The following is a 227,243-nucleotide window of genomic DNA, read 5'->3' on the forward strand; positions in this document are numbered from 1 at the left end:
GTTCTTTCTCAAGACGTCTCGCGTCGGGACCCAGCAGACGTCACCTGACAGCAGCCCTCACCAGGAACGACCCCGGTCTACGACCGGCACCAATCCCAACTACCGATTAGGACTCACAGAAGTACGAGATCTTGTCGCTGGCTGCGGCGACAACCGTCTGGCCGACCTCGCTATGGCGCACAGCCTCGTCGAAGCGTCCGACGACACAGCACAGCGAGGCCACCACGCATACGGCGGGGAGTCGCGGATGTCCGGCGGCGCGGGCACGCTCGACTGACTCTTCGGCCCAAGTTAGCGGTTCGTAGTTCTCGAGAAAGCAGCCGAGAAACCCTGCATATGCCGCGATCGAGGTGCCCGCGTCGAGGTCGCCCTCTGCCGTCGCCCACCGAAAGGCGGTGCGCAGGTTGGCCAGCTCGACCGTGAACCAGTCGAGCGCCGCGCGCTGGCGCGGGCCGTCCCACAACGCCATGATGTCGGCTTCCCGTCCGGCGAAGTACCGCGCGTGAGCGGCCCTCGCCTCGGTGGCCAGCCCACCGGCGACGAGTTGTTCCTCGGCGAACTGACGGATCGTCTCCAACATCGAAAACCGGGTCCGTCCTGACGATCGGTCGGCATTCAGCAGCGACTTGCGCACCAGAGCGTCGAGTACCTCGAGGATGACGTACTCGTCGACGGCATCTGACCCGGCTACCGCGCAGACGCTTTGCAGGTCAAATCCGCCCGCGAACACCGAACAGCGTTCCAGCACTGTCCTTTCGGTGTCGGCGAGAAGGTCGTAGGACCAGGCCACCGCGTGGCGCAGCGTCTGGTGGCGTTCCAGGCCGCGCCGCGAGCCGACCAGCAGCCTGAACCGGTGGTCGAGTCGATCACGCATCTCCACCGCAGTCATCGACGCCATCCGGGAGGCCGCCAACTCGATGGCCAAGGGAATCCCATCCAGGCGCTGACAAACCTCGGTGACCGCGGCAGCCTCATCGCCGTCGACCATCGAGAAGCCAGGTGTGATGCCTTGAGCGCGTTCGACGAACAGACTCACCGCCGCAGAGTCGATGCCCGCTGCGGCGTCCAGCGAGCGCACCGGCAGAACCTGCTCGTCTGGGACGCCGAGTCCCTCGCGGCTGGTGGCGAGGATTCGTGCGGTCGCCGAGTGCGCGAGAATCGCTTCGATCAGGTCGGCGGCGGCGACCAGAACGTGCTCGCAATTGTCGATCACCAACAGCCGGATCCGGCCCTCCAGCGCAGCGGCCACCGACTCAGTAACGGTCTGACCCGGCTGCTGGGTGATGCCCAGCACGGCCGACACCGCATCGGGCACCGCTGCCGGATCAGTCACCGCTGCCAACTCGAAAAGCCAAACACCGTCGGGAAACTCGTCGGCTAGGTGCGCCGCGACGTGTAGCGCCAGACGCGTCTTTCCGACCCCACCCACGCCGGTCAGCGTCACCAACCGATGCGCCTTGACCGCCGCTTCAATCTCGGCGACCTCGGACTCACGTCCAATCAAGCTGGTTGTCGCAGGCCGAAGGTTTCCCGGAGTCGTATCGAGCGCCCGCAACGGGGGAAAGTCCGTGCGAAGTCCCGCTGACCGGACTTGAAACACACCGACCGGAATCGGTACGTCCCGCAGCCGTCGCGGCCCAAGCTCCAGCAGCTCAACCCCGCTCAGCAGTCCGGCTGTCGAGTCGGCGACCAGTATCTGACCACCGTGCCCGGCGGACATCACCCGCGCCGCACGATTGAGCACCGCGCCGAAGTAGTCCCCGTCGCGCAGTTCGGCTTCGCCGGTCGCCAGGCCCATCCGCACCGGCAATTCCAGTTCCTGCTGCGCGGTCACCGCCGCATCCACCGCTGACTTGGGCGAGGCGAACGCCGCGCAAACACCGTCGCCGGTGTGCTTGAACAAGCAGCCGCCGTGGGCCTCGATCGCGTTGCGCAAGACCGCGTCGTGCCTGGCCAGAGCTGCCCGCATCGCGTTCGCATCGTTTTCCCACCGACGGGTCGAACCCTCAATATCGGTGAACAGAAACGTCACGACGCCCGAAGGGGCAGCGGCCGGGTCAGCGGACACCCACGCAGAATCTCACAGCAGACAGCCCGACCTCGTACATCGGCCAATCCGGCTCCGCCGGGAATGTGACCCGCGCCGCGAAGGTTCGCACAAACATGGCGAAGATGAGCATCGACGAGCGCGAACGTTATCTAGCGGATCTCCACGTCGGGGTGATCGCAGTCGAACGGCCGGACCGCGCGCCGTTGGCGCTGCCGATCTGGTACGGGTACGAGCCCGGCGGCGACGTGACCCTCTGGACCACCGAGGGCACGCTGAAGCACCAGGTGATCAAGGCCGCCGGACGGTTCGCCATCACCGCCCAAGACGAGCAGCCGCCGTACAAGTACGTCACCGCCGAAGGCGACGTCACCGAGATCGCCACCGCGGTCGAGGCCGACGCCCGCAAGATCGCGATCCGCTACCTCGGCCAGGAGGGTGGCGACCAGTTCACCGACCAGAACTTCACGCCGAACTCCATCGTGATCCGCATGCGGCCCAAGAAGTGGCTGAGCACCGACTACTCGAAGGACTCCTAAGCGGGGCCGAAGCCTGATCAAGTCGTGACCTGCGAGGGGTGCCGACGCACGTACCGTCGGAACCGATGCCCAATAAGCAGACCTCCGACACGCTGACCGACGCCACACCAACATACGAAACCGAAGCGACCAGGCCACACGTCTATCAGCAGATCGTCCCTGCGCTGCAGTGGACATTCGTGGGGTTTGGGGTCGGCTGCCTGCTCGGCGCAGCTGCCATCGGGGCGTACACGGTGTTCGGCGCCACCCGACTTCCCGACTGCCGCGCTGACGCCTGCGTCACCGCGACGCAGCTCGCGACCAGATTGGGTTGGGCAGTGCTTCTGGTCGCGGCAGCCATCCTGCTGTGCCTACTGGTGTCCCTCCGCGTACCCGACGACGCGCGGATCAACCGCGGACTGCGCGTCGCCATCGCGCTCGCCGGTCTCGGAGTGCTAATCGGCTACCGCACAAGCCAATTCACCCGGGTGCGCGACGAGATCGATGTCTACTTCCGTACCTGGGAGCAGATGTGGACGGTCAGCGCGGCGGTGTGGCTCGTGGCGATCGGAGCCGGCGCGGTCGCCGTGTTCAACTCGCAAAAGCTCCGCAGGCCAACCTGCTTCGGCGCCGCATTCCTCGCCATCGGGCTCGTCGCCGCCCTGACGCTCAGCGTCACCCAGTTCAACGATGCGCTGCGCAAGGGCGACGACGGTCGGTACGTCGACGCGACACAGGCATCGGACGTCGGCGTTGCACCGAAACCCGCGAACCTGGGCCAACACGGCTTCGGCCGCATACTTCGCTACGAGCGGGACGTGAAGATCGTGCCCGCGGGCGCCGGCTTCGTCGTCAAGAAATCGCTCTTCGACGAGTCGACCGCGCCCGACGTCGTCGCTTACGACGCGTCGGGCCACGAGCGCTGGCACTACCAGCGCACCGGTCCGCGGCCGTCGGACAGCCCGTCGTCGATGTCGGTCTCGGGACTCGGTGTCTACGCCGACGGCCGCGTGGTGGTGCTGTCGCTGCTGGGCGAGCACGGACTGTACGTCGGTCTCGACGCCGTCACCGGCACCCAGCTGTGGACCTCCACCGATCCGACGATGAGCGCCGCGCTCGACGTCAGCGACTTCGACTACACGTCACCGGATTTCGTCGCGCGCGACGACGGACGTTGGACCGCGTTCGACCCGCACACCGGCCAGCGCACGTGGAGCATCGTCGACCCAGTCCACTGTCCCGGGGCCACTGCCCCCGACGGCATGCTGCCCACCTTCCACGGCCAGCACGTCTATCCAGTCGACACGCCTACCCGGATCGGTGCGGTCATCGACTGCTCGACACGCGAGCGCATCGACCTGCGGTTGGTCACCGTCAACCCGAGCTCCGGTGCCGTCACCAACGACAAGACCCTCTCTGCACTTGAGGCCGTGCCCCGCGCGGACATTCAGTCGTGGGCGGCCGTCGCCGTCCCCGGAGCCAGCGCCGTGATCCTGAAGCTGTTCAGCACCCGTCGGCCGTTGGACGCCTACGTCGACGCGACCGGGCTGCGCACCGACTTCCCGGGTCCCAACCCGCTCGAGCCCATCGGCGACGGGATGTTCACGATGCGCGACCGCAACACTCTGCGGATCTATTCGGGAGAAGCGTTGGTGCAGTGCGACATTCCGCTCGGCCGCAGCGGTCCCGTCGACTATGCGTTCCTACGCGACCAGGTGGTGGTGCTCGACGAACAGCCGCACCAGCTGCAGGTGTTCAACCGCGCGGGCTGCCTGCAGGTCGGCACCGTGGCGATACCCCCAGGTTTCGAGGGCATCACCCCCGCGCGCAGCGTGACGCTTCTGACGCTTCACACCGGACGACGGGTGGTGCGGACCTCCGTCATCGGATTCGCACCCTGAGCACGGTGGCGGCCTGGTCGCTCGCTGACGTGATCAGAGGAGGCCACGTAACCGCCGCGCGGTGTTTCGGGCCGTACCTCTGCATAACGGCGGCGGTGCTCGCGGTGATGCGTGGGCCCGACGATGATGGGCGTCGTGACGTCGCCGGCGTCCGGGTCGTCGACGACGTTCGGATGGCCGACTGCGCGAAGCGGGTTCGTGTGCAGGCGCGGGCTCGCCGAGACGCGCTCCCATCGGAGCGCCGAGGCGTTCCACTGGCGGACATTCGTGCCAAGGAGTGCATGCCGGAATTGGTTGCCCCCGTTACGCTTTGCTTCGTACATGGCCGTATCGGCAATACTGATCAACCCGGTGATCGCCGCGTCGTTGTCGCCACCTTCGAGCATCCGGTCGCATTGGATGACTGCGGTGCCGACACTCGCGGTGACTGGGTGCGGCAAAGCGGCGACGGCTTCGCACAGGCGCCGACCGAAGAAGACTGGCCTTGGGTCGCTGACGACCTCGGCGACGAGGAACTCCTCGCCCCCAGCACGGGCGACCACCGCGGCCCGGTTGGTGAGCTCGCGTAGCGCGTGGCCGACGGCGACCAGGGCGACGTCACCGGCGTAATGGCCGTGCGTGTCGTTCAGCCGCTTGAAACGATCCAGGTCGATCATCGCCAGCACCACGTAGGCGTCGTGTCCACTGGCGTCGACCAGGCTGCTGGTGCGCTGATAGAACGCTCTTCGGTTGAGCAGGCCGGTGAGCGGATCGCGGTCGGCCTTGAGCAGGTCGACACCGAGGGTCTGCACGATGATCTGAATTCCGAACGGCACCGCAACGTTGAGCACGAGCACCACTGCCGAAGCGCACACCGCACGTACCACCCCGTCCTCGGACGCGAGCGCGGTGGCAGGAACGGCGGTCACCCCGATGACGAAGACGAGGTTGGACACCATGAGCCATGGAGCGTGAAACAGCGCGATGTAGCCGGAAATGGTGGCGAAGCCCGCGCATGCCAGGACTCCCGTCAGAGGGTCACTTTGGGCGAGCACCGCCGCGGCGATGCTGGCGCTCGCCAGTACCGCGTACGCGATCGACTGGTCCTTGGAGGGGAATCGAGCCACCCAGAGCACGGCGCACGCAGTCGCGCCAACCCCTGAGGCAATCGTGAGCACGATGCCCGTGATGCCCCAGGGCGGCGCCGAACTCCAAAGCATTGCCACCGGAATGGCTGCCAACGACAACGAGGCGGCCGCCACGACGCCGCGCGTCATGTTCGCCATCCGGCGCACCCGCAAGTACGAGCTGAACCAATCGAAGTGAGTGGGCCGCCGCCACCACCACTGAAGAACTCGAATCAGCGGTGACTCACCCCCACCCCCACGATGCTCGCGAAATCGTAGCGCGTTGCGCCATTCGTTTGCCCAGCCCTTGAGGGCAGGGTGAATTCACTATACAGAGCGATTGCCACCACCTTTATCGGCAATTTCTGTGAGTATTAAAATACACCGATCTACCTGGTGTAACGGATGATCAATTCGTGATCAGCACGCGTGGACTCAGTTGCTGTCGTCGTGAAGTGTTTTCGTTCGTACCATTCGCACGATTCGAGTCCGGGCCGCCGGTCAGGCTGAACCCTACTGCGATGTTGGTGACTAAGAGGGTTGATCGAGTCGGGATCTCAGGTGCTGAGCGGTGGGTCGGGGGAACCGCGCCTCGGCGGGGTCGTCGTGCTCAGTGGCCTGCCGCAGGATCGCAACGGCTTCATGCATCCGGTCGCCGCAGGCGTTGGCGATGTCCCACCGCCAGACATCGGCCCGGGTCCGGACGAGGGGGAGCACGGCGTCGGCGAGCGCGGTCACCCGGCCATCATCGTGTGTCGTTGGATGGAGTGCGGAGTACTACCGGCAAATGCATCTCTGCATCATGATGCGACGATGCTAGAATCGGGCATGCGTACCACTATCGATCTCCCTGATGACCTGCGCCAACAGGCGCAAGCCATTGCTCGCGATACACGCCGCACGCTGAGCGAAACGGTCGCTGACCTCATGCGGCGGGGTCTCGGTGCTGGTGGCCCGGCCACCGCCGTTTCGACAGACCCCCGAACCGGATTGCCGGTTGTGAGCGTCGGCACGGTCGTGACTTCCGAGGATGTGCGGTCGCTGGAGGATGAGGAGTGACGGTGCTGCTCGACTCGAACGTGTTGATTGCGTTGGTTGTAGCCGAGCATGTGCATCACGACGTCGCCGCGGAGTGGCTCTCAACGGTCGATGCGCCGTTCGCGACGTGCCCGATCACTCAGGGCAGCGTTGTACGTTTCCTGCTGCGGGCGGGGTTCATGGCGGCAGCCGCGCGCGATGTGGTCAGCGCAGTCGAGAGCGCGGACGGCCACGAGTTCTGGCCCGACAGTGTGTCTTTCGTTGATGTGCAGGTAGGCGGTGTGGTTGGCCGCAGGCAGGTGACCGATGCCTACCTTGCTCAACTCGCCCGGCACCACGACGGTCAATTGGCGACGCTGGACAGCGGACTGGCCCAACTGCACAGCGACGTGGCGGTACTTATTTCGACCGTTACTTGAAATGTGTGTGCCTTGGAGGCAAGGCGGGCGATCGGCTGGCATCTCACGTTGTCGCTCGTAGTCGGGCACGACGTATGTGTGCTTCGCCAGCCGTGCGGGATATGGCCGACGTGACTGGAGTGCCATCGACCGGCCGACCGATCCTCAGCTCACGCTCAGCAGATGCTTAGCGAAGTTAAGTGTTGGCTCACTAAACTCGCCGGGTGCTAGTCAGCCCCGCCGCCGCGACCAGTGGCACTGTCGAGCACAAACCGGTGCGAGTCGACGCGCTCACCGGAATGCGCGGCTTGGCAGCCCTGCTGGTGCTGGGCACGCATGCAGCGTTCGCCACCGGCAAGCTGTCGCACGGCTACGTCGGCGTGATGTATGCGCGCCTGGAGATTGGCGTGGCGATCTTCTTCGTGTTGTCGGGCTTCCTGCTGTTCCGGCCATGGGTCCGCGCAGCGGCCGCGGGCCAGTCGATGCCATCGGTCGGGCACTACGCATGGCGTCGGATGCGCCGCGTCATGCCCGCCTACCTCGTCACCGTGGCCTTGGTCTTCGTCGTGTTCTCGTTTTACTCGGCGGGCCCGAATCCCGGTCAGAGTTGGGCAGGTCTACTGAGGTACCTCACGCTCACGCAGATCTACACCGACGATTTCCTGATTACGTATCTGCACCAAGGGCTTTCGCAGATGTGGAGTCTGGCGGTGGAGGTGTCGTTCTACGCGCTGCTGCCACTGCTGGCGTATCTGTTGTTGACGGTGCATTGCCGCGGCCGGTGGCAGCCCGCGCGCCTGCTCGCCGGCCTGGCCGTGATCGCCGCGGCAAGTCCGCTGTGGTTGATCATCGTGAACGCCACCGACTGGCTGCCGAACTCGGCCGGGATGTGGTTGCCTGCCCACCTCATCTGGTTCGCGGGCGGGATGATGTTGGCGACGTTGCAATCGATGGCGGTGCGTTGCCGTGCCGCACTGGCGATTCCGTTGGCAGCGATGCTGTATCTGTTGGTCTGCACGCCCATCGCGGGAGCCATCACGATGGGGCCGATTCGGCTGTGGGAACCGCTCACCAAGAATCTTCTGTACGCGGCCATCGCCACTTTGGTGGTGGCGCCGCTGGTGCTCGGTGGCGGCGGGCGGTTCGCGCGCGTGCTCGGTAGCCGACCCATGGTCTGGCTAGGCGAGCTCTCCTACGAAATCTTCTTGCTGCACGTGGCGGTCATGGCGTTGGTGTTCGGGGTTGTACTGCGCTGGCCGCTCTTCACGGGTTCACTGCCGGTGCTGTTCGGGTTGACGCTAGCCATCACGATTCCGCTGGCGTATGCGCTGCGTCGGATCACTGAGTCAAGGCGAAACACGAACTGGGACAACGAACGTACGGCGGCCGTCGGAGTCGAACTACGGGCACTCGCCCGCGTGGACTAGGAAGAGGCAATCCACTGGTACCATCGAGTGGGTAGAAAGGTACCACCATGGCGTTGAACATCAAGGATGCGTCAGTTCACGAAGCGGTCAAGCAGATCGCGAAGATCACGGGCGAGTCCCAGACTGAGGCGGTCGCGAAGGCGGTCAACGAGCGCTTGGCCAGGCTGCAACAGGACGATCTCGCGGCCCGGCTACTGGCCATCGGTCGCAAGACCGCCAGCCGGATGAGCCCAGAGACCAAGCAGTTGGACCACGGGCAGTTGCTCTACGACGAGCGCGGCCTCCCGGCGTGATCGCGGATACGTCGGCGATCGTCGCGATCCTCAAGGAGGAGCACGACGCTGCGGTCTACGCCAAGGCCATCGCCGCCGCCGAGGCGCGACGCCTATCCGCGGCCAGCTACCTCGAATGCGGGATCGTGCTCGACTCCCAACGGGACCCGATCGTCAGCAGAGCCCTGGACGAATTCGTTCTGGAAGCGGAGTTCGTGGTCGAGCCGGTGACCGAGCGTCAGGCCCGCCTGGCCCGTCAGGCCTACGCAGATTTCGGCAAAGGCAGCGGCCACCCCGCCGGATTGAACTTCGGCGACTGTCTCTCGTATGCGCTGGCGCTCGACCTGCGCGAGCCACTGTTGTGGAAAGGCAACGACTTTGGGCGTACGGGCATCCAATCCGCGCTTGAGCAAGAGTGATTGAATGCCGCGCCGACCACGCATTTTCCCCCCAAGGGTGTACCCTGAGGGGTGCTGGTACTCACCAGCCCATCCGGAATGGCTCAGCTTCTAACGCTGATTGGCCCGAGCATCCGCTCACACCGGACACACGTGGCACTCGCCACGAACAAAACGTGGCAACCGCCAGTCGGGATAACTTTGAATGCTCCATCGTTCGTTCAGCCGTTAATTGCTCCCTTTGGGATGCAACACTTTTCGTATATGCCGAGCTTCGGCATCCTTAGCACCTACGCGCCGACGCACTGCGGACTCGCGACCTTCAGCGCCGCCCTGGCCGAAGGGCTGACAGTCAGAAGCATCGATGTCAGCGTGGTGCGCATCGCCGACGAAGAGGCCTCCACCGAGCCCGACGTCATCGGCGAACTCGTCAACGGCGACGCCGCTTCCGTACAAGCAACCGCCGAACTGCTCAACCGCAGCGACGTCGCGATCATCCAGCACGAGTACGGCATCTACGGCGGTCCTGACGGCGACGAGGTCGTCCAGCTCATGAAGGCGCTCCGCGTGCCGTCCATCGTCGTCGCCCACACGGTGCTCAAAGATCCGACGCCGCAACAACGTTCGGTGCTCGAATCGGTGCTGGCGCTGGCCGATCACGTGGTCGTGATGTCGGAGACGGCTCGCGAACGGCTGTGCGCCGGTTTCGCCGTCGACGAACGCAAGGTCTCCACGATTCCGCATGGCGCGGCGCTGCCCGCCACCAACGGTGTTCCGCACGCGGACCGGCCCACCATCCTGACCTGGGGCCTGATCGGGCCTGGCAAGGGCATCGAGCGCGTCATCGACGCCATGACGTCCCTCAAGGGCCTTCCCAACCCGCCGCGGTACCTGATCGCCGGCCGCACCCACCCCAAGGTGCTCGCCACCCAGGGTGAGTCCTACCGTGAAGCGCTCTTTGCGCAGGCCAAGCACCTCGGCGTGGCGGATTCGGTGTCCTTCGACGCCGAGTACCGCAGCCCCGCCGCCATCACCGAGCTCGTCCAGACCGCCGCCGTCGTGGTGGTGCCCTACGACTCCACCGATCAGGTCACTTCGGGTGTACTGGTCGACTCGGTGGCCAGCGGCAGGCCCATCGTCGCCACCGCCTTCCCGCACGCCATCGAACTCCTCGGCAGCGGAGCGGGCACCGTCGTCGCACACGACGACCCCGATGCCCTCGTCACCGCGCTGTCGCGGCTGCTGACCGATCCGCACGTCGCCGGCTCGATGGCCTCGCACGCCCGCGGTCTGGCGCCTGCCATGGCCTGGCCGGTCGTCGCGCACGCCTACGTCGAGCTCGGCCAACGGCTCGTCGCCGCGCGCTTGGCCGTGGCATGACCGCCCCTGCGCCGCACCCGGTGTTCGCGCACCTGCTGCGCATGACGAACCATCGCGGCACCTTCGAGCACGCCTTGATGACCGCACCGCGGCGCGAACACGGGTACTGCACCGACGACATGGCCAGGGTGCTCGTCGTCGCCACCCGCGAACCCGACGCACCTGGCCCCCTGAACGGGCTCGCCGGCAAGGCCCTGCAGTTCCTCAACGACGCGCAGTCCTACAACGGCTCCTGCCGCAATCGGATGGACAGTGCCGGGAATTGGACCGACCAGCCCACCACGGACGATCACTGGGGCCGTTGCCTCTGGGGGCTTGGCACGGCCGCCGCGCACAGCGGCGTGAGCCTGGTGCGCCGGCTGGCCGTCATTCAGTTCGAGCGCGCGACCAAAACCAGGTCGCCGCATCCGCGGGCGATGGCGTACGCCGCCGTCGGCGCCGCCGAACTGCTCACGTTCGAGCCTGGCAACGCAGTCGCCCTGAAACTGCTCACCGACTACGCCGCAACCGTCGCGCCACCCGCCGGCACACCCGAATGGCCTTGGCCCGAACCAAGGCTCACCTACGCGAACGCCGTCCTCCCCGAGGCGATGATCGCAGCCGGCGTCGCGCTCGAGGACGCCGACCTCAAGCAACGTGGCCTGGATCTGCTGGAGTGGCTGCTCGACTACGAAACGACCGACGGCCACCTGTCACCCACCCCAGTGGGCGGCCGGGGACCGCAGGACGCTAAGCCTGGTTTCGACCAGCAGCCCATCGAGGTGGCCGCGCTCGCCGACGCCTGCGCGCGCGCCGCCGCCGCCGATCCACGCGAACTCTGGCCCAACGGCGTCCGGTTGGCCGCCGCCTGGTTCGAGGGCGTCAACGACGCCGGGTTGCCGATATGGGACCCGGAGACGGGCGGCGGATACGACGGGCTGCTCGTCGACGGCGTCAACCTCAACCAGGGCGCGGAGTCGACGCTCGCGGTGATCTCCACCTTGCAGCACGCGCGGCGCTTTTCACCTGTCCCGCAATGACTTCGACACACGCCGGGCTCGTCACCCGCAACGCTGAGCGGGTGGCGGCGAACCCGGCGCGGGTGATCGTCCAGCTGTTCGTACCCGGCCAGGAGGGCTTCGAGCTTCAAGAGTCCCGCGCCGGAGTGGTGCTCAAGCGCATCCTCGCCCTGACCGACGACGACGTGCGCTCGGCCTTGGACGACGTCATCGCCCGCTTCGACGGACGCCACCGCGACCTCGCGGGCACGTTCCGTCAGCATGCCCACGAACTCGCCGACCGGCTCGATCCCACCATCCAGCTCTCCGAGGCGCGAATGCTGTTGCTGGGCGCCACCTTTACCAGCGAGTACGCCATCGAGGGTGCGGCGCTGTGCAACCCGAGCATCGTCGCCCATCCTGACCAGACCGGAACGGCCGCGGGAAGCTTGCGCTTCGTCATGAGCGTGCGGGGGATAGGGGAAGGGCACCGCTCGTCCATCGGGTTCCGCACCGGGGTCGTCGACGACGAAGGTCGGGCCACGCTCGACGAGCCCGTCCCGTTCGCCACCAAGGGACGCGTCTCGGGCGCGCTGCTCGACAGTGCGGTGTTCCGCGGCGAACTCAGCAGGCTCGGCAGCGCAGGCGAGACCGCGAACTACGTCTTCGACGTGCTCGGCGAGCGCTTCACGCGATCCGACCTCGACGAGGGCATCAACAACCTCCGGGCCAACCTGCGCACCCGCAGTCATGCCGAACGTACCGTCGGTCTGATTCGCACGATCGCCGCCCGGTTCTATGCCGTCGAATTCCCCAGCGACGTCACACTTTCCGAACGTGTGCTGTGGCCTGCGATGGAAGCCGAGCAGGCCGGCATGGAGGACGCCCGGTTCGTCCGCTTCGTCGACGACGACGGATCGGTCACCTACTACGCCACCTACACGGCCTACGACGGATCGCACATCAGCCAACAGTTGCTCGAGACCAAGGACTTTCAGTCGTTCACGTCGGGGCCGTTGGTCGGGAAGGCCGCCGCCAACAAGGGCCTTGCGCTGTTCCCGCGTCGCATCAACGGCCGTTACGCCGCCATGTCGCGCTCGGACCGCGAGACCAACACCGTCGCCTTCGCCGACCATCTTGCGGTCTGGACCACTGCGTCGCCCTGCCAGCAGCCGATCGAATCATGGGAGGCACTGCAACTCGGAAACTGCGGCCCGCCAATCGAAACCGATGCTGGCTGGCTGGTGCTCACCCATGGCGTCGGGCCCATGCGCACCTACAGCATCGGAGCGATCCTGCTCGACCTCGACGATCCGACCCGGATGCTCGGCCGACTCCGCCGCCCCCTGCTCAGCCCCGCACCCGACGAACAGAACGGCTACGTGCCCAACGTCGTCTACTCCTGCGGCGCGCTCGTCCACGCCGACACCCTGGTGATTCCCTACGGGATCGCCGACGGCGCGATTGGCATTGCCACCGCGCCACTTCCAGAGTTGCTTGCCGAAATGAGGTCATCATGAGCACCACGAGAAGAACCACCGACAAGACGCACAATCCGCTCGGCGAGTACGTCCTACACATGGGCGCGGGCTTCGTCGCCAAAGAGCGTCCGCACGTGTTGGAGGCGTTGGCGACGCTCGCGCCGCACCTGGGCCGGTGGGATCCGCATGACGTCAGTCTGGAAGTGTCGCTACAGGATCGCGGCCGCCGGGAGCAGCGCGTCACGTTGCGGACCACCTTGCCCGGGCTCACTCCGCTGGTCGCGGTCGCCGACAATCCGGACGTCACCCGTGCGTTGCACGACGCCAAGCACGAATTGATCCGCCAACTCGAACACCAGAAGGCGACGCGTGCGCCCAAGCACAATCGCGACACCATCCGTCACCGGAGCTAACCAGGCGCTACGTTCTGACGGTCAGGCTGCCCGTTCGACGCGACCGGTCTCGACGTCGTAGACCAGGCCGGTGACCTGGAACCGTTCGGAAATCGGCGGGAGCGACCGCAGGATCGCCACGTCCGCTTCGACCGCCGCCCACGGATCGGCGACGTGCTTGTCAGTTAGGCCCGGGGGACCGACCTGGAAGTAGTCGGCCAGCTGCTCTGGCGGATCCTGCAACCGCGTGATCCCACAATCGGTGTGCTGCAACACGATCAGGTTGCCCGGCGGGCCGGTGAAACCGCCCATCGCCATCGTCAACCGACCCAGCAGCGCTACCTCGCCGATCGTCGCCGGCGTCACTCGACCGCCGACGTTGCGGATGACGGCCACCTCCCCGAGCGCGATGCCGAGCACGTGCGCGGGATCGACCCGCGGATCCACGCACCCGATCAGCAGGGTCTTCCAGCTCGGCAGCAGCGGCATTCCCGGCACGAAATCCGTTCGGGCGAAGACGTCATTGCGCTCGGTGATCGTGTCGATGACGGCCATGTGTGTCTCCGTTCTTCCGACTCCATGGGAGCATGCTATTCTGACTAATGCAAGCGTTAGTCAGAAGGGAGCTCGGTGTGGACTTCGAGGACGCCCTTCGCGACCGCAGCGCGTGGCGCATCGGCGACGGCTGTTCGATGACGCGGGTGCTGGACCTGCTCAGCGCCAAGACGTCGTTTCAGGTCATTCGCGAATTGTTCTTCGGCACCAGTCGTTTCGACGACTTCGTCGATCGGACTGGTAGTTCCGCACCCGCCGTGTCACGGGCGCTCAAGCAGATCGAAGCCGCTGGGATCGTCGACCGCGCCGCCTATCGGGAACCGGGCAGCCGCGTCAGAGACGAGTACCAACTGACGGCTGCCGGGGAGGACCTGCTGCCGGTGTTCATGGCGTTGGTGCAGTGGGGGGACAAGCACCTCCAGGGCGGTCGCCCCCGGCTGGACTTCGTCGATGCCGACACGGGCCGGGCCGTCGGCGTTCGGGTCGACGCTGCCGACGCGCCTGCGCTGCGTTCTGCTGACATCGAAGTACGACGAAATATGAGGTCCCACAAATGGTGAACACCGCAACCGTCATCAGCACGCCGCACACCGCGACGCGACTGGAGATTCCAACCGGCACGCCGTTCCAGACGTTTCGCGAGGCCTTCGAAGCAGCCGCGCCCCGATTCGACAGCGCGGCCATCACCGCGCGCGGCGGCAGCTGGGACGAGGTGCTCGCCGCCGTCGCCGCCAACGCACCGCACGGACTGATGGTCTTCTGGTCGATCGACATCGCGCCGCTGATGACCGCAGCCGGGCACCATGACGACGCCGTCGAGTACCTGCTGGGCAACCACACCGTGGCCGAACGGATGTACCGGCACGATCCGTTGGCAGTGCTCTACGCGCCGCTGCGCATCCTGGTGTTCGCCGACGCGCACGGAGAGGCGGTCTTCGCGCTTGATCAACCCAGCACGCTGTTCGGCAGCCTTGGCGACCCGAGGATCACCGAGGTCGGCCACGAACTCGACGCCAAGGTCGCGGCCCTGTTGGCCGCCATCGGCGTCGACGCAGGCGCGGCGCTCAGTCCAGCCGAATAGGGCACCGCGGCGTCCGCGTAGTGTGGAGGCAACTGCCGATGCGCTGCTGCCACCCGCTCGATGTTTGAACCTCGCTTGGTTGGCCATTCCTTCGGTTAACGGGCCCAGATCCTCGCCCTTCCATTGGAACGACCGAGGACCCCGCATGGCCATTGCCGACATCGCCGCCTACACCCATCTGAACGCCACCGACATCGAGACCCTCGGCGACGAGCTCGACGCGATCCGTAGCGACGTCGAGGATTCGCGCGGCGCGCACGACGCGGCCTACATCCGCCGCACCATCCGGTTCCAGCGGCTGCTCGACGTCGGCGCGCGTCTGCTCATCGGCCGGAGTCGATCGCGGGTGGGTTGGCTCGTCGGGACCGCGGCGCTCGCGTACGCGAAAAGCGTCGAGAACATGGAGATCGGCCACAACGTGTCCCACGGCCAATGGGATTGGATGAACGACCCGGAGATCCACTCGACGACGTGGGAGTGGGACATGGTGGCGCTCTCGTCGCAGTGGAGGCACTCGCACAACTACCGCCATCACGTGTACAGCAACGTCATCGACATGGACGACGATCTCGGCTTCGGTGCGATGCGGGTGACCCCCGACCAACCCTGGAAGAAGGAGTATCTGCTGCAGCCGCTTCAGAACCTGGTGCTGGCGCTGACGTTCGAATGGGGCATCGCGCTACGCGGGGTCAACGTAGAGCGGATCCGGGCCGGTTCCAGTGGCGCTGTGGCAAGCCAGCCAAAGACATTGCTGCGGAAGATCGCTCGGCAGGCAGCCAAGGACTACGTGCTGTTCCCGGCGCTGAGCCTCACCCGATGGCGCAGAACGCTGGGCGCCAACGCGATGGCTAACCTATTGCGCAACGTGTGGGCGTACATGGTGATCTTCTGCGGGCACTTCCCCGAGGGCACTCAGGTGTTCACGGTCGACGTGCTCGACGAGGAGACCAAGGGCGAGTGGTATCTGCGCCAGATGTTGGGCGCCGCGAACTTCAATGCTGGACCGGTGATGGCGTTTTCGAGTGGCAACCTGTGCTACCAGATCGAACATCACCTGTTCCCCGACCTTCCGAGCAACCGACTGGCCGAGATCGCCACGCGCGTGCGGCCGCTGTGCGAGAAGTACGACTTGCCTTATACGACAGGCTCGCTCGCGCGTCAGTACATGTCGACGCTGCGGGTCATCAACAGGCTGGCACTGCCCAACCGCTTCCTGAAGTCCGCTTGATTTGCGTCAGCGCCGCTTGAGTCAGTCGCGGATGCCGGTGTGACTTCCCAGCAGACCTTGACGCGCGGTGCATCCGTAAATTGAGGTGGTTGAGAGTTTCTCGAACCAGCTTCGGTACGACGTTGCCGTCGGTTTTCCGCCAGCACGTGAGACTGCTACCTGCCTAATGTCGTCGTCATGGAAAACGATGTGCTCACGACCGCTGTTGCGGCGGCGCTACGGACACCCGTTGTGTGGTTCATGGCAGTCGCGGCGGCACTGGGCACAGCCAGCATCTATCCCCTTCAGCCAGCGATCGCCGTGGTGGCAGGCACTCTGGACTCATCGCGCGCAGAGATTGGTATCGCCCTCGCGTGCGGGCCAGTTGGCTACCTGATGGGGCTGGCCCTGCTGGTACCGCTCGTTGACCGATTCTCGCCAAGACACGTGCTTTCAACGCAATTCGCCGTGCTGGCGATCGCCTTAGCCGTCAGCGCGTGGGTCGGCACACCATGGCTTCTCGGCCTGGCCGTCGGCGTCATCGGAGCCGGCTCCTCAGTCGGCGCGCAATTGAGTTCAGTCGCAGGTCGTTTCGCGGTACCTCAGCGGCGCGCCACGGTCCTGGGGATCGTCACCGCAGGAATCTCCGCGGGAATTCTCACGGGACGGATCATAGGCGGCTGGCTTACTGACGTGATCGGCTGGCGGGGAACACTTCTAGTGTTCGCCATCGCGTGCGGCGCCGTGGCAATTGCCGCCCGCGTCGTGCTGCCCGCGGCGGCGCCCAGCGCGGCATCGGGATACCTTGCCACGCTTCAGGCATTACCCGGTCTGTACGTCCGGTTCGTCTCGCTTCGGCTCGCGGCCGTGCGAGGCGCGCTCTGGTTCTTCGCCTTCTGCGCCGTCTGGGCAGGCCTTGCGGTCGCGCTCTCAGAGCCTCCGTTCACGTACTCGTCCGAACGGATCGGGCTCTATGCACTCGCCGGACTGTTGGGCATCATCGCCACACGCATCGCCGGTGCCTGGACCGACCGTGTCGGAGCACGAAAAGTGATTCTCCTCGGACTCGTCATCGCGGTAGCCGCGGCGGCGGCACTGGGCGCATTCCTTTCGAACACCGCCGCTACACTGGTGTGTCTCGGCCTATTCGACGCGGGTTTGTTCGCAGCGCAAGTGGCCAACCAGAGCACCGTCCTTGCCATCGATCCTGACGCGCCAGCACGATTCAACAGCGCCTACATGCTCGTCTACTTCATCGGCGGCAGCCTGGGCACCGCGTTCGGTGCGGCAGCGGTGGAATGGTTCGGGTGGCCCACCACGACCCTCGTCGCGGCAGCGGCGATAGCATCCGCCGCGGTGATCACCGTCGCCGCCCGGATACAGTCGCAGCCGGGCATCTGACAAGGCGCTCCGGATTCGCCGCCAAGTATCTGCCCACTGAAATCTCTGATGCCGCTTGCCAAGCAGCTCGGACGAAACGTGCTCATTGGATTCAGACTTCGCTTCTAGCGTGGTAGTTGCCCGAGCCGAGGTCGTCTCGCGGCTGAGTGCTCGCACAAAGGAATCAGCATGAACCGCAATTCACCCAACGTGCTCACCAGATGGATCAACGCCAAGTCCGTCGGAACCGTCGTTGCCGTAGCAGCGGTCGCCGCGTCAGCGGTTCTGGTCGTCTACGAGGACCGCCCGATCGACGGCACGGTGACGGTGGCCAAGAACGCGGTAATGGCAACCAACCACCAGCCGTACACGACGCCTTCGGTGGACGTCCGCTCTGGTGGCGTCGACATGAACGGCAGCGCCGCGACGCCGCAGGCCGGGAGCTAAAAGCTTCCCGCCCTTCACGTCGGCCGGTCTCGCGGCCGACGTGATAGCTATGGTCACGAACTATGTTGTAGTACTGCCACTTTCGTCGAAACGGTCGTCAGACATGCTGTGGGGAAACTTACTTCAGTATCGCTCCCAGTGCTATCACCCTTATTATCAAGCCGATCCGAAGTGCGGCGCGGGATCATGGCCTCATGATGAACCGCAACAATGGAAATAAGCATCCTCGACGAGTCAGGGCGACCTGTGCCGTCGTCGGGGTGGGCGCCTTCGCGGCGCTTGCCGCGCTGGGCGTCGCAGCGGGCAACCACCCCGCACCTGCATCGAGCTATCAGGCCAGCTCTGGCGATGCGCCCACCAACACCACGTATTCGCAGCCGAGCGTCCCCACCATGAACATGGGCGCCACGGCCACGTTCAGTGCGCCTGGCACGGAGGCGCCCACGTCGATGGCCGCTCCGTTGATCAAGGCCGCCCCATACTCAGGAGGCTAGGATTGCTGCGCAACCGCTTCGTGAAGTGAGCTAGCTAGAACAGCGACATCTGCTGCGTGTGCTCTTCGCCGAACTTCACCGGCACCGGACGCTCACGTACCCGCACCGGCCACCAGAACCACCGCCCCATCAAGGCGGCGATCGACGGCGTCATGAACGACCGCACGATCAGCGTGTCGAATATCAGGCCGAGGGCGATCGTCGTCCCGATCTGACCGAGCACGCGCAGGTCGCTGACGATGAACGACGCCATGGTGAAGGCGAATACCAGCCCGGCGGCCGTCACCACCGAGCCGCTTCCCGCCATTGACCGGATGATGCCCGTATTGATGCCGGCGTGGATCTCCTCTTTGAAGCGGGAGACCAACAGGAGGTTGTAGTCCGATCCGACTGCCAACAGCAGGATCACCGACAGCGGCAGGATCACCCAATACAACTGGATGCCGAAGATGTACTGCCACACCAACAGTGACAGCCCGAACGACGCGCCCAACGACAGTGCCACGGTGCCCACGATGACCAACGCCGCGACGATGCTGCGGGTGATGAACATCATGATCAACAGGATCAGGCTGAGCGAGGCGATGCCGGCGATGATCAGGTCGTAGTGCGCCATCTCGCCGATGTCCTTGTAGGTGGACGCCGTACCGCCGATGTAGATCTTCGACCCCGCCAACGGCGTGCCCTTGACGGCCTCCTGTGCGGCGTGCCTCATGGTCTCGATGTGCGAAATGCCTTCGGGCGTCGCGGGATCCACGTCGTGGGTGACGATCATCCGGGCGGCGTGACCGTCCGGCGACAAGAACAGCTTCAGCCCGCGCAGGAATTCGGGGTTGGTGAACGCTTCCGGCGGTAGGTAGAAGGAGTCGTCGGTCTTGGATGCGTCGTACGCCGCGCCCAGCTGGGTGGAGTTCTCCAGCGCCTTGGCGGTCTGGTCGTAGATGCCCGAGGTGGTGGCGTAGTTCGTCATCGTCAGGTCGCGGTTGGTCTGCTGGTTGGTGATCTGCGGTGGAATCAGCGCCAGCAGCTTGGGCTGCAGCTTGTCCAGCTTGTCGATGCTGCCCGACACGTTGGCCAGCTGGTCGGTCAGCGCGTCGATGCCATCAAGGGCATCGAACAGCGACCTGAACGCCGCGCAGGATGGGATGTCGAAACAGTGTGGCTCCCAATAGAAGTAGTTGCGCAGCGGCCGGAAGAAGTCGTCGAAGGTGGCGATCTTGTCGCGCAGGTCCTGGGCGGTGGCCACGGTGTCCTGGAACGCCTGGCTCTGCTCGTGCGTGACGTCACTGCTCTGCTGCTGCAGCGCGTACTGCGCGCGCAACACATCGATCGACTTGTTGATCACGTCGACCTGGCTGAGTAGATCGTTGGCGCGGGCCTGCTGATACGGCAGGTTGTTGATCTGCGACGCGCTCTGGGTGCTGATCTGGAATGGGATCGACGTGTGATCCAGCGGAGTGCCCAATGGCCGGGTGATGGACTGGACCTGGGCGATGCCGTCGGTGTGGAAGACGGCCTTGGCGACGCGCTCCAGCAGGATCATGTCGGTCGGGTTGCGCAGATCGTGGTCGGCCTCGACCATCAGCAGTTCGGGATTGAGCCGCGCCTTCGAGAAGTGCCGTTCCGCCGCGGCATACCCGACGTTCGAGGGGGCGCTGGCCGGCATGTACGGCGCGATGTCGTAGCTGGTCTTGTAGCCGGGCAGGGCGAGCAGACCGATCAACGCGATGCCGAGCGTGGCGATCAGGATCGGCCCCGGCCACCGTACGATGGCCGTGCCGATGCGCCGCCAACCCCGTTTGGCCGTACGTCGTTTGGGGTCGAGCAGGCCGAAGCGGCTTGCGATGACGATGATGGCGGGCGCCAGCGTGAGCGACGCAATCAGCGAGACGAGCACGCCGATCGCCGCGGGGATGCCGAGGCTTTGGAAGTACGGCGTCCTGGTAAAGCTCAGGCAGAAGGTGGCGCCGGCGATGGTCAGCCCAGAGCCGAGGATGACGTGCGACGTGCCGCGGTACATGTCGTAGAACGACATCTTGCGGTCCCAGTCCTCGTTGCGTTTCTCATGATAGCGCCCAAGCAAGAAGATCATGTAATCCGTGCCTGCGGCGATCACCAACAGCGTCAGGATGTTCGTCGAATAGGTCGACAGCCCAATGACGTTGGCGTTCGCCAGGAAGGCGACGAACCCGCGCGCCGCCGACATCTCGATGAGCACCGTGACAAGCGCGATGATCATCGTGACGAAGGAGCGGTAGACAATCAGCAGCATGATCGCGATTACGCCGACGGTGAGCAGCGTGACCGTCGTCGTGCTCTGGTTGCCCACCTCGAACTGATCGGCGATCTGGGGTGCCGAGCCCGCGACGTAGGCGTGGATGCCTTGCGGTGCAGGTGTCTTCGCGACGATGTCGCGCAGCGCGTCAACCGATTCCAGCGACAGCGCCTCGCCCTGGTTGCCGGACAGGAACACCTGAACGTAGGCGGCTTTGCCGTCGGAGCTCTGCGAGCCTGCGGCCGTCAGCGGGTCGCCCCAGAAGTCCTGCACGTGCTGGACGTGCGTGGTGTCGGCCTCGAAGCGCTTGACCAGTTCGTCGTAGTACTTGTGCGCGTCGGCACCTAGCGGTTGATCACCCTCGAGCACCACCATCGCGGCACTGTCGGTGTCGAATTCGTGGAACACCTTGCCGATGCGCTGAAAGGCTTGCAGCGACGGCGAATCGGGCGCACTCAACGCGACGTTGTGCGCCTCGCCGACGACTTCCAGCTGCGGAACCAGCACATTGGTCAGTGCTGCGACGGCGACCCAGAAGATCACGATCGGCACGCAGAGCCAACGAATGATCTTGGCGACCCTATCGGTGAACGACCGGCGTTCGGCTTGGTGCGTGTTCGTGCTCATCCCGACTTGTCCAGACAGTAGGTGTAGGCGTTCACGTTGTTGGCGACTCTTTCGTCCTTGACCACGTCGTCAACTTTGATTCGGCAGCCGATCGAGTTGCTGTTGCCCTGGGCGGCGATGTTGACGAAGACCGCAGGGAGCGTGGTGGTCTTGTCGTAGGCCCAGGGCAGTGTGACGGTGTCGGCGCGCTGGGGTTGGGCGTCGACGTCGAGGTAGGTGATGGTGGCGACGGTGCCCGGCGGGCCGAAGACTTCCATGACCACATGCTTCGGGTTGAACGGGACGATGTTGTTCTCGGCTCCGCTGGGTGTGGAGACGACGTCTTTGGAGCCGAAGATGCCGTTGAGGCGGTACACCGCGAAGCCCGCGATGGCGATCACGACGACCGCGACCAGCACCATCCAGCGCCGGCTCAGCGAGCGGCCGAGCGAAAACCCAGGCATCCGTGACTCTTTCGGCGAGTGGTGACCGACATGGACTTAGGTGGCAGCAGTATCAACTAGGTTGACAGTACGGTACGGGACCGGACTCCACAACACGTACGTCAGGCATTGTGGCGGCTGAGGCTGGGGATGATTACGTTATCCACAAGCTCCCGCACGGTATCGACCGACGGAGACTGACCGGTCAAGATCGTGCGGTAAATGATGTAACCCGGCAACACGTCCCATAGATTCCCGGTGATCGCGGACGCCTTGATTTCGCCACGGTCGACGGCCTTGGCGAGCACGTCCGCCATGAGCGCTTCGCGCTGGTCGAGGAACTGTTCCTGCATTTGTTCGGCGAGGTCGGCGCTGCGCGACACTTCCACCAGCACCGCCCGAATGGTGCTGGCGTGGGCGCTCACGTGAGTGGATATCGACTCGCCCAGTTGCAGAAGGTCACCGCGCAGCGTGCCGGTGTCGGGGTCGACCGCGACCTGGCGGGTGCCCTCGACGAATGCGGCCAGCACGAGCTCGGCCTTCGTCGGCCAGCGCCGGTAGAGCGTGGCCTTGCTGGCCCGCGCGGTGGTAGCCACCGCCTCCAGGCTCAACCGGTCATAGCCGTGCTCCTGGAGCAACTGCAGCGTCACCGCCAGCAGTTCGGCCTCCCGCGACGACCACGGGCAATCCGCGTCGACATCGGAACTCCGGATCACCGCGGCCTCCATGCAATCGAGGGACTTCGTGCGAATGAGTATGAAGCCATTCTTACGCCACATACGACGAAGGGGGGAGCGGACAGTCAGGTTAGCGATGCGGCATGTCGACGCCAGCAGGCCGTGGCGTTCTTGGCCCCGGAGCGGGTTATGAAGGCTTGTTGGGTCTCGCTCCACGAGAAGCACACGGAGTTGCCCAGCTCTGAGCGACAATTCGTGACCGTTGTCGCTCAGAGCTGGGCACTTCGACTGTCGACTTTTCTGCGGTCAGGACCCAAGCGACCGCAGCGCCCTACAGCGGCAGCAGAATGTTCTTCACGCTCGGGTCGTTGGCCAGGTACTCCTGAACGGCCGGATCCTTGAACGTCTCGACCAGCTTCTTGATGTTGTCGGTGTCCGCCCACTTGCTGCCGATGGTCAGCTGCCCGGCGAACTCGTCGGGCGCCGGCGGCGCGAAGATCTGCTGACTGATCGGAATCTTGGCGGCCAGGTAGTACTCCGTATAGCCCACCGCCGCATCGAGATCCGGCAGCGACCGGGACTGGGCAGCGAAGTCCAACAGCGTGAACTTCAGGTTCTTCGGGTTGGCGACGATGTCCTTCTGCGTCGCCGTCCACTTGTCGGCGGTCGGATTCAGCGTGATCAGGCCCGCCCGCTCGAGCAGCCACAGGCCCTGCGCCTCGTTGGCGGGATCCGAGTACAGCGAGACCTTCGCCCCGTCAGGAAGGTCCGCGGGGTCCTTGAACTTGTCCGACCAGATCCCGAAGCCCCAGCGGAACACCGGCGTCGCCGCCTCCTCCTTGAAATCTGGATTGGCCTCCAGCACCTGGCCCAGCCACAGCTTGTGCTGATAGACGGTCCCGGCGACCTCGCCGTCGCTGACCGCACGGTTGACCGTGTTGCTGTCCGACAGGCCGCGGAACGCCACCTTGATTCCGTGACGCGGCGCAACCTCCTTCGCGATGTACTCGACCAGTGCCTGCTCGGCGGCGTTGCCCTCGTTGCTTGCGACAACCAGTGTGGCGCCCGCAATTTCGTTGGCCGACTGCGCCTTTCCGAAGAACAGCAGTCTCGCGCCGACGACCAGCGCCACGACCACCACGAGGCTCAAAGCGATCCACAGCCATTTGCGCCTGCGCTTCAACTCGAAACCGTGATCGTCGGTCTCATCGGTAGTGGTGGTGGTTGCCATCTTGTTTCCCCCTATGCGGTGACTGCGCGTTTGCGCAGCGGACGTGCCACGCCGGTGCCAATTCGGCTGCGCGGCGTGGTGAAGCGAACGAGGGCATCGCCGGTCAACTGCACCGCGGCGACGGTGATGACCAGGATGACGATCGTGGCCAGCATGACGCCCTGGTCGAACCGCTGGTAGCCGTAAGTGACGGCGACGTAGCCGATTCCACCGGCGCCGATGGTTCCGGCAATAGCGGAGTACTCGATCATCGCGATGACGTTGATGGTCAGCCCGCCGAGGATCGACGGGACTGCCTCGGCGAGCTGCGCGCTGCGGATGATCTGCAGCCGTGATCCGCCAGACGCGCGAGCCACCCGCACCACCGACGGCGGCACCGAGCGCAACGAGTTCTCCACGATTCTGGTGAAGAACGCGGTGCCCGCCAAGGCCATCGGCACCACCGCGGCGGCGATGCCGATGTTGGTGCCGGTGATGAACCGCGTGAACGGCATGATCGCGGCCATCAGGATGAGGAACGGGAGCGAACGGCCGATACTGACGATCCAGCTGAGAATCGTGTGCAGCGTAGGGTTTTCGAACAACCCACCCGGGGCCAGGTTGTGAACAAGAGCGCCAAGCGGCACACCGACGAGCACCACGATGGTCATGACGATGCCCACCATGATCAGGGTGTCCAGCAGCGCCGGAAACAACAGGCCGGGAAGCTCATTCACCGGCACCTTGGCGTTGGCCAGAAGCGTCTCGGTCATGCCACGCCCTCCAGCGCGGGATCGACGTGCACCGCGTTCGTGGTGGCCAGCCCGTAGCGCTTCAACACGTCGGGCACTCGCTGGCTCAGCCGATCCGGAATACCCAGTGTCGCTTCGCCGATGGTGACACCGCCGACCTGCCGCACCGATGCACCCAGGATTGCCAGCGGCGCACCGAGCTCCGTCGACGCGCGCGCGATCCAGTCCGACGGCACGTCCGGCGCGTCGTACACCACGTGCCACACCCGCTGGCCAGTCGCCGGGTCAGCCGAAATGCCCTGTGGGCGAAGCTCGGCGCCCAACGCCGAACCAGGATCGGAGAGCAAGTCCACCAGCCGTCCGGATTCGACGATGCTGCCATGGTCGAGCCTGGCCACTGAGTCGGCGATCTTGAGCACCGTGTCCATCTCATGGGTGATGAACACGATCGACAGGTCGAGATCGTCACGCAGCTCACGCAATAGCGCGACGACCGACGACGTAGTAGTCGGGTCCAGGCCCGCCGTCGCCTCGTCGGACAGCAGCACCGAAGGCCGCAACGCCAACGCGCGGGCGATGCCGACGCGCTGTCGCTGACCGCCCGACAACTGGAACGGGTAGTGGTTGGCCCGTGCAGTAAGACCCACGCGGTCCAGCAGTTCGGCGACGCGCTTGCGGGATTCCCCGGCAGTGACGCCGAGGTACTCCAGTGGTAGCGCGACGTTCTCGGCTGCGGTGCGGCGTTCGAACAAGCCCGAGGACTGAAAGACGGTGCCGATACGTCGGCGCGCGACCCGAAGCTTCTTCGACGACAACGTCGTCAGGTCTTCGCCGTTGACCACGACGGACCCCGACGTTGGCAGCGTCAGCAGGTTGACGCACTCTGCCAACGTGCTCTTCCCGGCCCCGCTGGGACCCACGACGGCGAGGATCTCGCCCGCCTCGACGCGGAAGTTTATCCGGTCGAGCACGACGGTGCGGTCGTCGCCGTGGCCATAGATCTTGGTCAGGTCTGTCAGCTCGATCATGAAGGAGAGGTGTCCTCAAGAATTGGGATACGCAGGCGTCATCGCCACTGGAGCCACGGTCTCAAAACGAACGCTCCCGCGATAACCATTGCGCTCATGGTGAATCAATGCAGTTGACACCACCATGATCCAAACCATGGGCGACCAGTGATGCGCCCACCACACTGCACGACACATGAGCATCGACGAGTCAGGCTCGGTCCGCGACGGATCCGAGCCCCACGGTTTCACCATCGACAAGCGTCGCAAGTGGCCGTGGCTGATTGGCATCGTGGTCGTGATTGTCGCCGTCGCAACGGTTTTGATCATCCAGCGCAATACCGGCACCGCCTCGCCCAACGAGACCGCGGGCGCCACGCTGGACGTGGTCTACCTCGACTCGAACCCGGCCGAGAAGCGGATCATCGAGTACATCGCCCAGCACATCGCCCCGGACTACAACGTGAAGGTCGGCGCGGTCGGGCTGGGTGACAGCACCCAGATCAACCAGGCGATCAGCGACGGCCGTTACGCCGGCACGATCTTCCAACACCGGCACTGGCTGCAGCAGGTGCTCGACGCCAACCCCGGCTTCAAGGAGGAGGCCGCCACCGGTCCGTTCTTCCACTGGGTGTTCGGCATTGGTCCGACAAGTACAAGACGCCACAGGAAATCCCTGACAATGCAACGGTTTCGCTGCTCGCCGACCCGGCCAACAACGCCCAGGGCATCTGGTACCTGGCGCAGGCCGGACTCGTCACGTTGCGGCCCGACGCGGACATCACCGCGTTGACGACCAAGGACATCGTCGGCAACCCGAAGAACCTCAAGTTCACGTTGCTCGATTTCGGCGCGCAGCCACGCGCGCTGCCTGACCTCGACGCGATCGTCGGCTACGCGGAGTCGTTTCTCGCGGCCGGCGTGCCGGAGAACAATCTGATCTACGCGCCGAAGTCGCCGGACGAGTTCGCCTCGGTACTCACGGTTGGAAGCAACTACGCCGATTCCGAGAACGTCAAGAACCTGATCAAGGCGTTCAAGGATCCCCGGGTGCAGACGTTCATCGCCGAGGATCCCGAGGTGAAGAAGCTGGCGTTGCCGGGTAATCCGCAGTAAGCGGGGGTTGCACTCGACCATCGACTTTTTCGCGGTTCGGATCTACAGCGGGTGGCCTGCTGCGTAGGCGTACGCCTCGAGTGCGCGAAATGGCATGCCCAGAGCGGGAGCTCGATGAACCGCCCACGCGTACAGCTGATCGGCGGGCCGGCCGCGGGAGTGCGTGTCGATGTCGGGCACCACATCGCCCGCGGGCGGTGGAATGCCGCCGGGTAGGGAAGTTCGGAACTGCCCGGAGCAGCTGGACGCCATCAACATCGCCGTCGCCAGGACGACGGCGCCCGACCGCTTCCAACATCTTGCCTGCACCAAACTCATCAGTCGACACACGGGATTTGTTGACCGTTGACCGGCGAGCCCTGATCGGGGGCATCGGTCAGCGGGGTGGAGTCGGCGACGTCTGCGGTAGCGGCGACCGAACTTGGCTGATCGAAGGAGGCGGGTAGGACGAACTCCTGGCCCAGCACGACCCGGACGTGTCCGACCGTCAGCGCGGGATCGCCATGAGGTGGGGTGGTGATGCCGAGCAGGGTCGCGACCGCGGCGGCGTCGTGATCCGCGTCCGTGCCGTAGTCCACTCCCGTGGCCGTGGGTTCGTCCGCCTGCGCATTGCGTATCCGGCCCGCGGTGTAGCCGCGCTGACTGAGCCACTGTGACACGGTGTTGGCCAGTCCGGAGGTGTCACCTGCATTGACGACGTCGACGGTGCTCGACGGGCTGGACGCGGTGGTCGTCGCCGGCGGGGTGCCGCTGAACGCCGCCGCCACCTGGGTCTTGATCGCGGCCGGGTCGACGACGTTCACGTCTTGGCCGTCGATGGAGTCGTACCGCACCACGGGCAACGTCTGGAACTGAACGTGGCCGTCGGCGATCGCGCTGATCCGGCTGAACTGTTCGGGCCCCCAGCCGCTGGACAGCACGACGTCCCGTCGGGCGGTCGCCATCAGGTCGTTGAACCTCGTCATGTCGGTGACGGCGCCCGCATCCTGCAACTGATGCATGACCGACACCAGGAACGCCTGTTGCCGATGTGTACGGTCCAGGTCGCCGTTGTCCAGACCGTGGCGCTGCCGGACGAAGGCGAGCGCCTGCGACGCACCCAAAGTCTGGACGCCTGCCGGAAAGTCGGCGCCCGAGAAGTCGTCGGACACCGGGTGATTCAGGCATACCTGCACCGAACCCAGCGCGGTGGCCAGATCATAGAAACCGGCGAGGTTGACTTCGGCGAAGTAGTCGATCGGCTGACCGGTCAGGTCCCGCACCGCCCGCAGGGTCGCCGCGCGGCCCGCTTCGCGCCCCTTGCTCTCCAAGACCTGCTGATCGCCAACTCCCTGATCGGCCAGGGTCTGCTCGGCGGCCGCCTTGGCCAGTCCGTAGGCCTCCTTGATCTTGATGTGGTCGTACCCCGAGATTCCGTCGGCGGCCACGTAGTCGTCGCGCGGGATCGAGAACGCGGTCACCCGGTCGTCGGCGTCGACGTGGGCCAGGATCAACGTGTTGGTGTTGTATCCGCCGTCATCGGAATCCCCTGCGTGGAGTTGATCCAAGAGCTCCTGCGGAAGATTGTTGCCCTGCTGATCCTTTCGCGAATCCAACCCGATCAGCAGGACGTTCATCGCATCCGCCGTCGACCGCGGGGCATCGATGCCCAACGCGTGCGAGATCGTCATCCCGGACAGCGCGTGATCGGTGGTCCACCACGCCAGCCCAGTCAGTGCCATCACCGTCGTGGAAAGCATTGCGCCTCCGATGCGCATCGCGGTCCTCACGGTTCGCGCACGGTTATCCACGACCCAATTCGACGGCCTTGACGACGAGCAGCACGGCGCCGACAACGAGGTAGCCGCGCAGCGCAAGCATGCCGAGGCGGGTGCCCGTGGACCACGCCACCGGCCGCAGGAGGGTCAGCGGCGGCATCCTCCAGACATTGCGGTCCATCACGACTGGGGCTGGCTTCGTCGGGTCGAGCGCTGGGCCGCGACGGCCGGGCGCGCGTACCAGCACCGTTCCCACCGCAGCGAGGACCACCATGGCTAGCGCAAGGTAGCCGGCAGTCGCAATGACGTCGAGGTGGGGAAACAGCGTGGTGGCCATCAAGATTCCCGAGAGGAGCAGAAGCACCCCGACGATCAGACTGGCGAGCACGTTCAGCCAGCGCCGGTTCACCCACGGGCCCAGGACTTCTCGGTCGTTGCACAGCAGCAGCAGGAAGACACTCGCGCTGGGTAACAGAAGCCCCGCCAGCGCCTGCACGGCGGTGGTGATCAACCCTAGCGGCGCGCCGGGGATCAGCACGATCGCCGCGGCGACGGCCACCATCGCCGTGTACGACAGATAGAACTGCTTGGCGTCGGAGAAGCCGCGGTGCAACGAGTGCTTCAACCCGAAGACGTCGCCGAACGCGTAGCTGGTGGCCAGCGTCACCGCGGCAGCCCCGACGATCGACGCATCCAGTAGCACGACCGCGAACAACGACCCGAGGAGATGATCGTGCCTGCCAAGCAATTCGGCGATGGCCCCTGCGTCTGTGAAGGCCCCGACGCTGCCGGTTGCCCGGGCAGCCCAGTCGCCGGTGATCACCAGTGCTGCCGCTCCGAGCACGACCACGCCCGCGCCCAGCACGGTGTCGGCGCGTTCGTAACCGATGAACCGTGGGGTGATCCGTTTGTCCACGATGTTGGACTGCTGGAAGAACAGCTGCCACGGTGCGACGGTGGTGCCGACGATGGCGATGATCAGCAGAACGGCGTCGGAGCTTATGCCGCCATCGATGCTCGGGATGACGAAAGCCCTTGCCGCACGCGACCAGTCGGGGTGCGAGAGCAGCAGCATCGGGATCTGCAGTAGCGTGATGGCGATGAACACGAACATCGCCCGCTCCCAACGCCGGAAGCTACCCGTCGCCATGATCACGACGAGCGCGGCAGCAGCGCTCGGCACGACGATGTACTGAGATATCCCGAAATAGGCAGCGGCCAAGCTGATTCCGATGAACTCGGTGACGATGGTCAGGAAGTTCAGCACGAACAGGTCGCCGACGGAGAACCAGCCCCAACCGCGGCCGAAGCGTTCGTTGATCAGCCGGGCGTGTCCGACCCCGGTGACGGCGCCAAGGCGCACCACCATCTCCTGGTTCACCACGAGGACGGGGATCAAGAGCAGCAGCACCCACAGCAGGCTGTAGCCGTAGTTCTGTCCGGCCTGGGCGTAGGTGGACACCCCGCCCGCATCGTTGTCGCCCACCATGACGATCAGCCCGGGCCCGACGATCGCGAGCATGGTGGCCAGTCGGACCTTGAGCGTCCGCGGGCGAGCTGGGTCGTTGATCCTGACCCTGCCGAACGCACCCTCGATGTCGCCGACGTGCGCGCTGTCGAGCACCGCCGTGCGCGGCGGGCGGCTGCCGGTGGTCATGGCAGCTCGCTGACGTCGCGGACGGGTCGGGTGGCCGGCTCGCGACGGCGCCACTCCACCGGGATGGTGGCCTCGAGCACGTCGTCGACGGTGACCACGCCCAGGATTCGGTCCTCGTCGTCGACGACGGGGACGGTGTAGAGGTTGTAATCGGCCATGAGCAAGGCAATGTCGGTGAGGTCGACGTCCGCGGTGACGCGAACGGGGTCGGAATCCATCAGTGCGGCAACGGCATCCGACGGTGCACTCTGAACCAGGGTGATCACCGAGATCACACCGCCGAGCCGCCCCGGTTCGGTGAGCACGTGCACCTTCAGCAGTGCCTCGGGCTGCAGCGTACGTGCGGCTGCCACGGCGCCCAGTGCGTCGGCGACGGTGGACTCAGGCGAGCAGGAGACGATGTCGGTATTCATCAGCCCGCCTGCGCTGCTGGGATTGAATCCCATCAGAGTGGTCACCTTCGTGCGCTGAGGTGCGGGCATCAAGTCCAGGACGCGGCCCCGTCGGGACTGGCGCAGATCGACCACTGCGTCGGCGGCATCGTCGGCGCGCATCCGGCCAAGTAGGGCGGCGACGTCGGCGTCGCCCATGTCGTCCAGGAGGCGACTCGCCTTGTCGGGGTCGAGTTCCTCGAAGACGTCGGCTTCGAGTTCGGGATTGCTGCGGACCCGATCGAGGATCTCCCCGCCCTCTGCGTTGTCCGCCTCTTCGAGGAGATCGGCGATCTGAGCGGGACGGAGGGCGCCGACACGGCCCGCGACCCGGCGCACCGCAACCGATCGGTCGTGACCAATCAACGGTTCGAAGGCGCGCCAGTCCCTGGCCGCGTGTCCACCGGCCGGTTTGAACAGTCCGAACAAGCGGGGTCGACGGCTGGTGTCCAGCCGTGCCGGTACCCAGCCGTCACCGGTGTCCTCTAGCTCAATGTCGTAGGCGCGCACCAACTCCGCGGCGGCAACGTCGATCAACCGGTGACCGAGCACGTCTGCCCGCAACAACACCTCGCCGTCACGGCGCTCGAAGCTCCGCAGATCAATCTTGTTCTTCGTCAGCACCACCCGGTCCGGTTGGTACTCATGAATCGATCGACTGCCGACGAAGACCCGCCGGCCGCCAACCCCGGCGACGATGCCGGTCACCATCGGGTAGTCGCCGGCACCACGCAGCCGCACGATGACGTCCTCCACCCGCCCGACCGGCTCGCCTGAGCGTGCGACCACTGGCCCTCGCAATAGCTTCGAAAGATGAATGACGGTGCGCCCCGCATCGGCTGGCCAGGTCCTGTCTGGTGTCGTCATGTCTGCCTCCTCGTCCATCAGCGGCACCCTGAAGCGCCTTTCATCTAACAGTTGTACAATCGCTTGACTAAATGTACACGGTGAGTTCTACTGTTTGTGTCAGCGGTGCGGAGGCGAAATCGTCACCGTCGGAACGTCACTGGTGCGATGACGCGCCAGCGTTCGATGCCGCCGACTTCATTTCTGACGCTCCGAGGCATGACGCATTCGTGAGCGCGCCGCAAACCAAGGAGGTCGAATGAGAATCCAGCGCCTGAAGTCGATCGCGGCGACGATGGCCGGGTGCGCCATCATCGTCTCGGTTGCGATCGTCGCCAATGGGGGACCGGCGCCGTCCAAAACCGTCGCCGGGGGTTCGGGCGATTCGGCCACCACAACCGTTTACACCCAGCCGACCGTCAAGCCGATGTCGCTCGCATCGACTACGACGGCCGCGGCCACGACTACCAACGACCTGGCGCCAATGTCGCTTGCGACGGCTGCGGCATCCCCGACGTACAAGGCCACCGCCGCGGGCGGCTGCGTGAACAACGGGCAATGCCCGTGATGTGGGCGGATTACAACCAGTCGTCGTGACGGCGCAGATACCACCGCTTGGCAAGCTGCGCGGTGAGGCCGTAAATCACTAGGGTCGCCCCGATCCAGGGCAGGAAGCTGAACGGCAGGGGAACCAGCCCGAGTCGCCCGCCCAGCGGGGTGATGGGGATCAGCAAGCCAACGGCTGCGGCGCTCGCCGCTGCGACGACGACGGGCCGCGCAGGCCGGGTCCCACGCCACGGCGCGGTGCGTACGCGCAGCACGAGCACGATGAGCAGCTGGGTGAGCAGTCCCTCGACGAACCACCCGGTGTGAAAGATTGCCGTCCGCTCGCCCGCGTCGAACATCCACCAGAGCACCGCGAACGTTGCGAGGTCGAACAGCGAGCTCAGCGGTCCGAACCACAGCATGAACCGGACCAGGCCACGCGGATTCCAGCGGCGTGGCGACCGCAAGTAGTCGTCCTCGGCACGGTCCCAGGGCAACGCCAACTGTGCAGTGTCGTACAGCAGGTTCTGAACGATCAGCTGGACCGGGAGGATCGGGAGGAACGGAAGGAACACGGCGGCTGCCATCACGGTGAGGACGTTGCCGAAGTTCGAACTGGCGGTGATCTTTACGTACTTCATCGTGTTCGCGAGCGTGCGACGACCCTCGATCACGCCGTGCGCCAACACCTTTAGATCGTCGTCCAGCAAGATCATGTCCGCAGCCGCCTTGGCTGCATCGGTGGCGTTGTCGGCTGCGATGCCCGCATCGGCGGCGCGCAGTGCGGGAACGTCGTTGACCCCATCGCCGAGGAATCCGACCGTATGACCGCACGTGCGCAACGCTGCCACGATCCGAGCCTTGTGGGCAGGGGAGAGCCGCGCGAACACCGTCGTACCCTCGACGACGGCGCCGAGTTGCCCGTCGTCGAGCGTATCGATGTGATTGCCCAGCAACACGTTTCCCGGCAGCAGACCCGCCTGTGAGGCCACCACACGAGCGACGTCTTCGCTGTCGCCGGTGAGGATCCGCACCGTAACGCCGTAATCGGCCAGAGTATCGATGGCCGCGTCGACGCCGATTCGGATGGGATCGACGAACCCGAGGAATCCGACGAGGACGAGCCCGCGCTCGTCGCTATCGTCATAGGGCTCGTGGCGGGCAGGGCCGTTACGGACTGCGACGGCTAGCACCCGCATTCCACGCATTGCATAGGTGTGCACAACGTCGCGAGCCTCGGCCCGGAGCGCATCATCGAGCTCGATGACGATGTCATCCAGTCGGATACGGTCACAGCGGCCCATGATCTCCGAGGGATCACCATGACTGATCATGATGTGCTCTGCGCGCTGGCGCCGTACGACGACCGTGGACAGCCGCCGGGTGTGATCGAAGCTGAGTTCGCCGACCTTGTCGTATGCAGCCTCGGTAACCACCGCCATTTCTGCATCGGCGAGTTGCTCAACGATCGCCTCGTCGAGCGCGTTGTAGGCACAGTCCTGGAAAGACACTGCCACGTAGGCGAGTTCGCCAACCGAATCGTCGATGCGGCCGGTGGGGTCGACGCTATGGGCGTACACCACCCTGTCTTCGGTCAGCGTGCCGGTCTTGTCCACGCAGAGCACGTCCATCGCGCCGAGGTCCTGAATCGCCTCTAGCCGACTGACGATCACCCGTTCCCGGGCGAGCCGAGTTGCGCCGCGGGCGAGATTGGCAGTGACGATCACCGGCAGCATTTCCGGTGTCAGACCGATCGCCACGGCGACGGCGAACATCGCGGCCTGAGCCCAGTCCCCGCGGACCCAGCCGTTGACCACCAGCACCAACGGAGCCATCACCAGCATGAAGCGGATCAGGGTGATCCCAACCGTTCGAACTCCGCGATCGAAGCTCGACTCGGGTCTCAAGCCCTTCGCGGTGCGCGCCAAGGCATCGTGAAACGTTGCCGTGCCCGTGGCGACCACCAACGCCGTCGCCGTGCCCGCGACGACCGTCGTCCCGGTAAAGCACAACGAAGACGTGTCGACCCCCACGTCCGAAGGCATGCCTTCGCGGAGCGGTAGCGGCGGTTGCTTGCGCACTGGCAAGGATTCGCCGCTCAGCACGGCCTGATCCACCAACAGTCCAGCCGCCGAGATCAACCGAAGATCCGCAGGCACGACGTCGCCGCCGCCGAGGACGACGACATCGCCGGGAACCAAGTCCTCGATCGGGACTTCACGATCATTTGGCAGCTGTCCGACGCCCGCCCTGCGCCGAACCGTAGCAGTCGTCGACAGCTGTTCGCGGAGTCGTCGTACCGCGCGCACTGAGCGAGTCTGCTGCCACAGCCGAAGGCCGACGGCCAACGTCACCATGGCCCCCACGGTGGTCGCGCTGCCGCCGTCACCGACGACGACCAACACCGCGCCGAGCACGCTCAGTAGGCCGACGAACGGACTCCGAACTGCGACCCAAATACGCTCGGCGACACCGTCTTCTATGTAGTTGCCAGGCCGGTTGTCGCCGTACTCGACCGACCGGGCTGCCGCAGCCTGTTCCGTCAGTCCGCTCGGTGAACTCGCGAGGCGTTGATAGGCGACGAACACTGGGGAGTAGGCGAGTTCGGCCAAGCGGCACTGGTCGTCGAACCCGTCCCGCCAACGTGGGACGAACTCAGTCGATGGCGTTGTCATGACCCGTTACTCGTTCGACGGGAAGGCATCCGCGCGCTCCCTTCTCATCGGCCGCGCAGCTGGGCATCTGATGTCGACTCAACCCGTACACCCCGACCCTGGGAATCAGTCTGCGGCGAACCTGGGAACGTTCAAACAGTTGTAAATGTGTTCGAAATGCGAGAGCCTGAGTGGGCCGTCGCCCGAGAGGAGCATCCGTGTCCGCCAGCGGTTCCGCTGAAGCTCTGGTACCCGAGCAGCTGATCCAGGACACAGCGGGCATGTTCGCCATGCTGTCCGCAACCGTGCGCCTGCAAGTTATGTGGTTGCTGTCCCTGGGTGCGCGTGACGTGGGCACACTCGCCGAGGAGACCGGCCAGACGATGGCAACGGTCAGCCACCACCTCGGCAAGCTCAAGCTGGGGGGATACGTGAAGGCTCAACGGGACGGACGGCATCAGGTTTACGTCGTGAGCAACGAGCTTGCCGTAAAGGTTGTTCGCGTCGCCATCAACGCTGGGCTCCCCGAGCCAGCGTCCGCCCTGCGCTCGACGCGCGCCGGATAGGGCTTCAGATCTTCGGGTGCGGCGTCCCCAGGTAGGGGAATTCGGCAAGCGTGTCGGTGTGCGGACTGAGCCCGGTGGGCGGGATGTCGCCCTTGGACAGAAAGGCCAACCGGTAGTTGATGACGTCATCGGTGAAGACGCGACCGTTCGGATACTCGGCAGGCTTCGACGGGTCGAAGGTCAGCATGTCGGGCAGCGTCCCCTCGGTCTCGATGGCTGCGACCGCCTCCGCTTCGGAGTAGCCGCCGGTGTGGCCAAGGATGTGGACGAACATGTCGGTCCAGCGGGCGCGGTCGTTGGGCGGCTCGCTGGCGTTGTACTCCTCTTTGGTGTCATCGGTGTTGAAGAAACTGCTGACCGACGGATGACCGGCGCGGTCGACGTGGATGAGCTCGCCGTCGCGGCGCAGGCTGCACCGGCCCCAGATCCGGATGTCGGGATTGGCACCCAACGTCTCAGTCGGCAGCTCGATCACGGTGGAGAAGACATTCGCGCTCGTGTTGGAATCGATTCCGGTCCAAGGAGATTCACCACCGAGGTGCGGCGCGGTGAAGTTGCGCCCGCCAGAGGTGTCGAACAGAGCCTGAACGCCGGGGAAATCAAAGAAGAAGGCGTCGCTGCGGGCTCCGGCGAAGAACGTGATGTCCCCGGACGTGACGATGTTCGGCTGTGGGCCGAAGGACACGTCGACGTCGGAGAAGATCTTGGTGCCGACGGGCTCGGGCGACCGGGCCTGCTCGCCGGTGGCCAGATACACGTCGACGGTCTGGCTACCGTCCTGGCCCGGCGTGGAGAAGACGTAGCTGAACGCGATGTCGTTGATCAGGTCGCCGTCGTTGTCGATCGCGAGCCGGTAGATGGCATCGGGATGCAGCGCATCGGCCAGCGGATTGGCGTTCAGGATGAGCACCGTCCGCGACGGGTCTGAAGGCGACTGAAAGGCATAGAGATCGCAGAGGTCGAGCCGCTGGTCTCCCAGGGGCGGACCGAGGCTCAAGCCGGTGAAGTGGTTGGACATAGCTCCATCTTCACAGCTGGCGGCCGTCAATTCCCGGAGACTGCGGAATTCCTGCCGTGCAGTCAGCAGTCGCGCGCCGTCGCGCCGCCAAATCGGTTCTGCAACAACGTATCGAAGTACTCGGCCCATTCCGACACCGTCTCGACGGCGAGCATCAGATCATCTGCGGACAAGGTGTCGATGACGGGAAGCTCGACCGACATCACGATCTGCCGGAGGTCCGCGTCGACGACCGTCTTGGCCATCGGCACCTCGAGGTTGATCGCGTTGATCGCCTCGTAGACGCACGGCGATACGTCGAAGTCCTCGAGCAGCAGCGCCAGCACCGTCACGAACGACGAGCCCGGTCCGCCCTGGCGGACGTAGACCACCGGCCCGCCGAGCGAGATCGGGATGTCGTCGTCCTCGTCCCGCACGATCGTGGCGAGCCCGAGCTCGGTCTTGAGCGTCGCATCCAGCCACGCGCCGAGGCCGTCCGGCCCGGGCGCCACGGCGTCGGCGAAGTCAATCTGGTCGGCGATGTGCTCTAGCAACGACTCTGACGGGCTCACCCGCTCTGCATCAATCTGTAACGTCATTTGAATCCCCCCTGCGATCACACTGGCCCTGGACGCAGTTGCCCCCTGCTCACACGGCTGCGTTCATCAAACCACCAATGGCTGACATCGGCGCGCGATTGGGCGCTTTCTAGCTAACTGTTCAACTCGTCTGGCGGTTGATCTATCCGCCCGGGTACCAACGATTCGGGCCGTAACCGCAGGGACCCGAGGCGCCGTTGCACGCCTGTGCGATCCCTGCGGTCAGACCGGCCAAACCTGCACCGCCAGAGACCAACACGGCCGTTGCCAACCCCGCGATGACTCGCCTCATGGTTGTTCCCTCGTCGATGCTCTCGGCCCGCGGCCGGACACCCATAGGGTGCGGATGACGTCTTGGAGGATTCTTGGGGCGTTCGGTTAACGCCGGCAGTTCTCGTAGGCGTCGATCAGGCGCTGTTCGTTCGGGTCGGGCCGGTAGGTGCGCACGGTGCAACCGCCGATGGTGACTGCGACCGGACCCGTGGTGCGGACGTTGAAGTCGCGACGTCCTTGCAACTGGCTGGACGCGGTGTAGAGCACCGGCCGGGGCAGGGTGGACACGATGGGGAGATGCGCGGTGGCCAGTTGCAGCGCGACCGCCGGGTCCTGGGAAATGGTCTGCTCGGAGATCCAGACCGGGGGCGTCTGTGGCGCGTTGATGTTCAGGGCGTCGACATGCGGGATCGTCTGGTCGGCGTTGAGCGTGCTCCACACGGCGAGCTCGGCAGGCGACGGATACCGCTGGAAGCTCATGACCTCGGCCGGGTGGGCCTTGCTCGCGTCGATCGTCCACACGCCGCCGGCCAGTTGCGGGAACTTGGCGCCAAGCGTTGTGACGGCTGCGCTCACTGCCGTGTAGTCCGCAGGTTCGGGGAATTGTATGGCCCCCAGGGCGGGATGGCCACGGTCTGCCTCGACGACAGGTACGGCCCCAGCGCGGGTGATGGCGGCACGCAATTTAGTGGTGGCGCTTGGGAATTCGTGGAGCAGCCCGACCCAGTCACAGCCTTGGCTGACGATCTGATCGGCGTTGTCGACGGGTAGCCGACCGCTGTCGACGGCGAACAGGTTCTGCCCGTGGTGCACGTCGAGTTCGGTCGTGTAGGCCGAGTAGTCAACGGTGCGAAGTTCATCCAGGTAACGCGTGGTGATCGCCGCGACCTGAGATGGTGTGACGTCCTCGGCGACGTTCACCGACAGCCAGACGTGGACGTAACCCTTGGGGATGTCGTCGGTGACTTCGCTGCTGGCGCCCCGCACTCCGGGCATCGACCGAATCTGCTCGGTGAGCTGGTCGACCTGCCGGTGGCGATCCGGCGCAACCTCGGAGCAGCCGACGAGCGTCAACGCCACCACGAGCAGCGCACAGCCGAGGCCGCGCCAGTGCCTCGGCCCGAGCGCGCGTGCAGAGGGTGTCATAACTAGCCGAGACTATCGCGCCGGCCGCCTGGCGTAATTGACGGACACTGTCGCTAACATTCGCGGACTTGGCCAACGCCGGCCGCGGAGGGATCGACACATGACCATCACCCCTGACGAGACCCCTCGCCTGGCGAACGAGGCCGAGCGCACGGTCTACCAAGCCCTGCTCGCGCAGCTGCAGCCCAACGACCGCGTCATCCCCGGGCAACGGGTCACCGACCACCTCAAGGACCACGAGGTCGACTTCGTCGTCGCGATCGAAGGTGCGGGCATCGTCTGCCTGGAAGTCAAGGGCGGCGAGGTGTGGCACGACGGCGAGACGTGGTGGCAGAAGCGCCGCGGCCACGAGCACAAGATCCAGCCGGTCCGTCAGGCCCGAGAAGCCTGTTACGCGCTGCGCGAGTTCATCGAGAAGGACGAACGCTGGACTCAGGCCAGGCTGCGGTGGGATCACGTGGTCGTGCTGCCCAACGCCGAACTCGCCGACGACTTCGCGCTTCCGGAATGCCCGCGCTGGAAGGTCATCGACCGCAACGATCTGCCCAACCTCGTCGACAAGCTGCGGTACGTGCTCGTCAGTCAGGAGCTACCCAGGGACTTGCTCAGCCAGCAGGGCATCGAGCAACTGTCGACGGCATTGTCCGGCAGGGGATTACCCCAGCGCAGCGTGGTTGCCCGCGCGCTGGCCAACCAGGACGCCGCCGATGCGCTCACCGAGCATCAGGCCGTCATCCTCGACGCGGTCCGGCTGCTCAACCGTGTCGAGGTCCGCGGCGGGGCGGGCAGCGGCAAGACGTTCCTCGCGATGGAGCAGGCTCGCCGACTCGCACAGCGCGGCCAGCGGGTCGCGCTCGTCTGCTACTCCCACGGCCTGGCGTCGTACTTGGAACGCATCGCCTCGGCCTGGCCGCGGCGCCATCAGCCCGCCTACGTCGGCGAGTTTCACGACCTCGGCAAGCAGTGGGGCGCGCCAGAAGCGCCCGACGAGTCGCTGCGCAACGAGGAGACCGTCAAGTTCTGGGAACACGACCTCCCGCTCCAAATGGCCGAACTCGCAGCGCAACTCGAGCCTGGCTACCGGTTCGACTCCATTGTCGTCGACGAGGCTCAGGACTTCGCCGACGCGTGGTGGGACCCGCTGCTCGCAGCGCTCAAGGACGACGAGGAGGGCGGCATCTACGTCTTCACCGACGAGGGCCAGCGCGTGTTCAGCAGGCACGGCTCACCACCGGTGCCGCTCGTGCCGCTGATCCTCGACCACAATCTGCGCAACACCCGACAGATCGCCAACGCCTTCCAGCCGCTCGTCGACCACCCGATGCACTTCCTCGGTGGCGAAGGCCCGGCCGTCACGTTCGTACCTTGCGCCCGCGAGGACGCCATGGGCGAGGGTGACGACCAGATCGAGCTGCTACTCGAACAAGGTTGGCGGCCAGAGGATCTGGCACTGCTCACCACCGGCAGCCGGCATCCCGAGCAGGCCGAACGGCAGCGCAACGGCCACAAGGCGTACTGGGATTCCTTCTGGGACGCCGATCAGGTGTTCTACGGTCACGTGCTCGGCTTCAAGGGTCTCGAACGCCGGGCCGTCGTGCTCGTCGTCAACGACCAGGGCAAGTTCGAGCGCTCTCGCGAGCGGCTCTACGTCGGATTGTCGCGTGCCCGTGACCAACTCGTCGTGTGCGGTGATCCCGACTTCATCCGCGACGTGGGTGGGCCTGAGCTCGCGCGCCGGTTGGGTGTCGCTTAGCTCGCCGGATGGCCGAGTGGGAATCTCGCGACGCCTGAAACTCCCAAACGTCGCCAGATTCCCGGTCGCGGCGGAAAACTATACCGGGACGGGCTCGGTAACGGCCGCCCGCTTGGCTCGCTCGTGCTTCGACCACGGCGGCAGCTGCGGCCACCAGAACCACTTGCCCAAAAGCGCTGCGATGGAAGGCGTCATGAACGCGCGGACCACCAGCGTGTCGAACAGCAACCCCAACCCGATGGTGGTGCCGACCTGGCCGATGACGCGCAGATCGCCGACGACCATCGACATCATCGTGAACGCGAACACCAACCCGGCCGCCGTGACTACCGCACCGCTGCCCGCCATCGCGCGGATGATGCCCGTGTTCAGCCCGGCGTGCGCCTCTTCCTTGAGTCGCGACACCAGCAGCAGGTTGTAGTCGGAGCCGACGGCCATCAACACCAATACCGACAGCGCGATGACCGACCAGTGCAAATTCAGCCCGACGAAGTGCTGCCAGATGAGAATCGACAACCCGAACGAGGCGCCGAGCGACAACACCACGGTCCCCACGATCGTCACCGCCGCCACCACGCTGCGCGTCATCAGCAACATGATGACGAAGATTAGGCAGATCGAGGCGAGCCCGATGATCATCAGGTCGTACTTGGTGCCGTCCTTGATGTCCTTGAATATCGCGGCCGTCCCGCCCACGTAGATCTTGGAGCCCTCCAGCGGCGTGCCCTTGATGGCCTCCTTGGCCGCGAGCTTGATGGGTTCGATGCGCCCGATTCCCGCTTCGGAGGCGGGCTCGCTCTGGTGACTGATGATGAACCGCACCGACTTTCCGTCCGGTGAGACGAAGTTCTTCATGCCGCGCTTGAAGTCCGGGTTGTCGAACGCTTCCGGCGGGAGGTAGAAGGAGTCGTCGTTGCGGGACTTGTCGAACGCCTCGCCCATGGCCGACGAGTTCTCCGAGGCCGACGCCTGCTGATCCTGCTGACCCTTCTGGGTCTGATACATCGTCAGCATCATCTGCTTCATCGACTTCATGGTCTCGATCTGCGACGGCATCAAGGCGACCAATTGCGGCATCAACTTATCCAGCCGCTCGAGATCGGGCACCAGCGCCTGGATGTCGTCGGTCATGGTGTCGATGCCGTCGAGCGTGTCGAACACCGAGCGGATGGCCCAGCACCCCGGGATGTCGAAACAGTGTGGCTCCCAGTAGAAGTAGTTGCGCAGCGGCCGGAAGAAGTCATCGAAGTCGGAGATGTTGTTGCGCAATTCGGCGATGTCGACGGCGGTCTTCTTCGTCTTGAGCACCATCGAGTGCGTGGTGTCGGCCATCTGCTGGGTGAGCGCCGACATCTGCGTCAGCGTGTCGATGGTGTTCTGCATCTCGTCGGCCTGCTTGAGCATGTCGGCCATGCGGTCCTGGTTGTACTTCTGGTTCATGACCTGCGTAGTGCTCTGCATGCCGAGTTGGAACGGGATGGTCGTGTGCACGATCGGCTTGCCGTCGGGTCGCGTGATCGTCTGTACCCGGGAGACGCCGGGCACCTTGAAGACGGCCTTGGCGATCTTGTCGATGACGAGGAAGTCGGCTGGGTTGCGCAGGTCGTGCTCGCTTTCGACCAGCAGCAGTTCGGGATTCATCCGCGCAGGCGAGAAGTGCCGGTCGGCCGCCGCGTAGCCCACGTTGACGGGCACGTCGTCCTTCAGGTAGTCGCGGTCGTTGTAGCCCGCGTGATACCCCGGCAGGGCCAACAGTCCGACGAGGGCGGCGGCCAGCGAGGCGACGAGGATCGGCCCCGGCCACCGCACCACCGCCGTGCCGAAGCGGCGCCAGCGCCGAGATGTGGTGGCCCGCTTGGGTTCCAGGAAACGGCCTCCGAGCACGATGACGGCTGGCGTCAACGTCAACGCCGCGAACAGCGAGACGAGCATCCCGAGCGCCAGCGGCAGCCCCATCGTGTGGAACAGCGTCAGGCGCGAGAACGTCATGCAGAAGGTGGCCCCGGCGATGGTCAGCCCGGAGCCCAGGATTACGTGCGCGGTGCCGCGGTACATGGTGAAGTAGGCGGCCTCGCGATCCTCACCCGCCTGGCGTGCCTCCTGATAGCGGCCGACGAGGAAGATCGCGTAGTCGGTGCCCGCCGCAATCGCAAGGGCGGTAAGCAGACTCACGACGAACGTCGACAGGCCGAGCACCCCCTGCTGGCCGAGCAACGCCACCACGCCACGGGTGGCGCCGAGCGATATCACCACCATCGGCAGTATCAGCAAGACCGTGCTGATGGAGCGATAGACCAGCAGCAGCATGATGATGATGACCACGAACGTCAGCCCCGTGATCGTCTTCATGCTGTGGTCGCCCTCGCGGACCTGGTCGGCGAACAACGCGGAGGGGCCGGTGACGTAGACCGTCATGCCGTCGGGCGGGGGATGGGCCTCGACGACCTTGCGCACGTTGTCGACCGATGCGTTCGCCTGCGCCTCGCCCATGTTCCCGGCCAGGCTCACCTGCACGTAGGCGGCCTTGCCGTCCCCGCTCTGCGAGCCCGTGGCGGTCAGCGGGTCACTCCACAGGTCCTGCACGTGCTCGACGTGGTCGCTGTCAGCGCGAAGCGCCTTGACGAGGCCGTCGTAGTAGGCGTGCGCGTCGGGGCCCAACGGCTGCGCGCCCTCGAGTACGACCATCGCGATGCTGTTGGAGTTGGACTCGTCGAAGACCTCCCCGGCGTGGCGCAGAGCCACCATCGACGGTGCGTCGGGGGGCGTCACCGCGACCGCGCGGGATTCGCCGACCACTTCGAGCGGCGGCACGGCGATGTTCACGAACGCCGCAAGTGCCACCCAGCACAACACGATGGGTATCGCGGCCCGGCGAATGAAACGCGCAACCGTCGTGGGTAGGCCCGTGCTGCTCACCGGGTCACCATTGCATGAATGTCGGGGCGCATAGTTGGCTCTAGCCGGCCGTCGCGCCGTCCCGCGTCGGCACTGCGAACGCACCCTCGAACGCGGACATGATGGCGGCCCGCTCGTCGTCGGTGACCGAGTCGGACAGCGACAGCAGCTCGCGCGGATCGGCGACGTAGGAGCCCGACGGTAGCGGTCGGCCGAGGGCGATCTCGCGGATGGCCAACGCCGCCAACGACGCGCCCATCCCCACGGTGGTGCCCAGCTGCGCGAGCCCCGCGAGGCCACGGCCGATGTCCATGAACGACTTGATCAGCCGGGGTGAGCCCAGCGCGGCGTCGCGGCCCGAGACGTCCAGCAAGACCGACACCAATTCCTGCGGCGTCAATTGGTTGTCGCGCAGCCGGGCGAAGGCCTCCGCGGAGACGCGGCCGCTGAACGGCTCGACGTCCTCGGTGTCGAATCGCTCGACGTGCACCACCGAGATGTCGCCGACGTCAGTGGCCATCACCACCGGGATGCGCTTTGCCTTGGCGTACTCGCGGACCGCGGCCTTGGTTTGTAGGTCGTCGACTTCCTCGACGATCACCAGTGGGCGCCATTGATCCATCGCCTGCTCGGCCTCGGGCGTCGTATATCCGTGCTCGAGGTGCACCTGCGCGATGTACGGATCGATGTCGCTGATCTCCCGCGCGGCGCTGATCGTCTTGGAGAGCCCGACCTCGCTCATCGACGAGTTCAGCCGGTTGAGGTTGGTGACGCTGATGCGGTCGGGATCGCCGAAGAGATAGCGATTGCCGATGCCCAACTGCGCGACCTGGCTGAGCACGCGACGGCCGACGCTGAGTCCGAAGAACGCCACGGTCTGGTGGCGAAGCACCTGATGTTCGTCGGCCGTGATGACGTGCCGGTTGCGGAAGGTGCGCAGTGCGTAGTGATCGTCGGGGTCGGGATAGCGCACGACGGCGTTCTTCCACGGCAGGTAGACCCAGTGCCCGAATGCGTCGTCCTGGGCGACCATGGCGTCCCTGGTCTGCCCTGAGGCGCCCTCGCAGGCGCGAAGCGAAGCCAGCTCCTCGATGATTTCGTCGACCGGGTCGATGACGTCGACGCCGGTGCCGAACAGTTGCGTCAGCCCCGACCGCCCCGAGCCGCCAGACACCTTGAGGATCGTCGGCGGCTCCCAGCCCGATTCGTCGGGCGCGTGACCATGCCGGGGCATCAGCACGTGAGCCGTTCAGCGCGAAGATGGGCGTTCAACGTCAACGGTCCGCCCCTGTCTGAGCACATGTCGCCTCACCGATGATTTCGTTAGCAACGACAATATCGGTCAGGTCTTGGCGACAAAGGTATATGGCCCAAAACCCGATCTCACCGCGGTGTCGACGTCCGACTCGGGCGTGAGTGGCTTGCGCCCTTTGAACCACCTACGATGAGCCTTCGTTCATTGGCTAATGCCGAAAAACCTTGGAGCTAGCTTGACGTCCTCTCGACGTGCCAGTCGTATGTGGCTCGCCGCTGCCCTCGCGGTGCTTGCCGTGCTGGGTGGGATCACGCTGAGCAGTGCTGACCACTGCGCAGGCAGCTGCGCCGTCGCCGCCGTACCGACGGGGCTGCTCGACCCGCATCCGCCTCCTGCTCGAGGGGTGCCGGCCTCGGTATCGATCACGCCTGCGCCGGGCAGCGACACCATGAATCCGGCCGGTCCGGTCCGGGTCGCCGCCACCAACGGCGTCATCACCGACGTCACGATGGTGAATGACGGCGGCAAGGCGATCGCGGGGATCCTGACGCCGGACCGCAAGATGTGGAAGCCGACGTCGCAGCTCGGATACAACCGCACCTACACAATGACGATCCATGCCGCCGGGCCCACCGGTATCCCGTCGCTCCAGACAGCCAGCTTCACGACGGTGTCGCCGAGCAATCAGACCGCGGTCGACTTCGAGACGACCGGCGGCGACCTGCTGCAGGACGGCGGCACCTACGGCATCGGCGCGGTGCTGTCCGCCCACTTCGACGAGCCGATCGACAACAAGGCCAACGCCGAACGGAATCTCGTCGTCACCACCGATCCGCCGGTGCTCGGGTCGTGGTACTGGGTCGACAACCAGAACGCCCACTGGCGGCCCGAGAAGTACTACGCCCCGGGTACCTCGGTGAGCGTCGCGGGCAACATCTACGGAGTGCCGCTCGGCGACGGGCTGTACGGGCAGTCGGACGAGAAGGCGTCGTTCAGGATTGGTGACGCGCACGTCTCCATCGCCGACGACAACACCAAGCAGGTCAGCGTCTTCAACAACGGCGCGCTTGTGCGGACGATGCCGACGTCCATGGGCATGGGCGGCACGCAGACGTTCGGCGACACCACGCTGTCGTTCTGGACCCCGCCGGGCGTGTACACCGTGCTGGACAAGGGCAACCCGGTCGTCATGGACTCGTCGACGTTCGGGCTGCCCACCAACAGCCGGCTCGGCTACAAGGAGACCATCTCCTTCGCCACCAGGATTAGCGTCGACGGCATTTACCTGCACCAGCTGAATTCGACGGTGTGGGCGCAGGGGAACACCGACACCAGTCACGGCTGCCTGAACCTCAACGGCGAGAACGCCGAGTGGTTCTACAACTTCTCGGTGCCCGGCGACGTCGTCGAAGTCCGCAACACCGGTGGCAAGGCGCTACAGGTGTGGCAGAACGGCGACTGGACCATCCCGTGGGCCGAGTGGCGGCAGGGCAGCAAGCTCACCTAGCTCAGCCCACGTCGGCGCGCTATGAGCCCGACAGCTGATTCACCTTGCCGGTGAAGGACAGGTTTGGCGAGCCGCCGACGGTCGTGCAGGTCGTTGTTGCGATACGGCGGTCCTTTCCGTCCAGGGCTGCGGTCATGGAACTGATCTGGGTCGGCCCGACTCCGCTGTGCCAGAGCACCCAGTGCACCGGGTCGACAGCGAGCGCGACGCAGCTGGCGCCGCCGCCGGTGACCCTGGTGGAGCCGGTGAGCACGCAGAGGCCGCCTCCGGCGTCGTGGCATGCGTTCACGGCGCCGGCGGAAGCATCGATGAACGACGAGGCGTTTGTGAAACTCGCCCAGGTTCCGGAGGCCGGCGAAAATGCGATGGCGGCGTAGGACTCGCCGCCACTGGCATTGGCGGTCGCCGCTGCGCCCACGCCGAGGGCCCCAGCGGCGGCGACCATCAAAGCCGCTGCCGTCATCCGGCGGGCTGATGAATTCGTGTTGTTGGTGCTCATGGTGTGCTCCTTCGAGTTGTCGCGGCCCCTTGTGGGCCGTGTTCAACTGCTAGGAGCGATGAGCCACCACATTTCCCGCACTTTTTGGGATGAGATTTTGGGGGCTGCTGCTCGCGTAGTCGGTGAGTTCGGTGAGGAAGCCCGGCGGGAAGCGCAGCGTGCCCTTCTCGGTGCGGCGCAGGAATCCGGACGCGGCCCTGTGAGACAGCGGCTTTCCCGGGTAATCGAGGAACTCCGCCAAACCCTGTCGTGCTTGCCATTCCGGCCACGGCCCGACGTCCGCGGCGTGCACCACCCCGTCGAGCCCCGCCCACGCCGCCTTGCGTGGCCACGGGACGCCGGTCCACGCTTGGTCGGCGGCCCCGTCGTAGTGGCCGGGGGAGGCCAGCCGCCGGCCGATCCACGCCGCCACCGGTGTGCTGACCGAATTGCCGACCATGCGCCAGCGTTCCCCGCGCTTGGCGACCTCCTCGGCAGGCGCGGTCCAATCAGCGGGAAAGCCTTGCAGCCGTTCGGTATCCCGCAGCTCCGGGGTGACGTAATGGCCCGACGGCAGCCGGATGGCCGGCGGTGAGGCCACCCCGACCGACGAGCCACACTTGATCGGCGGCACGCAGTCGACTCCCCAGCCGAACGACCGCATGCCCTCAGTCCAGTAGAAGCCGCACGCCACGTCCGGGTAAACCTTTTCGGGCGTGGGCCTTTCGCAGTCGTCGGCCAGCAGCACGTCGCGCGGATCGCCCACCCGGCTGGCCACCAGATACCAGCGATTGCGCCGCTGCGGCAGCCAGCCGTTCGTGTCGACCACGCGGTACGCCCACCGGTAACCGAGCTTGGTCAACGTCTCGGTGATCAGCCCAAGGGCTGCGCCGCGGGCCAGCGACATCAGGAACGGCACGTTCTCCAACACCACCCACGGCACGTCCGACCCTTGCAACAGTCGCAACACCTCGCCGACCAAACTGCTTCTGGCGCCGTCGATTCCGACCTTGCGGCCCACGCTGCTGAGATCCTGACACGGAAAGCCTGCCACCACCACGTCGGTGCCGCTGGGCAGGGCCGCCACGTCGCGGACGTCGCCCTCGAGCTTGGTGTCGGGGAAGCGCCTGCGCAGCACGTGCATGGCGGCGGGGGAGTTCTCGACGAGCAGCTGGGCCTGATGTCCGCTGGCCGACAGGCCGAGCTCGAGGCCGCCGATGCCTGCGAACAGTCCGACGACCTTCACCGCAACCATTCCACCGCAACGGCGTAACTCAGCCGCGACGGCACCGCGTTGCCAATCATGTGGGCCAGCGCCGTGCGCTGACGTACCCCGGCGAAGGAGAACCAGTCCGGAATGTACTGCAGCCGAGCCGCTTCGTGGGCGGTGATGGTGCGTCGCCGGCTCGGGTGGACGTAGCGGCCCATGCACATGCTGTAGAAGCCGGTGGTGATGGTTTGCGACGGTTTGTCCCACGCCAGTCGCCCGTAGATGGACTTGTAGCTGTGGCCGCCGCGGGCGTGGCAGTCCGGGCGCTCGCCGTCGGGCAGGTCGGCCAAGTCGTTGTCGAAGAGGTAGGCGATGCGCTTGCGGGTGGCCGGAGCCGACTGTGCGACGGCGTCGAGCAGGCTCGTGCGCTGCTCGTCCCGTAGCGCCTCGAGATCCTGAATTGCCCAACCGACGTCGCACGGTGGCCGGCGATGTCGCTTGACCACGTCGTCGGGGGTGACGGTGTGCGTACGACTCGCCATGAGCACGAGCCGCCGACGGCGCTGCGGCACCCCGAGCTCGCTGAGGTCGATGACCCCGATCGCTACGAAGTAGCCGAGGTCGACGAGTGCATCGGCCGCGCGTTGCACCACCGCTCCGCGATCGTTGAGGGCGCCCGGCACGTTCTCGATCAGAATGTGTTGCGGGACCAACACTTCCGCAGCGCGGACCATCGTCGAGTAGAGCGCATTCTTGTGATCGCGGTGGCGGGTGCGGTTGTTGAAGTCACTGTGGCCCTGGCACGGCGGACCGCCAACCAGCACGTCGATCTCGGGATGCTCCTTGAACAGCTGTAGCTCGCCCGGCGCGAGTCGGCTACCGGGCGTGCCAGGGAACACCTCGGCCATGTCGGCGCATCGGGTTGCGGCGGTGGGGAAGTTGGCGGCGTACGTCTGCGCGGCCGTCGGGTCGACGTCGACGGCGAGCACCGGCTCGAACGGCCGGCTCAGCGCGCGGGCGGCCTCGGCCAATCCGATGGACAGTCCGCCGCATCCGGAGAACAGGTCGATGGCCCGCACCGACGTCCTGGCCGCGCCGCTCGGAGGAGGCACCCGGCCCTGAAGCCACGCGCGTTCGGCCTCGTGCGCGGACGTAGGCCGGGCGTCGCTGCCTGAGTAGCCGGCGAGCACGCTGACGGTATGACGACCCTCGCGATCGGTGAGGATGCGTTCGTAGCTGCCGTTGCGCGTGCGGAAGCGCTCGAACGCGCCGTCGGTGCTGGTTCGTTCGCCGAGCAGAAGACGCGTCGGCTGGCTCACACGGCTGATCGTATTTTGCCTGTCGTCCCAGCCCGGGCAGGCGAGGCGGCGCGCCGTGAATAGGCTGGACGGGTGGCTAGGTCCTCGCCGTCCTGGGCGTCCTCCCCCGAGGCGCGGGCCCGCATGCAGTCCAACCGGAGCCGCGACACCAAGCCCGAGCTAGCCCTGCGCTCAGCCGTGCACGCGCTTGGGCTGCGCTACCGGGTGGGCGCCAAACCGCTCGCCGGACTGCGGCGTACCGCTGATCTGGTGTTCCCGACGGCGAAGATCGCAGTGTTTCTCGACGGATGCTTCTGGCACGGCTGTCCCGAGCACCACACCGTGGCGACGGCCAACGCCAAGTTCTGGGCCGACAAGGTCTCGGGCAACCGGGCGCGCGACCGCGACACCGACGCCCGGTTGGAAGCGGCCGGCTGGATTAGCGTGCGGGTGTGGGAGCACGAGGATCCGGCCGAGGCGGCTCAGCGGGTCCGCGAGGCCGTCCGCGCCCGGCGAAGTTAGTCCCAACGCTATGTCCACAACGTGATTCGGCAATAGGGTCGATGACGAGGCGAGCGAGGTGATGAACGTGTGGTCCGCACAACGTGAGTTCGTGGCGTACGGCCCATCGCACTTGACGGTGCTGGCGCTGTTCGTAGTCGGCATCGCCGCGCTGGTCTGGGTCGGACGCCGCCAGAGCGAAGCGCAGGCCCGAACCTTCAGTCGCGTCATGGCCGGGCTGCTGTTGGCCGTCTACCTCGCCGTGCTGGTTTACAAGCTCTTCCACCCCTTGCTGTCCAGTTCGGTGCCGCTGCAACTGTGCGACATCGCGGAATTGGCAGTGGCTTACGCGTTGTGGTCGCAGAAACAGTGGGCCTATGGGCTCACCTACTACTGGGGTCTGGTGCTGAGCTCGCAGGCATTGCTCACTCCCGACGTCGACGGGCCGGACTTCCCGGACCGCAGCTTCCTGACGTTCTTCGCGCTGCACCTGTTGGTGGTCTGGGCCGCCGTCTACCTCACGTGGGGGCGCGGCATGCGCCCGAACTGGCGTAGCTACCGCTTGACGGTCGTCGTGACTTTGGGCTGGGCGGTCTTCACCTTGATCTTCAACCTCCTCGCGGGCACCAACTACGGGTACCTCAACAGGAAACCCCCGATCGCGTCGATCCTCGACTTCCTGGGGCCGTGGCCGGTGTATCTGCTCGTCGAGATCACCTTGGTCGCCATCATCTGGGCCTTGATGACCTGGCCGTGGGAACGGAAAAGGCAACGGGCCACGGAAAGTCCCGCCGCCGACGACCTCACGCCCGGGTCTTCGACGAGCTGAACTTTCTCGGAAATCGCCCTACTTCAGCCGCACCATCCGCGTCGTCGAGCTCTCGTCGAGTTCGACGACGTCGGTGCGTGAGCGCAGAAAGTCGCTAAACGACTTGAACCCCAACGACTTCTCGCTGAACGACGGGTCCATGCGCTTCATCTGAGCCTTCACTTGCGAGTTGTGCAGCCAGTCGGCGTCGTCCTTCTCCAAGCCGATCTGCAGGGCCCGCTGCAGCAGTGCGGTGGCCGACGCCTGCGGGTCGGGCGGCTCCGGCTCGTCAGGCTCGGTGGACTGCGCGGGCCGACTGCTGCGCTTCTTCGCGGGCGCCTTCTTCGCGGGCACGGGATCCGGTTCGAACACCGGGACGCCGGGCAGCGCGTCGTAGATGACGAACTCGTCGCACGCCGAGGCCAACGCGCGGCTCGATGCACCCGCGACGCCGATGCCGACGACGTACCGGCCCAGCCGCTTGCACCGCTGCGCCAACGCGATGTAGTCGGAGTCGCCCGCGACGATCACCACGTGCGTGAGGTCCGGCAGCCGGAACATGTCCTCGACCGCGTCGACCGCCAACCTGATGTCGGCGCCGTTCTTGCCGTAGGCCGCGGCTGGAAACAGCTGCACCAGGTCGACGGCGCGCGCGACCAGTTGCCCGCGATAGCCCGCGTTGACGTCGGCCGACCAGTCGGCATACGCGCGGGTGAGTACCAGCGTCCCGAACGACGAGGCGAAGTCGATGATCGCGCCGACGTCGACGGTGGCACGCCCAAGCGGCTCCGCCTCCAGCCCGCTGGCCTTGTCCTTCTGGAACGAGTTGCGCCCGTTCACCTGGTCGTACCGCGAGATCACGATGTTGTCGAAGTCGAGGTAGACCGCGACTCGGGTGGCACCGGTCTCCGTCATGGCTTCAGTGTGGTCGATCGCGGCCGACTAGCGCTGCAATCGGGCCAGGATCTCCCGCGTCGGACGATCGACGACGTCGGCATACTCCGGGTGCTTCTTGCAGAAGGCCGTGACCGTCGGGCAGACCGGCACGATGCGCAGCCCGTCGGCCTTCGTCCGGGCGAGCGCCTCGCCGATCACGATGGTGGCGAGCCCGCGGCCGCCGAACGCCTCGTCGACCTCGGTGTGGAAGAACACGCGCTGCTCGCCGTTGTCCTCGAACATCGTCAGCCCGACGTCCTGGCCTTCGACGGCGATGACGAACCTGTCGGCCTCCGCGCGCACGGTCACCACAGCGCCGGTCTTGTCAGTCAGAGCCATGCCTCCACAGTGCCACGGCTGGCTACCATCGAGCGGACATGGATACCGAACACGTTCACATCGACAAGCAGACGCCGTCGGTGTACCAAGCCCTCACCGGAGTCTCGACGGCGGTGTTCGCCGCGGCGAAGGAACTCGGCCTGCCCCGCGCGCTCGTCGAGATGGTCAACGTCCGGGTGTCGCAAATCAACGGCTGCCCGACGTGCCTCGAGGTGCACCACCGCCGCGCCGTGGCGGCAGGCGTCACGGACAAGCAACTCGCGACGCTGTCGGTCTGGCGTGACACCGAACTGTTCGACGAGCGCGAGCAGGCCGCGCTGCGGTTGGCGGAGCTTACGACGACGCTGCCCGACCACGACACCGCCGAGCGCGAATATGCCCGCGCCCGAGCGGTGTTCACCGAGGATGAGCTTTCGGCGGTGATCTGGATAGCCATCACGATCGGCTCGTTCAACCGGGTGTCGATCCTGAGCCGTCACGAAGTCAGGCCGTAGGCCTAGAAGAGTTGGTCGTAGCGCTGCATCAGATCGTGGATGTCGTCGTCGATGCCAAGCTCGAGCGAGCTCATCATGCCGGCCAGAGTGTCGTAGCTTCCGACCGTGAAGATCAGGTCGAGCAACTGCTGTTTGTCCAGTTCGCCGGCCAGCGTCTGCCAGGTCGGCCTGGTGATGGCCCCGTCGACGATGAGCTCGTCGACCGATCGCAGGAGCGCCGCTTCGAATGTGCTCCAGAACGGGGCATCGGACCCGTAGGCGATGCGTCCGATCTCCTCGTCGGTCAGTCCGGCGTCGCGGGCGACGAACAGGTGCTGCGCCCACTCGTAGCCGCACTTGCGCACCGCCGCCACCCGCAGGACGAGCAGTTCGCGCTGCCGCTCGGTCAGCGTGGTGCCTCGCAACAGATGGCCGTTGAGCGTGAAGTACGCCTGCGCCAGCGCGGGATGGTGGGCCATCGAGCCCAACACCTTGAGCGCCTTGGGCCGATCCTTGGTGGGCATCGGCTCGTGACGCGGGTTGGGCGGGCGCAGGGCCGCCAGCGCGGCGCGCATCTCGGGCGGAAAGTCCTGCGGCTGGAGCGGTTCGATGAGTGCCATGTCAGATGACACTAGGCGGCGCGAGCGTGACGGACGGCGCTGCTGCGGAAGGCATAGTCGAGTTGCCCGCCTTGCAGCGACAACCACGCTCCGTCGACTCGGGGAGGGTCGGGCGGTCTGGAAGTGCCTTTCGCATTGCCCAGCTCGCAGCGACAATTCGAGCCGAGGTGGTCGTGGTCGTCAGGCGTGGTCATGGTCGGCAGAGTCAGGTGTGGTGCCAGTCCGCGTCATCCCACCGGCCGAGGGGAAGCGGCTCCCCGCGCGCTCGTTCGCGTAACGCAATCACCCTTTGATGGATCCGGTATTCGGTGCTGCGCGGCACCGGCCCGGGACCGTACAGTCCGCGTTCCAAGTGACGCACCCGCCCGCGGGCCACTTCCCAGCGCAGCGCGTCCGAGATCGCTTTCGATGGCCTCCCCGCGAATGAGAAGCCCTGGTGGGTGAGCGCATCGATCAGCTCGGCCACGGTGTGGGGGCCGTGCTGCCCCAAGTACAGCACTAGTGCATAGCGAAGTTCGATTCCGCGTAGACACACCTCAGGCATAGCCGAACCGAAACACGAACCGCCGACACATCCGGGGGTGTCTCCGCCGCATGTGTGAAGTTATCCACAGGACGCGCGCGTGGCACGAGCCCGGGCGGGCAGTCTTCAGCGGATCGGGGCGCCGTTGTCGCTGCAAGGCGGGCAACTTGATCGGCGCTCCCGGAGCGCCCCACCTTCTGCTCACCGCGATTCAAAGCGGGCCGCCCACGTGATAAGTGGCGCAATGCCCGAACCAACCCGTCTAACAGCAGGTCCGCGCTCACAGGCACCGGCGCATTGTCGGCACCGAGCGCGGCCCGTCCAGCCGGCGGATTCGCGACGACCGCAACCGCCGATACCGTCCTGACCAGGTCAGTCACATGCCAACAGCCCCCAGGAGGTGACCGTGGCCAACGAGCAGCATGCCGAACCGACGCCGATCCGCCGGCCGCGGGCCGATCAGGCCCGGCTGGTGGCCGACGTGCTCCGTCATCAGATCCATGCGGGCGGGTACAGCGACGGACTGCCAGGAGAGGCTGACCTCGCAAGCGAGTTCTTCGTCTCCCGCAACACCGTGCGCGAGGCACTCGCCACCCTCAAGGACGAAGGCCTCATCGACCGCGGCCCCCGCACCGGCACCCACGTCGCGATCCGCAAGTACGACCACGGGCTCGACGCGCTCGTCGGCCTCAAGGAGACGTTCAAGGGCTACGGCGAGATCCGCAACGAGGTCCGCGCCATCATGACGGTGTCCGCGCCGCCGTCGGTGGCCAACAAGCTCAAGCTCAGTCCCGGCGAACCCGTCGTCTTCGTCGAACGGTTGCGCTACCTCGGCGACCTTCCGCTGAGCCTGGACATGACCTACCTCGTCGAAGACGTCGGCCAGCAGGTCATCGAGCACTCGCTGGAGACCAACGACGTCTTCGCGCTCATCGAACAGGTCACCGGACGACGGCTTGGCAGCGCCGGGCTCGCGGTGGAGGCCGTGCCCGTCGACCCGCATTCCGCCGCAATCCTGCAGGTGCCCGACAGTGCCTCGCTGCTGCTTCTGGAACGGCTCACCCACCTCGACGACGGGCGACCCGTCGACCTCGAATACATCCGCATGCGTGGAGATCGAATCACTTTGCGCGGCAACCTAGTTAGGGGAACTTAATGGCCCAGGTCAACCAGCGCGTCGACGTGCCCGTCACGATCGACGAATCGCTGTGCATTGAGGGCTGCACCCTGTGCGTCGAGATCTGTCCACTCGACTCGCTGGCCATCAACCCCGAGAACGGCAAGGCCTTCATGCACGTCGACGAGTGTTGGTACTGCGGCCCGTGCGCAGCGCGCTGTCCCACCGGCGCCGTCACCGTCAACATGCCCTACCTCCTCCGATAACCCCAGGACCATTCATGAAACGCATGCTCGCCGCCCTGCTCGCCGCCCTGCTCGCCGCCGCTACCGTAAGTTCCCTGGCGGCTTGCTCTTTGGACTCCAAGTCGCAGTCAGCCGACACGGTCGACGTCGTCGTCGGCTACCAGTCCAAGACCATCAACACCGTCACCGCCGGAACCCTGTTGAAGGCCAAGGGTTTCCTGGAACAGCGGCTCGCCGACATCGGCAAGTCCTCCGGCAAGAAGTACAACGTGCAGTGGCAGGACTACGACACCGGCGCGCCCATCACCGCGCAGATGGTCGCCGAGAAGATCGACATCGGCTCCATGGGCGACTACCCGTTGCTGATCAACGGCTCCAAGACTCAAGCCAATGAACGCGCCAAGACCGAGTTGGTCTCCATCACCGGATACAGCCCGACCGGCGCACTCAACATGGTCGTCGTCCCACCCAACTCGTCGGCGCGGACCATCACCGACCTCAAGGGCGAGAAGGTCTCCGCCAGTGTCGGTTCCGCGGGCCACGGCACGCTCGTGCGCGCGCTCGACACCGCGGGCATCGACCCGAAGGCCGGCGTCGAGGTGCTCAACCAACAGCCGCAGGTAGGCGCGTCGGCACTGGAATCCGGCCAGGCCCAGGCACTCTCGCAGTTCGTCGCGTGGCCCGGTCTGCTCGTCTTCCAGAACAAGGCCAAACTGCTTTACGACGGCGCCGAGGGCAAGTACCCCACCTTCCACGGCGTCGTCGTGCGCCGTGACTACGCCAGCCAGCATCCCGAGGTGCTCGACGCCTTCCTGCAGGCCCAACTCGACGCCACCGACTACCTCAACCAGCATCCGCTGGAGTCGGCCAAGCTGGTCGCCGACGGCAGCGGCCTGCCCCAAGAGGTCGTCTACCTCTACAACGGTCCCGGCGGCACCAGCTTCGACACCACGCTGAAACCCTCACTGGTTCAAGCGTTCAAGGGTGACGTGCCGTATCTGAAGTCGATTGGCGACTTCGCCGACCTCGACATCGACGGCTTCGTGTCGGACGACGCGATCCGCAAGGCGTTCGCCGCCCGCGGCCAGAACTACGACGCCGCGCTGGCGAGCACCAGCAACCCGTCGACGCTCAGCGGTCAGGACCCGGTGTGCAACGTCGCGGTGACCGATCCCAAGCTGGCCGGCGAACTCTGGCTCGATGGCAAGGACACCACCCAATCCGCCGCCAACCCCGGCTGCCTATTGCGTGCCATCCGCGAAGCAGGTGCGCGCGGCGAAAAGGTGCGCGCCGCATACATTCCCGATACGGAGTTCGGCACCCGGTGGTTCGCCGACAAGTCGAGTTGGGTCAAGGACGGGGCCAACTACCTGCCCTTCGACTCGGCCGCGGGCGCCGGGCGATACACCGCGACCCACCCCGGCGCGACCGTCGTCGACTACCAGCAGGCGTTGGCGGGTGCGGTGTGACCGCGCCTCCCGCGGTGCTGGTCGCTGACGCACCGGCAGTCGCCGCACCGGTAGCGCCAGCCGGCAAGGGTCCCAAAGCGCGTAGCTGGGGCACCTGGCTGGTCCGCATCGGTTCGGTGGCCGCAGCCGTCGCGCTCTGGCAGGTGTTGACCGCCAACCACGTTCGGCTCTGGTTGCGGTTCGACACGCTGCCGACGGTCACCGAGATCGCGACGGCCTTCGCCCACCGATTGGTTACCCAGGACTACTGGCTCGATCTTGGCCAGTCGCTGATCCGCATCCTCACCGGGTTCGCGCTGGCGGCCGTGGCGGGCGTCGTCACCGGCATCCTGCTCGGCCGTTCGCCCAAGTTCGCCAACGTCTTCGGCCCGCTCACCGAACTGGCCCGGCCCATTCCGGCCATCGCGATCGTGCCCGTGGCGATCCTGCTGTTCCCCACCGACGAGGCCGGGATCGTCTTCATCACGTTCCTCGCCGCGTACTTCCCGATCATGGTCAGCACCAGGCACGCCGTCCGCGCGTTGCCGACGCTGTGGGAGGACTCGGTGCGCACGCTCGGCGGCAACCGTTGGGACGTGCTGAGCCGAGTCGTGTTGCCCGGCATCCTCCCCGGCGTCTTCGGCGGGCTCTCCGTCGGCATCGGCGTCGCGTGGATCTGCGTCATCTCCGCCGAGATGATCTCCGGACGGCTCGGCGTCGGCTACCGCACCTGGCAGGCCTACACCGTGCTGGCCTACCCCGAGGTGTTCGTCGGCATCATCACGATCGGCGTGCTCGGTTTCGCGACTTCGGCCGCCATCGAACTCGTCGGTAGACGCGCCACGCGCTGGCTGCCCCGCGCAGAGGAGAACGCCCAGTGACCGGCATGAGTTTGAAGCTCAGCGACGTCGTGCTCAGCTATGGCGGCGCACCGGTCGTGGACGGGCTCGACCTCGACGTCGCGCCAGGCGAGATCCTGGTGCTCACCGGACCGTCGGGCTGCGGCAAGTCGACGGTGTTGCGTGCGCTGGCCGGGCTGCTGCGGCCGGACCGGGGCGAGGTGCTCGCCGACGGCACGCGCGTCGCCGGCACGTCGCGGGACCGTGCGATGGTCTTCCAGGACAACGCGCTGTTGCCATGGCGCACCGTGCAATCCAACGTCGAGCTCGCGCTGAAGCTCGCCGGCCGCCCGCGCCAGGGCCGGCGCGATGAGGCGCAGCGCTGGATCGCCGACGTCGGGCTCACCGGTTTCGAGAAGTACCTCCCGAAGAGCCTCTCCGGCGGTATGCGGCAACGCGTGCAACTCGCCCGCGGACTGGCAGGCGCCCCGCGCGCAGTCATGATGGACGAACCCTTCGGCGCCCTGGATACCCAGACGCGGGCCACCATGCAGCGCCTGCTCGTCGACACATGGGGTACGCACCCTACGACCGTCGTCTTCGTTACCCACGACGTCGACGAAGCGCTGCTCATCGGCGACCGCATCGCGGTGCTCGGCCGTGCCGGCGAGCCGCTGCGTGCGCTGCTCGACGTGCCGCGCCCGCGTGATGCCGACGTCGCCCGTAGCGCACTGCGCACTGAAGTGATTGCCGCACTCGACCATTCGGAGTTGATCAGCTAGTGGAGACCCCCGCACTTTCGGACGCTGTCCGGCTCGACTGCGACGTGCTCGTCATCGGCGGTGGCACCGCAGGCACGATGGCCGCGCTGTCGGCCGCCGAGCAGGGTGCGCAGGTAGTGCTGATGGAGAAGGCGCACGTGCGACACTCCGGCGCGCTGGCCATGGGCATGGACGGCGTCAACAACGCCGTCATCCCCGGCAAGGCCACGCCCGAGGACTACGTCGCCGAGATCACCCGTGCCAACGACGGAATCGTCAACCAGCGCACCATTTATCAGACCGCCACCCGCGGCTTCGCGATGGTGCAGCGACTGGAGCGCTACGGCGTCAAGTTCGAGAAGGACGAGCACGGTGAGTACGCGGTGCGCCGTGTCCACCGCTCCGGCTCCTACGTGCTGCCGATGCCCGAGGGCAAGGACGTCAAGAAGGCCCTGTACCGCGTGCTGCGGCAGCGCTCGATGCGCGAGAAGATCCGCATCGAGAACCGGCTCGTCCCGGTCCGCGTGCTCACTGACCAAGGCCGGGCCGTCGGCGCAGCCGCATTGAACAGCCGCACCGGTGAATTCGTCGTCGTGGCCGCCAAGGCCGTCGTCCTTGCGACTGGGCCGTGCGGACGGCTCGGCCTACCGGCGTCCGGATATCTGTATGGCACCTACGAGAATCCGACAAACGCCGGTGACGGCTACTCGATGGCCTTCCATGCGGGCGCGGAACTGTCGGGCATCGAGTGCTTCCAGATCAATCCGCTCATCAAGGACTACAACGGGCCGGCCTGCGCCTACGTCGCCAATCCCTTTGGCGGATACCAGGTCAACGCGCAGGGGGAGCGGTTCGTCGACTCCGACTACTGGTCGGGTCAGATGATGGCGGAGGTGAAGAACGAGATCGAGTCCGCGCGCGGACCCATCTACCTCAAGGTCAGCCACCTGCCCGACGAGACGCTGTCCACACTCGAAGGTATTCTGCACACCACCGAGCGGCCCACCCGCGGCACCTTTCACGCCAACCGTGGCCACGACTACCGCACCCACGACATCGAGATGCACATCTCTGAGATCGGGTTGTGCGGTGGGCATTCCGCGTCTGGAGTGTGGGTCGACGAGCATGCCCGCACCACCGTGCCGGGGCTCTACGCCGCGGGCGACCTGGCGTGCGTGCCGCACAACTACATGATCGGGGCGTTCGTCTACGGCGACCTGGCCGGTACGCACGCCGCGTCCACGCTCGCTGACGTCGAAGCACCGCAACAGCTTCCGGAGGATCAGCTCGCGGAAGCACACGAACTGATCTACCGCCCGCTGCGCCACCCAGATGGTCCGCCCCAGCCGCAGGTCGAATACAAGCTGCGCCGCTTCGTCAACGATTACGTGGCCCCGCCCAAGACCGCCGCCAAGTTGTCGATCGCGGTGCAGACCTTCGAGCGGATGAGCGACGAGGTCGCGGGCATCGGGGCGAAGACGCCGCACGAGCTCATGCGCGCGGTCGAGGTGTCGTTCATCCGGGATTGCGCCGAGATGGCGGCCCGCTCGTCGCTCACCCGCACCGAATCGCGCTGGGGGCTCTACCACGACCGCAGCGACACCCCGGATCGCGACGACGTCGAGTGGCGCTACCACCTGAATCTGCGTAAGACCGCCGAAGGCGACATGGAGTTCCTCAAGCGGCCGGTCGCGCCGTACTTCGTGCCGGTTCCAGGGCTCGATGAATTGCCAAGCGGCGAAACCGAACCCATCCCCGTGCGTCAACCCGACCTCGTCGGGGGTCAGGCACCGGCGTCCGAGGTGTCCCGCATCGATTCGGTTGCGGCCCCACCGCCGTCGCCCCGCATCGCCGCCGTGCTCGCGCTCGACGAGCCGACGGTCGAGGAACTGCAGATCTACCTCACCGACACCGATCCCGGCGTCCGGCGCACCGCCGTCGACGTGCTCACCGAACACCTCTGCGACGGCTACGGGCCTGCGCTAGTGTCGGCGCTGAGCGATTCGCATGTCGAGGTCCGCCGGGTGGCCGCCGACGGCATCCGCGAACTCGTCGAGGTGTTGCCGGATCCCGCTGCCGTACAACCGCTTCTAACGTCCGACGATCCGGTCGTGCGCGGTGCCGCGCTGTACGTGCTGAGCTCGCGACGGGCCGGCATCGCCGAGCACTACCGCCGCGCGCTCACCGATGCCGACCACCGCGTCCGGATCGAAGCCGTGCGTGCGCTGGTCTCCGTCGACGACGCCGACGGGGTCGCCGCGGCGGGGAGCGATGCGAACCGCGAAGTGCGCATCACCGTCGCCAACGGGCTCGGCACGCTGCGCACCGGGGCCCCGGCCGTCCGGGCGCTCATCGATGACTCCGATCCGCTGGTGCGCGCTGCCGCGCTGGCCGCGATGGGCTCACTCGGCTGGGACGACGCCGACGTGTCCTCCGTCGAGGCGGCGCTCGCCGCGTCGGCGTGGCAGATCCGGCAGGGCGCGGCCCGAGCACTCGCGGGTGCGCCGTCGTCGACGACCGCGGTGCCGCCACTGTCGCGGGCACTGACCGACCCGCACCTCGACGTGCGCAAGGCGGCCGTACTGAGTCTGACCCGATGGGCCGACTCGGAAGAGGCTGCGCGCGAGGCACTCACCGTTGCGCTCGACGACGGCGACGCCGACGTGCGCGCCTACGCCAGGCAGGCGTTGGCCGCGAAGAACTGAGTCAGCCGACGAGCGTTTGGGTGCCGAGGACGGCGAGCAACGAAAGCCGTTCGGCGTCCTCGGTTCCGGGCTCGGCGCTGTAGATCATGATGCGCAGGTCCGCACGTGCGACGCTGAGCACGTCGCAGTCCAGCGTCATCGGACCCACCTGCGGGTGGTTGATGGTCTTGCGCGACTCCAAGGGTTGATCAAGCACGGCGCCGGAGTCCCACAGTTCGGCGAAGAGTGCACTCTTGGCGCGCAACTCGGCGACCAACCGTCGGACGGTGTGATCGGCGGGATATCTGGCGGCCGCCGCGCGCAACGACGCGGCCTGCGCGGTCTGCAGCGCACGCAGCCCCTCCGGGGTGTGCTGGACCCGACTGCTGGGGCCGAGAAAGTTGCGCCACACCGCGTTTCGCTCGTTGCCGTGGTATTCACCCATCAGGGCGATGTACATCGGGTTGGCCAGCAGCTGCGTGCCCGCCGCATCGAAGACCGCTACCGGCGTCGCGGTCAGCCGGTCCAGCATCCGCTGCACACTCGGCGTGACGTAGGCGGGCACCGTGCCCTGCCCTGGCGGAACCAGCCCGGCCGCATGGAACAGGTGCTCGCGTTCGTTCGCCGACAGTCGCAGCGCCCGGCCCAACGCCTCGACGACCTGCTCGGAGGGATTGGTCGCGCGGCCCTGCTCGAGACGGGTGACGTAGTCGACCGAGATTCCGGCCAGCTGTGCGAGCTCCTCGCGGCGCAGCCCCGCCGCGCGCCGATGGCCGCCGACCGGCAGCCCCGCCGCCTGCGGGGTCACCCGATCGCGCCAGCGCCGCAGCGCATGGCCGAACTCCGCACTCGCCATGACTCCACTGTGCATCGCTTTGGCCGGATCGTCCTGGTATCCGTAGTCCCAGGAAGACGGAGCCTCTGGCTAGCCGCCTCACGTCGACGCACAGTGAAGGCATGACGACAACACTGATCACAGGCGCCAACAAAGGCATCGGCTTGGAGGCCGCCCGTCAACTCGTGGCCGCGGGTCACACCGTCTACATCGGCAGTCGCAACATCGAGCAAGGCCGCCGCGCCGCAGCGCAACTGGGTTCCAGGGCCGTCCAGCTCGACATCACCGACGACGCGTCCGTGCAGGCGGCGCTGAGCATCATCGAAGCGGGCGGCGGGCTCGACGTACTCGTCAACAACGCCGCGATCGAAGAGCGGGGCGACGGCAACGCGGTGGTCGCCCCTGCGGACGTGACGGCCGACCTGGTCCGGAAGACGTTCGATACCAACGTCTTCGGAACCGTGCGGGTCCTGCACGCATTTCTCCCATTGCTGCAGCGGTCCGCCCACCCCGTGGTCGTCAACGTCAGCAGCGGACTCGGCTCGTTGACGCTGTTCGCACCCGCCCCGGCGGACATCTACCCCGGGGTGGCCTACCCGGCGTCGAAGGCCGCGGTCAACATGATCACCGTGCAGTACGCGAAGGCGTTCCCGAACATGCGGATCAACGCCGTCGATCCCGGCTTCACCAAGACCGACCTCAACGGCAACACCGGCACCCAAACCGTCGAGGAAGGCGCCGAGGCCGTCGTGCGAATGGCGCAGGTCGGTTCCGACGGGCCCACCGGAGGGTTCTTCAACACCGCGGGCGCCGTGCCCTGGTGAGCAACTTTATGTGATGTAACTCACAAACGGCGTACGCTGGGGATATCTCTCCACGAAGGGAGCTGCAGATGAAGGGCGCGTATCACGATCCCGTGGATCACTCCCGCACCACCCAGCCGCATGCCGGTGAATCGTTCATCGACACGCTCTGGCTTCCCGGCCTCGGCCTCATCATGCTCGGCATCATCACCATCGCCGGGTTCCTGGCGGCCACGGCCTACCACCGTGACGATCTGCAGCTGCCGCTGGCGTTCATCGCGGGCGCACTGGTGACCGCAGGCGCGATCCTCATCGCGCTCGAGCACCATCGCGTGAAGCGGGTCGAGCAGCGGTGGATGTCTGAGCATCCGGACAGCTCACTGCACGCAAGCTAGCGAAGGCGGGCAGTCCTGGCGGCGCCCTAGCTTTGCGCTGCCACCGTGGGGTCCGCCGCGGACTTTGCCAGCAGGAAGTCCGCACATCGTTCGCCGATCATGATCGACGGCGCGTTGGTGTTGGCGCGCGGAATCCGAGGCAGCGCCGACGCGTCGGCGACGCGCAGGTTTTCGACGCCTCGGACCCGGAGCCGCTCGTCGAGCGGGCTATCGGAGTCGGCACCCATCGCGACGGTGCAGGACGGGTGGCTCGTGGTGATCGCGGTAGCCCTGATGCTCGTCTCGACGTCGGTGTCCGGACCAGGAATCAATTCGCCTGCCACCGCCGATGCAAGCGGCTCGGTCGCGACGATCTCGCGTACTCGGTCCACCGCACGGACGAGCGCGTCGACGTCCTCGCGCTCCGCGAGCAGGTTCAGCCGAATGGCCGGCGGCACAGTAGGATCCGAGCAACGGACCATCACGCTGCCGCGGCTCTTCGGCGTCCAGTACGACATGATCACCGACATCACGGGTTTGGGCCGCGCGCCCGTGAGATCGGCCAGTAGGTCGACGGGGGCGAAGCCCAACTGGAAGTCACACGCCGGGAGTTCGGGTGTCGATCGCACGTGCGCCACCGCTTCGATGACGTTGCTGCTCAGCTTGCCCTGGCGTCGAAGCAGCCACTGCAGCAACCACTTCGGGTGGGCGGCATCGGACAGACCCATAAAACCGGGCGCAAGCGACCACGTCGCGAACGCGTTCGCGTGATCCTCGAGCCCCTGTCCGATCAGGGGGCTGTCGACGACCGCGGTGATGCCAACGCTACGAAGGTGATCCGCAGGACCGATGCCCGACAACTGGAGCAGCTGCGGCGTGCCAAAGGCGCCTGCGCTCAGCACGACCTCGCGATCCGCGAAGGACTGCTGCACTCGGCCGCGATGCCGGTACTCGACGCCGACGGCCCGGCCATTTCGAACGATCACCCGGTGTACCAGTGCCCTTTTGACGACGGTCAGGTTGGGCTGGCGCGACAGGTAGCCGCGGGCCGTGCTCCACCGCTGGCCGCGGTAGATGGTCACCGGTGAAATCGCCGCACCGTCGAGTTCGGGTCCACTGACGTCGTCGTTGGCGGCGACACCGGTCGCGCGGGCGGCGGCCACGAACCGCTGCGACAGCTCGTCGGGATGCGCGACGCGCGTGACGTGCATGGGGCCCCGCTCCATCCGCGCGAATACCGGCGCCACGTCCGCCCAACTCCAACCCGGTAGTCTCCAGCCGTCGTAGTCGAGCTTGCTGCCCTTGACCCAGACCATGGCATTCATCCCGCTGGTGCCGCCCAGCATGCGGCCGCGGGGCATCGGAATCCGACGGTCGGCGCAGCCCGGCTCCGTTTCGGTCTCGTACGCCCAGTCCAGCGAGGTCCCCAACTGACGGCCGAAGGCCAGCGGGGCGCGCACCGTGAATCGACGCTCCGTGCCGCCGGCCTCGATCAACAGCACGGTCGCCGACGACTCGCTGGCCAATCGTCCCGCCACCGCACAGCCTGCGGAACCGGCTCCGACGACGATGAAGTCATAACTCGACACTGGGCGCCCCCTCCCGATCTTCCCCAAGGCCAAGTAAACCCCGCGTGGGGGCGCCAAGCGGGGGTTTCAGTGCCGTGCTCAGACGTCGTATCGCAAGGCGGGTACCGATCTGACGACGACGTCGTGCGCGTCGAACCGGACGCTGCGCTCGTCGTCGAGCCATCGCACCGCGGCTGTACCGGACAGCTGAATCGTGCGACCGGTGGCGAAGTCGATGAACAACAGTGCGGCGGCCGGATCGACCGCCAGGTTGCCAAGGCTGTTGAACATGTTGTTGCCGGGGAAGTCTGGCCACGACAGCCCGTGCGCGTCGGCCCGTACGAATCCCGCGGGTCCGCCGCGATGAGACGCGTCGTTGCCGAATTCGGGGTGGGTGGTGCCGAGGAAGAACGTGTCCGACGACTGCACCTGATCGACGTCGTCGGGCTGCAATGCGTTGCCCGTGTGGATGAGTCGAGCCTCTTGGGTCTGCTCCCCGGGCGACGGGCTTCGCGGATGGATGTGCTGAGGGCAGTTGCCGTAGGCCTGCGCGACGTCGATGGTCAACCCGGCACCTGCGGCGCTCAACCTGCCATTGATCCGCAGCCGACGGCGCCCCGCAAAGTCCATCACGATGAGGCCGACGGGCTGCCCGCTCGGCAATTGGTGGAGCGGGTCTTGCGCGTTGGGGATGGCATCGATCACCAGCGTCGTCGGAGAGGCGGCCTTCAGGAATCCAGGCGGGCCGACGACGGGCGACGTCCACAGTCGGCCGCTCGCGTCCCTTCCGGTGATCGCCGCGAACGTCGCGTTAGCGAGGAATCCTGCTATGCCTCCCCGCAGTTCGCCGCGCGCCACCATCGTCGAGAGTCGGGCGGCCTGCTGCTGAACACCGGCGCGACGCTGCACGGCCAGCTCGCCTGAATGAAACCCCGTAGCGACGTCAGTCACTTCGTGTTCAACCGGGACGGCCTGCGCGGAATTCCCCATCGCCACACCAGCCACTTCTGACTCCGCTGGAGAAGCAAGTCCACTTGCCCAGCTCGCAGCGACAACTGTCCCGACTTCGGTTTGGGTACAGAAATCGTCTTGCAGTACAGCGTTTGTCGCTGCAAGGCGGGCAACTCGAAAGGCACTTTCCGGGCCGTGGCCCATGTGGCGGAGGTGATTTGGGGGTGTTCAACGACCGCGCTCAGTTGGCCGGGGCGCGCAACCGCATCGCCAACCCTGTCGCCCGCACCGCCCGCCGGTCGATCGCCGCCCGCACCTCGTCGGCCGAACCCACCACGCGCACCTTGCTCTTCGCGCGGGTGACGGCCGTGTAGAACAACTCTCGGGTGAGCAGCCGCGAGTCGACTGGCGGCATCAGCACCGTCACCTCAGTGGCCTGTGAACCCTGGCTCTTGTGGATCGTCATCGCGTGCATGGTCTCGAGGTCCGGTAGCCGACTGGTGGCAAAGGCCCGCGGTTCACCGGTGCCCGCGATCGCCGCCCGCAGGCCGTCCTCCCCGACCACCGTCACACCGGTATCGCCGTTGTACAGCCCCAACCCGTAGTCGTTCGCCGTCACGAGTACCGGTCGCCCCGCATACCAGTCCGACCAGATCGGTTCCCCGGTCGACTCGGTGAGCCAGCGCTCGACCTGACGGTTCCAGTGCTGTACCCCGTACGGGCCACGCCGGTGCGCGCACAGCAGTCGCTGCTCGTCGAGCGTCGCCAACGCCGCGCGAGCATCACCGAGGACGGCGGCCTGCCGCAACGCAAGCGCTTGCGGCAGAAGCACTTTACGCAGCGGACCCGTCGGGTCCGGGTCGTCGATCCATTCGATGTGGTCGCCGCCGGCCCGCAGCACGTCGAGCGCCGCGTCGGCGTTGCCGGTGCGGATGGCCGCTGCCAGCGCGCCGATGGACTCGCCGAAACGATGAGGCGTCTGCAGCGTCACTACCGGAGAGCCCTGGCCCGCGCCGAGGCCGTCGACCAAGTCGGCGAGTACCGCGCCGGCGTCGACCGAGGCCAACTGGTCGGGGTCGCCCACCAGGAGCAGCCGGGACTGCGGACGCACTGCCTCCAACAACCTGGCCATCATGGTCAACGACACCATCGACGTCTCGTCGACCACGATGACGTCGTGGGGCAGCCGGTTGCCGCGGTGGTGTCGGAAGCGCGACGACGTGTCCGGACGGCTGCCCAGCAGGCGATGCAAGGTGGACGCCTGCAATCCGGAGAGCCGCCGCTGGTCGACGAGTTCCAGCTGGTCGATTTCCAGCTGCACGGCCTCCTGCAGTCGGGCCGCCGCCTTTCCGGTGGGCGCCGCGAGCGCGATGCGCAGCCGCGACCCGGAACCCGCCTGACCGGCGAACAGCGCCAGCAGGCGCGCGACGGTGGTGGTCTTGCCGGTGCCGGGCCCACCGGTGAGTACGGTAAGCCGTTGCGACAGAGCGATTTCAGCAGCACCGCGCTGCTCCTCATAGCCAGCCGGGAAGAGCCGTGGAATGTCCGCCTTCGACAAGGATGTGTCGACGGCGCGGCGGGACACCATCGCCCGAAGGTCATCGGCGACCTGCTGCTCCTCCCGCCAATACCGGTCGAGGTACAGCAGGTGCTCCTCGCGACGCAACACGTGAGGGGCGTCGAGCAGCGGGCTGGCCGACACCGCCTCCAGCCAGCCGTCGATCGCGGGCCAGGGCAGGTCGGCGACGTCCACCTGAGCCTCGACCGACCGCAGGTCCAGACAGACGGAACCCGCGCGCAGCCCCCTCACCGCAAGGGCGACGGCCAGCATCACCCGTTCGTCGGTCTCCTTGGCCAACGCGCTGAGCCGCTGCGCGACAAGCACATCCGCCGAGTCGATCACCGTCGCCTCGTTGAACGCCGCCAACAGCCCCGTGGCCCCGGAGGCCCGGCGCCAACTGGCAGCGTCCACCGGCTCGACGGACGTCATGCGGCTGCCCTACCGGCGTCGAGCAGTTCGGACATGGCGACGATCAGGGACGCCGGCGGCTGCCAGTCGAAGACGCCCGCGGGATGGCCGTCGATGACCGGGGTGTCCGACCCGCACATGCCGCGCACGAACAAATAGAGCACGCCACCCAGGTGCAGGACCGGCTCGTATCCCGGCTGTCGCCAGCGCAGAAAGCGATGCAGCACAACGCTGTACAGCAGCGCTTGCAACGGGTAGTCCGAGTGCAGCATCGCCTCTACCAGTCGAGCGCGCTCGTAGTCGGCCGATGTCAACGAGCCGTCGCCGTCACCCAGCCAGTTCGACTTGTAATCGACCACCACGTAGCGATGGCTCCCTGGAACACTGCCATCGGGGATGCGCAGCACCGCGTCGATCGATCCGTTCAAGTATCCGCGCAGCGGCTGGTTGCCCAACGCGTCGCTGCTCAGCCGCTCGGCATAGGACGCCAGCGGGTCGTCGGCGGGCAAGTGTTCGGCCACCAGCCGCCCGACGTCGCGCAGGTGTATCCGCGGTGCGGCGGAACCCAAGTCACCGCCTGCAAGGGGGAACTCGAAGTCCAACTCCCGCAACCGGTCTCGCAGCCCGATCTGGCGCAGCGTGAGGTCCGCCGCGAGCGGCCCCAACGGTGTGTCGTGCATCGGCACCAGCGCGGCGGCCAACTCGGGCGTGGGAACGTCCACCGGCCACCAGACCGAATGCTCGCGGACGTGCGCCTCCAACTCGGCGGTGAGATCCGCCGCGAACGGATCGGCGGTCTCCAGCACCGCGTGCACCAGGGTGCCGAACTTCGCACCCTTCGGAAGGTCGGCCATCGGGGACGGCACCTGCCGCCCGGTCGACGGCTGCAGCAGCGGCAGGTCACCGACTTCGTCATCGAGTGCGACGACCTCGGGCTCGCTGCTTACCCCCGTCGTCTCCGCGACGCGGATCAGGCCCGAGTACGAGGTGCGGCGCCAGGTGGTGTCCACCGACCGGTGGAAGTGCCTGGCGTCGAGGTGCTTTGGTGCCGGCTCGGCCGGCGGGGGCGCCACGGGTGTCAGCACCGACTGCTCCAGCACGGGACCGCCGACGGCCGCCCACTCCTGCAGCCGGGCGAGCGCGTCGTCGTCGTTGATCTTGCTGGGGACACACCTGTTCGGCACGACCGACTCGCCAGGTCGACGCCCACGCAGCAGCCGGGACAGCCCACCGTTGGGCTCATCGCTGGCCGGCGCCCACCACGCCACCACCTGCGCCTGCGCCCGCGTCATCGCGACGTAGGTCAGGCGGCTGTCGTCACCGGCAGACTCTTCGCGCCCCACCTTCTCGACGTCGCGGTAGTCAGGGCTCTCCTTGCCACCGATGTGCAGGCAGCGGGTAGGGCCGTCGTGGAACAGGATCAGGTCGGGATCCGGCACCCAGCGGTTGAACGCGAACGGCAGGTACACGATCGGGTACTGCAGGCCCTTGCTGGCCCACACGGTCATGATCTGGACCGCCGCGGCGTCGCTGTCCAATCGGCGATTGCGCTCGCCTGACCCGCCGTGGTCGTCCCGTTCGGCGCGCAGCCAGTCACGTAGTGCAGGCAGCGTGAAGTGCTCGCGGTGCGCGGCGTCCTGCAGCAGCTGCGTGACGTGCGCCAGGTCGGTCATGTGTCGTTCACCATCGCGCCACGACAGCACGCGATCGCTCATGCCCCGAAGCTGAGCGGCCTCGAAGATGGCCGCAACACCACGTTCCCGAGCGTGACCGGCCCACTCCCGCAACGTCTCCGCGATGTGGTCGGTCAGCGCGTCGCCACCGTCCACTAAGTCCTGCGCGCTCTTGCCGAAGAACATCGTCGCCGCCGCGGCGCGGACCACCCCGGCGCGATGCGGTTGATCGAACGCCTCGAGCAAGCAGAGCCAGTCGTCGGCCGCCTCGGAGGCGAAGATGTCCGAGTCGCCGGTATACACCGACGCGATTCCCGCCCGGCCCAACGCGAGCTGGCACAGCCGCGCGTCCTTGTGCCGCTCGACGATCACCGCGACGTCGCCGGCTCGCACCGGCTTGCCTGCGAACGTGGCGTCGCTGGCGAGCAGGGCGCCGATGTCGTTGCCGAGGTCCTTGCCGATGTGTTGGCGGAAGTCGTTGATGGAGACGGTCTGGGTTCCCCTGCGGCCGAACGTCTCCCGTCGCACGATGCGCAGTCGGAACGGCGCGTCGCTTGGAGCGCCCGCCAGCCGGGAACCTTGGTTGGCCGCCTCGACGTCATGCACGACGATGGCGGGGTCGCCGAGTTCGGCGCCGCGCAGCACGGCTTGCAGCGAGTCGACGAGCGCGCTGTCGCTGCGCCAGTTGGTGCCGAGCGTCTTCTTGGCACCCGCGGTCTCGGCGGCGTTCAGATACGTGACGATGTCACCGCCGCGGAAGGCGTAGATCGCCTGCTTCGGATCGCCGATCAGGATCACCGTCGACCGTCCGCTGAAGGCCCGGTCGATCACCTGCCACTGCACCGGGTCGGTGTCCTGGAACTCGTCGACCATCACGATGGGCCAGCGCTGGTGCATCCGGATACGGGCGGGGGAGTGCTCGTCGTCGAGCGCCGCCGCCAGTCGCGTCAGCAGGTCGTCGTAGCCAAGGATCCCCAGCCTGCGCTTGCGCGTTTCCAGTTCGGCAAGAACATCTTTCGCGAAGCGAAGGCACACCTCGGCCCGCGAGTCGGGCGGTGCGTCGAGCGGCCGTAACTCGGTGGCGGGATTGCCGACCACCTCGCGCGCCAGCTTCAGCGCGTCGGAATACGTCAGATCCGGGGCGTCGCGCTGCTGGCCGAAGTGGGCGAGGTAGAGGTCGTCGACGACCTCGGTGACAAGCTCTGTGAGGCTCTCCACCAGCGTGACGCGGGAGTCGGAGTCACCCGCTACGCCCAGCGACTTCAGCACCAGCTGACAGAACTGATGGGTGGTGGCGATCGTCGCGGCGTCGAAGCCGGCCAGTGCGTCGCGCAACCGTTGCTTGCGGGCCGAGCGCTCGTCGTCGGTGCCGTCGAGCAGGTACGCGACCAACTGATTGTCTCCGACGAGTGACGGATCGTCGAAAGCGGCTGCAGCTTCGGTCATCTGGCGACGCACCCGATCGCGCAGTTCCTGGCTGGCCGCCCGGCTGAAGGTGATGAGCAACATCTGGTCGAGCTCGGCAGCACCTTCGGCGACGTAGCGCGTGACCAACCCGGCGAGCGTGAACGTCTTGCCGGTGCCCGCGCTGGCCTCCAGCACGGTGGTCGATGCCGTGTCGGGCAGTGGGCCCTGAAGATCGAATCGCTCCATTAGACAGCCACTTCCGCCCGAAGCATCGGCAGCCACAGTCGCGCGGCGAACGCGCCCAGCCGGTGGGTCTCGCCGTCAACCTGCTCGCCAGCGCGCAGCGGTTGCATGAGGTCTCTGAGCCAGGCGTTGGGCCCCCACGCCCGCACCTGCGCCGGGTCCTGATCCTCCGCCGGAAAGTTCCCGGACTTCCACCGGAAACCCGCTTCGCGCTCGGGGTCGTTGCCCTCGTGCCGGGCGCACGCCCAGGCGTAGGACGTCTTGATGGGCAGTGGCAACGGTTCGCGACGGCCTGCGTCGTAGATCGCCACCAGGTCCCGCAGCAGCTCCGTGGCCGGTTCGTGCGGCCGACCCAGCGCCCGTTCGTTCGGGGTGCTCGAGCGCCGCGCCCGCCCGATGCAGATGGCCGACCACTCCCGCTCCGGATGATGGGCGAACAACGCCAGCAACGGAATCCACGACGCGAGCAGGTGCTTGCCGTCGAGCTTGGAGTAGGTGACCGAGACCAGATGATCGTCGAACACCGGCGACACCGTGCCCGTGAGCCGACGCCCGGCGCCCAGGTCGATGTCGACGTCGTAGGCGGCCGCGTCGGCCTTCCGATATCCGAGCGCCGCGGCAGCGAGCAGGGTGGACTGCTCGCGCAGTTCGCCCGCCTTGCGCCAACCCAGCTGACCGGGCGGCAGCGTGCCGCGTCGCCACTCGGCCTGCCGCGCGTCGTCCGGCGTCATGCCCCGCATCATGTCGCCAAGCATCCGGTCGCCGACCGCCCACTGCTCAAGGGCATCGATGTCGACGGAGATCTCGTCCGAAACGCCGTCGACGTCCCACGGCAGCGTGAAGTCGAGCGCGCGGAAGAAACCCTTGACCGGATCCTTGAAGAACCCGATCAGCTCGGCGAGCGCGACGTCCTCATGAGGCTGCGCGGGCAGCTGGCCGGAGGTGAACTTCGGCTGCTCGGACCGCTCGCGGGTGCTGGCCCGTGCCGCCTTGAGCACGGTGTCGTCGAACGTGAACGGCACGTCGGGCACCAGCTCGCCGGGGATGACGTTGCGAATGTCGAACGGCTGCAATGGATGATGCACGACCACCCGGTCGTGCACCCGCTCCGGGGTGGTCCCGTCCAGCGCGTCGAGCAACTCGGCCAACGGCACCGCGGGGGGACGGGCCTGCCCGGAGTACGCGTTGGCGCCGGTGTAGGTGATCACCAGCTTCTCGGTGGCCGCGCCGACCGCGTCGAGCAACAGTTGCCGGTCCTCGGAACGGCTGTCGCGCTCGCCGGTGACGGGCTTGCGGGCCAGCGCGTCGTCTCCGTCGGTGACCCCCTGACGCGGAAACACGCCGTCATCGAGGCCGACCAGGCACACCACCCGATGGGGCACCGACCGCATGGGCACCATCGTGCACACCGTCAGCGTGCCGGTGCGGAAGTTCGCGCGCGTCGGGCGGCCCGCGAGGTGGCGATCGAGCAGCGCCTTGACGTCCGGCAGTCGCAACACCGTGCTCGACCGAGCGCCCGCGTCAGCCAGCACCTGGCCGAATTCGCGTTGCAGCTGGCTGGTCTGCCATGCGTCGGCGTCGGTGACGCGGGTCAACATCGCGATGCCGTCCTCCAACGCGCGCAGCCAGTCGCCCAGCGGGTGATCCCCGGTGAGCGCGTCCACGGTGCGCTGGAGTCGGTCGACGAACTCGGCGAGCTGGCCCGCCAACTCGACGCGGTTGCTGCCGACGTCGTCCAAGGGCAGCGTCGAGGAGATCCACGCGTGCGCATCGTCGGACATGGCCACCCCGGCGAGCACTCGATCGATGCCGAAACGCCATGTGTTGTGCACGAAGTCGACACCGTAGGGCTGACGGTGCTCCTGATCGAAACCCCAGCGGACGTTCGCCTGTCGGACCCAGCGGGTGATGTCCTCGAGGTTGTCGTCGGTGAAACCGAACCGGGCGCGCACCGGGGCGGACTGCGCGAGGTTGAGCACCTGGCTGGCGGTCACGCGACTGCCTGCAAGGGTCAGCAATTGCGACGCCACGCCCAACAACGGATTGGTCTGCACGAGTGAGCGATCCGCGAGTCGCATCCGCAGCCGGTGTGCGGGGTGGGCGCCCTTCAGCACATCGCCGAGCCCGAAGTCCGCGTTGATCAGCGGAGCATAGGTCTCGATGTCGGGGCACATGACGAGGATGTCGCGTGGTTCGAGCGTCGGGTCGTCGGTGAGCAGGCCCAGCAGCACCTCCCGCAGTACGTCCACCTGGCGGGCTTCGCCGTGGCACGCGTGCACCTGGACGGACCGATCACCGGTGGCCAGTGTCCGGCCTTGCGGGCGAACGGCATTCGCGGCGATGTCGGACTGAAGCCAGCCGAGCAAGGTGGCAGGATGTCCTGGGCCGCCAGCCAGACGACGCAAGTATTCGTCGGTCCCAAGATCCGTCGGCAGGATGCGTTGCAGCTCGCGCAGGTCACGACCCAGCGTGGCCAGCAGTGGGTGGCCTACCCGGCGGTGGCTGGTGTCGTCACGCCGCGGCACGGCACCATGGACGTCGGCGAGGTTGCGCCACAACTCGTCGCTGGGATGCGGGAGCCAGAGGTGAACGTCGTGATGGGTGGACAGCGCTTCAATGAGCTCGATCTCGGTGAGCGGCAGCCGGGTGTGCCCGAACAGCGAGAGCCGCGCGGGTAGTTCGGAAGGTGATTCCCGAAGGCGGGCAACGGTTTTCTGGTGGCGCACGTGCGGCGGATCGGCGGGCACGCGGCCGGTGAGCGCCCGCCACAGCGGTGGTTGCCAATCGAGGTCGCTGTCGAGGCCGGCCGTGTCACCGTCGAGCCAGTCCGCGAGCAGTTGTGGCCGTTGCCTGGCGTAGGACGCGAACAGGGCGGCGAGGCGGCGTGCGACGGCGTAGCGCCTGCCCTGGCGCAGCTCCCGCTCGTCGCCGACGTCGAAATGACCGAGGTGGGTGGCCAACGTGCGGCACCACGGCTCATCGAGACTCTCGTCGATGACCTCGAGCAGTGGCCACACCATGGAATCGGGCGCCCAGGCATCGTCATCGCCGGTTCCGGTGAGCTCGGCGATCAACGAGTGCGGGTTCCTGAACTCGACGCCCGCGCAGACGCCGTCCGCTGCCGCGCCACGGCCCAGCACGTGGGACATGCGCTGGCTCAACCACCGTTCGACGCCGCGGGCGGGCACTAGGACCAACTCCATGGCGAAGGGGTCCTCGAGCGGCTGGGAGAGTAGGGCGCCGAGTCCGTCGGCCAACAGATCGGTGCGATCGGCACGGTGTAAGTGAAGCGGCATCGACGCCACCATAAGGCGCGCGACCGACACGGGTCGCGGTTTGCTCACTCGCGGCGAGATGTCGGACCACCACCACTCATATGAACTGCAGCCGTCGCCCCACGAGGTACGGCAGTTGGTGGCCGAGGTGCGACTGCTGGACGGCTGCCGGGTGACTACCGGTTAACTGGTAGTCCCGCTGTGCAGTTCGCCTCCAGTCGGGTTGGAGGCTAACGCCGACGACAACGCGGAGCGCGGCGAGCAGTCTTGAGATGTCACGAACGATTCCGTCAAAGGAGACATCATGAAACTTCGCTACCTCGCTCCAGTCGCCGTCGCAGCATCCGCGGCAGTCATTGGACTCGCGCCCGTCGCGATGGCCGACACCACCGTGCATCACACCCCCGGCGGCGCTGAGATCGTCGCTACCCCCGGGCAGTCCGCACAGAACGCCGCTCAGCTACAGCTGCCCTTCGGCGGCAACTCCGATGCCCTGCTCTACCACCACTGACCGCCTTGGGCCCCGCCCATCCGGCGTAGCTCGCATTCGTGTCGAAGTTCAGCGCAGGAGTACCGGTCACATTGCCCAGCTCGCAGCGACAACCGAGTCGGGCCGCGGCGTCCGGCCGGGCGATTGTCGCTCCAAGCCGGGCAACTCGAACTCGCACTTTCCGGGCCGACACGCCAGCTGAAGATCCGGCTAGCTCCCGCTGGTGAATTCGGCTGGGAGCCCGTCGATTCCAGCCTGAATGGCCTTGAGTGCGTCGTCGCGGGCCTTCAACTTGCTGGCGCGGTGCGCCTTGACGTGCAAGGTCGTCGCGAACTCCGCCGCCACCTGCTGGGCGCGCGCCAGCACCTGCTCCGGTTCGACCAGCTCGTCGAGCCAACCGCCGGCCACCGCGTCGGCGCCGACGAACGTCGCAGCCAGCGCGACCGCGCGCTGATACGCCGCCCGCGTCAGCCGCATCCGCATGATCTCGATCGCCGAAATCGGCAGTACCATCCCGATCGCGACCTCGTTCGCCTGGCACTTCGTCTTCGCCGAGCCCACCCGGTGGTCGCCGCTCAGCAACAGGAACGAACCCATCGCGATGGCAGGTCCGGTCGCCGCGATGACCACCGGCACCGGGAACGTCAACAGCCGGATCGACAACTCGAACCCGCCCGACAACATGCCCAAGGCCGCTGCCGCGTCACCGGAGTTGAACACGCTCAGGTCGAACCCGGCGCTGAGCACCCGCGAATTGCCCGCCAGCACCACGGCCTTGACCTCGCCCGCCCCGGCGGCCTGCTCGGCACGGTCGAGCGCCGCGCTGAGGTTCTGCTGCATCGCAGGCGACAGCACGTTGACCTTGCCGTCGTCGAGCGTGATCGTCGCAACGGACTCGGTCTGCTCGTAGTTCACGGTCATGAGGCCGATGTTACTTACCGCCGTTAAGCGGCCGTTCGGGGCCGTCGGCTAGTTCGCGCCCGTGTGGTGTCGGCCCGCCACGCCCTCTTTGATCCAGGGGAAGTCGAGCTCGTTGGTTTGATCGAACTGCGTTGTCCGCCAACGATCCTGGGTCTCCTTGATCGCGCGGTTCATGCGGTCGATCTCGGCCCGGAACATCTCGGGCCTGGTTTCCTTGGACGCGTAGTGGAAGTACGTCAGCACCGTCCGCAACAGCTCCAGCTTCTGCTTCTCGCGCTTGGCCAGATCATGCGTGGTCAACATCTCCAGGCGCTGCACCGGTTGCAAGGTGGCCCAGTCCAGCACCATCTTCGTCTCGAACTCCTGCCGCTTGTTCCACGACTTCGAGATTCCGGATTCGCGATCTGGCCGAGGCTTGTCGTAGTAGGTCAGGGTCCCGTCGAAGCGCGACCGGATGTTGCCGCCGAGTTCCTCACGGCTGATCGCCGAGTCCCACACCGTTCGCCATTCTTGTGCTGGGGCCAAGAACGTGAGTTCGCTGGGAAGATCCAGCTCTGCGACTTCCGGTGGCCCGTCGTACTCGTTGTCCTCGTATGCGGCGACAGTTGGCGGGTTCACGAAGTCGAGCTTGATGTCATAGGCCGCCGTCGAGCCGAAATTCCGTACGACGAGCTCGATCACGTGCCAATCGGACGAGTGTGGCTCCATGTACATCGCCACCTGCGGCCGCACCTGCGCGGTCTTGAGCTGGCGATTCTTCTTCACCTGCCGGTGTGTGTAGAGGAGCACGACGACACCGAGCAACAAGGCCGCCCACGCCGCGATGGCCAGCCATCCACCCGAGCCCAAATGGGCCAGGTCAGCCCAACGATCCCTAATCCAGTCCACTGCGCCCTCACGTGGTCGGTCCTTGCCCCCCCCGACACTAGCCTTGGCCGCCGATCGGGTAAACACGTCGCTCGGCGGCTGCTAGCAAACGCAAACACGGTAGCGCGAAGGCCCGATGGGCGCAGCGTGGGGGCCTCTGGGCGCGGTCAGGGCGCAAACAACGGCATCCTTGCCGTTACGACAACGGCAGTTCCACGCCCGAACTCGTCACGCTGCCGAAGACCTCCAGCGAGTCGGGCTCGGTGTCGGTTGGCACGTCGAAAACGATGCCCACTTCTTCGGTGGCACCTGCCGCGATGTCGACGGTCGCGGTGCCGGTGAGGTAGAAGTTCGCTTCTGGGTCGGCGTCATACGTCTGGCCGCCTGCGTTGAGCTTCTGTTGGGCCAGCAGCAACGTGTTCGACGACGAGCCGTTGTTCGTGACATTGAAGTACACGACGAAGTACTCGCCCTTGGCCGTCACCTCGAGGGAGTCGCTGATCGAGGACGTGATGGTGTCACCCGTGTCGGTTCTCGAGAACTCGTACGTGAGGTCGCCGTCGGTGACCTCGGCGCCGCCGGCGGCCGGTGTGGACGTCTCCGTGTCCGTGCTCTCCGGCTTCGAGGTCTTGGTCGAGCTCGACTTCGTCTGCGACGTAGAACTGCTCGCCGAGGTGGTCGACTTGTCGTCCTTGATCACGAAGAAATAGACCAGCACCAGCGCCGCGATCAGAACCAGCGCGACCACCGCGCCGAGGATCCCGAGCACCAACTTGTTGCTGCCGCCGCCCGATCCACCTGGCACGCCACCGAACTGACCGCCCGGGGGCGGCGGGGCGAACTGTGCGGATTCGTAGGAGGGCGGACCGTACGCCTGGGCGGCGGGCGCTTCGTACGGGGTTCCGTACGACGGCGCGGCGGGGGCCTGATAACTCGGCGTCGAGGGGGCATCCCAGGACGGCATCGGCGGCGTCTCCCAGGAGGGCGGTGCCGCGGGCGGCTCAAAGCTCGGGGTGGGCTCCGCCGGAGTCGGTTCGGGAGTTGGCGCGGATGGAGTTGGCTCGGCAGCGGCTTCGGCGGGCTCGGGGGCGGGCTGAAGCGGTGTGACCGTCGTCGGCTGATCGGGAAGCGACACGATGGACGTCGGCTGCTCGCTCGCCGGAACCTCCGCGGCGGGTGGCTCCACAGGCGCCGCGGGCGGAGTGCGATGCTCGGTCCAGCCGATGCCGTCCCAATACCGCAGACCACCTGGCACTTCGATGTCGGGATACCAACCGGCGGGCGTGGGCGGTGTGGTCATCGCAGGGTCCTCCCCGTCACGCGCCCATCGGGCGCTGCGAAACCGGACAATAGCGCAGGCCTGTAACCGTCGGGCTAATTACCTTCACGCCGACTGTGAATCATCTGCACTGTGAATCATCCGCCCATCACGGCGCGCCACTGGTCCAAATCGCTGGCCCGGTAGACGTAGTTGCTCCGGCGCACCTCCGACAGCGTCGCGCTGGACTCCTCCGAATACCAGTGCCCTGGGTACACCGTCGGATCGCCCGGTAGCCCGGCGAGCGCCTGAAGGCTGCGGAACATGTCGTCGACGTTGCCGCCGGGGAAGTCCGTGCGGCCGCAGCCCTCGAGGAACAGCGTGTCCCCGGCGACGAGCTTGCCATCGAGCAGGAAGCACTGGCTGCCCGGCGTGTGGCCCGGGGTGTGCAGCAGCTCGATCTCGACCGCGCCGACGTCGACCTTGTCGCCGTGGTCGTGGCCGGTCAGTTCGCCAAGGGGGATGTCGGTGATTCGCGAAACCCAGTCTGCCTCATTGTTGTTCACGTGCACCGGCACGCTGACCCGCTCCAGCAGCTCGGCCAGCCCCTTGAGCTCGAAGCCCATCATCGAACCGCCCACGTGGTCGGGGTGATGGTGGCTGACGAGCACGCCAGACAGGTGCATGCCGTCGTTCTCGAGGATGTCGAGCAGGTCGTTGGCCGCGTAGGCCGGGTCGACCACCACGCAGTCGCCCGTGTCGCGGTCGCCGATCAAGTAAGCGAAGTTGCGCATCTGCTGGGCGATCATGTCGCTTGCCGCAAAGTCGTGTCCGGACAACAGCTGTCGGAAGTACAGGCGGTCTTGATCGGCGGAAGCGGCCATGGCCCAACACTAGGTGGTGGCGCCTCGGCCGCAGACCGAGGCTCCGTTGCCGCCGATGACGCCGAGGTTTATGGTTCTTGGCAGGAATCATCCAGGCGATACACAGGAAGACGGCGACGTGACGGCGACGGACGGGGCCTCTGCGGCAGGCAGGCGGGGCTTGCTCGTGCTCGCCGCCGCAGGCGCGTTGGCGGTGCTGCTGTTCGTGGCTGGACTGTTCGTCGCGGTGGCGGCAGGCGACGGCGCCGCGGCCGCACATCGGGGTGAGGCGCGCGCAGGCAACTTCGCCTACGTGGTGCACCGCGTCGAGACCACCGACGTCATCGCCGATCCCGAATTCCCGGAACACAACATCACCGCCGCCGGGCAGTTCGTCGTCGTCAAGCTGACCGCCACCAACGTCTCCGGCCACCGTCAGACGCTCCGCACGGCGTTCGACACGGTCTTCGACGGCAGCACCGAATACAGGGTCGACGATGCGGCGTGGCGTTACGTCGGGGCAGCGAGGCCGGCCGTGGCCCCGGGCAAGTCCATCGACGCGGCCGTCGTGTTCGACGTGCCGAAGGGCGTGGACCTGGATTCGATCGTGCTCCGCGACGGCCGATTCGCCGAGAGCGTAGCCGTCGCACTCTGACGGTTTGGCGAGGCAAACGCCGAGAATGTACCCTCTTTAAGGCCCACGGCATGGACGAAACTTCTCGCCAGGGCCCGAAGAAGTAGAGCAGGCCCCCTTAGCTCAGTCGGTAGAGCGTTTCCATGGTAAGGAAAAGGTCAACGGTTCGATTCCGTTAGGGGGCTCGGTGGAGCTAGGCGAGCACAGCGACGGGAGAAGCTGAAGCTAGCTATAGGCACCCGGCACGGCGGTGTAGCTCAGCTGGTTAGAGCGCACGACTCATAATCGTGAGGTCGGGGGATCGAGCCCCCCCACCGCTACAGATCGACAACGCATTTCTCTGAAGAAGGACGACAGACGTGGCCTCAAGTACAGACGTACGGCCCAAGATCACCTTGGCCTGCGAGGTGTGCAAGCACCGCAACTACATCACCAAGAAGAACCGCCGCAACGATCCCGATCGGCTGGAGCTCAAGAAGTTCTGCCCGAACTGCGGGACGCACCGCGCGCACAAGGAATCGCGTTAACGGTCAACCCGCGGGGGTAACCCCGAGGGTTGAAGGGCCAGGTTCTAGAACCGTGTCGCTTTCTCCGAAAATCGTCGGAATGCACTTTCGCTACCCCGACTTCTATGAAGTTGGGCGCGAGAAGGTGCGTGAGTACGCCGTCGCCGTCAAGAACGACGATGCCGCCTATCACGACGAGGCGGTCGCAGCGGGACTCGGCCACGGCTCGCTGCCCGCGCCGCTGACGTTCATCTCGGTGTTCGGGTACCAGGCGCAGACGGCCTTCTTCGCCAACGCCAACATCGATATTCAGGACGAGCAGATCGTGCAGGTCGACCAGGAGATCAAGTTCGTGGCTCCGATCAAGGCCGGCGACCGTCTGTACTGCGACGTCTTCGTTCACTCGATTCGGCAGGCCCACGGCACCGACATCATCGTGACCAAGAACATCATCACCAACGACAAGGGCGAGACCGTCCAAGAGACGTACACGACCTTGGCTGGTCGTTCGGACGACAGCGGAAAGGGCTTTTCTGATGGCACTGCGTGAGTTCAGCTCGGTCAAGGTGGGCGACGAGCTTCCGGAGCGCGTGATCCCGCTGACCCGGACCGACCTGGTGAACTATGCCGGCGTTTCCGGTGATCTGAACCCCATCCACTGGGACGACGAGATCGCCAAGCAGGTCGGCCTGGATACCGCGATCGCCCACGGCATGCTGACCATGGGACTCGGCGGCGGCTACGTGACGTCGTGGATCGGCGATCCCGCCGCGGTCACCGAGTACAACGTCCGGTTCACCGCCGTGGTGCCGGTGCCCAACGACGGTGTTGGTGCCGAAATCATCTTCAACGGGCGAGTGAAATCCGTTGAGCCCGAGACGAAGTCAATCGTCATCGCAATTTCGGCGACCACCGGTGGAAAGAAGATCTTCGGCCGCGCTACCGCGACCGCGAAGCTGGCGTAGCAATGCCACTCAAAGCCAACATCCAGGGGATGGTGCATCACTATCCCGACAGCTTCAAGATCGGTCGCGAACAGGTCCGCCAGTTCGCCCGCGCGATCAAGGCCGACGATCCGGCGACGTTCGACGAGGACGCGGCCGCCGCGCTCGGCCACGACAACGCCGTTGCGTCGCTGACGTTCCCGTCCATCCTGGCTCTGTTGGTGCAGCAGGACTTCTTCCGCAAGGTCGACGTCGGCATGACCACCATGCAGATCGTTCAGGTGGATCAGAAGTTCGTCTTCCACCGGCCCCTCGTCGTTGGTGACACGCTCCGCGCGTCGTTGGAGATTCAATCTGTCGTCGAGCGCTTCGGCGCGGACATCGTGGTCACGCGAAGTGTCTGCGTGAACGCCGACGGCGAAATCGTCCTGGAAGCTTTCACCACGCTGATGGGCCACGATGGCGACAACTCGATCTCCGTCAAGTGGGACCCGGAGACTGGCCAGGTCGTCCGGTCCGCGGTGGGGGACTAGTCCTGGATTAGTCCCGCGGGCAGGAGCGAAGCGACCGGGGGATTAGTCAGTCGGAACTGGGCCGATGTACACTCAGTCCTCGGGGTTTCGCCCAATTTAGCGCGCTGTCCGTCGGTTTCTGATCGGCCGATCGGGGAGCGCGTGAATTGTGTAAGCCCCGAACGCAGGTTGGCCTGCCAACCTCTAGGGGCGTAGCTCAACTGGCAGAGCAGCGGTCTCCAAAACCGCAGGTTGCAGGTTCAAGTCCTGTCGCCCCTGCTGAAGGCGAATACTCGACAGTCGTGGACACTGGAAGGTGACCACGACACAAGACGAAAGGCACGCGGTGAGCGACAAGCGCGACGACGTCGACTCCGACGTCGACGATGTCGACGACATCGATGCCGTAGACGACATCGACTCCGTGGACGAGGCCGCCGTCAGCCCCCGCGGGAACACCGCGGTGGTGGCCCGGCCGCAGCGGCCCACCGGCAAGCGCCCCCGGCGCGAGGTCGTCGACGCCGACGATGACGACGCTCCCGCCGCCGACGCCAAGGGCGGATCGTCCAAGAACGGCGACGGCAAGAAGCCCAAGAAGGTCAAGCAGAAGTCGGGCAAGTCGCGCAATCCGATCGCCTTCGTCATCAATTACCTGAAGCAGGTCATCGCCGAGCTGCGCAAGGTGATCTGGCCTAACCGCAAGCAGATGGTCAGCTACACCACGGTGGTGCTGGTCTTCCTGGCCTTCATGGTGGCGCTGATCGGCGGCGTCGACCTCGGCCTCACCAAGCTCGTCACGCTGGTGTTCGGCTGACAACTGCCGCCCGCTAGCGCCGAGCAGAAGACGTTTTAGAGAGGATTGACAACCGTGACAACCTTCGATGGCGAAACGCCCTCGGGTGTGTCCGACGCGCTCGCCGAAGCCGCGGACCCGGCGATCGTGATCGCCGACGAGGCTGCGGAGTCGCTGGAACAGAACACCGCGGAAGCGGTGGCTGAAGCAGGTGACGCGGAGCCCACCGACGAACTAGTGGCCGATGAAGCAGCCGCCGACGAAGCGGCCGCTGAGGAAGCGCCCGCCGAAGACGAGGACATCGACCCCGTCGAGGCACTGAAGAAGGACCTCCGCCTCAAGCCCGGCGAATGGTATGTGATCCACTCCTACGCCGGCTACGAGAACAAGGTGAAGGCCAACCTCGAGACACGCGTGCAGAACCTCGACGTCGGGGACTACATCTTCCAGGTCGAGGTGCCCACCGAAGAGGTCACCGAGATCAAGAACGGCCAGCGCAAGCAGGTCAACCGCAAGGTGCTGCCCGGCTACATCCTGGTTCGTATGGAGCTGACCGACGAGTCGTGGAGCGCGGTGCGCAACACGCCCGGCGTCACCGGCTTCGTCGGCGCGACGTCCAAGCCGTCGCCGCTGACGCTGAACGACGTCGTGAAGTTCCTGCTGCCGCAGGGCGCGGCCAAGAAGGCGGCCAAGTCCACGTCGGGGGGCGCGTCGGCGGTGTCTTCGGAGGCCACCCTCGAACGTCCGGAGATCCTCGTCGACTTCGAGGTCGGCGAGTCCGTCACTGTCATGGACGGCCCGTTCGCGACGCTGCCCGCCTCGATCAGCGAGGTCAACGCCGAGCAACAGAAACTCAAGGTGCTGGTGTCCATCTTCGGACGCGAGACCCCCGTTGAACTGACCTTCAACCAGGTCACCAAGATTTAAGAACAACAAAACCAGAAAGAGCAGGACCGAACACTCATGCCCCCCAAGAAGAAGAAGATCACCGGGCTGATCAAGCTGCAGATCGAGGCAGGCAAGGCCAACCCCGCCCCGCCCATCGGCCCCGCATTGGGCCAGCACGGCGTCAACATCATGGAGTTCTGCAACGCCTACAACCAGGCGACGGAGAGCCAGCGCGGCAACACCATCCCCGTGGAGATCACCGTCTACGAGGACCGCAGCTTCACGTTCACGCTGAAGACGCCGCCGGCTGCCAAGCTGCTGCTCAAGGCTGCAGGCGTGCAGAAGGGCTCCGGCGAGCCCCACAAGACCAAGGTCGCCACGGTGACGTGGGATCAGGTTCGCGAGATCGCCGAGACCAAGAAGGAAGATCTCAACGCCAACGACATCGACGCCGCTGCCAAGATCATCGCCGGCACCGCAAGGTCGATGGGCATCACCGTCAAGTAGCTTGCGGATTGACCAGACTCCGTCAAGTAAGCAGTACCCAGAACGCGTGGGAGGGCCAGCTTCGGCCCGCGAACCACGAATCCAGCACAACGATTGGAAGATGAATGAGCAAGAACAGCAAGGCATACCGCGAGGCCGCCGAGAAGATCGACCGCGACAACCTCTACACCCCGCTCGAGGCCGCGAAGCTGGCCAAGGAGACGTCGTCGAAGAAGCAGGACTCCACCGTCGAGGTGGCGGTCGTGCTCGGCGTCGACCCGCGTAAGGCCGACCAGATGGTGCGTGGCACCGTCAACCTGCCGCACGGCACCGGCAAGACCGCCCGCGTCATCGTGTTCGCCGTGGGTGACAAGGCCGAGGCCGCGTTGGCCGCAGGCGCCGACGAGGTCGGCAGCGACGACCTGATCGAGAAGATCCAGGGCGGCTTCCTCGACTTCGACGCCGCGATCGCGACGCCGGATCAGATGGCCAAGGTCGGCAAGATCGCCCGCGTGCTCGGCCCGCGTGGCCTGATGCCCAACCCGAAGACCGGAACCGTCACCCCCGATGTGGCCAAGGCCGTCAACGACATCAAGGGCGGCAAGATCAACTTCCGCGTCGACAAGCAGGCCAACCTGCACTTCGTGATCGGCAAGGCGTCCTTCGACGAGACCAAGCTCGCCGAGAACTACGGCGCCGCGCTCGACGAGATCCTGCGTGCGAAGCCGGCCTCCTCGAAGGGCCGCTACCTGAAGAAGATCGTCATCGCGACGACGACCGGACCGGGCATCCCCGTCGACCCGGCCGTCACGCGTAATTTCACCGAGGCCTGAGCGCGTCTTGCCGCGAGCGTGCGGGTCTGCACGCAACACGCCGCTGTTGCGTAGGAGTTCGCGCACGTTCGCGGTGGCTATCGCTGCGATCATGCTCCTGATGACTCCTTCGACGGCTGCCGCCGATCCGCCGCCGGTCTCCCCGCAAGCCGCGGCTGCGGGTTTAGTCGACGTGCTCAGTGTCGTGCCGGACGCGGTCATCAACCTGCGGTACGCGACGGCGAACAACTTCGTCGGCGTACCGCTCTATCCGGCCGACGCGCGTTGCCTGATCCACCAGTCCCTCGCGCCCGGCCTGGCGACGGCCGCCGATACTCTGCGCCGCAACGGCGAGCGGCTGGTGTTCTGGGACTGCTACCGCCCGCACGACGTTCAGGTGCGCATGTTCGCCGCCGTGCCGAACCCGAACTGGGTGGCCAAGCCAGCGGACTACGCGAAGAGTCATGAGGCCGGACGGTCGGTCGACGTGACGATCGCCGACGGGCACTACGGGTGGCTCGTCGACATGGGCACCGACTTCGACGACTTCAGCCCGCGCAGCCTGGCCTACGCCACCGACGGCGTCTCGGCCGCGCAGCAGGCCAACCGCAAGCGACTGCGGGATGCGATGAGCGCCGGCGGGCTGACGGTCTACGAAGGGGAGTGGTGGCACTTCGACGGCCCAGGCGCCGGCGACCCGCGGCCGATCCTCGACGTGCCCGTCAACTGAAGTCACACTCCGCGAGTCTGCGTGCAAGGAACTCGCGCGATTGCGCGGAACCCGGATGCGCCAATGACTTTCGGTACCAATCCGCCGCCTCGGCGGTCCGTCCGGCCCGCCGCAGCAGGTCCGCCCGAATCGGAGACACGGTGTTCGACCGGGCCAGTCGGGGATCGTCGGCCACCTCGTCGAGCGCGGCGAGCCCTGCCTCGAACCCGTCGCGGAACCCGACCGCAAGCGCGCGGTTGGCGCGCGCCACGGGAGAGTCGGTGATGGCGATCAGCCGGTCATACGCCCCGCAGATCAGCACCCAGTCGGTCGCGGCCCAGCTTGGCGCCGTCGCGTGTGCCGCGGCGATAATCGCTTGCGGCAGATAGCTGCCCGCAGCCCCCTCGGCCGCGCGCAACCGGTCCAGACCGCGTGCGATGCGGCCGCGGTCCCAGCGGCTGCGGTCCTGCTCGTCGAGGGCAACCAGGCCGCCTTCGGCGTCGACGCGGGTGGCTCGGCGCGAGTCGTGCAGCAGCATCAGCGCCGCCAACGCCTGTGCGTCGCGGGATTCTGGCATCAACTCGCAGAGTTCACCGGCCAACCGCACACCTTCGTCGCACAGTTCGTCGCGGATCGCCGACGGGCCCGCCGTCGACCAATAGCCCTCGGTGAACACCGAGTAGAGGCACGCCAGCACGTGGGGGGTGCGCTCGGCCAACAACTCGGCGGGCGGCACGCGCAACGGGATGTTCGCGCTGCGAATCTTGCTCTTGGCCCGCGTGATTCGCTGTCCGACGGCGGCCTCAGACTGCAGTAGCGCTCGCGCGAGCTCTGGCACGGTGAGCCCGGAGATCAACCGCAGCGTGAGGGCCAGTTGCGACGCGGCGTCCAACGCGGGGTGCGCGCACATGAACATCATCCGTAGTTCGTCGTCGCGGACCGGATGCACATCGACGCCTTCCATGCGGGCCGCATCATCCTTCACGGCGGCGAATTCCTTTTCCGGCCTTGTGGATTCACGACGAAACCGGTCGAGCGCCCGGTTGCGGGCGACGGTGACGATCCACCCCCCGGGACGCTCGGGTACGCCGTCGCGGGTCCACACCCGAAGCGCCTCGGCGAACGCTTCCTGGACGGCGTCCTCGGCGACGTCGAGGTCACCGGACCAGCGGGCCAGAGCCGCGACGGCCGGTCCCCACTCGCGCCGAAAGACGCCGTCCAGGTTGGTCATTCAGCGTCGGCTACAGCGCCGAGATACCGGCCAGCTGGCGCAACTCCACGTTCGTCGCGGGGATCATCGAGGCCAGCTTGGCGGCCTCGTCCCGGTCGGCGGCCCGCAACAGGTAGAACCCGTTCGCGACTTCGGCGCCCTCGACGTACGGGCCGTCGGTCAGGATGGTCTTTCCATCGCGCACCCGCACGGTCGTCGCGGTTGTCGGCGGGTGAAGTGGTGCCCCGCCCAGGACGTGATCGCCTGCGACCTTGCCGAACTCGACGTGCGCGCCGACACTGCGCTCGAACTCCGGGCTGTCCGGCGGGTTCACGTCTCCCGGCGACTCGAGCAGCAGGGCCAGCCAGTCGCTGCCCACCGAAGTGGTCGGGGCGTTCCAATGCACCATCGGCCAGACCTCGATGCCGCCGCGCTTGGCGGCCGGGATCCGCTGCGCCAGCGCCAGCGCATCGTCGAGGTTGTCGGCCTCGAACACGTAGTAGCCTCCGGCCACCTCGGTGCCCTCGGCGAACGGGCCGTCGGTGAGCACCGGTGCGTCGGGGCCGCCGCTGATCCGGATGCCGTCGGAGGCCGCGGCCAGCGCGTCGCCCGCCCGGATCGCCGATGCGGCGTATTCATGAAAGCTCTGGTAGGCGGACATCTCTGCGGCGATGTCCTCAGGGGTAGGAGCCTCGGTGGGCTCGGGTCCAAGTAGCAGCGCGAAGTAGTACATCGTCATTACCTCCGGTAGTGAGCGCGACCCTGTGTCCCACTCTCTACTCGTTCGACGAACGACGCCAAGCAAATCCGACAGCCGTCGCTGAGATTGGCAAAAATGGGGCTCGGTTTGCCCTTCCCAACGCAACGATCTGTGTGATCGTTTACCCATGCGTAAATCGGCGAAAGCGCTCCTCCTCGTCCTTGTTGCCCTTATTGGTTCAGTCGGCCTCACGATCGGGGCGGCTTTCTCGGCGGCATTCGCGTTCGGGGCTGCGGTCGCGCTGATCGTGCCCGGCACCGGCACGCACAACGTGCTCGACATCCCCGAGTACCGGGGCAACGCGGCCCTCCGGTACATCGATCCGGTGTCTGGGAGTCCGCAGTTCTGCACCAATTCGAACCCGGCCGATTGCGCTACGACAGGCGTGCCCTACCCCGCGACGTTCTTTCCGCTGGTGATCTTCTCCGGCTGGTGCCCGGGTTTGAGTTGCGATACCTGGAACAAGTCTGTCGGAACGGGCGTGACCAATCTCGACGATGAAGTGCACGACCAAATCCAGGCCGATCCGAATCAGCAGATCGTCATCTTCGGATACTCGCAGGGCGGCGCAGTGGTCTCGCAGGAGATGTACAAGCTCATTGCGGACCCGACCGTCGACAAGAGCAAAATCTCCGTCGTCACGATCGGCAACATCAACAACCCGTTGGGGCTGTGGTCGCGGCTCAGCTTCCTGCCGACGATCCCCTTCCTGGACATCTCGTTCGGCCCTCAGTTGCCGACCGAGGGAATCAAGAGCACCAACTATTCGTTCGAATACGACCCCGTCGGGGACGCGCCTCAGTACTGGGGGAATCCGGTGGCGATGCTGAACGCGCTGGCCGCATTCGAGTACGTCCACGGCTACTACCTGTCGCCGAACGAAAACGGTGAAACCGACACGCTGCCATACGGATACAACGACGACACGTTGGCCTACGCGATCGCCAATACGGCGAAGGTGGACACCTACAACGATGCAACCTTTGTGCTCATCCCGCAGCAGGGCGCGCTGCCGATCTACCAGCCGTTCGTCGACCTCGCGAACACCACCGGCACCCGCGCGCTCGTCGACCCGGTGATCTCGCTGGTTCAGCCTGTCACCAAAGTGCTGATCAACCTCGGCTACGACCGCACGACCAACCCCGGCATAGCGCGGACGTTGTCGATCCTCCCGGCGAATCCGTTCCAGAACTGGTTCAAGGTAGGAGAGGACCTCGCTGGAGGTGTCGTCGAGGGCGTTACCAACGTCGTCAACGGCGTCGACGTTACGAAGCCGCCCACGACGCCGCCGGCTGACACCGCGCTCAACGACCCGGGCTCCTCGAACGTGACGAACCTGGTGTCGACGAAGACGCCGACCGTCGTCGAAAAGGACACCGCCACGGACGTCACCCCCGCCGCCAAGGTCAAGGACACTCCTGCCAAGACCACGGTCACCAAGCTGAAGGACGTCACCAAGAAGCGGCCGGTCGCCACCGCCATCAAGAAGGCGGCCGACAAGGTGGGGTCCGAGGTCAAGGCGACCGTCGACAAGGTAAAGGCCGCGGTCGCCAAGGCCACCGCGCCCAAGGAGAGGAAGGACGCCACCGAGGCGAAGGCGAAGGACGCCGCGTAGCCGGACGCAAAACGCCCCGGCACTCGCGAATGAGTGCCGGGGCGTTTTACGTGTGGAGCGCGGCTATACGGCTGCGCCAGGCTTCAGGTAGGTGACCAGGCTGACGTCGATGGTCTCGTCGATGAAGTAGTACTGGCAGCCGGTGAGGTACTTCATGTACCGGTTGTAGTTCTCCTCGTCGGTGGCCGCGATGGCTTCGTCCTTGGCGTTCTCAAGCCGGTTGGCCCAGATGCCGAGCGTCTTGATGTAGTGATTGCGCAGTGACAGCGCCTCGGGCACCGTGAAGCCGGCCTTCTCCCCGTGATCAATCATCATCTGGGTGGTCGGAACGCGCCCTCCGGGGAAGATTTCGGTGATCATGAACTTGACGAACCGGGCCAGTTCGAACGTCAGCTTCTTGCCGCGATCGGCGAGGTCGTAGGGGTGGTACCCGACGCTGCTCTGAATCGTCATCCGGCCGTCGTCCGGCGTGATCTCGAAGCACGACTTGAAGAAGTCGTCCCAGCGGTCCCTACCGAAATGCTCGAACGCCTCGATGGAAACGATCCGGTCGACGGGCGAGTGGAACTGTTCCCAGCCCTCGAGCCGGACGTCGTACGTGCGCTTGCTGTCGAGCTTGCTCAACAGTTGGTCGCAGTACGCCTTCTGGTTCTTGCTCAGCGTGAGGCCGATGACGTTGACGTCGTACTTCTCCATCGCGCGCTGCAGCGTCAAGCCCCAGCCGCAGCCGACTTCGAGCAGGGTCATGCCAGGCTTGAGGTCCAGCCTGTCGAGGTGCTGGTCGACGTTGGCTATCTGCGCCTCCGACAACGTGGCGTCGGGCCCGGTGAAGAAGGCGCAGCTGTACTTGCGCGTCGGGTCCTGGAACACGCCGAAGAAGTCATCCGACAGGTCGTAGTGCGCCTGAATGTCCTCGAAATGAGGAGTCATGTCTTTGGTGCCGGTGGAGTTATCGGACATCTTTTCCCTGGTGGGCCTTTCTTCGCGGACAGCTGCGGGCAGCCGATCACGTTATGGGGGTGCTGCTGTGACCGCACGCTACGCGGCGTGGGCTCGAAGCGTAGGCAACTAGCCGTACACCCTAGCGTTTCGTCAGTGTTCGGCCATAATTACGCCTTCGTCAGCGTGAACTGGTTTACGTCGGCCTGGCCCAGGTGGAACAGCCGGGCGCACCCCGTCAGGTAGTGCAGGTACCGGTCGTAGACCTCTTCGGACTGCAGCGCGATGGCCTCGTCCCGGTGAGCGCTCAGCGCCTCGGCCCAAATGTCCAGCGTGCGGGCGTAGTGGGGTTGCAGCGACTGAGTTCTGGCGAGCGTGAAGCCGGCGTCGGCCGCGAGCTCGCCGACCATCTCCGTCTTGCACAGCTGGCCGCCAGGAAAGATCTCGGTCATGAGGAACTTGATGAACCGGGCGAGCTCCATCGTGAGCGGCACGCCGTTGGCCCTGGCGTACTCCATCGACACCCCGCAGATGGTGTGCAGCATCATGACGCCGTCGTCGGGCAGCACCCGGTAGGCCATCTTGAAGAAGTCGGGGTAGCGGTCGAAGCCGAAGTGCTCGAAGGCGCCGATCGACACGATCCGGTCGACGGGCTCGTCGAACTGCTCCCAGCCCTTCAGCAGCACTCGCTTGGAGCGCGGGTTGGTGGAGTCGGCGAACACCTTTTCGACGTGCGCGCACTGGTTCTCGCTGAGCGTCAGACCGATGACGTTGACGTCGTAGCGTTCGACGGCACGCATCAGCGTCGAACCCCACCCGCAGCCGATGTCGAGCAGCGTCATGCCGGGCTCGAGGCCGAGCTTGCCGAGCGAGAGGTCCATCTTGGCGACCTGCGCCGCTTCGAGGGTCATGTCGTCGCGCTCGAAATACGCACAGCTGTACGTGTGGGTGGGATCGAGGAACAACCTGTAGAAGTCATCTGACAGGTCGTAATGCGACTGCACGTCCTCGAAGTGAGGAGTGAGTTCGCCCATGAAATGGTCCGCCTTCCGAATGGTTCGTCGGCTTCCCAAGGTCTAGAGGAATTCGATGTCGACGCCGCAGCGCCGGTTGAATGTTACCCGCGGTAGCTGGGCTTACTTCGCCAGCGTGAACTGGCAGACGTCGATATAGCCGTCGTGAAAACCCTTGGCGCAACCGGTCAGGTAGTGCATGTAGCGGTCGTAAACCTCTTCGGACTGCACCGCAATGGCTTCGTCCCTGTGCGCTTCCAGCGCAGCCGACCACGTATCGAGCGTCCTGGCGTAATGCTTCTGTAAGGATTGCGTCCTGGTCAGCTCGAAGCCAGCCTTGGTCGCATATTCGCCCGCCATCTCGGTGGTCGGCAGATATCCGCCAGGGAAGATCTCGGTGAGGATGAACTTCACGAACCGCGCGATCGAGAACGTCAGCGGTAGCCCGGCCGCGGTCATCTGCGGAAGCGTGAGCGCCGTGATCGTGTGCAGCAGCATCACGCCGTCGTCGGGAAGGGCTTGGTGGGCCATCGTGAAGAAGTCGTCCCAGCGGTCCTTGCCGAAGTGCTCGAAGGCGCCGATCGAGACGATCCGGTCGACGGGCTCGTCGAACTCCTCCCAACCGTTGAGCAGCACGCGCTTGGTACGGACGCTGTCGTGCTTGGCGAACTCGCTCTCGACGTGCGCCTTCTGGTTCTCGCTCAGCGTGAGGCCGACGACGTTGACGTCGTACTTCTCTATTGCCCGCAGCATGGTGGAGCCCCACCCGCAGCCGACGTCGAGCAGTGTCATGCCTGGTTGCAGGCCCAACTTCCCGAGCGCGAGGTCGACCTTGGCGAGCTGGGCCTCTTCGAGGGTCATGTCGTCGCGCTCGAAGTAGGCGCAGCTGTAGGTCTGGCTGGGGTCGAGAAACAATCGGAAGAAGTCGTCTGACAGGTCGTAATGGGCCTGTACATCGGCGAAGTGTGGTTTCAAAACGGGTTTGCGTGTGGATTTGGCCATGGTCGCCCTCCAAGAGTTCAGCGCTTGGCATGAATCGCCGATGATCCGTAAAGCGCTGATGGATTCCCGGCCGATGCTACGTCGCTGGGCTGCCCGTCGGGACCTGAGCCAAGGTGCTCACGGAACTTCAGCAAACGTGGTTTTGAGCTCTCCGACGATCTCGTCCCACAGTGGCTCGGGCAGATCGTGGCCCATTCCGTCGAAAAGTACCAGGCGAGAGCGCCGGATCGCCTTCGCGACTGCGCGTCCACCGGACGGTCGCATCAGCCTGTCAGCGCGCCCGTGAATGACCAGCGTTGGCGCAATGATCATTTTGTCGTAAGAAATCAGACTCCCGCTGCCCATGATGGCCGCGAAGTGTCGGCCAACGCCGGCCGGGTAGTACGACCGTTCATAGCCTGCGACGGCGTCGGCCAGGATCTGTTCGTCGGGCGCGCGATAGCCCGGACTACCGATTATTTTATTGACGCGCACGGCATTTGCGAGCACGCCCTCCCGTGAGGTGTCCTTGGGCCGGGTGGTCACCGCGCGCAACTGGCGGGGACCAGGAGGCGGCAGCAGGGCCTTGTTGTTGCTCGAGAAGATCACCGCGAGGGTCTTGGTCCGATCCTGGTATCGGGCCGCGAAGATCTGCGCGATCATGCCGCCCATCGAGCCGCCGACGATGTGGGCCCGCTCGACGTGCAGGTGGTCCAACAGCGCCGCCGCGTCGTCGGCCATGTTCTCCAACGTGTAGACGGCCTGGCTCGGCTTGCCGAAGTAGGACCGAACCATGCGAGGCAGCAAAGGGGCGCCTGTGTGCTGGCCTTCGACCTTGCTGGAAAGTCCGACATCGCGATTGTCGTAGCGGATGACCCGCAAACCTTGATTCACGAGGCGTTCGCAGAACCCTTCGCGCCACAGCAACAACTGCGCGCCGAGGCCCATGATCAACAGCACGGCCGGGTCGTTCGGATCACCCATGTCCTCGTAGTAGATGTCCAAGTCACCCGAGCGTGCGGTGCCAGTGCGGACGTCCATCGAAGCCTCCAATGTCGTGGGGGCAAGGTGAATCCATACCCCCCCGGTTTGCTGCATTCTCTCACTAAGAGTTGCCGCTCTTCGAGTCCGTTACACCAGCGGTTTAGTTAGTAACGCTGACCAGCGGCCATCGCCCACCGGTTGGCCCACGCCCGGCATCCGTTTGCGGCTGTGACCCCCGCGGCGTTTGCGGCGCGGGTCAGGCGTCCAGGTCGTCGGAGTGCTCGCGGCTGACCTCGACCATGAAGTTGGCGAAGTAACCCGTCAGCGACGGATCGCTCATCATCTGCCACGTGGGTGCCAGCAGCTTCATGTAGCGCTCGACGTAGAGGAACTGCTTGCCGATGAGCACCAGCTCGCGGGGCAGCGTGACGTCGTAGGCGTCCGCCAGGGCCGACAGTTGCTTGCCGATCTCGGCGTAACCGAGGTCGCCCAGCGACTTCGTCGTGAGCGGAGTGGCAAAGGCGGCAAGGTCTTTCGCGGCCTGACCTTCCGGCTTCACGGTGCCGACGGCGCCCATCAGTACGACGATCTTGCCCGCAGCGGCGTGGTCCTTCTTGACCAGCAGGGCGTACACCAACTCGCGCAGCAGCCACCTGGTGCGGGGATCGATCCGGCCCATGATGCCGAAGTCGAAGAAGACGATCTTGCCGTCGGGATCGACGTAGAGGTTGCCCGCGTGCAGGTCGCCGTGGAACAACCCGTGGCGCAGTCCACCCTCGAACAGACTGAACAGCAAGGCCTTTACCAACTCGGTGCCGTCGAATCCGGCTTTGCGGATGGCCGCGACGTCGTCGATGCGGACGCCCTGGATGCGCTCCATCGTCAGCACGCGCTGGCTGGTCAGGTTCCAGTAGACCTGCGGTACCCGGATGTTCTTGCCCAGCGGCGACGCGTGCATGTGCGCAACCCACGCGTCCATCGACTGCGCCTCGAGCCGGAAGTCGAGCTCCTCGGCGAGGTTGTCCGCGAAGTCGGCGACGACGTCCTGCGCCGACAGTCGGCGACCCAGTTTGACCAACTCGGCGAGCTGCGCGCCGCGCTTGAGGATCTGCAGATCGGCCGCGACGCGGCGCCGGATGCCGGGCCGCTGGATCTTGACGACGACTTCCTCGCCGGAGTGCAGGATGGCGTAGTGGACCTGTGCGATGGACGCCGAAGCGAACGGCTGCTCGTCGAATGACTTGAACAGGTTGGCCGGGTCGTCGCCGAGTTCGTCCTTGAACAGCTTGTGCACTTCGGCGGTGTCGGCGGGCGGTACCCGGTCGAGCAGGCTGCGGAACTCGCGGCTCAGCGGCTCCCCGAACGCGCCGGGGCTCGACGCGATGATCTGCCCCAGCTTGACGTACGTCGGACCCAGGTCGGAGAAGGCTTGAGGGATCTGCTTGACGATCTTCTGTTGCAGGGATCCGCGGCCGATCAGGTTGGTGACGACCCGTGCTCCGGTGCGGGTGAGCTGCCACCCCGTCGCCCCGATTCGGGCGGCCTCGACCGGTAACGGCACCCGGTCCAGTTTGGCCACCTCGCGGTGCTTAGTCGTGGTCATCGCCCCAGTGTCTCAAAAGTGGCCGGTCGGCGGAAATTTCGTGTGTGCCCGTCACACGAAGCTGTGCTCCACCTCGGCGCGGCTGCGGGTCGGATCGCTACCCGGCACGTGGGTCGGCAACGTGTGCGGCGCCAGGGAAGGATCGACACCGGCTGCCACCCGGGCCTTGGCCTGCCCGAACTCGGGAATCGGACCCGCCGCCGTGTGCAGCCCGTTGATCACCGTCCACACCGCGGCCCGGCGCGCGGTGCGCTCGACGATGTTGGGGGAGCGGTGCGCGATCAGTTGCATGGCCCACTTCGGCATGGTGTCGCGGATCGCCCAGTCGACCGCGGCCTGCGGCATCGGAAGGTTGGATCCCGTGGCCATGGCCGCGCCGTGGGTGAGTGCCAGGCGTGGCAAATAGGACTCCAGACAGTCCAGCGTCTCGGCCTTCGTCGTGGGTAGGTCGGTTCCGCCGAGCGCGTGTCCCACCCTGACGAACTCGCCGTAGTAGCGGTCAAGCTTCTTGCCGCGCAACGGTTGTGGGTGATACATCTCGTGTGCGGTGGCCAGCCCCCACACGACCGTCGCATAGTTCCAGCGCAGCCAATCCGGATCGTCGGCGTCGTAGCGCGCCCCGTCGGGCCGCACGCCCTTGATGGTGTGGTGCATCGCCCGCACGGTCTGAGCCAGCCGCTCGGCGGTCTCGGTCGAGCCGTACGCCGTGCCGATGAAGAACGCGATGGAATGGCCCAGCCGGACCGCGGCGCCCTCGGGGTCGATGCGGGGTGTTCGGAGCGCCGCCTGATCCTCTTGGCTGTCGCGCTGGACCAGCCGCGAATGGTGCATGCCCATCCAGTAGATCGACGGATCAAGGCGTTCGAGGTAGGCCGCGCACTGCAGCCCGAATACCAGCGACTCCAGGTGAGAGTGCACGTGCCACACGGCGCTGCCGGGACCGAACCAACCGGGATCACCGACAGGGCCCCCGAATTCCATCCCGCGGAAGTAGTGTCTACGGACGTTGCGATCGAATCGTTCCTGCAGCATTTGCTCGACGATCTGGTGTGGCAACGGCAGCACGGCGCTCTCCCTGAAAACTTTGGCAACGGTTGTTGTCACTCTACTCAGCGGGCAGTGCCGTCACCAGGATTTTCGACCGCATTCTTAGGCTGATCAATTGACGAGTCCGACCAGATGGGCGGGGGTACCGCTCAGCGACCGGCGCACAGAGCGTCGGGCGCGCCTGGTCGAGGCCGCCTTCACGTTGTTCGGCCGCGATGGCGAGAGTGCCGTCACTGTGCGGTCGGTGTGCCGGGTGACCGAGCTCAACTCCCGCTACTTCTACGAGAGCTTCGCCAACACCGACGAGCTACTCGGCGCGGTGTACGACCACGTGGCGTTGCAGTTGGGCGAATTCGTCGGCGAGGCAATGATGGCGGCGGCCGAGGACCGGCGGGCTCAGACGTGGGCCGGTATCAGGGCGGTGCTGTGGTTCAGTGCGGCCGACCCGCGGCGTGGGCGAGTGTTGTTCACCGACGCGCACGCCAACTCCGTGCTCGCCGAGCGCAGGTCCGCCGCTGAGGACCTGCTCTTCCAGATGGTGGTCGAGGACGACGAGCGGTTCAACGCCGACGCGGACCCCGTCTCCGCGAGGGTCGCCGCGGCGCTGTACACCGGCGCAATGACCGAACTCGTCCACCAATGGCTGGCGGGCCGGCTGGGCACCGACCTCGATTCGGTCGTGGACTACTCGATGGCCAGGATATTGCCGGACATCTGAGGCGTCAGGACGGCGCCGCGCTGCCGATGTTTTCGACCAACGCGTCGACGACCGGCCGCCACACCGGCCGAGGCAGATCGTGACCCATCCCGTCGACCACCACGAACCGCGCCCCTTTGACGATGCGAGCGAGGCTGCGGCCGTTGCGGATTCGCATCATCGGATCGTGCGAGCCGTGGACGATCACGGTTGGTGCCGTGATGCGCCGGGCGTAGCTCACCAGGCTGCCTGTCCCCAGGATGGCGTCGAACTGACGCAACCCGCCCTGCGGATAGTCGCTGCGCGCCGACAGCGTCTCGACGCGGTCGCGGAGCTGCTCGTCGGTGGGAAGAAAGTTGGGGCCGTTGATGATCGCAATGTTGCGCACCTCGTAGGCCACCTTGTCGACCTGCGGTGCGTCCTTGGCGGGCGGGTCGAACGCCAGCTTGATGACCCGCCACGTCGGCAGCGCCGACAGCGCCTTGCCCGAACTCGTCATCAGCAGGCCCAGCGACGCCACCCGGTCGGGGTGGCTCCCCGCCAGCACCTGGGCGATCATGCCGCCCATCGACGCCCCGACGACGTGAGCCCGCTCGATGCCTAGATGGTCGAGCAGGCCCTTCGCGTCACCGGCCATGTCGACCAGCGTGTAGGGCACCGGGCTGGTGCGGCCGACCATGTAGCGCATCACCCGCGGGACGATCCGTCCGCTGGCCCGCTGACCGTGCAACTTGGTGGACAGGCCGATGTCCCGGTGGTCGTATCGGATGACCCGTAGCCCTCGCTCGATCAACCGCTCGCAGAAGCCGTCGGGCCACATCGGCAGCTGCGCGCCTACCCCCATGATCAGCAGGACGGCGGGATCAGCCGGGTTGCCGAGCTCCTCGTAATGGAGCTCGACGGGTCCGCACGGCGCGGTTCCGCGGCGAATGTCCACCCGCCCTTTCTACCCTGCGTTTTGTGGAGTGGGGGGGGGGGGCGGGGGGCCCCCGCCCCCCCACCCGCACGCCCCCGGGGGGGGGGGGCCCCCGCGCGCCCCCCCCCCCCCCCCCCCCCCACAAAACGCTCAGGTCGTGACGGGCTGCTTGCCCCACGGCGTGATCCACGGCGTGGGCTCCCAGTCCTCGAGGCCGGCCAGCAGCTCGTACATGGTTGCGCCGTCGATGGTTTCGCGGATGACGTCGGCTTGACCGGCGTGACGAGCCAACTCCTCGATGAGGTGGAAGATGACCCAGCGCACCGACCACGCGGGTACGTCCTTGGGGAACCAGGGCACCTGCTGCGGAATCGGCACCGCAGCGCCCAAATCGGTCGTCTCGATCAGGCGAATGGTCTCGGCATTCTGTTCGTCGAACTTGGCCAGCAGTTCCGCCAGCGTCTCGTCCTCACGCATGACGAACTCGTCTTCGTAGTCCGATTGCTGGTCCTCCATCGGTCGCTTGTCCATGTCGCAGAGTTCGGGCGCGGCGGCCACCCGTTGCATCCAGCCGTGCTGGCAGTGGGTGACGTGCTTGATCACCCCGCCGATCGACATGGCGCTCACCGACGGCGTCGAGCGCGCCTGCTCGTCGGTCAGTCCGAACGCCGCGGCGTGGAACGCGTACTGCTGCGCCGCGACGTACTCCTTGAGGCCCGCGCGCTCGTCGGCGATGGGTGGTGGCATGGCGGCCATGTTCAGTTCTCCTTCTTGTTGGTGTGGTGCTTGTTGGTGTGGAGGTAAAGGTCTCGGAGTAAAGCGATTTCGGCTCCGTGATGGATCACTTCGCGGTTGATGTGGAGGACGAGCGTCGCCATCGACTCCATCGCGTACGGCCCCTCGGCCGGTCCGCAGGGGGCGGCCAGGGCACCGTCATCGAGTCCGAGTACGCCTTCGTGCCAGCAGCGGTAGGTCTCGTCGAGTTGTTTGAGCGCGGTGTCGGCGTTGGTGGCGTACGGCCAGGACTGGTAGTCGGCAGGCGGGCCACCGAAGTGCGAATGAGCGCGAATCGCCAGCACGCCGACAATGACGTGCGCCAGGCGCCACGCGATGGTGGTGAAGGGAGCGGGTTCCGGCGGCGGATACGTGAAGTCGATTTGGCCGTCGGCATGCACCGTCCAGCAGTCCGGCACGGGTGCCCAGAAGTATTCGTCGTCGGTGAGACCGTCGAGTCGCGGGCGCAGGGCCGTGCGCCATTGGAAGTCGAGCTGCTCGGCCAGCTGAGGGGCTAGTTGGTTGCTCATGAACACAGCCTCGCATCCACTTAGGACAGGTTCTGTCCTAAGAGTGCGTCAGAATGTGTTCATGTCCGAAACGACCAGTCGCGTGCTGCAACTGCTCGGGCTTCTGCAGTCGCGCCGGGTGTGGACGGGTGAGGAACTCGCCGAACGGCTTGGGGTGACGGGCCGCAGCGTGCGCCGCGACGTCGACCGATTGCGCGACCTCGGCTATCCCGTGCATGCCAGCAAGGGACACGGCGGTGGCTACCAGTTGGGCGCGGGGGCGGCGCTACCCCCGCTGCTGCTCGACCCGGAAGAGGCCGTGGCGATGGCCGTGTGTCTGAGAGTCGCGGCCGGGGGCAGCGTCGCGGGCGTTGGCGAGTCGGCCCTGCGCGCACTGTCCAAACTCGATCAGGTCATGCCTGCGCGGCTGCGTGCGCAGGTCTCCGCGGTGCACGACGCGACGGTCACGCTGAGCTCCGGCCAGTCCGATACACCGGTGGAACCCGATGTGTTGATGACGCTTGCCCGCGCGTGCCGCGACCACGAGCACGTCAACGCCGGCTACGTGGACATCCGCGGCAACGAGACCCAGCGCAGGCTCGAGCCGTACCAACTGGTGACGACCGGCAGACGCTGGTACCTGCTCGCCTACGACCGCGACAAGCTGGATTGGCGCAGCCTGCGACTGGACCGGATGGCCGACGTCCGCGCGCTCGGGAGCACGTTCGTCCCGCGGGAGGCTCCCGACGCGGCCAGCTATGTCCAGCGTGCGATCACCACTTCGCCGTACCGCTATGTCGCCAGGGTGAGGTATCGCGCCCCGTTAAGTGTTGTGGCGCAAGTATTCTCGTCCTCGTCCGTCGAGCTCCAGCCGGACGGCCCAGATGCGTGCATCATGACCACCGGCGCCGACGACCCGGAGCGCATGGTGCCCTGGCTGGCGATGCCGGGCTGTGAGTTCGAAGTGCTCGAGCCTGCGGAGGTCGTCGAGGCCGTGCGTGTGGTGTCCGCCCGGCTAGCCCGCGCCTCGGCGGGGGCGGGGTCCTAGCCGCTGGCGCCCGCGCGCACCACGTCGGCGACGATCGGCACCCCCGGTCGGTAGGCCAGGTGGATGTAGGACGGGGCGTCGAGCCGGATGAAATCGGCGCGGCGGCCGACGGCGAGCACCCCGACGTCGTCGCGCCGCAGCGCCTTCGCACCGCCCGCAGTTGCCGACCAGACCGCCTCGGCGGGCGTGAAGCCCATGTCGCGCACGGCCGCCGCGATGCAGAATGCCATGCTGGTCGTGTACGAACTCCCGGGGTTGCAGTCGGTGGCCAGCGCCACGGTTACCCCCGCGTCGAGGAACCGCCGTGCGTCGGGCCACGCTGCGCGCGTGGAGAATTCAGCACCAGGTAGCAGGGTGGCGACGGTCTCGCTGCCGGCCAAAGCCGCGACGTCGGCGTCGGTGGCGTATGTGCAGTGGTCCACTGAAGCCGCTCCGAGCTCGACACCTAGCCGGATTCCCCCACTCGGACCGAGTTGCCCGGCGTGCAACCGTGGGATGAGTCCCACGTCGCGTCCGGCCTGCAGGATGAACCGCGCCTCGTCGACGTCGAAGGCTCCTCGGTCGCAGAACACGTCAATCCAGCGGGCGTGGTCCTTGCACGCGGCCAGCATGTCGCCCGCGACCAACCGGACGTAAGAGTCGCGATCGTGGCGGTAGTCCGGCGGAACCACGTGCGCGCCAAGGAACGTCGTCTCGGGTGTGAACCTGCCACCGACTTCAAGGCTGCGCTGTTCGTCGAAGGTCGTCAGCCCGTAGCCGCTCTTGGTCTCGAAGGTGGTGACACCGCCGCGGTGCAGTTCGGCGGCGAGCCGGGCTACGTTGGCCGACAGCAGGTCGTCGGAGGCGCCGCGGGTGGCGGCGACCGTGGTGGCGATGCCGCCGCCGTCATAGGGCGTTCCGCTCATGCGGGCGGCGAACTCCGCGGCCCGATCGCCGGCGAACACGAGGTGGGCATGGCTGTCCACGAACCCGGGGAGCACGCTGGCCCCCGCGCAGTCGACGCGTTGATCCGCTTCCGGCGCTTCAGTTTTCGGCCCTAGCCACGCGACGTGGTCGCCGTCGACCAGCAGAGCCGCCTCGGTGATTACGCCGAGCGCCGTCCCGTCGCCAACCGTTGGGTCATTGGTGACGAGTTCACCGATGTCGTCATAGAGCACGGTCGTGGGTGTGCTGCTCTTCGCGCGAGCGCTCATCGCCGGGCCTCCCACAGCGCGCCGATGGTGTCCGCCAGTGTGCGCCCAACGGGCCCGCGGTGATGCTGTCGGTCGGTGACGATGGTCCGTCCGTCGACCACGACGTCGGTGACGTCGGCTGCCGAGGCGGCGAACACCACGTTCTCCGGCGTTGGCCCGCCGCCCGCGGTGCGCACGGAGCCGAGGTCGACGGCGACCAGATCGGCCCGGGCGCCGGGCTCGAGCCGACCAGCGTTGGTCCAGCCGAGCGCCTGCTGCCCGTCACGAGTGGCGGCGTCCAGCAGTCGGGAAGCGGGGATGGCGCCGCGCTGCTGGCTCGCGAGCCGCTCGTCGAGTTCGACGGCCCTGGCCTCCTCGAGTATGTCGATCATCGCGTGGCTGTCGCTGCCAAGGCTGAACGGCCCCGGTCCGGCGAGTAGTGCGGGGGCCGGACCGATCCCGTCGCCGAGGTCGCGTTCGGTGGTCGGACAGAAGCAGACGCCGGTCGCACTCGCGTGTAGGTCGGCGATGTCCTGCTCGGTCAGATGCGTCGCGTGGACGGCGGTGGTGCGCGGCCCGAGCACGCCATGCTCGCGCAGCAGCGCGGTCGGCGTGCAGCCGTGCACGGCCAGGCACTGTTCGACTTCGGCGACCTGCTCGCTGGAGTGGACGTGCAATGGGGCGTCGTATGCGTCCGCCCACGCGGCCACCCGGTTCAGCTGATCCGCTGGCACGGCGCGCACGGAATGCACTGCGGCGCCTACGAGTACGTGGTCGTCTTGTTTGGTATCCGCGCGCAGGGCATCGGCCCGTTGCGCCCACCGGTCGGCGTCGCCGTCGCTGAAACGCAGCTGCGGACCTTCCAACGGTGTGCCATCCGGGCCCGCCGTCAGGTAGCAGGTGTCGAGCAGCGTGAGCCGGATGCCCGCGTCCGATGCAGCGCTTACCAGCGCCTGACCCATGTCGTTGGGGTCGGCGTACGGCACTCCGCCGGGACCGTGGTGCACGTAGTGGAATTCGCCGACTGCGGTGATGCCGGCCAACGCCATTTCGGCGTACACCGCGCGGGCCAGCTCGAGGTAGTTCTGCGGCGTCAGCCGGGCGGCGATGCGGTACATCGACTCCCGCCACGTCCAGAATGAGCCGCCGCCGCGTTGAGTATGCGACCGAAGTGCACGGTGGAACGCATGCGAGTGTGCATTGGCCAGGCCGGGAATCACCAAGCCGCGCAGGCGTTGTCCGGTCGGCGCGTGATCGGGCTCGACGGTGTCTATCACTCCGTCGGTCGCGGTGACGCGCACACCGTCGGCGACGCGATCGCCCACCCAGGCGTGTTCACACCACCAGGACTGGCTCACCCCGCCACCCAGTCCGCCATCACGTCGGCCAGCGCTTCGGCACCACGTCGGCAGTCGGCGATCTCGGCGTACTCGTCGGGAGAGTGCGAGACGCCAGTCGGGTTGCGCACGAACAGCATTGCGGTTGGCACCTTCGCGGACAGCACACCCGCATCGTGCCCTGCCTGAGTCGGTAGCACCGGCACGTCACCCAACGCCGAGAGCGCGCGCACGATCCGGGCCCGCGGTTCTTCGGGGAAGACGACGGCCGGGCTGACGGATTCGACGTCGACCTCGAGCAAAATGCCGTCATTCCCGGCGAATCCGGTCGCATCGGCGGCGATAGCCTCGACCATGGCCGCCAGCGTCTCCTCGTCGGCCGCCCGCGCATCGAGCCAGGCGTTCAGCTGCGACGGGATGGCGTTGGCGCCGTTGGGCGTGACGGACAGCTTGCCGAACGTGGCCACCGCATGATGCGTGGTGGCTTGAGCACGGGCGGCGTGCACCGTCGACGCGAACGCCAGCATCGGATCGCGGCGGTCGATCAGGCGCGTGGTACCCGCGTGATTTCCCACGCCGCAGAACGTGAATTGCCAACGACCGTGCGGCCATATCGCTGACGCTACGGCAATGGGTTTGTCCACCAGATCCAGCGCGCGGCCCTGCTCGACGTGCAGTTCAACGTAGACCCCGACGCGCTTGACCAGCTCGGGGTCGGGGCCGACATGGGCGGGATTGCGACCGGAGGCGCTCAAAGCATCGGCCAGCGTGGTGCCGTCGGCGTCGCGCAGGTTCAGTGCGCGCTCGGCGGTGACGGCGCCCGTGGACAGTTGCGAACCGACGCAGGCCACGCCGAACCGGCCGCCTTCCTCGTCGGAGAACGCCACGACGGCGACCGGAATCTGTGGGGCCACCCCACGCGCGACGAGCAGGTCGATGGCCGCGAAGGCCGACACGACGCCCAGCGGTCCGTCGAACGCGCCGCCGCCGGGCACCGAGTCCAGGTGCGAGCCGGTGACGAACGCGCCTACCGGATCGCCGATCCAGCCGGGCGGCATCCACCATGCCCACACGTTGCCGTTGCGGTCCTCCTCGACCGTCATTCCACGTCGCTGCGCCTCGCCGGTGAACCACTCGCGCAACGTCAAATCGGCGGTGGTCCAAGCGAACCGGCGGTAGCCGCCGCTTGCGGCGTCACGGCCGACGTCGAGAATCTGTGTCCATAGGCCATCAAACGAACTGAACGTCATCCGTTGTCCTGCATGGGAATCCGCACACCGCGTTCGGCGGCGACCTTGGTGGCGTACTCGTAGCCTGCGTCGACGTGGCGGATGACACCCATGCCGGGATCGTTGGTCAACACTCGCTCCAGCTTCTGCGCGGCCAACGCCGACCCGTCGGCGACACACACCTGGCCGGCGTGGATGGAGCGGCCCATGCCGACGCCGCCCCCGTGATGAATCGACACCCATGAGGCGCCCGAGGCGGTGTTCACCAGCGCGTTGAGCAGCGGCCAGTCGGCGATCGCGTCCGACCCGTCCAACATGGCCTCGGTCTCGCGGTACGGGGACGCCACCGAGCCGGAGTCCAGGTGGTCGCGGCCGATCACGATCGGGGCGCTGAGCTCACCGGAAGCCACCATTTCGTTGAATCGTATTCCGGCGCGGTGCCGTTCGCCGTATCCGAGCCAGCAGATCCGGGCGGGTAGGCCCTGATAGCTGACCTTCTCCTGCGCCATGGTGATCCACCGGCGCAGGTGATCGTTGTCCGGGAAGAGTTCCAGCACGGCGCGGTCGGTGGCCTCGATGTCCTTCGGATCGCCCGACAGCGCGGCCCAGCGGAACGGACCGAGGCCCTCCTCGAACTGCGGGCGAATGTAGGCGGGCACGAAGCCGGGGAAGTCGAAGGCCCGGTCGTAGCCCGCCTTCCGGGCCTCGTCGCGGATCGAGTTTCCGTAGTCGAACACCTCGGCGCCCTTGTCTTGGAAGCCGACCATCGCCGCCACGTGCTTGGCCATGGACGCCTGCGCCTGCTCGGTGAAGTACGCCGGATCCTTGTCGGCCATCTTCTTCATGTCCTCGAACTCGATGCCGACGGGCAGGTACGACAACGGGTCGTGCGCCGAGGTCTGGTCGGTGACAATGTCGATGGGGGCGCCGCGGTCCAGCAGCTCGGTGAACACCTCGGCGGCATTGCCGAGCAGCCCGATCGACAACGGTCGCTTGGCATCCCGGGCCTCGACGGCCAGCGCCAAGGCGTCGTCGATCGAATCCGCGCTGGTGTCGAGGTAGCCGTGCTCGATACGGCGCTCGATGCGGCTGGGGTCGCAGTCGACGCAGATCGCGACGCCGTCGTTCATCGTCACCGCCAGCGGCTGAGCTCCACCCATGCCACCGAGGCCCGCGGTCAACGTGATGGTGCCCGCCAGTGATCCGTTGAACTTCTTCCGGGCCACCGCCCCGAACGTCTCGAAGGTGCCCTGCAAGATGCCCTGGGTACCGATGTAGATCCACGAGCCCGCCGTCATCTGGCCGTACATCGTCAGGCCCGCGGCCTCGAGTTTGCGGAACTGTTCCCAGTTCGCCCAGTCCCCAACGAGATTCGAGTTAGCGATCAGTACCCGCGGCGACCACTCGTGGGTGCGGAACACGCCGACCGGCTTGCCGGACTGCACCAGCATGGTCTCGTCGTCCTCGAGCGCGCGCAGCGTGGCGACGATCGCGTCGAAGGCCGCCCAGCTGCGGGCCGCGCGGCCGGTGCCGCCGTAGACCACGAGGTCCTCGGGATGCTCGGCAACCTCGGGATCGAGGTTGTTCATCAGCATCCGCAGAACGGCTTCCTGTTGCCAGCCCTTGCAACTGATTTCGCTTCCGCGCGGTGCGCGTACGGTGCGGGCCGTAGACGTGGTTCCCATGGACTAAGCACACCCGACGGCAGGCGATTGCTCCAGACCGTTTCAGCGGCTAGTGTCTCGTATCCGAGACTTTGAAGGGGGCACGCGTGTCGAGCACCTCGCCTGCCGTCGGTCGGGCCCTCGACGTGCTGCTGTACCTCGCAGGCAAGCCCGGCCCGGTATCTGGCGCGGCGGTGGCGCGCGACCTCAAGATTCCGCGCTCGTCGACCTATCACCTGCTCGACGTGCTGATCGCGCGCGGGTTCGTCGTGCATTTTCCCGATCAACGCACCTATGGCCTCGGAATGGCGGCCTTCGAGGTCGGCTCGGCGTACCTACGACACGAGCCGTTGGAGATGCTGGCCCGGCCGGTGTTGAGGCGCCTGGTTGCGCAGGTCGGCGAGACTGCGCACCTGGGTGTCCTGCATGGCGCCGAAAGCCTCTACCTGCTCAAGGAGCAGCCCGCCGTGTCGCGGATCCCGGTCACGCTGGTCACCGACGTCGGGGTGCGGCTGCCGTCGCAACTGACCGCCAATGGTCGCTCGATCTTGGCCCATCTACCCGCCGCCCAGGTGCGCGCGCTGTTTCCGTCGGCTCGCGGATTCGTCGACCGCACCGGGCAGGGACCCGCCACGCTGCCCGAGTTGCGGCGCGTGCTCGCCGCAGAGCGGCACCAGCGTTGGTCCGAGGAGGTCGGCCTGGTCACCGCGGGCCTTCAGTCGGTGGCGGCCTGCGCGTTCGACCACTTGGGCAGACCGTGCGCGGCCATCAGCGTGACGTGGCGCGAAGACCACGCGCACGCCTCGCACGCGGAGCTGGTGCGGGCGGTGCGCGCGGCCGCGCAACAGCTGACCTGGGCGTTGTCGGGGCACGGCCCGGAGGGCTGGTTCGAAGCCGGCGCTGTCTGAGATCCGAGACACTATCTTCAGCGGGACCGGCCCGAAGGGTACGGCCCAGGTCCTAGGTTTGCGGGATGACAGTCACCGTCGGCATTGGTCCCGTCAGCTTCGACGACGTCGTCGCGGTCGCCCGCGGTGACGCTCCGGTCGCGCTTGCCGACGACGCCGTGAAGGCGATCGAGGAAAGCCGCCGCCACATCGAAGCGCTCGCTGCCGACCCGACTCCGGTCTACGGGGTATCCACCGGCTTCGGCGCGCTGGCCACCCGTCACATTCCGGCCGATATGCGAACGGCATTGCAGCGCAGCCTTATTCGCTCACACGCTGCTGGCTCCGGGGATGAAGTTGAGCGCGAGGTCGTGCGGGCGATGATGCTGCTGCGACTGTCGACGCTGACCAGCGGACGCACCGGAGTGCGCCGCGAAACCGCCCAGGCCTATGCCGACCTGCTTTCGGCGGGGTTGACGCCGGTGGTCCACGAGTACGGAAGCCTCGGCTGTTCGGGCGATCTCGCGCCGCTGGCGCACGTCGCGCTTGCGGTCATGGGCGAGGGGCAGGTGCGCGCCCGCGACGGCGAGCTGCAGGACACCGCCGACGCACTGCGCGCAAACGACCTGCAACCGGTCACGTTCGCGGAGAAGGAGGGCCTGGCCCTCATCAACGGCACCGACGGCATGCTCGGCCAACTGGTGCTTGCGCTCACCGATCTGGAGAACCTGTTCCGGGTCGCCGACATCGCCGCGGCGATGAGCGTCGAGGGCCAGCTGGGCACCGTCCGGGTCTTCGCCGACGACCTGCAGCGCCTGCGTCCGCATCCCGGTCAGGCTTCGTCGGCGGCAAACATCCGTGCGCTGCTTGCCGATTCGGCGATCGTGGCCAGCCACCAAACCCCGGACTGTACCTTTGTGCAGGATGCCTATTCGTTGCGCTGCTCGCCGCAGGTGGCAGGCGCGGCGCGCGACACCGCCGCGCACGCCCGGGTGGTCGCCGAGCGTGAATTAGCCAGTGTCATCGACAATCCCGTCGTCACCCCGGACGGGCGCGTCGAGTCCAACGGCAACTTCCACGGCGCTCCAGTGGCCTACGTGCTCGACTTCCTTGCCATCGTCGTCGCTGATCTCGCAGGAATCAGCGAGCGCCGCACCGACCGGTTCCTGGACGTCGCCCGCAACCATGGGCTCAACGCGTTCCTCGCCCACGATCCAGGCGTCGACAGTGGCCACATGATCGCTCAGTACACCCAGGCAGGCATCGTCTCGGAGCTCAAGCGTTTGGCGGCGCCCGCGAGCGCGGACTCGATTCCGTCGTCGGCGATGCAGGAGGACCACGTCTCGATGGGGTGGTCGGCGGCTCGCAAGCTGCGACGCGCGATCGACGGGCTTTCTCGGGTGCTGGCCATCGAGGTACTCACCGCCGCCCGCGGCATCGACATGCGCAGCCCGCTGACTCCATCGCCCGCGACGGGCGCTGTCATCGCCGTGTTGCGCGAGCACGTCGCGGGCCCAGGACCCGATAGGTACCTGGCGCCGGAAATCGCAGCCGCGGTCGACCTCGTCCAGTCCGGTGCGGTCGTGGCCGCCGCCGAAGGGGTAGTCGGCCCGCTGCAGTAGTCCCCAACCCACGTTCGGCGGAAGGTTGGGCACGTACTGTGGCGACATGCACGTCACCTCCGCGGAGTCGACGGACTTGTTCACCGGCCCAGCCGACGCGGCGCTGCAACTCGTGCGCGTCGCGTACCGGTTGTGCACCCGGCCCACTGTGGTGCGTGTCGAGGGGCCAGGCCTGGAAACCGTTGGCGAGGTGCTTGCGACCCCGCGCGGGCGCACGGTCGAAGTGCCGGTGCGCGTGACCGACGCGAAAGTCGGTGAACATCGCTCCGCGCGAGTGAGTGCGGGCCGCACCACCGAAGCGTTCGACTTCGTCGTCGCCGAGCCCGGATGGACCATGTACATGGTCAGTCACTTCCACTACGACCCGGTGTGGTGGAACACCCAGGCGGCCTACACCGAGGTCTGGACCGAGGATCCGCCAGGACGCTGCAGGCAGACCAACAGCTTCGAGTTGGTCTCCGCCCATCTCGAAATGGCCAGGCGCGAAGCGGAATACAAGTTCGTGCTCGCAGAGGTCGATTACCTCAAGCCATACTGGGACACCCACCCCGAGGATCGCGCCGACCTGCGCCGGATGATGGCCGAGGGGCGCGTGGAGGTGATGGGCGGCACCTACAACGAGCCGAACACCAACCTGACCAGCCCGGAGACGGCGATCCGGAACTTCGTACACGGCATCGGTTTTCAGCGCGATGTCATGGGCGCCTCACCTGCCACCGCGTGGCAGCTCGACGTGTTCGGCCATGATCCCCAATTCCCGGGCATGGCCGCCGATTCCGGGCTGACGTCGAGTTCGTGGGCGCGCGGACCACACCACCAGTGGGGCCCGATGTCCGACGGTGGCGACCCCGAACGCATGCAGTTCGCCAGCGAATTCGAGTGGATGGCCCCGTCGGGCCGCGGCCTGCTCACGCACTACATGCCCGCGCACTACGCGGCTGGATGGTGGATGGATTCGTCGGCCTCGCTCGAGGAGGCCGAACGCGCCACCTACGAACTGTTCGCAGGCCTGAAGAAAGTCGCGTTGACCCGCAACGTCCTGCTCCCTGTCGGCACCGACTACACCCCACCCAACAAGTGGGTCACCGACATTCACCGCGACTGGGGTGCGCGCTACACCTGGCCCCGGTTCGTCTGCGCGATCCCGAGCGAATTCTTCGCCGCCGTGCGAGCGGAACTCGACGAACGCGGCGCCATCGCGTCGCCTCAGACCCGGGACATGAACCCGATCTACACGGGAAAGGACGTCTCCTACATCGACACCAAGCAGGCCAACCGTGCTGCCGAACACGCGGTGCTCGAGGCCGAACGGTTCGCGGTGTTCGCCGGACTGTTGACCGGGGCGACGTACCCGGAGGCCGCGCTGGCCAAGGCGTGGGTGCAACTGGCCTACGGAGCGCACCACGATGCGATCACCGGCTCGGAGTCCGACCAGGTCTACCTCGACCTGCTCACCAGTTGGCGGGACGCCTGGGAGCTCGGCCGCACCGCGCGGGACAACGCGCTAGCGCTGTTGTCGACCGCAGTCGACGGTTCGGTGATCGTATGGAACCCATTGGCGCACAACCGCACCGACATCGTGACCGTGCACCGCGATGAGCCGTTTGCCGGCATACTGCTCGACGACGAGGGCGGCGAGGTGCCGGTATTCATCGAACACGACGGGCACACGCTGTCCTGGTTGGCGCGCGACGTTCCGTCACTCGGCTGGCGGGCCTACCGCTTCGCCGACGGTGCGGGGGGCACCGGCTGGGCCGCCGTCGACGGGTCCGAGATCGGCAACCAGCACTACCGGCTTCGCGTTGATCAGGCGCGTGGCGGCGGGGTGTGCTCGCTGCTCGTCGGGGACCGTCAACTCATCGCGGAAGGCAGGGTCGGCAACGAGCTCGCCGTCTACAAGGAGTACTCCGCGCACCCCAGGGCGGGCGAGGGACCGTGGCATCTGCTGCCGAAGGGGCCGGTGACGAGCTCGGCCGGCACCCCAGCCGCGTCGGTGCAGGCGTATCGAAATCCGTTGGGGGAGCGCATCGTCGTGCGCGGACGGATGCGCGGGCTGCTGAACTACACCCAGACGCTGACGTTGTGGCACGGCATCGACCGCGTCGACTGCCGTACCACGATCGACGGCTTCACCGGCGAGGATCGGCTGTTGCGGCTGCGCTGGCCGTGCCCCGTTGCGGGCGCGATGCCCGTCAGCGAGGTCGGGGATGCTGTCATCGGGCGCGGCTTCGGGCTGACACACCGGCATGGGAGAAGCGACAAGGCCGTGGACACGGCGAAGTTCCCGTACACCCTCGACAATCCCGCCTACGGGTGGTTCGGGCTGTCGTCGATGGTGCGCGTGCGCATTCAGGGCGGCGGAACCGAGCGCACCCGTGCGATATCGGTGGCCGAGGTGGTGTCCCCGGGTCCAGAGGCCGACCCGTTGGCTCGCGACGTGATGGTCGCCCTGGCGCGGGCCGGCGTGACCGCGACGTGCAGCACCGCCGAAAAGGCCCGCTACGGCGATCTGGCGGTCGACTCGAATCTGCCCGACGTCCGGATCGCGCTCGGTGGACCGCGGGAGAACGCCTTCAGTGCGGCTGTGCTCGCCGGGCGTGATTCCGAAAGCCTTGTCCGCGTGTGGATTCCGGCGGCACAACCGCTGGTCGACGTGTGGGTGCCCGGCGCCGACCTGCGCGGCGTGCGCAAGCTGCCCGTGCTGGTGGTCGCGGACCCCAATGGGCTGGCGGCGGCCGTCGCGGCCCTAGTAGACGACCTTGCCGACGCCGAGGTCGTGGTGAACCAGGCCGATGTTTCTGAGGTCGAAGAGTTCGACGCCCGCACCGTGGCGTTGTTCAACCGCGGCGTGCCGAGTTTCGCCATCGACTCCGACGGGACCTTGCACACGTCGCTGATGAGGTCGTGCACGGGTTGGCCGTCGGGAACGTGGATCGATCCGCCTCGCCGCACCGCACCAGACGGCTCGAACTTCCAATTACAACACTGGACGCACGACTTCGACTACGCGCTGGCCGCGGGCGACGGCGACTGGCGATCCGCCGACATACCGGCGCGCAGTGCCGAATTCGGCCAGCCGCTGATCGGCGTGGTGAGCCACCATGAGCCCAGCTCGGGCGGCCTGCCGTCGCGGGGCTCGCTGTTGGAGGTCGAACCCGCGCGGGGAGTGGCGATCGGCGCGCTGAAGGCCGTCGGCAACCCGACTGCACGCGGCAGCGCAGAGCACGTCGATTCCGCCGCCGGAATCGCGGTGCGCCTGGTCGAGACGCTTGGGCGCACCGCCGACGTCACGCTGCGTTCAGGGCTGCGCAATGTGTCGACGGTCCGGCGGCTGGATCTGCTGGAGCGACCCAGCGCCGAGGACTCCGACGCGTTGACGTTGCACGGCTACGAGATCGCCACGGTGCGCGCACAATTGAACCTGCCGCGAGTGCTCGATGCCGAACACGCGGTGCTGGCTCCAGACGCCGAGCCCACGCAACCGCTCTACGCGCGCTACTGGCTGCACAACCGGGGGCCTGCACCGCTGGGCGGTTTGCCCGCCGTGGCCCATCTGCATCCGCGACAGCTTGCCGTGGAACCCGATGCGCGCGTTGACCTTCAGCTCACGGTGGTCAGTGACGGGGACGTCGCGCTGCACGGCAAGGTGCGGCTACTGCTGCCGCCGGAGTGGACGGTCGAGGAGGTCGAACTCTCGTTCATGCTCCCGCCCGGGGAGTACCTGGAGTCCAACGTCGCGGTGACGATGCCTCCGGGGACCCCGCCGGGGCTGTACCCCGTGCGCGCCGAGCTGGCGCTGACCGGCGCGTCGTTGCCGCCGTCCTGGCGGCAGCCCGTCGAGGACGTGTGCGTGGTGTCCGTCGGCGCGACCGACGAGCAGGTGTTACGCCTCGTCGTGGAGCCGAAACCGGTGCGCGTCTCAGCCGGTGAGTCGACCACCATCGGCGTCACCGTTGGTACCGACGGGTATGCCGACCTGTCGGTGGAAGCACACCTCGTCACCCCATGGGGAACATGGGAGTGGCTGGGGCCCAACATCATCGGGGCCGACGTCCCCGCAAGGGGCGCCGTCGAGATCCAGTTCGACGTGGCCCCACCCGCGTGGGTGGAACCCGGCGAGTGGTGGGCGCTCATCAGGGTGGCCGGTGCGGGAGAGTTGGTCTACACCCCGGCGGTAAAGGTGACGGTGCGATGAGGCCAGATGTTGTCGCGACCGTTGCCGGCGACCCAGTGCTGGTGGCCGACGTCGACACCCGCGAGAACCGGCTGCGCACCTCCCGGTCGGCGGCAGCCCTGCCGCATGCCGGGACCAGTGAAGGTAGACAACTGCGGCGGTGGCTCACCCAGCTGATGGTGACGGAACGCGTCGTCGCTGCCGAGGCTGCGGCATTCGGGCTCGACACCGAGGGTGCGCCGGACGAGCGGGAACTGTTGCCGGACAACGTGGCCCGGATGGAGCTCGGCAGCGTCGCGGCGTCGGTCCTGCAGCAGCCGCTGGCGCGGGCGCTGTTCGTCCGCGTGACCGCAGCGGTCGAGGTGTCAGATGACGCCGTGGCCGACTACCACGGGCGCAATCCCGGCCGGTTCGGCTCGACTGCCCAAAGCCCGGACGGGTGGCGCAGCCGGACGCCCGCGTCGCTCGACGAGGCACGTCCGGCCATTATCGAGCACTTGCGCGCTGCGGCCCACCGCCGTGCGTTCCGTCGTTGGCTGGACGCGAGGTGTGCGGCGCTCGTCGAATTGGCGCCTGGCTACGAACATCCCGGCGATCCCCGCCAACCCGACAACACCCACCGACACTGATGGGCGCCCACCTCACGCTCGCACTCGACGTCGGCGGCACCAAGATCGCCGCGGGCCTCGTCGATCGCGACGGCACGTTGGTGCATCGCGCGCAGCAACCCACTCCGCATGCCGACGCGGAGGCCATCTGGGCGGTCACGGCCGAATTGCTGTCCGACGCCGTGCGTGAGGCACCAGATGGAATTGCGGGGGTCGGCATCTCCTCGGCCGGTCCGATCGACCTGGCGACCGGCACCGTCAGCCCCATCAACATCTCGGCGTGGCAACGCTTTCCGATCGTCGAACGTGTCGCTGCGCTCACCGGGCGCAGCGTGCGTCTCGGCGGCGACGGACTGTGCATGGCGCTCGGCGAGCAATGGTGTGGCGCGGCACGGGACGCGCAGTTCGTGCTCGGCATGGTGGTGTCTACCGGCATCGGCGGTGGACTGGTGCTCGACGGCGCTCCCTATGACGGGCGCACGGGCAATGCAGGGCACGTCGGGCATGTCGTCGTCGACCCCGACGGTGCGCTCTGCACGTGCGGCGGCCACGGCTGCGTCGAGACCGTGGCGTCGGGACCGCACATGGCGCAGTGGGCCCGCGAAAATGGTTGGGCCGCATCGCCCGACGCCGATGCAAAGCAACTCGCCGACGACGCGACCCGGGGCGATGCCGTCGCGTTGCGCGCATTCCGGCGCGGTGCGACCGCAGTGGCGATGACGATCGCGTCCGTGGCGGCCGTCTGCGACCTCGACTTGGTGGTCGTCGGCGGGGGAGTCGCGAAGGCCGGCGGGCTGCTCTTCGACCCGGTGCGCGAGGCGCTGAAGTCCTACGCTGGCCTGGACTTCATCCGAGGTCTGCGCGTGCTGCCCGCCGAACTTGGTGGCGACGCGGGCCTGGTGGGTGCGGCGGCCTTGTTCAACGCGTGAGGATGGAGGGATCATGCGGATCTTCCTGACGGGTGGAACTGGAGCCATCGGCAGGCACGCGGTTCCTGCGCTCGTTGCGGCAGGCCACCAGGTGTCGGCACTGGCCCGCTCGCAAGTGAAGGCCGACGAACTACGTGCTCATGGGGCGGTGCCGTTCGACGTCTCGATCTTCGACTCGACCCAGTTGAGCAGCGCGTTCGTCGGCCACGACGCGGTGGTCAACCTCGCCACCGCGTTGCCACCCACCAGCTCGGCGATGCGGACGTCCGCGTGGGCACCCTGTGAACGCCTGCGCACCGAGGGTTCCGCGGCGGTCGTCGAGGCCGCCCTCGCCGCCAACGTGCCGCGGTTACTCCAAGAGTCGGTCGTGATGATCTACGCCGACGGCGAAACGGCGTGGATCACCGAGCAGGCACCCGTAGACCACTTTCCGATCGCCCGCGGGAACCACGCCGCCGAGGCCAGTGCCCGTCGCTTCGCGGATGCCGGGGGGTCGGCGACGGTGCTGCGGTTCGGGCTGTTTTACGGACCCGGCTCGGTGCAGAGTGACGAGTTCCTCGCGTTGGCGCGCAAGCACATTGGCTTCATGCCGGGTGCTGCGGACGGCTATCTGTCGTCGATTCACCTCGCCGACGCAGGCGCGGCCGTCGTCGCCGGGCTTGACGTACCCGGCCAGATCTACAACGTCGTCGACGACGAACCGCTGACGAAGGCTGGCTATGCCAGCGCGGTCGCCGACGCCGTCGGCACTCGACTATGGGCGAGGGTGCCCGGGCGGGCGGGTCTGCTGCTGGGCGACCGTCTGACGTCGCTGACGCGTTCGGTGCGAGCGAGCAATCGGAGCTTCGTCGAGGCAACCGGCTGGCACCCGCGCTACCCGAGCGCCCGCGAGGGCTACGCCGCGATTTGTGGAGCCTAACCGGCGCTCGGCACCGGAAAGACTCCACAAATCGCGAGGGGTGGGGGCGCGTTTTGGCTGATCGGCGGGCGGCGCGCTATTCTTGTCGCGTTCCACCGAAGACCGTCGGTCACCGAGTAATCGGTTGAAGGTCCCGGATCACCCGGGCGGCCCACGCAGGAGGACGAGGTAGCAATTCTTGCGCGCCCCGACCTGTTGCGTCGGGGCGTTCGTCGTTTCCGGCCCCTGCCGATGCCTGACGTGGATCGAGACGTAATCCATTCACGAGGAGGCATGCATGGCCAAGGCTGATAAAGCCACTGCGGTCGCTGACATCGCCGAACAGTTCAAGGAGGCGACGGCCACCGTCGTCACCGAGTACCGCGGGCTGACGGTGGCCAACCTGGCCGAGCTTCGACGCTCGCTCAGCGGCTCCGCCACCTATTCCGTCGCCAAGAACACCTTGGTGAAGCGGGCGGCCAGCGAGGCCGGTATCGAAGGCCTCGACGAACTGTTCGCCGGACCCACGGCGATCGCATTCATCAAGGGCGAGCCCGTTGACGCCGCCAAGGCGATCAAGACCTTCGCCAAGGATCACAAGGCGCTCGTCATCAAGGGCGGCTACATGGACGGCAAAGCGCTGTCCGTGGAAGAAGTCAATCGCATCGCGGACCTCGAGTCCCGCGAGGTGCTGTTGGCCAAGTTGGCAGGCGCCATGAAGGCGAAGACCAGCCAGGCCGCCGCCCTGTTCGCTGCTCCGGCATCGCAGGTCGCTCGCCTGGTCTTCGCGCTGCAGGAGAAGAGGGAGGCCGCCGAAGGCGCTCCCGAGCCTGTTGCGGAGGCACCCGCTGAGGCAGCAGTAGAAGTAGAAGCACCGCAAGACGCTCCGGCAGCAGCCGAGTAACCACCCGATAACCCGTACACAAACAGTCAGTAAGTAAGGAAGGACCATCATGGCCAAGCTCAGCACCGACGAACTGCTCGACGCGTTCAAGGAACTGACCCTGCTGGAGCTCTCTGAGTTCGTTAAGGCGTTCGAGGAGACCTTCGACGTCACCGCGGCCGCACCGGTCGCCGTTGCCGCCGCCGGTGGCGCAGCCGCCCCGGCCGAGGCTGCCGAGGAGCAGTCCGAGTTCGACGTCGTCCTCGAGGCCGCCGGCGAGAAGAAGATCGGCGTCATCAAGGTCGTCCGTGAGATCGTCTCCGGCCTGGGTCTCAAGGAGGCCAAGGATCTGGTTGACGGCGCTCCCAAGCCCGTCCTCGAGAAGGTCAACAAGGACGCCGCCGACGCCGCCAAGGCCAAGCTCGAAGAGGCCGGCGCGACGGTCACCGTCAAGTAGTTGCCACGTAAGAAGCCCCCGGGATAACCCCGGGGGCTTCTTCGTGTCTAGGGCCAGTCAGAGGCGCGCTACGAGCGGTCCGGCTGCCGCAGCCGGGCCCGATTGGAGCAAATTTCGGCGTGTTCCTGGGCCGATGTCACGGAACGACACAAAGTCAGTAGTGCCATGGCGCGTGCGCTACAGTGACTCAAGCCACAGGCCGCAGCAGCGCGGCGGGGATGAATTCTGGGCGGAAGGATTGCGCGTGGGTATCGGCATTCAGGTTGAGGGACTGACGAAGTCCTTCGGGTCCCAGCGAATTTGGCAGGACGTCACCTTCGACCTCCCGGCCGGTGAGGTCAGCGTGATGCTCGGCCCGTCCGGTACGGGAAAGTCGGTGTTCCTCAAGTCGCTGATCGGACTCCTACGTCCCGAGCGCGGCAAGATCATCGTCGATGGCACCAACATCATCGAGTGCTCGGCCAAGGAGCTCTACGAGATCCGCACGCTGTTCGGCGTGATGTTCCAGGACGGCGCGCTGTTCGGCTCCATGTCGCTGTATGACAACACGGCGTTCCCGCTTCGTGAGCACACGAAGAAGAAGGAATCCGAGATCCGTCAGATCGTGATGGAGAAGCTCGACCTGGTCGGTCTGACCGGTGATGAGACGAAGTTCCCCGGGGAGATCTCCGGTGGTATGCGCAAGCGCGCCGGGCTGGCCCGCTCGCTGGTGTTGGACCCGCAGATCATCCTGTGCGACGAGCCGGACTCCGGTCTGGATCCGGTCCGTACCGCGTACTTGTCCCAGTTGTTGATCGACATCAACGCGCAGATCGACTGCACCATTCTGATCGTCACGCACAACATCAACATCGCCCGCACGGTGCCCGACAACATGGGCATGTTGTTCCGCAAGCATCTGGTGATGTTCGGTCCGCGCGAAGTGCTGCTGACTTCTGATGAGCCGGTGGTCAAGCAGTTCCTCAACGGTCGCCGCATCGGCCCGATCGGCATGTCCGAGGAGAAGGACGAGTCGCAGATGGCCGAGGAGCAGGCGCTCATCGACGCCGGTCACCACGATGGTGGTACCGAGGAGATCGAGGGCGTGCCGCCTCAGATCATGGCCACTCCCGGTATGCCGGTACGTCAGGCCGTGGCTCGTCGTCAGGCTCGGGTGCGCGAGATCATGCACACCCTGCCGCCCGCCGCGCAGGAAGCCATCCGCGACGACCTCGACGGCACCCACAAGTACGTCGCCCACGACCTCCCCGAGGACACCGCCATAGCGCGGCATCGTTCGATCGGAGACGAAGCACCGACCGCGACCATCCCCGTACAGCGCGAGGGCTAGCAGTCGGGTTTCCCGACCGTGACCGACGCTGAGCGGTCAGTGGTGCGGACGCGCGTCGAGGCGCTGTTGACCAGGCCGGCGACGGTGATCGATGGCTACCTCGACGTGCTGGGGCGCGATCGCGTCCCGCAGACGACCGCTCAACGCGTCATGGGTTCGACGCTGTTGCCACGCATCTACGAACGCTTGTGGCGGCCCGTGCTGTTCTTCGGGTTCACCATGCGCAACACCGCCGACGAGGACGCGCAGAAGCTACAGCTGCTGAAGATCGGGCCCGGCGACGTCGTGCTGGACGTGGCGTGCGGCCCCGGCAACACCACCCGCACGCTGGTCGGCGAGGTTGGTGCCGACGGTTTGGTGATCGGTGTCGACAGTTCGGCGACGATGCTCGCTCAGGCCGTGCGAGAGACGTGCGCCACCGACCCCGTCGGTTACGTGCGGGGCGATGCCGCCGACTTGCCATTCGAGGCCGCCACCTTCGACGCGGTCAGCTGTTACGGCGCCCTGTACCTGATGGACGAACCGTTCGACTCGCTGCGTGAGCTGATCCGTGTGCTCAAACCAGGCGGTCGCATCGCTGTGCTCACGACGTGCGCGCGGGGCCCCGCTCCCGTCCGTCGGCTGGGCGCGGTCGCCTCCCAGCGGGCTCCACTGAGAGTCTTCGACGTCGACGAGATCACCGACGTGTTCCGCGGCGCCGGGCTGGTGGACGTCAAGCGCCGGGTCACGGCGGCCTCGCAGACCGTCAGCGGTCGACGCCAGACGTGAATTGAGTTCGGCGGCAAGAGTTTTCGCTTGAGGGAGGCGGGAGGCGGCGCCCATGGACATCGGTGGCTTCGCGTCGTGCGACGTGTGCACGGAGTACCTCTGGATCCCTGGCGACAGCCAAGGGTTGTGCGTGGAATGCCATGAGCGTGTGAGCGCTGCCCGGCCTGATCCGCCGCCCGTCGAGCCGTCCGAGCCCCAGCGCCCGGCGGCGACGCACCAGAAGCCCAAACAACACCAGAAGCCCGGCCGGGCCGCCGAGCACGTCCGCAAGAAGGTGGAGCGGAAGTACGAGAAGGGCAAGTTGGGTGCCAAACCAAAACGGGCCGCGCTGGAAGGGCTGGCTCGGGCGCTGTGGGACGAGCTCCCACCGATGGGTCAGGACCGGCTCGCGGACGACCTCCGCGCGCTCGGTTTCCACCCGACCGAGCCCTTCGAAGCGATGGTGGACTTCTGCGAAGTGACGGTGCTGAAGAGGCGGAATGCGCTCAAGAAGGAGAAGAAGGCCGCGGCCAAGCCGACGCGGTAGCGGCGTGCGGGCCGTCCGCCGCGGGCTGACCGGGCGTGGAGGGTGCTGGCCGGCAGGCCTGGCTCCGCGCCGGTCGACGGCCAGTAGCGACACCAGGCCAACGCTTGCAGGGGAAAACTTCACCGCAAAACACGGCGTTATCTCTTGACGGACGGGCTCAAACGGGTCAACCTATTGGGCAGCATGTATGTACGGGTTCACAGGACGCCAGCCAGCGCCGAGTTGACCCAGCATGCGGTAGTTGAGGAATGCGCCGTCCTGCGCTAGTGTTGGACGTTGCGCTGGCTGCATCCTGCCCTCCTCACCCGCATTCGACACCGTAGTCCTAGCCTGAGTTCGCTCAGTGACCTAGTCGTGTGCCGTTCGTCATGGGGTTCGGACTTGAGAACGCCAGCCGAACCGACGCAATTTCGCGACGTGGGGACCGGTGTGAACCGGCACCCGATGATCGCATTAGGTGCTGGAAGGATGCATCTTGGCCGCCTCTCGCCAGAGCAAAGCAGTAAACACCCTCAACCCCGTTCCAGGAGCACCCAACCGAGTTTCGTTCGCAAAGCTGCGCGAGCCGCTCGAGGTCCCAGGTCTGCTGGACGTACAGACAGACTCGTTCGAATGGCTCATCGGCGCCGAGCGTTGGCGTGAGCGGGCGCTCGATCGCGGCGACGTCGAACCGGTTGGCGGTCTCGAAGAGGTGCTCACCGAGCTCTCCCCGATCGAGGACTTCGCGGGCACGTTGTCGCTGTCGTTCTCCGATCCGCGCTTCGACGAGGTCAAGGCCCCTGTCGACGAGTGCAAAGACAAGGACATGACGTACGCGGCCCCGCTGTTCGTCACGGCCGAGTTCATCAACAACACCACCGGCGAGATCAAGAGCCAGACGGTCTTCATGGGTGACTTCCCGATGATGACCGAAAAGGGCACCTTCATCATCAACGGCACCGAGCGCGTCGTCGTGTCACAGCTCGTCCGTTCGCCCGGTGTGTACTTCGACGAGGCCATCGACAAGTCCACCGAGAAGGTGCTGCACAGCGTCAAGGTCATCCCCGGCCGCGGTGCGTGGCTGGAGTTCGACGTCGACAAGCGCGACACCGTCGGTGTGCGCATCGACCGCAAGCGCCGCCAGCCCGTCACGGTGCTGCTTAAGGCGCTCGGCTGGACCAACGAGCAGATCGTGGAGCGGTTCGGCTTCTCCGAGATCATGATGAGCACGCTCGAGAAGGACAACACCGCAGGCACCGATGAGGCCCTGCTGGACATCTACCGGAAGCTGCGACCGGGCGAGCCCCCCACCAAGGAGTCCGCGCAGACCCTGCTGGAGAACCTGTTCTTCAAGGAGAAGCGCTACGACCTGGCTCGCGTGGGCCGCTACAAGGTCAACAAGAAGCTCGGCCTCAACGTCGGCCAGCCGATCACCAGGTCGACGCTGACCGAAGAGGACATCGTCGCCACCATCGAGTACCTGGTGCGGCTGCATGACGGCCACAAGTTGATGACCGCTCCCGGTGGCTCCGAGGTGCCCGTCGAGGTCGACGACATCGACCACTTCGGCAACCGTCGCCTGCGTACCGTCGGCGAGCTGATCCAGAACCAGATCCGGGTCGGCCTGTCGCGCATGGAGCGTGTTGTGCGCGAGCGCATGACCACTCAGGACGTCGAGGCGATCACGCCGCAGACCCTGATCAACATCCGTCCCGTCGTGGCGGCGATCAAGGAATTCTTCGGCACGTCGCAGCTGTCGCAGTTCATGGACCAGAACAACCCGCTTTCGGGGCTCACCCACAAGCGTCGCCTTTCGGCGCTTGGCCCCGGCGGTCTGTCCCGTGAGCGCGCCGGCCTCGAGGTCCGCGACGTGCACCCCAGCCACTACGGCCGCATGTGCCCGATCGAGACGCCGGAAGGCCCGAACATCGGCCTCATCGGCTCGCTGTCGGTGTACGCCAGGGTCAACCCGTTCGGCTTCATCGAGACGCCGTACCGCAAGGTGGTCAAGGGTGTCGTCACCGACGAGATCAACTACCTGACCGCCGACGAGGAGGACCGCCACGTCGTGGCGCAGGCCAACTCGCCGACCGACGACACGGGCAAGTTCACCGAGGCGAAGGTCCTGGTCCGTCGTAAGGGCGACAAGGGCGACGAGGTCGAGTACGTCGAGTCCACCGAGGTCGACTTCATGGACGTCTCGCCGCGCCAGATGGTGTCGGTCGCGACGGCGATGATCCCGTTCCTCGAGCACGACGACGCCAACCGCGCCTTGATGGGTGCCAACATGCAGCGCCAGGCGGTTCCGCTGGTCCGCAGTGAGGCCCCGCTGGTCGGTACCGGCATGGAATTGCGTGCCGCGATCGACGCCGGTGACGTCGTCGTCGCCGAGAAGACGGGCGTCATCGAGGAGGTCTCGGCTGACTACGTCACCGTGATGGCCGACGACGGCACCCGGCACACCTACCGGATGCGCAAGTTCGCCCGCTCCAACCACGGCACGTGCGCCAACCAGCGCCCGATCGTGGATGCGGGCCAACGTGTCGAGGCCGGCCAGGTGCTGGCTGATGGACCGTGCACCGAGAACGGTGAGATGGCCCTCGGCAAGAACCTGCTCGTGGCGATCATGCCGTGGGAAGGCCACAACTACGAGGACGCCATCATCCTCTCGCAGCGCCTGGTTGAGGAGGACGTGCTGACGTCCATCCACATCGAGGAGCACGAGATCGATGCCCGCGACACCAAGCTGGGCGCCGAGGAGATCACCCGGGACATCCCGAACGTCTCCGACGAGGTGCTGGCTGATCTCGACGAGCGCGGCATCATCCGCATCGGCGCCGAGGTCCGCGACGGCGACATCCTGGTCGGCAAGGTCACGCCGAAGGGCGAGACCGAGCTCACTCCCGAAGAGCGCCTGCTGCGCGCCATCTTCGGCGAGAAGGCCCGCGAGGTCCGCGATACCTCACTGAAGGTGCCGCACGGCGAGTCCGGCAAGGTCATCGGCATCCGGGTGTTCTCCCGCGAGGACGACGACGAGCTGCCTGCCGGCGTCAACGAGTTGGTCCGCGTGTACGTGGCCCAGAAGCGCAAGATCTCCGACGGCGACAAGCTCGCCGGACGCCACGGCAACAAGGGCGTCATCGGCAAGATCCTGCCCGTCGAGGACATGCCGTTCCTTCCGGACGGCACTGCGGTCGACATCATCCTGAACACGCACGGTGTGCCGCGACGGATGAACATCGGCCAGATCCTCGAGACGCACCTCGGCTGGGTTGCCAAGGCCGGCTGGAACATCGACGTGGTGGGTGGTACGCCCGACTGGGCCGCCAACCTTCCCGAGGGCTTGCTGTCGGCAGAACCCAACAGCATCGTCTCGACGCCGGTGTTCGACGGTGCCCGCGAGAATGAGCTGCAGGGCCTGCTCGGGTCGACGCTGCCCAACCGCGATGGCGACGTGATCGTCAACGCCGACGGCAAGGCCGTGCTCTACGACGGCCGCAGCGGCGAGCCGTTCCCGTACCCGGTCACGGTCGGCTACATGTACATCCTGAAGCTGCACCACTTGGTGGACGACAAGATCCACGCCCGTTCCACCGGTCCGTACTCGATGATCACCCAGCAGCCGCTGGGCGGTAAGGCGCAGTTCGGTGGACAGCGTTTCGGCGAGATGGAGTGCTGGGCCATGCAGGCCTACGGCGCCGCCTACACGCTGCAGGAACTCTTGACCATCAAGTCCGACGACACGGTCGGTCGGGTCAAGGTGTACGAGGCCATCGTCAAGGGCGAGAACATCCCCGAACCCGGTATTCCGGAGTCGTTCAAGGTGTTGCTCAAGGAACTTCAGTCGCTGTGCCTCAACGTCGAGGTGCTGTCGTCTGAGGGTCAGCGGATCGAAATGCGCGACAGTGACGACGAGGATCTCGAACGTGCTGCCGCCAACCTGGGGATCAACTTGTCCCGCAACGAGTCTCCCTCGGTTGAGGACCTCGCCTGATTCACGGCTCCGCCGTGGGCTTAATTATTAGTTTCGAAAACCCGCAAGGGGAAAGGGAGTTACGTGCTCGACGTCAACTTCTTCGATGAACTCCGTATTGGCCTCGCCACCGCGGACGACATTCGTACCTGGTCCTTCGGCGAAGTCAAGAAGCCGGAGACCATCAACTACCGCACGCTGAAGCCTGAGAAGGACGGCCTGTTCTGCGAGAAGATCTTCGGACCGACTCGCGACTGGGAGTGCTACTGCGGCAAGTACAAGCGCGTGCGCTTCAAGGGCATCGTCTGTGAGCGCTGCGGCGTCGAGGTCACTCGCGCCAAGGTGCGTCGTGAGCGGATGGGCCACATCGAACTGGCCGCACCCGTCACGCACATCTGGTACTTCAAGGGCGTGCCGTCCCGGTTGGGCTACCTGCTCGACCTGGCGCCGAAGGATCTCGAAAAGATCATCTACTTCGCGGCCTACGTGATCGTCGGTGTCGACACCGAGATGCGCCACAACGAGCTTTCCACGCTCGAGGCCGAGATGGTCGTCGAGAAGAAGGCCGTCGAGGACCAGCGCGACCACGACCTCGCCGAGCGTAGCCAGAAGCTCGAGAACGACCTGGCCGAGCTCGAGAAGGAAGGCGCCAAGTCCGACGTGCGCCGCAAGGTGCGCGACGGCGGCGAGCGCGAGATGCGCCAGCTGCGTGACCGCACCCAGCGCGAGCTCGATCGACTCGACGAGATCTGGACGACGTTCACCAAGCTCGCTCCCAAGCAGCTGATCGTCGACGAGCTGCTCTACCGCGAGATGGTCGATCGCTACGGCGAGTACTTCGAGGGCGCCATGGGCGCCGAGTCGATCAAGAAGCTCATCGAGACCTTCGACATCGACGCCGAGGCCGAGTCGCTGCGCGACACCATCAAGAACGGCAAGGGCCAGAAGAAGCTTCGTGCCCTCAAGCGCTTGAAGGTCGTCGCGGCGTTCCAGATGAACTCCAACTCGCCCATGGGCATGGTGCTCGACGCCGTTCCGGTGATCCCGCCGGAACTGCGCCCGATGGTGCAGCTCGACGGTGGCCGCTTTGCGACCTCCGACCTGAACGACCTGTACCGCCGCGTCATCAACCGCAACAACCGGCTCAAGCGACTGATCGACCTCGGCGCGCCCGAGATCATCGTCAACAACGAGAAGCGCATGCTTCAGGAGTCGGTGGACGCGCTGTTCGACAACGGCCGTCGCGGCCGTCCGGTTACCGGACCGGGCAACCGTCCGCTGAAGTCGCTGTCCGATCTGCTGAAGGGCAAGCAGGGCCGGTTCCGTCAGAACCTGCTCGGCAAGCGCGTGGATTACTCGGGCCGTTCGGTCATCGTGGTCGGGCCGCAGCTCAAGCTGCACCAGTGCGGGCTGCCCAAGCTGATGGCGCTGGAGCTGTTCAAGCCGTTCGTGATGAAGCGACTCGTCGACCTCAACCACGCGCAGAACATCAAGAGTGCCAAGCGCATGGTCGAGCGTCAGCGCCCGCAGGTGTGGGACGTCCTCGAAGAGGTCATCTCCGAGCACCCCGTGCTGCTGAACCGTGCACCAACCCTGCACCGGTTGGGCATCCAGGCCTTCGAGCCGCAACTGGTCGAAGGCAAGGCCATCCAGCTTCACCCGCTGGTCTGCGAGGCGTTCAACGCTGACTTCGACGGCGACCAGATGGCCGTGCACCTTCCGCTGTCCGCGGAGGCGCAGGCCGAGGCCCGCATCCTGATGCTGTCCTCGAACAACATCCTGTCGCCCGCATCGGGTCGTCCGCTGGCCATGCCCCGTCTGGACATGGTGACCGGGCTGTACTTCCTGACTACCGAGATCCCCGGCGACATCGGCGAATACGTGCCTGCCGCCAAGGATCAGCCGGAGTTCGGCGTGTACAGCTCGCCGTCGGAGGCGCAGATGGCGGTCGATCGTGGCTCGCTGTCGGTTCGGTCCAAGATCAAGGTTCGGTTGACGCAGCAGCGCCCGCCGGCCGACGTTGAGGCCGAGTTGTTCGGCGACACCGGCTGGAAGCCCGGTGACGCCTGGACCGCGGAGACCACTCTGGGACGCGTGCTCTTCAACGAGCTGCTGCCCAAGGGCTACGCCTTCGTCAACAAGCAGATGCACAAGAAGGTGCAGGCGTCGATCATCAACGATCTCGCCGAGCGCTACCCGATGATCGTCGTGGCGCAGACCGTCGACAAGCTCAAGGACAGCGGTTTCCACTGGGCCACGCGTTCGGGTGTCACCGTGTCGATGGCCGACGTGCTGGTGCCGCCGAACAAGGCGGAGATCCTCGACGGTTACGAGGAGAAGGCCGACGTCATCGAGAAGAAGTACCAGCGTGGTGGGTTGACTCGCGAAGAGCGCACCGACGCGTTGGTGACTATCTGGAAGGACGCCACCGAAGAGGTCGGTAACGCGCTGCGTGAGCACTACCCGTCGGACAACCCGATCATCACCCTGATCGACTCGGGCGCGACCGGTACGTTCAACCAGACGCGAACGCTGGCTGGCATGAAGGGCCTGGTGACGAACCCGAAGGGTGAGTTCATCCCGCGGCCCATCAAGTCCTCGTTCCGTGAGGGCCTGACGGTGTTGGAGTACTTCATCAACACCCACGGTGCACGAAAGGGCTTGGCCGACACGGCACTTCGTACCGCTGACTCGGGTTACCTGACCCGCCGTCTGGTGGACGTGTCCCAGGATGTCATCGTCCGCGAGCACGACTGCGAGACAGAGCGTGGCGTCATCGTCACGCTGGCCGAGCTTGCCGACAACGGTTCGTTGGTGCGCGATGCGCACATCGAGACCGCGGCCTACGCGCGGACGCTGGCCAGTGACGCGGTCGATGCCAAGGGCAAGGTCATCGTCGAGCGCGGACACGACATCGGCGACCCCGCCATCGATGCCCTGCTCGCAGCGGGCATCAGCGAGGTCAAGGTTCGTTCGGTGCTGACCTGCACGACGGGCACCGGCGTGTGCGCCATGTGCTACGGCCGTTCGATGGCGACGGGCAAGCTCGTCGACATCGGCGAGGCCGTCGGCATCGTCGCCGCGCAGTCCATCGGCGAGCCCGGCACGCAGCTGACCATGCGTACGTTCAAGCAGGAAGGTGGCGTCGGCGAGGACATCACCGGTGGTCTGCCCCGCGTGCAGGAGCTGTTCGAGGCCCGCGTGCCCCGCAACACGGCGCCCATCGCGGACGTCACGGGTCGGGTGCGCCTCGAAGAGGGCGAGCGCTTCTACAAGATCACCATCGTTCCCGACGATGGTGGCGAGGAAGTCGTCTACGACAAGCTCTCGAAGCGTCAGCGCCGCAAGGTGTTCAAGCACGAGGACGGCTCCGAGCGCCTGCTGTCGGACGGTGACCACGTGGTCGTCGGCCAGCAGCTCATGGAAGGCTCGGCCAACCCGCACGAGGTGCTGCGCGTCCAGGGTCCCCGCGAGGTGCAGATCCACCTCGTCAAGGAGGTCCAGGAGGTCTACCGCGCCCAGGGTGTGTCGATCCACGACAAGCACATCGAGGTGATCGTCCGGCAGATGCTGCGTCGCGTCACCGTGATCGATTCGGGCGCAACGGAGTTCCTGCCCGGCTCGCTCACCGAGCGTGCGGAGTTCGAGGCCGAGAACCGTCGCGTCGTCGCCGAGGGTGGCGAACCCGCGGCCGGACGTCCGGTGCTCATGGGCATCACGAAGGCGTCGCTGGCCACGGATTCGTGGTTGTCGGCAGCGTCGTTCCAGGAGACCACGCGAGTCTTGACCGATGCGGCCATCAACTGCCGCAGCGACAAGCTCAACGGTCTGAAGGAAAACGTCATCATCGGCAAGCTCATCCCGGCCGGTACGGGTATCGCCCGCTACCGGGACATCCAGGTGCAGCCCACCGAGGAGGCCCGCGCCGCGGCGTACACGATCCCGTCCTACGAGGATCAGTACTACAGCCCCGACTTCGGTCAGAGCTCCGGTCAGGCCGTGCCGTTGGACGATTACGGGTTCAGCGACTACCGGTAGTAAGTCACGAAGAAGCCCCAGGACTCCGTCCTGGGGCTTTTTCGCGCGCCCTTGGCTGCTCCTCCTGCCCAGCAGACGCAAGTGTGCGCGACACGCCGTACGCGCTGGCACACTTGCGACTGCTCGCGGATGGAGTGGACCCGTCGTAGGGCCGACCTAAACTGGGTCCGTGCTCATTGGTTCGCATGTCGACCCGCTCGACCCACTCGCCGCCGCCCAGACCAACAATGCCGACGTCGTTCAGTTCTTCCTCGGGGATCCGCAGAGTTGGAAGAAGCCCAAGCCGCGTGAAGACACGGACGTGCTGCGCGCCTCGTCAGTCCCGCGCTACGTACATGCGCCGTACCTGATCAACGTCGCGTCGGCCAACAATCGGGTGCGCATCCCGTCGCGCAAGATTCTGCAGGACACCTGCGACGCGGCCACCGAAGTCGGCGCCACGGCGGTCATCGTGCACGGCGGCCACGCCGACGACAAGGACCTCGACGCCGGGTTCGAGCGATGGGTCAAGGCGCTCGACAGCTTGAAGACCGACATGCCGGTGTACCTCGAGAACACCGCGGGCGGCGACCATGCCATGGCCCGCCACTTCGACACGATCGCCCGGCTATGGGACCACATCGGCGACAAGGGCATCGGGTTCTGCCTGGACACCTGCCACGCCTGGGCCGCGGGGGAGGCGTTGATCGACGCCGTCGAGCGCATCAAGGCCATCACCGGCCGCATCGACCTGGTGCACTGCAACGACTCCCGGGACGCTGCGGGCTCGGGGGCCGACCGCCACGCGAACTTCGGTACCGGCCAAATCGATCCACAGCTGCTGGTCGCCGTCGTCAAGGCCGCCGACGCGCCGGTGATCTGCGAAACGTCGGAGGCAGGCCGCAAGGACGACATCGCCTTTCTCAGGGAGCACCTCGGCTAGGTGATTTCGGCAAACGGCAATCAAACAGCGGGTAACGCCTCGGTTAGTTAGGCTGAGGAACTGTGTCTGCAATTGACGAGGTGTCAATTGCACCGCTCGCTGATGCGGATGCCCCGGCGACACGCGATCGCTTGCTGAGGGCCGCACGGTGGCTGGCGATCACGGTGTGGGCCTGCGTCGTGGCCCATCGGACGGTCGTCGACGGCTTCGCATTCAACCGCGAGTTGCTGCTGCTCTACATCTGCACGGGGCTGGCGGCCGCAAGCATCGGCCAGGGCAAACGAGTGTTCTACGTGATCCGGGACTGGCTGCCGTTCGCGTTGGTGCTGATCGCCTACGACCTCAGCCGCGGGGCCGCCACGCTCGTCGGCAGGCCCACCCTGTGGCACTGGCAGGCGGACGCGGATCGCTGGCTGTTCTTCGGATCGATGCCGACGGTGTGGTTGCAGGAGCATTTGAAGTCTGCCCAACCGCCGTGGTGGGAAGTCGCCGTCAGCACCGTCTACATGTCGTTCTTCATCCTGCCTTACGTGGTGGCGGCGGTGCTTTGGCTACGCGACCGTGATGAGTGGAAGGCGTTCGTCCGCTTGTTCGTTGGACTGTCGTTCACCGGGCTGGTGATCTACGCGCTCCTTCCCGCGGCGCCGCCATGGGCCGCAGCCAGGTGTACGGCCGACGACGTCGCGGACGGCCCTTCGGGACCGCATTGCATGTTCGGCTCTGCGCGCGGCGTGCCCGACGGCGGTCTGCTCGGCGCCATGCAATCCAGCCAGGACGGCGCAAACGTGTGGGTCGAGCGCATCGTCGGGCGGGGTTGGCTCAAGCTGAAGCTCGACACGGCGACTGCGCTGCTCGATCAGGGGCAGGCGAGCGTGAATCTGGTGGCCGCGATTCCCTCCCTGCACGCGGCGTTGACCGCGGCCGTGTCCGCATTTCTCTGGACGCGGGTGCACCGCAAGTGGCGGCCGCTGCTCGTCGCGTACCCGCTCATCATGGCGTTCACCTTGGTGTACAGCGCGGAGCACTACGTCGTCGACATTCTGCTCGGCTGGGCGTTGGCGGCCGTCGTCGTGATGACGTTGCAGAGGTACGAAGCGCGGCGCCGATCACGCGCGGGTCAGGTAGACCTTCCGCAGAGTCTCGGTGACGGTCCAGATGGTCTTGGCGCCGTGCGCCAGCCGGACCACATCACCTGAGTCGAGTCGAAGTGTCGGGCTTCCGTCGGCGAATTCGACGGTGGCGCAACCCGACAGCACGACGAACACCTCTTCGGCCTCGACGTCGCTCATCACGCCCGGGCTCAGCTCCCACACCCCGACTTCCAGGCCTTCGAATTCGGTCAGTGCCATTGCCGCCGTGGTCGGCGCGCCGTCGACGGACTGCTCGGCAGGAACTGGCTGACGTTCGAGGTCGAGCGCCACGGCGTGCACGACGGAGTTCGGCTTCATCGGCCCAGTGTGGGGGATCGGCGTGCCAACCGTGTCACGACCCGTGTTACGGATCTTGTGCAGCTGTCGAAAAAGTGTAACAGTGGAGGCATGTCGGACACGCATGTCGTCACCAATCAGGTGCCCCCGCTCGAGAACTACAACCCAGCGACGTCACCCGTACTCGTCGAGGCGCTGATCCGCGAGGGCGGCGCCTGGGGCGTGGACGAGGTCGCCGAACTCGGAGCGCTTGGCGGCAGCGCCAAGGCGCAGCGCTGGGGTGAGCTGGCCGATCGCAACCAGCCCGTGCTCCACACCCACGACCGCTACGGCCACCGCGTCGACGAGGTCGAGTACGACCCGGCGTACCACGAACTCATGACGGTCGCCGTCGGCGCCGGCTTGCACGCGGCACCGTGGGCCGACGAGCGCGCCGGAGCGCACGTGGTCCGGGCGGCCAAGACGTCGGTGTGGACGCCGGAACCCGGTCACATCTGCCCGATCTCGATGACGTATGCCGTCGTGCCCGCGCTGCGCTTCAACCCCGAACTCGCCGCGGTGTACGAACCGCTGTTGACCAGCCGGACATACGATCCCGAACTCAAGGTGCCTGCGACCAAAGCCGGCCTCACCGCAGGCATGTCGATGACGGAAAAGCAGGGCGGCTCCGACGTCAGGGCCGGCTCGACGGAGGCCACCCCCAACGGTGATGGCACGTACTCGCTACGCGGGCACAAGTGGTTCACCTCGGCGCCGATGTGTGACGTCTTTCTGGTCCTGGCGCAGGCGCCCGGTGGACTCAGCTGCTTCTTCTTGCCACGCGTGCTGCCCGATGGCACCCGCAATCGAATGCTCCTGCAGCGCTTGAAGGAGAAACTCGGCAACCATGCCAACGCCTCGAGCGAGGTCGAGTATGACGGCGCCACCGCATGGCTGGTCGGCGAGGAGGGGCGCGGCGTCCCGACCATCATCGAGATGGTCAACCTCACCCGGCTGGATTGCACACTGGGTAGCGCCACCAGCATGCGCACCGGGCTGACGCGCGCCATTCATCATGCTCAGCATCGAAAAGCGTTCGGCGCCTACCTGATCGACCAACCGTTGATGCGCAACGTGCTCGCCGATCTCGCCATCGAAGCCGAGGCGGCGACCATGCTCGCGATGCGGATGGCCGGGGCCACCGACGCGGTGGTGCGCGGCGACGAACGCGAAGCGCTGCTCCGCCGCATCGGGCTGGCCGCAGGAAAGTACTGGGTGTGCAAACGCGCGACCCCGCACGCGGCCGAGGCCATGGAGTGTCTTGGCGGCAACGGATACGTCGAGGAATCCGGAATGCCGCGGCTGTACCGCGAGGCGCCGCTGATGGGCATATGGGAGGGGTCCGGCAACGTCAGCGCACTGGATACGTTGCGGGCCATAGCAACTCGACCCGAGTGCATCGACGTGCTCTTCGACGAGCTCGGCAAGACCACGGGCCACGACCCCCGGCTGGACGCGCACGTGAGCGCGCTTCGTCCTCAGCTCGATGACGTGGAGACCATTCAGTACCGCGCGCGTCAGATCGCCGAGGACATCTCGCTGGCGCTGCAGGGTTCGCTGTTGGTGCGGTTCGGGCATCCGGCCGTCGCCGAGGCCTTCCTGGCGAGCCGCTTGGGCGGACAGTGGGGCGGCGCGTTCGGCACGCTCCCCACCGGACTGGATCTGGGACCGATCATCGAGCGTGCTTTGGTGAAGGGGTGACCCACGCGATCAGGCCGGTCGACGTCGACAACCTGAAGACCATGACCTACGAGGTCACGGACCGGGTTGCGCGAATCACCTTCAACCGCCCCGAAAAGGGCAACGCGATCGTCGCCGACACCCCGTTGGAGCTCTCGGCACTCGTCGAACGCGCCGACCTCGACCCCAATGTCCACGTGATCCTGGTGTCCGGTCGAGGTGAGGGGTTCTGCGCGGGATTCGACCTGTCCGCCTACGCCGACCGGACGTCCTCGGCAGGTGGCACGGGGACCTACAAGGGCACGGTGCTCGACGGCAAGACCCAAGCCATCAACCACCTGCCCGATGCGCCGTGGGACCCGATGATCGATTACCAGATGATGAGTCGGTTCGTACGCGGGTTCTCCAGCCTGATGCACTGCGACAAACCCACCGTCGTCAAGATTCACGGCTACTGCGTGGCGGGCGGCACCGACATCGCACTGCACGCCGATCAGGTGATCGCCGCGTCGGACGCCAAGATCGGCTACCCGCCGATGCGGGTATGGGGCGTTCCGGCCGCGGGACTCTGGGCCCACCGGTTGGGCGATCAACGTGCCAAACGTCTTCTGTTCACCGGGGATTGCATCAGCGGAGCACAGGCGGCGGAGTGGGGGCTGGCCATCGAAGCGCCCGATCCGGCCGACCTCGACGAACGCACCGAGCACCTCGTCGGGCGCATCGCCGCGATGCCGGTCAACCAACTCATCATGGCCAAGCTGGCGCTCAACACCGCGCTGCTCAATCAGGGCGTCGCGACCAGTCGCATGGTGAGCACGGTGTTCGACGGCGTCGCGCGGCACACGCCGGAGGGCCACGCGTTCGTGGCGCAGGCTACCGAGCACGGCTTCCGCGAGGCGGTGCGCGGTCGCGACGACCCCTTCGGCGACGCGGGTCGCAAGACGTCCGGGGTGTAGCCGGTGGCCGTCGGCGGGGGAGTGCGGAGTGGTCGGGCGCTCGACAGGTTGACGGCCCGATCGGTCGTCCTGAGCGTGCTGCTCGGCGCGCACCCCGCGTGGGCATCCGCGAGTGAACTCGTCACGCTCACTGCCGATTTCGACATCCGAGAACCCACGCTGCGCGTTGCGTTGACGAGGATGGTCGGGGCGGGAGACCTGGTCCGGTCGGCCGACGGCTATCGGCTCTCCGATCGACTACTCGCCCGCCAGCGCCGCCAGGACGACGCGCTCGACCCGCGGTTGCGGGACTGGGACGGCACGTGGACGACGTTGGTCGTCACCAGCGTCGGCGTCGATGCGCGCAAGCGGGCAATGCTACGAACATCGCTGCAGGACAAGCGGTTCGGTGAGCTCCGAGAAGGTGTCTGGATGCGCCCGGCCAACCTTGACGCCGAGCTGGGGTTGGCCGCGGAGTTGGTGCGAGTGATGAGCGCCCGTGACGATGATCCGGCGGGCCTCGCCACCCGGCTGTGGGACCTGTCGGCGTGGGTGGACACTGGCCATCGGCTACTCGACGAGATGGCCGCGGCCAGCGACGTCCCGGGGCGCTTCGTCGCAGCCGCGGGCATCGTGCGTCACCTGCTGACCGACCCGGTGCTGCCCGACGAACTACTGCCGGACCGTTGGCTCGGCGTGGCACTGCGCCACGCTTATCACGATTTCGCCGCGGAACTGGTTGCGCGGCGCAACGACACCGAACTGATGGAGGCACAGTGACTACGAGCGGCGGCGTACGGGTCGAGCGCAACGGACCCGTCACCACGGTGATCATGGATCGTCCTGCGGCGCGCAATGCCGTCAACGGTCCTGCGGCTGCGGAGTTGTTCGCGGCCTTCGAGGAGTTCGACAAGGACGACTCGGCATCGGTGGCGGTGCTCTGGGGCGACAACGAAACCTTCTGCGCCGGAGCCGATCTCAAGGCTTTCGGGACGCCTGACATGAATCCCGCCCATCGCAGTGGCCCTGGCCCGATGGGGCCGACCCGGATGGTGTTGTCCAAACCCGTGATCGCCGCGGTCAGCGGATACGCCGTCGCAGGCGGGCTCGAGCTGGCGTTGTGGTGCGACATGCGCGTGGCCGAGCAAGACGCCGAGTTCGGTGTCTTCTGCCGACGCTGGGGCGTCCCGCTGATCGACGGCGGCACCGTGCGGCTGCCGCGGCTCATCGGCCACAGCCGCGCCATGGACCTGATCCTCACCGGCCGCAGCGTCGACGCCCAAGAGGCGCTGGCGATCGGACTCGCCAATCGCGTGGTGCCGAAGGGGCAGGCCCGCCAAGCCGCAGAGGCATTAGCCGCCGAACTCGCCGCGCTGCCGCAGCAGTGCATGCGGTCGGACCGGTTGTCGATGATGGGCCAGTGGGGAATGTCCGAAGCCGACGCCATCGACGCCGAGTTCGCTTCGCTGTCAAGGGTTGCCGCGGAATCCCTCGCGGGGGCGAAGCGGTTCGCCGACGGCGCGGGACGTCACGGAGCCACCGCGTGACGCCGGTTAGCTCTTCTTGATCGTGTTCCCAGATCCAAGGTCGTTCACCTTGGGGTCGCCGTTCTTGTAGGTGACGGTGTTGTTGAACCCGACCACGCTGATGTCCTTGCCGATGGTGTCCAGCGTCATCTTGTTGTCGGCGCCCCCGACGTTCACCGACGAACACGTACCGGTGATCGTCAACGTGTTGTTGGAACCGCCCACGTTCAACGACTTTCCGTCGCCGCAGTCGAGGTCGCTGGTGGTCCCGAACGACCCATAGTTGATGGTGTTGCCCACCTCGGCGGTGGCTTTCGCAGAATTGTTCTTGCCGTTCGAATTACAGCCGGTCGAGCCGAGCAGAAGCACGCTCACGCCGATGATTCCGAGCAGTCCAGCTCTTCCATGGGAGTACGCACGCATGGTTCCTCGCTTCGTCGGCGGTCCGGGGCGTCGCTTGCACCCAGACCGTCGTACTCAGACTACGCGGGGACCTGGTCGATGCGGTTGGTCATTCCGAGTTCACGGCCACGATCGTTGATCGAAGGTTCGCCGCTGTGGTACATCACCGTCTGGTCGGACCCGTACACGATGATGTTGTCGACGACGTTGTCGGCGATGATGATGTTCGAGGAGCCCTGAACCGTGACGGCCCAACAACTTCCTTTGGCCGTGATGTAGTTGCCCGTGCCCACCACGATGAGCGTGGACTCGTTGCAGTCCAGCGTCTGGATGATGCCCTGACCGGTGATGTGGGTGTCGCCGTTCTTGGCCTGGGCGGCAGGGACTCCAGCGGCCGCCACGCCGACTGCGAGCACGCACGTCGCCAGCGCTGCGCCCAACGTTCTCCAGCTCACGGTCGTCCCCTTCGCGCTTGATCGAGGGTCAGCCTACGTCGCTGGAAGACGCCAGTGGCATCGGTTGGTGGATCCGCCGTTGCAGGCCCGTGCCCGTCGGTCGCCCGCAATCGACCCGCTGGGTAGCGTGTGCAGCGATGCGTCGGCAGGTCACACGGGCTCTTGCCTGGTACTTAGTGGCGGTCACCGCGGCGGTGACCGCCGTTGGGTGTTCGCAGACCGTCGACGGCAGTGCGCAACGCGCCCGTCCAGGAGTGCCCGACCCCGATCGCAACTACGGCTACGTCGACGACCGCTGTGGGCTGTTGCTGGACGACACGATCAAGGAGCTGCTGAAGGCGGACAGCATCGTGCGGCCCTACAGCGGTGCCGTCTGCCAGTACGTGGCGTCTGGACGCTCGGGCCTCGTCGACGTCGTCTTCTCCTGGTTCGACACCGGCAGCTTCGAGCGCGAACGTGCACTGGCCACCGAACGCGGAATTCGGATCACGGACAAGGACATCCAGCGTCACCCCGCGTTTCTGGGGCAGCGCCCGGACAATGCCGCCGCATGCTCGGCGACCGCTGCCGCGGGTCCCGGAGTGCTGGCCTGGTGGGTGCAGTTCCGGCCCTTGAACGGGCAGAACCCGTGTGAGGCCGCCGAGAAGCTGTTGTCCGCCACGTTGTCGGCGGACATGTGATGCCGTCGCGCCCAGCCAGGCTGCTGGTGCTGGTGATATTGGGAGCGCTCGTCGGCTGCGGGTCGCCGCCACCCACTACTGCGGGACCGTCGACTCCGGCGGCCGTCTTCCGAGATGCCGACTGTGGCGCCGTCTCCGACGCCGACGTGACCAAGGCCGCGGGTAGCTCACTCTTCACGAAGGTCGTCGTCAGCGACGCGGGCTGTTTCTGGCAGGAGAACACGGTGATCGGCGACTTCGGCGTCGGCATGGGCATCTCGACGTGGTGGTACCGCGGCAGCGACCTGGACGTCGAACGCAGCCTCGAGCGGAAGGTGGGCCGCACGCTCACCGAGCTCTCGCTCAACGGCAACAAGGGGTTCAAGGCGTACGACGACAACGCGTGCAGCGTCTACGTGGCGAAGGGCGGCGACGTGATCACCTGGTCCATTCAGACCGTCAATCCAGGAATGCTGCCCGATCTGTGCACAGTCGCCGAGCAACTCGCGCAGCTGAGTCAGGATCGGATGAACTGACTGGCTCTGCCACGAACGGTTAGAGTCATTCGTCATCCCACGTTGAGGGACGACGTCGACTTAAGGAACTGACCTCATGGGAGCTCGGCCGGAAGCGCCGCCCGGCGGAGCCGCCGCTCCGGGCGGACGGTCGCGGACCCCGGCGCGCGCCACCAAGCTCAGTCGCGACGCCATCGTCAACGCAGCACTCACCTTTCTCGACCGGGACGGCTGGGACGGGCTGACCATCAACGCCCTGGCCAACCAACTCGGCACCAAGGGGCCGTCGCTGTACAACCACGTCGACAGCCTTGATGACCTGCGCCGCACCGTCCGCATGCGGGTCATCGGCGACATCATCGGCATGCTCAACACGGTCGGCGAAGGGCGCACCAGGGACGACGCCGTGGTCGCGATGGCCAGCGCCTACCGCAGCTACGCCCACCACCATCCTGGCCGATATTCGGCGTTCACCCGCATGCCGCTAGGCGGGGACGACCCCGAGTACACCGCGGCCACGCGCGCGGCGGCCGGACCCGTGATCGAGGTGCTTTCGTCGTACGGGATCGACGGCGAGAACGCGTTCTATTCGGCGCTGGAGTTCTGGTCGGCGTTGCACGGCTTCGTGTTGCTGGAGATGACCGGAGTGATGGACGACATCGACACAGACGCCGTCTTTACCGACATGGTGTTGCGGTTGGCGGCCGGCATGGAGAGGCGATGAGCGCGGACGGCGGAGTCGGACGTGCCGCCTGGCCTGGGGCGTTGCCCGATCTGGCGGTCAAAGGTCGACGGGTTCGGGCGATTGAGCCTGGCGCAGATGAAGTGCCGACGTGAGCAGCGGCGTTGGCGGTAAGTCGGCGCTTTGACCTGCCCTACCGCGGGCGGGTATCGTGGTGGCTCGTGCCTGGCCGACGAGGCGCTTGCGGCTGAGTTAGATGCAAGCACGCCTGCACGCCGGGCCAATTCGCATGTCCACGACGCATCGAAGAGATATCGATGCTCCGGGCGCGTGCGACACGCCCGGTCGCGGGGTACGCGAGCGGACGAAAACCGCAGTACACAGACTTAAAGCAGTAGCAAACCAGAAGAAGCAATACAGAAAGCCGGTACATGCCAACCATCAACCAGCTGGTCCGCAAGGGTCGCCGCGACAAGATCGCCAAGGTCAAGACCGCGGCCCTCAAGGAGAGCCCGCAGCGCCGCGGCGTGTGCACACGCGTGTACACGACCACCCCGAAGAAGCCGAACTCGGCACTTCGGAAGGTCGCGCGCGTCAAGCTGACCACCGGCGTTGAGGTCACTGCGTACATCCCAGGCGAGCAGCACAACCTGCAGGAGCACTCGATGGTGCTGGTGCGTGGCGGTCGTGTGAAGGACCTGCCCGGTGTGCGCTACAAGATCATCCGCGGCTCCCTCGACACCCAGGGCGTCAAGGGTCGCAAGCAGGCCCGTAGTAAGTACGGCGCCAAGAAGGAGAAGAGCTAATGCCGCGCAAGGGTCCCGCGCCGAAGCGGCCGCTGGTCAATGACCCGGTCTACGGATCGCAACTAGTCACCCAGCTGGTCAACAAAGTCCTGCTCGACGGGAAGAAATCGCTGGCCGAACGCATTGTCTATGGTGCGCTCGAGCAGGCCCGCGACAAGACCGGCACCGATCCGGTCGTCACCCTCAAGCGCGCACTCGACAACGTCAAGCCCGCCCTCGAGGTGCGCAGCCGCCGCGTCGGTGGCGCGACGTATCAGGTGCCCGTCGAGGTGCGCCCGGAACGGTCGACCACGCTGGCCCTGCGCTGGTTGGTCAGCTTCTCGAAGCAGCGCCGTGAAAAGACGATGGTCGAGCGCCTCGCGAACGAACTGCTCGACGCCAGCAACGGCCTCGGGGCCGCAGTGAAGCGCCGCGAGGACGTTCACAAGATGGCCGAAGCGAACCGGGCCTTCGCGCACTACCGCTGGTGATTCCACCGGCGGCGGTGTTGCCGCTCGGGGATGAAGACAACAGCAACCAAGCAAGCGAAAGAGTGGGAATTTAGCCGTGGCACAGGACGTGCTGACCGACCTGAACAAGGTGCGCAACATCGGCATCATGGCGCACATCGACGCCGGCAAGACGACGACGACCGAGCGCATCCTCTATTACACCGGTATCAGCTACAAGATCGGTGAGGTGCACGACGGTGCCGCCACGATGGACTGGATGGAACAGGAGCAGGAGCGGGGTATCACCATTACCTCCGCTGCCACCACCTGCTTCTGGGATGGCAACCAGATCAACATCATCGACACCCCGGGCCACGTCGACTTCACCGTCGAGGTGGAGCGCAGCCTGCGCGTGCTCGATGGCGCCGTCGCCGTGTTCGACGGCAAAGAGGGCGTTGAGCCGCAGTCCGAGCAGGTCTGGCGGCAGGCCGACAAGTACGACGTGCCCCGCATCTGCTTCGTCAACAAGATGGACAAGATCGGCGCCGACTTCTACTTCACCGTGCGCACCATCGGCGAGCGGCTCGGCGCCAACGCGCTGCCGATCCAGCTGCCCATCGGCTCCGAGGGTGACTTCGAGGGCGTCGTCGACCTGGTCGAGATGAAGGCCAAGGTCTGGCGCGGCGAGACCAAGCTCGGCGAGACGTACGAGACCATCGAGATCCCGGCCGAGCTTGCCGAGCAGGCCGCGGAGTACCGCACCAAGCTGCTCGAGGCCGTCGCCGAGACCGATGAGACGCTGCTCGAGAAGTACTTCGGTGGCGAAGATCTCACGATCGACGAGATCAAGGGCGCGATCCGCAAGCTGACGATCACCTCGCAGGCCTACCCGGTGCTGTGTGGCAGCGCGTTCAAGAACAAGGGCGTGCAGCCCATGCTCGACGCGGTCATCGACTACCTGCCGTCGCCGCTGGACGTCGAGTCGGTCACGGGTCACGTCCCCGGCAAGGAAGACGAGCTGGTCGTCCGCAAGCCCTCGACGACGGAGCCGTTCTCGGCGCTGGCGTTCAAGGTCGCGACGCACCCGTTCTTCGGCAAGCTGACCTACGTCCGGGTGTACTCCGGCAAGGTCGACTCCGGCGCACAGGTCATCAACGCCACCAAGGGCAAGAAGGAACGGCTGGGCAAGCTGTTCCAGATGCACTCCAACAAGGAGAACCCGGTGGAGTCGGCCAGTGCCGGCCACATCTACGCCGTCATCGGCCTGAAGGACACCACCACCGGTGACACCTTGAGCGATTCGCAGCAGCAGGTCGTGCTCGAGTCGATGACGTTCCCCGATCCCGTGATCGAGGTCGCCATCGAGCCGAAGACGAAGAGCGACCAGGAGAAGCTGAGCCTGGCCATTCAGAAGCTGGCCGAAGAGGATCCGACGTTCAAGGTCCACCAGGACAACGAGACCGGCCAGACCGTCATCGGCGGTATGGGCGAGCTTCACCTCGACATCCTGGTAGACCGCATGCGTCGCGAGTTCAAGGTCGAGGCCAACGTCGGCAAGCCTCAGGTGGCCTACAAGGAGACCATCAAGCGCAAGGTCGAAAAGGTCGAGTTCACCCACAAGAAGCAGACCGGTGGCTCCGGCCAGTTCGCGAAGGTGCTCGTCAGCATCGAGCCTTTCACCGGCGAGGACGGCGCGACCTACGAGTTCGAGAACAAGGTCTCAGGCGGCCGCATCCCGCGCGAGTACATCCCATCGGTGGATGCCGGTGCGCAGGACGCCATGCAGTACGGCGTGCTGGCCGGCTATCCGTTGGTCAACATCAAGCTCACCCTGCTTGACGGGGCCTACCACGACGTCGACTCGTCGGAAATGGCCTTCAAGATCGCTGGTTCCCAGGTGCTGAAGAAGGCTGCGGCGCAAGCACAGCCGACCATCCTGGAACCGATCATGGCCGTCGAGGTCACCACGCCCGAGGATTACATGGGCGATGTGATCGGTGACCTGAACTCCCGCCGTGGTCAGATTCAGGCCATGGAGGAGCGCAGCGGTGCGCGCATCGTCAAGGCGCAGGTGCCACTGTCGGAGATGTTCGGCTACGTCGGCGACCTTCGGTCGCGGACCCAGGGCCGGGCGAACTACTCCATGGTGTTTGATTCGTATGCCGAAGTCCCGGCGAACGTGTCGAAGGAGATCATCGCGAAGGCGACGGGTCAGTAAATCCGGACCTGTCGCACTGGCGGGACCACCCAACTGTAAACATCAACACTGCTTTAGAAGAAGCAACAACAAGTCCAGGAGGACATCGAAGTGGCGAAGGAGAAGTTCGAGCGGACCAAGCCGCACGTGAACATCGGGACCATCGGTCACGTTGACCACGGCAAGACGACGCTGACGGCGGCAATCACCAAGGTTCTGCACGACAAGTACCCCACCCTGAATGAGTCGCGCGCATTCGACCAGATCGACAACGCTCCCGAAGAGCGTGAGCGCGGCATCACGATCAACATCTCGCACGTCGAGTACCAGACCGAGAAGCGGCACTACGCGCACGTCGACGCTCCCGGCCACGCCGACTACATCAAGAACATGATCACCGGTGCGGCTCAGATGGACGGCGCCATCCTCGTGGTCGCCGCCACCGACGGCCCGATGCCGCAGACGCGTGAGCACGTGCTGCTCGCCCGTCAGGTCGGCGTGCCGTACATCCTGGTCGCGCTGAACAAGTCGGATGCGGTTGAGGACGAGGAGCTCCTTGAGCTCGTCGAGCTCGAGGTCCGCGAACTGCTGGCGGCCCAGGAGTTCGACGAGGACGCCCCCGTCATCCAGGTCTCCGCGCTCAAGGCCCTCGAGGGTGACCCGAAGTGGGTCAAGTCCGTCGAGGATCTGATGGACGCCGTCGACGAGTCGATCCCGGATCCGGTTCGCGAGACCGAGAAGCCGTTCCTCATGCCCGTCGAGGACGTCTTCACGATCACCGGCCGCGGCACCGTGGTCACCGGTCGTGTCGAGCGTGGCATCGTCAAGGTGAACGAGGAAGTCGAGATCGTCGGCATCCGTCCGACCGTCACCAAGACCACCGTCACCGGTGTCGAGATGTTCCGCAAGCTGCTCGACGAGGGCCAGGCGGGTGACAACGTCGGTCTGCTGATCCGCGGTGTCAAGCGTGAGGACGTCGAGCGCGGCCAGGTCGTCGTGAAGCCCGGCACCACCACGCCGCATACCGATTTCGAGGGCAGCGTCTACATCCTGTCCAAGGAAGAGGGCGGCCGTCACAAGCCGTTCTTCACGAACTACCGCCCGCAGTTCTACTTCCGGACCACGGACGTGACCGGCGTCGTGACGCTGCCGGATGGCACCGACATGGTGATGCCCGGCGACAACGTCGACATCACGGTCAAGCTGATCCAGCCCGTCGCGATGGACGACGGTCTGCGGTTCGCGATCCGCGAGGGCGGCAAGACCGTCGGCGCAGGCCGCGTTACCAAGATCATCAAGTGATCTGACGCAATAGTCGCAAAGCGGCGCTCACCCTCGAAGGGTGGGCGCCGCTTTCGTCTGTCGACGTGACTCCGGCCAACGGCGCGCGCAGAGAAGTGCTCCGAATGGTGTTGGTAGTGCGGAAGGATGGAGTGCACTTACAGGAGGTGTCGTGGTGAATCGGCTCAGAGTGCTGGCCTTCACCGACGTCGGGTTGCGTCGGAAGCGAAACGAGGACGCCGTCCTGGTCGCGGGCTGGCTGTCCCAGTCACACGACGGTCTGCTCGCCACAATGGATTTCGCGCCGACGGCGCCGTTCGTATGTGTGGTCGCCGACGGGATGGGCGGTCACGCCGGCGGCAACATCGCCAGCAAGTTGGCCCTGACGGTGCTCGCTGAACAGTCAGTCCAATGGCGCACGGTCCAGGACGTGGCGACGTCTGTTGCCTACGCCAACGATCAGGTGCGCGGCGCCGGAGTCGAGACCGGGCTCGAAGGGCTGGGCACCACCATCGCGGGACTGTGCCTCGTCGCTGACGGGATCATCGCCTTCAACGTCGGTGACAGCCGCGTCTACTCGATCACGGGTGGTCAGCCGCAACAGCTTTCGCACGACGACTCCGTGTACGACGTCAACGGCCATCCCACGAACGTCATCACGCAATCGCTCGGTCAGCCGGGCCCGGTGCAGACGCACGTCACGACGTTGCCACTGCAGCCCGGTACGTATCTGATGTGTTCCGACGGTGTCAGCGGCATGCTCAGCGAGGCGGAGCTCAGGGCTGCCGTCGCGCCCGTCGACCTCGCCGATTGTGCGGCCAACATCATCAAGAGCACTCGCGCAAACGGGGCGGAGGACAACTTCTCCTTCGTCATCGTCGACATCCCCGACCTCTCCTCGCCAGACACCGAACCCGCCGAGATCGAAGCCCTTGCATCGTGGCCCCGAACTCCGCCCCCATCGGTCGGACCGCCAGGCGCGCGACCGGTGGCCGGTGCGCCTCAGCAACCGCCGGGTCCGTCCTGGCAGCCAATGCCGCAACCGCGGCCCCAGAGCACGACAACCGGCTCAATTTTCAGGCGTTGGCGTTAGTCTGACGTTCGATTCGTTGCGACCAAGCGGGGGACTGGGCAGATGTTGATGCGCTACCTGAAGTGCCAGGCGTTGGTGCTGTTGTTCGGCGGCATCGTCGGCCCCATCTTCTTAGCCGTCGGGCTCGCAGGCGTGCCCGTCGTCGGCCAGATGTTTCTTTACATCGGTGCCGCGATAACCGTGCTTGACGTGGTGATCGCATTGGCCTGGGCGAACTTCAGCGCCAAGTCCGCCGCGACCACCCAACAGCTCGAGGCGACCGGGGTGTTGGCGCTGGCCAACGTGATGGGGATGGCCGAAACCGGCATGCGCGTCAACGAGGAGCCCGTCATCAGGCTGGACCTCCGCATCCAGGGGCCGGGAGTGAACTTCGACGTGCAGGACTCCGTCCGAGCGTCGGTGACGAAGATGCCGGTGATCTCCTCGCGGAAGTTGGTGGTGCTGGTGGATCCGGCGACCAACAAGTTCCAAATCGACTGGCAGCGAAGCGCTTTGGTGGCGGGCTTGGTGCCTGCCCAGTTCTCGCTGGCCGAAGATGGGCGCACCTACGATCTGTCCGGACAGGCCGGTCCGTTGATGGAGATCATGCAGATCCTCAAGGCCAACAACGTGCCGATGAACGGGGCCATCGACATCCGCTCCAATCCGGTGGTCCGCCAACAGGTGATGGACGTGGTTCGTCGAGCGGGCGCACAACAGCAACCGCTGGCCGGAGCGTACTCACCTCCGCCTCCGCCACCGCCGCCGGGGCAGCCCGCATACGCGGCCGCAGCGGCTGCTCCATCGGTTTCGCAGCGGCTGCAGGAACTCGAGACCCTGCGCGCCACCGGAACCATCTCCGACGCGGAGTACACGGCCAAGCGCCAGCAGATTCTCGGGGAGCTGTGACGCCGAGCGCCGGCGAATTCTGAACGACATCACGCGCTTTCGCCCAGTTCGGCGGTTTCGCCACCTAGGGCTCGCTTCTTTCGCAAAGATCGTGTCGAGGGGCGAGAGGAGCGACGATGCCGGAATCAAACCCGCCTTCGGCGGACTATGGGGTGCATTCCGAGGTCGGCACGTTGCGCAAGGTCCTGGTCTGCTCGCCGGGCCTGGCGCATGAGCGGCTGACGCCAACCAACTGCGACGACCTGCTGTTCGACGACGTCTTGTGGGTACAGAACGCACGGCGTGACCACTTCGACTTCATCGACAAGATGCGCGAACGCGACGTCGACGTCGTCGAACTGCACAACGTGTTGTCGGAGACGATCACGGATCCCGCTGCGAAGGCTTGGCTGCTCGACCGCAAGATCGTGCCCAACGAGGTGGGGCTGGGGCTGGTCGACGACACACGCGGCTTCCTGGACTCGCTCCAGCCCCGACGACTGGCCGAGTTGCTGATCGGCGGCATGTCGATCCGCGATCTGCCTGCCGAACTGAAGTCCGGGTACCGCGCATTGGCCAGGGAGTCGACCGGAGTGACGGAGTACCTCATGCCGCCGCTGCCCAACACGCTCTACACCCGGGATACCACCTGCTGGATCTACGGCGGGTTGACGATGAACCCCTTGTTCTGGCCGGCCCGTCATGACGAGACGCTGTTGATGAAGGCGATCTACGAGTTCCATCCCGACTTCGTCGGTTCCAGGGTCTGGTGGGGCGATCCCGAAAGTTCTTGGGGGCTAGCGACTATCGAGGGCGGCGACGTGCTGGTGCCCGGCAACGGGGTCGTCATCATCGGGATGAGCGAGCGCACCTCGCGGCAGGCCATCACACAGGTGGCGGCACAGTTGTTCGCCGAAGGTGCCGCCGAGAAGGTCATCGTCGCAGGCATGCCGAAACTGCGCGCGGCGATGCACCTCGACACGGTGTTCACCTTCGCCGATCGCGACGTGGTGACGATCTACCCCGACATCGTCGACAACATGCAGACGTTCACCTTGATGCCGAGCGACACCGCGCCCGGTGTCGAGGTGATCGAGGTGAACAAACCGTTCGTCGAGGAGGTCGCGGACGCTCTGGGCCTCGGCGCGCTGCGCGTCGTCGAAACCGGCGGAACGAAGTACGACTCGGAGCGGCAACAGTGGGACAGCGGAAACAACCTGGTCGCCGTCGAGCCAGGAGTGGTCTTCGCGTATGACCGCAACACCCACACCAATTCGCTGCTGCGCAAGGCGGGCATCGAGGTCATCACCATCGTCGGTGCGGAGCTGGGGCGCGGCCGCGGTGGCGGCCACTGCATGACGTGCCCGATCGTCCGAGACGCGGTCGACTACTAGCCCCTTCGGCGCAGGAGGGGTTTCTAGAACACGTTCCAATTCGGCTGCTAGCCTGAGCGCGGGCAGACGAAAGGACGGGCAATGGCGGCAGGCAACGGAACCCTCGAGGGACGGGTGGCATTCGTCACCGGCGCCGCACGCGGCCAAGGTCGCGCCCACGCCGTGCGACTGGCTTCCGAGGGCGCCGACATCATCGCCATCGACATCTGCGGACCCATCTCCGACACCGTCACCTATCCGGCCGCCACGTCGGAGGAACTCGCCGACACCGTGCGCGCGATCGAGTCGACCGGACGTAAGGTGCTCGCCCGCGAGGTCGACATCCGAGATCTCGCCGCCCAGCAGCAGGTGGTGGCCGACGGCATCGAACAGTTCGGCCGGCTCGACATCGTGGTGGCCAACGCCGGCATCCTCAGCTGGGGCCGGATGTTCGAGATGTCAGAAGAGCAGTGGGACAGCGTCATCGACGTCAACCTGAACGGGACGTGGCGCACCATCCGGGCGGCCGTGCCCGCGATGATCGAGGCGGGCAACGGCGGTTCGATCATCATCGTGAGCTCGTCGGCAGGCACGAAGGCCACCCCCGGCAACGGGCATTACTCGGCGTCGAAGCACGGCCTGGTCGCCATCACCAATGCGTTGGCGATCGAGGTGGGCGAGTTCGGAATTCGGGTCAACTCGATTCACCCGTACTCGATCGACACCCCGATGGTCGAACCCGACGCCATGATGGAGATCTTCAGTAAGTATCCGGCGTTTCTGCACAGCTTCAAGCCGATGCCGTACCAGCCTGTCAATCACGACGGCAAGAAGGGCCTCAAGGAATTCATGACGCCCGAAGAGGTTACCGACGTCGTGCTCTGGCTCGCCGGTGACGGGTCCGCGACGATCTCGGGCTCGCAGATCGCCGTCGATCGCGGGACTGCGAAGTACTGATCCGCTAAGCGCAGAGCGAACGGCGTTCCGCGAACGCTTGTCCCATCGGTAGGTTCACGGGATGACCACGGTTCCGTTCGACTACGCATACGGCGGCATCGACTTCGAAGGCGTGATCGTCTCCGGCGAACACGCGCACGTGCCGACGGTGCTCGTGTTCCACGGTATGGAGGGTCGAAGCGACGCTCAGGTCGAGTTCTGCTACCAGCTTGCGGCGCTGGGCTACCGGGCGGTGGCCGTCGACCTGTTCGGAAGGGCCGTCACGCGCGGTGGTCCCGAGGCGTGTGCTGCCGCGATGGCGGCGTTCATGGCGGACCGGGATGCCTTGCGGGACAGACTCATTGGCGTAGTGGACATCATGACAGCGCTGCCGACGGTGCGGCCGGACGCGATGGCCGCCATCGGGTTCTGCTTCGGCGGGCTCTGCATGCTCGACCTAGCCAGGCACGGTACGCAGCTGGCGGCCGTCGCCAGTTTCCACGGCCTGCTGACGCCATTGCCGCAGCCGCCGACGACGCCGATCTCCACCAGGATCAGCGTCTTCCACGGCTGGGAAGATCCGTTCGCGCCGGCTGGTGACGTCGTGGCCTTGGCCACCGAGCTCACGGAGCGCGCGGCCGACTGGCAGCTGCACGCGTATGGGCACGCGATGCACGCGTTCATGGCGACGTTCGCCAACGCGCCAGAGCGCGGCATTCAGTACGACGAGCCGACAGCGCGGCGGGCCTGGGCGAGCCTCGTCGACTTCTTGGCCGAGACGTTCGGCTAGCACCGCTCGGCCGTCGACACCCGATCCTGACGCCTTCGGGTCAGGTGGGTAGCTGCCCCAGTTGTTGTAGGACCGAGTACAGGTTGGCGACGCCCCAGTGGTCGGTGATCTTTCCGTCGCGGACTCGCATGGCGTCGACGGTCTCGAATTGAATGGTCTTGCCAGTCGGGGCGATACCGAGGAATTCGCCAAGGTGCGTGCCGTGGTAGGTCTTGTACGTGGTAACGATGCCGCCGTCGACGGTTTGCCAATGGATCTCGGGTCGGAAGTCGGGAAACGCATCGCGCAACCGGTGGTAGAGGACGCGAACGCCTTCCTTGTCGGCTGTGGTGCCTGGTTGAGGCGTGTGGTCGACGAAGTCGTCGACGAACAGCTCGTCGAAGAGCGCGAAATCGCCTTGGCCCTGCACCAGTTCGGTGTTGCGGCGGACTACCGCCTTGATCGCTTCATCATCGGGTGAGTCCGTCATCTGGCTAGTTCGGGAGCACCAGTACCGGCACCGGACTGTGTCGGATGATCTTGGTGCCCTTGGAGCCAAGGAACACTCGCGCGACGGCGCCCTGTGGTGAGGTGCCAAGGGCGAGCAACTCGCCGTCCTCCCACTCTGCCGCATCCAGCGCCTGGTCCCAGCCGTTGCCCGTGACGACCTGTAGCTCGACGTCGTCGCCCACCACGCCGTCGGACTTCAACTTGGCCAACGCTTCTCGTGATTGCGCGGCCCAGGCCTGCAGGATGGAGGTCTCCGCGTCCAGGCCCACCTCGGGCGGGTACATGGTGCGGCCGCGGACGGCGAAGGTGATCACTCGCAGTGGAACCGCCAGCTGGGCTGCGAACGTCGCGACCCGCTCGACGACGTGCAACGACTCCGGTGTCCCCGGGTACGCGCACGTGATGCGTGTCAGGCCATGGGATTTCGATCCCCGGTACCCGCGCGGACTGATCGCGAGCGGGACGGGCGACGAATGCAGCAGCCGGTCGGCGGTCGATCCCACCACCACCTGTCCCAAGCTGCCGTCCGCGGAAGAACCCAGTACCAGTGCGTCGGCGTCGAGTTCCTTCGCGGCGTCCAGCAGCCCACCCGAGGCGGACCGATGGGCGTACTTGTGGAAGCTGACGTCTAGCTCGGCGTCCAACGACGAGATGCATTCGAGGCCCTGTGCGGCCGAGTCGGCCGCGAGTCGATCCGCGTAGTGGGCGTATTCCGCGTCGATGCGCGCCGGTGACGGTGTGGTCCACGGTTTGGGGACGACGGTGACGACTGCCAGTGACGTCTTGAGTGTCCGGGCGGCCTCCACCCCCAGATGCAGGGCCGAAATACCTGCCTTCCCAACGAGATATCCGACGACGACTGTCATGGCGCCTCGTCCTTCGGCGCTACGATTTGCACGTCGTCGACGCCCGGTGCTGCTGATGCGATGACGCCGTCGCCGCCGTCGTTGAGGGCGCTGTGATGCCTGCCCCAGAGCATGTAGAACGTCCAGACGACCAACACCCACGCGCTGAACGCGATCCACGTGTACCAATGCAGGCTCAGCAAGATGTAGAGGCAGGCCAACACCGACAGGACGGGGGTGACGGGATAGAACGGCACCTTGAATCCGCGCGGCAAGTCGGGTTCGCGCACCCGAAGAATGATGACGCCGATCGACACCACGATGAAGGCGGTGAGCGTGCCGATCGAGACCATGTCGATCAACTTGTCCAGCGGGACGAAGGCGGCCAGCAGACTCACCACGATCGCGACGATGATGGTGTTGTTCACCGGCGTCATGCTCTTCGGATTCACCTTGGCGAACATCGCGGGCAGCAGCCCGTCGCGGCCCATGGCGAACAGAATGCGGGTCTGGCCGTACATCGTGACCAGGGTGACCGAGAAGATCGAAATGACGGCGCCCGCAGCGAGCACCGTGCTCCACCCGGTGGACCCCGTGACGTCGTCGAGGATCTGAGCGAGTCCGGCCGCCTGACCGTCGAACATTTCCCACTTCTGGGCGCCGATCGCGGCGATGGCCACTAGGACGTAGACGCTGGTCACGATCAGCAGCGCCGCAATGATGGCCCGCGGCATGGTTTTCTGCGGATCTTTGACTTCGTCGCCCGCGGTGGACACCGCGTCCAAACCTATGAATGAGAAGAATATGGTTCCGGCCGCCGCACCGATGGCCGCGACGCCGAACGGCGCGAAGTTGGCGAAGTGGTCGGCGTTGAATGCGGTGAACGCAATGATCGCGAACAGTCCGAGCACGCCCAGCTTGATGCAGACCATGACGGTGTTCACCACTGCGGATTCGCTGGCACCGCGGATCAGCAGCAGCGCGCACAGGACGACCAGGACGACCGCGGGCAGGTTGAGCCAGCCGTGTACGTGACCTTCGGCGACCTCATCCCACGGCGCTGCGATGATCTGGTCGGGCAACTGCCAGCCGTTGAAGAGGTTCGCGAACAACTTGTTCAGGTATTGGCTCCACCCCACTGCCACGGCGGCGGTGGAAACGCCGTACTCGAGCAGTAAGCACGCCGCCACCCCCATGGCGACGAACTCGCCAAGAGTGGTGTACGCGTAGGAGTAGGTCGATCCGGAAACCGGCACGGCCGACGCCATCTCGGCGTAACAGATGGCTGCGAGGCCCGCGGCGATGCCTGCGACGATGAACGAGACGACCACCGAGGGGCCGGCGATCGGCACTGCGTCCTGCAGGACGAAGAAGATACCGGTACCGACTGTGGCTCCGACGCCGAACATCGTCAGCTGGAAGACGCCGATCGTGCGTTTGAGGTGGTCGGAGGCGCCGTGCGCGACCGATGCTCCGATGACGGGGCGACGCCTGAGCATCTGCTCACTCAGTGGGATAGTCGGCGTTGTCATGGGGCCTCCCAGTGCATTCGGTCTCAGGTCAGTCGAATTTAGCGTGCATCAGTCAAGACGGCAGCGAAACGGTCGACCGCCCAGTCGATCTCCGCCTCGGTGATGACGAGCGGAGGCGCAAAACGAAGCGTCGACCCGTGCGTGTCCTTCACCAGCACGCCGCGTTCGGCGAGCAACTTGCTGACGTGTTTCCCTGTGCCGCAAGCGGGATCGATGTCCACCCCGGCCCACAGTCCGAGGCCTCGGACCGCGAGCACGCCGTGGCCGATGAGGTCTTGCAGCCGCCGGTGCAGGTGCGCGCCGAGTCGTTCCGAGCGCAACTGAAATTCGCCACGCGCGAGCATTGCGACCACGGTGGTGCCGATCGCCGCCGCCAGTGGATTGCCGCCGAACGTAGAGCCGTGCTCGCCGGGGTGCAGCACGCCGAGGACGTCGCGGTTGGCCACCACGGCCGACAGTGGCACGATGCCGCCGCCGAGCGCCTTGCCGAGCAGATAGATGTCGGGGATCACGCCCCAGTGATCACACGCGAATGTGCGTCCGGTGCGAGCAAGGCCGGCCTGGATCTCGTCGGCGATCATCAGCACATTGCGCTCGGTGCACAGCGCGCGCACCCTCGGCAGGAAGTCGTCGGGCGGCACGATGATGCCCGCCTCGCCCTGGATGGGTTCCAACAGCACGGCGACGGTGTTGTCGTCGATGGCGTTCGCCACAGCGTCGGCGTCACCGAACGGCACCGCGCGGAAGCCGGGTGTGAACGGCCCGAAGCCGCCCCTGGCGGACTCGTCGCTCGAGAACGACACGATGCTGATGGTGCGACCGTGAAAGTTGTTCTCCGCCACAATGATATTGGCCTGGCCCGGCGGCACGCCCTTGACGTCGGTGCCCCACTTGCGGGCTACCTTGATGCCGCTCTCGACGGCCTCCGCGCCGCTGTTCATCGGCAGCACCATGTCCTTGTCGCACAACTCGGCAAGCGCGGCGCAGAACGGACCAAGCCGGTCGGAGTGGAACGCCCTGCTGACTAGGGTGACTGCGTCGAGCTGGGCGTGGGCGGTGGCGGTGACCTCTGGATTGCGGTGTCCGAAGTTGACCGCGGAATAGGCGGCAAGGCAGTCGAGGTACCGGTGTCCCTCGACGTCGGTGATCCACACGCCCTCCGCCGACTCCGCGACGATCGGCAACGGCGAATAGTTGTGTGCTGCGTACTGCTCGTCGACGGCGATCGCAGCCTCGGTGAGATGGTGCCCTTGCGTCGTCACGCTATCCAGGATGGTCACGGATACACCTCCAAAGTGCAGCATTTGACGGATCCGCCGCCTTTCAGCAGCTCGGACAGGTCTACGCCGATGGGCTCGAATCCGGCGTCGGCCAATTGTTTGGCGAAGCCGGTGGCCGCGGCGGGGAGGACGACGTGCAGCCCGTCGGATACGGCATTGAGCCCGAGTACGTACGCGTCGGCGGTGGCCACCTCGATGGCGTCGGGGAACAGCTCCTGCAACCGGGCGCGCGCAGCGGCGCTGAACGCAGGCGGGTAGTAGGCGATGGTGGTGTCGTCGAGCACTGCCAACGCGGTGTCGAGGTGATAGAACCGCGGATCGACCAACTCCAGGCTGATCACTGGCCGCCCGATGAGCCGGGCCACTTCGTCGTGTGCACTGGGGTCGGTTCGAAATCCGTAGCCGGCCAACACCGTTGATCCGACGACGAGGAGGTCGCCCTGACCTTCGTTGACGTGTTTGGTGTATAGCGTCTCGAACCCGTGGTCGGTCATCCACTGCGCGTAGGCGACTGCCTCGTCCGCCCGTTGCGGATAGGCGAACCGGGCGACGACGGCCTTGCCGTCCACGATCAGTCCACCGTTGGCGGCGTAGACCATGTCGGGCAGTCCGGCGACGGGCTCGACGAGTTCGACGGTGTGGCCAAGGGACCGGTAGACGTCCAGTAGGTGCTCCCACTGACGCACGGCGACGCGGGGGTCGACCGGCGTCGAGGTGTCCATCCATGGGTTGATCGCGTACTCGACCGCGAAGTGCGCCGGGGGCGTCATCGCGTAGCGGCGGAGTCGGGCTGAACGAGATCCGCACACCATGCCCCGGTCGCTGCGCTCCTGCCCTCCGCACGCCGTTGCGGCGACATCAAATTCCGGGGTGGCCGGTGCCGCGGGCGCGGCGATATCTGAAATCGTCATGAAATCAACGATATGGACCATCGTCTACGCAATCAATCACCTCTCGTTGCGTGTTTGGCCACGATCCGTTGTGTCAGAGTTACAATTGCGGTGTTTTGTTGCGTGAAGTGGGAGTTGGTGGCACGTGGACCGTCTGGACGAGACCGACGAGCGAATTCTGGCCGAGTTGGTCGACCACGCGAGGGCGACATTCGCCGAGATCGGGGAGCGGGTGAATCTGTCCGCGCCTGCGGTCAAAAGGCGGGTCGACCGGATGCTCGACAACGGCGTCATCCGCGGTTTCACCACCGTCGTGGACCGCAACGCAATCGGTTGGAACACCGAGGCTTACGTGCAGGTCTACTGCCACGGCACCATTGCGCCCGCCGATCTGAGACGCGCCTGGGTCGACATCCCCGAGGTCGTCAGCGCCGCCACGGTGACGGGCACCTCGGACGCCATCCTGCACGTGCTGGCGCGGGACATGCAGCACCTCGAGGTGGCGCTCGAGCGCATCCGGGCCAGCGCCGACATCGAACGCAGCGAGAGCATCGTCGTGCTGTCAAACATCATCGAGCGCACCCGCTCCTGACCTCGCACTTGGGTCGGGGTGCTGAACATTTCACTGGGTCCATCGTGTAGAACACCCAAGTGACTACTAGTGGGGGCATCGTCATCGTCGGCGGCGGACTGGCAGCGGTTCGTACGGCCGAACAGCTGCGCCGGGCCGAGTACGCGGGCGCGATCACGATTATCAGCGACGAGGCCCACCTGCCGTATGACCGGCCGCCGTTGTCCAAGGACGTGCTGCGCGCCGAGAACGACGACGTTGCGCTGAAGCCCGCCGAGTTCTACGCCGAACAGAACATCACGGTGCACCTGGGCGCGGGTGCGACGAACCTCGACACCGCGGCGCAGACGGTGACGCTGGCAGGCGGCGAGGTCATCGGCTACGACGAGCTCGTCATCGCAACGGGGTTGGTGCCCAAGCGGATTCCGTCGCTGCCGGACATCGAGGGCATCCGTGCGCTGCGGACCTTCGATGAGAGCATGGCCATGCGCAAGCACGCCGGGTCGGCGTCACGCGCGGTCATCATCGGGGCGGGCTTCATCGGCTGCGAGGTGGCCGCCAGCCTGCGCGCGCTCGGGGTCGCCGTGACCTTGGTCGAGCCGCAGCCCACCCCGCTGGCATCGGTGCTCGGCGAGCAGATCGGCGAACTGGTGGCCAGGCTGCACCGCGCGGAGGGCGTCGACGTGCGCTGCGGCATCGGGGTGTCCAGCGTCACCGGCACCGAGCACGTCGAGAAGGTCGTGCTGTCGGACGGCACGGAGTTGGACGCCGACCTGGTCGTCGTCGGCATCGGCTCGCGACCGTCGACGGACTGGCTGGACGGCAGTGGCGTGGCCGTGGACAACGGCGTCGTCTGCGATGCGGCTGGCCGTACGTCAGCCCCCAAGGTGTGGGCGATCGGTGACGTGGCGTCCTGGCAGGATGTCTCGGGACATCAAGTGCGCGTTGAACATTGGAGCAATGTCGCGGAGCAGGCCAGGGTTATCGTGCCCGCACTGCTCGGAGCGGAGTCGACGTCGACCGTGACGGTGCCGTACTTCTGGAGCGACCAGTACGACATCAAGATCCAGTGCCTCGGCGAGCCTGAGGCCGACGACATCGTGCACGTCGTCGAGGACGACGGCCGCAAGTTCCTCGCGTACTACGAGCGTGACGGCGTAGTTGTCGGTGTGGTCGGCGGTGGCATGCCGGGCAAGGTGATGAAGGCCCGTAACAAGATCGCCAACGGGGCCCCGATCGCCGACGTGCTCCCCGCTCCCTCCTCGTAGCGATTTCGGCGTGACGGGATGCGCGGGGCGCATCCGCGCACGCCGAAATCGCAGGGGGGCTAGTGCTCGCCGAGGTAGAAGCGGCTGCCCTGGTCGTCGGTGCACAACGCGGAGCGGCCATAGGACTGCTGCGTCGGCTCGTCGATGACGGTGCCCCCCGCTTCGCGCACACGCGCGACCGCAGTGTCGATGTCGGCCACCGTCCACATCGGAACCGCCACGTTCTTCGCGCTGCCGCCGGCAACCCCGGCCATCGGGTGCGACCCCTCGATGCCCCAGCCGTCGTCCACCCGGCCGGGCTCATACGTCCAGAACAGCATCCTGCTGTAGAACGCCCGAAACGCCGATGAGTCCGCGACTTCGTGGGTCAGGTACGAAAGATCGCCTGGCCCTGCGCCGTTGAGTTCTGGCCGGGGATCGCCGGGGTTCGGCTGATACACCGCAAACGCTGCGCCGGAGTAATCGGTGGCTTCGAGCACGGTGCCGAAGTCTTCCTCGGTGGGCTCGCCTGCCGTGCCGCCGCCGTCGATGATCGACTGCCGCGCGCCTGCCAGGTCGGTGACGGCGTAGCAGCAGAACAGCGTCGGCGGGCCGGGCACCGAGAACAGCCCGATGTGCTGACTGCTGTTGGTGACCTGGTGGCTTGACGCCTCGTACGTCCATCCGAGCACGTGGCCGTAGAACGCGGCCGCGCGGTCGGCATCCGGCGTCCACACCGACACGTAGCCCACGTCGCCATGCTGGATTGGCGTAGGAGCACCGGTCGTCGGCCCGCTCAGCATCCAGCGGTGGCCGAAGGGGTCGATGATGGCCGCACTCCGGGAACCATAGTTCTCGTAGGCCTCGCGCTGCACGTCTGCGCCTGCAGCCCTGGCCCGTTCCAATGCTGCGTCGGTGTTTGCGACGGACAGCATCAAGCTCACCGAAACAGACTGTGGAGCAGGTGCTTTCAGTCCGATCTCGGGAAACGCGTCGGCCAGATAGAGTACGCCGCCTGCGAGGGCCAATTCGGCGTGTCCGATGCGGCCGTCGTCCATGACGATCGGTTCGCCGACGACCACGGCGCCGAGCGCCTCGACGTACCAGGCGACGGCATCGACGGCGGGGGTGACCGCCAGATACGGGATGGCCGCGGCGCGCGGCTGGGCTGCCACGATGGTCGTCGCGGTGGGTTGGTTCAGTTCGGCGATGGCGGTATCGGTGCCACTCATGTCGACTCCTTCGGTTCGATTGGGTAGGGCGAGCGCGGATTCCAGCCGCGCGCGCAGCTGTGCCGCGAACTCGGGATCCGGGGCTACCGGAAGATCGCCGCCGTGCAGCGCGCTCAACGGGTCGTGACTGTTGTGCGGTGTCATGACGTACCTCCTCCTTCCGGTCCCGGGTATTCCTTCTTGAAAGCGCGCCGGGCACGCACCAGTAGCGCTTCGGTGGCGTGCACGGTCCGGCCGATCAACTCGGCGCACTCACCCACGGTGCAGTCGTCCAGGTAGCGCAGGCACAGCACCGTGCGGTGGTGTTCGGGCAACCGCGCCAGCACGCTCTCGGCGACGATGCGGTCGAGTTCTGCGTCCCAGTCGTCGGATGGGTCCACCGGCTCTGGGAGTTCGGCCACCGGGATGTTGAACCGGTCGGTTCGCCGCCGGTAGTGGTCGGCCAGCTTGTGACGCGCCACGCCGATCAGCCAGGGCACCGTCAACGGTGGCGGTGATTCCCTCCGCGCGGCATCCATTGCCGCCAGAAAGGTTTCCGAGGTCAGGTCCTCGGCCGTCCCGCGATCGGCGCACCGCCGCACGAAGTACCCGTAGACCGTCGGCAGCGCTTCGTCGTACAACTCCAACAGCGCGCTGGGGGAGTCCGGTGTGGCGCTCACACCCCTATCGTCGCCATCGCGGCCCAAACTCCGACACCCCTTTCGCGATTTCGGCGCGGAGAGTTGCGCGGACCGCAACCGAGCACGCCGAGATTGCAGGGGAGCGGGGTTAGAGGCCGGACAGGCCGGCGCTGGCGGTGTCGAACGCGTCGCCGAGTGCGCGTGACAAGGAGACGGACGGGTCGGCCAGCCAGTACTCGTAGGCGGAGAGCGCGACGCCCAACATGGTCCATGCGGTGGTCTGTGGCACGAGGTCGGCGTCCTTGACGCCGATTCGGCGCGCGACGAACGCGGCGACGACGGCGCGCCAACCCGCGTACATCGTCATCGAGTGCGCCTGAAGGGCGGCCGTTTCGAGGATCAGCCGCATGCGCTGGCGATGCCGCGCCGTCTCGGCCTCGTCGAAGCTGTTGAACGACAACAGTGCTGAGCGCAAAGCGGTCCCGACCGGCACGTCGGGCGGCAGCGCGTCGAGCAGTTCCCGCATGTGATCGAGATGCGCGTCGAAGTCGCCCCACGGAATCGCGTTCTTCGACGAGTAGTACCGGAACAGCGTTCGCCTGGCGATGCCTGCGGCCCGCGCGACGTCGTCGACGCTGACGTCGTCGAACCCACGGCTGGCGAAGAGGTCGAGCGCGACGGCCGTGATGTGGTCCTGGGTAGTAGAGGGCCGTCGTCCCAGCCGGGCGGCTTCACGGCGCATCAGACTCCCTCTTCCATTTCGGCACTCGATGCCATATTCTTGCGACCTCGGTCACATTTGTCGAGACCCACGACCCGAAAGGTGGAACAACATGGAGCCGACTCAGCAAGTGGAGGGCCAGGAAGAACTCGTCACCGAGAGCCTGGTCGAAGAAGTTTCCATCGACGGTATGTGCGGGGTCTACTGACAGTGACGGCACCCGCCGAAGCTTTTGGCAACGGGACAGTGGTGTTCGAACCCGACCGTGGCTGGCGGCTGCACCACCAGGTGTCGGTGCGGCCGGAGCCGTTCGGGGCGCTGCTGTATCACTTTGGCACCCGCAAGCTCTCGTTCCTGAAGAACACGACGATCGTCGAGGTGGTCAACGCGCTGGCCGACCACCCCGACGCTCGCTCGGCCTTGCGCGCGGCCGGAATCGACGACGCTCAACAGGCGCCCTACGTGCACGCGCTGAGCGTGCTCGTCCAGTCCCAGATGCTGATAGCAAAGGAACCCAATGACCTCCGTTGATGCGGCGCCTGCGCCGGCGATGCAGCCAGTCCCGCGGCTCGTCGATCAGTTCGAGCGTGGCCTCGACGCGCCCATCTGCCTCACGTGGGAGTTGACGTACGCGTGCAACCTGTCGTGCGTGCACTGCCTGTCCTCGTCGGGCAAGCGCGATCCCCGGGAGCTCTCGACGCGTCAGTGCATGGACATCATCGACGAGCTCGAGCGCATGCAGGTGTTCTACGTGAACATCGGCGGCGGCGAACCGACTGTGCGGCCTGACTTTTGGGAGCTCGTCGATTACGCCACGGCCCACCACGTCGGGGTGAAGTTCTCGACCAACGGGGTGCGCATCACGCCAGCGGTGGCGGCCAAGCTGGCCGCGAGCGACTACGTCGACGTCCAGATCTCGCTCGACGGCGCGACCGCTGAGGTGAACGACGAGGTCCGCGGTCCCGGTTCATTCGCGATGGCGATCCGCGCGCTCGAGAATCTGGCTGAGGCAGGGTTCAAGGACGCCAAGATCTCCGTCGTGGTAACCCGGCACAACGTCGACCAACTCGACGACTTCAAGACACTGGCCGACCAGTACGGGGCCACCCTGCGCATCACCCGGCTGCGTCCGTCGGGCCGGGGCGCCGACGTGTGGGACGAGCTTCACCCGACACCCGCCCAGCAGGTCCAGCTCTATGACTGGCTGGTTGCGCGCGGCGACCGCGTCCTGACGGGCGACTCCTTCTTCCACCTGTCCGGGCTCGGCGAGCCAGGCGCTCTGGCCGGTCTCAACCTCTGCGGTGCCGGCCGGGTGGTGTGCCTGATCGATCCGCTTGGCGACGTCTACGCGTGCCCGTTCGCCATCCACGACAAGTTCCTTGCCGGAAACGTGCTGCGCGACAGCGGATTTCAGAACGTCTGGCAGAACTCGGAGTTGTTCCGTGAACTGCGTGAACCGCAGTCAGCCGGCGCCTGCAGTGGTTGTGGGCACTACGACGCCTGCCGCGGCGGCTGCATGGCCGCGAAGTTCTTCACCGGCCTTCCGCTCGACGGACCCGATCCCGAGTGCGTGGAGGGCTACGGTGAGCCCGCCTTGGCGCTCCAGCGGAACAAGCCCAAGTCGAGCGTCGACCACTCGCGCAGTGGCGGGCGCAAGGCGCCGATCCCACTGAAGCTGCTCGCCCCGCCGAAGAAGTTCTGTAACGAGAGTCCCGTCTGAGATGGCCCGTGACAAATGGTTCGAAACGGTCGCCATCGCCCAGCAGCGGGCGAAGAAGCGACTGCCCAAGTCTGCTTACTCGTCGCTGATCTCTGCCAGCGAGAAGGGCGTATCGGTCTCCGACAACGTGGAGGCGTTCGCCGAGCTCGGCTTCGCCCCGCATGTCATCGGCGCGACCGAGAAGCGCGAGCTAGCGACAACCGTTATGGGCCAAGATATTTCGATGCCAGTTATCATCTCGCCCACCGGTGTGCAGGCGGTTCACCCTGACGGTGAGGTGGCGGTCGCCAAGGCGGCCGCCGCGCGCGGAACGGCGATGGGGTTGTCGTCGTTCGCCAGCAAGCCGATGGAAGAAGTCACCGCCGTCAACGACAAGATCTTCTTCCAGATCTACTGGCTGGGCAGCCGCGACGAAATAGCTGAGCGGGTACAGCGCGCGAAGGATGCGGGAGCGGTCGGCCTGATCGCGACCACCGACTGGAGCTTCAGTCACGGACGCGACTGGGGTAGTCCCAAGATCCCGGAGCGCATGGACTTCAAGACCATGCTGCGGATGTCTCCGGAGGTACTGACGAAGCCCAGATGGCTGTGGAGTTTCGGCAAGCACCTGCGTCCGCCAGACCTGCGGGTTCCCAATCAGGGCAAGCGCGGCGAGTCGGGCCCGGCGTTTTTCGACGCCTACGGTCAGTGGATGGGTACCCCGCCACCGACCTGGGAGGACATCGCGTGGTTGCGCGAGCAGTGGGGCGGTCCGTTCCTGCTCAAGGGCATGGTCCGCGTCGACGACGCCAAACGTGCTGTGGATGCAGGTGTTTCGGCAATCACCGTGTCCAACCACGGTGGTAACAATCTGGACGGCACCCCAGCTGCGATACGTTGCCTGCCCGCCATCGCCGACGCGGTCGGCGATCAGGTCGAGGTGTTGCTCGACGGCGGCATACGACGCGGCAGCGACGTGGTCAAGGCGGTGGCACTCGGCGCCCGTGCGGTCATGATCGGCCGGGCGTACCTGTGGGGCCTGGCCGCCGAGGGGCAGGCCGGTGTCGAGAACGTGCTCGACATCTTGTCCAGCGGCATCGACTCAGCGCTGCGGGGACTGGGCAAGGCGTCGGTCCATGACTTGGTTGCTGACGACATCCTGGTGCCGCCCGGCTTCGCCAGAGCGCTCGGGGTGCCCCCGAGTCGGGAGTCCTGACCACGGCAACCCGCTCGGCCCTACCTGGCCTGGTACGGACGTGGCTGGCGAGACTGCCGTGTCGGCCGCTGACGTGCCAGGAGACGTACGCGGAAATGAATTGCTGCGCATACGCCAACAACCGGCGCACGCCAGGTGAATTCGGCCTACCATCGGCGGGTGGCTTTCCCCAGTGATCTTGGGAACTCAACGACGAGGCAGCTGCACGACTTGTCGCCCGCGTTGATCGTCCCGCTCGGTTCGACCGAGCAACATGGGCCGCACTTGCCACTGGACACCGACACCCGGATCGCGGACGCAGTTGCCAGGGGCGTTGCTGAGCGGCTCGATGGCTCATGGCTCATGGCGCCCGCGCTTGGCTACGGTGCCAGCGGGGAACACGAGGGTTTCCCCGGCACGGTGTCCATCGGTACCGCTGCGCTGCAGCTCTTGTTGGTCGAGTTCGGTCGCTCGGCCAGCAGCTGGGCCTCACGGCTGGTCTTCGTCAACGGCCACGGTGGCAACCTCGAGGCGGTTGCTGGCGCGACGACGTTGCTGCGCCAGGAGGGCCGCGACGTGGCGTGGTGTTCCTGCACCGTCGCCGGAGCCGACGCCCACGCGGGGCACACCGAAACGTCTGTATTGCTACATATTTCGCCGGACGACGTCTGGCTGGAAGAATGCGTACCCGGGAACGACGCGCCGCTAGCGGAGTTGTTGCCGCAGCTGCGGAGCGGCGGCGTCGCGGCCGTCAGCCCGGTCGGGGTGTTGGGGGACCCGACCACCGCTTCCGCAATTGAGGGTGCGCGCATCTTGGCCGAGATGGTCGACACGTGCGTTCGCCGTATTGTTTCCTGGAGTCCGAACCGCGGGGGGATGCTGCAGTGACGGGACCGAGGCTGCCCGATGGATTCGCCGTCCAAGTGGACCGGCGCGTCAAGGTGCTGAGCGAGGGCGCGGCTCTGCTCGGAGGGTCACCCACGCGGTTGCTGAGGCTGGCGCCCGCGGCCCAGACGATGCTCAACGGCGGCAGGCTCGAAGTCCACGACGCGCAGAGCGCGCAGCTGGCGCGCACCCTGCTCGACGCGACGGTGGCACACCCAAGGCCGGCCACCGGCCCCTCGCACCGCGACATCACCGTCGTTATCCCGGTGCGGGACAACCCAGTTGGGCTCAGTCGCCTCATGCACTCCCTGCGCGGGATGCGCGTCGTCATCGTCGACGACGGCTCCGAGGTGCCGATGAGCTCGGCTGACTTCGACGGCTTGTATTGCGACGTCCAGGTGATCCGCCATCCGCGAAGCAAGGGCCCGGCTGCGGCGCGCAACACTGGGCTGGCGGCCTGCCAAACCGACTTCGTGGCCTTCCTCGACTCCGACGTGGTGCCCCGGCGCGGCTGGCTGGAAGCGCTGCTCGGGCACTTCTGCGATCCCACGGTGGCGCTGGTCGCCCCTCGCATCGTCAACCTGCGCGAGCCAAAGGGGGCGGTGGCGCGGTACGAGGCGGTCAGGTCGTCGCTCGACCTCGGCCAACGTGAGGCGCCCGTCGTGCCCTACGGAACCGTCTCGTACGTGCCGAGCGCCGCGATCATCTGCAGGCGCAGCGTGCTCAACGAACTCGGCGGCTTCGACGAGACGCTGATATCGGGCGAGGACGTCGATCTGTGTTGGCGGTTGATCGAAGCAGGCGCGCGGCTCCGCTATGAACCCGTTGCGTTGGTGGCCCATGATCATCGGACCGAACTTCGAGAGTGGTTCGCGCGCAAGGCTTTCTATGGATCCTCCGCCGCTCCGCTGTCGGTCCGTCACCCCGGCAAGACGGCCCCATTGGTCATCTCCGGGTGGACACTACTGGTCTGGATCCTGCTGTCCTTGGGGTCCGGGATCGGCTACTTTGCGTCGACGATCGTCGCGCTGATCACCGGCAGGCGGATCGCCAACTCGCTGCGATCCGTCGACACCGAACCCAAGGAGGTCGCGGCCGTCGCCGCGCAGGGCCTGTGGGCGGCGGCGTTGCAGCTGGCCTCGGCTATCTGTCGGCACTACTGGCCGATCGCGCTCATCGCCGCCGTGCTGTTCCGCCGCTGTCGCCAGGTCGTGCTGGTGGCCGCGGTGGTTGACGGCGTCGTCGATTGGGCAAGCCGTGATCGCAACTCGGACGACGAGGCGCAACGCGTCGGGCTGATTACCTACCTGCTGCTGAAGCGGCTCGACGACATCGCCTACGGCCTTGGACTGTGGACCGGTGTGGTGCGCGAGCGTCATCTTGGCGCGCTCAAACCGCAGATTCGGACCTGAAGCTCACCTTGACGGACGTTGTGATCGTCGGCGCGGGTAGCGCCGGATGTGTGCTGGCCGAACGGCTTTCAACTGACTCGAACTGCAGTGTGACGGTCGTCGAAGGCGGCCCGGGTCCCTCCGACCCGCACGTGATGGCGCAAATCAGTGACGGACTGCGGTTGCCGATCGGCGAGGCAAGCTCGGTGGTGCGGCGCTATGAGACGACGCTCACCGAATCGCCGCCACGCAGTGCCGTGATCATGCGTGGTGCCGTGGTCGGTGGGTCGGGGGCGGTCAACGGCGGGTACTTCTGCCGGGGGCTGCCCGCGGACTTCGAGTCGTGGAAGGTGCCCGGCTGGTCGTGGGCGGACGTGCTTCCGCACTTCCGCGCGATCGAGACGGACCTCGACTTCGTCGGTCCGCTCCACGGAGCGGACGGACCCATGAAGATCCGCCGTGTCGCCGAATTCGATGAGGGTGCACTGTCTTTCGTTCACGCCGCGCGTGAGCTTGGCTATGACTGGATCGATGACCTGAACGGGGTGGGGGGTGCGGCGCCCGGGGTGGGTGCGGTGCCCCTGAACATCGACGGCGGCACGCGCGTGGGACCGGGAGGCGCGTTCCTCGGCCCGGCCGCGGCGCGACCAAACCTGACGGTGCGGGAACGGACACACGTCGTGGCGGTTCGGATCGTCAACGGGCGAGCGGTCGGTGTCGAGTGCGACGGCCCCGACGGCCACGAATACCTGGCGGCAGATCGAATCGTGCTGTCCGCCGGCGCAATTGGCTCAGCACAGCTGTTGATGCTGTCCGGGATCGGCCCCGCGAGGGCGCTGCGTTCGATGGGCATTGCGGTGCACTCGGACGCACCGGTGGGTACCCGGTGTGCAGATCATCCCGAATGGGTACTTCCGGTCGACTGGCCCGCGGCCCCTGGCCGACCTCCACTGGAGGCCGTGCTGACGACCTCCGACGGACTGGAGCTTAGGTCGTACACCAATGGCTTCGGGGCCATGACCGGCGGCCCGCACGCAGACCCGGCTGACCGCCCCCATTTCGGGGTGACGCTGATGCGTCCGCGCAGCCGAGGCCGCGTGACGCTGGTATCGCCGGACCCTGCCGTCCCGCCCGCGATCGCGCATCGGTACGACAGCGAGCCGTCGGATGTCGTGGCACTCGAGGTGGGTGCCGAACTAGCCCATCACCTGGCGGGAACGGGTTACCATGTGCGCGAATCGTTTTGGTCGACGTCGCAGCATCTTTCCGGGACGGCGCCGATGGGCACCGACGAGGATGAGTCGGTGCTGGACGAACAGTGCCGGGTCCGCGGCGTCGACGGACTGTGGGTAGTGGACGGTTCGATCATGCCGAGCATCACCAGCCGGGGTCCGCACGCCACCATCGTGATGATCGGCCACCGCGCTGCTGAGTTCATCCTGCGGTGACGCGGCCCAGCCTGACGAGGGTTTCGGCGAGCAGGGTGGCCGCGACGACGCCGTCGATGACCGGCACGCCCAGGCGCTGGGTCAGCGGGGCCGCGAACTTGGCCATAGCCGCGCAGCCCAACACGATCGCGCGACTGCCGTCCTGTGCGAGGGCGTGTTCGCAGAGCTCACCGATCGGGTAGACGGTCATGGGATCGGAGTCGATCGTCAGCACGGGGATGTCGCTTGCGTGCACGCCGAGGCATTGGCCAGGGGTATACGCCTTCGCCAGTGCCCACGCGCGCGGCACCGTCGTCGACATGGAGGTCACCACCGAGAAGCCACCCGCGGTCAGTGCGGCGGCGTGCATGGCGGCCTGGGCGATGCCGAGTACCGGGCCGTCGACGAGGGCGCGCGCCTGGTCCAACCCCGGATCGCCGAAGCATGCGATGACGTAGGCGTCCGGCCGGTCCTTCGGACGTATTGCTGCGCGCTCGAACTCCGCGAGAAGGTGTGGGACACAGCGCTGTTCATCGTCGTCGTTCTCGATGCTGGCCGGCCCGCTGGTGGGGTTCGTCGCCTCGACGATGACGTCGGAGGTTGCGGCGGCACGGGCACTGGCCTCGATGTCCCGCGTCATCGAGGGGGTCGTGTTCGGGTTGACGAGAAGGAGGCGCACTGCTCAAGCCTAGGTGCCGGTCAGGCGCGGTGCTGACCACGCGTTCGCATGCGCCGCACGAGACGCAGCTGCTGGTCGTCGCGGCCGGGCGCCCACAGTCCGATCACCACGGCACCGATGGCGACGGTGATGGCGAGCGCGAGTTGTGAGGTGTGCATCGCCTCGATGAAGGCGGCCTTACTGAGCTCGGCAAGGTGTGCCCCCTGCGGACCGATGCGCTTTGCCACCTCGATGGCCTGCCCGAGGGAGTCGACGGCCGCATCGCGCACTGGTGCGGGGAACCCGGTCAAACGCGGACTGAGCGCGTCGGAGTACTTGGCCGCCAGCAGGGAACCGGCCAGCGCGATGCCGAGGGCGGCCCCCATCTCGCGGGTGGTGTCGTTGACGGCCGATGCCACCCCCTGCTTGTCGTCGGGAGCGGTATTCATGATGGCGGAAGTCGTTGGTGCGGTTAGTAATCCGATTCCAACACTCATCACCACCATCGGCCAAGCCATGTCCCAGTACGTCGAGTCCACCTCGACCCACCGGAGGAAGAAGAAGCCTGCGGAGATCAGCGCCAGGCCGGTGAAGACGACCAGGCGCAGGCCGACGCGGGGCAGGTACCAGAACGACGTGGCAGACAGCACCAGGATCGGGCCCATGATCGGGGCAAGCGACATGGCGGTCTTGATCGGGTCGTAGCCAAGGATCAGCTGCATGTGCTGCATCATGATGAAGAAGAAGCCGAACATCGCGAGGAAGAACACGGTGATCGCCGCCGCTCCCGTTGCGAATGTCGGATTGGCGAAGAGTCGGACGTCGAGTAGCGGCTGACGCGTGCGCAGTTCGATCGCTCCGAAGGCGATCGACATCACCACGCCACCGACGATGCATCCGATCACCAAGGCATCGGACCAGCCGCGCGCAGGGGCTTCCAGGATGCCGAAGACCAGGATTGCGACCCCTCCGCCGATCACGCTGGCGCCCAGCCAATCTAGCGGCTTGGGCTCTGACTCCTTCGACGTTCCGACCGTGAGCGTCAGTACGAAGATGAGCGCGGCCGCGCCGGCGAACCCCCAGAAGATGGACTGCCACGACCAGAAGTGGAGCAGACCGCCGGAGCCGAGCATTCCGACGACGGCTCCGGTGCCCGCGGTGCCCGCCCAGATGCCAACGGCCTTGTTGCGCTGGTCTTTCGGGTACGCCGCGGTGAGTAAGGACAACGTCGCGGGCATGACGAACGCGGCGCCTACACCCGCCACGCCCCGGGAGATGATGAGGTGCACGGGGTCCGACCAGATGATCGGGGCGACGGACGCGAGGGCGAACACCACGAGTCCGACGAGCAGCGCGCCGCGCCTTCCGTACCTGTCGCCAAGCGCGCCTGCCGGCAGCAACAGGCAGGCCAGGGTCAGCGTGTAACTGTCGACGATCCACGTCAGTTGGGTCTGGCTGGCTGAGGTCGCCCTCGCGATGTCTGGCAGTGCCGTGTTCAGTGCGACCATCGAGGAGATCACCAGGAGGACGCCGAGGCATGCGACGAACAGCGTCCAGACTCTGGACCCAGCGGGCAAGCCCGCCAGCCGGGGGTCGGTAGGCTGACCAGGCCGGGAGAGAGTGTCGACCACGAGGTCGCTCCTTCCGGCGATACGATGTTTTCGAGACTCGCCGTCTACAACAGAGACTAACAGTCTTGTTTCCCAATGTGGAGGGGCGTGAAACATGGCAACGGTGCGTACCGACCCGCGGCCGGCTCGCTCTCGGGCGCGTCTGCTCGATGCCGCGACCGCGTTGTTGCGGTCGGGCGGACCCAGTGCGGTCACCGTCGACGCGGTAACCCGGGCCTCGAACGTCGCGAGGGCGACGTTGTACCGCCACTTCCCCAGCGGAAACGACTTGCTGGCGGCGGCTTTTCACGCGCTGATCCCGCCTGTGCCGATTCCACCGGACGAGGGCACGCTGCGGGACCGGCTGATCGCTGCGCTGCAGGGGTTCTCGGATTTGATCGCGGAGGCGCCCATCAGCCTTGCTGCGATGTCGTGGTTGGCGCTGGGTGGCGACTTGGAACAGATGCGCTGGGGCAACGACAAGCGGTCCGAGAGTCCAGAGGTGCAGACGCTTCGGGAGCGGGTGGCCGAACAGTATGCTGCCCCGTTCGACAACATCTTCGACAGTCCCGTCGCCCAGGCCGAACTGGGTGAGGTCGACCGGACGCGAGCGGCGTTACTCCTGCTCGGCCCGATCGTGCTTGGCAAGCTCAGTACGCTGTCGGACTTCGACTATCGTCAGATCGCCGAAGCCGCCGTCGATGGCTTCTTGGCCACGCACGCCAAGAAGCCCGCTCCGTAACTACTTGAACGAGTATCGAATTGGCAGGTGCTTGAGCCCGCCTACGAACGTCGTCGCACTCAGTTCTGGCGCCCCGGTCAACTCGATCGAGTCCAATCGGGCCACCATCTCGGTGAACAGGCTGCTCATCTCCATGCGCGCCAACGCGGCGCCGAGGCAGAAGTGGACGCCGTACCCGAAGGCGACGTGCTTGTTGGGGTCACGCCCGACGTCGAAGCGGAACGGGTCGGTGAACACCTCTTCGTCGCGGTTGCCGGAGACGTATGCCAAGTAGACGGACTCACCCTTGGCGATGTCGACCCCGCGCACCTGGGTGTCTGCGCTGGCGGTCCGCATGAATTCCTTGACGGGAGTTGACCATCGGATCATTTCCTCGACCGCGGTGCCCATGAGGCCCGGGTCGCTGCGCAGTCGGTCGAGTTCTGCGGGGTTGTCGATCAACGCGCGCATTCCGCCCGAGATGCCGTCCTTGGTGGTGTCGTGTCCGGCGCTCGCGATGATGACGTAATACGAGGCGGTATCGACGTCGGAGAGCGGTTCGCCGTCGATGCGGCCGTTGGCGATGGCCGAGGCCAAGTCGTCGGTCGGGTGCTCGCGCCGAGACGCCGTCAGCTTGGAGAAATAGGCGAAGAAGTCGAGCAGCACGGCCAGCTGATCCTCGAGCGAGCCGCCGTCACGCTTGTACTCGTCGTCGTCACCGCCGAACATCTCCTGGGTCAGGGCGTGCATGCGACCGAAGTCGGACTCCGGCAGGCCGAGCAGCGACATGATCACGTACAGCGGGAAGTCGACGGCGATGTCGGTCACGAAGTCGCATTCCGGGCCGATGTCGGCCATCTTGTCGACGTAGCGCTTCGCGAGCTCGTCGACCCTCACCTTCAGGTCGCGCATGGCCTTCGGGCGGAACCAGTCGGCTCCGATCTGGCGCACCTTGCGGTGGTGCGGATCATCCATGTGGATGAGTGTGCGCAATCCCATGCCCGCCTCGAGTTGCTCCTTGGCCATGTCGTCACCTGCGGCGGTGGTCAGCAGTGGGCGCGGCTCGCTGAGAAACAGTTCGTTGTCGCGTTCGATCGCCATGATGTCGGCGTGCTTGGTGATCGCCCAGAACGGCCGATACGGCGGATTGTCCACCCACGCAACGGGATTGTTGGCGCGCAGGTGAGTGAGCGCCGTATGGAGCCGTTCGTCGTCGGCGTACGCCGACGGATCGGCAAGAACCTTCGCGGCGTCATCAATCGTCGGCGTGCTCATTGAAACTCCTCACTCGCGGGCTGCTACTTGACGGGTGTCAAGTAGCAGTCTAAGTGGGCACGATGGAGTTCTAGACCCGATTGTCCTCATTCGCCATCAGTAGGCTCGGAACCCGTGCGCTCCCCATCGGTCCGGCAGGTTGCCCGGAGTGCGACCGCGTTGATCGTCGTCGCGCTGCTGACGCTGGGCTGCGGGCGCGGCGACGGGGCCGCTCCTGCGCCGCCGGGGCCACCACCCGACCCGGCCTTGGCGCAGACGGCGACGGGCGAGGTGCGCGGCCTTGTCGCGCCCGACCATCGGCTGTTCGCGGGAATTCCGTACGCCGCGCCGCCCGTCGGCCCGCTGCGCTGGCAGCCGCCGATGCCCGCAGCCTCGTGGCCGGGGGTGCGCGACGCGACCACGCGGGGTCCGCGATGCATCCAGGACATGAGCGACTTCGAGCGAGGCCGGAACTCTTCGGAGGACTGTCTGACGCTGAACGTCTGGACCCCGCCGCCGTCCAATGAGCGGCGGCCAGTGATGATCTGGATCCACGGCGGCGGCTTCATCAATGGCAGCGGTGGCATCTACGACTCGCAGCGGATGACGGCACGCGGCGACATCGTCGTCGTCACCCTGAACTATCGCCTTGGCGCACTGGGCTTCTTGGCGCACCCATCACTCGGGCCCGCGGGCGAGGTGGGCAACTACGGGCTGGCCGACCAGCAGGCGGCGTTGCGTTGGGTACGTGACAACATCGCGAACTTCGGCGGTGATCCGGACAAGGTGACCATCGCAGGCGAGTCGGCAGGCGGAATGTCGGTGTGCGACCACCTCGTTGCGCCGGGATCGGCGGGGCTGTTCCGGGCGGCGATCGTCCAGAGCGGTCCGTGCCAAGCCCAGATCCCGCTGCCCGAGGCGGAGCGCATCAGCCTCGACTACGCGCGCGACGCCGGGTGTGGCGATCCGGTCACCGCGCCGCAGTGCTTGCGCGCGCTGCCCGCAGACAAGCTGAGAAATCCCGTGTGGTACTTCCGGATTGGCGACGACACGTTGAGTGGACCGGTCACGGGAACGAAGGCTCTGCCCGTCGACCCCATGGCGGCGTTCGCGTCAGGAACTGCAGCGAAGGTGCCCATGTTGATCGGTACCAACCGCGACGAGTTCACGCTGTTCGTCGCCCTGCAGTACCTGCGGTTGGGGCACAGGTTTCCGGCCGAGGCGTACCCGCACTTGCTGTCGGACACGTTCGGGGTCGGCGCGCCCGCCATCGCCGCACACTATCCTTTGGAGCACTACGCAGGCAGCGCGGCGCTGGCCTATTCGGCCGCGGTTACCGACGGCGTATTCGCCTGCGTCGCAGACCGAATGAGCGAGCAGTTGGCCGCTAGCAGCACCGTCTACTCGTACGAGTTCAACGACCCCGCACCACCGACACCAGACCCGTTGCGTACCTTGCCGTTTCCCGTGGGTGCCAGCCATTCGCTCGAGCTTCGGTACCTCTTCGACGTGGGTGGGGCGCCACCGCTGAACCCGGCCCAGCAGGCGTTGTCGGACCAGATGATCGACTACTGGAGCGGGTTCGTCGCCACCGGTGAGCCCGGCGGCGATCAGCCGAAATGGCCCGCGCTCGGCACCAACCCCGCCGCGGAAAATCGGTTGTCATTGCAGCCCGATGGCAGCAGGCTGGTGACCGATTTCGACCAAAGACACCAGTGTGGCTTCTGGGCCGGCATGAAGGGGTGACCGACGATGGCGACTCCCGATCCGGCGGTGTTCGGCGACGAGTGGGCGCGGGCCTGGAACGCGCACGACGTTGAGGCGGTGCTCGCGCACTTTCACGACGACGTCGTATTCAGCTCGCCGGTGGCCGCGCGACTGCTGCCCGAGACCGGGGGAGTGGTGCATGGCAAGGCTGCGCTGCGGGACTACTGGGTGGCCGCACTGAAGGTGGTGCCCGAGCTGCACTTCGACGTCATCGGCGTGTATCGCGGCGAGTCGCTGCTGGTAATCAACTACCGCAATGAACGGGGCGGCCTGGTCAACGAGGTGCTGGTGTTCGACGGCGGCCTGGTGCGCGAGGGCCACGGCACCTACCTGCATACCTAGCACACGACCGGTAAGTGCCCTTCGGCTAACGCTGGTAGCTTGGCGACGCGTCGCCTCGTTGCGGCTGGATCGTCGCCGAGTGGATGCCGCACGCCCAAAAGTGGGGTTTAGCCGCGACATCCGCGTGTCAGTGGCCCCGGATCGGCTTCACCTGTGTGACGGGTGTGACGCAATCTGTAATTTCAGCAACTTGTCAGAGAAATTTTTTCGGACCCTTGGCAAACACGGTGTCGACCGACTCGTGACAATGCTGGCGACAACGGGCGACGCCCGCCGCCTGTTTGCATCAGCAAACAATCTCAGAGGTCGCGGGGAGCCCTTCGGGATGCTTGACTCCGCAAAGTGACCGGTACCCGGGTGTACCCCTATTTGTTGCGGTTGGGTAACCAAGACCTCACTGCGCAGCAAACTCGGCCACATTACTACGGGGTAAGTACGTGTAACGCTTAACCAATTCGCGTCGCTAAGGAAGCAATATCTTTGTTATTTGCTGCACCGTCAATCATATGGCTGACCGGCAACGACTTGGTACTTAGGGAATCTATAGGCATAGTTAACCGGTCAAATTATGGCAGCCACTGCCTCTTTTTCAATTTGTTCTTACTCACCAGTAGTAACGATTACTTTCCCTGTGTCGGGGGTCACGTTGAGGGTTTTAAGGAGAGGTCATGCACGAAGCTGTTCGTCCACACGCCGCGGCAGGCGTCGCGCTGTTGGCAGCCAGCGCCCTTGCGGTTTCGCCGTTAACACCGCCCATGCCGGATGTTCAGGCGACGGTCCAACGCGCGGTGTCGTCGGTTGCGGTGGAGCTCGACGCCGTCGTCAATCCGCTCGAATCGTTCACGCAACTGGTACTCAACACGGCCAACAACGTCGCCGGTCTGGGCACTCAGTTCGCGACCGATCCCGCCCCGATCCTGGGCCAACTGATCACGAATCAGGGCGCCAACGCCGCAGTCCTCGGAGACGCACTGCAGCAGGCCATTACGTTCTACCAGGGCTTCTTGCCGACCATTCCGAGCCAGCTTCAGACGATCGCCGACCAACTGAAGGCGGGCGACATCGCAGACGCGGTCAACAGCGCATTCCAGCTTCCCCTCGGGGCGGCGCTGGGGTTGGCCGTTGCGTTGCCGGCCATCAACCAGATTGCCGTCAACTCCTCACAGAACTTCGCAAACGCCGTCAACGCCATCGCCGGTCCCGATTCACCGGTGCTGCTCCTTGCGCTCACCGCGATCACACCGGTCTACGCCGGGCTTACCAACTTCGGTACGCAAGCCCAAGACGTGCTCGATTCAGTCAAGAGTGGCGACCTACCGGATGCGATAGGCGCTGCACTCAGCATTCCGACTGAAGTCGTGAACGGCATTCTGAATGGAACGGGCGCCATCGAAGGCCTTCCGGGCGTTACGAGCCCCGGACTGCTGACGTCGGCCGCCAATCAATTCGGCGCCGGCCTCGTTTCCGGATTGCTCGGCCTCCGCGACACCATTGCGGACTCGCTCAAGCCGCTCGCGCCGCCTACCTCCGCATTCTCGACGCTTGCCGCACCCGCGGCGAAGACCGTCACCCTGAAGTCGCTCGAGGCCGCGCCGCCGAAGACGGAAGCCGATGCGACGGCGGACGATTCGACTGCCGCCACCGATGCGACGGCCAAGGATTCGACCGCCGCTAAGGATGCGACTGCCAAGGACGCGACGGCCAAGGACGCGACTGCCGCCAAGGATGTGACGTCCAAGGATGCGACCACCAAGGACGCGACGGTCAAAGATTCGACCAAGGATGCGACCACCACCAAGGGCGTCTCCTCGACGAAGTCGGCCACCGACACCAAGGATGCCGCCGGCACGAGCGACACGACCACGAAGCCCGCCAAGGCGGACAAGACTGGTCGGCATCGTGCGCAGGCCGACAACCCGGTGAGCTCAGCGGTCAAGAAGATCCGCGACTCGGTGAAGAAGGCCTCCGGCGAGTCCAAGCACGCGAAGGCGGATTCAGGGTCGTCCAAGTCGAGTAAGTAGTAAGCGCAACGTCGATCGGCCCCCTCCGCGGAGGGGGCCGATTGCTTTGTGGGGAGCCCCTCCGTCCAGGCCCAAGGCTCGCGAGCGGCCAGGGGCGTCGTCGAGTGAATCGGAACCTTGACGTCGCGGAGCCCCGGATGCTAAGCAGGTGCACAGCACATGAGGCTTTCCTATCCACCCGGTCCCGACCCGAGCCTGGGGAGGCCCGCGGTGGCGCTGCAACAAATTCAATCGAACGAACGTCGATCACCAACCCAACGAGTGAAAGAGCACAGAATGACGCTGCAGTCGGTAATCGAAGAGTTGCGTGAGCGCCCCGGAACCGGGGACGCGATTGCGGTCATCGATCCCGTGACGGAAGAACAGATCGCCGAGTTCACCGATTGCGGTGCAGAAGCCGTCGACGAGGCCGTGACGCGTGCGCGCGCCGCCTTCGACGCGGGCGTGTGGTCCGGCCTGCCCGGCCGCGAGCGGGCGAAGATCATGTGGCGTATCGCCGATCTCATCGAGGAGCACGCCGACGAACTCGCCGAGCTCGATTCCGCCAACACCGGCATGCCCTTGATGCAGGCCAAGCTGATCGTGCCCACCAGCGCCGAGTTCTTCCGCTACTACGCCGGATGGTGTTCGAAGCTCAACGGCACCGCCTACGACGTCAAGACCAGTGGCATTGCGTCGGACACGTATGTCGACATGCACGCCTACACGCTGAAGGAGCCGTATGGCGTTGTGGGCCTGATCTTTCCGTGGAATGGCCCCATCTTCAACGCGTGCGCCAAGCTTGCGCCTGCGCTGGCCGCGGGTTGCAGCATGCTCGTCAAGCCCGCCGAGGAGACTCCGCTCTCGGCGGTGCTGCTCAACAAGCTCATCGCCCAGGCCGGTGTGCCAGACGGCGTCGTCAACCTCCTCACCGGATACGGCCACACCGTGGGAGCGGCGATCACCGCGCACCCCGGCGTAGACAAGGTCGCCTTCACCGGGTCGACCGAGGTCGGCAAGTTGATCGTGCAGGCGTCTGCGGGCAACCTCAAGAAGGTCATGCTCGAACTCGGCGGCAAGTCGCCAGTGCTGATCTACGACGACGCCGACCTCGACAAGGCCATCATGATGGCAGCGATGGGCATCTTCGTGCACTCCGGCCAGGGGTGTGTATGTGGCTCAAGGATTTTCGTGCAGCGAGGCGTCTTCGAAAAGGTCGTCGACGGTATCTCGATGATGGCGAACAACCTGAAGCTCGGCGGCCCCAAGGAAGAGGGCAGCATGATCGGCCCGCTGATCAGTCAGAAGCAGCTGACACGCGTGATGGGCTACATCGACGAGGGCAAGGCCGATGGTGTCGACGTGGTCACGGGCGGGCACCGCCTCGACCGGAAGGGCTACTTCGTACATCCGACGGTGCTCACCAACGTCGATCCCGCGACGAGCCGGCTCTACAAGGAAGAGATCTTCGGACCCGTCGTGCCGATCATTCCGTTCGACGACGACGACGAAGCGGTGGCAATGGCCAACGACACCACCTATGGACTCGCCGCCACCGCGTGGACAACCAACCTCAGCCGTGCACACCGGCTGGCGAAGCGTCTGCAGGCGGGCACGGTTTCGTTGAACTGCCAGTTGGTCTTCGACCACGACGTGCCGTTTGGCGGCTACAAGCAGTCCGGTTGGGGCCATGAGTTCGGACGCGAAGGCGTCGACGCCTACATGAAGACGAAGTCGGTCTGGGCTCAGCTCTGACGTCTTGGCTCGCCGTTGGCATAGCGGCTTTGGCGTAGCGGCTTTGGCGTAGCCGAAACTACTTCGCAAAAAAGTGTGGGAAGTTCTGCACCCGGTTGCTCCTAGCTGACGAACGCGGCCCACCGAAGGGTCGCGACAACGGCAAGGAGACCCAAGTGAAGAACACCGCGACCCCCCGCAAGCTGACTCGCTTCCAGTACGCAGCGACGCTGCTCGGCGCCCTGGCCTTCGTGGCCTTGGCTCCGGCGATCGCCAACGCCCAGCCGGTGGGGTCCGCTGGCGCTGACGGCGGATGCCACTACACCGACAAGGACGGTTACGACATCCCGATCGACGACGGCCAGGGCGTCATCGTCGACGGGAAGACCGTCACGTGCAGCGGTGGAACCATCACCGTCAGCGCTGCGCCGAGTCGCAGCGTCGGCACCAAGCCGGTCTTGACCGGAACGCCGCAGAAGGCGCCGGTGCTGAACCGTAACGCGATTACCTCCAAAGCCAGCTGAGCCCCGGTCGATCAGCCCGCCACCTGACGCGAGGTGGCGGGCTGAATGACGCATGCCTCCAGCGCCCCCTTGTGTACTACTATCTGCGTATGAACGTAGCTATGCAGCCACCTGGGCAGCGGCTCGATGACGACCAGGTGGGCCTGATGGTCGAGATCTTCCGGATGCTGGCCGACGCCACCCGAGTGCGGGTGCTGTGGGCGCTGGTCGACCGCGAGCTATCGGTCAACGATCTCGCTGAGCACGTCGGCAAGCCTGCGCCGTCGGTGTCACAGCATCTGGCGAAGCTGCGGATGGCGCGACTCGTGCGCACCCGCCGTGACGGCACGACCATCTTCTACAGCCTGGAGAACGAGCACGTCCGTCAACTGGTCAGCGATGCCGTGTTCAACGCCGAGCACGCCAGCCCCGGCGTGCCCGGCCACCACCGCGGAGCCGGCGAGGTCGCGGTGTTGCCCCCGCAACGCAACCGAGAGGCGAGGGGTCGATGAGCCACGTCGACACGGACTACCACGACCACGTCCATCCCAAGGGGATGCGCGGCGTGGTGCGCGAGCTCTTCGCCCCGCATAGCCACGACGCCTCCGACAGCGTCGACGACGCCTTGGAGTCCAGCACGATCGGTATCCGCGCGGTCAAGATCAGCCTGATCGCACTCGGCATCACCGCCGCGTTCCAGGTCGTCGTCCTGATCATGTCGGGGTCGATTGCGCTGGCAGCAGACACCATTCACAACTTCTCGGATGCCCTGACGGCCATCCCGTTGTGGATCGCTTTCGTCCTTGGTCGCAAGGCGGCGACGAGGCGGTACACCTACGGCTTCGGGCGAGCCGAGGACCTCGCCGGACTGTTCGTGATTCTGATGATCGCGTTGTCTGCGATCATCGCCGGATACGAAGCGATCCGACGGCTGGTCAATCCGATCACCATCGACCACCTCGGCTGGGTGATCGCCGCAGGAGTCATCGGTTTCGCAGGCAACGAACTGGTCGCTGTTTACCGGATTCGGGTGGGCCGCCAAATCGGCTCAGCGGCCCTCGTCGCTGACGGCTTGCACGCCCGGACCGACGGGTTCACCTCGCTAGCAGTGGTTTTCGGGGCTATCGGCGTATGGCTCGGGTTTCCGCTGGCCGATCCGATCGTCGGGCTGATCATCACCGTGGCGATCGTCGCGGTACTCCGGACGGCGGTCCGCGACGTGTTCCGGCGCCTGCTCGACGGCGTCGATCCGCAGCTAGTGGACGCCGCCGAAGCCGCCTTGGCTGGTGAACCGGGTGTGGTCGGCGTGCGGAGCGTACGCATGCGGTGGATCGGACACCGCCTGCACGCGGACGCCGAACTCGACATCGAAGCCGATACCAGCCTCGCCGACGCTCACCAGGTAGCGCACCGGGCCGAGCACGCACTCACCCATGCGGTACCGAAGCTCGCGAGCGCTTTGATTCACGCCTATCCGGCCGGACCGGGATAGACGCTCAGTTCGCAGGGGTGACCCACGTGGTGATGTCGGCGTGGACGACCTCGACGCCGTGGCGGTCGGTGACGCTGACGGGCACGACGAGGTCCGTGCCCTCGGTGACGGCGCCGAAGTCGGGTGGGTCGATTCGGGCCGTCGCGCGCAGCGACGTGGTGGCCTTCGCCAGGTACTGAACGGTCATCGCCTTGGGGATCCAGCGATGCGTGGTCGGCACGGTGGCCTCCATGAGCATGCCCATAGGCCATCTCCGCCGCGTTGCAGGATGCGATGGCATGCACCGTGTGGAGGTGGTTGTGCACCAGGAACCACTTGGGTACGTCCACCTCGGCCAACCCCGGCTCCATCCGCCTGACGTGCGGCAGCACCGAGGCGAAGTAGGGCACGCGGGCCATGGCGGCGATCGAGAACATCACGCTTCCGCCCGGGCGTCCTGACAGCTGACTCCAGGCGCGGTAGGTCGGCGTTTGCGTACTCACCAGCCCTACCTTACTCCGGAGTAAGGTAGGGCTGGTCGGCAGCAGTCGCGGTGGCAGTTGTAGCGCTGCGGTCGTGGTGGGGGAGACTAGGTCGGCCTGCAGAGGAATGCGCTGAGTCGGCCCTGATCAGGGATTTGGCTGACGTGACCTTTTGAGGCATACTGTTCGGGTTGCCTTGAGCCAGGTTCGCCTGGTCGGGCATACGACCGGCGCCCTTGCGGGCGCGTCCGGTCCCAACCTCGATCGTGGCGGAAGTTTTCGGCGCGGACGAGCGTGTGCAAGGGCGACACGCCCGAGCGCGGGGGTCGGTGAACCACAGACAGGTAAACAGCGGCGGCATAAGCCAGCGCGCTGCGCTCGGGACACCGAGGGCACGCGCACGAAGACCAGGCCCGAGCACGGGCCCGTTAATAGTGAGGTAGGACAAGCGTGGCGGGACAAAAGATCCGCATCAGGCTCAAGGCCTACGACCACGAGGCGATTGACGCCTCGGCGCGCAAGATCGTGGAAACGGTCACCCGTACGGGCGCCAGCGTGGTCGGTCCGGTGCCGCTGCCGACGGAGAAGAACATCTACTGCGTCATCAGGTCCCCGCATAAGTACAAGGACTCGCGGGAGCACTTCGAGATGCGTACACACAAACGTCTTATCGACATCCTCGACCCGACGCCGAAGACCGTTGACGCGCTCATGCGCATCGATCTTCCGGCGAGCGTCGACGTCAACATCCAGTAGGAGACCCGAAAGAAATGGCTAGAAAAGGCATTTTGGGCACCAAGCTGGGCATGACGCAGGTGTTCGATGAGAACAACCGAGTCGTCCCGGTGACGGTCGTCAAGGCCGGCCCCAATGTGGTGACACGCATCCGCACCCCGGAGCGTGACGGCTACAGCGCAGTCCAACTCGCGTACGGCGAGATCAGCCCGCGCAAGGTGAACAAGCCGGTCGCCGGACAGTTCGCCGCCGCCGGTGTGAACCCGCGTCGTCACCTCGCAGAGTTCCGGCTGGACGACGAGGCCGCCGCCGCCGAGTACGAGGTGGGTCAGGAACTGACCGCCGAGATCTTCGCCGACGGCAGCTACGTCGACGTGACGGGTACCAGCAAGGGCAAGGGCTTCGCAGGCACCATGAAGCGTCACGGCTTCAAGGGCCAGGGCGCCAGCCACGGCGCGCAGGCCGTGCACCGTCGGCCCGGCTCGATCGGTGGCTGCGCCACCCCGGGTCGCGTCTTCAAGGGCACGCGCATGTCGGGTCGGATGGGTAGCGATCGCATCACCACGCAGAACCTGGTGGTGCACAAGGTCGACGCCGAGAACGGCGTGCTGCTGATCAAGGGCGCCATTCCTGGCCGCAACGGCGGGCTCGTCGTAGTCCGCAGTGCGATCAAACGAGGTGAGAAGTAATGGCTTCGAAGAAAATCGACGTCCGCACGCCGGGCGGCAAGAACGACGGCAGCGTCGAGTTGCCCGCCGAGCTGTTCGACGTCGAGCCGAACATCGCGCTGATGCACCAGGTGGTCACCGCGCAGCTCGCGGCGGCCCGTCAGGGCACCCACTCCACCAAGACCCGCGGTGAGGTCTCCGGCGGCGGCAAGAAGCCGTACCGCCAGAAGGGCACCGGTCGCGCCCGTCAGGGCTCGACGCGTGCGCCGCAGTTCAAGGGTGGCGGCGTCGTGCACGGCCCCCAGCCGCGCGACTACAGCGAGCGGACCCCGAAGAAGATGATCGCCGCCGCGCTTCGTGGGGCGCTTTCCGACCGGGCCCGCAACGACCGGATCCATGCGATCACTGAGGTCATCAGCGGTCAGACGCCGTCGACCAAGAGTGCCAAGGACTTCCTCGGCACCCTGACCGACCGCCGCAAGGTGCTGATCGTCATTGGCCGCAGCGACGAGGTCAGTGCCAAGAGCGTGCGCAATCTGCCTGGCGTGCACGTGCTCTCGCCGGATCAGCTCAACACCTACGACGTGCTCAACGCCGACGACGTGGTGTTCAGCGTCGAGGCGCTGAACGCGTACATCGAACGTTCGACGAAGGTCGAAAAAGACACAGCGGAGGTGTCGGCCTGATGGCAACTGTGACTGACCCGCGGGACATCATTCTGGCCCCGGTCATCTCGGAGAAGTCCTATGGGCTCATCGAGGACAACACCTACACGTTCGTCGTTCACCCGGACTCGAACAAGACGCAGATCAAGATCGCGATCGAGAAGATCTTCAGCGTCAAGGTCGATTCCGTGAACACGCTCAACCGTCAGGGCAAGCGCAAGCGGACCCGCAGCGGCTACGGCCAACGCAAGAGCAGCAAGCGCGCCATCGTCACGCTGGCCGCAGGCAGCAAGCCAATCGACCTGTTCGGAGCACCGGCGTAACGGCCGGCGGAAGCACAGAGGACTAAGACAGACATGGCTATTCGCAAGTACAAGCCGACGACCCCCGGTCGCCGCGGCTCCAGCGTCTCCGACTTCGCCGAGGTCACTCGGTCGACGCCGGAGAAGTCGCTGGTTCGCCCGCTGCACAGCACCGGTGGCCGCAACGCGCACGGACGCATCACCACCCGCCACAAGGGTGGAGGCCACAAGCGCGCCTACCGCGTCATCGACTTCCGTCGCCACGACAAGGACGGCGTCAACGCCAAGGTCGCGCACATCGAGTACGACCCGAACCGCACCGCCAACATCGCGCTGCTGCACTACCTGGACGGCGAGAAGCGTTACATCATCGCGCCGCAAGGACTCTCGCAGGGCGACGTGATCGAGCAGGGTCCCAACGCCGACATCAAGCCCGGCAACAACCTGCCGATGCGCAACATCCCGGCCGGTACGGTCATCCACGCCGTGGAGCTACGGCCAGGCGGCGGAGCCAAGCTGGCCCGCTCGGCAGGCACCAGCATCCAGCTGCTCGGCAAGGAAGGTGCATACGCCTCACTGCGCATGCCCAGCGGTGAAATCCGCCGCGTCGACGTGCGCTGCCGCGCCACCGTCGGCGAGGTCGGCAACGCCGAACAGTCGAACATCAACTGGGGCAAGGCCGGCCGTATGCGGTGGAAGGGCAAGCGCCCGACCGTCCGCGGTGTCGTGATGAACCCGGTCGACCACCCGCACGGCGGTGGCGAAGGTAAGACGTCCGGTGGTCGTCACCCGGTGAGCCCGTGGGGCAAGCCGGAAGGCCGCACCCGTAAGAACAAGCCGAGCGACAAGCTCATCGTCCGACGCCGGCGCACCGGCAAGAATAAGCGCTAGGAGTATCCAGCGATGCCACGCAGCCTGAAGAAGGGCCCGTTCGTCGACGACCATCTGCTCAAGAAGGTCGACGTCCAAAACGAGAAGAACACCAAGCAGGTCATCAAGACCTGGTCGCGTCGTTCGACCATCATCCCTGACTTCATCGGTCACACCTTCGCCGTCCACGACGGTCGCAAGCACGTGCCGGTGTTCGTCACAGAATCCATGGTCGGGCACAAGTTGGGCGAATTCGCTCCGACGCGCACGTTCAAGGGTCACATCAAGGACGACCGGAAAGCGAAGCGGCGGTAGGAAATGACGACAGCAACGACGAATCCGTCCACTTACCCCTCTGCGCAGGCGAAGGCGCGCTTCGTGCACGTCTCGGCATCCAAGGCGCGCCGGGTGATCGACCTCGTTCGCGGCAAGTCCGTGACCGAGGCGCTCGACATCCTGCGGTGGGCACCGCAGGCTGCCAGCGAGCCGGTTGCCAAGGTCATCGCCAGTGCGGCGGCCAACGCGCAGAACAACGACGGCCTCGATCCCACGACGCTGGTGGTCGCCACCATCCACGCCGACGAGGGCCCGACCGCCAAGCGCATCCGGCCGCGCGCCCAGGGGCGTGCGTTCCGGATCCGCAAGCGCACCAGCCACATCACGGTGATCCTGGAAAGTAGGCCGAGCCGTTCCGACAGGGGTGACTCGTCGACGAGCTCGACGCGCGCGCGCCGCGCCCAGGGCAGCAAGGCCGCCGCTACCAAGGCTCCGGCGAAGAAGGCACCCGCCAAGAAGGCTTCCGGAGCCGCCCCGGCGGCGACAAAGAGTACCGACAAGGTCACCGAGAAGGTCTCTGAGACTTCAGATTCGAAGGGAGGCTCGGAGTAGTGGGCCAGAAGATCAACCCCCACGGCTTCCGCCTCGGTATCACTACCGACTGGAAGTCGCGCTGGTACGCCGACAAGCAGTACAAGGAATACGTCAAGGAAGACGTCGCCATCCGGCGACGGCTGTTCCAGCCGTTCCTCATCGCGGCCACCCCGTCGTCGTCGCCCCGCAGGGTCGACCTCGAGCGTGCTGGCGTGGCCAAGGTGGAGATCGAGCGCACCCGTGACCGGGTTCGCGTGGACATCCACACCGCTCGTCCCGGCATCGTCATCGGCCAGCGCGGCCAGGCGGCGGACTCCATCCGCGGCGCCCTGGAGAAGCTGACCGGCAAGCAGGTTCAGCTGAACATCCTTGAGGTGAAGAACCCCGAGTCGGTGGCTCAGCTGGTCGCACAGGGCGTGGCCGAGCAGCTCAGCAACCGTGTCGCGTTCCGTCGTGCCATGCGCAAGGCGATGCAGTCCGCGATGCGTCAGCCGAACGTGAAGGGCATCCGGGTGCAGTGCTCGGGTCGTCTTGGCGGCGCCGAGATGAGCCGCTCGGAGTTCTACCGCGACGGTCGCGTGCCGCTGCACACGCTGCGTGCCGACATCGACTACGGCCTTTATGAGGCCAAGACCACCTTCGGCCGCATTGGTGTGAAGGTGTGGATCTACAAGGGTGACGTCGTCGGTGGTAAGCGCGAGCTCGCCGCCGCAGTTCCCGCCACCGCCGATCGGCCACGTCGCGACCGCCCGTCGGGCACGCGTCCGCGCCGCAGCGGTGCGTCGGGCACCACGGCCACCAGCACCGAAGCCGGCCGGGCGGCCACTGAAGAGGCGCCCGCCGAGACGTCGGCTGTTGCCACTGAGGCTCCGGCCGCAGAGACCGTGCAGAATTCGGAGAGCTAGTCATGTTGATTCCCCGCAAGGTCAAGCACCGCAAGCAACACCACCCGAGACAGCGTGGCATTGCTAGCGGTGGAACGACCGTGTCCTTTGGCGAGTACGGCATCCAGGCCCTTGGCCATGCCTACCTCACCAACCGGCAGATCGAGTCCGCTCGTATCGCCATCAACCGGCACATCAAGCGTGGCGGCAAGGTGTGGATCAACATCTTCCCGGACCGTCCGCTGACCAAGAAGCCCGCCGAGACCCGCATGGGTTCCGGTAAAGGTTCGCCGGAATGGTGGGTGGCCAACGTGAAGCCCGGACGCATTCTGTTCGAGCTCAGCTACCCAGACGAGAAGACGGCGCGGGAGGCACTCACCCGCGCGATCCACAAGTTGCCCATCAAGGCTCGCATCGTGACCAGAGAGGAGCAGTTCTGATGGCAGTAGGAACATCGCCGGGTGAACTGCGCGAGTTGACCGAAGAGGAGCTGATCGCACGCCTCAAGGAGTCGAAGGAAGAGCTCTTCAACCTTCGGTTCCAGACGGCGACCGGTCAGTTGGCGAACAACCGTCGGCTTCGCGTGGTGCGTCATGAGATCGCCCGCGTGTACACAATTTTGCGTGAACGTGAACTGGGTCTGGCGTCCGGACCCGCAGGAGATGATTCGTAATGGCAGAAACCAAGGGTCCCGCGCGGACTCCGCGCACCGAGAAGCCGCGTGGCCGTCGCAAGACCGTCATCGGCTACGTGGTCAGCGACAAGATGCAGAAGACCATCGTGGTCGAGCTCGAAGACCGCGTGAAGCACCCGCTGTACGACAAGATCATTCGGACCAGCAAGCGCGTCAAGGCTCATGACGAGAACGGCGACGCCGGCATCGGCGACCGCGTCTCGCTGATGGAGACCCGACCGCTTTCGGCCACCAAGCGCTGGCGCCTCGTCTCGATTCTCGAGAAGGCCAAGTAGCACTTCGCCCTCGTGGCAATCAACGTCCCTCACCCGCTTTGGCGGATGGGGGACGTTGTTCGTTTGAGGCCGTCAGGTCTCAATCACTTCTTGGATTGCCGCCAGACGCGCTCGAACGGCAACCGCCAGGCGTTAGGCGCGATCAACTGGTGAATTGCATTGGGGCCCCACGTGCCTGGCGCGTACGGCTTGGCGGGCGGTGGGTCTGCAAGCAGGGGAGCCGATCGCTCCCACAGCGATTCGATGCCCTCGGCGGTGGTGAACAACGTGTGGTCGCCGCGCATCGCGTCGAGGATCAGCCGCTCGTAGGCCTCCAATACGTCCCCGACGGAATCCACGTCCTGAGTCGAGAACTGCATGGACAACTTATCGAGCTTCATGCCGGGCCCCGGGCGCTTGCCGTAAAACGACAGTGACACCTTGGACGCGTCGGCCAGATCGAAGGTCAGGTGATCGGGCCCTTGCGCGCCAACTCCCGAACCAGCCGGGAACATCGTGCGCGGCGCCTCCCGGAACGCGATCGAGATGATGCGCATGCCTTCGGCCATCTTCTTGCCCGTGCGGAGATAGATCGGCACGCCGGCCCAGCGCCAGTTGTCGATGCCGACCTTCATGGCGATGAACGTCTCGGTATCGGAATCCCTTGCTACTCCCGGCAGTTCGCGGTAGCCAGTGAATTGTCCGCGGACCACGTCCGAACACTTGACCGGCAACATCGACCGGAACACCTTGTTCTTCTCCTCGCTGATGGCACGCGGCTCCAGCGCGGTCGGTGGTTCCATGACGACGAAGGCCATCACCTGCAGCAGGTGGGTGACGACCATGTCCTTGTACGCGCCGGTGCTCTCGTAGAAGTTCGCCCGCTCGTCCAGCCCGAGGGTCTCGGGGATGTCGATCTGGATGTGGTCGATGAAGTTGCGATTCCAGATCGGCTCGAACAGCCCATTGGCGAAGCGGAACGCCAGAATGTTCTGCGCGGCCTCCTTGCCGAGGAAGTGGTCGATGCGGAAGATCTGCGACTCCAGGAACGTCTGGTGAACGAAGTCGTTGAGCGCGACCGCGCTGTCGAAGTCGGTGCCGAACGGCTTCTCCATGACGACGCGCGAGCGCTCGACCAGATTGGCCTCGCGCAGCATCGTGATGACGGCGCGTGCGGCTTTCGGCGGTACCGAAAGATAGTGCAGCCGACGCGCTTCGGGTCCAAGCTTGGCCTCGGCCTCGGCCACCGCGGCGGCCAAAGCTTCGGGCCCGGCGCCCTGCGGGACATAGTTGAGCACCTCGGCGAAGCGACCCCACTGCTCGTCGGTGAGCTTGTGGGTGCCGAACTCCTCGACCGCGTGCCGCGCGAGCTCGCGGAACTCGTCCACGGTGAGCTCCTCCAGCGAGGTCCCGATGAGCTGGATGTCCGGCGCGAGCTCCGACTGGTCGAGGTACGCCAAGCCGGGGATCAGCTTCCGCTTGGCCAGATCGCCGGTCGCCCCGAACAGCACGATGACGTGGGGATCGACCGAAACATCGTCATAACGGTGCGGGCGTGCCTCGGGTGCGGGGTACGAGATGGTCTGCGGCTGCTTCTTCGTCGACACCCCCGCATACTTCCACCGACTCGGTAGCCGTGCATGGCACTCGGTGCTCAGGTCACCAGGCCGTCGCGTTCACGTCGACGCTCCGTCACCCGAACGCGAGTCGCTGTTCGCCGTCGCGATCTCGACGCCGATCCCGTCGAGTAAGCGCCGCACGCCCCAGTCGAGACCGGAGCGCGGATCGTCGTCGGCGTCGTCGAACACGCCCTCGGTCAGCGCGGCCGCCAGGGCCGGGAACCGCGCTGGGTCCATCAGCCGCCGAAGCAACGCGGGATATTGCGTCGCGTCCAGTGAGCCGGCTTCGAGGTCCAGTGCCGCCGCGCCACGGACGAAGTGCAGTACCGCGATGACGGCGGCCAGCTTGTCGCGTTCGGCGAGCGGGGTCGCTGCCATGGTGCCGAGTCCGGCGTCGAGCCAGGCCAACTGTCCCGGGTCGGCGGGCGGACCCGAGGAGGCCGCCGCCAGGATCCACGGGTGTTGGTGATAGACGTCCCACAATCCATTGGCCCAATTCGAAAGGGCGTCACGCCAATTCGTGTCATCCGACGCTGCGGGCGGAGGTGCGGGCGCCTCGGAGAGCATGAACACCACCAACTCGTCCTTGTTGGCGACATGGCGATACAGCGACATGGTTCCGCAACCCAGTCGCTCGGCCAGGCGGGCCATCGACAGGGCGCTCAGGCCGTCGGCATCGGCCAGTTCGATCGCCGCCGTGACGATTCGCTCGCGGGTCAGGCCGCTGGCCCTGCGCGCGGGATTCGGTCCGCGCCACAGCAGTTCGAGCGCGCGCGGGAGGGGCGTCTCGGCGGCTTCATCGCTGGTCATATGGACCTCAGGCTAACCCATCGCGGAGCCACCGCGTATGCCGTACGCTCAACGCGTATGACATACGCACAACGGTGGTCGGCGGTTCTGCTGTTCGTGGTCACCGCGTTTCTGGTCTTGTCACTACCTCCCTATTTGACAGTCGACCCAGCGCGATCGCGCGTGCCGTCGACCTTCGGCCTGCACTACCCGTTGTTGATCGCCCACATCGCGCTCGCCACCGTGGCGATCGTGACGGCGCTGGTGCAGAGCTCGCCGGGCGTGCGCGCCAGGTGGCCGCGAGTGCATCGCCGCGCAGGAAGGGTGTACGTGCTCGCGGCGTTGCTGGCGGCGGCGTTTGGCATGGTCATAGGCGCAGCGACACCGTTCGGTTCCATCCTTGCCGTCAGCAACGTGGTGCTGGCCGCGTTGTGGCTCTGGTTCACCGTCAACGGGTACGTGGCCGCGCGCCGTCGCCGATTCGCCGCCCATCGACGCCATATGCTCCGCAGCGTCACGCTCGCGTTCTCCATCATTACCAACCGGATCTGGAGCCCGATTCTCTACCTCGCCCTGCAATCACTGCGGGACACCGTCTTTGGCGGCGACGAACAGCGGTTCATCTGGTTGGTGGCGGGCCTATCGGGTTGGCTCGGATGGACGGTTCCGCTAGTCGCGGTGTCGTGGTGGCTGACTCGCAGACCCCACGTGTCGCCATCGTCAATTCCTCAGTCGCCGGATACGTTGCGGGTGTAACCTCCGGGCGACCACCGACCCCCGGACGGGGCAATGACAGCTGAGGCGAAATGGCAGCAGAGTTCACCGGCAAGATCGAGCTCGACATCCGCGACTCGGTTCCCGACTGGGGCCCCTACCAAGCGCCAGTCGCGCCGCCCGATGCGCCCAACGTCTTGTACCTGGTGTGGGACGACACGGGCATCGCCACCTGGGATTGCTTCGGTGGTCTCGTCGAGATGCCTGCCATGACTCGCCTCGCCGAGCGCGGCGTGCGGCTGTCGCAGTTCCATACGACGGCGCTCTGTTCGCCCACCCGCGCCTCGTTGCTGACCGGTCGCAACGCCACCACCGTCGGTATGGCCACCATCGAAGAGTTCACCGATGGCTTCCCGAACTGCAACGGACGCATCCCCGCCGACACCGCGCTGCTGTCCGAGGTGCTCGCCGAGCGGGGCTACAACACCTACTGCGTGGGGAAGTGGCATCTCACTCCGCTCGAAGAATCCAATCTTGCTGCCACCAAACGGCATTGGCCATTGTCCCGGGGCTTCGAGCGGTTCTACGGTTTCATGGGCGGCGAGACCGACCAGTGGTATCCGGAATTGGTGTACGACAACCATCCGGTCGCCCCGCCCGCAACCCCCGAGGATGGCTACCACCTGTCGAAGGACTTGGCGGACAAGACCATCGAATTCATCCGCGACGCCAAGGTGATCGCGCCGGACAAGCCGTGGTTCAGCTACGTCTGCCCAGGGGCCGGGCATGCGCCGCACCACGTCTTCAAGGACTGGGCCGACAAGTACGCGGGCAAGTTCGACATGGGCTACGAGGCCTACCGCGAGGTCGTGCTGGAGAACCAGAAGAAGCTCGGCATCGTGCCGCCTGACACCGAATTGTCGCCGGTGAATCCGTATCTCGACGTCAAAGGCCCGAACGGCGAGGCGTGGCCGTACCAGGACACAGTGCGGCCGTGGGACACGCTGAACGACGAGGAGAAGCGGCTTTTCAGCCGGATGGCCGAGGTGTTCGCCGGCTTCCTTTCCTACACCGATGCGCAGATCGGCCGCATCCTGGACTACCTCGAGGAGTCCGGGCAGTTGGACAACACCATCATCGTCACGATCTCCGACAACGGGGCCAGCGGCGAGGGTGGGCCGAACGGGTCGGTCAACGAGAACAAGTTCTTCAACGGCTACATCGACACCGTCGAAGAGAGCATGCGTTTCTATGACCACCTCGGCGGGCCGGACACCTATAACCACTACCCGATCGGCTGGGCGATGGCGTTCAACACGCCGTACAAGCTGTTCAAGCGCTACGCCTCTCATGAGGGCGGCATCGCCGATACCGCAATCATCAGCTGGCCCAAGGGAATCGACGCGCACGGCGAGGTCCGTGACAACTACGTCAACGTCTGCGACGTGACTCCGACTGTCTACGACCTGCTGGGCATCACACCGCCCAACGAGGTCGCGGGCATCGTGCAGAAGCCGCTCGACGGCGTGAGTTTCAAGGCCGCGCTGGAGGATTCGGCCGCAGACACCGCAAAGGACACCCAGTTCTACACGATGCTCGGCACTCGCGGCATCTGGCACGACGGTTGGTTCGCCAACACCGTGCACGCAGCGAGCCCGGCCGGTTGGTCGCACTTCGACGACGACCGCTGGGAGCTCTTCCACATCGAGGCCGACCGCAGTCAGTGTCACGACCTGGCCGCAGCGCAACCGGAGAAGCTGGCCGAACTCAAGGCGCTCTGGTTCGCCGAGGCCGCCAAGTACAACGGGCTGCCGCTAGGGGACCTGAACATCTTCGAGACGCTGGGTCGGTTTAGGCCCTACCTGTCCGTCGACAGGAAGAGCTTCATCTACTACCCGGACTCCGCCGAGGTCGGCGTCGGCGCTGCCGTTGAGCTTCGAGGTCAGTCCTTCTCGGTGCTTGCCGAGGTCACCGTCGACACCACCGGCGCGGAGGGAGTGTTGTTCAAACAGGGCGCCGGGCACGGTGGTCACGTGTTGTTCGTCCAGGACGCCCACCTGCAGTACGTCTACAACTTCATGGGCGAGGACGAGCAGAAGATCGTTGCGCCCGACCCGATTCCGTTGGGTGCCCACGTGTTCGGGGTGCGATACGAGAGGACCGGCACCGTGGAGGGAAGCCACACGCCGTTGGGTGAGGTGTCGCTGTTCGTCGACGGCGAGAAGGTCGCGACCGCACCGGGCGTGCGGGCGCACCCAGGCAGCTTCGGCCTGGCGGGTGGCGGGGTGGCGGTGGGCCGAAACGGTGGCCAGGCCGTGTCGAGCGCGTACAAGGCGCCGTACCCCTTCACGGGTGGCAGCATCGCCAAGGTGATCGTGGACATCTCGGGCACGCCGTACCTCGACGCGGAACGGGAACTCGCACGAGCTTTCGCGAAGGACTGACGGCATGAAAACGATTGCCGTAGTTACCGTCGCCGCCGCCGTGGGGCTCGGCTGCGCATGCGCCAAGCAGACCGAGGGTGCTGCCGTCGCGGGCGAGCCCACGACTTCGGCGACGGCACAACGTTCGACGAGTCAGACTAGTTCGACGTCCGCGCCGTCGACACTGAGCCCGGGTGCGGGCTTTGGCGTTGTCGAGACCACCCGTAGACCGCTTGAACCGATGGCGCAGACCTGCGAACCGGCCGGGCGCGAACCCGGGTCGCAACAGGTGTCGTTCGTCCAGGGCGGCCGCCCCGGCACGCCCATCGTCGAGCTCCTCGCGCCCGAGCATTGGACATTGGCGCCAAGTGCCGGGAATCCGACGCTGAACCTGACGGGGCCCGACGGCCTTTCGGGCACGGTGACCGTCGCGCCCACCGAGCTTGAGCCGGCCAAGGCCTTCGACAAGTACTCCGACGACGCGATGGACAAGGCGCCGATCGCCACGGTCAGCGTGCTCCCCGCCGAGCTCTGCGGCTACAGCGGCCAGAAGTTGATGGGCACGTGGTCGGGTTCCGGCAGCGGGGCCCCGGTGGAGTATCGCGACCGCATCGCGCACGTCTGGACCAACTCCGCGTCCTATCTGGTGGCGATTCACCTCGAAGGCCCGCAAGGCACCCCCGGCTTCGCCGCCGCGGAGGACCTCATGATGCGGGACTTCGGAATTCAAATACCGTGAGCAGATGCTGACGGAACTGATTGCGCTGCCAGGCGGATCATTTCCGATGGGGTCGACGAGCTTCTACCCCGAAGAGGCACCGGTGCACACCGCAACGGTGTCGGCCTTCGCCGTCGAACGACATCCAGTCACCAACGCGCAGTTCGACGAATTCGTCGACGAAACCGGCTACATCACCGTCGCGGAGCGGCCGCTCGATCCGGCGCTGTATCCAGGGGTCGCCGAAGCCGACCTGCAACCCGGCACGTTGGTGTTTCGGCCGACGGACGGACCCGTCGACCTGCGCGACTGGCGGCGGTGGTGGGACTGGGCACCCGGGGCTTACTGGCGGCGGCCATTCGGGCCGGCCAGCTCGATCGATGCGGTCGACGACCGGCCCGACCACCCCGTCGTCCAGGTCGCGTACACCGACGCGGCGGCCTATGCCCGCTGGGCGGGTAGGCGGTTGCCGACCGAGGCGGAATGGGAGTACGCCGCGCGGGGCGGGCGGACGACGACGTACGCGTGGGGCGAAGAGGTGACGCCCTGCGGCCGGCTGATGGCGAACACCTGGCAGGGGCGCTTTCCATATCGCAACGACGGCGCCCTCGGTTGGGTAGGCACGTCGCCGGTGGGCACCTTCCCGGAGAACGCGTTCGGGCTGGTCGACATGATCGGCAACGTGTGGGAATGGACCACCACGCCCTACGCCGCGCAGCACACCGAAGAGAAGAAGGGCTGCTGCACGCCTTCCACTGACGCCGATCCGGCCATCAATCAGACGCTCAAGGGTGGCTCACACCTCTGCGCGCCGGAGTACTGCCAGCGCTACCGGCCTGCCGCGCGGTCGTCGCAGTCCCAAGACAGCGCGGCCACTCACATTGGCTTTCGGTGCGTCGTCTGAGCGATTTCGGCGCGCCTTTCGGACGTGACCGCCGAAAAGCGCGCCCAAATCGCTGGTGGGGACGATTTGGAGCATTCGCAGAGCTCACCTAGTATGTAGGGGTTGCCTTGGGCAGACCTCGGTTGACCGTTATGGCCAACCCTGCGTGCCCTTCGGGAACGAAGACCGCGTACGTCGAGCTGATTCTTGCTGTCGAGGCTGCTCTGCGTGCATTAAATCGAGGAGATCGAGTGATTCAGCAGGAATCGCGGGTGAAGGTCGCCGACAACACGGGTGCCAAGGAGATCTTGTGCATCCGCGTGCTGGGCGGCTCGGCGCGACGCTATGCCGGCATCGGCGATGTCATCGTGGCGACGGTGAAGGACGCCATCCCCGGCGGCAACGTCAAGAGGGGCGAGGTCGTCAAGGCCGTCATCGTGCGCACCGTCAAGGAGCGTCGCCGCGCCGATGGCAGCTACATCAAGTTCGACGAGAACGCCGCCGTGCTCATCAAGCCGGACAACGACCCGCGCGGGACCCGCATCTTCGGGCCGGTCGGTCGCGAGCTGCGTGAGAAGAAGTTCATGAAGATCGTCTCGCTGGCCCCGGAGGTGTTGTAGATGAAGGTGCACAAGGGCGACACCGTCCTGGTCATCTCGGGTAAGGACAAGGGCGCCAAGGGCAAGGTCCTTCAGGCCTACCCGACTCGCGACAAGGTCTTGGTCGAGGGCGTCAACCGGATCAAGAAGCACACCGCCGTGTCCCGCAACGAGCGCGGTGCCTCCTCGGGAGGCATCGTCACGCAGGAGGCGCCCATCCACGTGAGCAACGTGATGGTCGTTGACTCCGACGGGAACCCCACCCGCCTCGGTTACGGCGTTGACGACGATGGCAAGAAGGTGCGCACCTCGAAGCGCAATGGCAAGGAAGTCTAGAGCTATGACCACCGTAGAAGGCACCGAGAAGACAGAGAAGACGCTGCCGCGTCTGAAGCAGCGCTACCGCGAAGAGATCAAGGACGCGCTGAACAAGGAGTTCAGCTACGCCAACGTCATGCAGATCCCCGGCGTGGTCAAGGTGATCGTCAACATGGGTGTCGGTGACGCCGCCCGCGACGCGAAGCTGATCAACGGCGCCGTCAACGATCTGGCGCTCATCACCGGCCAGAAGCCGGAGATCCGCAAGGCCCGCAAGTCCATCGCCCAGTTCAAGCTGCGCGAGGGCATGCCGATCGGCGCCCGCGTGACACTGCGTGGCGACCGCATGTGGGAGTTCCTCGACCGCCTGGTGTCGATCGGACTGCCGCGTATCCGCGACTTCCGCGGTCTGTCGGCCAAGCAGTTCGACGGCAACGGCAACTACACGTTCGGGCTGAACGAGCAGTCGATGTTCCACGAGATCGACATCGACAGCATCGACCGGCCCCGCGGCATGGACATCACGGTCGTCACCTCGGCGACGACAGACGACGAAGGTCGCGCGCTGCTGCGTGCACTTGGCTTCCCGTTCAAGGAGAACTGAGCAGATGGCAAAGAAGGCTCTGGTCAACAAGGCCAACAAGAAGCCGAAGTTCAAGGTCCGCGGCTACACCCGTTGCAACAGGTGCGGCCGCCCCCACGCCGTCTACCGCAAGTTCGGCCTGTGCCGTATCTGCTTGCGTGAGATGGCGCATGCCGGCGAACTGCCCGGCGTGCAAAAAGCCAGCTGGTAACAGCCCTAACCAAATACAACTACTTTGAAAACACGCGGAAGGCCCATCCCGGGAACCACTGCGAGGAAGGTGAAGCGGCTGTCATGACCATGACGGATCCGATCGCAGACTTCTTGACACGTCTGCGCAACGCCAACTCGGCGTACCACGACGAAGTGACCCTGCCGCACTCGAAGATCAAGGCGAACATCGCCGAGATCCTCAAGAAGGAGGGTTACATCACCGACTACCGCACCGAGGATGCCCGCGTGGGCAAGTCGCTGGTAGTCCAGCTGAAGTACGGCCCGACCCGCGAGCGCAGCATCGCGGGTCTCAAGCGGGTGTCCAAGCCCGGCTTGCGGGTGTACGCACGTTCCACCAGTTTGCCTCGCGTGCTGGGCGGCCTCGGAGTGGCGATCTTGTCCACGTCCTCGGGTCTGCTCACCGATCGCCAGGCATCACGACAAGGCGTGGGCGGCGAAGTCCTCGCTTACGTGTGGTGAGGGAGTAGACATGTCGCGCATTGGTAAGCAACCGGTCCTGGTTCCATCCGGGGTCGACGTAACGATCGACGGACAGAACGTGTCGGTCAAGGGCCCCAAGGGCTCGCTGGAACTGGCCGTTGCCGAGCCCATCTCGGTCTCGCGCAACGACGATGGCGCCATCGTGGTGGCACGTCCGAACGACGAGCGGCTCAACCGCTCGCTGCACGGGCTGTCGCGCACCCTGGTCGCCAACCTCATCACCGGTGTCACCGAGGGTTACACCACGAAGATGGAGATCTTCGGCGTCGGCTACCGCGTCGTGCTCAAGGGCAAGACCCTCGAGTTCGCACTCGGCTACAGCCATCCCGTCGTGATCGAGGCGCCCGAGGGCATCTCGTTCGCGGTCGAGACGCCCACCAAGTTCTCGGTCACCGGCATCGACAAGCAAAAGGTCGGCCAGATCTCGGCGAACATCCGCCGCCTGCGCCGCCCCGACCCGTACAAGGGCAAGGGCGTGCGCTACGAGGGTGAGCAGATCCGCCGCAAGGTCGGAAAGACAGGTAAGTAGACATGGCTGCAACTAAGACCGAAGCGTCCGCGAAGCGGAAGCCCGTGGGGCAGAACATCTCCGAGACCCGTCGAGTGGCCCGCCTGCGCAGGCACGCCCGGCTGCGCAAGAAGGTTGCGGGTACGGCTTCGACTCCGCGCCTGGTGGTCAACCGCTCCGCGCGGCACATCCACGTGCAACTGGTCGACGATCAGGATGGCGTCACCCTGGCGGCGGCGTCGTCGATCGAGGCTGACGTGCGTGCCGTCGAAGGCGACAAGAAGGCCCACAGCGTGCGGGTCGGACAGCTGATCGCCGAGCGCGCCAAGGCCGCAGGCATCGACACCGTGGTGTTCGACCGCGGTGGCTACACCTATGGCGGGCGGATCGCTGCGCTGGCCGACGCCGCGCGCGAAGGCGGGCTCAAATTCTGATGACGAAGACGTACGGAAGGTCTGCATAATGGCAGAACAGGCAGCAGGAACCGGAACCGGCGCCGGTCGCACCGATAATCGTGGCGGCGGAGCCCGTGATGGTGGCCGTGGTCGCCGAGACGACCGTGGTGGCCGTGGCGGTCGCGACGGTGGCGAGAAGAGCAACCTGATCGAGCGGATGGTCACGATCAACCGCGTCTCCAAGGTGGTCAAGGGTGGCCGTCGGTTCAGCTTCACCGCGCTGATGGTCGTCGGTGACGGCAACGGCATGGTCGGTGTCGGCTACGGCAAGGCCAAGGAAGTTCCCGCCGCGATCGCCAAGGGTGTGGAGGAAGCGCGCAAGAACTTCTTCCGCGTACCGCTCATCGGCGGCACCATCGTCCACCCGGTTCAGGGTGAGGCGTCTGCGGGTGTCGTGATGCTGCGTCCGGCCAGCCCCGGTACCGGCGTCATCGCCGGCGGTGCGGTTCGCGCGGTTCTGGAAGCCGCTGGGGTGCACGACATCCTGGCCAAGTCGCTCGGTAGTGACAATGCGATCAACGTGGTGCACGCCACCGTCGCGGCGCTGAAGATGATCCAGCGCCCCGAAGAGGTCGCAGCGCGTCGTGGACTGCCGATCGAGGACGTCGCCCCACCGAGAATGCTCAAGGCGCGCCGCGAGGCTGATGCGCTCGCCGCGGCGGCCGCACGTGAAGGAAACGCATAACCATGGCTGAATTGAAGATCACCCAGGTGCGCAGCACCGTCGGTGCGCGCTGGAAGCAGCGCGAGAGCCTGCGGACGCTCGGCCTGCGGAAGATCCGCCAGTCCGTCGTTCGCGAGGACAACGCGCAGAACCGCGGCCTGCTTGCCGTGGTGAACCACCTCGTGACAGTTGAGGAGGTCTGACATGACCATCAAGTTGCATGATCTGAAGCCCGCTCCCGGGTCCAAGACCAAGCGGACCCGCGTCGGTCGTGGTGAAGGCTCGAAGGGCAAGACCGCGGGCCGCGGCACCAAGGGCACCAAGGCCCGCAAGAACGTCCCCGTGACGTTCGAGGGTGGCCAGATGCCGATCCACATGCGGTTGCCGAAGCTCAAGGGCTTCACCAACCGCTTCCGTACCGAGTACGAGGTCGTCAACGTCGGTGACCTCGGCAGGCTGTTCCCCATGGGCGGCACTGTCGGCATCGACGAGTTGGTGGCCGCTGGCGCCGTCCGCAAGAACACCTTGGTGAAGGTGCTCGGCGACGGCAAGCTGTCCGTCAAGGTCGACGTGACTGCGCACAAGTTCAGTGGCAGCGCGCGCGAGAAGATCACGGCCGCAGGCGGATCGGCGACCGAAGCTTCGTAACGTCATAAGTAAGAGGCCCCCACTGCGAATCATTTTGCAGGCGGGGGCCGCTTGCGTTGGGTCACCAAAGTGCTGGCAGCACTTCGGCAGCCAGCCGCTCCATCTGCTCGCGATCCTCGGCGACCGTCGGGCCGACCGGGTTGAGCAGGATCATTTCGGCTCCCGCGTCGATGACGGCGCGAAGGCCACGGACGACGTCGGACGGGGTGCCCGACACCGGCACCGACTCGATGCCTGGCATGTCTCCGTAGATGCCGTGCAGCCCGGCGAGCACTCGCTCCCTGGCGCGGGTCGCGTCGTCGTCGATCATCAGGTACACGCGCTTGCCGATGGTGAATTGCGCCGGGTCCCTTCGTTGTTCGGCGAGCTCCCGCCGGATCGTGGCCACGGCGCCGACGAAGGCTTCGGTGGTGGACGAACCCGCCCCCAGAAATGCGTCGCCAAGGCGCACGGCGCGGGCCAGCGCCGCCGGGGCGTTCGCGCCGAACCAGATCGGTGGGTGCGGTCGCTGAACGGGTTTGGGCTCGATCGGTAGGTCGTCGACGTCGCGGAACCGGCCGTGGAACGTCACCCGCGGCTCGTCCGACCAGGCCGCCTTCATCAACTCGAGGCCCTCGGTGAAGCTGCTGATGAACGTCTTGGGTGCGACGCCGAACGCGGCGAACTTGCGGAAACCGCCGCCAGGCGCGACGCCGAGGTCCAGCCTGCCGTGGCTGAGCCGGTCGACTGCGGTGGCGGTGGCGGCCAACTGCAACGGATCGTGCAGCGACGTGATGAGCACGGCGACGCCGAGCCGCAGCCGAGTCGTGCACGCCGCGGCGTAGGCAAGCAGTTCCATGGGTGCGATCAGGGGCGCCGCGCCGATGGTCTGTTCCAATGTCCAGCCACCTTCGAACCCGAGCTCTTCGGCGCGGATCAGGTAGTCCTTGAACTCGTCGGCGGGAAATCCGACTGAATCGCGCTGGGGGAGCGAGATCGAGAATCGCACCCCCACCACGTTACGGCCGAATCCGCTTCGCCGCGCTCGTCGGTAGGCTCACAGGATGTTCAGCCTTCTATCCGGCATTCCCGGGACCGACGAGCTTCGCTCGATCGTCCGAAAGGTCGATACCGCGCGTCACCACGGCGTTCCGAGCGGGTGCGTGCTCGAACTCGACCTTCAGGTGCTGCCACCGGAGTCCAGTGGCTTCGATCCGCTGGCCCTCGTGAACGGCGCAGGCAAGCCGTTGCTTTTGGGGGAAGCCGTGGCCGCCATCCACCGCGCGGCCGAGGACGACCGCGTGGCGGGCCTGATCGCCCGCGTCCAGTTGCCCGCCGCCGCGGCCGGTCCAGTCCAGGAGTTGCGCGAGGCGATTGCCGCGTTCAGCGACGTCAAACCCTCGCTGGCGTGGGCCGAGGCCTACCCAGGCACCCTGTCGTACTACCTCGCTTCGGCCTTTCGTGAGGTGTGGATGCAACCGTCGGGGACGCTCGGATTGGTTGGCTTCGCCACCAATGCGACGTTCCTGCGCGACGCGCTCGACAAGGCAGGCATTCAGGCCCAGTTCATCACCAAGGGCGAGTACAAGTCAGCGGCCAACCGCTTCACCGAGGCCGGCTATACCGACGCCCACCGCGAAGCCGACAGTCGGCTCATCGAGAGTCTGCACGCCCAGGTGCTCGCCGCGGTCGCAGCGTCGCGCCACCTCGAGCCCGCCGAGCTCGACGCACTCGTGGACAAGGCGCCACTGCTACGCGACGACGCGCTGGCCGGCCGCCTCGTCGACCGCGTCGGGTTCCGCGACGAGGCGTACGCCCGCATCGCCGAACTGGTTGGCGCACCCGATGTTTCGCTAGATGCTGATGACCCGGACGCACCACGGCGGCTATATCTGTCACGATATGCGAAGGCATCGGCGGTCCCTTCGCCCGGGCTGCCTGGCCGAAAGTCGAAGCCGACCATCGCCGTCGTCACACTGGCCGGGCAGATTGTCAGCGGTCGTGGTGGGCGGCAGCTGTCTCCGCTGGGTACCTCATCCGCGGGCGGCGACACCATCGCCGCCGCGTTGCGCGAGGCCGGCGCCAACGACGACGTCTCAGCCGTGGTGCTTCGCGTCGACAGCCCCGGCGGATCGGTCACCGCATCGGAGACCATCTGGCGCGAAGTCGTTCGACTGCGGGAGGCGGGCAAGCCCGTTGTGGCGTCGATGGGCGCCGTCGCCGCCTCCGGCGGGTACTACGTGTCGATGGCGGCCGACGCGATCGTCGCCAACCCTGGCACCATCACCGGCTCGATCGGCGTGATCACCGGCAAGTTCATCGCCCGCGACCTGAAGGACCGGCTCGGCGTCGGCTCGGATTCGGTACGCACCAACGCAAATGCCGACGCGTGGTCACTGAACCAGCCGTTTACTTCAGCGCAGCGGGCGGGCGTCGAAGCCGAGACCGAGCTCTGCTACACCGACTTCATCGCGCGCGTGGCCGAGGGCCGCGACCTCACGATCGACGCCGTCGACGCCGTCGCCAGGGGCCGGGTGTGGACTGGCGCGGACGCCTTGGAGCACGGCCTCGTCGACGAACTCGGCGGCCTGCGCACGGCCGTGAGGCGGGCCAAGGTGCTCGCCGGATTCGAGCCGGACGACGACGTGAAGGTGCTCGCGCTACCCGGATCGTCGTTCCTGGAGATGTTGCGCCCCAAGGCGTCATCGCAACCCGCAGCGACCTCGCTGTCCGATGCGGTCGGCGCGCTCATCGGGCAATCGGTGGTTGGACTGCTCGGTCAGGTCGAGAAGTCGCTGACCGGTGCCAACGCGCTGTGGGTGGGGGACTACCGCTTCTGAGTCAGACGAGCACTGCACTGACGTAACTCAGCTGCCCGAAGGCGGCCATCGCCGGGTCTTGCTCGGGCCACTCGAATCCGTTGGCCTCCTGCGCTTCCTGCGCGGACTGCACCGAGACCGTCCAGCCGTGGTCGGCCAGATAGTCGATGACGTTGGACCGCTCGCCCTTGTAGACCAGGTCGTCGAACTCGATGTCGGAGCCGAGTTCCTTCATCCGATCCGAGATCTCCTTCGGCCTGGCAGCAGCGAACGCCTCCACGTCTGGCACGCGCTCGGTGGCCAGCCGACTACCCGGCGCAGACAGCGCGGTGATGTTGTCGAACAGCCTGTCCTGCGCGTCGGGCGGCAGATAGATCAACAGCCCCTCCGCGCTCCATGCCGTCGGCTGATTGGGGTCGAAACCATTGTCCAGCAGGGCTTTCGGCCAGTCTTCCCGCAGGTCTATCGCAACGACCTTGCGCGCCGCGGTTGGGGTCGCGGCGAGTCCGGCCAGGGTACGGGTCTTGAACTCGATGACCTCCGGCTGGTCGACCTCGAAGACCACGGTGCCATCGCGCCACGGCAACCGGTAGGCCCGCGCGTCCAGGCCCGCGGCCAGGATCACCGCCTGCCTGACCCCGTGCTTGGCGGCGTCGGTGAACATCTGATCGAAGAAGCGGGTGCGAACGGCCATGCCCTCGGCGGCCCTGCGGACCGTGAAGCTCGGGTCGACGTCTTCGAAGGAGATTTCGCCGTCGAGGATTTTGGTCATGAAGCTGACGCCAACGGCGCGCACCAGCGGTTCGGCGTACGGGTCGTCGATCAACTGCTCGCGGTGGCTCAGTGCGCGTTGGGCGGCGACCATCGTCGCCGTCGCGCCAACGCTGGAGGCCAGATCCCAGGTGTCGTCGTCAGTGCGTGCCATGATGCTCCCTTACTAGAAGATTGCGCTGAGGTATCCGGAACCGCTTGCAAAGGCTGCCATTTCGTCATCTGGCAGCGTGAAACCCTGTGCGGCGAAGGCCTGCTCGGTATCGACGACGTCGACGTTCCAACCGTGGGCCGTGAGGTAGTCGCCCGCGCTATTGCGCTCGCCCATGTAGAACAGTTCGGCCAGGTTGATGGTGGACCCGAGGCGTTGCGACCGCTCGGTGAGTCGGTGCGCCCAATCCGCCGGGATGGTCGTCAGGTCCATGTGTTCGGTGGCTACCCGGCTGCCCGGTGCGGACAGCGCGGTGATGTTGTCGAGCAATCGGTCCTGGGCCTCTGGTGGTAGGTATACCAGCAGTCCCTCTGCGATCCATGCCGTTGGCTGCTTCGGATCGAAACCGTTGTCCAGCAGGGCTTTCGGCCAGTCGTCACGCAGGTCGATCGCGACGGTGCGGCGCTGGGCCGTCGGCTCCGCGCCGAGTTCGGCCAGGGTGCGGGTCTTGAACTCGATGACCTCGGGTTGGTCGAGCTCGAACACCGTGGTGCCTGCCGGCCAGGCCAGTCGATAGGCCCTGGTGTCGAGCCCGGTCGCCAGGATGACGGCCTGCCGGACTCCGGAATTGGTTGCGGCCGTGAAGAAGTCGTCGAAGAACCGGGTGCGGACGGTGATCTGTTCGTTCATCGCCCGACGGTTGAGCACCGGATCGTCCTCGGCGGAGAGCTCGCCGTTGACGATCTTGACGAAGTGATCGATGCCCACAGCGCGCACCAGGTGCTCCGCATACGGGTCGTCGAGCAGCGGCTCTGGGCCCTGCGATGCGGCGGCGCGCGAGGCGGCCACCGCGGTGGCGGTGGCGCCAACGCTGGAGGCCAGATCCCAGGTGTCGTTGTCAGTACGTGCCATTGGTGATACTCCTACTTTCGTTCTGCCGTCACGGACAGTGAATTACGCATGGGGGCAAGGGCTTCGGAATCGCCGAAGTCGCGCCCGTAGAGTTCGAAAACCTCGGGTCGAGTCCTGGCGTACACCTGCCAGCCGTGGCCGACCAGATAGTCGACGACGGGCCTGCGCTCGCCCTTGTAGAACAGGTCGGGCAGGCTCACGTCGAATCCGTGGCCGCCCCAGGCGCCGGTCATCGCGCTAGCTCGCTCGCTCATGCCGGCCCCGCCGTCGGGGTGATATTCGGTGGCCACCCTGCTGCCCGGTGCGGACAGCGCGGTGATCTCGTCGAACAAGCGGTCCTGTGCCTCCGGGGGCAGGTACACGAGTAGGCCTTCGGCGCTCCAGGCGGTGGGCTGGGTCGGATCGAAACCACTGCCCAGCAATGCCTTCGGCCAATCGTCGCGCAGGTCGACGGCGACCACGCGACGGTCGCAGGTCGGGGTGGCACCGATGTCGACCATGGTCGCGGACTTGGCCTCGATCACCTGAGGCTGGTCGAGCTCGTAGACCGTGGTGCCCGTAGGCCACGGCAGCCGATAGGCCCGCGAGTCCAGCCCCGAGGCCAGGATGACCGCCTGCCGCACCCCGGCCGCCGTCGCCTCGAGAAAGAAGTCATCGAAGAATCGCGTCCGGACCGCCATCATGCCGACCATCTGCTTGGCGACACCGCCGTCGTCGACCCCGTCGGTCGCGACCTCCCCGTCGACGAGCTTGGTGAAGAAGTCGATGCCGACGGCACGGACCAGAGGCTCGGCATAGGGATCGGAGATGAGCGGATCCGGCTCCTTGGTGGCCAGCGCCCGCGCTGCGGCCACCATCGTCGCCGTCGCGCCCACGCTTGACGCCAGGTCCCAGCTGTCGGCGTCGGAGCGGCTCATCGAGCGTCGCCCAGTGTGCCCGCTACATAGCGAGTGTCTGCGTAGCCGGCCATCTCCTCGTCATCGAACGGCGGCAGGCCGTGCGCGTCGAAGAGCTCCCGGACGGTGCTTCCGGTCATTTGCCAGCCGTGGTTGGTCAGGTACGCCTCGGCCTCGTTGCGGTCGCCGAGGTAGATCAACTCCGCGAGATCGAGCTCGAAGCCGTGCTTGCGCCATTGGTCGGCCGACTTCTGCATCTGCTCGCGGATGACGCCGTGGTCTGCCTCGTCAAGGGTGGGCGTGCTCTCGGTGGCGAAGCGGCTGCCCGGTGCGCTGAGCGCGGTGATGGTGTCGAGCAGCCGGTCCTGGGCGTCCGGCGGGAGGTACCCGAGCAGGCCCTCGGCGCTCCACGCCGTAGGCACTGACGGATCGAAGCCGGCCTCCTTGAGCGCGGTGGGCCAGTCGTCGCGCAGGTCGACGGCCACGGTGCGGCGCCGAGCCGCGGGTTCGGCGCCAAGCTCGGCCAACGTGCGGGTCTTGAAGGCGATGACGTCGGGCTGATCGACCTCGTAGACCGTCGTTCCCGGCGCCCAGGCCAGGCGGTACGGCCGCGAGTCCAGCCCGGAGGCCAGGATGACCGCCTGCTTGATGTCCGCGTCGGCCGCATCGAGGAAGAAGTCGTCGAAGAACATCGTCCGGACGGCCATGTTGTCCGCCATACGCTGCATGCCGCCCGAGGCGTCGTCCCCGATGTCACCGGGGATGACGTCGCCGGTGGCCAGCCGGGTGAGCAGGTCCACCCCGACCGCGCGTACCAGCGGTTCGGCGAACGGGTCGTCGATCAGTGGGTGTTCGGCGCGGCCTGCGATGGCCCGGGCTGCGGCCACCATGGTCGCCGTCGCACCGACGCTGGACGCCAGGTCCCAGGTGTCGTCGTTCGTGCGCACTGCGATCCTCCAAGGATTAGTTAGGTGATGTAACGACTTGCTTCGACTGTACGCTTCGTTTCTGAACGGCCGGCAAGGCTGCTAGGGCGTCGATCGGGCGAAGCAGGGGTGGAAGTTAGAGGGTCCGCCAACTGTTACTCTCGTAGACTGTTTGACACGCGACGTCGCTGGCTGCGGGCATGCCTGCGAGCCTTGCGGACGGATCGCACACGACTTAACCAAATGCTGGTCTACCCAGCCCCAAATTGGTACGCCGCGACAAGTGCTCGGCTGCGCAGGAGGAAGAGTGCTCTCGGCATTCATAGCGTCACTACGGACGGCCGAACTCAGGCGCAAGATCCTCTTCACGCTGGGGCTCGTCATCCTGTACCGCGTTGGCGCGACGATGCCGTCTCCCGGCGTCAACTACCCGCACGTGCAGCAGTGCATCAAAGAGGTCAGCGGCGGTGACTCGGCGCAGATCTACTCGCTGATCAACCTGTTCTCCGGCGGCGCGCTGCTGCAGTTGTCGGTGTTCGCGGTCGGCATCATGCCCTACATCACGGCCAGCATCATCGTGCAGTTGCTCGGCGTCGTCATTCCGCGATTCGAACAATTGCGCAAGGAAGGCCAAGCCGGCCAGGCCAAGCTGACCCAGTACACGCGGTATCTCACGATCGCACTGGCCATCCTGCAGGCCACGTCCATCGTGGCGCTGGCGGCCAACGGCGGGCTGCTTCAGGGCTGCTCGGTCGACATCCTCCAGAACTCGAACATCTTCACCCTTGTCGTCATCGTGTTCGTGTTGACCGCCGGCGCAGCGCTGGTGATGTGGATGGGCGAGCTCATCCAGGAACGCGGCATCGGCAACGGCATGTCGCTGATGATCTTCGCGGGCATCGCCGCACGCATCCCGTCCGAGGGCAAGACCATCCTCGACTCGCGCGGCGGCCTCGTCTTCACCGCGGTGTCCGCCGCGGCGTTGATCATCATCGTGGGCGTCGTCTTCGTCGAGCAGGGCCAGCGCCGCATCCCGGTGCAGTACGCCAAGCGCATGGTCGGTCGCCGCGTCTACGGCGGCGCCTCGACCTACCTGCCGCTGAAGGTGAACCAGGCGGGCGTCATCCCGGTGATCTTCGCGTCGTCGCTGATCTACATCCCGCACCTGATCACCCAGCTGGTCGACAGCGGCAGCGCCAACCCCGGCACCGGCTGGTGGGCCAAGTTCGTCGCGAACTACCTCACCAACCCGGCCAGCCCGGTGTACATCGCCATCTACTTCGGCCTCATCATCTTCTTCACGTACTTCTACGTCTCCATCACGTTCAACCCGGAAGAGCGGGCCGACGAGATGAAGAAGTACGGCGGCTTCATCCCTGGCATCCGGCCAGGCAAGCCGACCGCGGACTATCTGCAATACGTGCTGAGCCGCATCACGCTGCCCGGCTCCATCTACCTCGGCACGATCGCCGTGTTGCCCAACCTGTTCCTGGAACTCGGCAACAGCGGCGGAGTACAGAACTTCCCCTTCGGCGGCACATCGCTCCTGATCATGATCGGTGTCGGCCTGGATACGGTTAAGCAGATCGAAAGCCAGCTCATGCAGCGCAACTACGAAGGGTTCCTCAAGTGAGAATCGTTTTGCTTGGACCGCCCGGCGCAGGCAAGGGCACGCAGGCCGAGAAGCTGGTGGAAAAGCTCGGCATCCCGCAGGTCTCGACGGGCGATCTGTTCCGGCACAACATCAGCACCGGCACGAAACTCGGCCTCGAGGCCAAGAAGTACCTCGACGCGGGCGACCTGGTGCCCGCGACGCTGACGAACGCGTTGGTCGACGACCGGCTCAACGACGAAGACGTCGCCGCAGGGTTCATCCTCGACGGCTTTCCCCGCTCGGTCGAGCAGGCCGAGGCCTTGCGCGAGATGCTGGCCAAACGCAACCTCAAACTCGACGCGGTGCTCGAGTTCCGGGTCTCCGAAGACGAGCTGCTGAAGCGGCTGAAGAGCCGCGGCCGCGCCGACGACACCGAGGAAGTCATCCTCAACCGCATGAAGGTGTACCGGGACGAGACCGCGCCGCTGCTGGACTATTACCAGGGTGAACTCAAGACCGTCGACGCCGTCGGTGACCTCGACGAGGTGTTCGCGCGCGCCTTGGCTGCGCTCGGCAAGTAGTGATCAACGTGCCGGGGCTACGCAGCCGCAAGGTCGTCGCCCAACGCAGTGCCGGTGAACTCGACGCGATGGCTGCGGCAGGCGCATTGGTCGCCGCCGCGCTGAAGGCGGTTCGGGCGGCCGCGCAGCCCGGAGTGTCCACCTTGGAGCTCGACGAGGTGGCCGAGGGCGTCATCCGCTCAGGCGGTGGCATCCCGTCGTTCCTCGGATACCACGGCTTCCCCGCAAGCATCTGCTCGTCGGTCAACGATCGCGTCGTGCACGGCATCCCGACCGCGGACGAGACGTTGACCTCCGGTGACCTGGTGTCCATCGACTGCGGCGCGATACTGGACGGCTGGCATGGCGACTCGGCGTTCACGTTCGGCGTCGGGCCGTTGATCCCCGCCGACGAGGCGCTGTCCGAGGCCACCCGGCTGTCCATGGAGGCAGGCATCGCGGCCATGGTGCCCGGGAACCGGCTCACCGACATCTCCCACGCCATCGAGACCGGCACGCATGCCGCCGAAACGGCTCACGACCGCAAGTACGGCATCGTGGCAGGCTACGGCGGGCACGGCATCGGCAGGGAAATGCACATGGACCCGTTCCTGCCCAACGAAGGGGCGCCGGGGCGCGGGCCGTACCTGGCGCCGGGTTCGGTGCTGGCCATCGAGCCGATGCTGACCCTTGGTACCGCGCGGACCAAGGTGCTGGCCGACGAGTGGACCGTCATCACCAGCGACGGATCCCGGGCGGCGCACTGGGAGCACACCGTGGCCGCCACCGAGGACGGGCCCCGCATCCTCACGCTCTGAGGCCCCGGCACGGTCGTCTGGCCTACCCGTCGAATTGCCCAGCTCGCGGCAATCATCCGTCGATCTGCCGCTCGCAGCACGACGGATTGCGGCATAGTTGCTAGTAGACGGGCACGCGGCCGGTCGAGACGGTTGAACCTCCGGGGCCTCCACACCGTGTTAACTGGCGGAGGTTGGGAATGGAAGATCCAGAGGCCGCCATGATGCGAGTGTTGTACGACGAGCACGCCGGCGCGCTTTGGCGTTACGTGCTGCGGCTCACCGGAGACGCGGCACGCGCAGAGGACGTAGTACAGGAGACGCTTCTTCGGGCTTGGCGGCATCCAGAGGTGACCTATGACGCCGACCGCTCAGCGCGGGCGTGGTTGTTCACCGTCGCGCGCAACCAGATCATCGACGAGCGCCGCAGCGCCCGGTTTCGCAACGAGACAGGGACCGACGACGTCGAGCGTGTCGCCGACCGCGCCGGTCCAGACGAGGTGGACGGCGCGTTGGACCGGCTGCTGCTCAGCACCGCAATGAGCGAACTCTCGGAGGACCACCGCGCGGTGATCCTCCGGGCCTACTACCAGGGCCACAGCGTCGCGCAGATCGCCAATGAGCTGCGGATCGCCGAAGGCACGGTGAAGTCGCGGCTGCACTACGCAGTCCGCGCGCTACGTCTCAACCTGCAGGAGATGGGGGTGACACGGTGACACAGTCGGGAGGACCTCGGAGTCTGGAACCGGTCGACGGCGACCGCTACACGACGTGGGATGCCGCATACATGCTTGGTTCGCTGTCCAGCGCCGAGCGACGAGAATACGAAGCGCACCTAGAGACGTGCGACCGGTGCCGCACGGCCGTCGGCGACATCAGCGGCATGCCTGCCCTGCTAGCCATGCTCGACGCCGACGACGTACGAGCGCTGGCCAAGGAGCAGCCCGAGCCGCCACCGTTGCGGCCCGAGGTGCGCACACAGGTGTTGGACAAGGTGCGCTGGCGCAGGCGCCGGTCGCGGATTTTGACGTACGGAGCGGTTGGGCTGGCGGCCGCACTGCTGGCCGTCGGTCTGGTGATCGCCGTCCGCCCGGGCATCGTGGGCCTGCAGAGCGGCACGGAACAGGTGACGGCTCAACAGTTGGAGATGAACAAGCTCGTCACGACGCCGTTCAGCGCGACCATCTCGGTGAACAGTTTCGCGTGGGGCACCCGTATCGACATGGCCTGCACCTATGGCGATTGGTCGAGTGGCGGCGGAACACCGCCGAGCAATCTCGGCATGGTCGTGGTGGGCCGTGACGGAAGTCATACCCAGATCGCGACGTGGCTGGGGCTGTCGGGAGCTACCGCGCTACCCAGCGGAAACACGCCGGAGCACGTCGGCGAAATCGCTGCGGTACAACTAGTTTCCGCTGATTCAGGACAGGTGTTGCTCGAACGCCAGCTGTGAGATCCCGCCTGCGGTGAACCGCGACGCCACCCGCGTCGTGTCACTAGCAGGAATCGGGAAGCAGGTGTTCGATGGTCATGACGTACCGGGTGGTCGACCATATAGTCGACGAACTCGCCGCTGGCGGAGTCGATTACGTGTTCGGCGTTGACGGCGCCAACATCGAAGACCTCTACGACGCCATTCACTTTTGCGACGGTGTCACCGGTGTGCTGGCCAAGCACGAGTTCTCCGCGGCAACCATGGCCGACGGCTACAGCCGGGCGTCATCGAGCCTCGGCGTGGTGGCCGCGACGTCGGGCGGCGGTTCGTTGAATCTGGTTGCGGGGCTGGGGGAGTCGTACGCCAGCCGGGTTCCGGTGCTGGCCTTGGTCGGTCAGCCGCCGACCGCCATGGACGGGCGAGGAAGCTTCCAGGACACCAGTAGCGCGGGCGGTTCGCTGGACGCCGTCGCCCTGTTCTCGGCGGTATCGGTGTACTGCAGGCGCGTGGTCGACCCGGCCGACATCGTAACGGCGCTCCGGGAGGCCGTCGCAGCCGCCAGAGCGGGCGGGCCCGCAGTCCTGCTGCTGCCGAAAGACGTGCAGCAGAGCATGATCGAGTGCATCGACAGGCCCGCCGTCGCCTGCGCGAGTCCGCGGCTCGGAGACGTGACGCCCATCGTCGAGGAATTGCACCGCGCGCTCGGGCCCGTCGCCATCATCGCGGGAGAACAAGTTGCACGTGATGACGCGCGGGTCGCGCTCGAGCAGCTGCGGACCACACTGCGCGCCTGGGTCGCGACGGTGCCAGATGCCAAGGACGTCAGCGGGACGCCGGGGCTCGGCACTTCCTCGGCACTGGGGGTCACTGGTGTCATGGGGCATCCCGGGGTGGAGCAAGCGCTTTCGGAAAGTGCGGTGTGTCTGTTGGTGGGCACGCGGATGTCCGTGACCGCACGCGCAGGGCTCGACGACGCGCTGGGCCGGGTTCGGGTGATGTCGATCGGGTCGGCCGAACCGTACGTGCCGTCAGTCCACGTGCACAGCGAGGACCTCAACGTATCGTTGGCCGACTTGACGCGCGCCCTGACCGGCCAGGGTAGACCGCGGGGGCTGCAGGTAGTGGAAGTGTTGTCGCGCCGCGAGTTACAACCACCGGAGTACGACGGCCCCGGTGTGAGCTATCGCGATGCGATGGCCGCACTGGACCGAGCGATGCCGGCAGGGGCCGACATCGTGGTCGATGCGGGCAACAGTGGCGCGGCCGCAATTCACCTCCTGCCGGTCCGGCGTTCCGGACGCTTTGTCGTGGCACTTGGCATGGGCGGCATGGGGTACAGCTTCGGGGCGGGTATCGGGATGTGCTTCGCCCGCGCGATGGGCGCACGTCCGACGAGTCACGGGCCGCGCAGGCGCACCGTCGTCGTCGCAGGGGATGGGTCGTTCTTCATGCACGGCATGGAATTGCACACCGCGATCCAGTACGGGCTGCCGCTCACGGTGGTGCTGTTCAACAACAACGCCCACGCGATGTGCGTCACCCGTGAACAACTCTTCTACGGCGGCCAGTACAGCTACAACCGATTCGCGCCCAGCCGACTCGGCGCGGGCCTGGCAGCCATGTTTCCCGGGCTGCCTTCGGTTGACGTCTCGGACGTCGCGACGCTCTCCGGCGCGCTGCGCGACGCCTTCGCCCACGACGGTCCCGCGGTGGTGAGCATCGAATGCTCGGCCGATGAGATCCCCCCATTTGCACCCTTTTTGCAAGCCCCACAACATCATTCAATTGACGAGGAGATGAAGCCCGATGTCGCTGCCCGCGCTTGACGATATAACCGCCCCCATTGACGGGGTCGTCCGCATAGAGACTTCGCCGCGTGAGCAGGCGACGCCGATCATCATGGAGATGATGCGGTCGGTGTATCCCCACGACCAGGTGTTCGGCGAATTCTGCACCGTCAACGCCTACGTCGACTGCCCGCCGGACGAGCTGTTCACCTACCTGTCCGATACCCGCAGCCTTGAGGAGTGGACCTACAGCCTGCGCGGCTTCACACCCACTGAGGAGCCAGGGCTGTGGGTGGCCTACGACCGACTCGGGTCGGAAACCGAGATCTACACGCGCACGGTCGCCAATCGCGCGGCGCGCACCGTCGACTATCACTGTGCGTGGGACCAGGGCAAGCACCTCTGGATGGTCTACCTGATGCGAGTGGTGGACGCGCAGGTCGTGTTCGACAAGCCCGGTTCGGTCGTGCTGTGGACCAACTGTCGTCACCCGTTCTACGACCACAACCCGTACCCGGAGAGTGCGCCGCAGCAGCGGCCGGTCTGGGTTGGCGACTTCTGGGACATGTTCGGCGCAGGCCATGAACTGGAACTGAAGAACCTCAAGGCGATTGCCGAATATCGCCACCACAACGGACTGCCGGTGACCCCGGTCTGGATGAGCTGAGCGGACGACGACATGACCACGACCACGCCCCTGCCTTCAGTCAGCCTGATCGACGTCTCCACCTATCTGCCCGGGGAACCGATCGGCGCGGACTACTACGCACAGTTCGCGGAATCCGACGACCTGCGGGACAACCTGATGTTCCGCGCGCCGAAGTTCCGCCACCACGTCGCGCCGGACGAGACCGCTATCGACATGGTCGAACGGGCCGCCGCGGGGTTGGTGGAGCGGCACGGTGCTGATGCGCTGGCGAACGTCGACGTGTTGATCACCCACACCCAGATGCCCGACATGCCGTTCTACGGCGGCGGCGGGGGAATGGCATATCGCCTTGGTATGAAACCGAATTGGGTGGTGGACCTGCACAACGGCGGTTGTGCGGCCTTCGTACTGGGCCTGAAGCTGGCCCGTCGCCTGCTCCAGTCAGGAGAGGGTCGCACCGCGCTGATCGCCGTCGCCCAGAATTCGGCGGGGACGGCCTTCGATCAGCCGACCATCCGGCGCAAGGCGCAGGCCGCGGTGCCCGGCGACGGAGCCGCGGTCGGGCTGGTCGCGTTGTCGGAGGAGTCTCCGATCCTCGACGTCGAGTGCCGTACCTACGGCGAATATGCCGGTGACATGACGCTGGCCGTCGACCCGCCACGCAAGTGGTGGCAGGCCGGTCCCGGCGAAGGCTGCATCGGGTTCACCGACGCCAAGATCACCAAGGTGCTGGCGCGGGGCAACCGGCAGGTGCCCGAGATTGCGTACTCCGTGTGCGATCGAATTGGCATGGCGCCCAAGGATCTTGACCTACTGGTGACCAACCAGCCGAACCGAGTCTTCCTGCGCAACTGGCGAGAGGCCCTGGAGTTGCCCGCCGAACGACACCGCGACACGTTTGACGAATGCGGCAACCTGTTTGCCGCAGGCATTCCGGTGAACCTGGACAGGGCGATCACCGAAGGGCAGATCAAGAAGGGTGACGTCGTGATGATGGCGGCGTTCGCGCACGCAGGGGACTTCGCCGGGGCCGCGGCCATCAAGTGGGGCGGGCAAACCCGGTGACCACGAACCTTGCGCTCACCGATGCCATCGACGCACTCGAGCCCGCGGTGAACCCCTTTGCCCTGTCGCTCAACGAGAATCCGTTCCCACCGTTGCCGTCGGTGCGTTCGGCGCTGGCCACGTCGCTCGACACGGCGAACCGCTATCCGGAGTTCCTGCCCCAACGGTTGCGCGCACTGATCGCGGGTCGGGTGGGAGTGCGCGACGACCAGGTGGTGATTGGTGCAGGCGCCACCGGGGTGGTGTTGCAGGTACTGCATGCCGTCACCAGCCCCGGCGACACCATGGTGATGACGTCGCCGACATTCGACGGGTACCCGATCTTCGCCCAGATGGCACGGCTACGTTCGGTCACCGTCGCGCTCGATCAACACGGGCACCATGACCTCGACGCGATGGCCGACGCGGCAGCCCATGCCCGCGTCGTCGTGCTGTGCCGCCCGCACAACCCGACCGGCACGATCGAAGCTGCGGCTGACGTCGAACGGTTCCTGCGCCGCATCGCGCCGGACACGGTGGTGCTGCTCGACGAGGCCTACGTCGAATTCCTGTCGCCCGAGCACCGCATCGATGCGCCGGCCCTGGTGGAGCGGTTCCCCAATGTGGTGGTGCTACGCACCTTTTCGAAGGCCTACGGGCTGGCCGGACTGCGCGTCGGATACGGGTTCTGTGCTGCGGACCTGGCGCGGCGGCTGTGGACCATGCAGTTGCCGTTCGGCGTCGGCTCCACCGGGCTGGTCGGGGTCGCGGCATCTTACGATGCGGAAGTCGAACTGCAGCAACGCATTCGCGTGATCAGTGCGGAAGGCAGGTACCTGCGTGCGCGACTGCGCGCCATGGGCGTCTACAGCACGGACAGCCACGCCAACTTCGTGTACCTTCCCGCGTGCGCGCGCTCCTGGCAGCACGTCTTCGCCAACACTGGGCTGCGGGTACGCAGCTACGCCGACGGTGGCGTGCGGGTCAGCGTGGGCAGCCGGTCCTCCTCACGCGCGGTGTTGGCTGCAGTCGCAGTCGCCTGATTCCTGCACCCGGCGGGTGGAGTGCGGTATGAAGAGTCGTGCCGTCTGAAGAACCGAACCCGCCTCCTGGCAAACCAGATCCCATCGCGCTGGCACGCGCCAACTGGGAACGCGCCGGGTGGGGTGACGTCGCCGACGGCATGGTGGCAGTGACGTCGGTGATGCGCGCACACCAGATCCTGCTGGCCCGGGTCGAGGCCGCGCTGCGGCCGTACGACCTGAGCTTCTCGCGCTACGAGTTGCTGCGGTTACTGGCGTTCAGCAGCACCGGTGCGCTCCCGATCACGAAGGCTTCTGACCGTCTTCAGGTACACGTCACCAGCGTCACCCATGCCATCCGCAGGCTCGAGCAGGATGGGCTCGTCGAGCGCATCCCGCACCCCACGGATGGCCGCACGACCCTGGTGCGGCTGACCGGGCTCGGGCGGTCGACGGTGGAGGACGCGACGGTCACGCTCAACAAGGAGGTGTTCGCCGACATCGGAGTTTCCGCCGCCGAGTCGGCGGCACTGGCCGCGTCGATCGAGACCCTGCGCCGCCACACGGGCGACTTCTGAGCGGCGAAGGAGTCTTCGCAACTGGTGGTCAGGACACGCGGCCCGGGGCTTTACGCTTGGTCCCGTGGGGAGTCTCGTGAACATCAGGCCGAACGTCCTGGTTGTACTGTCCGCCGCGGCGCTTTTGACCGCATGCAGCAGCACGACGACTGGCGAAGCCACCGCTCCCAGCGGCGTGAGTGCGTACTCGACCACCACCAAGTCGACGCCATCCACGACGACGACCACGCGGTCCACCTCAGCGCCGAGCCCCACGGCCGCACCGTCGGTCGTCCCGCCGGAGGCCTACGACGAGATACGGGCGTCGGGCGTCAGCGGGACGGAGTCGAACATCAGCGACGTGATCGACATCGCGTGCATCGTGGCCGACAGCAGTTTCAACGACACCAAACAAGAAATCGTCGACGCGATGCAACAGATGGGCGCCGAGTTCTCGGATCAGCAACTCGGCGTCATCGTGACGGTGGCGCTGACCTACCGCTGCCCCGAGAACTCGGGCAAATTGGGGGGCTGAAACTCAGCTCAGAGCGCGGCGCCGACGGGCGCTTCGACTCCGTTGAGCAGATCGTTGTCGCCGAAGGCGCCTCGATAGGCAGCAGCGGGATGGGTGTCGGGCAGTCGGTCGCCACGCCCAAGTAGCTTGTGCCGCAACGTTCCCGACTTGTCCGTTGAAATCAGGCCCCGTTCGCGCAGTGTCGGGAAGAGCCGGTCGGCCACCTCGCGGAACGAACCAGGAACGGTGGCGTGGTAAACGTTGATGCCGTCGACGCCGGCCTCCCTCCACTCCTCCAGGCGATCCGCGATCTCCTTGGCGGTGCCGACGACCCGGTTCGCGCCCTCCATGACCCACGCCATGTCGCGGATGGTCGGATCATCGTTGCCCGACACCTCCGATGCCCAACGGATGAAGCTCTTCACCCCGGTGAACTCGCCGAGCTGGCTGATTGGCGTGTCCAGCGGCAGGCTGCCCGCATCGATGCCCGCGTCGCCGAGGGCGTGCAGGGCGATGCCCTCCAGGTCGAGGTACCTCTTGAGTTCATCGTTGCGGCGCACCGCATCCCGGTGCGTGTCGCCGATCACGAACGACAGGCCTTGGGCGAAGGTGATGTCGTCGGGATTCCTGCCTTGCTCGGCTGCCAGCGCACGGGTCTCGGCCGTCAGCTTGTACGCGTCGGCCGGGCTCGGGCTGCTGATGTAGACGCCTTCGGCGTTACGGGCCGAAAAGAGCTGGCCCGCAGGCGATGAGCCCGCCTGGAAGAGTACCGGCGAGCGCTGCGGCGACGGCGCGACGAAGTGCGGACCCTCGACGGAGTAGCGGTCACCGACGTGGTTGATCTTGTGGATCTTCGCCGGGTCCGCGTGGATGCCGCGTTCCTTGTCCTGCACCAGCCCGTCGTCGTCCCACGAACCCTCCCACAACTTGTAGGCCACGTCGACGTACTCGTAGGCCCACTGGTAGCGCTCGTCGTGGTTGAGCGTGCCCTCGTGCCCGAAGCTGCGAAACACGTTGGCGTTGAAGCTCGTCACGATGTTCCAGCCGAGGCGGCCCTCGGTGTAGTGGTCGAGCGAGGACATCCGACGGGCGAAGTTGAAGGGATGATCCTGAACGATCGAACTGGTGAACACGATGCCGAGGTGTTCCGTCGCGGCCGCCAACGCCGATGCCAGGACGGAGGGGTCGTTGACCGGGATCTGAATCCCACCCTCGACGGCCTTGCGCCAGTTGCCGTTCCACGGCGCGCGTAACCCGAAGACGTCGGCGAAGAAGATCAGGTCGTATCCGGCCTTGTCCACCTCCGCAGCGACCGAGGTCCAATGCCGAAGCGAGTTGAACTTGTGGTTCTCTGCCTCCGGGGCGCGCCAGAGGCCATGCAGCACATGGGATGCGGTGTTCATGACGAATGCGCTGTAGTACAACGGGCGCTTGGCGCTCATGCGATGGGTCCCAACGTGTTGCGGATCAACTGGTCATTCGTGGTCTTGAGGAACTCGGCGATCTTCGGATCCTGAAAGGTCTGAATAAGCTTCTGCACGTTGGGGTCGTCGAGGTGCTTTTCGCTGACCACCAGACCGCCCTCACTGCCCTTGGGAGCGGGCTCGCGCGCGATGATCTGGTCCTCCTTGAGCCCGGCGGCGTAGACGTCGGAGATGTGGACCACGATGGCGTCCACGTCGGCGAGGCTGCGCGCGAGTTGGCCGATCGGCACCTGGATGAACTGGTAGTTCTTGGGATTGGACTCGACGTCGGACAACTGTGGCAGGCCGGCCAGGGTGTCCTTGCCAGGCTTCAACGTGATCTGTTTGTCGTAGGCCAGATCCAGCAGCGCGATGGCCTGCCCGGCGGGGTCGTCGCGCAGTGCGATCTTGGCGCCGTTGGGCACCTGGGCCCAGGTGCGGTACTTGTCGGAGTAGGTGGCCTGGTCCCAAGTGAACGTCGGCGCAGCGAGTTTCAGCTTGAAGCCGTTGGCCGCGATGGCGTCGTTGAGGAACGGCTGGTGCTCGAAGACGTTGCCTGCGATGGTGCCCGCGTCGACGGCGCGATTGATCTCGATGATGTTGTCGATCTTGACGGGCTCGATGGTGACGCCGTGCGCGGGAGCAACCTGGTCGTTGATGTACTTGAGCAGGCTCTCGGCCGCGATGTCGGTGCTCCAGGTCGCGACCTTGAGGTTGGTGCCGAAAGGCTTGTCCTCGTTCGACAATGTCGCATAGCTGATACCGCCGACGATCGCGACGACCACCACGACCGCCGCCGCGATCCATGGCCAGCGTGTCTTCTGCTTGAGTTCGATGTCGTCGGTGGCCGGTGAGCCGGTCAGGTTCGTCACGGGTGTTCCTTGCTCGGTGAGTTGGCGGAATCGGTTGGCAGTCAGCGGGTTAGGGATTTGACGAGGCGGTCGCCTGCGAATTGGACGATCTGGATCGTGATGATCAGGGTGATCACCGTGGCGATCATGATGTTGTGGTCGAACCGGTTGTAGCCGTAGGTGATCGCCAGGTTCCCCACTCCGCCGGCCCCGATCGACCCCGCAATGGCCGAGTACTCGATCATCGCGATGAGGTTGACGGTCAACGCGCCGGCCAGGGCGGGGAGCGCCTCGGACAACTGAACGGTCCGGATCACTTGCAGGCTGGTGCCTCCGGACACCCGGCCCATGTCGATGACATCAGATCGCACGTCGCGCAGCGCATTCTGGACGAGCCGTGCGAAGAACGGCACGCCCGCCGTCGTCATCGGCACGATCGCCGCCGCGATGCCGATCGTGGTGCCGACCAGGAATCGCGTCACCGGAATGATCGCCGTCATCAGGATCAGGAACGGCAGCGACCGACCCACGTTGACGACCGTGTTCAGCACGGCGAACACCCTCGGATTGGGATAGAGCCCGAACGTGGAGGTGTTGTGCAGCGTGATTCCCACCGGCGTGCCGATGACGAGCACAAGCGCCATGGTGACGCCCACCATCACCCAGGTCTGTCCGTACGCAGGCAGGAGCAGGTCCGGGACCTTCGCCCATGGCGTGCTGAAATCCTCACTGGCAGCGAGGTTCACGCCGCTGCCCCTTCGGATTTCGCGGCGATGGCCGTCACGTGCAGCCCGCGTTCGCGTAGGTAGGTCTCGAAGCCGGCCGGTGCGGATGGCGTGATTGCGAGCACTGCGCGCCCGACGGCCACTCCGCGGATCGCCTCTACGCTGGCGCTGAGCACGCTCACCTGCAGCCCGGAGATGCCCGGCACCGCGTGGATGGACGTGAGCCAGTCGAGCGGTACGTCGCGGGAGGCGTACGAGACCTCCCACACCTCACCGGCGCCGTGAAACGGCACACTAGGGCGATCGGGCAACAGTTCCCGAGCCAGCGACGACGTGGGGTCGAGGATGACGTCGGCGACGGAACCGCGCTCGATGATGCGCCCGCCGTCGAGTCGGGCGACGGAGTCGGCGATCTCGCGGACGACTTCCATCTCGTGCGTGATCAAGATGATGGACAAGCCGAATTCATCGCGAAGGTGGCCGAGCAGCGACAGGATCGCCTTCGTCGTCGCGGGGTCCAGCGCGGCAGTCGCCTCGTCTGACAAGAGGTACGACGGCCCGAGCGCAAGGGCCCTGGCAATTCCGACGCGCTGTTTCTGACCGCCGGAGAGTTGGGCGGGCAGATAGTCGCGTCGATCGTTGAGACCGACGCGGTCGAGAAGTGCGTTGACTCGCTTGGCAATCGATGCGTCGGTAGCTCCGAGGTACTCAAGCGGAAGCGCGATGTTCTGAGCGACGGTGCGGCGCCGCAACAGCGGCGCGGTCTGGAAGATGACGCCGACGCTCCTGCGCGCTGCCAGCAGTTCGCGGCCCTCCAACCTGGTGAAGTCCTTGCCGTCGACCCGTACGGTGCCCGACGTGGGCCGCTCAAGGAAGCTGACGCACCGCGACAGCGTGCTCTTGCCAGCGCCGCTGGGTCCGACCACGGCGAGGATCTCGCCGCTGTCAACCGATAGCGAGACGTCGTCGAGGACGGTTCGATCGCCGAACCGCTTGGTCAGGTGCTCTATCTCGATCATGCGATCTTTCTGACTCGAATCATGCAGGGGCGCAGACGAACTCGCGGCGGGTTTCGTCACCCGAGGGGAAACTGTGCAGGGCAACATCGCCCGAACTCAACCGGCAGCGCTCGCCGCGCACGGGCGGTGGCCAGCTGCCGGTCGGCCAGCAAGTGAATTTACGGATGCCGAGTTAGTTAGCAAAGGTTACGAATCGGGCTGATCCGAAGTCGTTGGCGTCGCGCCGGCTCACTAGGTCGTGATCGAAGGCAGTGGGATCGTCGCCGTCACTGCGGTCCCTGCGCCTGGCCGCGAGCGGATGTTGAGTCGTCCACCGACGATCTCGGCGCGCTCGGCCATCGACAGCAGCCCGTAGCCGCCCATCTCGTCACCACCAAGGGGATTCTCAAAGGTGTCGAAACCGACACCGTTGTCGACGATTTCGAGCCGTGCGATGTCATCGTCAACCGAGAACGTCAGGCTGGCGTTGGTCGCTTGGGCGTGCTTGACGACGTTCTGCAGACACTCCTGAGCGATGCGGTAGATCGCGATCTCGATGTGGTCGGGCAATCGGGTGTCGTCGAGATCGACGCCGATCTGAACCTGCGGGATGGAGCGAGCCAAGCTGGCCAGGCCGCCTGCGAGTCCGAGGTCGTCGAGCACCGGCGGCCGCAGCCCACCGATCGCTGCGCGAGCTTCACCGAGGGTGAGGTCGACCAGCTCGCGGGCCATGCCCAACTGTTCGGCGACCAGCGCGGGATCGGCGCCGACGGCCCGGCTGGCGGCATCGAGCCGATAGGACAGCGTGACCAGGCGTTGCGAGATGCCGTCGTGGATGTCACCGGCGAGCCTGCGGCGCTCGAGCTCCTGCGCCTCGATGACCTGTTCGACGAAGTTCTCGTGCGCTCGCTCGCGGGCGACCAACCGGCGGTGCAGGCGGGCCTGGTGCATGGCACCCGCAATGAGTCTGCCGATGACCAGCAGCAATTCGACGTCGCGGTCCGTGAATTCGCGGCGTGCCACGGTGTGCACGTTGAGCACCCCGACCAGCCCGCCGGGATCGGTCTCCATCGGCACCGAGACCATCGATGTGAAGTCCGACCCGCGTAGCGACTCGAACGGCAGGTACCGCGGATCGGATTCCTTGTCGTGGATTATCACGACGGGCTCGCGGTGGCTGGCCACCCAGCCGGACACGCCCTGTCCCAGCGGAAGTCGGATCTTGCCGACCTCGCTGTCGAACGGCGGCGTGGCGCCAGTCAGCGTGAGCGAGCGCTCGGCGTCGTCGAGCACGTGCACGAAGCACACGTCGGTGGCCGTGGCCGCGGTGATCATCCGGGCCGCGGCCGCGGCGAGCGGCTCGACGCCGGGACCGCTGGACGCCGCTTGGATCAGCTCACGCAACAGCGCGAGTTCGCGGTCCGCGTCGACCAGGTCGCGCACCGCATTCGATTTGCCCGCCGTCACTGGTAAATGCCTTCCCTCAACGCCGTCGCAACGGCCCCGGTGCGGTCGCTCACCCCGAGCTTGCGGTAGACCGAGCGCAGATGTGTCTTGACGGTCTCGTCGCCGATCACCAGCTTGTTGGCGATGCCCTTGTTGGACAGGCCGTTGACGACATAGGAGAGGATCTCGCTCTCACGCTGCGTCAGGCCCTGCCTGGCGCCCGGCCAGAACTCGTCACGCTGCATCCGTGCGGCCGTGTCCGCGGCACGAGCCGCCATGCTCGGGTCGATAGCCGTTTCGCCGCGGTGCACGAACTCCAGCTGACGCACCAGCTCGTCGCTGCTGATGCTCTTCAAGAGATAGCCCGACGCACCCACCCGCAGCGCCTGGAAGAGGTACTGCTCGTCGTCATACACCGAGAGCATGACGACCTTGCGGTCCTTATGGCGATCGCGAAGGTCCGAGCACAGATCTAGCCCGCTGGCGCCCTGCATCCGCACGTCGCACAACACGATGTCGGGATCGAGCTCCTCGACCACGCTGATCGCGCGTTCCGCACCGACGGCTTGGCCGACCACCTCCACCCGGTCACCGAATGCGGCCAGCATCGCCTTGAGCCCCTCGATGACCATCTCGTGGTCGTCTACCAGCACCAACCGCACCGGTGACATGCCCCCGGTCGCTGCGCTCCTGCCCGCCGGCGTCATGTGCACCACCATAGGGCGGCCGATCCTGCCATCCCACCAAGATGGCCATGCGAATCCCCCCAATGGGGGAGGTCCGACCACTGTGAGCTGGGACACGCTACTAAGCATGTCGGTTACGTGTGCGGAGCGGACGTTCTGGTGGGATGCCGGACGGCCGGCAGACGCCGCCGTCGAGTCACTGGACGCCGTGATCTTCGACCTCGATGGGGCGTTGGCCGATATCGAACGCGACGGACAGCGGTTGGCCTTCAACGCCGCCTTCGCCGAACACGGCCTCGACATCAGCTGGACCGTCGAAGAGTATGGCCGCCTGATCTGCATCGCCGACGAGCAGCGGCGCATCGCTTCGGCCCTGCGTAGGCGCGGCTTCGGCCGAGTCAGCGCCGAGATCGCAGCCCACGTCTACCGGACGAAGAACGACCTGTTCGAGCGGTCGGTGCTGGATGGTGAGGTCATCCCACGGGCCGGCCTCGATGATCTGGTCAACAGCCTGTACTTCGCGGCGGTTCCGGTGGCTGTCGTCAGCACCGGCGCCCGCAAGTGGGTCGATCCGCTGGTCCGACAGCTGATCGGGGACGGCATCGCCGAGACGATCGTCACGCCCGACGACCTGACTCGCCCCGGCCGCGAACCGGACCTGCACGGCTACGCGCTGTGGGAGCTTGGGCTGGCCCCGGAGCGCGCGCTCGCGGTCGCGGGCACGCCGCGGGGTTTGCGGGCCGCGCGGGCGGCCAAGCTGGCCACGCTCGTCGTGACCACGGGCTACACCGTCGGGGCCGACTTCGCCGGGGCGGCCGACGTGCGCAGCGCGTACGACGGGCTGCTGGCCTCCGGTTGTGAGGCGCTGCACCGGCGCTGGCAGACGGGTCGCTGACCCAACCAATCCCCGTTTCGCTTGCCCTGCGCCTAACATCCGGCTCACGGGGTGCAGGACAGGGGCGCTCCACGCGGCGAAGGAGCGGATCGTGGCTCGTGAGAACCAGACCTCGACGGATGTCATCAGCGGCGAAGTCGACCAGGGCTATGGAAAGGTCGCAGACGCGTTCCGTCGCAATCTGAGCAGCGGTCAGGAGATTGGGGCCGCCGTCGCCGTCTACCGCGACGGCCGCAAGGTCGTCGATCTGTGGGGCGGCTATCGCGACGAAGTCACCCAAGCAGCTTGGGAGACAGACACTCTCGTCAACGTCTTCTCGACGACGAAGGGTGTCGCGTCGCTGGCGGTCGCACATGCCGCGTCGCGTGGACTGCTCGACTACGAGGCCAAGGTAGCCGATTACTGGCCGGAGTTCGCACAGGCCGGGAAGGGTGCGATCACGGTCCGGCAATTGTTGAGCCACCAGGCTGGGCTGGTCGCCGTCAAGCCGCCGCTCACCCTTTCCGACATCGCCGACACCGACGAACTGTCGGCGAGGATCGCGGCGCAGACTCCGGCGTGGGCGCCCGGCACCCGCCACGGATATCACGCCGTCACCCTTGGTTGGTACGAATCCGAGCTCATCCGCCACGTGGACCCGAAGAGCCGCACGCTCGGCCGGTACTTCGCCGAGGAGCTCGCCGGGCCACTGGACCTCGACTTCTTTATCGGGCTACCGCCTTCCGTTGACCGCGCGCGCGTGGCGCGGTTGAAGGCGTTCGCGCTGAAGGACCTGGTGTGGCACATCAACACGATGCCGCCGATGTTCGCAGCCGCGATGTTCAACAAGTTCAGCCTGCCCGCGCGAGCATTCGTGGTTGCCACGGGCGTCACCTCAGCCGAAGCCTTCAACAGCGATGAATATCGGGTCGTCGAGATGCCTGCCGCCAACGGCACGGCCACGGCGAGGTCGATCGCCAAGATCTACGGTGCCGCCGCCGCGGGCGCTTCAGAGCTGGGGTTGAGTCAGACCGTTCGCGATGCGCTCGAAGGTCCTGCTGTGCCTCCGACGAAAGGACTGCGCGACAAGGTGTTGCACACCGATGCGTCCTACTCGCTCGGATTCGGCAAGCCGACGTCCGCGTTCGTGTTTGGCTCTTCTGGCAAGGCCTTCGGGTGGCCAGGAGCGGGTGGCTCGTTTGGGTTCGCCGATCCGGACACGGGTATCGGTTACGGCTACGTCATGAACCGAATGGGCTTCCACATCTACAGCGACCCACGCGAACTCGCGTTGCGTCAGGCCCTATTTCACGACGCGCTCGGAGCGAGGACCCAGCGCTAGCCGTTGCGGATCAATTCGATGACCGCGCTGAAGTCCTTGTCGGCATGGTCCTCGTTGAACTTCGCGTAGATCTCGGCGGCGTGGCTGCCAAGCGGCGCAGCCGAACCCGTCGAGCTCACCGCGGCCATCGCCAGCCCGAGGTCCTTGTTCATCAGCGCGGTCGCGAATCCGGGCTTGAAGTCGTTGTTGGCAGGCGAGGTCGGAACCGGTCCTGGGACAGGGCAGTTCGTGTGCACCGCCCAGCAGTTGCCGGTGGCGCCGGTGATGACGTCGAACAGTGACTGTGCGGGCAGGCCCAGCTTCTCGGCCAGCACGAAGGCTTCGCCGATGGCGATCTGCTGGACCGCCAGCACCATGTTGTTGCACAGCTTGGCGGCCTGCCCCGCGCCCGAGGCGCCGCAGTGAATGATCTTGCCCGCCAGGGGTTCCAGCACCGTCCGAGCATGCTCGACCGCCACGTCCTCACCGCCGACCATGAATGCCAGCGTGCCTGCGGTGGCGCCCTTGATGCCGCCGGACACCGGCGCGTCGAGTTGCTCGAAACCCGCTGCCACGGCGTCGCCGTGGATGGCCCTGGCGTCGTCGACGGAGATGGTCGACGTGTCGATGAACAAGGCTCCGGCCTTGGCGGCGGGGAGCACCTCGGCGTAACACGCCTTGACGACGGCTCCGTTCGGCAGCGAGGTGATCACGACGTCAGCCGCGGCGACGGCTTCGGCGCCGGTGTCGAACACTTTGGCGCCCTTGCCTTCTGCGGCGTCCTTCAACGCGGGTACGGGATCGAAGCCGCGCACCGTATGCCCCGCCGCGACCAGATTGGCCGCCATCGGGCCACCCATGTTGCCCAGTCCCAAGAACGCGATCGTCGCCATTGAATACAGCCAGCCTTCCGGTTTAAGACGCGCGCGCCCGGGCGGCTTCCGCCCGACCGATGACCACGCGCATGATTTCGTTGGTTCCCTCGAGAATGCGGTGCACCCGTAGATCGCGGACGATCTTCTCCAGCCCGTACTCGCGCAGGTAGCCGTAGCCGCCATGCAGTTGCAGGGCCTGGTCGGCCACATTGAAACACGCGTCGGTGACATAGCGCTTGGCCATCGCGCACAGTTCGACCTTGTCCGGATGGCCGTCATCGAGGGCAGTAGCCGCCCGCCACAACAGGTTTCGCGAAGCCTCCAGCGTCGTGGCCATGTCGGCGAGCGTGAACCGAATGGTTGGCTCGTCGAGTAGTCGCATGCCGAACGCCTCACGGTCGGCGAGGTAGGCTTTCGCCTTGTCGTAGGCGGCCTGCGCTCCGCCCAGCGAACACGCCGCGATGTTGATGCGGCCGCCGTTGAGCCCGTTCATCGCGATGCCGAACCCGGTGCCCTCGCCCGCGGCTCCACCGAGCATCGCGTCGAGTGGCACGCGGGCGCCCTCGAACACCACTTGCGCAGTGGGCTGCGCATTCCAACCCATCTTGTACTCGTCGGCGCCGAAACTGACGCCAGGCGTGTCCTTGTCGACGACGAATGCCGAGATGCCACGCGGACCGTCACCTCCCGTGCGTGCCATCACGATGTACACGTCCGAGGCACCCGCCCCGGAGATGAACTGCTTGACGCCGTCGAGCACGTAATGGTCACCATCACGAACAGCCTTGGTGCGCAACGCACCTGCGTCGGATCCAGCACCGGGCTCGGTCAGGCAGTAACTCGCGATGAGCTCCATCGAGGCCAGTCGCGGCACCAGCTTCTTGCGCTGCTCGTCGCTCCCGTACGTATCGACCATCCACGTGCACATGTTGTGGATGGACAGGAATGCCGCCGTCGTCGGGTCGGCGACGGCCAGTTGCTCGAAGATGCGCACGCCGTCCAGGCGACGCAGACCGCTGCCGCCCGCGTCCTCCTGACAGTAGATGGCCGCCATGCCCAACTCGGCCGCCGCGCGTAGCACGTCGGTGGGGAAGTGCTTGGCCGCATCCCACTCCAACGCGTATGGCGCGATGCGCTTCTCGGCGAATTCGGCGGCCGTTTCGGCGATCGTGCGTTCGTCGTCGTCGAGACCGAAGTAATCCATCCGCGCTACTTCATTGTCGGGATGGAGAACTCGGCGCCATCCTTGATGCCCGACGGCCAACGCTGGGTGACCGTCTTGACCTTGGTGTAGAAGATGATCGACGCGGGCCCGTGCTGGTTGAGGTCGCCGAAGCCGGACCGCTTCCAGCCGCCAAAGGTGTGGTACGCCACCGGAACTGGAATCGGCACGTTGACGCCGACCATGCCGACCTGCACGCGGGACACGAAGTCGCGCGCGGTGTCGCCGTCGCGGGTGAAGATCGCCACGCCGTTTCCGTATTCGTGCTCGGAAGGAAGCGCAAGGGCCTCTTCGTAGCTCTCAGTCCGGACGATGCACAGCACCGGCCCAAAGATCTCGTCCTTGTAGATCGACATGTCGGGGGTGACGTGGTCGAACAAGGTGGGCCCGATGAAGTAGCCGCCTTCGAGGCTCGCGTCACCGAAAGTGAGGTCGTCACTGGCGCGTTCGCGCCCGTCGACGACGGCCTCCGCGCCAGCGTCGATGCCCTGGCCGATGTAGTCCTTGACCCTGGCCAGCGCCGCCGAGGTGATCAATGGTCCGTAGTCGGCCTTCGGATCGAGACTGTGGCCGACGCGCAATTGGTTGACGCGCTCGACGAGCCTGGCGCGAAGTCGGTTCGCTGTTTCTTCGCCGACCGGGACCGCGACACTGATCGCCATGCACCGCTCGCCCGCGCTGCCGTAGCCCGCGCCGATCAACGCGTCGACAGCCTGGTCGAGATCGGCGTCGGGCATCACGATCATGTGGTTCTTGGCGCCGCCGAAGCACTGTGCGCGCTTGCCGTTGGCCGCGGCCGTCGAGTAGATGTACTGGGCGATGTCGGAGCTTCCGACGAATCCCACGGCCTGGATGTCGGGGTTGTCGAGGATGGCGTCGACGGCTTCCTTGTCGCCATGGACTACCTGGAACACACCCTTGGGCAGCCCGGCCTCTTCGAAGATCTCGGCGAGCCGGACGGGCACCGACGGATCGCGCTCGCTGGGCTTGAGGATGAAGGCGTTGCCACACGCCAGCGCGGGCCCGGCCTTCCACAGCGGGATCATCGCGGGGAAGTTGAAGGGCGTGATGCCCGCGACGACGCCCAGCGGCTGACGCAGCGAGTAGACGTCGATGCCGCCACCCGCGCCCTCGGTGTACTCGCCCTTGAGTAGGTGGGGGATTCCGATGGAGAACTCGATGACCTCGACGCCGCGCTGGATGTCACCGCGCGAGTCGGCGACGGTCTTGCCGTGCTCGAGGGAGAGCAGTTCGGCGAGCTCGTCGACGTTCTTGTTCACCAGGTCGACGAACTTCATCATCACGCGGGCGCGACGCTGTGGGTTCCAGGCGGCCCATTCCTTCTGCGCCTCGACGGCGATGGCGACGGCCGCGTCGACCTCGGCCGTCGAGGCCATCGGTACCTGGGCCTGAACCTCGCCCGTGCTGGGGTTGAGCACGTCAGCGGTGCGCGTCGACGTGCCGGCGGTGCGCTGACCGCCAATGAAGTGCGGAATCTGTGTGGTCATGAGGAGCCCCTAGGCGAAGACGTTTACTCGGAGTTACTAGGACATCCTAGTAACTCCGAAACGTCGGGCGCAAGAGGCCGGCTCGCCCTGGTCACGCTTCAGAACTGTGAACGTGCTGGGAGTTCTCGACGTCGTGGTGCTCAAGATCGTTCCTTCTGATGTGCTTGGAAAGTCCTTTGAACCGATTCGGGCTGTAACCCCTGGCGCTATCTCATGATGTGCACGGCCTCCCCGAAGTAGACAGGCGACACGTGACGGCACGACGCGACCGCGCGCACCCGCGACCCCTTCGGGTGGTGTCCTCCGATGATCGCTATCCCGACTGGGAGGCCGTATACCAGGACAACGCGACCTGGGTGTATCGCACGATCTACGCCAGGGTCGGAAATCAGGCCGACGCCGAGGATCTCACCGCCGAGGTCTTCATGGCGGCCTTGCGGCCGCTGCGGCTGACCGCCAGCGTCGCGGAGGTGCGCGCGTATCTGCGCAACACTGCGCGCACCGTGCTGGCGGCGCACTGGCGTCAGACGATGGGCCGCGAGATCACCGCGATAGAAGACGACATCGCGGCACCGCCGGAAAGCGAGGAGGCGATCAGCACGGCACCCGAACGCGTGGCCACTGTCATGGAAACGCTGCCCGACAACTATCGCCGCATACTGGACCTGCGCTTCCTGCAGAACCTGTCGATCAAGGAATCGGCGTCGGCGATGGGGGTGAGCGTGGCCAATGCCAAAGTGCTCCAACACCGGGCGCTAAGGCTAGCGGCCCAGGTCAACGAGGAGGGCACGCCATGAACGAGCGAGGCTTGCGCAAATACCTCGACGATCTGATGCGTAACCGCAAGCCCAAGGGTTTCGCCCCTGACGACTTCGAGGCCGCGCAGGTGCGCACCGCCATCGAGATGCAGGCCGCTAGGCCCGGAGCCGACGAGCCGCGCCCAGAGTTCCTGTCGGACTTGCACAGTCGGCTCGCAGCGCAGCTGGACGGCGAGCCGGAATCGCCGACGTGGTTGCATGCCAACCGTCGGCAGGTGATCGTCGGCACTTCCGCCGCGGCCACCGCCGCAGTGGCCGCAGTGGCGGTGGATCGACTCATTGGCGGCGGCAAGACCGACGACACCGAGGTGGCACAAGATCTGGTGCCGACCGACGGCGCGTGGCAGCGCGTGGCCTCGAGCGCCGACGTGACCGAGGGCGCGATGCATCCGTTCGACCTGGGGTCCGTCGTCGGTTTCGTTCAGCGGGTCGACGGCCGCGCCGAGGGCATCTCGGGGATATGCACCCACCAGGGTTGCCGACTGTGGTTCGACGGACCCGATGATCGGCTGCGCTGCCCGTGCCACTCGACGTCGTTCTCGAAGGAAGGCCAGGTGCTCACCCACCAGTTGCCGATCTCGCCGAAGCCGTTGCCCAAGTTGGAGGTTCGGGAGATGAACGGCGCCATTGAAGTGTTCGCGCCGCCTAGTCGCACCGAGCAGATCTGAGCGTGTAACCCGCCTCCCTATCTGTTGGTGAGAGCCCCGCAGCCCGCGGACTCGTCAACCGCCAACGGAGGTACCCGTCGTGTCCCGACGAACCCAGCGCGTCGCAGTCGCGGTGAGCGCCGTACTGACTGCCACCGCGTTGCTACTGGCCGCATGTGCGGCCACCGACCAACCCGCCAGTCAACCGAGTCCGACGTTCAGCACGGACGTCTCCGCTAGCCCGGGCATGCAGGGGATGGGCAGCATGCCCGCAATGAGTGGGTCGCCGTCGGCGACCGAAGGTGGATCGTCGGCTCCCGCCGCGCCCGCCGGCCCCAACGAGGTGAACATCGATGGATTCGCCTTTGCCCCAGTGACTCTGACCGTGAAGGCCGGGACCACCGTCACGTGGACCAACAAGGACGAGGACCCGCACACCGTCGTCGACAACGGCGGAGCGTTCCGCTCACAGGCGCTCGGCTCCGGCGGCACGTATTCGTTCACATTCCCGACGGCAGGCACGTTCGACTACATCTGCTCGGTTCATCCGTTCATGCACGGCACCGTGGTGGTGACGCCATGACCGAGTCAACCGGGGATCGCGACCCCATGCAGATGAGTCGGCGCCAATTGATCAGGCACAGCGCCTGGTTCGGCGCGGCCGTCGGGCTAGCCGTCGTGGGCGGTGAGGTGATCTCGCACATTGCGGGGGCGGCCACCACGACCGAGACGCGGCCCACCCTGCGCTTCGCGCAGGTCAGTGACAGCCACATCGGCTTCACCGGCCCCGCCAACGCCGACGTCACCGGCTCGTTCACCAATGCCGTCAACCAAATCAACAATCTCGGCTACACCCCCGACTTCGTCATCCACACAGGCGATCTCACGCATCTCGCCACCCCTGGTCAGTTCGATCAGGTCAAGCACATGCTGTCCGGGCTAAGCACGCCGCACGTGTTCACCGTCCCAGGCGAGCACGACTCAACCGACGATGCGGGCCAGAAGTACCGCAAGGTCTTCGGTGCCGGTACCCGCGGCGACGGTTGGTACAGCTTCGACATCGCGGGCGTGCACGTCATCGCGTTGGTGAACACGCTGCACATGACCAAGCTCGGACACTTGGGCCAAGACCAGCTCGACTTCGTCAAGAAGGACGTTGCGCCGTTGTCGAGTGACACCCCGATCATCGTGTTCAGCCACATCCCGCTGTTCGCGATGTACCCGGACTGGGGTTGGGGCACCGACGATTCCGTGGAGGCGCTGTCCTATTTGAAGCGATTCGCATCGGTGACGTGTCTGAACGGGCATGTGCATCAGGTCTTCTCGAAAACCGAAGGCAACGTGAAGTTCTTCAGCGGGACCACGACCGCGTACCCGCTACCTCATCCTGGTGACGGACCCGCACCCAAGCCGCTGACCCTGCCCGCAGGCAAGCTGCATGACGCGCTCGGGATCAGGGAGGTCAGCTACAGCAAGGGCCAAACGGCGCTCGCGCTCAAGGAGAGGACGTTGCCATGAGGTTGCTCGTGTTCCGGATGGTCATTGCCGCGAGCCTGGTCGTCAGCGGGGTCAGCCACGCCTATCTGTACGCGCATGGCTACGCCCACATCCCGGTCATCGGAACGGGTTTCCTCCTACAGGCGAGTGTGTGCTTCGCCGTGGCGGTGCTGGTGCTGCTCGGTGGACCCGAGTGGTTGGTGTGGGCCGCGGGCGTACTGGCCCTCGGTGCGCTTGGTGCGTTCGCGCTCTCGCGCTCGGTCGGCATCGCCGGGTTCGTCGAAACCGGTTGGGAGCCCGCACCCCACGCGCTGCTGAGCGTGGCGGCCGAGGTGGTCACGGTGTTGGCTTGCGGCGCTTGGTGGTTCAGTCGGCGTCGGGCGACTGCTTGAGCCCGTCGATGAACGCCTGCGCCGCGTCCCACGTCGGTAGCAGGCCTGCCGCCCGGACCTCGTCGAGTTTCGGGGCGGCGGCATCGCGCTCGGAGAGGTTCGGCTTGGCCCCTCCGACGAGTGGCCAGTCGATCCCGATCGCCGGGTCGGTAGGGCAGATGGTGTGCTCGCGAGTGGGTGAGTAGCCAGCCGAGCACAGATAAGCGACCGTCGAATCATCCTCCAGCGCAAGGAAACCGTGCGCGAGCCCCTCGGAAAGATAGATCGTCCGGTGGTCACGGTCATCGAGTAGCACCGAATCCCAGCGGCCGAACGTCGGCGAGCCGACCCGGACGTCGACAACTACGTCGAAGACCGCGCCACGCAGACACGTCACGTACTTGGCCTGACTCGGTGGCAGTTGGGCGAAGTGCAGTCCACGCAGCACACCGGCCGCTGACACCGACACATTGGCCTGCCGAAGGTCGAGGGGGTGCCCCGTCATCGCGGTGAATTCACCATCGGTGAACCATTCGAAGAACAACCCGCGAGGGTCGGGGCGCACGATCGGGGTGAGCTCCCATGCGCCAGGTATCGCGAGTTCGCGGGCGGTCACTGGCCGCGCTCCGCATACGACTGCTCGACGCCGTCCTTCAGCGGACGCCACCAGGATTCGTTGTCCTGATACCACGCGATGGTGTCGCGAAGTCCGTCCTCGAAGTCGGTGTGCTTGGGGCCCCAGCCCAACTCGTCGCGCAGTGCGGATGGATCGATGGCATAACGCAAGTCGTGGCCCACCCTGTCGGTGACGTGATCGAAGTCGTCCGGTTCGCGGCCCATCAGCGCAAGCAGCGACTGCAGCACCGAGAGATTGTCGCGCTCGCCGCCAGCCCCGATCAGGTACGTGCGGCCGAGTTGCCCGCCTTCGAGGATGCGCCACACCGCACTGTTGTGGTCCTCGACGTGGATCCAGTCGCGCACGTTGGCGCCGGCGCCGTACAGCTTGGGCCGTCGGCCGGTCAGGATGTTCGTGATCTGGCGGGGGATGAACTTCTCCACGTGCTGGTACGGCCCATAGTTGTTGGAACAGTTGGAGATCGTCGCGCGCACGGCGTAGGACCGGACCCATGCGCGCACCAGCATGTCGGAGGCCGCCTTGGTCGACGAGTAGGGGCTCGACGGGTCGTATGGCGTCGCTTCGGTGAAGCGGACCGGGTCGTCGAGCGGCAGGTCGCCGTAGACCTCGTCGGTCGAGACGTGGTGCAGCCGAACCCCGTGGCGTCGCACGGCCTCGAGCACCGTGAACGTGCCAATCACATTGGTGCGCAAGAACGGTTCGGGATCGGCCAGCGAATTGTCGACGTGCGTCTCGGCCGCGAAGTGGACGACGGCGTCGGCGTCGGCGACCAGTTCGTCCACCAGTGCCACGTCAGTGATGTCGCCCTGCACCAGCCGGATGTCGTCGTCGACGGGGGCCAACGACTCGCGACTGCCCGCGTACGTCATCGCATCGAGCACTGTCACCGCCGCGTCGGGGTGTTCACGCACTGTGCTGTGCACGAAGTTGGCGCCGATGAAGCCTGCGCCGCCGGTGACCAGTAACCGCATGGTCAAACCCTAGCGACTAATCCTTCAGCCCCAACGGACCGGCCAACTGGGTGAGTGTCGGAATCAGCTTGTCCCAGCCGCCGAGCACCTGGATCGACACGTGGTCGGCGCCCGCGTCGATGTGCTCGTTGAGCCGAGCGGCAATGGCCTCCGGGGTGCCGTACGCCACCACCGCGTCGATCAGCTTGTCGCTGCCCGGCTTTGCGAGGTCCTTGTCGGTGAACCCCAGCCGCTTCCAGTTGTTCAGGTAGTTACTGAGCTGAAGATAGAAGTCGACGGCACCACGACCGACCGTGCGGGCCTCCTCGACGTCGGTGGTCAGCACCACCTTGTGCTCGGGTGCCAAGTACACCGTGTTGCCGATGAGTTCGTGCGCCTGCGCGGTGTGCTCCGGCGTCGTCAGATACGGGTGGGCGCCCGCACTCCGCTTGGCCGACAGTTCCAACACCTTGGGGCCGAGCGCGGCGACGACCATGCGACTGGTCGGCACCTTTGCGGCGTCCAGCGCGTCGAGGTACTCGACGAGCACGTCGTACGGCTTGCGGTACTCCTCGGTGTGCTCGGGATGACCGATGCCGATGCCGAGCAGGAACCGGCCCGGGTACGCGGCCTCGACGCGGTGGTAGGCCGCGGCGACCTCGGCGGCGTCGGCGGTCCACACGTTGACGATGCCGGTGGCCACCTGCAGCGTCTCGGTGGCTTCGAGGATCGGGTCGACGTAGTTCAGATCGCCGGCGGGAGAGCCGCCGATCCAGACCGCGCCGTAGCCCAGCTTTTCGATCTCGACGGCCTGTTCGGGTTTGGGTGCGCCAAAGGTCCACACCCCGAAACGGCCGAGGTCTGGCTTCAGGGCAACGGCGTCAGTCATGGGAAATCCCTTCGAGGATCAGGTCAGGACAGGCCGAGCGGTCCAGCGAGCTCGGCGAGTGCGGGTACCAGCTTGTCAGTACCCGTCAACACCTGAACCGGAACATGGTCCGCGCCAGCAGCGAGATGTTCCTTCAGCCGGGCCGCGATGGCGTCGACCGTGCCGTACGCGACGAACGCGTCCACCAGCGCGTCACTGCCCGGCTTGGCGATGTCGGCCTCGGTGAAGCCGAGCCTCTTCCAGTTGTTCGTGTAGTTCGCCAGGTTCAGATAGATCTCGAGTGCCTTGCGGCCGATTGCGCGCGCCTGGTCCGCGTCGGTGGTCAGCACCACCTTGTGTTCAGGGGCCAGGAAGGCGTCGGGCCCGATGAGCTCGCGCGCCTGCGCGGTGTGCTCCGGTGTCGTCAGATACGGGTGGGCGCCCGCGCTACGCCTGGCCGACAGCTTGAGCACCTGCGGCCCCAGTGCAGCGACCACCCGACGGTCCTTTGGAACGCCGTATTCATCGAGCTTGTCCAGGTATTCGGTGAGCGCGTCGTACGGCTTCTTGTACTCCTGGTGCGCCTCGGGATGGCCGACGCCGATGCCGAGTAGGAAGCGACCGGGGTAGGCGCTGTCGATGCGGTGGAACGACTCGCTGACGGGCCCTGCCGCCGCTGTCCAGATGTTGACGATGCCGGTGGCCACCTGCAGCGTGCTGGTGGCTTCAAGCAGGGGTTCGACCCAGTCGAGTTCGGCAGGCGGCGATCCGCCGACCCAGATGGCGCCGTAGCCGAGTGCTTCGATGTCCTTCGCCTGCGCCGGGGTTGCCCCACGACCGAACACGCCGAACTTTCCGAGGTCTGGTTTCGTCATGTCCGGGTCAACCTCGCTCGAGATGGCGGCTATTCCGTGGCGATCCGACTGAGTCGAACTATTCCGCAGACACCGACTCGGCGGGCACTTCCTCGGGCTTCGGGGCGACCAGCGGCAAAATGATGATGAACCGGGTGTCGCCCGGCTTCGACTCGACGCGGATGTTGCCGTGGTGCTTCTGGGCGATGATGCGCCAGGCCAGATCGAGCCCGAGCCCGGTGCCCTCGCCGAACGCCTTGGTGGTGAAGAACGGCGTGAAGATGCGGTCGACGATGTCCTTGGGGATGCCGGGGCCGTCGTCGCAGATCTCGACCTTGATGGCGTCTTCGCCGACAGCCGAGGTGCGGATGGTCAAGGTGCCCTTGCCGCCCATCGCCTGGATGGCGTTGTCGATGATATTGGTCCAGACCTGATTGAGATCGCCTGGGTAGCACTGTATTTCGGGCAAGGACTTGTCCATGTCCTTGACCAGATTGACCGGCTTGTCCTTGCCCAACTTCTCCCCGAACATCATCACCGTGCTGCGCAGGAGCTCGTGGACGTTCGCGCTCTGATACGGCGCGCGATCCATCTGGGAGTACTGCTTTGCACCTGCCAGCAGCGCGGAGATCCGGCTGCTCGCCTCGGCGATCTGATTCATCATCAGCTCGGTGTCGATGGTGTACTTCAGCCAACCGAACGCGCCCTGTAGCGAAGCCGACGCATCCGCCTGGTCGATAGAGGCGGAGATGCGTTCGAGCCAGTCGGTGTCCAGGCCGGCCTCGACGAAGGTCGGCGCGTAGTCCCACGCGCCCGCGATCCCGTGGTCGTCGAGCCAGTCCCCGATGGCGTCCTCCCGATCGGACGCTTCGAGCGCGGTGAGTTCCTGCGCCTTGGACTTGGCGACCTGTTCGGCCACCTCTTCCTGGAGGGTCACTAACACGCGCAGGCCCTCCGGGGTGAACTTGCCGTCGGCGAGCATGGCCAACTTGTGGCGCATGCCCGCGATCTTCTCCCGCAGATCGGATACCGCCCGCGCCGCGGCCGCGGCCGGGTTGTTGAGCTGGTGGGTCAGGCCTGCCGACAGTTGCCCGAGCGCCAGCAGCTTTTCGCGCTGGTCGATGATCTGGCGCTGCCGCAGCCCGCCGACCTTGAGCCCTTCGAGCAGGTGTACCGCCATCGGAAGCTCGGCCCTGACGAAGTCGCCGAAGGCCGCCGCGTCGAGCACGAAGAACTTCGACGGCTTGGTGACGCGCACGGACGACTCGTACACCTGGGGCACACCGTCGACGTACGCGCTCCACGCGCCGCAGTACACGCCGCGCTGCGACGTCCTGGTGGTCTCGATGTCGGCGCCGCCGGACCGCTTGGACATCGCGATCTCGCCCTCGATGAGCACGTAGAAGCACGTTGCGGCTTCGCCCTCGACGCAGATCGGCCCGGGGGCGTAGCGGGCGAGGTGCCCGTTCTCGCACAACTTCTGCAGCTGCCGGTCGGTCAACTTCTCGAACAGGAACAGCGTCCGGAGTTCGTCAGGAAGACAGGTCTCACCCATGGGACATTCCTCTCTAGGCCTCGGCCAGGTAGCGGTGCACCAACATCACGGCCATCGACCCTTCGCCGACGGCAGCGGCCACTCGCTTCGCAGACTCGGCACGCACATCTCCTGCAACAAACACACCGGGCACACTTGTTTCCAGATGATGTGGCGGCCTTTCCCGGTTCCAACCCACTACGTCCTTGAGATCCGGGCCGGCCAGGATGAACCCGTGCTCGTCCAGGGCCAGATCGCCGTGGAGCCAATCGGTCCGCGGTACCGCGCCGATGAAGCAACACAGCCGGCCGCAGTCGACCTTCTCGCGGTCCCCGGTGCGTCGGTTCTCCAGCCATAGCCCGGAGAGGTGACCGTCCTCGCCGCACGTGTCGACGACCTCGGTACAGGTTCTGACGTGGACCTTCGGGTTCTGCTCGATCTGCTGGATCAAGTAGTGCGACATCGACGCCTCCAGTGACGGACCGCGCACCAGCAGCGTCACCGAGTTGGCCTCCTTGGACATGAACATCGCGGCCTGGCCCGCCGAGTTGGCGCCTCCGACGATGTAGACGTCCTCGCCCTTGCACTCCGAGGCCTGCGAAACCGACGCGCCGTAGTAGACGCCGCGATCCGTGAAATCACATCCATCCGGATCGTCGGGGTTCTCCCAGCAGCCGTTGACCCGCAGCGGGCGGTACTCGACCCCGGTGGCCAGGATCACCGAGCGCGCCCCGATGGTGCTGCCGTCCTCGAACTCGATGGTGGGCGCCGCATCGCCGACGTGGAGTTTGACCACCTGGCGGGTGGTGATCACCTCGGCACCGAACCGTTCGGCCTGCCTGCGGGCGGACGTGGTCAGCACGGCGCCTGAGACCCCGTTCTCGAAGCCGAGGTAGTTCTCGATCCTGGAACTGCGGCCGGCCTGCCCGCCGGTCGTGGTGCGTTCGATGAGCACGGTCTCGAGCCCCTCGGACGCCCCGTACACGGCGGCGGCCAGGCCGGCCGGGCCACCGCCGATGACCGCGAGGTCGTACATCTGCAGGGACGGCTCGGTGGACAGCCCGAGCATCGTGGCGAGTTGGCCGTTGCTTGGCTCGACGAGTGCGTCGCCCTTCTCGCTGATCACCACGGGCAGCTGCAGACCATCGAGCCCGGCGGCGTCGAGCAGTTGCTTGCCCTTCGGCTCGTCGGCCATGAACGCGCGGAAGGAGTGCTGGTTGCGGGCCAGGAACTGCCGCACCTCCCACGACCTCGGGTTCCACCGGTGGCCGATGACCTTCGTATAGGGGATGGCCCGGTCGCCGGTTGCGTGCCAATCCTCGAGCAGCTCGTCGATGACGGGATACAGCTTCTCCTCGGGCGGATCCCACGGCTTCTGCAGGTACTTGTCCAGGTCGACGACGTTGATGGCGTCGATGGCGGCGTGGA

Annotated in this window: 225 protein-coding genes, 3 tRNA genes and 3 pseudogenes (1 of these 231 running past the window's edge); 142 read left to right on the forward strand and 89 right to left on the reverse strand. The window is 66.1% G+C overall.

Annotated features, from left to right (window positions below; genetic code table 11):
- Positions 1-106: 106 nt before the first annotated feature.
- Positions 107-2,068 carry an adenylate/guanylate cyclase domain-containing protein gene (locus SLQ30_RS06860; protein WP_319450681.1) on the reverse strand — a complete coding sequence of 654 codons (1,962 nt, stop codon included), beginning with the start codon at positions 2,066-2,068 and terminating at the stop codon, positions 107-109.
- Positions 2,069-2,163: 95 nt separating this feature from the next.
- On the opposite strand from SLQ30_RS06860, the gene SLQ30_RS06865 reads away from it, so the two are divergent.
- Together SLQ30_RS06865 and SLQ30_RS06870 are read left to right on the forward strand one after the other, a co-directional pair.
- Complete coding sequence (locus SLQ30_RS06865; protein ID WP_319450682.1) at positions 2,164-2,586, forward strand: pyridoxamine 5'-phosphate oxidase family protein; 423 nt, start codon at positions 2,164-2,166, stop codon at positions 2,584-2,586.
- A gap of 65 nt (positions 2,587-2,651) precedes the next feature.
- The gene (locus tag SLQ30_RS06870) at positions 2,652-4,466 is read left to right on the forward strand and encodes a PQQ-binding-like beta-propeller repeat protein (protein WP_319450683.1); all 1,815 of its coding nucleotides are present in this window, start codon (positions 2,652-2,654) and stop codon (positions 4,464-4,466) included.
- Here the strand turns inward: SLQ30_RS06870 and SLQ30_RS06875 are convergent.
- Positions 4,415-5,731, reverse strand: a complete 1,317-nt coding sequence (locus SLQ30_RS06875; protein WP_319450684.1) for a GGDEF domain-containing protein — start codon at positions 5,729-5,731, stop codon at positions 4,415-4,417. The two genes, SLQ30_RS06870 and SLQ30_RS06875, sit on opposite strands and share 52 nt — an antisense overlap.
- Before the next feature lie 372 nt (positions 5,732-6,103).
- Positions 6,104-6,310, reverse strand: coding sequence for a hypothetical protein (locus SLQ30_RS06880; RefSeq protein WP_319450685.1), 207 nt, complete (start codon positions 6,308-6,310; stop codon positions 6,104-6,106).
- Positions 6,311-6,400: 90 nt separating this feature from the next.
- Here SLQ30_RS06880 and SLQ30_RS06885 point away from each other — a divergent pair, with 90 nt between their 5' ends.
- The 9 genes from SLQ30_RS06885 to SLQ30_RS06925 all read left to right on the forward strand — a co-directional run bounded on the left by SLQ30_RS06885 (position 6,401) and on the right by SLQ30_RS06925 (position 13,356).
- Positions 6,401-6,631: an antitoxin gene (locus tag SLQ30_RS06885; RefSeq protein WP_319450686.1), complete on the forward strand. Its 231-nt coding sequence runs from the start codon at positions 6,401-6,403 to the stop codon at positions 6,629-6,631.
- The gene (locus tag SLQ30_RS06890; protein WP_319450687.1) at positions 6,628-7,029 is read left to right on the forward strand and encodes a TA system VapC family ribonuclease toxin; all 402 of its coding nucleotides are present in this window, start codon (positions 6,628-6,630) and stop codon (positions 7,027-7,029) included. Before SLQ30_RS06885 ends, SLQ30_RS06890 begins: the two co-directional genes overlap by 4 nt.
- 278 nt (positions 7,030-7,307) lie before the next feature.
- Complete coding sequence (locus SLQ30_RS06895) at positions 7,308-8,435, forward strand: acyltransferase (RefSeq protein ID WP_319450763.1); 1,128 nt, start codon at positions 7,308-7,310, stop codon at positions 8,433-8,435.
- 47 nt (positions 8,436-8,482) lie between these two features.
- Complete coding sequence (locus SLQ30_RS06900) at positions 8,483-8,728, forward strand: type II toxin-antitoxin system VapB family antitoxin (protein ID WP_319450688.1); 246 nt, start codon at positions 8,483-8,485, stop codon at positions 8,726-8,728.
- Positions 8,725-9,126 carry a type II toxin-antitoxin system VapC family toxin gene (locus tag SLQ30_RS06905; protein WP_319450689.1) on the forward strand — a complete coding sequence of 134 codons (402 nt, stop codon included), beginning with the start codon at positions 8,725-8,727 and terminating at the stop codon, positions 9,124-9,126. The genes SLQ30_RS06900 and SLQ30_RS06905 overlap by 4 nt, the downstream gene beginning before the upstream one ends.
- Positions 9,127-9,369: 243 nt before the next feature.
- Positions 9,370-10,485: a glycosyltransferase gene (locus SLQ30_RS06910; RefSeq protein WP_319450690.1), complete on the forward strand. Its 1,116-nt coding sequence runs from the start codon at positions 9,370-9,372 to the stop codon at positions 10,483-10,485.
- On the forward strand, positions 10,482-11,504 hold the full coding sequence (locus SLQ30_RS06915; protein WP_319450691.1) for a glycosyltransferase: 1,023 nt from the start codon (positions 10,482-10,484) through the stop codon (positions 11,502-11,504). The genes SLQ30_RS06910 and SLQ30_RS06915 overlap by 4 nt, the downstream gene beginning before the upstream one ends.
- On the forward strand, positions 11,501-12,982 hold the full coding sequence (locus tag SLQ30_RS06920) for a glycoside hydrolase family 130 protein (protein WP_319450692.1): 1,482 nt from the start codon (positions 11,501-11,503) through the stop codon (positions 12,980-12,982). The genes SLQ30_RS06915 and SLQ30_RS06920 overlap by 4 nt, the downstream gene beginning before the upstream one ends.
- Positions 12,979-13,356, forward strand: coding sequence for a hypothetical protein (locus SLQ30_RS06925; protein WP_319450693.1), 378 nt, complete (start codon positions 12,979-12,981; stop codon positions 13,354-13,356). The genes SLQ30_RS06920 and SLQ30_RS06925 overlap by 4 nt, the downstream gene beginning before the upstream one ends.
- Before the next feature lie 21 nt (positions 13,357-13,377).
- Here SLQ30_RS06925 and SLQ30_RS06930 read toward each other — a convergent pair whose 3' ends face one another.
- A complete protein-coding gene (locus SLQ30_RS06930) occupies positions 13,378-13,890 on the reverse strand; it encodes a carbonic anhydrase (protein ID WP_319450694.1) in 513 nt (170 codons plus the stop codon).
- 77 nt (positions 13,891-13,967) lie between these two features.
- Here SLQ30_RS06930 and SLQ30_RS06935 point away from each other — a divergent pair, with 77 nt between their 5' ends.
- The 6 genes from SLQ30_RS06935 (at position 13,968) to SLQ30_RS06960 (ending at position 18,499) form a co-directional block, all read left to right on the forward strand.
- A complete protein-coding gene (locus tag SLQ30_RS06935; protein ID WP_319450695.1) occupies positions 13,968-14,450 on the forward strand; it encodes a helix-turn-helix domain-containing protein in 483 nt (160 codons plus the stop codon).
- On the forward strand, positions 14,444-14,971 hold the full coding sequence (locus SLQ30_RS06940) for a DUF302 domain-containing protein (RefSeq protein WP_319450696.1): 528 nt from the start codon (positions 14,444-14,446) through the stop codon (positions 14,969-14,971). The genes SLQ30_RS06935 and SLQ30_RS06940 overlap by 7 nt, the downstream gene beginning before the upstream one ends.
- A 145-nt stretch (positions 14,972-15,116) precedes the next feature.
- A complete protein-coding gene (locus tag SLQ30_RS06945; RefSeq protein ID WP_319450697.1) occupies positions 15,117-16,199 on the forward strand; it encodes a fatty acid desaturase in 1,083 nt (360 codons plus the stop codon).
- 177 nt (positions 16,200-16,376) lie between these two features.
- The gene (locus SLQ30_RS06950) at positions 16,377-17,579 is read left to right on the forward strand and encodes an MFS transporter (protein ID WP_319450698.1); all 1,203 of its coding nucleotides are present in this window, start codon (positions 16,377-16,379) and stop codon (positions 17,577-17,579) included.
- 168 nt (positions 17,580-17,747) lie between these two features.
- Positions 17,748-18,005, forward strand: coding sequence for a hypothetical protein (locus tag SLQ30_RS06955; protein WP_319450699.1), 258 nt, complete (start codon positions 17,748-17,750; stop codon positions 18,003-18,005).
- A gap of 194 nt (positions 18,006-18,199) precedes the next feature.
- Positions 18,200-18,499: a hypothetical protein gene (locus tag SLQ30_RS06960; RefSeq protein ID WP_319450700.1), complete on the forward strand. Its 300-nt coding sequence runs from the start codon at positions 18,200-18,202 to the stop codon at positions 18,497-18,499.
- 34 nt (positions 18,500-18,533) lie between these two features.
- Here SLQ30_RS06960 and SLQ30_RS06965 read toward each other — a convergent pair whose 3' ends face one another.
- From SLQ30_RS06965 to SLQ30_RS06990, 6 genes are all read right to left on the reverse strand, one after another.
- A complete protein-coding gene (locus tag SLQ30_RS06965) occupies positions 18,534-21,401 on the reverse strand; it encodes an MMPL family transporter (protein WP_319450701.1) in 2,868 nt (955 codons plus the stop codon).
- Positions 21,398-21,844, reverse strand: a complete 447-nt coding sequence (locus SLQ30_RS06970; RefSeq protein ID WP_319450702.1) for an MmpS family transport accessory protein — start codon at positions 21,842-21,844, stop codon at positions 21,398-21,400. Before SLQ30_RS06970 ends, SLQ30_RS06965 begins: the two co-directional genes overlap by 4 nt.
- 101 nt (positions 21,845-21,945) lie before the next feature.
- The gene (locus SLQ30_RS06975; protein ID WP_319450703.1) at positions 21,946-22,551 is read right to left on the reverse strand and encodes a TetR/AcrR family transcriptional regulator; all 606 of its coding nucleotides are present in this window, start codon (positions 22,549-22,551) and stop codon (positions 21,946-21,948) included.
- A 280-nt stretch (positions 22,552-22,831) separates the two neighbouring features.
- Positions 22,832-23,731: a MetQ/NlpA family ABC transporter substrate-binding protein gene (locus SLQ30_RS06980; RefSeq protein WP_319450704.1), complete on the reverse strand. Its 900-nt coding sequence runs from the start codon at positions 23,729-23,731 to the stop codon at positions 22,832-22,834.
- Between the two features lie 11 nt (positions 23,732-23,742).
- Positions 23,743-24,483, reverse strand: coding sequence for a methionine ABC transporter permease (locus SLQ30_RS06985; RefSeq protein ID WP_319450705.1), 741 nt, complete (start codon positions 24,481-24,483; stop codon positions 23,743-23,745).
- Complete coding sequence (locus tag SLQ30_RS06990; RefSeq protein WP_319450706.1) at positions 24,480-25,490, reverse strand: methionine ABC transporter ATP-binding protein; 1,011 nt, start codon at positions 25,488-25,490, stop codon at positions 24,480-24,482. Before SLQ30_RS06990 ends, SLQ30_RS06985 begins: the two co-directional genes overlap by 4 nt.
- Before the next feature lie 175 nt (positions 25,491-25,665).
- Here SLQ30_RS06990 and SLQ30_RS33100 point away from each other — a divergent pair.
- A pseudogene (locus SLQ30_RS33100) lies at positions 25,666-26,585 on the forward strand (MetQ/NlpA family ABC transporter substrate-binding protein).
- A 57-nt stretch (positions 26,586-26,642) separates the two neighbouring features.
- On the opposite strand, the pseudogene SLQ30_RS07005 reads toward SLQ30_RS33100, so the two are convergent.
- The 4 genes and pseudogenes from SLQ30_RS07005 to SLQ30_RS07020 form a co-directional block, all read right to left on the reverse strand.
- Positions 26,643-26,903, reverse strand: a pseudogene (locus SLQ30_RS07005) (hypothetical protein); the annotation flags it as partial.
- Positions 26,903-28,342, reverse strand: coding sequence for an LCP family protein (locus SLQ30_RS07010; RefSeq protein ID WP_413467950.1), 1,440 nt, complete (start codon positions 28,340-28,342; stop codon positions 26,903-26,905). The pseudogene SLQ30_RS07005 and the gene SLQ30_RS07010, both read right to left, overlap by 1 nt.
- Before the next feature lie 25 nt (positions 28,343-28,367).
- Positions 28,368-29,999, reverse strand: coding sequence for an NRAMP family divalent metal transporter (locus SLQ30_RS07015; protein WP_319450709.1), 1,632 nt, complete (start codon positions 29,997-29,999; stop codon positions 28,368-28,370).
- Complete coding sequence (locus tag SLQ30_RS07020) at positions 29,996-31,297, reverse strand: magnesium transporter MgtE N-terminal domain-containing protein (protein WP_319450710.1); 1,302 nt, start codon at positions 31,295-31,297, stop codon at positions 29,996-29,998. The genes SLQ30_RS07015 and SLQ30_RS07020 overlap by 4 nt, the downstream gene beginning before the upstream one ends.
- Before the next feature lie 238 nt (positions 31,298-31,535).
- On the opposite strand from SLQ30_RS07020, the gene SLQ30_RS07025 reads away from it, so the two are divergent.
- On the forward strand, positions 31,536-31,844 hold the full coding sequence (locus SLQ30_RS07025) for a hypothetical protein (protein WP_319450711.1): 309 nt from the start codon (positions 31,536-31,538) through the stop codon (positions 31,842-31,844).
- A 10-nt stretch (positions 31,845-31,854) separates the two neighbouring features.
- Here the strand turns inward: SLQ30_RS07025 and mgtA are convergent, their stop codons facing one another.
- Complete coding sequence (gene mgtA, locus SLQ30_RS07030; protein WP_319450712.1) at positions 31,855-34,497, reverse strand: magnesium-translocating P-type ATPase; 2,643 nt, start codon at positions 34,495-34,497, stop codon at positions 31,855-31,857.
- A 197-nt stretch (positions 34,498-34,694) separates the two neighbouring features.
- Here mgtA and SLQ30_RS07035 point away from each other — a divergent pair, with 197 nt between their 5' ends.
- On the forward strand, positions 34,695-35,042 hold the full coding sequence (locus SLQ30_RS07035) for a metalloregulator ArsR/SmtB family transcription factor (protein ID WP_319450713.1): 348 nt from the start codon (positions 34,695-34,697) through the stop codon (positions 35,040-35,042).
- Positions 35,043-35,046: 4 nt separating this feature from the next.
- On the opposite strand, the gene SLQ30_RS07040 is transcribed toward SLQ30_RS07035, so the two are convergent.
- The 3 genes from SLQ30_RS07040 to SLQ30_RS07050 all read right to left on the reverse strand — a co-directional run bounded on the left by SLQ30_RS07040 (position 35,047) and on the right by SLQ30_RS07050 (position 38,057).
- Positions 35,047-36,060: a DUF4331 family protein gene (locus SLQ30_RS07040; RefSeq protein WP_319450714.1), complete on the reverse strand. Its 1,014-nt coding sequence runs from the start codon at positions 36,058-36,060 to the stop codon at positions 35,047-35,049.
- 62 nt (positions 36,061-36,122) lie between these two features.
- On the reverse strand, positions 36,123-36,611 hold the full coding sequence (locus SLQ30_RS07045) for a T3SS (YopN, CesT) and YbjN peptide-binding chaperone 1 (RefSeq protein WP_319450715.1): 489 nt from the start codon (positions 36,609-36,611) through the stop codon (positions 36,123-36,125).
- Between the two features lie 405 nt (positions 36,612-37,016).
- A complete protein-coding gene (locus tag SLQ30_RS07050) occupies positions 37,017-38,057 on the reverse strand; it encodes a hypothetical protein (protein ID WP_319450716.1) in 1,041 nt (346 codons plus the stop codon).
- A 100-nt stretch (positions 38,058-38,157) separates the two neighbouring features.
- Between SLQ30_RS07050 and SLQ30_RS07055 the strand changes: the two genes are divergently transcribed.
- Complete coding sequence (locus SLQ30_RS07055) at positions 38,158-39,810, forward strand: nuclease-related domain-containing DEAD/DEAH box helicase (RefSeq protein ID WP_319450717.1); 1,653 nt, start codon at positions 38,158-38,160, stop codon at positions 39,808-39,810.
- 78 nt (positions 39,811-39,888) lie between these two features.
- Here SLQ30_RS07055 and SLQ30_RS07060 read toward each other — a convergent pair whose 3' ends face one another.
- Together SLQ30_RS07060 and SLQ30_RS07065 are read right to left on the reverse strand one after the other, a co-directional pair.
- Positions 39,889-42,726, reverse strand: coding sequence for an MMPL family transporter (locus tag SLQ30_RS07060; RefSeq protein WP_319450718.1), 2,838 nt, complete (start codon positions 42,724-42,726; stop codon positions 39,889-39,891).
- 40 nt (positions 42,727-42,766) lie between these two features.
- Positions 42,767-43,939, reverse strand: coding sequence for a ThiF family adenylyltransferase (locus SLQ30_RS07065; RefSeq protein ID WP_319450719.1), 1,173 nt, complete (start codon positions 43,937-43,939; stop codon positions 42,767-42,769).
- 283 nt (positions 43,940-44,222) lie between these two features.
- Between SLQ30_RS07065 and SLQ30_RS07070 the strand changes: the two genes are divergently transcribed.
- Positions 44,223-45,467: a L,D-transpeptidase gene (locus tag SLQ30_RS07070; RefSeq protein WP_319450765.1), complete on the forward strand. Its 1,245-nt coding sequence runs from the start codon at positions 44,223-44,225 to the stop codon at positions 45,465-45,467.
- Between the two features lie 19 nt (positions 45,468-45,486).
- Here SLQ30_RS07070 and SLQ30_RS07075 read toward each other — a convergent pair whose 3' ends face one another.
- The 3 genes from SLQ30_RS07075 to SLQ30_RS07085 are packed head-to-tail and all read right to left on the reverse strand — an operon-like array spanning position 45,487 to position 48,474.
- Positions 45,487-45,966, reverse strand: a complete 480-nt coding sequence (locus SLQ30_RS07075) for a hypothetical protein (RefSeq protein ID WP_319450720.1) — start codon at positions 45,964-45,966, stop codon at positions 45,487-45,489.
- Positions 45,967-46,015: 49 nt separating this feature from the next.
- The gene (locus tag SLQ30_RS07080) at positions 46,016-47,200 is read right to left on the reverse strand and encodes a DNA (cytosine-5-)-methyltransferase (RefSeq protein ID WP_319450721.1); all 1,185 of its coding nucleotides are present in this window, start codon (positions 47,198-47,200) and stop codon (positions 46,016-46,018) included.
- Positions 47,188-48,474, reverse strand: coding sequence for a DNA cytosine methyltransferase (locus SLQ30_RS07085; RefSeq protein ID WP_319450722.1), 1,287 nt, complete (start codon positions 48,472-48,474; stop codon positions 47,188-47,190). The genes SLQ30_RS07080 and SLQ30_RS07085 overlap by 13 nt, the downstream gene beginning before the upstream one ends.
- A gap of 72 nt (positions 48,475-48,546) precedes the next feature.
- Between SLQ30_RS07085 and SLQ30_RS07090 the strand changes: the two genes are divergently transcribed.
- Both SLQ30_RS07090 and SLQ30_RS07095 read left to right on the forward strand, forming a co-directional pair.
- A complete protein-coding gene (locus tag SLQ30_RS07090) occupies positions 48,547-48,975 on the forward strand; it encodes a very short patch repair endonuclease (RefSeq protein ID WP_319450723.1) in 429 nt (142 codons plus the stop codon).
- A 67-nt stretch (positions 48,976-49,042) separates the two neighbouring features.
- Positions 49,043-49,783 (forward strand): TIGR02206 family membrane protein, encoded by a 741-nt coding sequence (locus SLQ30_RS07095; protein WP_319450724.1) that lies wholly within the window; start codon positions 49,043-49,045, stop codon positions 49,781-49,783.
- 18 nt (positions 49,784-49,801) lie between these two features.
- Here SLQ30_RS07095 and SLQ30_RS07100 read toward each other — a convergent pair whose 3' ends face one another.
- Positions 49,802-50,677 carry an NYN domain-containing protein gene (locus SLQ30_RS07100; protein WP_319450725.1) on the reverse strand — a complete coding sequence of 292 codons (876 nt, stop codon included), beginning with the start codon at positions 50,675-50,677 and terminating at the stop codon, positions 49,802-49,804.
- A gap of 27 nt (positions 50,678-50,704) precedes the next feature.
- Positions 50,705-51,037 carry a GNAT family N-acetyltransferase gene (locus SLQ30_RS07105; protein ID WP_319450726.1) on the reverse strand — a complete coding sequence of 111 codons (333 nt, stop codon included), beginning with the start codon at positions 51,035-51,037 and terminating at the stop codon, positions 50,705-50,707.
- Between the two features lie 38 nt (positions 51,038-51,075).
- Between SLQ30_RS07105 and SLQ30_RS07110 the strand changes: the two genes are divergently transcribed.
- On the forward strand, positions 51,076-51,531 hold the full coding sequence (locus tag SLQ30_RS07110) for a carboxymuconolactone decarboxylase family protein (RefSeq protein WP_319450727.1): 456 nt from the start codon (positions 51,076-51,078) through the stop codon (positions 51,529-51,531).
- 2 nt (positions 51,532-51,533) lie between these two features.
- On the opposite strand, the gene SLQ30_RS07115 is transcribed toward SLQ30_RS07110, so the two are convergent.
- Positions 51,534-52,130, reverse strand: a complete 597-nt coding sequence (locus SLQ30_RS07115) for a carboxymuconolactone decarboxylase family protein (RefSeq protein WP_319450728.1) — start codon at positions 52,128-52,130, stop codon at positions 51,534-51,536.
- A 205-nt stretch (positions 52,131-52,335) separates the two neighbouring features.
- Positions 52,336-52,674 carry a hypothetical protein gene (locus SLQ30_RS07120; protein WP_319450729.1) on the reverse strand — a complete coding sequence of 113 codons (339 nt, stop codon included), beginning with the start codon at positions 52,672-52,674 and terminating at the stop codon, positions 52,336-52,338.
- Between the two features lie 385 nt (positions 52,675-53,059).
- On the opposite strand from SLQ30_RS07120, the gene SLQ30_RS07125 reads away from it, so the two are divergent.
- Genes SLQ30_RS07125 through SLQ30_RS07150 form a run of 6 tightly spaced genes read left to right on the forward strand, consistent with a single transcriptional unit; the run spans position 53,060 to position 59,768 of the window.
- On the forward strand, positions 53,060-53,809 hold the full coding sequence (locus tag SLQ30_RS07125; RefSeq protein ID WP_319450730.1) for a GntR family transcriptional regulator: 750 nt from the start codon (positions 53,060-53,062) through the stop codon (positions 53,807-53,809).
- Entirely contained in the window at positions 53,809-54,036 is a 228-nt protein-coding gene (locus tag SLQ30_RS07130) for a ferredoxin family protein (protein WP_163919079.1), read from the forward strand. Before SLQ30_RS07125 ends, SLQ30_RS07130 begins: the two co-directional genes overlap by 1 nt.
- Before the next feature lie 14 nt (positions 54,037-54,050).
- The gene (locus SLQ30_RS07135) at positions 54,051-55,484 is read left to right on the forward strand and encodes an ABC transporter substrate-binding protein (RefSeq protein WP_319450731.1); all 1,434 of its coding nucleotides are present in this window, start codon (positions 54,051-54,053) and stop codon (positions 55,482-55,484) included.
- Positions 55,481-56,344, forward strand: a complete 864-nt coding sequence (locus SLQ30_RS07140) for an ABC transporter permease (protein ID WP_413467951.1) — start codon at positions 55,481-55,483, stop codon at positions 56,342-56,344. The genes SLQ30_RS07135 and SLQ30_RS07140 overlap by 4 nt, the downstream gene beginning before the upstream one ends.
- Before the next feature lie 5 nt (positions 56,345-56,349).
- Positions 56,350-57,084 (forward strand): ABC transporter ATP-binding protein, encoded by a 735-nt coding sequence (locus SLQ30_RS07145; RefSeq protein ID WP_319450767.1) that lies wholly within the window; start codon positions 56,350-56,352, stop codon positions 57,082-57,084.
- Positions 57,084-59,768: a fumarate reductase/succinate dehydrogenase flavoprotein subunit gene (locus SLQ30_RS07150; RefSeq protein ID WP_319450732.1), complete on the forward strand. Its 2,685-nt coding sequence runs from the start codon at positions 57,084-57,086 to the stop codon at positions 59,766-59,768. Before SLQ30_RS07145 ends, SLQ30_RS07150 begins: the two co-directional genes overlap by 1 nt.
- Position 59,769: 1 nt before the next feature.
- Here the strand turns inward: SLQ30_RS07150 and SLQ30_RS07155 are convergent, their stop codons facing one another.
- On the reverse strand, positions 59,770-60,603 hold the full coding sequence (locus SLQ30_RS07155) for a helix-turn-helix transcriptional regulator (protein ID WP_319450733.1): 834 nt from the start codon (positions 60,601-60,603) through the stop codon (positions 59,770-59,772).
- A 101-nt stretch (positions 60,604-60,704) separates the two neighbouring features.
- Here SLQ30_RS07155 and SLQ30_RS07160 point away from each other — a divergent pair, with 101 nt between their 5' ends.
- The gene (locus tag SLQ30_RS07160) at positions 60,705-61,406 is read left to right on the forward strand and encodes an SDR family NAD(P)-dependent oxidoreductase (RefSeq protein ID WP_319450734.1); all 702 of its coding nucleotides are present in this window, start codon (positions 60,705-60,707) and stop codon (positions 61,404-61,406) included.
- Positions 61,407-61,474: 68 nt separating this feature from the next.
- Positions 61,475-61,780: a protein UsfY gene (gene usfY / locus SLQ30_RS07165; RefSeq protein ID WP_319450735.1), complete on the forward strand. Its 306-nt coding sequence runs from the start codon at positions 61,475-61,477 to the stop codon at positions 61,778-61,780.
- A gap of 26 nt (positions 61,781-61,806) precedes the next feature.
- On the opposite strand, the gene SLQ30_RS07170 is transcribed toward usfY, so the two are convergent.
- The 5 genes from SLQ30_RS07170 to recC all read right to left on the reverse strand — a co-directional run bounded on the left by SLQ30_RS07170 (position 61,807) and on the right by recC (position 72,866).
- Complete coding sequence (locus tag SLQ30_RS07170; protein WP_319450736.1) at positions 61,807-63,348, reverse strand: GMC family oxidoreductase; 1,542 nt, start codon at positions 63,346-63,348, stop codon at positions 61,807-61,809.
- A gap of 78 nt (positions 63,349-63,426) precedes the next feature.
- On the reverse strand, positions 63,427-64,278 hold the full coding sequence (locus SLQ30_RS07175) for a pyridoxamine 5'-phosphate oxidase family protein (protein ID WP_319450737.1): 852 nt from the start codon (positions 64,276-64,278) through the stop codon (positions 63,427-63,429).
- 241 nt (positions 64,279-64,519) lie between these two features.
- Positions 64,520-66,268, reverse strand: coding sequence for an exodeoxyribonuclease V subunit alpha (gene recD / locus SLQ30_RS07180; protein ID WP_319450738.1), 1,749 nt, complete (start codon positions 66,266-66,268; stop codon positions 64,520-64,522).
- Positions 66,265-69,573, reverse strand: coding sequence for an exodeoxyribonuclease V subunit beta (gene recB / locus SLQ30_RS07185; RefSeq protein WP_319450739.1), 3,309 nt, complete (start codon positions 69,571-69,573; stop codon positions 66,265-66,267). The genes recD and recB overlap by 4 nt, the downstream gene beginning before the upstream one ends.
- Positions 69,573-72,866: an exodeoxyribonuclease V subunit gamma gene (gene recC / locus SLQ30_RS07190; RefSeq protein WP_319450740.1), complete on the reverse strand. Its 3,294-nt coding sequence runs from the start codon at positions 72,864-72,866 to the stop codon at positions 69,573-69,575. Before recC ends, recB begins: the two co-directional genes overlap by 1 nt.
- 283 nt (positions 72,867-73,149) lie before the next feature.
- Here recC and SLQ30_RS07195 point away from each other — a divergent pair, with 283 nt between their 5' ends.
- Positions 73,150-73,356 (forward strand): hypothetical protein, encoded by a 207-nt coding sequence (locus SLQ30_RS07195; RefSeq protein ID WP_319450741.1) that lies wholly within the window; start codon positions 73,150-73,152, stop codon positions 73,354-73,356.
- A 189-nt stretch (positions 73,357-73,545) separates the two neighbouring features.
- Here the strand turns inward: SLQ30_RS07195 and SLQ30_RS07200 are convergent, their stop codons facing one another.
- From SLQ30_RS07200 to SLQ30_RS07215, 4 genes are all read right to left on the reverse strand, one after another.
- Positions 73,546-74,256: a crotonase/enoyl-CoA hydratase family protein gene (locus tag SLQ30_RS07200; protein WP_319450742.1), complete on the reverse strand. Its 711-nt coding sequence runs from the start codon at positions 74,254-74,256 to the stop codon at positions 73,546-73,548.
- Positions 74,257-74,304: 48 nt separating this feature from the next.
- A complete protein-coding gene (locus tag SLQ30_RS07205) occupies positions 74,305-75,144 on the reverse strand; it encodes a hypothetical protein (protein WP_319450743.1) in 840 nt (279 codons plus the stop codon).
- A 175-nt stretch (positions 75,145-75,319) separates the two neighbouring features.
- The gene (locus SLQ30_RS07210) at positions 75,320-76,423 is read right to left on the reverse strand and encodes a DUF4352 domain-containing protein (RefSeq protein ID WP_319450744.1); all 1,104 of its coding nucleotides are present in this window, start codon (positions 76,421-76,423) and stop codon (positions 75,320-75,322) included.
- A 116-nt stretch (positions 76,424-76,539) separates the two neighbouring features.
- Positions 76,540-77,265 (reverse strand): MBL fold metallo-hydrolase, encoded by a 726-nt coding sequence (locus SLQ30_RS07215; RefSeq protein WP_319450745.1) that lies wholly within the window; start codon positions 77,263-77,265, stop codon positions 76,540-76,542.
- 118 nt (positions 77,266-77,383) lie between these two features.
- Between SLQ30_RS07215 and SLQ30_RS07220 the strand changes: the two genes are divergently transcribed.
- From SLQ30_RS07220 to SLQ30_RS07280, 13 genes are all read left to right on the forward strand, one after another.
- Positions 77,384-77,899: a DUF4352 domain-containing protein gene (locus tag SLQ30_RS07220; RefSeq protein WP_319450746.1), complete on the forward strand. Its 516-nt coding sequence runs from the start codon at positions 77,384-77,386 to the stop codon at positions 77,897-77,899.
- 91 nt (positions 77,900-77,990) lie between these two features.
- Positions 77,991-78,063 (forward strand) — tRNA-Thr (locus tag SLQ30_RS07225).
- A 61-nt stretch (positions 78,064-78,124) separates the two neighbouring features.
- Positions 78,125-78,198: transfer RNA gene (locus SLQ30_RS07230), tRNA-Met, on the forward strand.
- A 39-nt stretch (positions 78,199-78,237) separates the two neighbouring features.
- Positions 78,238-78,405: a 50S ribosomal protein L33 gene (rpmG, locus tag SLQ30_RS07235; protein ID WP_011558336.1), complete on the forward strand. Its 168-nt coding sequence runs from the start codon at positions 78,238-78,240 to the stop codon at positions 78,403-78,405.
- 79 nt (positions 78,406-78,484) lie between these two features.
- The gene (gene hadA, locus SLQ30_RS07240; RefSeq protein WP_413467952.1) at positions 78,485-78,934 is read left to right on the forward strand and encodes a (3R)-hydroxyacyl-ACP dehydratase subunit HadA; all 450 of its coding nucleotides are present in this window, start codon (positions 78,485-78,487) and stop codon (positions 78,932-78,934) included.
- Positions 78,921-79,349: a (3R)-hydroxyacyl-ACP dehydratase subunit HadB gene (hadB, locus tag SLQ30_RS07245; protein ID WP_319450748.1), complete on the forward strand. Its 429-nt coding sequence runs from the start codon at positions 78,921-78,923 to the stop codon at positions 79,347-79,349. The genes hadA and hadB overlap by 14 nt, the downstream gene beginning before the upstream one ends.
- A 2-nt stretch (positions 79,350-79,351) precedes the next feature.
- The gene (gene hadC, locus SLQ30_RS07250; RefSeq protein ID WP_319450749.1) at positions 79,352-79,861 is read left to right on the forward strand and encodes a (3R)-hydroxyacyl-ACP dehydratase subunit HadC; all 510 of its coding nucleotides are present in this window, start codon (positions 79,352-79,354) and stop codon (positions 79,859-79,861) included.
- Positions 79,862-80,046: 185 nt separating this feature from the next.
- Positions 80,047-80,119: transfer RNA gene (locus tag SLQ30_RS07255), tRNA-Trp, on the forward strand.
- A gap of 67 nt (positions 80,120-80,186) precedes the next feature.
- Positions 80,187-80,654, forward strand: a complete 468-nt coding sequence (secE, locus tag SLQ30_RS07260) for a preprotein translocase subunit SecE (protein WP_413467972.1) — start codon at positions 80,187-80,189, stop codon at positions 80,652-80,654.
- Between the two features lie 54 nt (positions 80,655-80,708).
- Positions 80,709-81,560 carry a transcription termination/antitermination protein NusG gene (gene nusG, locus SLQ30_RS07265; protein ID WP_413467953.1) on the forward strand — a complete coding sequence of 284 codons (852 nt, stop codon included), beginning with the start codon at positions 80,709-80,711 and terminating at the stop codon, positions 81,558-81,560.
- Positions 81,561-81,596: 36 nt separating this feature from the next.
- Positions 81,597-82,028, forward strand: coding sequence for a 50S ribosomal protein L11 (rplK, locus tag SLQ30_RS07270; protein ID WP_319450750.1), 432 nt, complete (start codon positions 81,597-81,599; stop codon positions 82,026-82,028).
- Between the two features lie 104 nt (positions 82,029-82,132).
- Entirely contained in the window at positions 82,133-82,840 is a 708-nt protein-coding gene (rplA, locus tag SLQ30_RS07275; RefSeq protein WP_319450751.1) for a 50S ribosomal protein L1, read from the forward strand.
- A gap of 91 nt (positions 82,841-82,931) precedes the next feature.
- On the forward strand, positions 82,932-83,549 hold the full coding sequence (locus tag SLQ30_RS07280; protein ID WP_319450752.1) for a M15 family metallopeptidase: 618 nt from the start codon (positions 82,932-82,934) through the stop codon (positions 83,547-83,549).
- On the opposite strand, the gene SLQ30_RS07285 is transcribed toward SLQ30_RS07280, so the two are convergent.
- Positions 83,542-84,759 carry an RNA polymerase sigma factor gene (locus SLQ30_RS07285; RefSeq protein WP_319450753.1) on the reverse strand — a complete coding sequence of 406 codons (1,218 nt, stop codon included), beginning with the start codon at positions 84,757-84,759 and terminating at the stop codon, positions 83,542-83,544. The genes SLQ30_RS07280 and SLQ30_RS07285 overlap by 8 nt on opposite strands.
- Before the next feature lie 10 nt (positions 84,760-84,769).
- Positions 84,770-85,471, reverse strand: coding sequence for a YciI family protein (locus SLQ30_RS07290; RefSeq protein ID WP_319450754.1), 702 nt, complete (start codon positions 85,469-85,471; stop codon positions 84,770-84,772).
- A 154-nt stretch (positions 85,472-85,625) separates the two neighbouring features.
- Here SLQ30_RS07290 and SLQ30_RS07295 point away from each other — a divergent pair, with 154 nt between their 5' ends.
- Positions 85,626-87,113: a PE-PPE domain-containing protein gene (locus SLQ30_RS07295; protein WP_319450755.1), complete on the forward strand. Its 1,488-nt coding sequence runs from the start codon at positions 85,626-85,628 to the stop codon at positions 87,111-87,113.
- A 63-nt stretch (positions 87,114-87,176) separates the two neighbouring features.
- Here SLQ30_RS07295 and SLQ30_RS07300 read toward each other — a convergent pair whose 3' ends face one another.
- The 6 genes from SLQ30_RS07300 to SLQ30_RS07325 form a co-directional block, all read right to left on the reverse strand.
- Positions 87,177-88,073 (reverse strand): cyclopropane mycolic acid synthase family methyltransferase, encoded by an 897-nt coding sequence (locus SLQ30_RS07300; RefSeq protein ID WP_319450756.1) that lies wholly within the window; start codon positions 88,071-88,073, stop codon positions 87,177-87,179.
- Positions 88,074-88,222: 149 nt separating this feature from the next.
- Entirely contained in the window at positions 88,223-89,086 is an 864-nt protein-coding gene (locus tag SLQ30_RS07305; RefSeq protein WP_319450757.1) for a cyclopropane mycolic acid synthase family methyltransferase, read from the reverse strand.
- A 102-nt stretch (positions 89,087-89,188) separates the two neighbouring features.
- Positions 89,189-90,067, reverse strand: coding sequence for a cyclopropane mycolic acid synthase family methyltransferase (locus SLQ30_RS07310; RefSeq protein WP_319450758.1), 879 nt, complete (start codon positions 90,065-90,067; stop codon positions 89,189-89,191).
- Between the two features lie 117 nt (positions 90,068-90,184).
- The gene (locus SLQ30_RS07315) at positions 90,185-91,087 is read right to left on the reverse strand and encodes an alpha/beta hydrolase (RefSeq protein WP_319450759.1); all 903 of its coding nucleotides are present in this window, start codon (positions 91,085-91,087) and stop codon (positions 90,185-90,187) included.
- Between the two features lie 199 nt (positions 91,088-91,286).
- Complete coding sequence (locus SLQ30_RS07320; RefSeq protein ID WP_319450760.1) at positions 91,287-92,633, reverse strand: AarF/ABC1/UbiB kinase family protein; 1,347 nt, start codon at positions 92,631-92,633, stop codon at positions 91,287-91,289.
- A 51-nt stretch (positions 92,634-92,684) separates the two neighbouring features.
- Positions 92,685-93,695 carry an oxygenase MpaB family protein gene (locus SLQ30_RS07325; protein ID WP_319450770.1) on the reverse strand — a complete coding sequence of 337 codons (1,011 nt, stop codon included), beginning with the start codon at positions 93,693-93,695 and terminating at the stop codon, positions 92,685-92,687.
- Positions 93,696-93,795: 100 nt separating this feature from the next.
- Here SLQ30_RS07325 and SLQ30_RS07330 point away from each other — a divergent pair, with 100 nt between their 5' ends.
- On the forward strand, positions 93,796-94,398 hold the full coding sequence (locus tag SLQ30_RS07330) for a TetR/AcrR family transcriptional regulator (RefSeq protein WP_319450761.1): 603 nt from the start codon (positions 93,796-93,798) through the stop codon (positions 94,396-94,398).
- A gap of 4 nt (positions 94,399-94,402) precedes the next feature.
- Here the strand turns inward: SLQ30_RS07330 and SLQ30_RS07335 are convergent, their stop codons facing one another.
- From SLQ30_RS07335 to SLQ30_RS07345, 3 genes are all read right to left on the reverse strand, one after another.
- On the reverse strand, positions 94,403-95,314 hold the full coding sequence (locus SLQ30_RS07335; RefSeq protein WP_319450762.1) for an alpha/beta fold hydrolase: 912 nt from the start codon (positions 95,312-95,314) through the stop codon (positions 94,403-94,405).
- A gap of 129 nt (positions 95,315-95,443) precedes the next feature.
- Positions 95,444-96,049, reverse strand: coding sequence for a DinB family protein (locus SLQ30_RS07340; RefSeq protein ID WP_319445609.1), 606 nt, complete (start codon positions 96,047-96,049; stop codon positions 95,444-95,446).
- Positions 96,050-96,051: 2 nt separating this feature from the next.
- Positions 96,052-96,597 carry a DinB family protein gene (locus SLQ30_RS07345; RefSeq protein ID WP_319445610.1) on the reverse strand — a complete coding sequence of 182 codons (546 nt, stop codon included), beginning with the start codon at positions 96,595-96,597 and terminating at the stop codon, positions 96,052-96,054.
- A 61-nt stretch (positions 96,598-96,658) separates the two neighbouring features.
- Between SLQ30_RS07345 and SLQ30_RS07350 the strand changes: the two genes are divergently transcribed.
- Positions 96,659-97,624: a YafY family protein gene (locus SLQ30_RS07350; protein ID WP_319445611.1), complete on the forward strand. Its 966-nt coding sequence runs from the start codon at positions 96,659-96,661 to the stop codon at positions 97,622-97,624.
- On the opposite strand, the gene hutI is transcribed toward SLQ30_RS07350, so the two are convergent.
- The 4 genes from hutI to hutU are packed head-to-tail and all read right to left on the reverse strand — an operon-like array spanning position 97,621 to position 103,047.
- Entirely contained in the window at positions 97,621-98,817 is a 1,197-nt protein-coding gene (hutI, locus tag SLQ30_RS07355; RefSeq protein WP_319445612.1) for an imidazolonepropionase, read from the reverse strand. The genes SLQ30_RS07350 and hutI overlap by 4 nt on opposite strands.
- Entirely contained in the window at positions 98,814-100,154 is a 1,341-nt protein-coding gene (locus tag SLQ30_RS07360; RefSeq protein ID WP_319445613.1) for a formimidoylglutamate deiminase, read from the reverse strand. Before SLQ30_RS07360 ends, hutI begins: the two co-directional genes overlap by 4 nt.
- Entirely contained in the window at positions 100,151-101,383 is a 1,233-nt protein-coding gene (locus tag SLQ30_RS07365; protein ID WP_319445614.1) for an allantoate amidohydrolase, read from the reverse strand. Before SLQ30_RS07365 ends, SLQ30_RS07360 begins: the two co-directional genes overlap by 4 nt.
- Positions 101,380-103,047 carry a urocanate hydratase gene (gene hutU, locus SLQ30_RS07370; RefSeq protein WP_319445615.1) on the reverse strand — a complete coding sequence of 556 codons (1,668 nt, stop codon included), beginning with the start codon at positions 103,045-103,047 and terminating at the stop codon, positions 101,380-101,382. Before hutU ends, SLQ30_RS07365 begins: the two co-directional genes overlap by 4 nt.
- 86 nt (positions 103,048-103,133) lie before the next feature.
- On the opposite strand from hutU, the gene SLQ30_RS07375 reads away from it, so the two are divergent.
- From SLQ30_RS07375 to SLQ30_RS07445, 15 genes are all read left to right on the forward strand, one after another.
- Complete coding sequence (locus SLQ30_RS07375; protein WP_319445616.1) at positions 103,134-103,934, forward strand: IclR family transcriptional regulator; 801 nt, start codon at positions 103,134-103,136, stop codon at positions 103,932-103,934.
- Positions 103,935-103,999: 65 nt separating this feature from the next.
- Positions 104,000-105,535 (forward strand): histidine ammonia-lyase, encoded by a 1,536-nt coding sequence (gene hutH / locus SLQ30_RS07380; RefSeq protein WP_319445617.1) that lies wholly within the window; start codon positions 104,000-104,002, stop codon positions 105,533-105,535.
- A 46-nt stretch (positions 105,536-105,581) separates the two neighbouring features.
- The gene (locus tag SLQ30_RS07385) at positions 105,582-109,730 is read left to right on the forward strand and encodes an NEW3 domain-containing protein (RefSeq protein WP_319445618.1); all 4,149 of its coding nucleotides are present in this window, start codon (positions 105,582-105,584) and stop codon (positions 109,728-109,730) included.
- On the forward strand, positions 109,727-110,338 hold the full coding sequence (locus SLQ30_RS07390) for a malonyl CoA-ACP transacylase (protein WP_319445619.1): 612 nt from the start codon (positions 109,727-109,729) through the stop codon (positions 110,336-110,338). The genes SLQ30_RS07385 and SLQ30_RS07390 overlap by 4 nt, the downstream gene beginning before the upstream one ends.
- A complete protein-coding gene (locus SLQ30_RS07395; RefSeq protein WP_319445620.1) occupies positions 110,338-111,246 on the forward strand; it encodes an ROK family protein in 909 nt (302 codons plus the stop codon). The genes SLQ30_RS07390 and SLQ30_RS07395 overlap by 1 nt, the downstream gene beginning before the upstream one ends.
- A 13-nt stretch (positions 111,247-111,259) precedes the next feature.
- On the forward strand, positions 111,260-112,165 hold the full coding sequence (locus SLQ30_RS07400) for an NAD(P)-dependent oxidoreductase (RefSeq protein WP_319445621.1): 906 nt from the start codon (positions 111,260-111,262) through the stop codon (positions 112,163-112,165).
- A 277-nt stretch (positions 112,166-112,442) separates the two neighbouring features.
- A complete protein-coding gene (gene rplJ, locus SLQ30_RS07405; RefSeq protein ID WP_319445622.1) occupies positions 112,443-113,048 on the forward strand; it encodes a 50S ribosomal protein L10 in 606 nt (201 codons plus the stop codon).
- Between the two features lie 49 nt (positions 113,049-113,097).
- Complete coding sequence (gene rplL, locus SLQ30_RS07410) at positions 113,098-113,484, forward strand: 50S ribosomal protein L7/L12 (RefSeq protein ID WP_319445623.1); 387 nt, start codon at positions 113,098-113,100, stop codon at positions 113,482-113,484.
- A gap of 244 nt (positions 113,485-113,728) precedes the next feature.
- Positions 113,729-114,814: an ABC transporter ATP-binding protein gene (locus SLQ30_RS07415; protein ID WP_319445624.1), complete on the forward strand. Its 1,086-nt coding sequence runs from the start codon at positions 113,729-113,731 to the stop codon at positions 114,812-114,814.
- 18 nt (positions 114,815-114,832) lie between these two features.
- Positions 114,833-115,582 (forward strand): class I SAM-dependent methyltransferase, encoded by a 750-nt coding sequence (locus SLQ30_RS07420; RefSeq protein WP_319445625.1) that lies wholly within the window; start codon positions 114,833-114,835, stop codon positions 115,580-115,582.
- Positions 115,583-115,634: 52 nt separating this feature from the next.
- The gene (locus tag SLQ30_RS07425; RefSeq protein ID WP_319445626.1) at positions 115,635-116,108 is read left to right on the forward strand and encodes a hypothetical protein; all 474 of its coding nucleotides are present in this window, start codon (positions 115,635-115,637) and stop codon (positions 116,106-116,108) included.
- 475 nt (positions 116,109-116,583) lie between these two features.
- Entirely contained in the window at positions 116,584-120,081 is a 3,498-nt protein-coding gene (locus tag SLQ30_RS07430) for a DNA-directed RNA polymerase subunit beta (protein ID WP_413467954.1), read from the forward strand.
- Between the two features lie 63 nt (positions 120,082-120,144).
- Positions 120,145-124,098, forward strand: a complete 3,954-nt coding sequence (locus tag SLQ30_RS07435) for a DNA-directed RNA polymerase subunit beta' (protein ID WP_319445628.1) — start codon at positions 120,145-120,147, stop codon at positions 124,096-124,098.
- A gap of 169 nt (positions 124,099-124,267) precedes the next feature.
- On the forward strand, positions 124,268-125,020 hold the full coding sequence (locus tag SLQ30_RS07440; protein WP_319445629.1) for a deoxyribonuclease IV: 753 nt from the start codon (positions 124,268-124,270) through the stop codon (positions 125,018-125,020).
- A 62-nt stretch (positions 125,021-125,082) separates the two neighbouring features.
- Positions 125,083-126,216: a phosphatase PAP2 family protein gene (locus SLQ30_RS07445; protein WP_319445630.1), complete on the forward strand. Its 1,134-nt coding sequence runs from the start codon at positions 125,083-125,085 to the stop codon at positions 126,214-126,216.
- Here SLQ30_RS07445 and SLQ30_RS07450 read toward each other — a convergent pair.
- Positions 126,127-126,468 (reverse strand): cupin domain-containing protein, encoded by a 342-nt coding sequence (locus tag SLQ30_RS07450; protein ID WP_319445631.1) that lies wholly within the window; start codon positions 126,466-126,468, stop codon positions 126,127-126,129. The genes SLQ30_RS07445 and SLQ30_RS07450 overlap by 90 nt on opposite strands.
- 90 nt (positions 126,469-126,558) lie before the next feature.
- On the opposite strand from SLQ30_RS07450, the gene SLQ30_RS07455 reads away from it, so the two are divergent.
- The 4 genes from SLQ30_RS07455 to SLQ30_RS07470 are packed head-to-tail and all read left to right on the forward strand — an operon-like array spanning position 126,559 to position 130,648.
- Positions 126,559-128,187 carry an acyl-CoA dehydrogenase family protein gene (locus SLQ30_RS07455; protein ID WP_319445632.1) on the forward strand — a complete coding sequence of 543 codons (1,629 nt, stop codon included), beginning with the start codon at positions 126,559-126,561 and terminating at the stop codon, positions 128,185-128,187.
- Entirely contained in the window at positions 128,184-129,122 is a 939-nt protein-coding gene (locus SLQ30_RS07460) for a crotonase/enoyl-CoA hydratase family protein (protein ID WP_319445633.1), read from the forward strand. The genes SLQ30_RS07455 and SLQ30_RS07460 overlap by 4 nt, the downstream gene beginning before the upstream one ends.
- A gap of 48 nt (positions 129,123-129,170) precedes the next feature.
- Entirely contained in the window at positions 129,171-129,881 is a 711-nt protein-coding gene (locus SLQ30_RS07465; protein WP_319446065.1) for a PaaX family transcriptional regulator C-terminal domain-containing protein, read from the forward strand.
- Complete coding sequence (locus SLQ30_RS07470) at positions 129,878-130,648, forward strand: crotonase/enoyl-CoA hydratase family protein (protein ID WP_319445634.1); 771 nt, start codon at positions 129,878-129,880, stop codon at positions 130,646-130,648. Before SLQ30_RS07465 ends, SLQ30_RS07470 begins: the two co-directional genes overlap by 4 nt.
- A gap of 6 nt (positions 130,649-130,654) precedes the next feature.
- On the opposite strand, the gene SLQ30_RS07475 is transcribed toward SLQ30_RS07470, so the two are convergent.
- Both SLQ30_RS07475 and SLQ30_RS07480 read right to left on the reverse strand, forming a co-directional pair.
- A complete protein-coding gene (locus SLQ30_RS07475; protein WP_319445635.1) occupies positions 130,655-131,050 on the reverse strand; it encodes a DUF3060 domain-containing protein in 396 nt (131 codons plus the stop codon).
- Between the two features lie 59 nt (positions 131,051-131,109).
- Complete coding sequence (locus SLQ30_RS07480) at positions 131,110-131,484, reverse strand: DUF3060 domain-containing protein (RefSeq protein WP_319445636.1); 375 nt, start codon at positions 131,482-131,484, stop codon at positions 131,110-131,112.
- Positions 131,485-131,621: 137 nt separating this feature from the next.
- Here SLQ30_RS07480 and SLQ30_RS07485 point away from each other — a divergent pair, with 137 nt between their 5' ends.
- The 12 genes from SLQ30_RS07485 to SLQ30_RS07540 all read left to right on the forward strand — a co-directional run bounded on the left by SLQ30_RS07485 (position 131,622) and on the right by SLQ30_RS07540 (position 143,114).
- The gene (locus SLQ30_RS07485) at positions 131,622-132,164 is read left to right on the forward strand and encodes a DUF3558 domain-containing protein (RefSeq protein WP_319445637.1); all 543 of its coding nucleotides are present in this window, start codon (positions 131,622-131,624) and stop codon (positions 132,162-132,164) included.
- Positions 132,164-132,679: a DUF3558 domain-containing protein gene (locus SLQ30_RS07490; RefSeq protein WP_319445638.1), complete on the forward strand. Its 516-nt coding sequence runs from the start codon at positions 132,164-132,166 to the stop codon at positions 132,677-132,679. Before SLQ30_RS07485 ends, SLQ30_RS07490 begins: the two co-directional genes overlap by 1 nt.
- Positions 132,680-132,755: 76 nt before the next feature.
- Positions 132,756-133,382: a TetR/AcrR family transcriptional regulator gene (locus SLQ30_RS07495; protein ID WP_319445639.1), complete on the forward strand. Its 627-nt coding sequence runs from the start codon at positions 132,756-132,758 to the stop codon at positions 133,380-133,382.
- A gap of 389 nt (positions 133,383-133,771) precedes the next feature.
- On the forward strand, positions 133,772-134,146 hold the full coding sequence (rpsL, locus tag SLQ30_RS07500) for a 30S ribosomal protein S12 (RefSeq protein WP_319445640.1): 375 nt from the start codon (positions 133,772-133,774) through the stop codon (positions 134,144-134,146).
- Positions 134,146-134,616, forward strand: a complete 471-nt coding sequence (gene rpsG / locus SLQ30_RS07505; protein ID WP_319445641.1) for a 30S ribosomal protein S7 — start codon at positions 134,146-134,148, stop codon at positions 134,614-134,616. The genes rpsL and rpsG overlap by 1 nt, the downstream gene beginning before the upstream one ends.
- A gap of 76 nt (positions 134,617-134,692) precedes the next feature.
- Positions 134,693-136,795, forward strand: a complete 2,103-nt coding sequence (fusA, locus tag SLQ30_RS07510; RefSeq protein WP_319445642.1) for an elongation factor G — start codon at positions 134,693-134,695, stop codon at positions 136,793-136,795.
- 90 nt (positions 136,796-136,885) lie between these two features.
- On the forward strand, positions 136,886-138,076 hold the full coding sequence (gene tuf, locus SLQ30_RS07515; protein ID WP_319445643.1) for an elongation factor Tu: 1,191 nt from the start codon (positions 136,886-136,888) through the stop codon (positions 138,074-138,076).
- 154 nt (positions 138,077-138,230) lie between these two features.
- A complete protein-coding gene (locus SLQ30_RS07520) occupies positions 138,231-139,148 on the forward strand; it encodes a PP2C family protein-serine/threonine phosphatase (RefSeq protein WP_319445644.1) in 918 nt (305 codons plus the stop codon).
- A 42-nt stretch (positions 139,149-139,190) separates the two neighbouring features.
- Positions 139,191-140,036, forward strand: coding sequence for an SHOCT domain-containing protein (locus SLQ30_RS07525; protein ID WP_319445645.1), 846 nt, complete (start codon positions 139,191-139,193; stop codon positions 140,034-140,036).
- A gap of 116 nt (positions 140,037-140,152) precedes the next feature.
- On the forward strand, positions 140,153-141,409 hold the full coding sequence (locus tag SLQ30_RS07530) for an arginine deiminase (RefSeq protein WP_319445646.1): 1,257 nt from the start codon (positions 140,153-140,155) through the stop codon (positions 141,407-141,409).
- An 81-nt stretch (positions 141,410-141,490) separates the two neighbouring features.
- Positions 141,491-142,345, forward strand: coding sequence for a mycofactocin-coupled SDR family oxidoreductase (locus tag SLQ30_RS07535; protein WP_319445647.1), 855 nt, complete (start codon positions 141,491-141,493; stop codon positions 142,343-142,345).
- A 61-nt stretch (positions 142,346-142,406) separates the two neighbouring features.
- Entirely contained in the window at positions 142,407-143,114 is a 708-nt protein-coding gene (locus SLQ30_RS07540; protein WP_319445648.1) for a dienelactone hydrolase family protein, read from the forward strand.
- A 40-nt stretch (positions 143,115-143,154) separates the two neighbouring features.
- Here the strand turns inward: SLQ30_RS07540 and SLQ30_RS07545 are convergent, their stop codons facing one another.
- From SLQ30_RS07545 to ddaH, 5 genes are read right to left on the reverse strand one after another with little or no spacing between them, the layout of a single operon-like run.
- Entirely contained in the window at positions 143,155-143,583 is a 429-nt protein-coding gene (locus SLQ30_RS07545) for an ester cyclase (RefSeq protein ID WP_319445649.1), read from the reverse strand.
- Between the two features lie 4 nt (positions 143,584-143,587).
- Positions 143,588-144,469 (reverse strand): universal stress protein, encoded by an 882-nt coding sequence (locus SLQ30_RS07550; protein WP_319445650.1) that lies wholly within the window; start codon positions 144,467-144,469, stop codon positions 143,588-143,590.
- Positions 144,466-145,980 (reverse strand): amino acid permease, encoded by a 1,515-nt coding sequence (locus SLQ30_RS07555; protein WP_319445651.1) that lies wholly within the window; start codon positions 145,978-145,980, stop codon positions 144,466-144,468. Before SLQ30_RS07555 ends, SLQ30_RS07550 begins: the two co-directional genes overlap by 4 nt.
- Positions 145,981-146,018: 38 nt before the next feature.
- The gene (rocD, locus tag SLQ30_RS07560; protein WP_319445652.1) at positions 146,019-147,260 is read right to left on the reverse strand and encodes an ornithine--oxo-acid transaminase; all 1,242 of its coding nucleotides are present in this window, start codon (positions 147,258-147,260) and stop codon (positions 146,019-146,021) included.
- Positions 147,257-148,171 (reverse strand): dimethylargininase, encoded by a 915-nt coding sequence (gene ddaH, locus SLQ30_RS07565; RefSeq protein ID WP_413467956.1) that lies wholly within the window; start codon positions 148,169-148,171, stop codon positions 147,257-147,259. The genes rocD and ddaH overlap by 4 nt, the downstream gene beginning before the upstream one ends.
- 124 nt (positions 148,172-148,295) lie before the next feature.
- Between ddaH and SLQ30_RS07570 the strand changes: the two genes are divergently transcribed.
- On the forward strand, positions 148,296-148,742 hold the full coding sequence (locus SLQ30_RS07570; RefSeq protein ID WP_319445653.1) for an Lrp/AsnC family transcriptional regulator: 447 nt from the start codon (positions 148,296-148,298) through the stop codon (positions 148,740-148,742).
- Between the two features lie 59 nt (positions 148,743-148,801).
- Positions 148,802-149,989, forward strand: a complete 1,188-nt coding sequence (locus SLQ30_RS07575) for an FAD/NAD(P)-binding oxidoreductase (RefSeq protein ID WP_319445654.1) — start codon at positions 148,802-148,804, stop codon at positions 149,987-149,989.
- A gap of 59 nt (positions 149,990-150,048) precedes the next feature.
- On the opposite strand, the gene SLQ30_RS07580 is transcribed toward SLQ30_RS07575, so the two are convergent.
- The 3 genes from SLQ30_RS07580 to mftR form a co-directional block, all read right to left on the reverse strand.
- Positions 150,049-151,344 carry a VOC family protein gene (locus SLQ30_RS07580; protein WP_319445655.1) on the reverse strand — a complete coding sequence of 432 codons (1,296 nt, stop codon included), beginning with the start codon at positions 151,342-151,344 and terminating at the stop codon, positions 150,049-150,051.
- Positions 151,341-151,859: a sigma-70 family RNA polymerase sigma factor gene (locus tag SLQ30_RS07585; protein ID WP_319445656.1), complete on the reverse strand. Its 519-nt coding sequence runs from the start codon at positions 151,857-151,859 to the stop codon at positions 151,341-151,343. Before SLQ30_RS07585 ends, SLQ30_RS07580 begins: the two co-directional genes overlap by 4 nt.
- Before the next feature lie 109 nt (positions 151,860-151,968).
- On the reverse strand, positions 151,969-152,562 hold the full coding sequence (gene mftR / locus SLQ30_RS07590; RefSeq protein WP_319445657.1) for a mycofactocin system transcriptional regulator: 594 nt from the start codon (positions 152,560-152,562) through the stop codon (positions 151,969-151,971).
- A gap of 91 nt (positions 152,563-152,653) precedes the next feature.
- Here mftR and mftA point away from each other — a divergent pair, with 91 nt between their 5' ends.
- The 7 genes from mftA to mftG all read left to right on the forward strand — a co-directional run bounded on the left by mftA (position 152,654) and on the right by mftG (position 159,159).
- Positions 152,654-152,749 carry a mycofactocin precursor MftA gene (gene mftA, locus SLQ30_RS07595; protein WP_319445658.1) on the forward strand — a complete coding sequence of 32 codons (96 nt, stop codon included), beginning with the start codon at positions 152,654-152,656 and terminating at the stop codon, positions 152,747-152,749.
- A complete protein-coding gene (mftB, locus tag SLQ30_RS07600; RefSeq protein WP_319445659.1) occupies positions 152,734-153,072 on the forward strand; it encodes a mycofactocin biosynthesis chaperone MftB in 339 nt (112 codons plus the stop codon). Before mftA ends, mftB begins: the two co-directional genes overlap by 16 nt.
- 19 nt (positions 153,073-153,091) lie before the next feature.
- Positions 153,092-154,261 (forward strand): mycofactocin radical SAM maturase, encoded by a 1,170-nt coding sequence (gene mftC / locus SLQ30_RS07605; RefSeq protein WP_319446067.1) that lies wholly within the window; start codon positions 153,092-153,094, stop codon positions 154,259-154,261.
- Position 154,262: 1 nt separating this feature from the next.
- Positions 154,263-155,456: a pre-mycofactocin synthase MftD gene (gene mftD, locus SLQ30_RS07610; protein WP_319445660.1), complete on the forward strand. Its 1,194-nt coding sequence runs from the start codon at positions 154,263-154,265 to the stop codon at positions 155,454-155,456.
- Positions 155,457-155,591: 135 nt separating this feature from the next.
- The gene (gene mftE / locus SLQ30_RS07615; RefSeq protein WP_319445661.1) at positions 155,592-156,323 is read left to right on the forward strand and encodes a mycofactocin biosynthesis peptidyl-dipeptidase MftE; all 732 of its coding nucleotides are present in this window, start codon (positions 155,592-155,594) and stop codon (positions 156,321-156,323) included.
- Entirely contained in the window at positions 156,320-157,732 is a 1,413-nt protein-coding gene (mftF, locus tag SLQ30_RS07620) for a mycofactocin biosynthesis glycosyltransferase MftF (protein ID WP_319445662.1), read from the forward strand. The genes mftE and mftF overlap by 4 nt, the downstream gene beginning before the upstream one ends.
- Before the next feature lie 8 nt (positions 157,733-157,740).
- On the forward strand, positions 157,741-159,159 hold the full coding sequence (mftG, locus tag SLQ30_RS07625; protein ID WP_319445663.1) for a mycofactocin system GMC family oxidoreductase MftG: 1,419 nt from the start codon (positions 157,741-157,743) through the stop codon (positions 159,157-159,159).
- Here the strand turns inward: mftG and SLQ30_RS07630 are convergent.
- The gene (locus tag SLQ30_RS07630; RefSeq protein ID WP_319445664.1) at positions 159,146-159,817 is read right to left on the reverse strand and encodes an aspartate/glutamate racemase family protein; all 672 of its coding nucleotides are present in this window, start codon (positions 159,815-159,817) and stop codon (positions 159,146-159,148) included. The two genes, mftG and SLQ30_RS07630, sit on opposite strands and share 14 nt — an antisense overlap.
- A gap of 20 nt (positions 159,818-159,837) precedes the next feature.
- Positions 159,838-161,427 carry an MFS transporter gene (locus SLQ30_RS07635; protein ID WP_319445665.1) on the reverse strand — a complete coding sequence of 530 codons (1,590 nt, stop codon included), beginning with the start codon at positions 161,425-161,427 and terminating at the stop codon, positions 159,838-159,840.
- A 94-nt stretch (positions 161,428-161,521) separates the two neighbouring features.
- Here SLQ30_RS07635 and SLQ30_RS07640 point away from each other — a divergent pair, with 94 nt between their 5' ends.
- A complete protein-coding gene (locus SLQ30_RS07640) occupies positions 161,522-162,148 on the forward strand; it encodes a TetR/AcrR family transcriptional regulator (protein ID WP_319445666.1) in 627 nt (208 codons plus the stop codon).
- On the opposite strand, the gene SLQ30_RS07645 is transcribed toward SLQ30_RS07640, so the two are convergent.
- Complete coding sequence (locus SLQ30_RS07645) at positions 162,149-163,402, reverse strand: cytochrome P450 (protein ID WP_319445667.1); 1,254 nt, start codon at positions 163,400-163,402, stop codon at positions 162,149-162,151.
- A gap of 114 nt (positions 163,403-163,516) precedes the next feature.
- On the opposite strand from SLQ30_RS07645, the gene SLQ30_RS07650 reads away from it, so the two are divergent.
- The 7 genes from SLQ30_RS07650 (at position 163,517) to SLQ30_RS07680 (ending at position 171,219) form a co-directional block, all read left to right on the forward strand.
- Positions 163,517-165,127 (forward strand): carboxylesterase/lipase family protein, encoded by a 1,611-nt coding sequence (locus tag SLQ30_RS07650; protein WP_319445668.1) that lies wholly within the window; start codon positions 163,517-163,519, stop codon positions 165,125-165,127.
- A gap of 6 nt (positions 165,128-165,133) precedes the next feature.
- Positions 165,134-165,490: a nuclear transport factor 2 family protein gene (locus tag SLQ30_RS07655; RefSeq protein WP_319445669.1), complete on the forward strand. Its 357-nt coding sequence runs from the start codon at positions 165,134-165,136 to the stop codon at positions 165,488-165,490.
- Between the two features lie 668 nt (positions 165,491-166,158).
- Positions 166,159-167,511 (forward strand): hypothetical protein, encoded by a 1,353-nt coding sequence (locus SLQ30_RS07660; protein WP_319445670.1) that lies wholly within the window; start codon positions 166,159-166,161, stop codon positions 167,509-167,511.
- A 276-nt stretch (positions 167,512-167,787) separates the two neighbouring features.
- Positions 167,788-169,245 carry an aldehyde dehydrogenase family protein gene (locus SLQ30_RS07665; protein ID WP_319445671.1) on the forward strand — a complete coding sequence of 486 codons (1,458 nt, stop codon included), beginning with the start codon at positions 167,788-167,790 and terminating at the stop codon, positions 169,243-169,245.
- 155 nt (positions 169,246-169,400) lie between these two features.
- Complete coding sequence (locus SLQ30_RS07670; RefSeq protein WP_319445672.1) at positions 169,401-169,748, forward strand: hypothetical protein; 348 nt, start codon at positions 169,401-169,403, stop codon at positions 169,746-169,748.
- Between the two features lie 101 nt (positions 169,749-169,849).
- Entirely contained in the window at positions 169,850-170,239 is a 390-nt protein-coding gene (locus SLQ30_RS07675) for a metalloregulator ArsR/SmtB family transcription factor (RefSeq protein WP_319446068.1), read from the forward strand.
- Positions 170,236-171,219: a cation diffusion facilitator family transporter gene (locus SLQ30_RS07680; protein WP_319445673.1), complete on the forward strand. Its 984-nt coding sequence runs from the start codon at positions 170,236-170,238 to the stop codon at positions 171,217-171,219. Before SLQ30_RS07675 ends, SLQ30_RS07680 begins: the two co-directional genes overlap by 4 nt.
- Before the next feature lie 4 nt (positions 171,220-171,223).
- On the opposite strand, the pseudogene SLQ30_RS07685 reads toward SLQ30_RS07680, so the two are convergent.
- Positions 171,224-171,635 (reverse strand): annotated as a pseudogene (locus tag SLQ30_RS07685) (hotdog fold domain-containing protein).
- Positions 171,636-172,130: 495 nt separating this feature from the next.
- Here SLQ30_RS07685 and rpsJ point away from each other — a divergent pair.
- Genes rpsJ through rpsQ form a run of 11 tightly spaced genes read left to right on the forward strand, consistent with a single transcriptional unit; the run spans position 172,131 to position 177,643 of the window.
- A complete protein-coding gene (gene rpsJ, locus SLQ30_RS07690; protein WP_003925843.1) occupies positions 172,131-172,436 on the forward strand; it encodes a 30S ribosomal protein S10 in 306 nt (101 codons plus the stop codon).
- 14 nt (positions 172,437-172,450) lie between these two features.
- Positions 172,451-173,104 carry a 50S ribosomal protein L3 gene (gene rplC, locus SLQ30_RS07695; protein WP_319445674.1) on the forward strand — a complete coding sequence of 218 codons (654 nt, stop codon included), beginning with the start codon at positions 172,451-172,453 and terminating at the stop codon, positions 173,102-173,104.
- Positions 173,104-173,769, forward strand: coding sequence for a 50S ribosomal protein L4 (gene rplD / locus SLQ30_RS07700; RefSeq protein WP_319445675.1), 666 nt, complete (start codon positions 173,104-173,106; stop codon positions 173,767-173,769). Before rplC ends, rplD begins: the two co-directional genes overlap by 1 nt.
- Positions 173,769-174,071, forward strand: coding sequence for a 50S ribosomal protein L23 (gene rplW / locus SLQ30_RS07705; protein WP_319445676.1), 303 nt, complete (start codon positions 173,769-173,771; stop codon positions 174,069-174,071). Before rplD ends, rplW begins: the two co-directional genes overlap by 1 nt.
- Before the next feature lie 33 nt (positions 174,072-174,104).
- Positions 174,105-174,941: a 50S ribosomal protein L2 gene (gene rplB / locus SLQ30_RS07710; protein ID WP_319445677.1), complete on the forward strand. Its 837-nt coding sequence runs from the start codon at positions 174,105-174,107 to the stop codon at positions 174,939-174,941.
- A gap of 12 nt (positions 174,942-174,953) precedes the next feature.
- On the forward strand, positions 174,954-175,235 hold the full coding sequence (rpsS, locus tag SLQ30_RS07715; protein WP_006245110.1) for a 30S ribosomal protein S19: 282 nt from the start codon (positions 174,954-174,956) through the stop codon (positions 175,233-175,235).
- A 3-nt stretch (positions 175,236-175,238) separates the two neighbouring features.
- Positions 175,239-175,808, forward strand: a complete 570-nt coding sequence (gene rplV, locus SLQ30_RS07720; protein WP_319445678.1) for a 50S ribosomal protein L22 — start codon at positions 175,239-175,241, stop codon at positions 175,806-175,808.
- Positions 175,808-176,695, forward strand: coding sequence for a 30S ribosomal protein S3 (gene rpsC / locus SLQ30_RS07725; protein WP_319445679.1), 888 nt, complete (start codon positions 175,808-175,810; stop codon positions 176,693-176,695). The genes rplV and rpsC overlap by 1 nt, the downstream gene beginning before the upstream one ends.
- A 2-nt stretch (positions 176,696-176,697) precedes the next feature.
- Complete coding sequence (gene rplP / locus SLQ30_RS07730; protein WP_319445680.1) at positions 176,698-177,114, forward strand: 50S ribosomal protein L16; 417 nt, start codon at positions 176,698-176,700, stop codon at positions 177,112-177,114.
- Complete coding sequence (gene rpmC, locus SLQ30_RS07735) at positions 177,114-177,347, forward strand: 50S ribosomal protein L29 (protein WP_319445681.1); 234 nt, start codon at positions 177,114-177,116, stop codon at positions 177,345-177,347. The genes rplP and rpmC overlap by 1 nt, the downstream gene beginning before the upstream one ends.
- Entirely contained in the window at positions 177,347-177,643 is a 297-nt protein-coding gene (gene rpsQ / locus SLQ30_RS07740) for a 30S ribosomal protein S17 (RefSeq protein WP_319445682.1), read from the forward strand. The genes rpmC and rpsQ overlap by 1 nt, the downstream gene beginning before the upstream one ends.
- Before the next feature lie 83 nt (positions 177,644-177,726).
- On the opposite strand, the gene zwf is transcribed toward rpsQ, so the two are convergent.
- Both zwf and SLQ30_RS07750 read right to left on the reverse strand, forming a co-directional pair.
- Positions 177,727-179,229 carry a glucose-6-phosphate dehydrogenase gene (gene zwf / locus SLQ30_RS07745; protein WP_319445683.1) on the reverse strand — a complete coding sequence of 501 codons (1,503 nt, stop codon included), beginning with the start codon at positions 179,227-179,229 and terminating at the stop codon, positions 177,727-177,729.
- A gap of 69 nt (positions 179,230-179,298) precedes the next feature.
- Entirely contained in the window at positions 179,299-180,051 is a 753-nt protein-coding gene (locus SLQ30_RS07750; protein WP_319445684.1) for a TetR/AcrR family transcriptional regulator, read from the reverse strand.
- Positions 180,052-180,108: 57 nt separating this feature from the next.
- Between SLQ30_RS07750 and SLQ30_RS07755 the strand changes: the two genes are divergently transcribed.
- The 14 genes from SLQ30_RS07755 (at position 180,109) to rplO (ending at position 189,257) form a co-directional block, all read left to right on the forward strand.
- Positions 180,109-180,786 carry a DUF2306 domain-containing protein gene (locus SLQ30_RS07755; RefSeq protein ID WP_319445685.1) on the forward strand — a complete coding sequence of 226 codons (678 nt, stop codon included), beginning with the start codon at positions 180,109-180,111 and terminating at the stop codon, positions 180,784-180,786.
- Between the two features lie 50 nt (positions 180,787-180,836).
- The gene (locus tag SLQ30_RS07760; RefSeq protein WP_319445686.1) at positions 180,837-183,188 is read left to right on the forward strand and encodes an arylsulfatase; all 2,352 of its coding nucleotides are present in this window, start codon (positions 180,837-180,839) and stop codon (positions 183,186-183,188) included.
- Positions 183,189-183,192: 4 nt separating this feature from the next.
- Complete coding sequence (locus SLQ30_RS07765; protein ID WP_319445687.1) at positions 183,193-183,906, forward strand: hypothetical protein; 714 nt, start codon at positions 183,193-183,195, stop codon at positions 183,904-183,906.
- A gap of 4 nt (positions 183,907-183,910) precedes the next feature.
- A complete protein-coding gene (locus SLQ30_RS07770; RefSeq protein ID WP_319445688.1) occupies positions 183,911-184,789 on the forward strand; it encodes a formylglycine-generating enzyme family protein in 879 nt (292 codons plus the stop codon).
- Between the two features lie 230 nt (positions 184,790-185,019).
- Positions 185,020-185,388 carry a 50S ribosomal protein L14 gene (gene rplN / locus SLQ30_RS07775; protein ID WP_319445689.1) on the forward strand — a complete coding sequence of 123 codons (369 nt, stop codon included), beginning with the start codon at positions 185,020-185,022 and terminating at the stop codon, positions 185,386-185,388.
- The gene (gene rplX / locus SLQ30_RS07780; RefSeq protein WP_319445690.1) at positions 185,389-185,703 is read left to right on the forward strand and encodes a 50S ribosomal protein L24; all 315 of its coding nucleotides are present in this window, start codon (positions 185,389-185,391) and stop codon (positions 185,701-185,703) included.
- Between the two features lie 4 nt (positions 185,704-185,707).
- Positions 185,708-186,289, forward strand: a complete 582-nt coding sequence (gene rplE / locus SLQ30_RS07785) for a 50S ribosomal protein L5 (protein WP_319445691.1) — start codon at positions 185,708-185,710, stop codon at positions 186,287-186,289.
- A gap of 4 nt (positions 186,290-186,293) precedes the next feature.
- On the forward strand, positions 186,294-186,479 hold the full coding sequence (locus tag SLQ30_RS07790) for a type Z 30S ribosomal protein S14 (protein ID WP_184442279.1): 186 nt from the start codon (positions 186,294-186,296) through the stop codon (positions 186,477-186,479).
- Positions 186,480-186,562: 83 nt separating this feature from the next.
- Positions 186,563-186,961 (forward strand): 30S ribosomal protein S8, encoded by a 399-nt coding sequence (gene rpsH / locus SLQ30_RS07795; protein WP_319445692.1) that lies wholly within the window; start codon positions 186,563-186,565, stop codon positions 186,959-186,961.
- A 10-nt stretch (positions 186,962-186,971) separates the two neighbouring features.
- Positions 186,972-187,511 carry a 50S ribosomal protein L6 gene (gene rplF / locus SLQ30_RS07800; protein WP_319445693.1) on the forward strand — a complete coding sequence of 180 codons (540 nt, stop codon included), beginning with the start codon at positions 186,972-186,974 and terminating at the stop codon, positions 187,509-187,511.
- A 2-nt stretch (positions 187,512-187,513) separates the two neighbouring features.
- Positions 187,514-187,924, forward strand: coding sequence for a 50S ribosomal protein L18 (gene rplR, locus SLQ30_RS07805; protein WP_413467957.1), 411 nt, complete (start codon positions 187,514-187,516; stop codon positions 187,922-187,924).
- Between the two features lie 28 nt (positions 187,925-187,952).
- Complete coding sequence (gene rpsE / locus SLQ30_RS07810) at positions 187,953-188,630, forward strand: 30S ribosomal protein S5 (RefSeq protein WP_319445694.1); 678 nt, start codon at positions 187,953-187,955, stop codon at positions 188,628-188,630.
- 2 nt (positions 188,631-188,632) lie between these two features.
- The gene (rpmD, locus tag SLQ30_RS07815) at positions 188,633-188,812 is read left to right on the forward strand and encodes a 50S ribosomal protein L30 (protein ID WP_319445695.1); all 180 of its coding nucleotides are present in this window, start codon (positions 188,633-188,635) and stop codon (positions 188,810-188,812) included.
- A gap of 1 nt (position 188,813) precedes the next feature.
- Positions 188,814-189,257: a 50S ribosomal protein L15 gene (gene rplO, locus SLQ30_RS07820; RefSeq protein WP_319445696.1), complete on the forward strand. Its 444-nt coding sequence runs from the start codon at positions 188,814-188,816 to the stop codon at positions 189,255-189,257.
- A gap of 61 nt (positions 189,258-189,318) precedes the next feature.
- Here rplO and SLQ30_RS07825 read toward each other — a convergent pair whose 3' ends face one another.
- A complete protein-coding gene (locus SLQ30_RS07825; RefSeq protein WP_319445697.1) occupies positions 189,319-190,245 on the reverse strand; it encodes an LLM class flavin-dependent oxidoreductase in 927 nt (308 codons plus the stop codon).
- 55 nt (positions 190,246-190,300) lie between these two features.
- On the opposite strand from SLQ30_RS07825, the gene sppA reads away from it, so the two are divergent.
- A complete protein-coding gene (gene sppA, locus SLQ30_RS07830) occupies positions 190,301-192,076 on the forward strand; it encodes a signal peptide peptidase SppA (RefSeq protein ID WP_319445698.1) in 1,776 nt (591 codons plus the stop codon).
- A gap of 1 nt (position 192,077) precedes the next feature.
- Here the strand turns inward: sppA and SLQ30_RS07835 are convergent, their stop codons facing one another.
- The 4 genes from SLQ30_RS07835 to SLQ30_RS07850 are packed head-to-tail and all read right to left on the reverse strand — an operon-like array spanning position 192,078 to position 195,675.
- A complete protein-coding gene (locus SLQ30_RS07835; RefSeq protein WP_319445699.1) occupies positions 192,078-192,980 on the reverse strand; it encodes a class I SAM-dependent methyltransferase in 903 nt (300 codons plus the stop codon).
- A 12-nt stretch (positions 192,981-192,992) separates the two neighbouring features.
- Positions 192,993-193,889: a class I SAM-dependent methyltransferase gene (locus SLQ30_RS07840; protein ID WP_319445700.1), complete on the reverse strand. Its 897-nt coding sequence runs from the start codon at positions 193,887-193,889 to the stop codon at positions 192,993-192,995.
- A gap of 11 nt (positions 193,890-193,900) precedes the next feature.
- Entirely contained in the window at positions 193,901-194,806 is a 906-nt protein-coding gene (locus SLQ30_RS07845) for a class I SAM-dependent methyltransferase (RefSeq protein WP_319445701.1), read from the reverse strand.
- Positions 194,803-195,675, reverse strand: coding sequence for a class I SAM-dependent methyltransferase (locus tag SLQ30_RS07850; protein WP_319446070.1), 873 nt, complete (start codon positions 195,673-195,675; stop codon positions 194,803-194,805). Before SLQ30_RS07850 ends, SLQ30_RS07845 begins: the two co-directional genes overlap by 4 nt.
- A 343-nt stretch (positions 195,676-196,018) precedes the next feature.
- Between SLQ30_RS07850 and secY the strand changes: the two genes are divergently transcribed.
- The 11 genes from secY to SLQ30_RS07905 all read left to right on the forward strand — a co-directional run bounded on the left by secY (position 196,019) and on the right by SLQ30_RS07905 (position 205,691).
- Positions 196,019-197,344, forward strand: coding sequence for a preprotein translocase subunit SecY (gene secY, locus SLQ30_RS07855; protein WP_319445702.1), 1,326 nt, complete (start codon positions 196,019-196,021; stop codon positions 197,342-197,344).
- Entirely contained in the window at positions 197,341-197,886 is a 546-nt protein-coding gene (locus SLQ30_RS07860) for an adenylate kinase (RefSeq protein WP_319445703.1), read from the forward strand. The genes secY and SLQ30_RS07860 overlap by 4 nt, the downstream gene beginning before the upstream one ends.
- Positions 197,886-198,683: a type I methionyl aminopeptidase gene (map, locus tag SLQ30_RS07865; RefSeq protein ID WP_319445704.1), complete on the forward strand. Its 798-nt coding sequence runs from the start codon at positions 197,886-197,888 to the stop codon at positions 198,681-198,683. The genes SLQ30_RS07860 and map overlap by 1 nt, the downstream gene beginning before the upstream one ends.
- Before the next feature lie 179 nt (positions 198,684-198,862).
- Positions 198,863-199,378: a sigma-70 family RNA polymerase sigma factor gene (locus tag SLQ30_RS07870; RefSeq protein WP_319445705.1), complete on the forward strand. Its 516-nt coding sequence runs from the start codon at positions 198,863-198,865 to the stop codon at positions 199,376-199,378.
- Positions 199,375-200,115, forward strand: a complete 741-nt coding sequence (locus SLQ30_RS07875; RefSeq protein ID WP_319445706.1) for a zf-HC2 domain-containing protein — start codon at positions 199,375-199,377, stop codon at positions 200,113-200,115. The genes SLQ30_RS07870 and SLQ30_RS07875 overlap by 4 nt, the downstream gene beginning before the upstream one ends.
- Before the next feature lie 71 nt (positions 200,116-200,186).
- Positions 200,187-201,923, forward strand: coding sequence for a thiamine pyrophosphate-binding protein (locus SLQ30_RS07880; RefSeq protein WP_319445707.1), 1,737 nt, complete (start codon positions 200,187-200,189; stop codon positions 201,921-201,923).
- On the forward strand, positions 201,904-202,551 hold the full coding sequence (locus SLQ30_RS07885; RefSeq protein ID WP_319445708.1) for an SRPBCC family protein: 648 nt from the start codon (positions 201,904-201,906) through the stop codon (positions 202,549-202,551). Before SLQ30_RS07880 ends, SLQ30_RS07885 begins: the two co-directional genes overlap by 20 nt.
- A gap of 12 nt (positions 202,552-202,563) precedes the next feature.
- Complete coding sequence (locus tag SLQ30_RS07890; RefSeq protein WP_319445709.1) at positions 202,564-203,598, forward strand: 3-oxoacyl-ACP synthase III family protein; 1,035 nt, start codon at positions 202,564-202,566, stop codon at positions 203,596-203,598.
- Positions 203,595-204,620 (forward strand): pyridoxal phosphate-dependent aminotransferase, encoded by a 1,026-nt coding sequence (locus SLQ30_RS07895; RefSeq protein ID WP_319445710.1) that lies wholly within the window; start codon positions 203,595-203,597, stop codon positions 204,618-204,620. The genes SLQ30_RS07890 and SLQ30_RS07895 overlap by 4 nt, the downstream gene beginning before the upstream one ends.
- 38 nt (positions 204,621-204,658) lie before the next feature.
- A complete protein-coding gene (locus SLQ30_RS07900; RefSeq protein ID WP_319445711.1) occupies positions 204,659-205,177 on the forward strand; it encodes a MarR family transcriptional regulator in 519 nt (172 codons plus the stop codon).
- Between the two features lie 64 nt (positions 205,178-205,241).
- Positions 205,242-205,691, forward strand: a complete 450-nt coding sequence (locus SLQ30_RS07905; RefSeq protein WP_319445712.1) for a hypothetical protein — start codon at positions 205,242-205,244, stop codon at positions 205,689-205,691.
- 8 nt (positions 205,692-205,699) lie between these two features.
- Here the strand turns inward: SLQ30_RS07905 and SLQ30_RS07910 are convergent, their stop codons facing one another.
- From SLQ30_RS07910 to SLQ30_RS07935, 6 genes are all read right to left on the reverse strand, one after another.
- Positions 205,700-207,112, reverse strand: a complete 1,413-nt coding sequence (locus SLQ30_RS07910) for an NtaA/DmoA family FMN-dependent monooxygenase (RefSeq protein ID WP_319445713.1) — start codon at positions 207,110-207,112, stop codon at positions 205,700-205,702.
- On the reverse strand, positions 207,109-208,005 hold the full coding sequence (locus SLQ30_RS07915) for a MetQ/NlpA family ABC transporter substrate-binding protein (protein WP_319445714.1): 897 nt from the start codon (positions 208,003-208,005) through the stop codon (positions 207,109-207,111). Before SLQ30_RS07915 ends, SLQ30_RS07910 begins: the two co-directional genes overlap by 4 nt.
- A gap of 41 nt (positions 208,006-208,046) precedes the next feature.
- Positions 208,047-208,730: a methionine ABC transporter permease gene (locus SLQ30_RS07920; RefSeq protein ID WP_319445715.1), complete on the reverse strand. Its 684-nt coding sequence runs from the start codon at positions 208,728-208,730 to the stop codon at positions 208,047-208,049.
- Positions 208,727-209,728, reverse strand: a complete 1,002-nt coding sequence (locus SLQ30_RS07925) for a methionine ABC transporter ATP-binding protein (protein ID WP_319445716.1) — start codon at positions 209,726-209,728, stop codon at positions 208,727-208,729. The genes SLQ30_RS07920 and SLQ30_RS07925 overlap by 4 nt, the downstream gene beginning before the upstream one ends.
- Positions 209,729-209,959: 231 nt before the next feature.
- Positions 209,960-211,174, reverse strand: coding sequence for a GAF domain-containing sensor histidine kinase (locus SLQ30_RS07930; protein WP_319445717.1), 1,215 nt, complete (start codon positions 211,172-211,174; stop codon positions 209,960-209,962).
- Positions 211,171-211,860, reverse strand: coding sequence for a response regulator transcription factor (locus SLQ30_RS07935; protein ID WP_319445718.1), 690 nt, complete (start codon positions 211,858-211,860; stop codon positions 211,171-211,173). The genes SLQ30_RS07930 and SLQ30_RS07935 overlap by 4 nt, the downstream gene beginning before the upstream one ends.
- A 106-nt stretch (positions 211,861-211,966) precedes the next feature.
- Here SLQ30_RS07935 and SLQ30_RS07940 point away from each other — a divergent pair, with 106 nt between their 5' ends.
- Together SLQ30_RS07940 and SLQ30_RS07945 are read left to right on the forward strand one after the other, a co-directional pair.
- On the forward strand, positions 211,967-212,734 hold the full coding sequence (locus SLQ30_RS07940; protein ID WP_319445719.1) for an HAD hydrolase-like protein: 768 nt from the start codon (positions 211,967-211,969) through the stop codon (positions 212,732-212,734).
- A gap of 91 nt (positions 212,735-212,825) precedes the next feature.
- Entirely contained in the window at positions 212,826-214,055 is a 1,230-nt protein-coding gene (locus tag SLQ30_RS07945; RefSeq protein WP_319445720.1) for a serine hydrolase domain-containing protein, read from the forward strand.
- On the opposite strand, the gene mmsB is transcribed toward SLQ30_RS07945, so the two are convergent.
- From mmsB to SLQ30_RS07960, 3 genes are read right to left on the reverse strand one after another with little or no spacing between them, the layout of a single operon-like run.
- Positions 214,052-215,041 (reverse strand): 3-hydroxyisobutyrate dehydrogenase, encoded by a 990-nt coding sequence (gene mmsB, locus SLQ30_RS07950; RefSeq protein ID WP_413467973.1) that lies wholly within the window; start codon positions 215,039-215,041, stop codon positions 214,052-214,054. The two genes, SLQ30_RS07945 and mmsB, sit on opposite strands and share 4 nt — an antisense overlap.
- Complete coding sequence (locus tag SLQ30_RS07955) at positions 214,950-216,113, reverse strand: acyl-CoA dehydrogenase family protein (protein ID WP_319445722.1); 1,164 nt, start codon at positions 216,111-216,113, stop codon at positions 214,950-214,952. Before SLQ30_RS07955 ends, mmsB begins: the two co-directional genes overlap by 92 nt.
- 5 nt (positions 216,114-216,118) lie before the next feature.
- The gene (locus tag SLQ30_RS07960) at positions 216,119-217,639 is read right to left on the reverse strand and encodes a CoA-acylating methylmalonate-semialdehyde dehydrogenase (protein WP_319445723.1); all 1,521 of its coding nucleotides are present in this window, start codon (positions 217,637-217,639) and stop codon (positions 216,119-216,121) included.
- Between the two features lie 251 nt (positions 217,640-217,890).
- Between SLQ30_RS07960 and SLQ30_RS07965 the strand changes: the two genes are divergently transcribed.
- The 5 genes from SLQ30_RS07965 (at position 217,891) to SLQ30_RS07985 (ending at position 220,993) form a co-directional block, all read left to right on the forward strand.
- Positions 217,891-218,436 (forward strand): RNA polymerase sigma factor, encoded by a 546-nt coding sequence (locus tag SLQ30_RS07965; RefSeq protein WP_319445724.1) that lies wholly within the window; start codon positions 217,891-217,893, stop codon positions 218,434-218,436.
- Positions 218,433-219,125: a Rieske (2Fe-2S) protein gene (locus tag SLQ30_RS07970; RefSeq protein ID WP_319445725.1), complete on the forward strand. Its 693-nt coding sequence runs from the start codon at positions 218,433-218,435 to the stop codon at positions 219,123-219,125. Before SLQ30_RS07965 ends, SLQ30_RS07970 begins: the two co-directional genes overlap by 4 nt.
- 79 nt (positions 219,126-219,204) lie before the next feature.
- Positions 219,205-219,687 (forward strand): cupredoxin family copper-binding protein, encoded by a 483-nt coding sequence (locus tag SLQ30_RS07975; RefSeq protein WP_319445726.1) that lies wholly within the window; start codon positions 219,205-219,207, stop codon positions 219,685-219,687.
- The gene (locus SLQ30_RS07980) at positions 219,684-220,622 is read left to right on the forward strand and encodes a metallophosphoesterase family protein (protein ID WP_319445727.1); all 939 of its coding nucleotides are present in this window, start codon (positions 219,684-219,686) and stop codon (positions 220,620-220,622) included. Before SLQ30_RS07975 ends, SLQ30_RS07980 begins: the two co-directional genes overlap by 4 nt.
- Positions 220,619-220,993 (forward strand): hypothetical protein, encoded by a 375-nt coding sequence (locus tag SLQ30_RS07985; protein ID WP_319445728.1) that lies wholly within the window; start codon positions 220,619-220,621, stop codon positions 220,991-220,993. The genes SLQ30_RS07980 and SLQ30_RS07985 overlap by 4 nt, the downstream gene beginning before the upstream one ends.
- On the opposite strand, the gene rfbC is transcribed toward SLQ30_RS07985, so the two are convergent.
- The 6 genes in view from rfbC to SLQ30_RS08015 are tightly spaced (at most 58 nt apart) and all read right to left on the reverse strand, a layout consistent with a single transcriptional unit that may run on beyond the window.
- A complete protein-coding gene (gene rfbC, locus SLQ30_RS07990; protein WP_319445729.1) occupies positions 220,968-221,588 on the reverse strand; it encodes a dTDP-4-dehydrorhamnose 3,5-epimerase in 621 nt (206 codons plus the stop codon). The genes SLQ30_RS07985 and rfbC overlap by 26 nt on opposite strands.
- Entirely contained in the window at positions 221,585-222,580 is a 996-nt protein-coding gene (gene rfbB / locus SLQ30_RS07995) for a dTDP-glucose 4,6-dehydratase (protein ID WP_319445730.1), read from the reverse strand. The genes rfbC and rfbB overlap by 4 nt, the downstream gene beginning before the upstream one ends.
- Positions 222,581-222,596: 16 nt before the next feature.
- Positions 222,597-223,448: an LLM class F420-dependent oxidoreductase gene (locus tag SLQ30_RS08000; RefSeq protein ID WP_319445731.1), complete on the reverse strand. Its 852-nt coding sequence runs from the start codon at positions 223,446-223,448 to the stop codon at positions 222,597-222,599.
- Positions 223,449-223,471: 23 nt separating this feature from the next.
- On the reverse strand, positions 223,472-224,302 hold the full coding sequence (locus SLQ30_RS08005) for an LLM class F420-dependent oxidoreductase (protein ID WP_319445732.1): 831 nt from the start codon (positions 224,300-224,302) through the stop codon (positions 223,472-223,474).
- 58 nt (positions 224,303-224,360) lie between these two features.
- Positions 224,361-225,836, reverse strand: a complete 1,476-nt coding sequence (locus tag SLQ30_RS08010; RefSeq protein WP_319445733.1) for an ATP-binding protein — start codon at positions 225,834-225,836, stop codon at positions 224,361-224,363.
- 13 nt (positions 225,837-225,849) lie between these two features.
- On the reverse strand, positions 225,850-227,243 hold the 3' portion of the coding sequence (locus SLQ30_RS08015; RefSeq protein WP_319445734.1) for an FAD-dependent oxidoreductase. Its footprint extends 304 nt past the window's final position; only the last 1,394 of its 1,698 coding nucleotides appear in the window; its start codon lies off the right edge, out of view; its stop codon occupies positions 225,850-225,852.

The sequence above is a fragment of the Mycobacterium sp. RTGN4 genome (assembly GCF_033804635.1).
In the GTDB taxonomy this organism is placed as follows: Bacteria; Actinomycetota; Actinomycetes; order Mycobacteriales; family Mycobacteriaceae; genus Mycobacterium.

Excerpts from the sequence above, each read along its gene's own strand:
- SLQ30_RS06865 (WP_319450682.1), top strand. The coding sequence starts at position 2,164 with ATGGCGAAGATGAGCATCGACGAGCGCGAACGTTATCTAGCGGATCTC.
- SLQ30_RS06870 (WP_319450683.1), top strand. The coding sequence starts at position 2,652 with ATGCCCAATAAGCAGACCTCCGACACGCTGACCGACGCCACACCAACA.
- SLQ30_RS06875 (WP_319450684.1), bottom strand. The coding sequence starts at position 5,731 with ATGGCGAACATGACGCGCGGCGTCGTGGCGGCCGCCTCGTTGTCGTTG.
- SLQ30_RS06885 (WP_319450686.1), top strand. The coding sequence starts at position 6,401 with ATGCGTACCACTATCGATCTCCCTGATGACCTGCGCCAACAGGCGCAA.
- SLQ30_RS06895 (WP_319450763.1), top strand. The coding sequence starts at position 7,308 with ATGCGCGGCTTGGCAGCCCTGCTGGTGCTGGGCACGCATGCAGCGTTC.
- SLQ30_RS06900 (WP_319450688.1), top strand. The coding sequence starts at position 8,483 with ATGGCGTTGAACATCAAGGATGCGTCAGTTCACGAAGCGGTCAAGCAG.
- SLQ30_RS06910 (WP_319450690.1), top strand. The coding sequence starts at position 9,370 with ATGCCGAGCTTCGGCATCCTTAGCACCTACGCGCCGACGCACTGCGGA.
- SLQ30_RS06915 (WP_319450691.1), top strand. The coding sequence starts at position 10,482 with ATGACCGCCCCTGCGCCGCACCCGGTGTTCGCGCACCTGCTGCGCATG.
- SLQ30_RS06920 (WP_319450692.1), top strand. The coding sequence starts at position 11,501 with ATGACTTCGACACACGCCGGGCTCGTCACCCGCAACGCTGAGCGGGTG.
- SLQ30_RS06925 (WP_319450693.1), top strand. The coding sequence starts at position 12,979 with ATGAGCACCACGAGAAGAACCACCGACAAGACGCACAATCCGCTCGGC.
- SLQ30_RS06930 (WP_319450694.1), bottom strand. The coding sequence starts at position 13,890 with ATGGCCGTCATCGACACGATCACCGAGCGCAATGACGTCTTCGCCCGA.
- SLQ30_RS06940 (WP_319450696.1), top strand. The coding sequence starts at position 14,444 with ATGGTGAACACCGCAACCGTCATCAGCACGCCGCACACCGCGACGCGA.
- SLQ30_RS06945 (WP_319450697.1), top strand. The coding sequence starts at position 15,117 with ATGGCCATTGCCGACATCGCCGCCTACACCCATCTGAACGCCACCGAC.
- SLQ30_RS06950 (WP_319450698.1), top strand. The coding sequence starts at position 16,377 with ATGGAAAACGATGTGCTCACGACCGCTGTTGCGGCGGCGCTACGGACA.
- SLQ30_RS06955 (WP_319450699.1), top strand. The coding sequence starts at position 17,748 with ATGAACCGCAATTCACCCAACGTGCTCACCAGATGGATCAACGCCAAG.
- SLQ30_RS06960 (WP_319450700.1), top strand. The coding sequence starts at position 18,200 with ATGATGAACCGCAACAATGGAAATAAGCATCCTCGACGAGTCAGGGCG.
- SLQ30_RS06965 (WP_319450701.1), bottom strand. The coding sequence starts at position 21,401 with ATGAGCACGAACACGCACCAAGCCGAACGCCGGTCGTTCACCGATAGG.
- SLQ30_RS06970 (WP_319450702.1), bottom strand. The coding sequence starts at position 21,844 with ATGCCTGGGTTTTCGCTCGGCCGCTCGCTGAGCCGGCGCTGGATGGTG.
- SLQ30_RS06975 (WP_319450703.1), bottom strand. The coding sequence starts at position 22,551 with ATGGAGGCCGCGGTGATCCGGAGTTCCGATGTCGACGCGGATTGCCCG.
- SLQ30_RS06980 (WP_319450704.1), bottom strand. The coding sequence starts at position 23,731 with ATGGCAACCACCACCACTACCGATGAGACCGACGATCACGGTTTCGAG.
- SLQ30_RS06985 (WP_319450705.1), bottom strand. The coding sequence starts at position 24,483 with ATGACCGAGACGCTTCTGGCCAACGCCAAGGTGCCGGTGAATGAGCTT.
- SLQ30_RS06990 (WP_319450706.1), bottom strand. The coding sequence starts at position 25,490 with ATGATCGAGCTGACAGACCTGACCAAGATCTATGGCCACGGCGACGAC.
- SLQ30_RS07010 (WP_413467950.1), bottom strand. The coding sequence starts at position 28,342 with ATGCGCATCGGAGGCGCAATGCTTTCCACGACGGTGATGGCACTGACT.
- SLQ30_RS07015 (WP_319450709.1), bottom strand. The coding sequence starts at position 29,999 with ATGACCACCGGCAGCCGCCCGCCGCGCACGGCGGTGCTCGACAGCGCG.
- SLQ30_RS07020 (WP_319450710.1), bottom strand. The coding sequence starts at position 31,297 with ATGACGACACCAGACAGGACCTGGCCAGCCGATGCGGGGCGCACCGTC.
- SLQ30_RS07025 (WP_319450711.1), top strand. The coding sequence starts at position 31,536 with ATGAGAATCCAGCGCCTGAAGTCGATCGCGGCGACGATGGCCGGGTGC.
- mgtA (WP_319450712.1), bottom strand. The coding sequence starts at position 34,497 with ATGACAACGCCATCGACTGAGTTCGTCCCACGTTGGCGGGACGGGTTC.
- SLQ30_RS07040 (WP_319450714.1), bottom strand. The coding sequence starts at position 36,060 with ATGTCCAACCACTTCACCGGCTTGAGCCTCGGTCCGCCCCTGGGAGAC.
- SLQ30_RS07050 (WP_319450716.1), bottom strand. The coding sequence starts at position 38,057 with ATGACACCCTCTGCACGCGCGCTCGGGCCGAGGCACTGGCGCGGCCTC.
- SLQ30_RS07055 (WP_319450717.1), top strand. The coding sequence starts at position 38,158 with ATGACCATCACCCCTGACGAGACCCCTCGCCTGGCGAACGAGGCCGAG.
- SLQ30_RS07065 (WP_319450719.1), bottom strand. The coding sequence starts at position 43,939 with ATGCCCCGGCATGGTCACGCGCCCGACGAATCGGGCTGGGAGCCGCCG.
- SLQ30_RS07070 (WP_319450765.1), top strand. The coding sequence starts at position 44,223 with ATGTGGCTCGCCGCTGCCCTCGCGGTGCTTGCCGTGCTGGGTGGGATC.
- SLQ30_RS07075 (WP_319450720.1), bottom strand. The coding sequence starts at position 45,966 with ATGAGCACCAACAACACGAATTCATCAGCCCGCCGGATGACGGCAGCG.
- SLQ30_RS07080 (WP_319450721.1), bottom strand. The coding sequence starts at position 47,200 with ATGGTTGCGGTGAAGGTCGTCGGACTGTTCGCAGGCATCGGCGGCCTC.
- SLQ30_RS07100 (WP_319450725.1), bottom strand. The coding sequence starts at position 50,677 with ATGACGGAGACCGGTGCCACCCGAGTCGCGGTCTACCTCGACTTCGAC.
- SLQ30_RS07105 (WP_319450726.1), bottom strand. The coding sequence starts at position 51,037 with ATGGCTCTGACTGACAAGACCGGCGCTGTGGTGACCGTGCGCGCGGAG.
- SLQ30_RS07110 (WP_319450727.1), top strand. The coding sequence starts at position 51,076 with ATGGATACCGAACACGTTCACATCGACAAGCAGACGCCGTCGGTGTAC.
- SLQ30_RS07115 (WP_319450728.1), bottom strand. The coding sequence starts at position 52,130 with ATGGCACTCATCGAACCGCTCCAGCCGCAGGACTTTCCGCCCGAGATG.
- SLQ30_RS07120 (WP_319450729.1), bottom strand. The coding sequence starts at position 52,674 with ATGCCTGAGGTGTGTCTACGCGGAATCGAACTTCGCTATGCACTAGTG.
- SLQ30_RS07130 (WP_163919079.1), top strand. The coding sequence starts at position 53,809 with ATGGCCCAGGTCAACCAGCGCGTCGACGTGCCCGTCACGATCGACGAA.
- SLQ30_RS07135 (WP_319450731.1), top strand. The coding sequence starts at position 54,051 with ATGAAACGCATGCTCGCCGCCCTGCTCGCCGCCCTGCTCGCCGCCGCT.
- SLQ30_RS07145 (WP_319450767.1), top strand. The coding sequence starts at position 56,350 with ATGAGTTTGAAGCTCAGCGACGTCGTGCTCAGCTATGGCGGCGCACCG.
- SLQ30_RS07155 (WP_319450733.1), bottom strand. The coding sequence starts at position 60,603 with ATGGCGAGTGCGGAGTTCGGCCATGCGCTGCGGCGCTGGCGCGATCGG.
- SLQ30_RS07160 (WP_319450734.1), top strand. The coding sequence starts at position 60,705 with ATGACGACAACACTGATCACAGGCGCCAACAAAGGCATCGGCTTGGAG.
- usfY (WP_319450735.1), top strand. The coding sequence starts at position 61,475 with ATGAAGGGCGCGTATCACGATCCCGTGGATCACTCCCGCACCACCCAG.
- recD (WP_319450738.1), bottom strand. The coding sequence starts at position 66,268 with ATGACGTCCGTCGAGCCGGTGGACGCTGCCAGTTGGCGCCGGGCCTCC.
- recB (WP_319450739.1), bottom strand. The coding sequence starts at position 69,573 with ATGGAGCGATTCGATCTTCAGGGCCCACTGCCCGACACGGCATCGACC.
- recC (WP_319450740.1), bottom strand. The coding sequence starts at position 72,866 with ATGCCGCTTCACTTACACCGTGCCGATCGCACCGATCTGTTGGCCGAC.
- SLQ30_RS07195 (WP_319450741.1), top strand. The coding sequence starts at position 73,150 with ATGAAACTTCGCTACCTCGCTCCAGTCGCCGTCGCAGCATCCGCGGCA.
- SLQ30_RS07200 (WP_319450742.1), bottom strand. The coding sequence starts at position 74,256 with ATGACCGTGAACTACGAGCAGACCGAGTCCGTTGCGACGATCACGCTC.
- SLQ30_RS07210 (WP_319450744.1), bottom strand. The coding sequence starts at position 76,423 with ATGACCACACCGCCCACGCCCGCCGGTTGGTATCCCGACATCGAAGTG.
- SLQ30_RS07215 (WP_319450745.1), bottom strand. The coding sequence starts at position 77,265 with ATGGCCGCTTCCGCCGATCAAGACCGCCTGTACTTCCGACAGCTGTTG.
- hadA (WP_413467952.1), top strand. The coding sequence starts at position 78,485 with ATGCACTTTCGCTACCCCGACTTCTATGAAGTTGGGCGCGAGAAGGTG.
- hadB (WP_319450748.1), top strand. The coding sequence starts at position 78,921 with ATGGCACTGCGTGAGTTCAGCTCGGTCAAGGTGGGCGACGAGCTTCCG.
- hadC (WP_319450749.1), top strand. The coding sequence starts at position 79,352 with ATGCCACTCAAAGCCAACATCCAGGGGATGGTGCATCACTATCCCGAC.
- rplK (WP_319450750.1), top strand. The coding sequence starts at position 81,597 with ATGCCCCCCAAGAAGAAGAAGATCACCGGGCTGATCAAGCTGCAGATC.
- rplA (WP_319450751.1), top strand. The coding sequence starts at position 82,133 with ATGAGCAAGAACAGCAAGGCATACCGCGAGGCCGCCGAGAAGATCGAC.
- SLQ30_RS07280 (WP_319450752.1), top strand. The coding sequence starts at position 82,932 with ATGCTCCTGATGACTCCTTCGACGGCTGCCGCCGATCCGCCGCCGGTC.
- SLQ30_RS07285 (WP_319450753.1), bottom strand. The coding sequence starts at position 84,759 with ATGACCAACCTGGACGGCGTCTTTCGGCGCGAGTGGGGACCGGCCGTC.
- SLQ30_RS07290 (WP_319450754.1), bottom strand. The coding sequence starts at position 85,471 with ATGTACTACTTCGCGCTGCTACTTGGACCCGAGCCCACCGAGGCTCCT.
- SLQ30_RS07295 (WP_319450755.1), top strand. The coding sequence starts at position 85,626 with ATGCGTAAATCGGCGAAAGCGCTCCTCCTCGTCCTTGTTGCCCTTATT.
- SLQ30_RS07300 (WP_319450756.1), bottom strand. The coding sequence starts at position 88,073 with ATGTCCGATAACTCCACCGGCACCAAAGACATGACTCCTCATTTCGAG.
- SLQ30_RS07305 (WP_319450757.1), bottom strand. The coding sequence starts at position 89,086 with ATGGGCGAACTCACTCCTCACTTCGAGGACGTGCAGTCGCATTACGAC.
- SLQ30_RS07310 (WP_319450758.1), bottom strand. The coding sequence starts at position 90,067 with ATGGCCAAATCCACACGCAAACCCGTTTTGAAACCACACTTCGCCGAT.
- SLQ30_RS07315 (WP_319450759.1), bottom strand. The coding sequence starts at position 91,087 with ATGGACGTCCGCACTGGCACCGCACGCTCGGGTGACTTGGACATCTAC.
- SLQ30_RS07320 (WP_319450760.1), bottom strand. The coding sequence starts at position 92,633 with ATGACCACGACTAAGCACCGCGAGGTGGCCAAACTGGACCGGGTGCCG.
- SLQ30_RS07340 (WP_319445609.1), bottom strand. The coding sequence starts at position 96,049 with ATGGCCGCCATGCCACCACCCATCGCCGACGAGCGCGCGGGCCTCAAG.
- SLQ30_RS07345 (WP_319445610.1), bottom strand. The coding sequence starts at position 96,597 with ATGAGCAACCAACTAGCCCCTCAGCTGGCCGAGCAGCTCGACTTCCAA.
- SLQ30_RS07350 (WP_319445611.1), top strand. The coding sequence starts at position 96,659 with ATGTCCGAAACGACCAGTCGCGTGCTGCAACTGCTCGGGCTTCTGCAG.
- hutI (WP_319445612.1), bottom strand. The coding sequence starts at position 98,817 with ATGAGCGCTCGCGCGAAGAGCAGCACACCCACGACCGTGCTCTATGAC.
- SLQ30_RS07365 (WP_319445614.1), bottom strand. The coding sequence starts at position 101,383 with ATGACGTTCAGTTCGTTTGATGGCCTATGGACACAGATTCTCGACGTC.
- hutU (WP_319445615.1), bottom strand. The coding sequence starts at position 103,047 with ATGGGAACCACGTCTACGGCCCGCACCGTACGCGCACCGCGCGGAAGC.
- hutH (WP_319445617.1), top strand. The coding sequence starts at position 104,000 with ATGACAGTCACCGTCGGCATTGGTCCCGTCAGCTTCGACGACGTCGTC.
- SLQ30_RS07385 (WP_319445618.1), top strand. The coding sequence starts at position 105,582 with ATGCACGTCACCTCCGCGGAGTCGACGGACTTGTTCACCGGCCCAGCC.
- SLQ30_RS07390 (WP_319445619.1), top strand. The coding sequence starts at position 109,727 with ATGAGGCCAGATGTTGTCGCGACCGTTGCCGGCGACCCAGTGCTGGTG.
- SLQ30_RS07395 (WP_319445620.1), top strand. The coding sequence starts at position 110,338 with ATGGGCGCCCACCTCACGCTCGCACTCGACGTCGGCGGCACCAAGATC.
- SLQ30_RS07400 (WP_319445621.1), top strand. The coding sequence starts at position 111,260 with ATGCGGATCTTCCTGACGGGTGGAACTGGAGCCATCGGCAGGCACGCG.
- rplJ (WP_319445622.1), top strand. The coding sequence starts at position 112,443 with ATGGCCAAGGCTGATAAAGCCACTGCGGTCGCTGACATCGCCGAACAG.
- rplL (WP_319445623.1), top strand. The coding sequence starts at position 113,098 with ATGGCCAAGCTCAGCACCGACGAACTGCTCGACGCGTTCAAGGAACTG.
- SLQ30_RS07425 (WP_319445626.1), top strand. The coding sequence starts at position 115,635 with ATGGACATCGGTGGCTTCGCGTCGTGCGACGTGTGCACGGAGTACCTC.
- SLQ30_RS07450 (WP_319445631.1), bottom strand. The coding sequence starts at position 126,468 with ATGAAGCCGAACTCCGTCGTGCACGCCGTGGCGCTCGACCTCGAACGT.
- SLQ30_RS07455 (WP_319445632.1), top strand. The coding sequence starts at position 126,559 with ATGTCGGACACGCATGTCGTCACCAATCAGGTGCCCCCGCTCGAGAAC.
- SLQ30_RS07475 (WP_319445635.1), bottom strand. The coding sequence starts at position 131,050 with ATGCGTGCGTACTCCCATGGAAGAGCTGGACTGCTCGGAATCATCGGC.
- SLQ30_RS07485 (WP_319445637.1), top strand. The coding sequence starts at position 131,622 with ATGCGTCGGCAGGTCACACGGGCTCTTGCCTGGTACTTAGTGGCGGTC.
- SLQ30_RS07490 (WP_319445638.1), top strand. The coding sequence starts at position 132,164 with ATGCCGTCGCGCCCAGCCAGGCTGCTGGTGCTGGTGATATTGGGAGCG.
- SLQ30_RS07495 (WP_319445639.1), top strand. The coding sequence starts at position 132,756 with ATGGGAGCTCGGCCGGAAGCGCCGCCCGGCGGAGCCGCCGCTCCGGGC.
- rpsL (WP_319445640.1), top strand. The coding sequence starts at position 133,772 with ATGCCAACCATCAACCAGCTGGTCCGCAAGGGTCGCCGCGACAAGATC.
- rpsG (WP_319445641.1), top strand. The coding sequence starts at position 134,146 with ATGCCGCGCAAGGGTCCCGCGCCGAAGCGGCCGCTGGTCAATGACCCG.
- SLQ30_RS07525 (WP_319445645.1), top strand. The coding sequence starts at position 139,191 with ATGTTGATGCGCTACCTGAAGTGCCAGGCGTTGGTGCTGTTGTTCGGC.
- SLQ30_RS07530 (WP_319445646.1), top strand. The coding sequence starts at position 140,153 with ATGCCGGAATCAAACCCGCCTTCGGCGGACTATGGGGTGCATTCCGAG.
- SLQ30_RS07535 (WP_319445647.1), top strand. The coding sequence starts at position 141,491 with ATGGCGGCAGGCAACGGAACCCTCGAGGGACGGGTGGCATTCGTCACC.
- SLQ30_RS07540 (WP_319445648.1), top strand. The coding sequence starts at position 142,407 with ATGACCACGGTTCCGTTCGACTACGCATACGGCGGCATCGACTTCGAA.
- SLQ30_RS07545 (WP_319445649.1), bottom strand. The coding sequence starts at position 143,583 with ATGACGGACTCACCCGATGATGAAGCGATCAAGGCGGTAGTCCGCCGC.
- SLQ30_RS07550 (WP_319445650.1), bottom strand. The coding sequence starts at position 144,469 with ATGACAGTCGTCGTCGGATATCTCGTTGGGAAGGCAGGTATTTCGGCC.
- SLQ30_RS07555 (WP_319445651.1), bottom strand. The coding sequence starts at position 145,980 with ATGACAACGCCGACTATCCCACTGAGTGAGCAGATGCTCAGGCGTCGC.
- ddaH (WP_413467956.1), bottom strand. The coding sequence starts at position 148,171 with ATGACGATTTCAGATATCGCCGCGCCCGCGGCACCGGCCACCCCGGAA.
- SLQ30_RS07580 (WP_319445655.1), bottom strand. The coding sequence starts at position 151,344 with ATGACACCGCACAACAGTCACGACCCGTTGAGCGCGCTGCACGGCGGC.
- mftR (WP_319445657.1), bottom strand. The coding sequence starts at position 152,562 with ATGCGCCGTGAAGCCGCCCGGCTGGGACGACGGCCCTCTACTACCCAG.
- mftA (WP_319445658.1), top strand. The coding sequence starts at position 152,654 with ATGGAGCCGACTCAGCAAGTGGAGGGCCAGGAAGAACTCGTCACCGAG.
- mftC (WP_319446067.1), top strand. The coding sequence starts at position 153,092 with ATGCAGCCAGTCCCGCGGCTCGTCGATCAGTTCGAGCGTGGCCTCGAC.
- mftD (WP_319445660.1), top strand. The coding sequence starts at position 154,263 with ATGGCCCGTGACAAATGGTTCGAAACGGTCGCCATCGCCCAGCAGCGG.
- SLQ30_RS07640 (WP_319445666.1), top strand. The coding sequence starts at position 161,522 with ATGGCAACGGTGCGTACCGACCCGCGGCCGGCTCGCTCTCGGGCGCGT.
- SLQ30_RS07645 (WP_319445667.1), bottom strand. The coding sequence starts at position 163,402 with ATGAGCACGCCGACGATTGATGACGCCGCGAAGGTTCTTGCCGATCCG.
- SLQ30_RS07655 (WP_319445669.1), top strand. The coding sequence starts at position 165,134 with ATGGCGACTCCCGATCCGGCGGTGTTCGGCGACGAGTGGGCGCGGGCC.
- SLQ30_RS07660 (WP_319445670.1), top strand. The coding sequence starts at position 166,159 with ATGCACGAAGCTGTTCGTCCACACGCCGCGGCAGGCGTCGCGCTGTTG.
- SLQ30_RS07665 (WP_319445671.1), top strand. The coding sequence starts at position 167,788 with ATGACGCTGCAGTCGGTAATCGAAGAGTTGCGTGAGCGCCCCGGAACC.
- SLQ30_RS07675 (WP_319446068.1), top strand. The coding sequence starts at position 169,850 with ATGCAGCCACCTGGGCAGCGGCTCGATGACGACCAGGTGGGCCTGATG.
- SLQ30_RS07680 (WP_319445673.1), top strand. The coding sequence starts at position 170,236 with ATGAGCCACGTCGACACGGACTACCACGACCACGTCCATCCCAAGGGG.
- rplC (WP_319445674.1), top strand. The coding sequence starts at position 172,451 with ATGGCTAGAAAAGGCATTTTGGGCACCAAGCTGGGCATGACGCAGGTG.
- rplD (WP_319445675.1), top strand. The coding sequence starts at position 173,104 with ATGGCTTCGAAGAAAATCGACGTCCGCACGCCGGGCGGCAAGAACGAC.
- rplW (WP_319445676.1), top strand. The coding sequence starts at position 173,769 with ATGGCAACTGTGACTGACCCGCGGGACATCATTCTGGCCCCGGTCATC.
- rplB (WP_319445677.1), top strand. The coding sequence starts at position 174,105 with ATGGCTATTCGCAAGTACAAGCCGACGACCCCCGGTCGCCGCGGCTCC.
- rpsS (WP_006245110.1), top strand. The coding sequence starts at position 174,954 with ATGCCACGCAGCCTGAAGAAGGGCCCGTTCGTCGACGACCATCTGCTC.
- rplV (WP_319445678.1), top strand. The coding sequence starts at position 175,239 with ATGACGACAGCAACGACGAATCCGTCCACTTACCCCTCTGCGCAGGCG.
- rplP (WP_319445680.1), top strand. The coding sequence starts at position 176,698 with ATGTTGATTCCCCGCAAGGTCAAGCACCGCAAGCAACACCACCCGAGA.
- rpmC (WP_319445681.1), top strand. The coding sequence starts at position 177,114 with ATGGCAGTAGGAACATCGCCGGGTGAACTGCGCGAGTTGACCGAAGAG.
- rpsQ (WP_319445682.1), top strand. The coding sequence starts at position 177,347 with ATGGCAGAAACCAAGGGTCCCGCGCGGACTCCGCGCACCGAGAAGCCG.
- SLQ30_RS07750 (WP_319445684.1), bottom strand. The coding sequence starts at position 180,051 with ATGACCAGCGATGAAGCCGCCGAGACGCCCCTCCCGCGCGCGCTCGAA.
- SLQ30_RS07755 (WP_319445685.1), top strand. The coding sequence starts at position 180,109 with ATGACATACGCACAACGGTGGTCGGCGGTTCTGCTGTTCGTGGTCACC.
- SLQ30_RS07760 (WP_319445686.1), top strand. The coding sequence starts at position 180,837 with ATGGCAGCAGAGTTCACCGGCAAGATCGAGCTCGACATCCGCGACTCG.
- SLQ30_RS07765 (WP_319445687.1), top strand. The coding sequence starts at position 183,193 with ATGAAAACGATTGCCGTAGTTACCGTCGCCGCCGCCGTGGGGCTCGGC.
- SLQ30_RS07770 (WP_319445688.1), top strand. The coding sequence starts at position 183,911 with ATGCTGACGGAACTGATTGCGCTGCCAGGCGGATCATTTCCGATGGGG.
- rplX (WP_319445690.1), top strand. The coding sequence starts at position 185,389 with ATGAAGGTGCACAAGGGCGACACCGTCCTGGTCATCTCGGGTAAGGAC.
- rplE (WP_319445691.1), top strand. The coding sequence starts at position 185,708 with ATGACCACCGTAGAAGGCACCGAGAAGACAGAGAAGACGCTGCCGCGT.
- SLQ30_RS07790 (WP_184442279.1), top strand. The coding sequence starts at position 186,294 with ATGGCAAAGAAGGCTCTGGTCAACAAGGCCAACAAGAAGCCGAAGTTC.
- rpsH (WP_319445692.1), top strand. The coding sequence starts at position 186,563 with ATGACCATGACGGATCCGATCGCAGACTTCTTGACACGTCTGCGCAAC.
- rplF (WP_319445693.1), top strand. The coding sequence starts at position 186,972 with ATGTCGCGCATTGGTAAGCAACCGGTCCTGGTTCCATCCGGGGTCGAC.
- rplR (WP_413467957.1), top strand. The coding sequence starts at position 187,514 with ATGGCTGCAACTAAGACCGAAGCGTCCGCGAAGCGGAAGCCCGTGGGG.
- rpsE (WP_319445694.1), top strand. The coding sequence starts at position 187,953 with ATGGCAGAACAGGCAGCAGGAACCGGAACCGGCGCCGGTCGCACCGAT.
- rpmD (WP_319445695.1), top strand. The coding sequence starts at position 188,633 with ATGGCTGAATTGAAGATCACCCAGGTGCGCAGCACCGTCGGTGCGCGC.
- rplO (WP_319445696.1), top strand. The coding sequence starts at position 188,814 with ATGACCATCAAGTTGCATGATCTGAAGCCCGCTCCCGGGTCCAAGACC.
- sppA (WP_319445698.1), top strand. The coding sequence starts at position 190,301 with ATGTTCAGCCTTCTATCCGGCATTCCCGGGACCGACGAGCTTCGCTCG.
- SLQ30_RS07835 (WP_319445699.1), bottom strand. The coding sequence starts at position 192,980 with ATGGCACGCACTGACGACGACACCTGGGATCTGGCCTCCAGCGTTGGC.
- SLQ30_RS07840 (WP_319445700.1), bottom strand. The coding sequence starts at position 193,889 with ATGGCACGTACTGACAACGACACCTGGGATCTGGCCTCCAGCGTTGGC.
- SLQ30_RS07845 (WP_319445701.1), bottom strand. The coding sequence starts at position 194,806 with ATGAGCCGCTCCGACGCCGACAGCTGGGACCTGGCGTCAAGCGTGGGC.
- SLQ30_RS07850 (WP_319446070.1), bottom strand. The coding sequence starts at position 195,675 with ATGGTGGCCGCAGCCCGGGCCATCGCAGGCCGCGCCGAACACCCACTG.
- SLQ30_RS07870 (WP_319445705.1), top strand. The coding sequence starts at position 198,863 with ATGGAAGATCCAGAGGCCGCCATGATGCGAGTGTTGTACGACGAGCAC.
- SLQ30_RS07880 (WP_319445707.1), top strand. The coding sequence starts at position 200,187 with ATGGTCATGACGTACCGGGTGGTCGACCATATAGTCGACGAACTCGCC.
- SLQ30_RS07885 (WP_319445708.1), top strand. The coding sequence starts at position 201,904 with ATGTCGCTGCCCGCGCTTGACGATATAACCGCCCCCATTGACGGGGTC.
- SLQ30_RS07890 (WP_319445709.1), top strand. The coding sequence starts at position 202,564 with ATGACCACGACCACGCCCCTGCCTTCAGTCAGCCTGATCGACGTCTCC.
- SLQ30_RS07910 (WP_319445713.1), bottom strand. The coding sequence starts at position 207,112 with ATGAGCGCCAAGCGCCCGTTGTACTACAGCGCATTCGTCATGAACACC.
- SLQ30_RS07925 (WP_319445716.1), bottom strand. The coding sequence starts at position 209,728 with ATGATCGAGATAGAGCACCTGACCAAGCGGTTCGGCGATCGAACCGTC.
- SLQ30_RS07935 (WP_319445718.1), bottom strand. The coding sequence starts at position 211,860 with ATGACGCCGGCGGGCAGGAGCGCAGCGACCGGGGGCATGTCACCGGTG.
- SLQ30_RS07940 (WP_319445719.1), top strand. The coding sequence starts at position 211,967 with ATGTCGGTTACGTGTGCGGAGCGGACGTTCTGGTGGGATGCCGGACGG.
- SLQ30_RS07955 (WP_319445722.1), bottom strand. The coding sequence starts at position 216,113 with ATGGATTACTTCGGTCTCGACGACGACGAACGCACGATCGCCGAAACG.
- SLQ30_RS07960 (WP_319445723.1), bottom strand. The coding sequence starts at position 217,639 with ATGACCACACAGATTCCGCACTTCATTGGCGGTCAGCGCACCGCCGGC.
- SLQ30_RS07970 (WP_319445725.1), top strand. The coding sequence starts at position 218,433 with ATGAACGAGCGAGGCTTGCGCAAATACCTCGACGATCTGATGCGTAAC.
- SLQ30_RS07980 (WP_319445727.1), top strand. The coding sequence starts at position 219,684 with ATGACCGAGTCAACCGGGGATCGCGACCCCATGCAGATGAGTCGGCGC.
- SLQ30_RS07985 (WP_319445728.1), top strand. The coding sequence starts at position 220,619 with ATGAGGTTGCTCGTGTTCCGGATGGTCATTGCCGCGAGCCTGGTCGTC.
- rfbB (WP_319445730.1), bottom strand. The coding sequence starts at position 222,580 with ATGCGGTTACTGGTCACCGGCGGCGCAGGCTTCATCGGCGCCAACTTC.
- SLQ30_RS08000 (WP_319445731.1), bottom strand. The coding sequence starts at position 223,448 with ATGACTGACGCCGTTGCCCTGAAGCCAGACCTCGGCCGTTTCGGGGTG.
- SLQ30_RS08005 (WP_319445732.1), bottom strand. The coding sequence starts at position 224,302 with ATGACGAAACCAGACCTCGGAAAGTTCGGCGTGTTCGGTCGTGGGGCA.
- SLQ30_RS08010 (WP_319445733.1), bottom strand. The coding sequence starts at position 225,836 with ATGGGTGAGACCTGTCTTCCTGACGAACTCCGGACGCTGTTCCTGTTC.